The organism is Fictibacillus sp. NPDC058756 (assembly GCF_042746035.1).
Taxonomy (GTDB): domain Bacteria; phylum Bacillota; class Bacilli; order Bacillales; family Fictibacillaceae; genus Fictibacillus.
This window is the reverse complement of sequence record NZ_JBHYPU010000001.1, coordinates 2479431-2706482: the sequence shown is the minus strand read 5'-3', so window position 1 is coordinate 2706482 and position 227052 is coordinate 2479431. Positions and strand designations below refer to the sequence as shown.

The window sequence follows — 227052 nt, the reverse complement described above, 5'->3', positions numbered from 1 at the left end:
AATAACGGAGAACCATTTGAGTTTAAAAAAACCAGCTTTTTTAGGTTGGTTTTTTCTTTCGCTTATTCAACAATCGGGTGCGTTGATTAAATAAGGATTGGTAGGATTAGTAATCTACGCTTTCCCATTACTTTCAATTATGTTAGGTGGACTTGGTTATTTAATTTCTCGAAATGTTTATTTAATCCCAGGGGCATTATTTACTGTTTCTTTAATTGCTACTTATACAGTGTTCAATTCATCATTTTTGATGTGGGTAGTTTTTTATACAATCTTATCCTATATCGCTGGACTTGCTGCTAAAACACTTGTTTCAACAAGAAAACAAGAATCTTAGCCTAATTAAAATTAAACTGAGTATGTGGATTTATGAAGGGTTTACTATTAGCAATTTTAGGTGCTATTGTTGGTTGCTTTGGGGATTATTTACAAAGGATTTCGAAACAGATTCCCTTCTTTTGCTCATCTTTGGAATTTTTATAGGACATAGTATTGGAAAGAAGGAAAGCTCTTCTACATAGAGAAGCAAATTTTCTTATTCAACTATCGGGAGCGATTGCTACATAAGGCGGTTGCCGTTACTCAAGAAAAGTGCGGGATTGTGGATTAAAGAAGTTGTATATCACCTCAGTTTTTACAGTGAAATATTATGAAAAGGGGCAACTGGTTATGAAAAAAAGTATCTTTTTCTTCATCCTTGCTATTGCATTTCTGATGGGGTGTTCATCGGCAGAAATTAGTAAAAAAGAAGTTTATAAAGAAACAGCGTTACCTTTAGAAATCTCCAATACTGTTAAAGAATCTGATATAAAAAGAATTGATTGGGACAAAACTGCCACTACATTTAACACAGGAACACGAAGTGATATGGTTGGAAACGAAATGAAAATTGGCATTATAGGTCCCGAACTAAAAACGAAAAAAATAGATAAGTGGATGTGGCATTTCTGGGGCATCAAAGAGGGTAAGTTAACTATTGTGGGATACAACAAAAAATCTTCAACTGTAAAGCCAGTGTTATACGATGTAAATTCAAAAAAATACTACTGGACAAAAGATGGATTCGGTAGTGAAGTTAATGGTGCTGATTCACATATACCATCAAATGTGCTGCTAAACGAATCGGGGAAATGGGCTTTTTTGGTCTATATAGACAATAAACTCTTTGATATCTTAGTTATGGACATCAAACAGGAATGAAACTATTCTCTAAGATTATTAAAAACTACACAAACTGATAATCAGTTATTCAACAAAAAAGGTCAACCAGAAATTCTGGCTAACCTTATATTACGATCGGGTGCAATTCTTTAAGAAGGAGAAATGCTCTTACTGCCTTTCATTATTAATTTAAAATAATCAAGGAGTGGGAAAATCAAATGAACCCTTTGTTATTAGATATTCCTTTACAATTAGAAACCGAAAGGCTAATTCTTCGAGCACCACTTCAAACTGGAGACGGAGAAATTGTGAACCAAGCAATTAGAGATTCCTTTTATGAATTAAAAGCGTGGTTGTCACTTTTTCAAGAAATTCCTACTGTTGAAGAAACAGAGATCCTGTTAAGGAATGCTCATATAAATTTTTTAAAAAGAGAAAGTTTTCGTTATCTTATCTTTGATAAAGGTGGCGGGAAAAACTTTATTGGAACTACGAGCCTTCATGGGATTGACTGGAACATTCCAAAATGTGAAATGGGCTATTGGATTAATACAACATATAGCGGTAATGGATATATGACGGAAGCAGTAAAGGAGTTAGCTAACTTCGGATTAAATTACCTCGCGTTTAAGAGAATTGAAATAAGATGTGAATCAAGAAACTTTAAAAGTCGCTTAATACCGGAAAAACTTGGTTTTATATTTGAAGGTACTTTAAGGAATGAGGATCTATCTGCAGATGGCAGTAAGCTAACTGATACTTGTATTTATTCTAAAATAAATTAACATGCTTAAATTAAAGGCAGCTAAAAAGAATTACCTCAATACAAGTCTTCAAGAAAAGGGTGCTATTGCTGAATAAACCTATTAAATGAATCCAATTCGATACACTTTCAAATGTTTTGATCTTCTTTATTGATCCCGCCTTACCATTGCCTTAGCACTATCGTGGACGGTCTTGTTCCACCGCGTCCTGGTGCACTTGCTGCTATCAGCATATATGATGCCAATCTTGGGTTGGTTCTTCTTTACTCTCTTGTAATCGCACTTGTTGCTGCAGTTATTGCAGGTCCTTTGTTTGCAAAATGGGTGTACAAACGCGTTGTTCCTGAAAAAGAGCCGGAATTAATCCGCATCGATACTGATGCAAAAGAACTGCCAAGCTCAATGGCGTCTTTCTTCATTGTTTTACTGCCAGTCATTCTTATGATTCTCGCTGCAATAGCACCATATATACAGCTTCCAGAAAGCTGGCAGAAATTCTTTGCACTTATAGGAAATCCGGTAATTGCATTATTAATTGCGGTATTTGCAGCATACTATTTTCTCGGCTTCCGTAAAGGGATGGAAAGAGATCTTATTACAAAATTCACGGAGGAGAGCTTGTTGCCTGTAGGTTCAATCCTATTAATTATCGGAGCAGGCGGAGGATTTAAACAGATATTGATCGAAAGTGGTGTCGGTGAGACAATGGGCAGCATGTCTGAAAATCTATCCCTGTCTCCGCTAGTGATGGCCGTTGTTATTGCAAACTTAATTCGAATTGCGACAGGATCAGCAACGGTGGCTTTAACAACAGCTGCCGGAATTGTTTCTCCGATCATTGAGCATATGTCCGATGTCAATTTGGAATTGCTAGTTATTGCAACAGGTGCAGGATCAATGATGTTTTCGCATGTAAACGATCCAGGCTTTTGGATGGTAAAAGAATATCTTGGATTAACCGTATAGAAACCTTCAAAACGTTGACCGTGCTGGAAACCATTCTTTCCTTAACCGCATTTGCAGGTGCTTTGCTGCTTAATGTATTTATATAAAAGGCTGTTATCCTAAACTTTGTTGCTTTTGAAAGAGGTTAATTACCACTGCAGGACTCGCTTTCCGCCGGCTTATCTACCCACTGAATATTGTTTCAACGGTTTTTGAACCTGTTCAACCTCTTTCTTCTCCGTGCTGCTAAACTTAAACACGATTACACCTCCAGCAATCACCAGTACACCGACCAGCTGCTGAAACGTAAAAGGAATCTTCTCTAAGCCAAACCAACCCAGTGAGTCCCACAATAAAGCAAATCCAAGCTGTGAGGTAAGCACAATTGCGATAGCATAGGTAGGTCCCAGCAAACGAGTTCCCTGTACGAGACAAATGACCACGCCAACTCCGATCAAGCCGCTGAACCAGTGCCATGTTTTCATGTTATCCAACATAAATAGACCGCTGCCTTCAAAAACAAGACCAAGCGTCATGGAAGCCAAGAACCCTAAACCCAATACCAAGGCAGTCGTGGCCCATGTACCTGCCTGTTCATTAACTTTGGCGTTAAAAATGTTTTGCAGACCAACCAGCAATCCGGCTAAGACCGCAAAGAACAATCCTAAGAACATAACAACGCTCCTTTCTATTCATAGATGTTATTGTGACCGGCGATCGCACTTAAACCATCTTTGTCCTTCACTAATATAAAACCTTTATGACGTTCAATGAGTCCATCTTTTGAAAGATGCTGAATGACGCGGTTCAAATGCCTGTAGCTTGTACCGATTAGATTCGCTGCATCCATCAAATGCGCTGTGCTTAATCGGCCAGTCGCGAGAGTTTCATTTTCTTCAAAACAAACGGAAAGAAGGTAACTGGCGAATCGTACTTCAACCGGATACAGAAGGTTAAAGCTTAACGAACTGGATTTTATAAAAAACTTTTGCGTGATTACTTCAAGCAAAAATTTTAGGAGAGGGGTATGATCACTCGCGTACTTCCTCAGCCATCGATGGTGAACACCGATCATGTGAACATTTGACACAGCTTCCACCGTATTAATAAATTCGGTCCCATGCTGCACGTACTCAATATCACCGATGGAATCCAGGGGCTTTTTAAAGGAAAGGATGAGCGTTTTCCCTTCTGGGGAAGTGGTGAAAATCTTCACCTTACCTTTAACAAGCACATACAAACTATCAGCGGGATCCCCTTGAGAACAGATCAACTCACCATGATCAAAGCTGAATAATGATAAATGAGGCTTCACTTCATCGTTAAAGATATTTTCAATTCCATGTGTTTGAACATAATGCTCGAGCAGTTTATGATCCTGAATCTCTTTCATTCCTGTCATTCACCCCATGAATTTTCAGTACTTATTTGCAAAAATCATATCATCAAAACTTTAGAATCACCACGCCTGCGATCATCATTCCGATTCCTATGAACTGCGGCAGTCTCATCTTCTGTTTTATTACGCCGAACCAGCCTCTCCCATCGACTAAGAAGGTAATGGCCAGCTGTGCGATAAGGATAACGGCAATGGAAAGGGTAACACCGATCTTATGAATCGAAAAAATATTTCCATAAATAACAACAGCCGCAAACGAACCGCCAGTTAGATATAAAGGTCTTACACCTTTAAATCTTTTCCACTTTCCGTCTCGAACGATCATGACGATCAATAATGCCATCAGGAAGCCAGTTAACTGGGTAACTGTCGCAGCTTGCCAAGGACCAATGTCATGACTGATGCGGGAATTCGCTACACCTTGCAGCGTGATAAAGCCCCCGGCTAAAAATGCAAAGATCATTCCTCTCATCGTCTCACTCCCCAATTTAAATTCTTATCTAATTAAAAAACATATCCACATATGTTGGGAAGGACATATGTCCTAAAGTGAGATAATTTTGTTCTGATAAAGAAATGATAACAATATGATGATTTAGTGTTTTCGCTTTTCACTTCCAAAGTTATCGTTTAAAATAAAAAGCTGCACGACAATCTCTACGAAAGAGGTAAGATTATGAAACGTATTCCAATGCTATCAAACAAAAATAAAAATCAAGAACCGAAATCAGATGAGATCAAGAACCGTGAAAGCTGGCTCAAGATTATTATTATCGGAGGCTTCGCATTATTGTTATTTTACAAAATTGCAACGGCCCCATTCGTTTTCCGTTTTTCGGATTTCATCTCATTGTTTTGCTCGTTATTTGCAATCGCGGTTACATTAATCTATTTCAATAAAATCAACAAGCTGGAGAAGATGATGGAAGCTTATACAAAGGGCAGACCAATCCAGCAGCCCGAAGTACAAATAGCCGAGGAAGAAGTGGCAGAGCCAGAGCAGAAACAGCTTGAACTTTTTGAAGAAAAAGTGGAAGAAACAGAAACAGTTGTAGCAGCAGAGGAAACGGAAGAAGAGTCCCTCGAGGAAAAAGAAGACGAAATCTCTGAAGAAATCTTTGAAACAAAACGCATTAAAGAAGAAGAGCTTGAAAAAATCGAAATGGATAAAACACAAATCTACAATGAATTATTTACTAGAGCTCAATTAAACGAAGAAGAAATGAAATATTTTAATGAAAGAATCAGAGAAAAAGAAACAGAATCCTTTAACACCAAACAAGAACTGAACCAGTTTAAAGAACGCATTCAAAATGTTTTCAAGAAAACGCCTCAGCTTTTCCAAAAAAGAGATTCAAGAATTGAGGGAATCGTTCGCATGCTGAATCCTGTTACACTGAAAAATGCCTCTCTCGAAGATCTCAATCAACGACTAGATGCAGTAATAGATGTTATACCAACCGAAACACTTGATTCTTTAGTTCGAGATGGTCTCTTGGATTCTCATTATCACTTAACACGTTCAGGCTATCGTGAATTCATTCAAGTCAGCAAGACCTTTCAATAAACAATGAAGGACCTCTTTCTAAATTTAGAAGGAGGTTTCTTTTTTGCGGCGAAGTTTGAACTAACTATAAAACGTTAAAGGTGGTGTTTATATGGATGATCTTCAATTGATCGAAACATACAAAAGTGACCTTCAGAACTATTCTATAGAGCAACTGAGACATATACCTGAGGCTGGGGTTTGGTCACTATGTCAAATGTACGATCATTTGATCCTGGTAGCTCATGAATATCTTGATCAGGTAGAATCTTGTGCAGCAGCATGCGAAGAGCAAAAGTTCGGAAAGACGGAATTTGGTGAGAAATTATTTCGAAATGGAGGATTCCCGCCAATTAAAATTCGTTTACCTGATGAAATGAATGCTCCTCCAAATAATTCAGAAACCAATGAAGAACTAATAAGGAGAATCGACCAAGTCATTGAAAGGATGAAGGATTGGGAAGGAAAAGTAGATACTATAAATCCAAACTACAAAATAAAACATGGTGGCTTTGGATGGCTTAACGCACGAGAATGGTACGACTTAATCGGTATGCATTTTCGTCATCATCTGAGACAGAAGAGTGAGCTCGAACAAAGAGTATTAGTGAAATAATAAACAAACCTCCTTCATAATAAAAGAAGGAGGTTTCGTCGTTAACGGGCAAACAGATGGTTTCCGATCTTCGTTACAGATTGTCTTGAAAAAATCCAGGTGTTCGTCGCAAGGTCAGGGTTGTAATAATAAACGGAACCGTATGTAGGGTCCCAGCCTTGCATCGCATCGAATACAGCGCGATAAGCAAAGTTGTTAGGCTTCAAACTATATTGTCCATCATGAACAGCAGTAAAAGCATTCGTTTGATGAATCACATCACCCACGTTATCAGGGAATGCGGAATCATCAATTCGATTTAAAATAACAGCGGCAACTGCAACTTTACCTATGTATGACTCGCCTCTTGCTTCACCATGAACGACTCTTGCCATTTTTTCAACTTCATTTAGCATCAAAAAGGTTGCTGGACCTGCCACACCATCAGAAGACAGATTGGATTTATACTGAAAATCCATGACAGCTCTCTGTGTAAGAGGACCATAAAACCCTGTAACAGGACCATAAAAGAAACCCATGTCTTTTAAGTTTTGTTGAAGCTCTGACACCTCATATCCTTGATTTCCGACCTTTAAAAGACTGTGAGCTTGTACATTTGCAGGTACAAAAAGCGCTGTGGCTAAAACAAATAAAAGAATAACCTTCCTTATAAAATTTTTCATGATTGGCTCCTTTCTGCACTTTTTTCTATATATTATCAGTTGTGAGAAGAGTGAACATGAAGCACTTGCTCTATTTTTACAGAATTCTAAATCACCCTAAAAGTAGGAAGTTGTGACAAATTCCTGTACTATCCTACTAACTATACTTTAGACAGGTTTTTGATATGAAAGGATAGGGTAAATTAGGAAATTGTTCTATCTTAGGAAACGAAAATGAGTAATTTCCTCCTAAAGGGAAATAGTAACAAATGAATAATCCATAGGAGGCTAAAAACGATGGAAAACACGAGTGATTTTGTAGAAAAATTGCATGATGATCAGGAGAAACAAGAAAAGAACAAAAAGCAGGGGAAAGGTAATCCTGGACAAAAACTGCCGAACAAGCAGCATAGCACAAACAAGTAAATTCTATGTATAAACCACAGTAAAACGTTACGCCACTGTGGTTTTTTTATGGTTTAAAAATCTCCACTGCACCTAGACGTATCCGGGCAAAAACCAGGGTTCTCTTTGCATATTTTTTTCGCGAACTTCGGATAAATCTTACGTAGTTGATGAAAATAGCATACGATTTTATGATTTAGCCTGACACTGCAGTTTTCAAAATTCAAACGAAGCTCCTCTCCGACTGGCATGTTCATAAGAGGTTCTTTCCGAAATAATAAAGGTGTTATATGGTTCGTAACGGTGTCGTACACATTTATGATGCGTATGCTGTTTTTAACTTCTTTATAAAATCTCCTGACGAACTCCGTGTTGCCAATCGGCAAACTAGCAAAGGTGTAAAGAATGGGGTTGTTAAACGGTGTGTTCACAGCAGCATCTAATGTGAAAAGTGTAGCCAGACAAGCACCGAGGCTATGGCCAGTCACAAAAAGTTTCTTCTCTGGGGAAAGTCTCATCAGGACTGTTAGAATAATACTTCGGGCTGCTGAATAGATGCGGGTGATTCCGCGGTGCGTTTTACCGCCGTTTTTCACAAAGGGGTACGTAACTTGAGGGATGTCTAAGTAGGAGGATACGTTATTTACCGTTGAGGTTCCGCGAAAAACGACGACAACGTGATCATCAGATTCTGCGATAAAACCGAATATCTCGCCTGAAACAGAAGGGATGGAGCACTTAAGAAAATATCCGCTGGGGAGTGTGAACGTTTTTCCGTCACTTAATTGATAAGCTTGATGACACATGACAGCCAAAAACATAGCAAGATGGCCATCATATTCATAAACTTCCTTATCTTTACCCATAAGCACCACTCCCCTCAGAATACTAGATGTAATAGTATATGAGGTAGGATGCAGCATGGTATAGACGGATATGATGGTTATTCATAGAATATGGTAAGATTAGTAAAAAGGGGCAAAGGCAATGGGGGATAAAATGCAGATCATTGATACCATTCCATATTTTAATCAAAACTATCATTCTTCTATCGAATTCTTGAGGAAATATTATGGGGAGTACCCGGAGATATTTAAAGAATATTTTGCATACCATTGCAAAGATACAGAAGAAAGGCATCAAGCTTCATTAGAAAAATATCCAGGAGTTTTATCTGACATTGACCTCGTTTACAAATATATTGTGCCTATTATACGTGAAACAGATGAACACTATAAGAACAACTATCAAGTGTCGTTTCCCGTGGACATCAACCTCATTGTAGGAGGGTTTGGGTCAAATGCATATACATACCGTCAAATCATTCCTAATATCACCTTTGCTCTGGAAAAATTATCACCTGTCCCAGACCACTTAAGAACGATCGTAGCACACGAGTTTGGTCATGCGGCGCATAACATAATATCAAATGATACAGGAATAGATTGGACGAATGTCGATTGGAACAGTCCGTTAACTTGGCTATATCAAGAAGGTGCGGCAACCCACTTTTCCAGACAAACAGCAAAAGGCATTAATGAATCTGTATATTTTTCTTTTGATGATGAAGGAGAAGAATGGCTTCAGTTTTTTGGTAAAAACAAAGAAAAAATCATCTCGGATTTTGCAAGGGATGTCACAAATTTAACACCATTCGCAGTTTTTAAAGAATGGTTTTCCATAAGTGGAGGTTCGAAGTTTGGTTATAATCGGTTAGGTTATCTAATCGGGGATCAATTTTTTCAGAATCTCATAAAAATAAATGGTGAGCTTGGAGCCATTACAGCTTGGAAAGACTCGTGCTTCAAAGAGAACGTGGTTAGCTGGTTATTAAACACCACACAAAAAGTTTGAGTTTTGTATGAATCCACGAGATTTACCCCTTTAATCCAAAAATAGTCATTTATATATGACACCATGAATGAAAACAAACACGCCTGGAATACTTCCAAGCGTGTTTTTTGCATTAATATGAAGATTCCTCAACGGATTGGTCCCTTTGTTTTACAAGCAAGAAAGATATCCTGACACCTATAATTACGAGCAGCAACATCACGCCATAGATTGCATGAATGCCTGAAGCCAATATCTCTTGAAGCTGATCAAGCTTTTCGGTTGGAAATCTCCCATGTTCAAAGGATGCGTTCAGGTTTAGGTCGTCTTGGCCAGCTTTCTCTGCTTTTGAAAGAGTAATAATATTGAAGATCGTTCCGAAAACGGCTGAACCAAGTGTCTGGCTGAATGTGTTGGTAAAGGTGTTCGATGCCACAGCCACCCCTCTTTTGCTTGATGGAACCGAGGACTGTATGATCAGCATAAAGACTGGCATCATCAGACCCATTCCGAGCCCCAGCACGCCTGATGCTACATAGATCAAGAACTCCGGAGAATGTGCGGTTAATGAGAAGAAGATGGCTGATGCTGCGGCAACCACCGTTAATCCGAGCGTGATAATCCAGTTTTCTTTAATCTTTCCGACGAGGTTCCCAACAATCAACGACCCAAGAGTCCAAAACACCGGAAGAGGCATGAGGATGAAACCTGCTTGTGTCGCGGTTTTTCCCATAACTCCCTGACTCCAGATCGGCAAGTAAATCGTGATACAGATAATAATGGCACCGACAATGAGCGTTAACGTGTTAACGATCAGAACACTTCGGTTTTTGAACAGATTAAGCGGAATAAGAGGTTCCGGCGATGTTAATTCGATTCTTACAAAAACGATAAATGTAATAAGTGCAAAGATGAAAAGTCCGATGATCACCGGGCTCGTCCATTCCTGCTGCTGGCTCCCAGTTAGGAGGGCATAGAGAAAAGCGATCGTCCCGAACGAGAAAGTTACAGCACCTTTATAATCAATGTATGGCTTTCCTTTTGTAAGATCTTCCTTATAGTTAACGACGAGCATGAAGAACGCTAGAAGACCGAACGGAATGTTTAGGAAAAAGATGTAGCGCCATGAAAGTGTATCCACTAAAAAGCCGCCCATCAGTGGTCCTAAAACGCCAGCCACTCCCCATACGGCTGAAATCCAGCCTTGCGCTTTCGCTCTGTCCTTCGCTTCGGAATAGAGATCTCCAATGATCGTCATCGTGATCGGCATAATCGCTCCAGCACCAAGACCTTGAATCGCGCGATAGATGATAAGCTGTTCCATCGACATGGCAATTCCGCAAAGTGCAGATCCAACTAAAAAAAGGACGATTCCTGATAAGATAACCTTCTTCCGGCCGAACAGATCTGCGAGCTTCCCATAGATCGGCGTCGATACCGCAGTCGCGAGCATGTACACCGCGTAGACCCAGCTCACGAGCTCGATTCCCGAAAGATCGCTTGTGATTCGCGGTACCGCGGTACTGACGATCGTACCTTCCATTGCCGCGAGAACTGTGACAAGCAGCAGCGCGGTCATAATTTGTTTTTTCATATGATTCCTCCTAAAAAAACAGGCAAAACATCAATAAAATAAATAAAACAATAAAAACGTTCATCACAACAAAGAAATATATTACCACTAAAGGCTTTATTACGCTATAAAGTGAGCTTGTAAGAGGGGATTGCGTGAAACGAGATGGAGTTTGCGTGAAACGAAAGTAAAACGGCGTGGAACTCGAGGTGTTCTGCGTGAAAGTAAGGGGATTTGGAGTGAAGGGAGCATGATTCTGAGCGAACGTGTAATAAAGATAAGAACACGTACCGTAAAACAAAAAACGAAGTAGCAGATTTGCTTTTCTTTGTAATGAATGCATGATTTCGGATTTCTTCTTGTTTCGGATATAATAACCTTACTTATTAATAAAGTAAGAAGGTGTTCCATTTAATCATGTTATTTGAAGAGCGAGTTCATAAATTTGAATACAAACTTAATGATACAGAAGATCAAATTATCGAATATATACTCAATAACAAAGAAGAAGCTACCTCCTTATCTATCCAGCATCTAGCGTCTAAACTTTATACTGTTCCAAACACAATTACGAGGTTAACAAAAAAGTTAGGCTATGAAGGGTTTTCTGAGATGAAGATAAGCCTTAAGGAAGAAATCAAAGCACCTAAAGCTGAAGAGTCAGAAGACCAACTCGTTTTTAATGTTTATAAGACAATAGATTTGATAGATAAAAATAAATTTGCTTCCGCAACAAAGGCAATTCAAGAGGCTCGTCGTGTTCTTTTCTTTGCAGTTGGTGATACAGCGCCTTTTTGTGAAATGGTTGTAAAGAACCTTAAAGTGGTGGGGAAGCATGGGGAATATTATAACCATAGACATGATATGCTTCATGAAGTAAACCAAATGGAAGCGTCAGATGTTCTGTTTCTCATCTCTTTGTCTGGTGAAACCAAACAAGTTTTAGATGTCGCTAAGATTGCAAAGGAAAAAAGCAGTCGTATTATTTCTCTTACCCACTTTAACAAAAATACGCTTCAATATTTAGCAGACGTTAATTTGTTTTGTTATTCTCCAGCCATAAAATTTAACGATTATAACATTACGGATAAAACACCGGTTATGCTGATTGTACGGGCATTTTCTGAATACTATTGGAATGCCGTTAGATGATGTGTATAAATACACAAAAAGAACGAAGAAAATAAAATATCTGTGTACAAATAAGAAGAATCCAACTTCTTATTTTTTTTTTGCTAGTATGTAACCAAAGTGGAACACGGAAAATTGAAAGGGGTTACAAAAATGTTGTTAAAAAAATTAACATCAGTATCCTTGCTTAATACAAAAAAATCGTTTGGTTCCAAAGACGAGGTAATAAAATATCTCATTAAGCAGTTGATGGCAGAGGGTAAGCTTCATTCAGAAGAGGAGTTTTACCGGGCTGTTATGGATAGGGAATCACTTTCACCAACTGGATTTGAAGGCGGTTTAGCGATTCCTCATGGAAAATCATCAGCAGTAAAAGAAGCAGTGTTCGCTGTTGCTACATTAGAAAGACCGATTGGGGATTGGGAGAGTATCAATCCTGAAAACCAAGTAGAATTAGTAATTTTGTTAGCGATTCCAAAAAATGAAGAAGGATCAACACACCTTTCCCTTTTATCAGAACTCGTAACCAGGTTATCAAATGAAGAATATAAAAATAATTTGCTACAGGCGCAAACAAATCAAGAATTATATGATCGTCTAGATCAATCGCATGAAATTGAAAAAACGAAAAGTACGCATAACCCTAATAAGACGGTGCTGGCGATAACAGCTTGTCCAGCTGGAATTGCACATACTTATATGGCCGCAGAAGCTTTAGTAAAAGCCGGTAATGAAATGGGTATTCGTGTATTCGTTGAAAAGCAAGGCGCAAATGGAATAGAAGACCGCTTTACAAAGGTTCAATTGCAGCAAGCAGATGCAGTGGTCTTTGCGGTAGATGTTGCTGTAAAGGATGAAGAACGCTTTAAACATCTTCCTAAGGTGAAAACTTCAGTTGCAGAACCACTAAGAAATGCTAAAGCTAATTTACAAAAAGCGTTAACGAAAGCTGAAAATCAACCCAAAAATGATCCTGCTGATCATTCCCTTGATGACCACACAGAACAAAAATCAGTAAAAACAGAGATTAAGGATTCCCTATTAACCGGAATCTCATATATCATTCCAATCATTGTTGCAGGTGGAATGACTCTCGCAGCTGCAGTGTTTATTTCTCAAGCGTTCGGACTTCAAGAACTTTATGATACAGAGGGCTCATGGTTGTGGCTGTTGCGACAGCTCGGTGGCACGCTTTTGGGTCAGCTGATGATTCCGATTCTAGCTGCTTATATGGCTTACTCTATTGCGGATAAACCAGCTTTAGGACCAGGCTTTGCAGCAGGAGTTGCGGCAAACTTAATTGGAAGCGGCTTCTTGGGTGGTATGCTACGGCGGTTTATTAGCGGGTTACTTTTTAAAATACTTGAAACAGACCGTAAAGCCAAAAGGGACATTCGCTGGCTTTGTAAGCTTCTGGTTCTATCCTGTAATCGGAACACTAGTTGTTGGTTCGATCATGTTGTTTGTGATCGGAAAACCATTGGCATTTGTAAATGAAGGACTTATTCAATGGCTAGAAGGCATGAGTGGTGCAAACGCAATAATATTAGGTGCGATTATCGGAGCTATGGTTTCGTTTGACCTTGGAGGTCCAATAAATAAAGCAGCGTACACGTTTTGTATTGGTGCAATGGCTAGCGGAAATATCGTTCCATATGCGGCGTTTGCGTCTGTCAAGATGGTTTCAGCATTCTCAGTAACAGGCGCTACGATTATCGGGAAAAAATATTTTACAAAACAAGAACAAGAAGTCGGGAAGCAAACCTGGCTGCTGGGCTTAGCGGGGATAACAGAAGGTGCCATCCCGTTCATGATCAATGATCCACTCAGAGTTATACCGTCATTGATTGCAGGATCAGCTGTTACAGGTGCAATCGTTGCTTATTTTGATATCGGTTTAAATGTACCGGGGGCAGGTATTTTCTCACTTGCCCTGCTGCAAGGGAACTCACTTTTATTAGCAGCATCCATTTGGTTTGGGGCAGCACTAATCGGAGCATTTATTTCGATGGTTCTGCTGATTCTTACTCGTAAATATAAAAAGAAAGAAATTTCACAGAAAAAAGCAGCATAGATGGAGGAGAATAGAATGAAAAATGTTCATATCGTTCCACATATGCACTGGGACAGAGAATGGTATTTCTCAACAGAAGAATCTAGAATTTTATTAGTTAACAATATGGAAGAGATCATGGATATGTTAGAAAGTAATCCGGATTATCCTTATTATGTTTTGGATGGACAAACTTCTATATTAGAAGACTACTTTGCGGTCAAACCAGAAAATAAACAACGTGTAAAAAAACTTGTTCAAGAGGGCCGGTTAATTATCGGTCCTTGGTATACACAGACAGACGAGATGATTGTCGGAGCTGAATCAATCGTTCGGAATCTATTATACGGAATAAAAGATTGTGAAGAGTATGGAGATTTTATGCGTATTGGCTATCTCCCTGATTCATTTGGACAATCAGCACAGATGCCTATGATCTATAATGGATTTGATATAAACTATTCCATCTTTTGGCGGGGGACGTCAGAGCGCCATGGTACGGACAAAACTGAGTTCTATTGGCAAACAGAGGATGGATCGAAGGTACTTGTACAATTATTCCCTCTAGGTTATGCGATAGGCAAGTATTTACCAGAGGAAGAAGAAGCTCTTCAAAAGCGGATGGATAAGTACTTCACTGTGTTAGATCGAGGAGCAACGACAGAAAACATCATTTTACCTAATGGTCATGATCAGATGCCCATTCAGAAGAATATTTTTGAGGTAATTGAGAAGTTGCGGAAGCTTTACCCAGATCGGGAATTTTTCCTAAGTAAATATGAAAATGTGTTTGCAGAAATTGAGAAGCAGCAGGATCTTCCAACTTTAAAAGGTGAGTTTTTAGATGGTAAATACATGCGAGTACATCGCAGTATCTACTCGACTCGAATGGATATTAAGGCTGCGAACACAAGAATCGAAAATAAAATCACAAATTTATTAGAACCATTAGCTTCACTTGCATATAGCCTTGGATTTGAATATCATCACGGTCTAATTGAGCTGATTTGGAAGGAGATCATGAAGAATCATGCACACGACAGTATCGGTTGCTGCTGTTCTGATAAAGTGCACAGGGAAATAATCAATCGTTTTTTCCTGGCTGAAGAAAAAGTCGATCAGTTGATTAAATTTTATAAGCGTAAAATCGTTGATAGCTTAGATACTCAAAAACAAGAAGATCGCTTAACGGTTTTCAATTTATTGCCTTATGAACGTAACGAAGTAACTACAACGAATGTGATAACGAAGTTGAAATCATTCAAATTAGTAGATAAAGATGGCAATGAATTGGATTTCGAAATCCTTGAAAGTGAAATCATGGACCCTGGTCTAATTGATAGACAGATCGTACATTATGGGAACTATGATCCTTTTTATAACTATACGATTCAATTTAAAGAAACACTTCCTGCAATGGGATATAAAACGTTTTTCGTTTCAGAAAGTGAACAGAAAACCCCATCTTCTGTCTCTAAAGCGGACAAAGTGGATACGGACTTTTACGAAATCACGGTTAATTCGAATGGAACATTAAATATCTATGATAAAAAATTGAAGCAGCTCTTTGAGAATGTTCTTCTCTTAGAAAATGAGGGAGATGACGGAGACGAATATGATTTCTCTCCATTGCCAAATAAAGACGTGATCTATAGTGACCAAGTAAATGCAGCTGTAAAAATGAATCAAAACCGTTATGAAACTACAATCGAAATAGATTATAGATTAGATGTCCCTTCAAATTTAGAGAAAAGAAAATTGAAGGAGATTGATAATTCAGTTGAGATTCATATGAATATTACTGTTCCAAATCATAAACCGATAATCAACTGTAAAATGAAGATAAACAATCATGCAAAGGATCACCGGCTTAGAGCATTAATCCCGACAAACATCGCGTCGGCATTCTCGCTATCCGATAATCAATTCGGCTTAATCAAACGTCCTGTAATAGACCCTGCCATACACGTATGGGAACAAGAAGATTGGGACGAACGTCCAGATCCTATTTATCCGATGCTAACCTATGCGGGTCTTTCAAATAATGATTATGGTGTAAGTGTACTTACCAACAGCACGAGAGAATATGAAATCACAGGTGAAAATTTTGATACCCTTGCCATAACTTTATTTAGGAGTGTCGGATTTCTTGGTAAAGAAGAAATGCTGCGCAGACCAGGACGACCATCTGGAATTAAATTACCAACTCCTGATTCTCAAATGATTGGAAAGCAAACCATTGATTTTGCAATTTCAACACACACTCATGAAGCAAACCTGGCACGAATTGCAAAAGAATATCTAACACCTGTTGAAACATATAATAAAATTCCACACGACGCCATGAAGCTTAACAATTCTGGAATAAAGACACCTCTATCGTTTAGTTTATTTAAAGAGGTCGAGCCAAACGTCGTATTGAGTACTTTGAAAAAGGCTGAAAAAGAAAATAATTTGATCTTACGCTTCTATAATCCAACAAATGAAGAAAAACAGGCAGCATATGAACTCCCGCATGAAACGGAATATGCTGTGCTCACGAACTTAAATGAAAAGCCACATGAAGAGCTAGAATTGAAAAACAAACAAGTTCAAATTGTTGTAAAGGAAAACCAAGTCAAGTCAATCATGTTCTAGAAAAAGGCACTTTCATAGTGCCTTTTTTTAAAGCTTAAAGAATGAATGCATAAACCAAAACAGCCAAACCAAATGGTCTGGCTGTTTCTTTGCTGATAAACCTTTATTTAAATCAGTCGTTCATCCTTTTATTCTTCTTCAGATTTTCGTCTTACCCCAGTTGTATCAAAACCAGGCTTCTTTTCGAATTCGTACTCAGCGTTCAATTCTTTTGCGAATTCATATTCCTCACTGTTTGAATCTGCGATCTGATTCTTAGGTACTTGGGGCAGGGAAGTGATGTTTTTATCCTTGTTTCCTTTATGATGGTGGTGTCTCATTCGAACTCAGCTCCTCATGAAAATATTTTACTCTGTTAGATTGTGGAGAAGAGGTCTTTTTTATGAAAGGAATTTATTTTTCAGCCGCACCTAACTCGGTACCCAGTTCAATGAGCGAATGATTGATCCGCCACACATAATAAAGATGATGGATTAAGTCACGCTGAGACTGTTTTCTGCTTGGAGCGAGTCGCTCGATTTGCTCGCGCTCATTTTCAAGACTGTACATAAGAGGTTCTTCCAGTTCGGTTCTCTTAAGCAGTTCCATTAGTGTATCGATGTTATGCCCAAGCTTTTCTTCGGCCATTTTGAACACTCCTACCAATTCTTCTGGATAGTCGAATCCTTTTCGATAGGATGAAGCGACGAGATGCTTTGCGTAATAATTGATGGCAGACAGCACCGTGAACCACCGGCTCATATCCGTATGGGCAGGAGAGCCTGGCCGCTGCATTAAAGTTTGAGCTTCATCTCTTATAGCCTTCAGCTTTTGATCCAGCGTAAACCCTTTTTCAGAAAGCTCTTTAACGTTTACATCCTCGCGAAAACTTTTTACATATTCCGTAACATATGGTTTAAGTTCTTCAAAAAATTCATTGATGGATTCGGCCACTTTTTGTTTGGTTTTCTTCGGAAAAATGATCGTTGAAACAACTAGTGCGATCAATGCACCTGCAATCGTATCAAGAACGCGGGCACCGATAAGCTCAAACGTAATACCGCCAAGCAAGATATCATACATGAACGCGATCAGCATCGTGATGAACAAACTCATCATCGTGTACGATACGGTGAGTAAATAAAAAGCTAAGAAAATAACGGCAAACAGCAAAATGACTTCAATAACTGGCTGACCGGATAACAGCTTTGCCATCAAAAAGCCGATCACTGCCCCTATAATAGTCCCAAGTGAACGCTGGTATCCTTTCGTGTAAATACGGCCGATCGATTCAGTTCCAAGCAGGACGATAAACGCAGTAAGCAGAACCCAGTATGGCTGTGTAGGGGATATGATCTCTCCGATAAAGATGGACAGAACACCAGTTGCCAACGCCTGATAAGCTTTTTTCGTAGAAGGCTTCAAACCTGTATCTTCTTTTGGAGCATCTTCTTCTACTTCCGTTTCTTCTGATGCAGCTGTGACAGTCTTTTTTTCATGCAAAGACTGTTGTATCGTAGTAGCGCCTTCAATCACATGGTTCGCGATCGATTCAATACGTCTTATCAAAAATAGCCAGCCCTTTGGCTCTTGATCACGATTCAAGAGGTCCAGAATCATAAGACGCAGCTTTTGAACGGCTCGTTCTGCTCCTTCTAAATTCTGATTTTCAGCATTTATAGCAAGCACTTCCGCATCACGAAGAGACTGGGTAACCTCGATGAGCAGAGGTCTAATCTCTTCCAGGTCTTGGGCATCCGCATTCTTTAAACTCCGGATCGAATCAGATAATGTTTCGGCAAGCATCCCGGTATCAAAAACGTATAACCGAAGCTGTGAAGCAGTTAAACCGGGCCACATTTCATTAACATCTTCTGCTTTTATGTATCCCGACACAATCACGGCGTACTCTTTTAGCTTAAGTACATTTTTCTGAAGATCTTTTTTGCGTTTCAGACTTACTTGCGGGTCCTTCATGGCACTGAGTAAAAGATTAAAGGTAAGGTTGCTCTGAAAATGAAAAGAGCGAATACTTTTCTTCAGATTTTTTGCCGTGCCTTGAAAAAGGATAAAATTCACAACATACGCATATAGAATACCGATCGTGATACCAGCGAAAAACCAAGGAAGCTGGTTGCTGTGCAGCTTCAAAACAGACGAGATATAAACCGTCATAAAAGCGATCATCGATAATGAAAAATACCGCACCCCAAAGCGAGTTAAATAAAAACTGCAAAAAATAATGATGATCATCATCACATCGATGTAATACGCATTCTCAGACATAGAGCCAATCGTTACCCCGAACATGGCAGAGGGGGCCATAAGCAAGGTGGTGACCTTCATCTTTTCCTTCGTGTCATCCATGACCGCCATGATTCCAAGCATTCCCGCCATACCGGCAACAATCGCAGGTGTTATCACTGAATTACCAGCAGCCCTCATGATTAATAATGTTGTAAAAACTGAGGCAATCAGGCTGATCGTCGCGCGGCCAGCTTTATAAAAGCGAATTAGCCCAGGGTCCGAAGCGAGCAGCCTTCCGAGCCAATGGTGTTTTCTATGTGGCTGTCTCATCCAATCACCCCGTTTCTCCTCATAAATAATAAGTATCATGCTACCACACGCTTATTTATTATCCCAAGTTATTGCCTTTTACTCCTTTAAACATGCACACCAGAGCGCATTTTACTTAATACTCGAAAGGAATATACTTCCAATCAGTGGAATATAGAGAGGAGGAGGTGCACTATGAAAAAAATGATTATGGCAAGTTTACTTTTTTTGCTAACGGCATGCAGCAGTGAAAACGGTAATGCTACTGTTGAACAATTAAAAGAAGATCACCCGCATGTAAAGGAAGTAGCAGAAGAATTGCCTGAGAGCGTGCAGGAAAATTTAGCTGCTCCAAAAAAACTGCCATTCAAACCTAAAAACGTGGAATTGATATACGCAGGAGACCCGCCTGGTGATCCAAAAGGCGAGATTCATCATACCGAATTCCTCTATGGAAAGGGTGACGGAACGCTTCTGCAAGTCACCATGTTTCATAACAAAAAATCAACCTTTCATAATGAAGGCAAGCCCAAAACCACAAAGCTTAAAGACGGTACAAAAGTGACGATTGATGTGGATACACCAAAAGCAAAAGAAATACGATGGAAAAGAAATGAACGTTATTACGCTTTAATGATGATGGGGTCCGAAATCACAATTGATGACCTCTTAGAGACTGCAAATTCTATGGAATATTATGAATGACATTAAGGAGTGCTGAACATGGATAAATGCGTATATTTCAATGACAATTTTTTCTCTTCAGGGAAAACGGATATTTACAATGAATCTCAAGAAAAACTTGGAGAAATTGATTTAAAAAGTACATTCGGTTCGAGTTTGAATGTGGAGAATGAAAAAGGAGAAGTCGTTGTTGAAGGAAGCTTTCCTTTTTTCTCAAGCAGATGGAACATCAAAAAGCCGGATGGGAATGAATTGGGTGAGGTGAAATCGTCATTTGCATTCTTCTCAAAGCGGTACCATTATCTCACCAATAACGCTGCATATGAGATTGAATCACCAGCTTTTTCAAAAGAATATACAATTCTTGATGAGAATAAAGCGGAAGTAGCTACGTTCAAGAAAGTGAACGGATTTTTCCAATCAGCAGCTTTCGAATTGAAGAATTACTCGGATTCACTATCAACGGAAGAACTAATCGCGGTTGTGATGGGCGTCAATGCGATCGAAAAACGCAACAATTCCAGTGCTAGCGGAGGAGCAGTTACTTAATACAGCAGGGGGTTTCTTTTGATTTTTATTACACTTTTTGGAATCGAAAGCCAGCTTAGGAAAAATCATAAACAAAATAAAAGAATAGCAGAGTTGTTAAAGGAAATAAAAGGAAATCAACGTTTTTAAAGATATATGATTAAGAGCAGGAGGAAAAACTTGAAGAAACGTTCCATAATATTACTGGTTTCTATATTCATTACTATTTTACTAGCAACGGGGTATGTGAAATATGGTCTTGTTTGGAATTATTTTTATTACAAACAGGAGTTTGAGGATTACCTAGAATATAAGTATGATAAACCCGTAATGATTAAGGAAGTAAGTTATGATATGTTCCATGACAAATATGATGGATATGCTTTTTTTGAAGCAAAACCTAATATCGTATTTCATGTGGGGCTATACGGAAAGAACAAAGAAATAAGAGATTCTTATGAATATGAAGCTTTCAGTGAACAAGCTACATCTGATGTTAAATCGATCGCGGATAAACTATTGCCCGACCATCAACATGCTAGAGCAGAAGTAATCGATTTAGCTAAACAAGAAATTGAAGTCGTCATCTGGTACGACAAAGAGTTTAAAGAGGGAATTGATGAGGCGTTATTAACAAAGATTCTAAATAAAGGTTATGTTGTTAAAAACATTACCATTACAAATGACTATGAAAGGTAACGCTAGTAGGGAAGGTGAACCATGACTTTTATCATGAAATAGACAAATCATTTTAGACCGCATAAAGCTGTCTTTTTAGTTTTCTTGTGGATCTATTTTAAATAAGGCATATAGAGTGCGTGTTCAAATGAAAATAACGAGAGATGCCTCATTGCTCACAATCTTGAGAAAAAATAAAGACTTATAAACCATTTTGTTTTCTTGTAAAGTTAATGAACAGTTAGAAGAAAACAGAGGTGGAATATGTCAAAAATTAAAATTGAATCACCCAAAATTCATCCTGATTTAAGAAGTGCTAATTTCCATGATATTTTTTATGAAGAAGAGCCGGAACTCATAAACTGTACAGTCGTTAACTCCCAAGCAGACAATGAGGTAATTGATAAAGTTGTATTTTCAAAGGTTATTTTTAAGAATACAACTTTCATTAATTGTACGTTTATGAACATCGATATGACGGATGTGGTTTTTGAAAACTGTAATTTATCTAATACACGCATGTGTGAAGGGATTATACATAGATCGGTGTTTAAAGATTGCAAACTGTTAGGTGCAGACTTTTCAGGGGCTAATCTTGGTAATGTCCACTTCGAAAACTGCGATTTGAATTTAAGCAATTTTACAGAGACGCGCTTGAAACAAGTTAGATTCGAGGAGACGTCTTTAAGAAGCGCTAATTTTTTTGATTCTAAATTGAATAAGGTTCGTTTAAATCACTGCGATCTTAACGATGTGGATTTTACACAGACGATTCTAAAAGGAATGGATATCAGTACGTGCACCTACGAGCAGATAAATGTCACTGCTGAAAGTTTAAAAGGGTGCGAAGTTTCACCCAACCAAGCTATAGAATTCTCAAGATTGTTAGGACTTAAAATTAAAGAGGGGATAAGCTTTTGAAAGTGGGTCATATACTAATTGCAGCTGCCGTATCGGCTACTGTTGTTACAGCAAGTGATGGATTAGAAAATTGGCAAAGAACGATTCTAAGTTTAGTTACGATTTATTTTACTATTTTTATCCTTAATATTTTTCAAAAATGGAGAGATAAAAGATAGCATAGAAAAAAGACGCCCAGCAGGACGTCTTTTTATGCGTATTGCGGCGAGAGACAGCACTCCACATAGTGCATTGCCAAAAAGGCGCGTCAATCTCGTCTTATGCAAATTAGCTCATCGCAAGACTAGTATACCACCCTTCACGCTGAATGAGAAGGGGGTACCTTCTTAAGTCATAGGCATATGATAATCCCATAAGTCTTTGAAGGGAATGAGCAAGGTGTATAATTCTTTCTGCCGTTTTGACCATTCACAAGCGGAATCTATACTTATGGCGCTCCAAAGAGAAGCTTCAGCGATCAATTTATGCCAGCGATTAGCACATACTGCGCCTAATCAGCACCATAGGAACCACATTCTTTATGCACTTGAAGGCAAACAAAATCATCTGCAGCAATTTACAGATCTTTATAGTTCTCTTACTGGATTACAGCCCGAATACCGTGTAGATCCGGTGGCTTTCTACAGTTACAAAGATGGATTGCGAATCGCTTATGAAGTGGAAGCAGAAGGTTGTCATGAATATCAGAAACAAAGCCAAGATCAACTAGACTTTCAAGTGGAAGCTTATGAAGATTTTGCCATCATGATTCCTGCGGGGAAATGGCACAACCTTACCAATACAGGAGATAAACCAATCAAACTATATGCCATCTATGCGCCGCCTGAACATCCGTTTGGAACCGTTCACCCTACAAAAGCAGCGGCTATGGCAGCTGAAGCGAGTGAATAGGTAAAAAAATTTCAATTTTTATCAATAATTGACCCAAAAGTGTGTACTTCAACTTTTGGTGTCATTTTTTTTGTTAAATACTGATTATTATAAAGTCTGAAAGAAGATTTTTCAGAAGGAAAATCCTTGGTTGAGCGAAAACAAGGTGTTTTTGAGCGTAGCGGCAAGGTTCTGAGCGATACATAAACTATTTGGAGCGGTACTCGATGTGTTTTGAGCGTACATTACAAATCCTGAGAGTACGTGTAATAAATAAAAGAACACGTACCGTAAAAGTTAAGGAAAAATAACAGCTTTGTGAAAACTTTATAAAACGTATTGACACACTCGAGGCAATCCAATAAAATGAAAAACGAGATTGATAATCATTTTCAATTGATTAATATATGAGCTTCAAACAGTACAAAAGGAGGGCGAAACATGTCCAGACTGTATGCGGAACAATTACATATTGCTTATGGTGAACGGGACATTGTGAAAGATCTCAACATTTCCATTCCTGATGGGAAGATCACTACGATTATCGGACCGAATGGCTGCGGAAAATCAACGGTTTTGAAAACGTTGTCTCGCATATTGAATCCGAAGTCTGGTGCTGTTTACTTAGATGGTAAAGCCGTGAGCAAGGAGTCAACGAAGAAAATCGCACAAAAGATGGCGATCTTGCCGCAGTCTCCTGATTCACCAGAAGGACTTACGGTAGGAGAACTCGTTTCTTACGGAAGGTTTCCATACCAAAAAGGGTTTGGAAAGCTGACAAAGAAAGATTTTGAAGTGATAGACTGGGCTCTTCACGTAACGGGTGTTTCTGAGTTTAAGGATCGTCCGGTAGATGCACTCTCAGGCGGTCAGCGCCAGCGGGTGTGGATTGCGATGGCTTTAGCACAAGAGACAGATATTATTTTGCTGGATGAGCCGACTACATATTTGGATCTTTCTCATCAGTTAGAAGTACTTGAGTTATTGCATCAATTGAACCGTGATGAGAAACGCACGATCGTGATGGTGATTCATGACTTGAATCATGCAGCGAGGTTTGCTCACCATATGGTGGCGATGAAGGATGGCTCGATCCTGAAAGAGGGAACGGCAGAAGAAGTAATGACACGTCAGGTGCTTCGGAACGTTTTCAAAATCGATGCCGAGATCGGCGTTGATCCAAGAACGAGAAAGCCAGTCTGTCTTACGTATGATCTTATCAAAAATGTTCAGTTAGTTGAGAACTTGGCGTAATTGATCGCCTTTCTTTTTTACTGTTAATTGAGAATGATTTTTATTATCGAATGTATGGGGGATAACAAAATGGCGAAACGTACAAAACAATTATTAGTAACTTTTATGACAATGCTGCTTGTGTTCGCACTTGCTGCATGCGGAAATAAATCAGAAGAAGGCGCGAGCTCAGGAGAGAAAGACTCCAAGAAAGAAACTAGAATCTATAAAGGCGAGAATGGAGACGTAAAAGTACCTGCCGAACCAAAACGTGTTGCGATGATGGCGGCTACATACGCTGGTAACTTGCTAGATTTAGGAATCACGCCGATAGCGGTAAACGAATATCCGAAACAGAACAAATTCTATGGCAACAAACTGGACAAAGCAGAAGTGGTAACAGCAGATTCTTATGAAAAACTTCTAGAACTTAATCCAGATCTAATCATCACGTATTCAGATGACAAGAACATTAAGAAGTACGAAGAGATCGCTCCAACTGCTACAATGACATATGACAAATATGACTATAAAGAACAGCATGTTGAGATCGGTAAGATGGTAGGCAAAGAAAAAGAAGCAAAAGCATGGGTTGAAGAGTGGGATAAGAAAGCAGCTGACGCTCGTGAAAAAGTAAAAGACGCGATCGGTGAAGATAAAAAGTTCATGGTTATGGAAGCGTACGGAAAAGACATGTATGTTTACGGTGAGAACTGGGGCCGTGGAACAGAAGTTATCTATCAAGCTCTTGAATTAAAAGCGCCTAAGAAACTAGAAGAAGATGTATTCGGTCCTGGCTGGAAAGCAATTTCTACTGAAACGATTCCAACATATGCAGGAGACTATATCTTTGTTGGATCAGGTGCAGGCAACCCTGATAACTCATTCATGGAATCAGATGTTTGGAAAGAGCTTCCGGCAGTTAAGAACGGAAACGCGATTAAGTTCGATTCAGAGTCATTCTATTTCAATGACCCGATCTCATTAGAAAAAGAATTAGATTTCATTGTAAAAGAATTAACGAAAAAGAAATAATAGGTTGTTTTTCTTTTCGCTCCTTCATTGACAAAGTTGATTGGAGTGTAAGATGCGAGACTCCTCGAAAATGAAAAATCACATTTTCTTCGTGCGATGTAACGCTGTCGAAACTTTCCTTGTCCTGCGGGACGAGTGGGACAGGTGAGACGGCTAAAGGCGCAAAGCGGCAGGTGGCTCACCGCCCGCCCCGCGGAAAGCGAGCATCTGGAACGGAAATCAATCACTTACAAAAGCAATAATAAAAGCCTCAAAAAGGAAAATAGGCCATGTTCAAAACAAAAACCAAGCTCATAAAAGATAATAAAGTGTACTCGAGGCCTGCCGTTGGTTTAGTGATTCTGTTGTTTGGATTCATTCTCTTATTGGCGAGTATGGGTCTTGCAATATCAGTAGGTGCTGCCCAGATTAATTTTACGACTGTGTGGAATTCTATCTTAAACTATGATCCTAGCAGGGAAGCGGACCGTATTATAATGAGCCTCCGATTACCTAGAGAGCTTGGTGCTGCGATCGTCGGTGCGGCGTTTGCGGTCAGTGGTGCAATCATGCAGGGGATGACTAGAAATCCCCTTGCAGACCCTGGCTTGCTTGGTTTGAACGCGGGAGCGAGTTTAGCTCTTGCGTGTGTGTTCGCTTTTAACACGGGTGCAAATTATTTTACCGTGATGATGATTTCCTTTATTGGTGCAGGAATAGGAGCAGGAATGGTGTTCGGATTAGGCTCGATGAGCAGAGGAGGACTTTCTCCCATCCGGATCACCCTAGCCGGTGCAGCTGTTTCTGCACTGCTTTCTTCGTTAGGAGAGGGAATTGCGCTTTATTTTAAACTATCTCAAGACCTAGCATTCTGGACAGCAGGCGGTGTTTCGGGAACAAACTGGGCACAGCTGAAGCTGATTGTGCCAGTAGTTATTGTGGGAATCTTCATTGCCATTATGTTTTCCAGACAGCTCACGATTCTTAGTTTTGGTGAAGAAGTGGCAAGAGGGCTCGGTCAGCGCACCCTACTGACAAAAATTGTTCTCATGACGGTCGTACTAATCCTTGCAGGTGCAGCAGTCTCACTTGTTGGAGCTATCGCATTTGTTGGGCTTATGGTTCCGCACATCGTACGTTTCCTTGTTGGTACGGATTACCGCTGGATCATTCCATGCTCGGCTATTTTTGGAAGTGTACTGATGGTGCTGGCAGATACGTTTGCTCGTACCGTTAACGCTCCTTATGAAACACCAGTGGGCGCGGTTGTTGCTATGATCGGTGTCCCTTTCTTCCTATACCTTGCTAGAAAAGGAGGAAGAAAACTGTCATGATGAACCCTGCTCAGATTAAGAGAATTAGAATAACAACGATTGCAGCCATAATCCTGCTTTTAGCCGTTTTTATAATTAGTGTAGCAACTGGCTTTGCGTCACTCACTCCTGCAGAACTGTTTCGGACAGTGATTGGACAGGGCACTACTCGAGAAAATCTGATTTTGTTTGAGTTTCGGCTGCCAAGAATATTTGTAGCAATCTTAGCGGGGATGGGGCTCGCGGTATCTGGTGCCATCCTGCAAAGTTTGACGAAGAACCCGCTTTCTGACCCTGGTATTTTAGGAATCAATGCCGGTGCAGGTTTGATGGTCGTGGTTTATATCATGTTCTTCACAGTTGAAACATCAAGCTTCTTATACGTGCTTCCGCTCTTTGCATTAGCAGGCGGTATGGCAACAGCGGCCGTCATCTATATCATGTCTTACATAAAAGGTGAGGGGGTTGAGCCAACGAGGCTTGTGCTCGTCGGGGTAGGTCTGGCCGCGGCATTATACGGAGCAACACTAACATTATCAACAAGATTAGATATGGAAGATTACTCATTTATGGCGAACTGGATAGCGGGAAGAATCTGGGGTGATGATTGGGTGTTTGTCCTATCATTGCTGCCATGGATCATAATCCTGATTCCGATCACAATCTTGAAGTCAAATGTGCTTAATACCTTGAACCTTCATGAAAATGTTTCAATTGGTGTTGGAGTGAATGTGGGACGGGAGCGAATTGTCCTGATCTTGATTGCGGTCGCACTTGCCTCTGCATCCGTTGCGGTGAGCGGCGGTATCGGTTTTGTTGGACTGATGGCTCCTCACATCGCAAGGTCACTCGTAGGTCCGCGTCATCAAGCTTTCTTGCCTGTTGCTGCATTAATAGGAGGAATACTGCTCCTTGCTGCAGACACGATAGGAAGAGTCGTCCTCGATCCAAGTGGAATTCCTGCGGGAATCATAGTAACGATAATTGGGGCACCGTATTTTATGTACTTATTAGCAAAAAAATAATAAACAAGAAGCTGTCTCCTTTACCTTAACAGGTTCTCTTTTGGAGTACAAAACAGATAAAAGCAATAGCCAGCTAATTCGCATAAGAATTAGCTGGCTTATTTTTGTTGATATTTATCAATGTAAATTGGATTCGAATTAGCACCCCAATTCGCATACGTATTAGCAAGATGACAATTATTTCTATCAAGCTGCGTATTGGTATGCAAATTTTATTGCTATTTAACTTACAAATTATAGTGAAAAGGGATTAAAAGACATTAAATAAGAGGGAGTTCCTTATTCATCGGGCTAGATTGTGGAATAAAACTGTATAAGAAAATTATATATTGCTAAAGTCTGGAGAAGCTTGTGAAGATTGTACTTAAGCTAAACGGAGCAGTTTGCAGAAGGAAGAATTCCATAATGAAAAGAATAATATCCTTTAGAAATTAAAAACATTTAATAAAAAAAGGAGAACCAGATGGAGATTAATAATCGGATTACTGCTATATTGAAGGATAACTATGGAATTGAAGCAACTTCAATAGAACAACGTCCAGGCGGCTGGTCGGCTTTAGCATTTTTCGTGGAAGATAAATGTGAAAAGTATTTTTTAAAAGTATATAACAAAAGAAAGCCGTCCATTGTTCAGTGGATTGATGCAATTGATAGATATACTCCCTTAGTAAAGTGGTTGCATAATCATACTGATTTAAAAAATAATCTCGTCAATCCAATCTTTACGAAATTGAAAAGTAATAAATGTGAAGACGAACAGTATGTGTATTTGCTTTCAGAATATATTGAGGGAACTACAATTGGAGACAAACAGCTAAGTCAAAATCAGGTAAATGAACTGGCGAAGATTCTTGGAATACTTCATAAGAACACTTCAAACATCCCAAATGAATTAAAACAGCAACAAGTAAACGAAAGTTTTGACATAGATTTCTGCGAATACTTATCTTCTTTTATAAATAACGATTTGGATAATACTGATGATATCGTTTTAGAAATTGTGAAGCCGTATACAGGCACTTTATTAGAAAAGATTAACAGGATGAGGTATTTATCAAATATTTTGAAAAGCAAACCATACCAGTTTGTTTTGTCCCATGCAGATGCTCATAATTGGAATGTTATGCAGGGGAAATACCTTATGCTTATTGACTGGGAATGTCTAAAACTTGCTCCACAAGAACAAGATCTGATTTTAATCATTACAGAGACATATGCTAGACAATTCTTAAATGAATACAGGAAATATATGAAATATGAGTCTCCTGATTTTGATGCCTTTGAATTTTATTTCTTAAAGAGGAAACTTGAAGATATTTGGGAGTGGATTAAGGACTTACGTTTTGAAGGTCTTGTAAAATCAGAAGAAGTAACACTCGAATTACTAAAGTTGAACCTTGATGCCTGTACAAGAACTGAGAGCTTTCGGTCTGATTTGAAAAAAGTTTTTTATTAAAAGATAAAAAATTTAACACGATAGGCTACTCCTTGTTCACGGGTAGGTTAGTCTAACTGGTTAAAGGCAGCAATCATAATCATCATCTTGATCTTCCGATCGGGTGCATTTCTGTAATAAGAAATGTACCTTTTTTAGGTACAGATTGTAACCATAAAATGAATTTATGTATTTAGGTTATATAAAAAATGGTGTTCTATGGGGAAAGGGACTTCGATAGGATTTTTCCATACTTTTCTCTCTTTTGAAAAATTTTAACTTGACCCTTACGTCACGTAATGGTTTATATTTAAGCCACCGGTAATTAATAGTCGCGCGAAATGAGGGGATGATTATTGCAGGTAAAAAATATTGGAAAGTTGGGGAACTTGCCACATTAACAGGGTTAACCGTTCGAACATTACGGTATTATGATCAAATTGGCTTGTATTCTCCATCTGGATATTCTAACTCAGGATACAGGTTGTATAACGAATCCGACCTATCACGTCTACAACAAATTCTAGCATTAAAGGAACTAGGTTTATCACTCGATGAAGTTAAATCCATTCTATCTGATCACAATTACAGTGCATTCGAAATTGTATCGCTCCAAATTGATCGACTTAGAGAAAATATCAGAATTCAACAAAAGCTTTTAAAGGAATTACAAAATGTATCGAGTCTGGTGGAAATGGAAGAGCCGTTGACGGTTGAGGATTTCACAAAATTATTAAGCTTGATGAAAAAGAACCATGAAAATTTTTTTACTGAACGACGATCAAGTATGGTGCACCACTTCGACAGGCTAGACGACTTTCTCGACAAGCATTCAAATGAACCAAACTAAAGGGAGGAAAAATGATGAACAAACGCTTTGCAACACACGACACCTTTATCATTGAAAAGACTTATAATGCTGCACCTGAACAAGTGTTCACCGCCTGGTCAGATTCCGCAACCAAGGCAAAGTGGTTTCAGAAGGCTGACGAATTCGACTTTCGAGTTGGCGGGCGTGAGTATAGTCAAGGTGGTCCCAAAGGAGGACCAGTCTATACCTTTGATGCTTGCTATCAGGAGATTGTTTCGAATCAGCGTATCGTCTATTCCTATACGATGGATCTTGAAGAAACACGTATATCGGTATCCATGACCACGGTGGAGTTCAAGCATGCAGAAGCTGGTACTCATCTCATATATACCGAGCAAGGAGTCTTTCTCGACGGCCATGATACGGTAGCTCAGCGTGAACACGGCACGAAGGTCATGATGGACAAACTTGGCGATTATCTACAGATAGAGTCAACAGTTTAGAAAAATTAATGACGAGCATTATGACCAGGTCTAACCGATAGTTAGAAAAATCAAAGGGTAGCAGTCTTAGAAGTATAGAAAACTTTGACAGCACTTCACAAAGACAAGGGAGCTGAATTTATGAAGTTTCTCCTCACATCTGGAGGCATCAATAATAAAAGCATTCACGACGCCCTGGTTGACATGCTAGGTAAACCAATCGCCGATTCCAACGCCTTGTGCATCCCCACTGCGATGTACGGACATCCTTGGGTCGGACCAGGGGTGAAAACCTGGGAATTCATCTGCGGGAAAGAAGAGAATCCCATGGTTAATCTAGGCTGGAAGTCAGTTGGCGTGCTGGAGCTTACTGCGTTGCCAAGCATTGACAAAGATCGCTGGGTACCTTTGGTCCGGGAGACGGACGTCCTGTTGGTGTCCGGCGGCGACGCTCTCTACCTGTATCATTGGATGCAGCAGTCCGGGCTGGCAGATCTCTTACCGTCGCTTCAGGCAGTTTATGTGGGAATGAGCGCCGGGAGCATGGTGATGGCACCTAAAATTGGAGAGATCTTCGTTGGCTGGACTCCACCCAACGGTGAGGATAAAACACTTGGTCTTGTTGATTTTGCAATGTTTCCACACCTTGATCACGAGATGCTGCCGGATAACACCATGGCTACCGCAGAGCGATGGGCTGCCGAGATGCAGGGACCAGCGTATGCGATTGACGATGAAACCGCCATTAAAGTGATCGATGGAGAGGTCGAAGTTATCTCCAAAGGGCATTGGAAACTTTTTTCGCCTTGATATTACCCCTCTGCTAAAAATATTCATTGTGTTGCAATTTAGAGAGAATAGTATGGTTTCTTATTAATATATTGTAAAGGGTTTCACCTAACGGGTGCGTTGATCTAATAAGGATTAACGCCTTTTCTAATGGAACTTATTAAACAATCGTGCAGGATTGTTTAATAAGTATTGATTAATATTAAAAATTGAATGGTTAAATAGTAAAAAAGATTATGATGACATACCAAATTCTTCTTTAAAAGAACTTATTGAATTAAACAAAAAAATGTATCCAGAAATGAGGAAATAAAATGAATGATATTTTTGTTAAATCACTTTATGAGTCTCTAGTAAAAGAGAACCTTCAACTATACAAAGACCTGTATGAAACAACGAATGTTACTCCTAAAACAGATGATTAATTGGAAAAAAGCTATTGGTTTTTAACCGTAGTTTAACTGACGAAAATAAAGATACATTAATGATGATAATTGAACAAACTATGATTGATACTATTTCAAACATGCTAGGAGTAATTGATGGAAGTTCGACTTTAAAAGATTGTTCCTTAGAACCTAACTTACTGCTTGATTCTATTGATACAGAAGGAGAACTGCAAGATTCATTTTTAGAATTCATAGAAGAAAGAGATAGTAACAGCTAATTGAATTTTTTAGTATAGAGGTCTTTATAAAGAGCACAGTTGAAATATATAAATAGTTTAAATGAATTCAATTACCTTGATTGGCTAAATGCCTTTCTAGGTTTTTTTACTTTAATTTATATTAAATCAGCTGATATTTGAGTGAGACAATAAGAAAATGATTCAGATTTCTAAAAACAAGAATATCTCACTTTTTAATGCAATAATGCATTGATTTCATCAGGAGTGAGTCTTAACTTTTGTCCTGCTGCAATAATAGAAGATGTTATTTTTGAAACATCGTTATCGACTGTTTTGTTATAACGTTGAAATTCAGATTGTAAAGACATATCCTTTGGGTTTTCTATGCTTTTTATCGTTGATTCCACTGCTAATCCTCTCACAAGATAAACATCTCTAGCACTAGCTAACGCACTTTCTAAATCCTTTTTAACATCTTTTGGTAAATTGGAAGGTATTTGTAGTTCCCATATCAATGAATTTGCTTCACTTGCAGCAGCTCTAGCATAACTCTCTTGATCATATAGATCTTTACTGTTCCCAGTCCCATTTTTAACTAACTGAACTTGACGTTCAAATTCTTTTACTTCGTTCGTTACCTCTTTCTCAAGCGAAGCAATACTTTTCACAAACGATTTAAATGATTCTTGACTTGCTAATTGTTCATCTTTGACCTTTTCTTTTAACCATAACCCAAACACCACACTAATAATTAACAAAATAGCTGCTGTTATCATGTAGCTTTTAACTTTTTCATTTTTTATCAACATTTTCTAACACCTCGTTTTCAAAATATTTTTCAACTTTAATAATGTTGCAGATATATTTACAATTATATTCGAAGTGAACCAATTAACATTACATTTACCTGGGCAATTTTTTTATTATGTTTTGGATAGATCTATGTCAATCTCAGCTTTGCATAATTAAGAAAGTCTTAAGATTTATGCTAGGAAATTATAAAGGAATGCCATGTAGAATGAAGATATTTCAAATATATACCATGCTATAATGCAGAAGGGAGAGTGAGAACATGAATGGATTTACTGTGCTAGTTGTGGATGATGAAAAGGAAATTCGCGATGCTATTGAAATATATTTGAAAAATGAAGGAATCATCGTTGTGCAGGCAAGTGATGGAATCGAAGCGATTGAAAAATTGGATGAGCATCAAATTCATCTCATTATAATGGATATTATGATGCCGAAATTAGATGGCATCTCAACTACCTTTAAAATACGAGAACAAAAAAACATCCCGATCATAATATTAAGTGCGAAGAGTGAAGATACCGACAAAGTACTGGGACTTCAGATTGGTGCAGATGATTATGTGACAAAACCTTTTAATCCTTTGGAGCTGATCGCCCGCGTTAAATCTCAACTCAGGCGTTATGTCACGCTTGGTACATATGAGGGAAGAACAGAACTGATCAATCTGAACGGTCTGACCCTTGATAAGGAAGCGAAAGAAGTAGCCGTAAACGGCGAACCTGTAAAGTTAACACCTATCGAATATAAGATAGTGGATTTACTAATGTCTTATCCGGGAAGGGTATTTTCCATCAATGACATTTATGAGCGGGTATGGAAAGAACCTAGTTATAATGCGGAAAATACAGTCGCCGTTCATATTCGGAAGATTAGAGAAAAGATAGAGATTGATCCAAAAAATCCAAGGTATTTAAAGGTGGTATGGGGAATTGGATACAAAATGGAAAAGTAGAATAAAAATCTCTGTATGGATCTTGTTGGTAACCTTTGGGCTAAGCGGAATTCTATCAATCTTAGACAATGGTCATTGGTACTTAAATAAAGATTATTTTCATACGGAAGATTTCAACATGCATGTAGATGAATTTATAGAATACATCACCATCGCTGATATTAATTATACTTCTGAAAAAGAATTAAAGAACGATATAAAGGTAACCAAAGAAGAAATTGAGGAGCATCGTACTCGCTATGGCACGTTATCTGATCAAGTTACAAATATTAAAGATCAATACCAGGGGAAAATAGAAGATGCTAAAGCTGCAGAGAATGAAGATGTTGTGAAGCTCTATGAACAGCAAAGAGATGAGAAGATAAGCGATATTATTGAAAACTTTAAAAGCGATGAACATGTTAAAGCTAAAGTAATAAAAGAGAAGGAAAAGCAAATTGATGCATTTCTCAAGCAAAGAGAACAGTTCATTGCCAATTACGATGATAACTTATTGGGCTTCCACTACTATCTGGAAGATGTGAAAACGGGAGAAGTTTTTACAAATGTTAAAGATGCCAATAACCCAGAAGATCTGAAGGATCAACCTAATTTGTTTACGAGACAATATTCCTCATCAGAAAATGATTCTTTGCAGTTAAATGGTCATTATTCATTTTTAGATTTCATACAGGACGAATATTTTGCTCAAAAACCAAGATTGATTCAAGGGATTATTACCTTGCCGAATTCCGGTTCAACAGGGAACTGGATAAAAGAACAAAAGGAAGAATATGAGAGCAGGCAAATGTTCTTTTATGTTACATCCATCAGCAGTCTCCTAGTCATCTGCTCTGTGGTGATTTTGGCAAGAAAAATGCACCCATTCCAGGTAATTGCCGCTTCGGATAAAAGGATCTATTACAAGAGAGTGCCAATTGATATTAAACTTGTAAGTCTATTGCTTTCAATTTTCTTTATGATCGTGGCACTCGTTGCCAATGCTCAGAATTACGATAATCTTTATTTTTCTTTCCTGTATAGCAGCGGACTCTTTGAATTTCTGTTCGCGGTCCTAATGGTAGGGATTACCCTCATACAAATGGTATGGATATACCGGGAACTCGGCAAAGTACAATTGTATAAAGACGCTTTTATCATAAAAATGTCACGCTGGTTCTACCGATTAGGGGCAGATGCGTTTTACAACAAAAGTGTGGGAATTCAGATTCTGCTGCTTCTCACTGTTATCTTCTTGTCAGGGTTTGGTGCAGGAGTCGTTTTCATTGAACCTGAACCTGATTTATTTGGTATTTATGCAGTTCTGTTTCTTGTAGTCACCATTCCTGTTCTGTTATACATGTTTAAACACATCGGAAATTTCAATCGGATTATTCAACATTCCAATGAACTTGCGGCAGGAAAATTTGAACAAGATCTTCCTTATAAGGGGAAGTCGGCATTAGCAATGCTTGCTGGAAATCTTAATCTTTTGAAACACGGTGTAAAAACCTCAAAAAAAGCAGAAGCCAAAAGTGAGCGATTAAAAACCGAGCTGATAACAAATGTAAGTCATGATCTCCGAACGCCTTTAACTTCAATTATTACTTATACAGAACTGCTAAAGGCAGAAGGGTTAACAAAAGAGGATCATGATTCTTATTTAGAAATTATCGACCGTAAATCAAAACGTCTGAAGGTCTTGATTGATGATTTGTTTGAAGTATCGAAAATGGCAAGCGGCAATCTTGTGCTGACAAAACAAAGAGTAGATATTGTCCAGTTACTTCAGCAGGCGATGGCTGAATACAATGAAACGATTAAAGAATCCTCTTTAATTTTTAGGACGTCAATACCTAAAAGTTCAATTTTCACGCATGTGGATGGTCAGAAAATGTGGCGCGTCTTTGATAATTTAATTGGTAACGTTCTAAAGTATTCGATGGAAAATACAAGAGTCTACGTTTCAGTTGTGCATGAAAAACAGAAGGTACTGATTTCTTTTAAAAACGTTTCTAAATATGAGTTAGGCGGAAACATTGAAGAATTGTTTGAACGTTTCAAGCGAGGAGATACTTCCCGTCATACAGATGGGTCGGGTTTAGGTCTTGCAATTGCTAAATCCATCGTAGATCTTCACGAAGGAAACATGGACATTGATGTAGATGGAGATTTATTCAAAGTCACGATAGAATTGGATGCAATAGAGTTATGAAGATGAACAAAAAGCTTTTTATTGGTATAACGATTGTAATATATAGCATATTTGGGTTTGCCGAGAATGCTGGAAGTCCTAACTTTAAAGAAACGATAAAAACAACACATATCTCTGAGACTGCTGACTGATTAAAAAAACGACCAGATGAGTTTTTCTGGTCGTTTTAACTTTTGGTCACTTCATATTATGAATGAATCATCTGTTTCACCAGTTCACGGTTGCGCTCTTTGAATACCTCGTTATGAGATGAAACCATCGCTACGGTTTGAGCGTCTGGCTGAATAAACTGCTTTGCTTTGTTTACAGCATTTGCTGCGTCCTGGAATGTTCCAGCGATCAAATTCAACTTGCCTTCATGCTTCAGGATGTCCCCTGCTGCATACAGTCCGGGGACAGAAGATTCACTGTTCGCGTTTCCTGCAATATAAAAGTTATCAGCGAGTTCGATGTTCAAATCGCTATTTCCGAGCAGGGAGGTATCCTGCTCATACCCATGATTGATAATAACTTCGTCGATAGGCAGATAGGAAACCTCACCGGTCACATGGTTGGTCAGCTCAATCTGCTCGATCACTTCATGGTTTGGACATGCAAACAGCTTCGAGATTGAGGTGTTGAAAATACAGTCTGCGCAGCTGTTCATCAGCTGTGTAACTTGAGCCTCGTGTCCGGCTAACGTACCTTTTCTATATGTAAGGTAAACTTTTTTTGCGATCGGCACTAATTCGTTTGCCCAATCAATGGCAGTATTACCGCCGCCTGAAATAACAACCGTCTTATCCTTAAATTGCTGAAGGGATTTTACGGTGTAGTTCAAATTAGACACTTCAAATCTTTCCGCGCCCTCAATATCAAGTCTCTGCGGATTTAAGATACCGCTTCCCACTGCAACGATCACCGTTTTTGAAAAATGCAGTTCTCCACTGGCACCTTTTAAAATGAAGATACCGTCTTCATCCTTCGTCATCGATTCCACTTTTTCATTTAGAACAATTTCAGGATTAAACGTTAATCCTTGTTCAACCAGCTTTTCAATAAGCTTCGCACCAGGTAGAGGGGTATGGCCGCCAACATCCCAGATCATTTTTTCAGGATACACATGAATCTTTCCACCTAAATGGGGCTGAAACTCAATAATCTTTGTCTTCATTTCTCTTAATCCGCTATAAAAGGCAGAATAAAGACCTGCTGGCCCTCCGCCAATAATGGTTACATCAAAAATCTCTCTGTTTTCCATATGCGTTCCTCCTCAGGAAGCAATAATAGTGATTATCATTCTCATTTAAATATATAATGAATCACACATTTTTACAATGGAAATTTGAGCGGTTTACTTAAGATGAAGTCACTTTTTTCATTTTAAAATATGGACCTTAATTCCTAGCGGGGAAAAATTTATAGGTTACCCTTTGCTATCTGCATTTTTTACAGATTCACTTAATTTACTTATTTTCGAATTAAGAACCATACCAAAGACAAAAGAAGTAACAAGACTCAGGATAGTAAAGAAAATTATAGCTGCAAAACCAGTTTCATTACGCATTATTAAACCTCCAAGTGATTAATGAATTTAGTATTTGTTTTCAAATATCTTTTATCCACTCAAAAAAGAGGCTGCCGGCAAAACAATCCGGTAGCCTCTTTAACTTTTTATTATTAGGTCTTCAACAAATACCAAAGCATATTCGTAAACTTGTGCACTTGTGATTGAATCGGAGTCTCTTCGAAAAGCTTCAGAAAAGGTTTTAACAAAGGCTGAAGTACGACTTTACGCATTCGTTCACGCTGTAATTCACTAACGATGACATCATATAAATCTTGCTGCTCTTCGTTAAAGGCGTGATGATTCCGCAGCTGGTCAGCCAGCTTCATGATCTCGTCCTTGGTTACGACATTTTTACTCATATTCGTACGCAGCAGATCAATGGCTGAATGATTCAGCATGATATTCTCATTCATAATCATTTTCGGAGCGATTAGTTCGATATACGACAACAGGGTGTCCACCACTTCATCTAATGAATACGTACTGTTCGTAACCCGCAGAGTAAATAACATGTGGTGCACCATGCCAAAAAACAATACAGTCGCTTCAAAGGCATGATCGCGGATGTCTTCCCCCATAATATCTATAAAACGATTCGAAAGCCATTCCATCTCATAAACACGGTGCTGCATGACTAGTTTTTTGAGATCAGCTTCATTGGATGACAGAATAGCTTCAAATAGCGGCGTTAAATTTCGCTCTTGATTCAAACGCATGATGGTTTTAATTTGCTCGATAAAAACTTGGCGGTCACTGGGATCTTTACCGATCTGCAGCGCGATCCGCTGCTGGCTTGCATCATAGCGAAGGAATTCCAAGATATCTGCAATACAATCACTCTTTGAGGAGAAATAATTATAAAACGTCCCTTTTGAGATGTCTGCTTTTTCAATGATTTCCTGTATAGAAGTCTGCTGAATACCTTTTTTTATAAACAGCTTTAGTGCAATGTCAGCTACTTTTCTTTTCTTATTATTCATGTATTCATGCCATCCTCTTGGTTTTCTTCTACTAGTAGTATAAATTTCTTCTATTGGAAAAACAAATCTTTTTTATACTAACGGTACAAAATTATTGCCTTTTTTGAACCTCGAGTATAAACTTAATAAAGTTAAGTATTAATTTAATAAACAGAGGGGAAAATACATGAAAAATATGGATACAGCTTTAGAACATAAAAAGCCTCCTTATTTAATGCTCGCTATCTTGTTCGTCGGAGCATTTGTTTCATTTTTAAACAATTCACTGCTGAACGTCGCACTTCCGACCATTATGGTGGATTTAGAGATAAAAGATTACTCAACGGTACAATGGCTGGTAACGGGGTTTATGCTTGTCAGCGGAGTATTGATTCCGGCATCAGCCTTTTTGATCACACGGTTTTCAAATAGAGCGCTGTTTATCGCTTCAATGGTCATTTTTACTGTAGGTACAGCTATTTCTGCATTCGCACCGAACTTTGGTCTGTTACTGACAGGACGTATGATTCAAGCTGCAGGATCTTCCGTTATGGGACCGCTATTAATGAACATCATGCTCGTCAGCTTTCCGCGTGAGAAGCGGGGAATGGCTATGGGGATCTTTGGTCTCGTTATGATTACAGCACCAGCAATAGGACCTACATTATCTGGATATATCGTAGAATACTATGACTGGCGTTTGCTTTTTGAGATGATCTTGCCTTTGGCGATCATTAGTTTGCTGTTCGCGGTCTGGAAACTGGATAATGTCATGCCTCAGAACAAAAAGGCGACACTTGATTATGGATCCATTGTATTATCAAGTATCGGGTTCGGGGGAATCTTATACGGATGCAGTACCGCGAGTTCAGATGGATGGACAGATACGATCGTACTCAGCACACTAATTACGGGTGGCATCGCACTAATTCTGTTCTTGCTGCGTCAACTCAAACTCGAAGAGCCATTATTGGATATTCGTGTTTATAAATATCCGATGTTTGCACTTGCTTCCGTGATCGCGATTGTAAACGCAGTAGCTATGTTCTCAGGGATGATCTTAACTCCGGCATACGTACAAAGTGTTCGCGGCATTTCACCGTTAGACTCTGGGCTGATGATGCTGCCGGGAGCGGTCGTAATGGCGATCATGTCACCGATTACTGGAAAGCTGTTCGATAAATTTGGCCCGCGTGCTTTGGCAGTAGTAGGACTATCGATTACAGCTGTCTCCACATATATGCTTGCAAACTTAGATGCTCAATCGGCGTATTCATATATCATCTTTGTGTACTCGCTGCGCATGTTCGGACTTTCGATGGTGATGATGCCGATCATGACAAACGGGTTAAACCAGCTGCCGACGAAACTTAATCCGCACGGTACAGCGGTAAATAATACAGCTCAGCAAGTGTCAGGTTCGATCGGAACGGCAATTCTCGTTACACTCATGAACTCTGTAACGAAAACAGAGGCGGAAAGCTTAATGAGCGGAGTGGATCCTGCAACGATAACCGAAGCATCAACCGCTGCATTATCACAGCAAGCTTTATTATCCGGAATCCAATATTCGTTCTATGTAGCATTAGGGATGAATATAGTAGCACTCTTACTAGCGCTATTCGTGAAACGGGTAGATACAAGTGCAGAAGCTGTTAACAAAATCGAAAATCAAGGCCAACCACTTGCAAAACCTGTAACAAATTAATAAAAATATGAAGCTGATACAAAGGGACCGATAATCCTTTTGTGTTAGCTTTTCTTATGTAGCTGAAAAAATGAGTAATCCGCAACGGAAAAGCAATACTAAAAAGGAAGTTCAGAATTAAAGGAGGAAATGAGATGACAAGTCGTAATGGAAGTGAAGGAAGCCAAAATCAAGGTTCACCAAAAGCACAGCACGATCAAGAATTTGCAAGTGAACTAATAAGCGGTAACAATAACAAAGGAAACGAATATCGTTCTAAAAAGGGAAGTAAATCAAAGGCAAAACCAAAGCAAAGCGAATAAAAAAATCGTGAGGAGTTATTCTCACGATTTTCTTTTGTCAGGGAGGCGGAATTAGTTACGAGGACCCCAGCCGCCCCAACCACCAAAATATTGTTGAAGCCACCATGGTACGCCTTGTCCTTGTTGACCACCTTGACCCATTTGTCCCATCTGACCGCCCATCTGCCCCATTTGCCCTGGCTGCCCCATTTGACCCATCTGTCCCATATGGCCGCCCATCTGACCCATCTGACCCATCTGACCCATCTGACCCATCTGACCCATCTGACCCATCTGACCCATCTGACCCATACCAGATCCGAAGACTGGAGGAATTGGTCCTTGATATGGAGCAATTCCGTACATATCGGTTTCATGTACTTGTAAGGCTCTTACTCCACTAGGTGTGAATACGTTAAGTGTTGCCATCTTGCTGGCATTATCGTATTTAACGACTTGTGCCACTACCTGCCCGTACCCTGTGATGGCAGTCGTAATATATTGACCAATAAATTGTTCAATCGTTCCACCTGGTACTAAATACGCTCTTTTACCTTGAAACAAAAAGATCCATCCTTTTTATAATTTTTCTTCCGTATATATATATGTTCATCCCAACCATAAGCATGGACGAGAACCTAAAAATAATAATTAATATGATGATTATTAGTTGTGTTCATTAGTTTTCGTAAGGGTTTGCCTATACATAAACAAGGAGAAATCCATATACTTAAACGAAAAGACATTATTTTGAAAGGATTGCTTTTTTTGTTTCAAAGATTAAGTGCTTTAGAAGTAGATAATATTTATAGTAATACAAACAAATATGGGACAACTAAAGATATTCTCCTCTAAAAAGAATGATTAATTAATTTTACTAAGTTTCTAATGGTTTTACTGATATATGCAAAGTTAGCAGTGCACTAATAAAGTAATAAGGTTTACTTCAGTAAAATAAGGTATATTATATTTGTTGAATAGATTCTCTTTAAAGATAAGAAAAGTAGGTGAAAAAAGTGGGGAAATATCAATTGGATTACAAAGGTCAGGTAGCTGTGACAAAGTTTCATGAAAAACAGACGCCTGCCAAATTTGATAAAAAGAAACATCTTGAAAAAATACGTGCAGAGTATTTGAAAAAGAAGCAAATACAAACAGATAAATAATATGAATGAAAACATAGGAAGTTAAATTCTCCCTATGTTTTTCTTATTCGAAGTTTTTTTTCAATATCTTCTGCAATCGGGTGCATTTCTTCAAGAGGGAGATCTGCACTTTTTTATTGTATTTATTAAACTAACAAGGAGTTTTTCTAAAATAAGATGTTTGAGTATTTATCATAAAAGTGAAACATTGTATTGCTATCCGAATTTCAGTACAAATCTTATAAAAAAACGTCTAAATGTTGTCACCATGATTTGTATAAGCTTTTCTGTTAAATAACAGCTTATCTATTTGGATTAAATAAATTTCGTGCCCATATTTCTATTATAGATAATATAGAAAAGATTTTTTATGATTGTTGTCGATTTTGCTTTTTCTTGTTCGTTGTATTTATACAGAGGCCGAGTATGTAAGGTCTTCTAATAAGAAATTAACTAAAATTAAGGAGGAAGATTTATGTTGTTTATGTTGATTGTCAAAGCCTCGAAAAATTCGGAAGCTGGAAATCGCCCGAACTTCGAGCTCAATGAAGCCATGAGAAAGTACAATGAGGACTTAGTTAAGGCAGGTGTGCGAGTTGCGGCTAAAGGACTTCATCCAAGTTCAAATGGGATTCGTATTTCGTATCCAAAACCAGGGGCAAAGCCGGTGGTGACAGATGGCCCATTTACTGAAACGAAAGAATTGATAGCCGGGTTCATTTTGATTGATGTGAAGTCAAGGGAAGAAGCCATTGAATGGGCGATGCGGATGCCGGACCCGCAAGGACATGGGGAAGGTCAGATTGAATTGCGTCAAGTTTTTGAGGCGCCGGAGCTTACCGAAATATTGGCAAAAGAAGTTGAATTACGTGAGAAATCAAAGTAGTGAAGAAATATGGAACCCATCGTACCATTGAAGGGGTCTGGACAGTCGAATCAGTCAGGATCATTGCAGGTGTTGCCCGAATTGTTCAAGATGTCAGTATTGCAGAAGATTTAGCCCAAGATGCATTGGCCATTGCACTTGAAAAATGGCCGGAGTCAGGCATACCGGAAAAACCGGGAGCATGGCTTATGACTGTTGCCAAACGTCGAGCGATTGATTTTCTGCGTCAAAACAAATTACGTGATCTAAAGTATGAGGAAATCGGGCGAAATATGGAACTTAAAATAAAAACTGACTATGATTCAATTGAAGAGGAGATCAATGACGATCTCCTGCGTCTCATCTTCACTACTTGCCATCCGGTTCTCTCCAGGGAAGCAAGAGTCGCTTTAACACTTAAGCTGTTATGTGGATTAAAGACAGACGAAATTGCGCGAGCTTTTCTTATGCCGGAATCAACCATAGCACAACGTATCGTCAGAGCAAAGCGTACACTTTCTGCTTCTAAGGTACCTTTTGAAGTTCCTCATGGAGTTGAGCTTTCACTCCGTATGTCATCAGTCCTAGAAGTGATCTATCTCATGTTTAATGAAGGATATGTTGCAAACGGCGGTGAGAACTGGATTCGTCCAACACTGTGTAATGAAGCCATACGTCTTGGTCGGATTTTGGCGGAAATACTCCCTGAGGAACCGGAAGTGCATGGTTTGATTGCCCTTATGGAAATCCAGGCATCACGTTTCAAAGCGCGTATTGGTCCCATGGGAGAACCTATTTTGCTCCAGGATCAGAATCGGGTACTGTGGGATGATCTTTTGATTCACCGTGGCTTTTCGGCGCTTAAGCGGGTTGAGCAAATTGGTGGTACCAATGGTCCTTACTCACTGCAAGCATCTATAGCTGCTTGTCACGCCAGGGCACGCACAGCATCGGAAACGGATTGGCAGGAAATTTCCGCCCTATACGATGCCCTTGCCCAGGTCGCACCTTCTCCCATAGTAGAATTGAATCGTGCGGTTGCTATTTCGATGGCATATGGGATAGAGGAAGGGTTGGAGATTGTTGATTCTCTACTTTTGAATCCGGCGTTGAAAAACTATCATTTGCTTCCGAGCGTAAAGGGTAATTTTCTCCTAAAGCTAGGGAGAAAGCGGGAAGCATTTGAAGAATTCCAGCGTGCTGCTTCGTTAACACAAAATGTACAGGAACAGAAATTCCTATTGAGACAGGCTAAAATTTGTATGGAATAAAAAAATATTAAAGTTTTGTCGATTCAATTTACTGATCGTCGTATTAATAGATACAAAAATTCCAGTAATCTAGGAGAGATGAATGTGATATTTTTATGTATGGGTTATTTAATCCCTGAAAAAATGGATGCTCGCCCAAATGCAGAGATTGAGGCAATTATGAGTGAATGCCAGCCACACCTCGAGAAATTTTATGACAGCGGAAAGGTGTTAATCGATGCCGGTCTGGAGCTAGAGACAAAAAGCTTACGTCGTGTGAATGGTAAGTTATCAGTTACAGATGGTCCTTTTACAGAAACGAAAGAGCTAATCGGCAGTATCTTCCTTTTCGAAGCTGAGGACATGGATGAAGCGATCCAGTTGGCATCTCTTCATCCGACAACACAAGTGAGCAGGGGAGAAGATTTTGGCTGGCGCATCGAAATTCGTCCAGTTCATTACTTTAAGAACGATAAATGAGTTACCATAAAAAGGCATTTCCTTAGTGGTAGAGGGTGCCTCTTTTTTTATTTTTAAGCAATTTTCTAACCAATGGTAAGCGATCAAAGTGCAAAGTGTGAGACTCCTGCTTACTCCTTCCGAAAAAAACTTTTAACCTCCGATAATTTCCCTTGAACATCATTTCACGGATAGGGTGTGTTAATATATGAAGGATTAACACCTATTCTATTGAATTTAAATTATTGAGTAAACGAGCAGGATTGTGGAATAAAGTTATTTACTTTTTTATCGATAAGGGATGAGAATGATGAATAACAAAGAATATTTATATATACCAGATATCAAACGAATCGACGGTTGGAAAGATATAAAGATAGAAATAAGTAGTGAAAAATTAGTACCGCTAAGTCAAAGTAGTAGTTTTATAGTAAAGCCTATGTATTATTTAAATGGAATACAGGGTGCTATAAATGAATGCTATGTTCGTGAATCTATTGCTCATATGTTAGAGCAAGCATCATTAAAACTTCCCATCGGTTATAAATTTATTATTTGGGATACTTGGAGACCAGTAGAAGTACAACAGTCATTATTTAATGATTTTAAGAAAGTATTAACTTCGAAACATCCAAATACCAACGAAGAAGAGTTAATAACTTTGACACAGAAATATGTAGCATTACCATCTACTGATGTATTAAAACCTTCTCCACATTTAACAGGTGGTTCAGTGGATTTATCTATTGTAGATGAAAAAGGTAAACTACTTAATATGGGAACAGATTTTGATGATTTATCTAATAAAGCTTCAACGAGATACTATGAAGTCAGGCAAAGCGATAATAAATTAAATAGTTTTGAGAAAGAGTGTTTACATAATAGAAGACTGTTATATCACACACTTACGTCTGTAGGTTTTACTAACTATCACGAAGAATGGTGGCATTATGATTTTGGAAATCAACTTTGGGGAAAAGTTTCCAATAACAATGCTATATACTCTTCAATATACATTTAAATTTAAAGGCTGTTTTCGAAAATTGTCGTTGTCGAACCATTAATTTAATAGAAACTTTTTTAAAAAATAGACGTACTTGTATAGAACCTATTAAAAAGTGCACAACTTAGTTTGAATTAAAGGAGTTTACGATGGAAAACTGGTTAACTAGTATTATGAACGAATTCGGCTATGTTGGCATATTATTGCTGATTGCGCTGGAGAATATATTTCCGCCCATACCGTCGGAGATCATTTTAACGTTTGGAGGTTTTATGACACAAACCTCAAACCTGAATATTCTAGGAGTTGTCCTATCGGCAACTGCGGGTTCTGTCCTAGGTGCTTTAGTGCTTTACGGAATCGGCCGACAGCTGGATGTTGAAAGAATGGAGAAGATCATTGATCGCTGGGGACATATTCTGCGTCTAACGAAAAACGATATTCATAAAGCAGATGCCTGGTTTGACCGTTATGGTCCTTGGACGGTATTCTTTTGCCGGTTTGTTCCGCTCGTCCGGAGTTTGATCTCTATCCCTGCAGGAATGTCAAACATGAACATGGGTGTGTTCCTTGCCCTTACTACTCTTGGAACCCTGATATGGAACGTGGTACTCGTAAACCTGGGAGCTTATTTCGGTGAATCGTGGGATGTTATCGCACATTACATGGATGTTTATTCGAAAGTGATTTATATTGTGTTGTTCGTGCTATTCATTGTTTTCATTGGATTATATGTGAAGAAACGTCAAAAAAGATAAATAGTGAAGAATTCTTTGGGAGATGAAATTATTTTGTTTATACTTGATGTAAGAAATTAACAAGGGTTAAGAGGAGGAAATATGAAACTAGGTGCATTCTCTGTAAGTTTAACGGTAAAAGATATTCATGCTTCAAAAGAGTTTTACGAGAAAATAGGATTTACAGCTCTTGGAGGAAACATCGAACAAAATTGGCTGATTTTAAAGAATGAAAGCTGTGTAATTGGTCTTTTTCAAGGCATGTTTGAAAAAAACATTCTCACATTCAATCCGGGTTGGAATGAAAATGCCGAAAATCTCGATTCCTTTACAGACGTTCGAGATCTTCAAAAGGAGCTTAAAGCTAAAGGCGTAAAAATGCTGACAGAAGCAGATGAAAACAGCGAAGGACCAGCAAGTTTTATAGTAGAAGATCCTGATGGGAATCCGATTCTTTTTGATCAGCATAGATGATCATAGTCCAGTCAGAAAGATAGACGTTAAGTAGCCTGAGAAAATGATCTCAGGCTTTTTTTAATTGTGCAAACTTCCTTGCAATCTCGGATTTGGCCGATAATGCCCGATTGGTATATGAAGCAGACTGGTTCTTCCACTTTGATTCAGTTGAAAAAGCTCATCATACCAAGGTACATTAAATCCTAGTATGGGATGCCCGCCTAACTTTAATGCCGAAGCGGCCAGTAGCAAAGAATGAGAGAGAATACCCGTTTCCATATGCTGAATCCGATGCCCTCTAAATCCATAGGCATTTCGATAATGATCCTGATTTCCAACAATGTTCACGGATAGAGGAATTTGTGCCGTATTAACAAAGTCGGCTAACAGTCCGTTTTGAAGTGCGTTGCGAAAATCTCCTTCAGCTATACCTCTCAATACATGCGCTGAACCATCGTAGGCGTATAAGGCGTTTGATAAACCATCAATGTTATATGAACTAAGAGTAAGAGATACCCTGTAAGGAATCTGCTGAAGAAATTGATCAAGATCATTTCGGTAGGAACTCGCAGAAATGGTTTCAAAAAATAGTGCAGACAATGTGTTCAGGCTGATCGGTTTCAAGACGAAATCCAGCCCAGGTGAGTAGCGGCTACGGCATGCAGTTGAGAACTTGTAAGATAACCGATCTACAGAAGGAAGCCTGATAACCGGGTTTCCTCGTTCTTCATGCTGGGTCTTTTTTATTGTGATTAGAGAAGCAAAAGAATCCATCATGCATGCTTCATTCATCTTAAGCAGCATCGGATATTCTCTTATTTCCTTCGACCGGACGTAATGCTGATGATGGAGCGGTTTTAGTTCAGAGCATAATTTTTCTGCAGATACCGAATCTTGCGCTTCATCACGAAACCAGGTCATTTTTTTATCAACAGAAAGAGGAATCACGGCATATACACTTTCTTCATGATCGTGGATTCCAATCAGATGATTAATGGCACGATCCAAGAACTGATAATATACACCTGATTTAAAACCGAGCCGCCGCCCGACTTCAAGCAGCTGACCGATCACAAATCCAGCATCCAAACCTTGAAGCCGGTAGGAGAAGTTATGATATTTGAAAAAGTTCTTCCAAAAGAAAGTTGAGATAAAAACAGCTCCAAAAGAAGAAGAGACATCACAGCGGTTACCGAGTGCCAGCCTTAAATAATCATCAAAATTACCTTCCCGCAAACAAACTAAACAATGGTGCGCGACATCATAATGATAGATTCCAGCAGCCACATCTTCAATTTTTAAATACAAGTAAAGTTCACTTGGATACAGCGCTCCGCCGGATGGGACAAATCGCCTGCATGCTGTCCATGAGTCTGTTTGGGTAGGAAAAGGGAACGACTCGCTGACTTGAGTAAGTCCAAAACTATACCAAAGAAAGTGACCGATGTCTTTTAAAGTTGGTTTCGCCGTTTGTTCAAGTACATCCGGAATATCTGAATCTAAAGTGATAACAGGCAAGCCACGATATAGTTTATAGGGAAGAGGAGCGTCATCCCAGTTCACCTCCCAATCAGGGGGTGTTATCTTGTCTGTCTCGAAATGAAGTTTATATAAAAATTCATCGAGGTTCATAACGGTTCCCCCTTGGCTAACTTATGGAAATGGATGAGGATAAGGATTAAGCTCTTCATATGTGAGAGGCTGTTTCACATACCCAAGTTTTGCCGGCACAGTCAGAACGCGATCAAGTCCTTTTAGCCGAGTCAAGTGGTGACCGAATGTCATTGGCAGCATTCCAGGTATCACAACTTTTACACAGTGCAGCCCGTTTCGTTTCAGTTCAGGCCCTGTTTGATCTACAACAATGACTTCTAGATTCAATTTTTTAAACGTTTCTAAGACTCCGTTTAAATCATCCAACAAATCAGCTGTTTGACGGACTGGCTGAAATTCGTCTTTAAAATTTCTATTCATTCGTTTATCGAGCAGGAAGAACATCCGTTTCTCCGCTTCCTTTAAACCGTACAGCATCGAATGATCTTCCATTTGGCGGACAAGATACGAGTCGCGAAGCATCTTTTCATATTTTTTGCGGTTCTTTACAAACACATCATCCATGTTTAGCAGCATGCCGGAGAGTTCTTGAACGGCTCCTTTTACGGCTCGAATCGGATCGAGGTGGGCACCTGCTGCACATAGCAGATTCAATCCATCATCCTTCGTATTCTTGGCAATCGCCCAAATGCTTGGAATGCCATTCTCTGTCGTAGAATTAAACAGATGAATTTCATACCCCGTTATACTTTGGAGGCGGTGGAGCATGAGCTGCAGTTCAGTGTCATCGATCGTTTTGCTATCCAGGCGGGGAATAGGAAGCTGCCCGTACCATGCCATTAGAAACGCATCCCGCTCAACGATCTCGAAGATTCCGTATAAAATCGCTTCCTCCAAACTGCCGCCAACTGCACAGCCGTTCGATGTTTCGTACACAAACCCTTCTCCGCCGCCTAAGCTGTAATATGCGAACGTCTCAGGAACTAGAATCGGCCGGTCCTCTGATAGCGAATAACCCCAAACCCAATGAACGGGGTGATCTCTGTCCAGCGGCTTAAACGGAAAATGAGGTCTCTCATATTGTTCCTTCGTATGAACGCCGATTGATTCAGGATCCAGCGCATACTTCTCTACCTTTGAATACGGTTCATACACCGTAGTTCGTTTACCTCTCGGCGCATATCCGCAATATCTCTCGAGTCCCTCTAAAATACCGGAGAGCTCACTCTGTGCATAAGAATGGGTGCGTCCTGCGTTCAATTCGTTACCCGACAATAATGGAAGATTGACAACGGTATCTGCAAAAGGGGACAGGTAATCATATCGTTTATAATTTAATACACCCGTCCGGCTGTCCAAGTAGTCTTTGCTAAGTACTTTCTGGAGTTCCTCGATTGAGCGGCACCGGTAACTTTCCATTGAAGTTTTTGGGCTTCGCTTCAAAGTAATTTTTGCAAAATCCGCTGTATCCTCCGGCAAGCCGCCGCAAACTGAACAGTACGGGTCAGGTAAAAAGAAATGGCGAGAAAGCCTGAACGTGTTCAAGTGCAGCAAGAGGACGTGATTCACTGTATGTGCTTTTTCTCCATTTAAAAAAGAATGAATCTCACCTTGAATGAGAGCAGCAGTTTGAGAGATTCCGAGATTAGTGGCCCACGGATCTCGTAAGCTCTCAATCGCATTCAGCTTGTATTCTTTAATCTGAAAATGTTCTCGTCTGTCTGGTCCCGTCATAAAATGCCGAAAGTCGGCACACTGAGAACAGCCAGGTTCATCAGGCACAACAAGCGGACCGATAATCGCTTCGCCAAAGGAAAAGTATGCCCGGAGCCATGGGATACCTCTCGAACCGAATACTTCTTCAGTTTTTAAATGTTCAGCCGGATCCCACGAGTCGTGAAGTACCAATGCCAAATTTTCTTTATTTGGAACGGCTTCTTCTACAGAAGCCCAGCGTGTAATTTGATAGGTTTCACGTAAATTCATAGATACATAGTCAGCTAACTTCCCGTTTCCAATAATAGCGATGGAGTGTTTCATGACTGTTCCTCCTCGCACAATGTGACACCGAATATTCCGGCTGTATGTTCATTAAGGATGGTTTCGGCTTGCAACAAGAAGATCTGTGCCCGCACGTTATTTTTTTCTAGTGTTTGAAGTGCTGACGCAAATGTTTCGTGAAGGGACTGTTCATCCAGGGAAATGACCTGTAATTGCGTTTCACATGGAATGGAATCGACCTTAACCCCATAAGGGTTAAACAGTTCTTCATTATTTTGCGTGTCTATCAAAGCCGTTTTTAATGCTCTCTCTAAAGCCATCTTATTATTCAAACCTGCACTTCCGTACCAGTGCTCATTGGCATGCACCCAGACGACAGGAAAACCGAACACTTTAACACCGCTATAAACTTTTGTTTCAGGACAAAACGCAGACAGTGACTGGAGAAAAAAGCGGCATCGCTCATCATGTATACTGCTAACGTCCATTTTAGATAAAGCAGCATATTCTTTTGACTTCACAAATGCATCATGAAGACTGTTCTGCAAGGCTCTGCACAAACCTTCCACAGCCGTTTGACCAGCACCAGCGGTCAATGAGAGAGAGGCATCCCGGTATAAGCCTTTCACATATGTTTCAATCCCTGAAAGACCTGCGTCTGTTCTTGCTTCATCATGCGTAAGTCCTGAACAGACAATCTCTGTGCGAGGATCCGATAGTGTAACTTTGCATTGAGATAAAGGAAGCTGCAGCAAATCTTCTTCTTCCCACGTATGAAAAATACCGGTTTCTCTTGAAGTGATCTGATAAAACACCGATTGGAAATCTTTTTGTGGGTAGTTCCCGTCTAACATGTGCAGCAGCGGGTCTGGAATAGGCACTGCTTTTATGTTTTCCGTCACATGAGGATGAGGAATAACAGGGTGCCAGCTCCCCTCGAGTGTTTCTAAGTTAAGTCTGTAGATCGGGCTATCTATTTTGTTTTCCAGAACACCGGTAACCGTTTTAAAAAGTTCAAAAACCGCCACGTTCGCTAACAAGGAATCAGCGGTTGAAGAAGATGAGTAGCTTATTGTTTCTTGCGTTTGATGCAGCCGGCGATATGCGGATTCCCAGCAAGCATTGGATTCTGCAGTAACTATTGGTCCCGCGAAAGCTGCATTTTTCTCAATCGTAACAGGTAGAAATGTCTTGCCTTGTTTCTTGCAAAATTTTTGTATCGCACGTAGTTGATCCAAATCATTTCCTTCTGAACCGTAGATGATATAGTCGAACGGCTGCAAGTTTTCACAGTTTTTCTCTAATGGTGTGATGGAAATTAAGGTATCCGGATCTGTCGCCTTTGCTTTCGCAATCATCTTGTGAAGTCTTTTTTCATCGGTTTCTTGAGCAGCAAAAATGCTGAACGCAGGAAGACCTGAATCGATCAGTGATTGGACAAGAGAGTAAAGAAGGGAACCAGAACTCAGCACAGCTACCTTTGTGTCACGGTACTTTTGAAACCGATATGCGCCAGAGTCTTTTAAATGATTGATGTATTCAATCTGTGAAGCGTATTTTTTAAGTATAGACTCGGAAAGATTGTGGGGAAGATCCTGGCTGACATCACTTACAAAACCATTATCAAATAATACGTCAGAAATCTTGTACACTTGCTTCTCATAGGGCTCCGGTAAACCGTTTGTTATTTCGCCGAGCGTCAAACTTCCATCCATCATGGGGATTAACTTCTCAAGCCACTTTTCTATCGTGCTTCCTTCCATCCGTACAGAGGTGCCATTGTTCCTGAGATAGACCCCCTTATTCGGTTCTGGATAAATAAAGAGATCTTTTTTCACCTTTAAACACATAGAAGGATTTACTTTGTTCATACGACCACTCCTCCACGAAAAGCTCATCATCTATTAATATGGATACCTCTTGTCCATTATGTATTTAAAAAAGTTTGTATGGAGGAGCAAACTTCTTTTACGATGATCGGGTTTTACTGTGCGCGTCGTTTCACTCCAACTAGTGCCTGTTTCACCCAAGACTGCCGCCCAGTCATGCCCATGTGCACTTTAGAATGACAGTTCCAACCAGAAAAAATAACCAAATATAAAAAAGCTGACATCAAAGGCCATTTGATGTACCTTTGAGTCAGCTTCAAGTCCTTTTTATTAATTAAAGCAGCATATTATCCTGTCTCACGATGTGATTAATGTCCACCACAATGTCCACCACAATGTCCACCACAACGTCCGCCACAACGACCAGCGCATCCGCCACATCCGCCACATCCACCGCAACGTACAGCACATCCGCCGCACCCGAAGCATCCGCCACAACCTCCGCAAAAGTTAAAACAGATACCGATTACACAAACGCCAACACAGGTACCGATGAAAATACGGGGATCTTGTTCACGCGGATCTTGTGGATGATGCGGGTTACCGCCACTGACCTGAAAGTCACCCGTGCTTAAGCCATCCAGATTCCATTGGTGTTTATTATCCAATAAGAACACCTCCTTGAATTGTTTGTACTATTAATAACGAGTTAAGATTAATCGCAAGTTTACGTAAAAATCTCTTCTCGATTTCCTCATATTAAAATATGGAATTTGCCTGTCCCGAGTTACTGGATTGGGTGTAAAGGCAGGAGTGGGAAAGGGTCTGTAGTCAAATCAGTCATTGTACTAAGTGTCATATTTTGAAATAATTGTAAATGAATACATAAACGACAACTGATGAGCTGTATAAAACAGTGTATAAAACAGCTCTTTTTTTATAAATTTAAATCTTTTTGAAATATATCCCGTCTTAATGAATGAGGTGATGAAAATGCCTGAAGATGAACAGCTCGTTAAAGAGATCCTAGCCGGAAGCCAAGCGGCCATGGAGGTCCTGACACGAAAATATTATAAGCAGATTTTCGCCTATGTTTACCGAAAAGTCGGAAACAAAGAAACGGCGTATGATCTGACTCAGGAAATTTTTATAAAAGTGATACAAAGAATTCAGTCGTATTCCAATAAGGGGAAGTTTTCAAGCTGGCTGTATACGATCGCGGTCAACCACTGCAGGGATTATTGGAGAAGCTCCGACTATAAACAGACATCAAAGCAAGCGGAATTAAATGAAGCGCTTGTGTGCGATCAAAGTTATGTGCCTTACATATTTGAACGGAAAGAAATACGAGAACAAGTGAAAACAGCGGTTAGCACACTTCCGGAACATCAGCGGGAAGCAGTCCTCCTAAAGTATTTTCACCACATGAAAATTAAAGAAATAGCGGATGTGACGGAAACGAATGTCTCGACAGTTAAATCAAGATTGCATCAAGGGCTAGGCAAGCTAGCCAAACTCTTAAAGCGAGGTGTTGAAGATGAAGAACAGAAAACTACACCATACTTGTGATGAAAATGTGGATTATCAGATAGAAGACTTGGAACAGGAGATTGGCAGTTTGTTAGATGAGTACGATGTGGAATATCCGGGGGAAGAGCGGATCATGATGACGATCGATGCGATGAAACCGTATGTTCCGGTCCGGAAAAATAAGTGGAGAGCAGCTCTTAGAGGATTGACTGCCATTACGAAGCAAGCGTATCAAGAAGTTTTCTATATGAGTTCGCTGTTCTGGATCGCTAACGGATTATTAATCGCCGCTGCATTATCTGGTGTACTTCTCATGCAAGTAGATCCATATGCGATGATCATGATGTTCGCGCCTATCACAACGATTATGGGTTTAATCGAAGTGTTGAAGAGCAGGAATACCGGGATGGCAGAACTGGAAATGTCTTATAAATATAACCTTCAGGAAATTATGCTCTCAAAGATGCTCGTTGTCGGCGGGTTTAACCTCGTTGTTAACCTTTTAATCACCGTAAGTCTAGGGATGTTTCATCAAGAGGTTTTGATTTCTAAAATGCTTCTATTTTGGATCACACCGTTTACATTCATATCTGCACTTTCATTGCTTTTTGTGAGCAGGTACCGGCAGATTTATGCCATAACGGCAGGCATGGTAATATGGCTGACTGTCAGCGGATACTTAAGCCAGCCGCGAATCATTGAAAAATTAGAGTCACTGCCAGCAGAGCTTTATGTAACCGCAAGTGCCATAGCGTTGATTCTTTCGTTGTTTAAGGCCGTCCACATTTATAAAAGAGGTGTGTTATATGAAGTTAACCATTGAGAACATAACTAAGACTTTCAAGGATAAAAGTGCGCTAAATGATATCAATCTGGAACTTACAACAGGCGTTTATGGAATTCTTGGGGCAAACGGGTCTGGCAAGACGACGCTGATGCGTATACTGGCGAGCGTGATGAAACCAAGTTCCGGCCGTGTGCTCTTGAATGGGCAAGATATCGCGGACATGAATGAGAGGTACAGGGAGCTGATCGGCTATCTGCCTCAGCATGTCGGCTATTATAAAAACTTTACAGCAGAAAAATTCCTGAAATACATCGCTGCTTTAAAAGGGCTGCCGAAAGATGAAACAAATGAAAAAGTAGAGGAAGTATTAGAGTTAGTAGGGTTATCAGACCATCACCGTAAAAAGATAGGCGGATTCTCCGGTGGAATGAAGCGCCGTATCGGGATTGCACAGGCGTTATTGAACGATCCGCAGATTTTAATCGTAGATGAACCGACGGCAGGTCTGGATCCAAAGGAAAGAATCCGATTCAGAAATCTTTTGTCTAAGATCTCAACCAATCGAATTGTTCTTCTTTCTACACATATTGTTTCAGATATTGAGTTTATTGCGAAAGAAGTACTTATTTTAAAGGAAGGCCAGCTCGTGAAAAAAGAAACACCTCAGTCTTTGTTAAAAGGGATCGAAGACAAAGTGTGGACGCTCGTGACGAACGAGAATGAGATTCCGAGGTACCAATCAGAATACAAGGTAGGGAACATCGCCCGTTTTGAAGATCAATTTCAGCTGCGTATCCTGAGTGATGAACAGCCCGAGCCTAACGCTGAAAACGACATTCCAAATCTCGAAGACTTGTATTTATATTACTTTGATGAGGAGGAAACGGCGTGAAGCAGCTCGTGTTATTTGAACTCTATAAGATTTTTAAGCAAAAAACGGTTTATATCACGCTTTTCATATTGCTGCTATTTTCAACGGGATTCACATTCAATCACAGTACAGAATTGGAAAGGCAGCTGTATAAGGATTGGGAAGGTCCAATTACAAAAGAAAAAGCTGAACTTGCTGAAAAAGAATACCAGAATCTGATGAAAGTGCTGGATCAAAGAGCAGGAGGCGGGCATGAGGGCCACATGTTTACAGATCAAGAACAGACCCAATCTGGAATCTATGAAATGATTGCCTTTATAAAAAATTCAGAAGGAAGGCTGAAGAGCAGGTACAAAGAGATTCAGCAAAACAATAATTACAACACCGAGCTTGAGAAATCGATGATACAAAAAGTAGATCTGTCTTATTTTTCTTATAATAAGGGACCGAGAGAAACCGTAGATTATGCGAGTACTTATGCTCTCATGATTACCGGAGCAATGCTTTTGATCGGACTTTCAATGACTTATACCCAAGAATACAGCTCTCGTGTGGACCGTTATATTCTCAGCTCCAGTAAAGGAAGAGAGAGTTTGTTGTGGTCTAAAATCATGGCGGCGCTCATTTACGCTAGCACCATCGTACTGATTACCGAGATCTTTAACTTAATATGGAATGGAATTAGATATGGACATGACGGATGGGCGAGTCCGATTCAGAATATGCACACTTATTTCTTTTCAAACTATAGTTTTACATTAATAGAGTTCCATCTTATTCAATTAGGGTTCCACTTGCTCGCAGCATTCAGTTTTGCATTGGTGATCATCTTGGTCTCATCTCTATGTAAGAACTCTTTTATTTCTTTTATTATCAATGGTGTTATCTTCGCGTTGCCTTACTGGTTTGTTGAATCAATGAATCTTCCATCCTGGTTAGACGATGTGTTCAGTTTCTCATTTCTTTATATCATGAAAGTGGAATTTTTGTTTCACCACTTCAACACGATCAATCTATTTGGAATACCGGTTCTATATCCGTTTGTTGCTTTAGTCTGGATACTCGCAGTTTCATTCATCGCCGTGATGGTGACCAGCCGGGTGATGAAGAATAAGGAAGTTACCATATAGTTTACGAGACAGTACTTTAAAAATACGGTGTAGGGTAGGGGTCAGACCCCTACCCTACACCGTATTTTTTGTCCAGAATCACATCACGTGTAAAATCCCAAAATTCCTTCTATACTAAAGTTGAAGATGAAAACACCAATTGGAGGGATTGTTTATGTATATTGAAATGTGGACTGACTTCGCTTGACCATTCTGCTATATTGGCAAAAAGCGTCTGGAGGACGCTATTAAGCAGATTGACCATCCGATCGAAGTGACGTATCGATGCTTTGAGTTGGATCCGACGATGGAACGCGATGTCAAAGATAATATGTACGAAAAACTCGCTAAAAAATATGGCATGAGTATAGAGACAGCAAAAGCGAATACGGAGAACATGACAAAGATGGGGAAAGAAGCTGGGGTAGATTTTAACTTTGAGACCCTAATCTTAACCAACACGTTTGATGCTCACCGTGTAACGATGCTTGCCAAAAATCACGGCTTGATGCAGAAGATGACAGATCGCATCCTTCTTGCTTACTTCACAGAATCCAAACACATTGGAGATCATGAAACATTAGCTGAGCTTGCAGCTGACGTCGGATTGAACCGGGAAGAAGTAGAGAAGATGCTCGCAAGTGATGAGATGACAGACGCCGTTCGGGCTGATCAACAAACAGGTCAGCAGTATGGGATTACAGGTGTACCATTCTTTTTGATCAATAAGAAATACGCCCTTACTGGTGCACAGCCGACGGATGTGTTTGTAAACGCGTTGAAAAAAATCATCGCAGAGGATGAAGTCACTTCTCTAAACGAACAAGACGGGGTTAGCTGTGATGACGATGGCTGTAACATTCCTCAAAAATAGCGCGCAGAAAATAAGATGCACTTTTCCTTTGATGGAGGAGTGCATTTTTTATTGAATATTAGAACTGCTATGAGTCCTCAACAACCATTTATAATTCCTCACCATTTTGTGGTCAAAAAAACTTAAACAATCACAGTAGGTTCCATCACAGTAATCGTCCGGTTGGTCGAATTCATGTTCACGTTTACCCCGAAAGGTACTGCAGCTTTATAATACCCGTGTCCGCTTGCCAGGTTCGTCATTAGTGGTTTGCCTAGCGGAACTATATGTTCATCAATCACATTTTCAAATGTTTTCCCATACGCAGGTTCACAATTCGTGCATTCTCCCATAATAATTCCGATGCAATCATTAAACTTTCCAGCTAACCTTAGGTGATTAATGTATCGAAAAATCGTATTTACCGGTTCATGAGTATCTTCAAGAAACAAAATCTTCCCTTTTGTATCAATCTCATAAGGAGTTCCTAACGTGCCTACAAATGAAGTGAGGTTACCGCCAACGATTGGACCGGTTACATCGCCAGGAATTTTACTGACAAGCTGAATTTCGGGAGGATTATTAATCGGCCAAGGTGCTGTCAAACGTGTAGTGGCATTGAAGAACTGGTTATAGTTATAGGGCGGAGTATCCGGTTTGAAATCGAGAAGCATCAAGCTATGAAAGGTAACGAGATTCGCATATTGGTAAAGAACATTCAGCAGGATCGTAATGTCGCTATAACCCGAAATCAATTTAGGGTTTTTGCTGATTAGGGGAAAGTCCAAGTATGGAAGAATGCTGGCTACACCCACTCCGCCTCTTGTTGGCAAGATCATTTTTACTTGGGGATTTTCAAACATGGACATCAAATCCGCGGCCTGCTGCTCAGGTGTCCCAGCCAGAAAACCGTTAGAGGCATATACATGATCACCCACAATCACTTGGAATCCCATATTTCTTAACGTATTAATCCCTTGATTAATCGTATTGGCATCCAAAGGGCTTCCTAACGTAACAATCCCAATCGTGTCCCCCCGTAGCAGCTGCCGCGGTTTATTCACCATCTCCTGCCCCTCCCCTCCATAAAACACAAAGCTCCAATTCTATTTATATTCAATAAAAAGTGTGTCAGTACATTAAACCTAAAAATTTTAAAGGAAAAAATCATCCAAACACGAAAGGTAAACGTATCACACAAACCAAGCATTTAGGAGGCGTAAAAATGCTAAAAGAAGAGACGACAAAGGGACGAATGGACTTGCTTTTAAACGTACTCGATTCAACGTATGAAAAGGAGAGTTGGTATGCTCCGCTAAAACACGCGATCGAAGGGATTACGGCAGAACAAGCCACCTGGAGACCCGCGGGAGAGGCAACTAAAACAATCTGGGAGAACGTGAATCATCTCATTTATTACAAAGAGAGACTTGTGTCCAACATGCAGGGGATAGATTGGGCAAATAATCTCGATGGTGATCAAACCTTCTCTCTAACTGAACAGTCTAATGATGATGCAGAGTGGAAAAAGATAGTTAAACGTGCTGAGGATGTTTATAACAATTTACGACAGCTGCTGATTAAAACTCCCGAAAAAGAGATTGAACAACTTGAAGGTAAGCTGCTGGATATCTTCCTTCACGACGCCTATCATACAGGTCAGATTATTCAAATCAGAAAAATGCAAGGGTCCTGGCCGTCCCATCGTTAACCTGTATATTTACTTTATTTCACAACGCCCGCATTTCATCGGGCGTTTATTTATTTGCGGTGAAAAGGGAATAATGGTGAGGCAGAATGAGATTCAAGTGAATCTGTGTTGTGTTATTGTGGAGATAGATAAGTATTGATTATTCTTCAAAAAATAGAAGTAAGGAAAGGAGACATCATGACAAAAGAATCAGGATGGAACCTAGAAAACAGTTATGCAAGTCTGCCTGAAAAGTTTTATTCAACAATCAATCCGAACCCTGTTGAAGCACCTAAACTAGTGGTTTTGAATGAAACTCTTGCAAAAGAGTTAGGACTGGATGTTGAGTCACTTCAAGGTGAAGATGCCCTTAACGTATTCGCGGGCAATAAAGTTCCAGAAGGAGGTTCGTCACTTGCCCAAGCATACGCCGGCCATCAGTTCGGCAACTTTACGATGCTTGGAGACGGACGTGCACTCATGGTCGGTGAGCAGATCACGCCAAAAGGTGATCGTTTCGAAATCCAGCTAAAAGGATCTGGGAGAACACCTTATTCTCGTGGAGGAGATGGTCGTGCGGCACTCGGACCGATGCTGCGTGAATATATTATCAGTGAAGCTATGCATGGACTCGACATCCCGACTACTCGCAGTCTTGCTGTTGTAACAACGGGTGAACCAGTTATCCGTGAGACGAATCTGCCTGGTGCGATTATGACTCGCGTTGCTTCCAGTCATCTGCGTGTTGGAACATTCGAGTTCGCGCGTCAATGGGGCAGTGTAGACGAACTTCAAGCTCTCGCTAACTATGCGATCGACCGACATTATCCACATGTAAAAGACGACGAAAATCCATATTTCAGTTTTTATAAAGAAGTGGTTAAACGTCAAGCATCACTCATCGCGAAGTGGCAACTCGCCGGTTTTATTCACGGAGTAATGAACACTGATAACATGACGATCAGCGGGGAAACGATCGATTATGGTCCATGCGCGTTCATGGATACGTACGATCCGGCTACCGTGTTCAGTTCCATAGATGTCCAGGGCCGGTATGCATATGGCAATCAGCCGAGTATCGGTGGATGGAATCTGGCACGGTTTGCTGAAACACTATTGCCGCTGTTCCATGATGATCAAAAGAAAGCAGTGGAACTCGCTCAAGAGGCGTTATCCGATTATGGCGATCAATTCAACAGCAAATGGATGTCAGGCATGAGAGCAAAGCTTGGTCTGTTTAATGAAGAAAAAGAAGATGAAGCATTAATAAAAGAACTTCTCAATCTGATGAAAGATCATTCAGCAGACTATACGAATACTTTCCGTTCGCTCACTCTTGATAAAAAAGAGGATTCAAAACTCTTTAATTCTCCTGATTTTGATGAGTGGTATAAAAAGTGGCAAGAAAGACTAGAAAGACAGACAGAAACTAAAGAGTCTTCCAAGGAGTTGATGCAAAAAAGCAACCCAGCAGTGATTCCACGAAACCACCGTGTAGAAGAAGCATTAGAAGCTGCGGTACAAAATGGAGATTACAGTGTGATGGAGAAACTGCTTAGTGCTTTAACAAATCCATATGATTACTCACCAAATCAAGATGAGTACTGCAAACTGCCACCTGAAACGGAAGGACCTTACAGAACGTTTTGTGGAACATGATACTCATGAACACATTAAAAAAGCTTGGTCTCTAAATTAGAGATCCAAGCTTTTTTTGTCACTTAATAAGTATATGGATAGACATACGGAGGAGCGTAACCTGGAGGATAGTAATATGGATAATACGGATAGTAATATGGATAATAAAATATTCTTCTTATAAAAGGAAATGGAAACCTTCTTCGGCGAAATCTTCGAAACCTTGGTCTACGCCTGTAATCGTCATCATCATAATCGTCACCAGTAAAAATATACTCTCGATCTACACTATTCATCTCTTCGGCGACCATCATTGTTACGCCTTGGTCATCCGTACTTTCTATGATGCCATCAATCGTTCGTCCATCAGTGGTTTCAAGCAACATATGGCTGCCTATATGTTTTCGGCATTGTTCCTGCATATTTCTTACATCCATTGAACCGCGCTCCTTTTTGGTAAATTAGATCGAACAAAATCATTATATCCGGCCATATTTAAACAGGTGCTAGTTCCATGGCTGAAAATTAGGGAATAGTACCAACGAACTAATTTGCTTTTTTATGTATTAGTAACTGAATCCAATAATATATATGGGAAGGGGATATGATTAGGATAGTGAGGGGATACAATGGCCGATCCAATTGTGGCTAGATCATTAGATGAAATTCAATTTTGGTCCAGAATAATGAAAGAACATGCCTTATTTCTAAGCTTGGGTTTCACTTATGAACAGAAACAATTGATCGACGAAGCACGTCATTTTATAACTGTATTTGAAAGAATTGAAGAGAAGTTATCCAGATTTAATGTGAACTCAGACCTGAATCAGGTTAAAGCTTTTAACACGGAGGTCTACCAAGCAGCAGCTGCGATTTGGAGCTATAAACGGAAGGTATTAGATTTAACATTGCGCTGTGTGATCCGCACAAACAATTTTCCATTATTGGTTGACCATATTAGCAGGGAAGCCGCCTACTTTGCCAACCGATTAAAAGAACTAAATCAAGGTGTGTTAGTCCCTAAAGCCAATGAAGTTATCCAAGAAAATGTATTCTTTTTAAGAATCATGGCGGATCATGCAAAGTTTATCGGTCATCTGTTAGATCCTTCTGAGAGAAAGTTAGTAGAACAAGCAAGAGAGTTTAGCCACGATTTTGACCAACTCCTTTTTCAGGCGATTGACTTAGATTCGATGCGGCCACAATCTGAAACTAAACCATTATTAAGTCAATTTTTAGACCAAAATAAAGTTTCCGTTGCCTCTTTAAGGGATTTTAAGAAAACAGCAAGAGAGCTAATAGAAGCATGTCGTATAAAGAGTAATATCCATCCACTTCTAGCAGATCATACCTTTAGGGAAGCAGAACGATTTTTAGAAATCATAGATTTATTTGATTCCAGTCTAAATACAAGCCAGCGTTAATATGAATAATGTACTAATAATATGGAGTAAGCTCGGGTCAACAAGACCCGAGTTTGTTTTTTATAAAAAACATATGGAAGAAGGGGATTTGTTTAATTAAGAGAATAAGAAAGAGGGAGAATTAACAAATAAAGGAATAAAGGAGCAAAAAAATGACTCAAGTATGTGTTATTGGAATTTATGTACCTAATATGAAGGATGCCATCAATTTTTACACAACAGTTCTAGGATTTGAAGTAAACAAAGAGTATAGTTCCAAGATTGTTACTCTCGTTCATGGTGATCTGCCGATCGTTCTAGAGGAAAAAGAAAACCATGAGTTTAACGCAGAAAACCATTCTTCTGGAGTGGTATTAGCTCTTAAGACAGAAGATATTAATCAAACAGTGGACCACTTAAAAGAACATAACGTTAACTTTATCATTGAAGAGCCAACACCATGTCCGCCAGGAAAATATATCAGTTTCCGAGATCCATTCGGCAATACTTTAGAATACTTGCAGTTTGATTAAAAAATGGATGAAGCTCGAGTCCCATGACTCTTGCTTTTTTAATTGCTATAGATTTTTAAAAGAGAAGATCAGGGGGAAAACATGTATCCTACAAAAGGCATTTTACATACATGGAAGAAGTTTGATAGTTTCCCGATGGAAACACTGACGAAAGCTTGGTATTTTGACCAAGGCATCCAAAAGAAACAAAGAGATGTTTCCCAGATGATAGAACATCGAGCGCAATACGGTATTACCGGTAATTGCTTTGATCTGGCCCTTTGGCTGCTGGATGAATTCAAAAAAGATGGGGTAAAAGCATTTCCAATCGGATCAAAGTTTAACAAGGAAAAAGCACATGTGGCTGTCATAGCTCTAGACGAGAATGGCAGGCGGTACTTGTGTGATCTTGGAGACCAGTGGTTAACTCCGATCTTGGTGGATACAAGTGCAGAAGATTACACCAACGAGAAACTGACTGGCTTTTTTCCGGGAGCCAAGATACAGGTGCAACCGGAGAATAAAGGTTTTATTGAAATCATTTACCATCGTCCGAACGGGAAAAAGTCCACACAAACGTTTAATCTGGAGCCTATTGAGATGTATGACTTTATGCAGGCAGCAGAATTCTCGCAAAATCATATCCATCCTTATCCTCTATTTGAGTGCAGAATTCCTTACAAATCGGAAGTGGCTCACTGGGAATTTTATAACTGGGGGAGTTTTCTCAGTACGAATGATGGTTTGCATCAAGAAAAACAAACGGATTCTATTGAGCATTGGGTTAACGTTATTCATGAAAAAGCAAACTACAACAAAGACTTCTTGTTTGATGCCTTAACAAAATACAAACAAATTACTACATAACATAAAAAAGAAAAGAATGGCACAAGACTTTTGATCTTTCAATAATTAAAAGGCGAAACAGCAGAAACGACTCGTAAATGGACGAGTCGTTTTTGCTAGATTCTAAGCTATTTGGTTTTCTTGTTTTGCATGATGGCCTTCCAGAATTCTTTTGCTATTATTTTGTATCCTTTAATATTCAAATGATTATCTTCTGGGTTAGGCATATATTTCTCAAAATGTGGATCGATTCGATTTCCTGTCGGAACAAACGTATCACCATTCGCTTCGGTGCGCTTTTCAATTTCTGCGTTCAGTGCGTCATTTAATGGAACTAAAAACTTTTGAACTTGTTCAGGGTAGTAGGCAAATGGATTATAATATCCCATTACATAAACTTCGACGTCAGGGTTTAGTTCGTCGATGGTACTGAGTATCGTTTGTAAATTGTCACTGGCAGTAGTGATTCCTTCATATGCAGAGGATGGATCTGATAGAAGTCTTTGGAACAAGTCATTCGCACCAATAGTAACGGTAATATGTGTAGCATCCCTTACTTCTTGCCGTATGATGTTGTTGTCTTTCAAATCATTTTTTAATTGGTCTGAAGAGTAACCGGAAACCGCAAAATTATTGTAATCTACCTCAACATCTCCATTTTTAAAATGCTTCAATAGATAATCTGTATAACTGAGGTCATACGAACCATACGGTGTCATTCCGGCTGGTATGGAATCACCTAACGCGACATATTCCACATTCCGATCGGCTGGTTGAGAAGCAAACGTTGCTGAACTGGACGAGAAAAGCGCTACCACAGTCATTAAACTAACTAATCTTTTTTTCATCAAAATAATCTCTCCTTTAGTCTTTCATTCTTAAATACTAGTAAATTTCATATCATGAGTACGAAAATATTCCATTTAATGACCTCCTTGTTTCAATCTTTTCATGCATTCATTATATAAAAGCTACTGGTGTGAATCCTGTCATTCCGTGCTTTTACTGAACAGGTTAGCTGGTGCTGCTCTTGATAACAGTTCACCATTTTCATCGTGAAAAGCAGGTTGGAACTTAGCTGGTGTCGAATGTAATATCATCTATTCAAAAATACTTGTCCGAATCGTAATTCAAGTTAACAAGGAGCAAAGAGGTGATTAGGTGTGGACTGGTTGAAACGGATGGAAGATGCTTTGGAGGTCATGGAAAGCAAGATGAACGAACCGCTGGATATCGAGGCGATTGCTAAGGTTGCCCTCTCTTCTCCTTTCCATTTTCAAAGAATGTTCCATATGTTAACTGGAATGACAGTAGGAGAATATGTGCGAAAACGCAAATTAACGTTAGCTGCGCAAGAACTGGCCGTATCCTCCTCCAGAGTGCTTGATATAGCCTTGAAATATGGATATAATTCGCCTGAATCCTTCTCCAAAATGTTCCGGAAAATCCATGGCATTTCACCCAGAGAAGCTCGGCGTTCTGGCGTTTCATTAAAAGCGTTTCCACGTCTTTCGTTCCAATTCACGATTCAAGGAGAAAAGGAAGTGGATTATCACATAGAGGAAAAGGAATCGTTTATCGTAATCGGTAAATCTGCCACATTAACATGTGGGAAGGAAGGCTGCACCCGAGAATGGTTTTGGGGAGAATGTCAGCAGGACGGATCACTTGCGAAATTCAATTCCCTAGAAACCGATACGCCTCTACTCGGCATAACATTAAATTTTAATGAAAATTTTACATACATGATTGGTAAGAAAGAAGTGGCCGCGGTTCCATCAGATGGATTAACACTGCACCATATACCTTCCTCAACCTGGGCTGTTTTCCCATGTCATGGACCGATTCCTGAAGCTATTCAGAATGGATTCCGTCAAATATATCAAGAATGGTTTCCGGCAACTGAATATGAACATGCCGGACTGCCCGAAATCGAGGTTTATACCGCTGATCCTGCTGAACTAGAAGGCTACAGGTCCGAAGTCTGGATTCCTGTTCTGAAAAAATAATCAAAATGAAGAGGGCTAAATGTTTAGCCCTCTTTGGCATTTCTGTCGTTTCCATAGATATTATCATGGATTTATCATTTTGCTATTATGGAAAAATAATCTAAAAGAGGATACGATTGAGAAAGTATTTCAGCATTCATTTATAAAATTGGAGGTAACAATAATGGCAATGCCAACTCATATCGTAGCAGTAGGGGCATGGATAGAAGACGATAACGGAAACATCCTGCTTGTGAAAACACATCATGAAGGCTGGGTGTTCCCAGGCGGGCAGGTGGAAAACGGTGAGAGTCTAATGGACGCAGTCATTAGAGAAACGAAGGAAGAAAGCGGGATCGACATAGAGGTTTCACATCTATCAGGAGTCTATTCCAACACATGTGAATACATAGGGCACGATGGGGTTACGAACATTCCAACAAAAGTGATGTTTGACTTCGTTTGCAAACCAATCGGAGGGAAATTAAATATACAAGAAGGCGAAACCACGGAAAGTCGCTGGGTGCCGATAGACCAGGTATTGGATTTCGTCAAAGAGGAAGCGATTCGGACCCGCTTAAAAGATTTCTTAAAAAAAAATGGAAGTATACACTACAAGGATTATGTGACAAAACCGGAGTTTAAATTAAAGCTGGAAAGGACCGTTTAGGTGGTTTGAGTGAATAGAAAGATATTTGTTGTATTATTTTTCATTCTAATTTTATTTATCTTTCCTCCGCTGCTGGCACCATCCTTTCATGACAGTGACAGTCAGGAATCGGCCATTCGGGCAGATTTAGTAGAGAGAGGACATCCTTATCAGAGTTTCATAGCGTACATAGAAGAAAATGGCAGTGATCCCGAAAATGGTGAAAGGTTCGACGTGACCTGGCATGATTTCGATAGTGCAACAGGAATGACACCAACCATATTTTATGTGAAGAAAAATGATAAAGGTTACGAGGTTGTTTCAGCGGGTACAGGACCTTAAGCTGCGAATTAGCAAAAAGAGGTGAAGAAGTATATGGATAGCATCATTTTTGATCTGGATGGGACCATTTGGGATCCGATCGATACCGTTCTGGATGCGTGGAATAGCCGTATCAAAGAACACGAACAAATTAAGCGAGAATTAACTCGGACCGATTTTGAAAGTACGATGGGATTGCAAATGCATGAGATCAGTGTAAAGTTGTTTCCTGATTTAAATGAGGAGATCCGCGCACAAGTCATTAAAAAGTGCTGCGATGCAGAACAGGGTTACTTAAAGAAACACGGAGGCAAGCTTTATCCCCATGTAGAGGATGTACTGAAAAAGCTTTCGAAAAAATACAAGCTTTATATCGTAAGTAACTGTCAAGATGGCTACATCGAATCCTTTTATGAATTTCATAAGTTGGAAAAGTATTTCCTAGATTATGAGAATCCAGGGAGAACCGGACTTTCAAAAGGCGAGAATATCAAACTGATTATCCAAAGAAATAACTTATCCGCCCCTGTATATGTAGGGGATACAGAAGGTGATAGTAAAGCAGCGAAATACGCTGGCGTTCCTTTTGTTTATGCCAAATATGGATTTGGACAGGTAAGTGATTATGAAGAATCTATCGATATATTCGATGATCTTGTAAAACTCTATGTAACTGAAGAAAGCGGTGCAGTTCTCTAAGAAGGAGAAGTGCACCTTTTAATTGAACTTTAGAGTAAAATAATGTAAAAAGGAATTTTAGAAGGTGAAAAATGATCGATTTTATAGGAACCCTGAAAATAGAAACAGAGCGATTAATCCTTAGAAAGTTTGAGATGATTGATGTTCAATGTGCATTTGACCATTGGCTGTCAGACGAAATGGTCGCTGACAATCGCATCAACCCTGCACACAAATCCGTTTCGCAAACAATAGAGAGAGTATCTAAGCTTGTAACCCAATATAAAAGTAAGGAGTTTTGTTACTGGGCGATTGAGCTGAAAGAGACCGGTGAACTGATCGGAGAAATTGATTTATATGATTTTGACAGTGCAACGGATAACTGTGAGGTAAGCTACTCACTTGGATACAGATGGTGGAATCAAGGCTATGGAACCGAAGCCTTGAGAGCAGTTGTAGAATTTGGTTTCAGGACAATGAATATCCATAAGATATCAGCAGCTCATAACACCGATAACCCAGCTTCAGGAAAGATTATGAGGAAAGTTGGTATGAAACAAGAGGGAATAATCCGACATATGATCCGCAATAGCAAGAATCAATACAAGGATTGTGCGGTGTATGGCATTCTTCAAGAAGATTATTTGAAGCATCAAGATTTATCCCAATCCTATAGAGTTTGCTGAAAAATAAATCTGTCAGAAAGATGGGGATATTATGAAGCTTTATTGGATTTTTGTGGTTCTATTTTTTTGTTTCTGGATCATACTATCACATCTATACCCCGAACCAAGTTGGTGGTCTGTCTTTACTTCAAACCAATCAACCGATACACCTCTGATGGAGCAAATGTCTATCATTAAAGTTACCTTTTATGGTTTGTTTTTTGCAGGTTTACATTTTATGTTGAGAAATTCAGATAGAAATAAGTGAGGGATGGGATTGAGGAAACTTTTATTCTTCTTCATTTGTGCATTACTAGTCATTAATACAACTTGTTCAGACAAAGGGATTAAAAAGCTCGATATAGACGACATAACTTTTGGAACTCTTAAAATACATGTGAACGGAAATTTAGTAAAAGACATTCGTCTTATGGAAAACAAAAACTTATTAAAAAAACTAGAAGAGGAATATAATAATGCAAAATTTCTCTCTGAAGAAAAAGAGAACTTGGAACCTATTTTAACGGATGGAGACTTAGAAGAAAAAATCTCAGGCTCTTACATTATTGTTGATAAAAAATCGTCCGGAAACAATTTCTATATTGGGTACAAAGGAGAAAATACATTTAAAGTCATTGCTTCGGGAAGTAGTTTCAAAGATGGCACATACGTTTATTATATTGAAAGTAAAGATTTGAAAAATACAATTGAGAATCATTTGAGTGAATAGTAGCTCGGTTAATATACTGTGATGTTTTGGAGGGATAATTTGAAGAAGAGAAATGTAGTTCATCTCCTTAATCTAAATGATAAAACAATAGGTACAATCTCAACCGTTACCAAATTAGAGTTATTGAATGCTTTAAATAAAGCATGGTCATTAAAATCAAGTTCAAAATGGAGTTTTGATAATCCAGCAAAAGGACAATGCGGGGTAACATCTTTAGTTGTTCAGGATACTTTAGGTGGGAAATACAAAAAACTCAGTTAGCTGAGGGGTGGCATTATTATAATGTTATTGATCATAAACGCTATGATTTTACAGAATCTCAATTCAGTGAAAGCATAAATTATGAGGACATCCCTTCAAACAGAGAAGAGGCATTCTTGGACACTAACATTAATCAGTATAACTATCTTAAAAATAGTGTTGAGGTACAGCTGAGTAATTTATCCAAATAAACTGAAGTAAATGAATTGGGTGCATTACTTCATTTGAAGTTTGATTTTTTTCAGGAGGGATTGCTATGAAACACAAACTCTCTTTTCTATTATTAATTGGTCTATTTTGTGCATTGATCCTTCCAACGAAATCATCTGCTACGTCATGGGCGTATCCGTTTGTTGTTTGGGATGGTTACATTTATCTCGTGAATGATGAGTATGTTACAGAGGTAGATAAAGAGATCGGAAAGGTTACGAGATATTCAGATATGTATCCGCAGTCTGGAAACTTTTCAAATGTTTATGAGAAAGGAACCAAGTATTACTCTATTAAAGATGTTAGTTCAGATGAAGCCATTGCGGTGGAAGACGGCAGCGGAAAATATAAAAAGGCTGTAAGAGAGAAAGAGTATACGTTTGGAAACGAAGACTCTCCAGAAGATAAAAGTTCAGACATAACTGCAACACTTTTAATGCTATCTGCTATTACAATTTTTCTAATGATATTCGTGTTGAAGAAAATTAAAAGATAAAGGAAAATGGCTCATTTATGAATAGACTAGTAATCATGACAGTCGGCAAAACACATAGTGGAAAAACTACTTTTGCAAAGGCATTAGAAAAAGAACTACATAACTCAGTTGTAATCGATCAAGATAACCATGCTGAATTCCTGCATGCATATTACCAGACATTGTTACCAAAGCAAGGGCCGAATGTAATCAAGTATGCGATCACACAAACGATTGTGGATTATGCAGTTAATGAAACGAACTGCCACATTATTCGCTGTAACTCCCACAGAAGCCAGAAAAGCAGATTGGACCAGCTAGCTTATTTCCATGAAAAAGGGTTTACGAGTATACTAGTTAACTTTGAAATTCCAACTCATGTTCTTGAAGAGAGAATTGCAAGGAATAATCGAAGTAAAAATGTATTACGGGTCGCATCAACGTTTGATGAAGTTCTGACTCGCCAAGAGAATGAGACGAACAAAGGAGATATTTTAGCTCCAATAGAAGGAGAGGCAGATCATTTATTTATAATTGAAAACTCTGATGATATTCAATCTGTTATTGAAAAAATTGTTAACATGGCACAAAGTGTTGGTGCTTAAGGGAAGAACTGCTCGGATTTTAAATAAAGGAGGAAACGGTGTTGGAACATTTTTGGTTGAAAGTTTTCCTGCTCATAGCATTATATAGCTTATTAATATACGTATTTAATAAACTGACGATGAAGTGGCTTAACGTTGAAAAGAAGAAGTTCTTTTCAGATAACCATGTACATAATAATCACAAAAAAATAGACTGGATCATTAGAATTACGTTTCTTGTCATAGTGATCATCAGTGCGATTATTAATATTATGCGTATTCATAATGGGTTAGAGAAAATTTGGTTTTTGGAAACATACGTGGTTCTATTTGTTTTTATCATTGTTACAGAAGCGGCAAGAGCTTTGATGGAGCGTAAATATGCTGAGAATAGAAATGATTATAAATTCACCATTGTACGATTAATGTTTATATCCACATTGCTACTTTTAACATTTACGACTAACTTTTTTGGGTTGGTTTAATTTGAAGCTAAAGAGAGGCTGCTTATGAAAAAGTGGAGAACTTTAAGCTCGGAATATTTTTATAAAACACCATTTGGTAACTTGAGAAAAGACAGATGTGAACTGCCAAACGGACATATAATAGAAGGTTATTACATAAATGAATATGCTGATTGGGTGAATGCCATTGTTGTAACGAAGGAAAATAAGATTGTGTTAGTTGAACAATATCGTTACGCAGGGGATGATCTGTTTTTAGAGATACCAGCAGGTAAAATGGAAGAGAATGAAACATACGAAGAAGGCATTCTTAGAGAAGTAAGAGAAGAAACGGGGTTTGCTTCAAAGTTAAAGCCAATTAAATTAGGAGAGTTTATGGTCAATCCTGCTACTCAAAACAACAAAGTCATAACCTTTCTCATAATGGATGCCTATCAAGAATTTGAACAAAATCTAGATGCAACAGAAGAAATAGAGGTTCGGTTATTTGATTTTAGTAATCTGGGAGATTTAATTAGAACGAACCAAGTGAAAACACAACTATTCACAGCACACGCTTATTTTATGGCTAAGGATTATCTCGCTGAAATACAAATAAAATAATGCTTTAATTCACATTGAGTGCATTTCTGTAAGAAAGAGGTGCACTTTTTATTTTGGATTAATCAACCTTCTTGTTCTGATATCCGAAATAAAAAAGGGGGTTAAAGATTTTTTGTAACTTTTTCCTTTTTCATTTGTCATTATCTGTGGGAGGAGAGAAGAACATGGCAGATCCGCTTGAAGAGATGTATCAGGCCTATAAAGAACCGATCTTCCGTTATCTCCGCAATATGTGCCGAAGCCGTACGATTGCAGAGGAACTTACGCATGATACATTCATAAAAGCTTTCAAGGGATATGGCCGGTTTCGCGGTGAGTCCTCCCTTAAAACGTGGCTTTTTAAAATTGCGAGAAATACATATTTGAATGAAGCGGGAAAATTTTCACGGAAGAATGAGATTCCTTTTGCAGAGCCTGAACTTCAATCAAAAGGAATAACTCGAAATATCGACACAGAAATGATGATCAAGCAAACCCTTCAAAGACTTTCAGAAAAAGAAAGATCGCTGCTGGTTCTAAGAGAACAGGGTTTCTCGCTCAACGAGATGGCAGAGATCCTTAACCAGACGGAAGGGAACATCAAGGTAGGCATTCATCGGGCAAAAAAGAAGTTCAAGGAATTTTATCTCGAAGGAGAGGAGGACAGAAGATGAAACTAGATTGCAGTCTTGTAGAAGATCTGTATCCACTATATGAAGAAAATGAATTAAAACCGGAAAACAGGCGTGCAGTGGAAGAACATTTAAAGAAATGCACCCGATGCAGAGTGTTGTATCAAAAAGGCAGCGGATTTTCTGAGGTATCGCTTTTCCCTGAAGATAAAGAAGAAAAAGTATCTAAGGAACTCGATGACCGGATCAGACTGAACTTCCGGTTAAGGCGAATGAAAGTCATTGCCGTTCTTCTTGCAGCAATCATTATTGTCACAGGAATTAACCGGTATGCAGCAAACCGTGAGCAAGTAGCTACCCTTTTAAACGGTATGTATCTTTATTGTGAAACACTTAATGGAATTGCAAAAAATCCTTATGAATCAAGCAGTGAATATTTATCATCTTCCATTGACGATATCATTGATTTGGACAATGAATTGAATTGGCTCGAACGCAATTTATTTAACAATACCTCCTACAATTTTTTCGTGGATACCGAGGTTCTTAATGAAATGCTAACTAGTCTAAAAGAACGAAAAAGTCAGGGACTTCAGGATGAAACAGATGTGAAGGCAATCGAACTTTTGCAAAAGCACTCTAATGCTTTATTTCAGCATGTTCAAAGCGAGTATGATAGTTTCCACCATGGCTATAGTTCGTATTTAGAGATTCTGGATATTGATGGAATCGGAGAACCTATTAACAATATCGAGGAACTTGCTTACTTTTATAATACCTATCACAAGCTGCCTTCTGAGATGAAGCTGTTGGGCGAGAAAGAATTAGAGAAGAAAATTAGAACAGTTTTCAATGCAAAAGATGGGAAAATCAAATTAACAAAATCTCATAATGATGCTCCTGGTATTTATCGTTTTAATATCAATGGCATCCATGGTGAGATAAATGGGTATTCTGGAATCATTCTTCAAGCTGATAATATCTCGTTGCAATTAAATGATAAAAAGCCGAAAGACAAGAAAGAAGTTATGGAAGAGGCAAAACAATTTGTTAAAAAAATTTACGGCAATAATACACACTTTGAAATGTGGCATGAAAATATTGGCGGTCAGCCAAGTATCTCCAGATTCAGGTTTGTTCCGCTTGCCGGAGAATATAGACTGCTATTCCAGGGATCTGAACCGTATTACATCCAATTTGATGCGGAAACTGGGGACAGCATGTTTTTAGCACACAGGCCTATGCTTACAAAAGGATTTTTCACAAAAAAATACAAGGAAGTGCTTAGTACAGAATCGATTGAATCAAAGGCTGAACAGGTTTCAGGTGTCAAAGGAAAATCAGTAGAAAAAGGCATTATTTATTCCACGGTATCTGCCGATTACGTTCTTGTCCATGTTTTCGAAGGTGAAGATAATTTCGTTTATATTAATGCCGAGACGGGTGTGGTTGAAAGACCTTATGTTTTTAACTATTAAACTTAAGAATCGGTATTTGAGTTCTAGCCATTCCATTTATTTTTTTGAAAGTACTCAGAGGCGGGAACCATTAATATGTAGAATTACAGTACACATCTTAATAAATAAAGATGTGTACTTTTTTATTTTATTTCAATTATTTGACAATCGGTGATGGGAAGAGTTAATATAATAATTGAACAGTGGTCAATAAGGAGAAGAAGCTATGTCACCAAGGAAAAAGGTCAATCAAGAACTTACCCGACAAATGATTATGGACGCTGCGAGAGATCTTTTTGTGAAAAATGGCTATCAGCATGTATCCATGAGACAAATAGCAAAAGAATTAGGGTATAGTCATGGTGCACTTTACTACCATTTTAAAAATAAAGCAGAGTTGTTTTATGCATTAGTTGAAGATCACTTTGCTATGTTGAATCAAATTCTGGATGAAGTGTTGGAACAGCAGGTAGAAAATAAGAGTAAACTGAAAAACATTATTTTGGCTTTCATTGAGTTTGGTCTTACACATCAAAACCATTATGAAATCATGTTTCTAATCAAAGATGAAGAAGTTAGAAACTTTATCAATCAGAGCCCAAATAAAAGCTATGAAAAATTTGCACAAAGTATTTTTGCTTTATGTGATAAGGAGATCACTCTTCAAGAGATATATAGTCTTTTTTTATCATTGCATGGCTTTGTCACTCATTATTGCCGCCATGTTGTGAACTATGATGAAGTAAAAGGTTTTGCTGAAGTACACGCAGAGTTTTTAATGAAAAGATTAATCGTTTAATCTTTTTATTTTATCAATAATTGACCAGTGGTTAATAAAGAGGAGGAAGTAAAAATGAAAAGAGCTTTAGTTATTGGGGCATCAGGAGGAATGGGGTATTCGATTGTAAAGGAATTATCAAACAGGGGAATACAGGTGAATGCATTTGCCCGCAATCGCGTGAAATTAGATAAACTTTTTCATAACGATCCGAATGTCACTATCTGTTCAGGCGATATATTTCGCTTAGCGGATTTAGATCAAGCAGCGAAAGACACAGACATTATTTATCAGTCAGCAAACCTTCCGTATAGTGAGTGGAAAGAGAAGCTTCCGATTATGATGTCCAACATCCTTCAAACCGCTGAGAAGCATGATGCAAAGCTTGCTATAGTAGATAACATTTATGTGTATGGACGTAGTAAAGGGAAAGAAGTTCGGGAAACGACGATAAAAAATCCAAATACAAAGAAAGGAAGAATTCGGCTGGATGTAGAAAACATGGTCATGCAATCGAACGTTGCTGCATTGATTGCGCACTTTCCAGACTTTTATGGACCATATGCAGAAAACACAATCTTGAATTATACACTTAATAATATCGTAAATGATAAAAAAGCCAGCTTTGTCGGTGACCAAAATATCGCCAGAGAATATATTTATACGAAAGATGGAGCAAAAGCAATAGTTAATTTGTCGCTTCATGAACAAGCATATGGGGAAACATGGAATATACCGGGATACGGGGTTATTTCCGGTAAAGAACTAATTCAGATAAGCCGAGAACATACTGGGTTTCAAAAGAATGTATCAACTGTTTCGAAGAATATGATCAGATTCCTAGGCTTGTTTAATCGTCAGATGAAAGAAGTGGTTGAAATGTTTTATTTAAATGAAGATCCGGTTGTATTAAACGGTGAAAAATATGAAAAGTTGATCGGACCAGTTCCACGTACGCCATATTCTGAAGGTCTTAAAGATACGATTGATCATATGAAAAGAAGTGAAGTTTTACAATGAATTTCTTTTGTTAGTATATCTCGTAGCTAAAATGAACATTTCTTCAAGAAGGAGAAGTGTTCTTTTTTTTTAGGAAGGTGATTGTTTATAATGATGGACAACCAAGAAAAAATGATATGATTGTAAAAATAAATTCGGAGAGGAGCAACGAGATGATAGATTATAATGGCCGCAGTTTTGTCTCAGTAGAAAATACAGATAACGGAGAAGTATCTTCAAAGACCTTTTTTGAATATAAACAAGAGGGTCAGATCATCACAGCAACTTATAGTGGAGGGGAAATTATTAAAGGAACCTTGGTTGGAATCGTAAAGGAAGACGGTTGTTTAGAGTTTAGGTACAACCACGTGAACACCAAAAGTGAAATTAGAGGCGGACAATGTAAATCTACTCCTGAAATATTACCAGACGGGAGAATCAGATTGTACGAGAATTGGAAATGGCTTGATTCGGAAGCTACTGAGGGACATTCCATAATTGAAGAAGTCAAAATATAAACTATTCGGTGCTATAAAAGATAATGGAACCTAACATTAAGGGGGGCATTTCTTCAAGAAGGAGAAGTGCTCTTTTTTATTGAATTAAGGGAAATGTTAACGAATATAGAAAAAGGATTGGTAAAAAAGAATCTCGTTGGAGGGGTAACGTTGGATAAAAAGATAAAAGAATTAAGTATTATCTCATCTCTGTTAGCCATAGCGGGGTTAGTTCTCATGTTTTCAAGTAACTATTTTGGGACTACACTGGGTGATTCCTGGCGTCATAATCAAGCGGGTGTTATTGATACCGAACTCTATTATCGAGTTACTGACACCTATAAAAATAACTTTGTGATTATTGGCAGTATCCTGTTTGGAGCAGGTATCTTAACAGCCATTCTTACGTATTTTATATCCTTCCTAACCGTAAAGAATGAGAATAGAAATATAGTCTGACGAGGTGATTAAAGAGTTGAGGAGCTTAAGTAAACATAAATATTTTGCAACTGCATGGCTTATTGGCATTCTTATGCTGACTGGATGTATCGGTGAGGATTATTATGAAGATCTATAAAATATAGACAAAGGAGTGTGGATTAACAATGAAAACACTATCTGAAACAGCTCCGCAAACAATAGGAAAACCTTCAAAAAAAAGAAAGATCACAAAAGAACAATATAGAGCAAATATTACGTAACTATGCTGAAAATAAAACTTTTGAATTTGATATTAACAAAGTAAAAGTATCTAAGAATGATCCTGTTCTTAGTACGGTTAACAACATTTTGACATCTATGAAATGAAAAAAGCCCTATAATCTAGGGCTTTTTATTATTGGTAGTAGAGAAGGGGCTAGATGTTTAATCGTTTCCATAGAGGACGAATAAGAAATCTTTCCATTTTGAAATCGGGTTGTTCATGATTACTCAATCGTTTTAAAAGTGCCTCTTTATATTGATTTTTTGTACACTTCACTGCCAACACCTCTAAATTTTGATATCTAATCTTATGTAGGTTGTGATTGATATTGTATAAAAGCCAACACAAGTAGAATTAGATATTATATTTTTAGGATGGTCAGTATTACTACTTTTAAAACAAACATCCTTGCTAATACTTCCTAGTTTACTTCGAAAAAAGGATAAGTAATTTTAACACTCCATAGAATACTTCTCCAACTTCAACAACCTGGTGCGTTTCTGTAATTAGTATCTAAAAAATAAGATTTGAGTGGCTTAAGTCAGAGGGTTTGTTATAATGGTCAGCATATTCTACTAAAAGCGAGTGATTGATTTGGATTCTAAAGAACGCGAACTACTGCACCTAATTGAAAAAAACGGACGACTTGAAACTGCAACTATCGCAAGGTTAATGGGTATACCAGTGGATGAAACAAAGCAAATCCTAGAAAAGCTCGAAAAAGAAAAAGTTATACTAGGCTATTCTGCCATAATTGACTGGACGAAAGGTACCGAAGAAGGGGCTGTAACTGCAATGATTGATGTGAAGGTCACTCCAAAGCGAGGTGTCGGCTTTGATAAAGTTGCCGAGCGGATCTACCGTTTCCCTGAGGTTAAAGCTGTATATCTTATGTCCGGCGTTTACGATTTGTCTGTATCAATAGAAGGAAAAACGATGGCAGAAGTCGGACGTTTTGTATCTGAAAAACTCTCAACAATAGATTCGGTCATATCGACAACTACTCATTTCATTTTAAAAAAATATAAGCATGACGGTCTTGTTTTTAGTGATAATGATGAGGATAAACGAATTGTGGTGTCGCCATGATCACAGAGCCAACTTCAAAATATTTATCAAATACCGTGCAATCCATTCAACCATCAGGTATCCGCCGTTTTTTTGATCTTGCTTCCTCTATGGAAAACGTCATTTCCCTTGGAGTCGGTGAGCCAGATTTCGTTACACCTTGGAACGTGATAGAAGCAAGTTATCACTCGTTGGAACAGGGTTATACTGCTTATACAGCCAATGCCGGACTGATAGAGCTGAGGAAAGAGATTTCTCGATATATGAAAAGGCGATTTGGTGTTACGTACAGTGCGGAAGAAGAAATGGTGGTTACAGTCGGTGCTTCACAGGCTATTGATCTGGCTTTGCGAGCGGTTGTGAACCCCGGAGAGGAAGTCATTGTCGTTGAGCCAAGCTTTGTGTCCTACGCACCAACCGTAACGCTCGCAGGCGGAGTCCCTGTTCCGGTAAATACGTATAACCGTGATGAATTCAAGCTGCAGCCTGAACAAATAGAAGCTGCAGTAACTGAAAAGACCAAAGTCATTATGTTATGCAGTCCGAATAATCCAACAGGAACGGTGTTGTCCAAGGGAGATTTGGAAAGAATAGCGGAAGTAGTGGAGAAGCATGACCTGCTCGTTATTTCAGATGAAATTTACGCGGAACTAACGTACGATGAACCGTATACAAGTTTTCCTGCTGTGAGAAATATGCGGGACCGAACGATTTTAATTTCTGGATTTTCAAAAGCATTTGCCATGACCGGTTGGCGATTAGGGTTTGCCTGTGGTCCTAAAGATATTTTGCAGGCTATGCTGAAAATACATCAGTATACGATGATGTGCGCCCCTACTATGGCTCAGCATGCAGCTCTAGAAGCACTTGTTAACGGACAGAAGGATGTTGTAAAAATGAAGGAAAGCTATCGACAACGCCGAAGTTTGGTCGTTCATGCTTTAGAGGAGATGGGCTTATCGTGCCATGTCCCAGGCGGTGCTTTTTATGTATTTCCCTCGATAGAAAAGACTGGACTGTCATCTGAAGAGTTTGCAGAACAGCTCCTGATGAAAGAGCAGGTTGCTGTTGTTCCCGGTAGTGTTTTCGGTGAGAGCGGAGAGGGGCATGTCCGCTGTTCCTATGCAACCTCTGTTCAAAAACTCGAAGAAGCTATGCGTCGAATTGACCGGTTTTTAAAAACGTTATAAGGATCTGTTTGATATAAACCTGAATTGTTACACCAAATAAAAAAAGAGTATTTCCACGAAAGGTGCATTTCTAGAACAAGGAATGCATCTTTTTTAATGGAATTATTTATTGAGTTAATTTTAAAAAATTTAATAGTTGGTATTAAGCAATTGAGCAGGAATAAGATATGAAATTTATTAGAGAAAATAAAGTCAAATCTTAAAAGGAGGTTATGAATTGAAAATAAAAAAAATTTTACTTGCTATCGTAATTTCTTCACTTTGGCTAACAGCCTGTACGATTGGGGAAAATCAAGTGGAAGAAAACAAAGATGATTTACCTCCTTCTATGACGGGATTGATTAATGTACAGTGGAAAGAGTATGAAATGGAAGCGGGAAATTATTAATGGGAGAGAAAAAAGGGAGCGGAAACTGAAGTTTTACAAACGGATGCTGCATCTCCATCCCAAATAGGTGAAAATTACAAAGCTATTGGGGTAGAACCTAACACTAACATTAATATTGAAATTGACGATAATCCTAAGATTTCCGTTTACCAATGGAATGAAAACGGTAGAGATAAAGAAGTCACCTTAAGAAACAATCAATTATCTGTTTCGTCAAGTAAAGGTCGGTACATCTATGAGGTATTAGCAAAATGGCCAAATGGGGAAGTGTCCTACACATTTGTAGTTGAAGTGAACTAATTAACTTTGTTTTTATACTGTGGATTGCTATTGTGGAAGTTTTAACACCAGTTTCAACGATCGGGTGCTTTCATGGAAAAAGGGTATAAAAAAACCGACCAAATAAATATATGGTCGGCTAAGCACTTTGTACAGTGTTTTATGATTAATTGCGTTTATCCGCAGGGAAAACCAGTCCAATCTGATTCCGAGCCTCATCCATGATCTCCATCACAGCGAGTGAGTTCGCATGCGAATTCACCTTCGACTCCAGCTCACCATTTATCACAAGGTCCATGAATTCTTTTGCTTCATAATACATCTTCGGCTTGTCTTGCTCTAACGTGATATCTTCTGTTGTACCGTCTTTATAACGGATTTCGATTTTCGACATGTCTTGGATATGGTCAATCAGGATGCTCCCGTTCTCGCCTTGGATCTCTGACGGAACGTACGAGTTCGAGATCTTCGAGTACATCACGACCGCGTCTTTGTCTCCATAGTTCAAGAGGATGCTGCCTTCACCATCGACACCAGACTCTAAGAGAAGTCCGTTCGCTTTTACGGAATCAGGCTTTCCGAAAAGAACGACCATCGGGTACAAACAGTAGATGCCGATGTCCATCATCGATCCGTTTGAAAACTTAGGATTGAACGCGTTCAGCACCGTTCCTTCTTTGTACTTGTCATAGCGGGAAGAGTACTGACACGAGCTCGCAAAATAACGGCGGACAGGGCCGATCTTATGTAAGTTCTCCTGAATGCTCTTAAAGTTCGGCGTTACCGTAGACCGCATCGCTTCCATCAATAGGACCTTATTTTCTTTTGCAGCCGCAATCATGCTCTCGAGTTCCTTCACGTTCGAAGCGATTGGCTTTTCACAAATGACATGTTTGCCTTGGTTCATCAACGTGATGGCTTGTTCAGCATGAAACGAGTTAGGGCTGGCAATGTAAACCGCGTCGATCACATCGCTCGCTGCCATTTCTTCTATATCAGTAAACGTATGTCCAGCACCATTCCTATCCGCAAATTCTTTCGCTTTCTCTTCCGTACGGGAGTAGACCGCTGATAACCTAAAACCCTCAACTTCTTTTGCTGCAGTAATAAAACTTTCAGTAATCCAGTTCGTTCCAATCACACCAAATCTCATACCATTCATTCCCTTCAAAATAAGGTAGGCAAAAGCCATACCGTTTTCATATTATGTATTCTACTCCTTTCGTCATATTAAAGACAAATCATCGGGACCAATTGACTGTTTTTGTCAAAAAAAGTTTCATACTATAATAATTCCGGGTATAGTGAAAGTAAAACCTGGTAAGGAGGGATGAGTTATGCTTACAATCACTAACCATGAACAGCTAACTACGAAGCCTTTAGATTTGCCAGTACCACGATACGTGCTCAGTGAGAAACCAATCTCTGAGCAAGATAAGCAAAAGCCAGAATTCGAACTTACGTCATTGAATCCGAAATAGAAGACATACAAAAAAGAGCCTAGATCAACTTGATCTGGCTCTTTTTCTGTTCTATCTTAACTGTTTTTGTTTTGTTTCCTTAATCGTTTTATAAAAATAGAGAGAACCATGACCAACGGCAATCCCTATAGGCAGGATAATAAAAGCAGCCCAAGACTCACCGTGCAAACCGAACACGTAGAAGACCCCATATATGATGATCATAATCATAATGCTAAATATGAATCGGATAAAATAGTCTTTCACCGTTAACGCCCCTCATTGCTATGTTTGTTATATAGTACCACAATTCACAAAAGAGCAGGATTCAATAATGGTTTTACAGAATGGAGTTACCGAAGTAAAAAGGAGTGGTAACCATGTCTTATTGTAAAGTAGAAAAAGCGAATATCTATTATAAAGAAATCGGATCAGGAACACCGATCCTCTTGATCCACGGATTCTCACCAGATCATCGCCTGATGAAAGGATGCATGGAACCGATCTTTCAAGAAAGGGATGGATACAGGCGCATCTATATCGACCTGCCAGGAATGGGGCAAACGAAAGACTATGAATCGATTCAGAACTCTGATGAGATGCTGGAGGCTGTTATTCAATTCATTGAAAGGATATTGCCGAACGAGTCATTCTTGATCGCAGGAGAATCATATGGCGGATACATCACAAGAGGAGTCATTGCGAAAATGCCTGAGCGTGTAATGGGTGCAGCGTTTATCTGTCCGATGATCATTCCGGATAAAAACGAAAGAACACTGCCAGAGCATGTCAACATACAAGTCGATCAAGAATTCCTCGCAACTTTATCAGAAGAAGAAAGAGAAGACTTCAAAGGAATTCATGTGAAGTTAAATGAATACACGTGGAAAAGGTACAACGAAGAAGTCGTGGCCGGAATGAAGATAGCAGATCCAGCATTCTTAGAAAAAATTTCAGGAGCCTATGGATTCAAATTCAAGATCGACCTAGAAGTGTTTCCGAAGCCATGTGTGTTCCTGGCGGGAAGGCAAGACCATATTACAGGCAATAAAGATGTGTTTGACATACTTGATAAATATCCGAGAGCTACGTTTTCCGTATTGGATACTGCGGGGCATAATTTGCAAATTGAGCAGGAGGAGCTGTTGAGAGTACATATTAGTGAGTGGTTGGATAGAGTAAAAAGATAGATTTAAAAAATCTATATAGAAAAAATCCGCTTCTAAAACTAACAAGAGGCGGATTTTTAAAGGGATTTGTTAACCAGAAATAATTTCTTTTTGAAAATAATTACGAAGCATTTCTTTCATTACGTCTTTATTCTCAGCAAATTGCTTATGGCGATGCCCATTACCTCCTGAAGGATGTGGGAATCCTGACAAAATATTTGATGAATTTAGCAACTGTTTTTCTGCCAAATAATTTAATACATTAGATACATTTACACCTAGTGGAATTATAAGCGGGTTATCTAAGGCAGCCATTTCAACAGCAAAACATTCTGTAACATAATGTTTCAAGATATCGTTTTTCAAGATGTTAGGCGTTGTTCCACTAAAGTTTTTCCCATTGTAGAAAACAGGATAAGTAATTACTGAGGTTGTGTGAACTAAATGACTAGCTTCTTTAAATAGCTCCATCGAAGTAGACAAATCTAAGTACTCGTGTAAACCAAGCTCGTCTAACATTTGGACGAGATTTTTTCTCATCGTTCCTTCAAAGCTGGAATTGTTCTTAACTTGGCGAAGAATTTCTTCATCGTTTGGTGTTTGGTTCTTTGCATCTAATACGGTTGAAAAAGATTTTTTCATTTGGTGTAATCCAGGGGTGATGCCTACTATTACAACTTTAGCACGTTCATTTATATATTCAAAAGGAGCGTAATATATTTCTAGTTTTCTGCTGCCATTTGCCTCCAATAAAAATTGATTATCCTGCAAAAGTTCTTCATCTAGAGAGGGCAATGATTGAATTAAGTTTTTAAATTGATTAAATCTTGAATAAGCTGCGATTGTCATAGGAAAAGTGCTCCTTTTAATAATTTATTAGGCTTATCTAAAGTATAACAGGAATGAATAATATAATTGAAAGTTATTGTATTTCCATTGTTAAAAATTTAATGCCTCTATAAAAGTTATCTGTAAATTAAGGAGATTATTTAACTACTTTCATTGTAATGGGAATTGTATCCTTTTTTTAGTGTGCTATAACTGGTAATATTTATAAGAGAATAAATTTTTGTACAATATCGGTTGTGGAATAAGGAAAAATGTAATTACAGTTGATTATTGAAATGGAGGTTATTAAATGGCATTTCTAAAATGTGCATGTGGTTCTATGTTAAAAGGAATTCAAAAAAGTCAACGTGTAACACCTGTTGGGGAATATAGAACTGTTGAATATAGAGTCGGTGCAGCTTTAGAGCATAATGATTGGAAAAAGATAGATGAATCTATGGTTTGGCTTAAACCGTTAGCTGATGGTGTTTATTGTGAGCTCTGTACTTATCCTATTGAGTTAGATGTAAAGGAAGCAGAGGTACTTACAGATAAAAGAATACCAGGTGTATCATCACAAGATTTTAATTCTTCAGCAATTACAGAAAGATTAAAAGGTCTTAGTGAGAAAGAACGTTCTGAGATATTTGTTCACACTATACCTCAGCGTTCTCCAAAGTACGGTGAACTAAACGAAGATCTACCTATGGAGTTGTACAATTCGCTGCAACGCATGAATATTAAGGAGTTATATACTCATCAAGCAGATACATACAATGCAGTTCGAAAGAAAAATAATGTTGTCTTAGTTACTCAAACAGCATCAGGAAAAACTATGTCTTATAACTTACCTGTTCTTCATGGATTACTCGAAAATCCAAATGCTACAGCACTTTATCTCTTTCCGACAAAAGCGTTGGCTGATGATCAAGTAGAACAGCTTTTTAAGTGGACTGAACAAATAGAATCTGAAGATAACTTTGAGTATGATGAATGGTTTGAAAGGGGTATTAAGTTAGGTGCAACCAATATTCATTATGGTAGATATGATGGAGATACTCAGCTCGCTTCAAGGAAAAGACTTTTAGAGGATGGTCGAATTCTGTTTACAAATCCAGATATGATACATCATTCGTTATTAAAACAATTTGCAGATCAAGGAAGACAATACCATAACATACATGACTTTTTCAAAAATTTAAGATTTATAGTCATTGATGAAATGCACTTATATCGTGGAGCCTTTGGGACTCATGTTTCGATGGTTTTAAGAAGGCTGAGGAAGGTATGCGAAGAACTAGGAAACGATAAAATACAATTCATTCTTTGTTCAGCTACGATTGACCGGCCGGATTTAGTTGCTGAAGACTTAACTGGTTTAAAAGGATTTCAAGTTATTGATAACGATGGTTCAAAACAAAATGAAAGAAACATAGTATTTTGGAATCCTGGAGAAAATTTAGGTACTGGGTCTAGGAAAGCACCAATAACTGATGCATTGGCAATTACTGAGGATGTCTTAGTACAAGATAAAAGGGTAATAAGATCAATAGTTTTTCAGGGTTCTAGATTACAAGGTAAGGTTACTGCTAAGTATATGAAAGATATCTTACGTAAAGTGTTACGTTTGCCTAAAGAACGATTAAAGGGTTTGACTTTAACTGCTTTTTATAATGGGATGCTGAGTGTTGAAGAAAGGAAAGCAGTAATTGAATCTATTAAAAAAAGTGATGTTCATATCGTTCTTTCTACGAACGCTCTTGAAGTTGGAATCGATATTGGGGAATTAAGCTTTGCACTTCTAATTGGATATCCAGGTAGTAAGGCAGCTTTTTCTCAACAGATTGGTCGTGTTGGTAGAAGTGGAGAAGGTGTTGCGGTCATGATTTTTGAAGACGAGCCATTACAGCAATATTATATGAACAACCCGAAACTATTTTTAGAAAAGCCACCTGAGGTTGTAAGGATTGATCCTCAAAATAAGCAATTATTGAAACTGCATCTAGCTTATTTACAAACAGAACTATCTCGAAAATTAAATGATGAGGACATTGAATGGTTTATTGGGGATAAAAGTGATGCTGATAAAATAGTATCAGAATTAGATGATGTAGATATTGAAAATCGTTGCAGTCTACGATCAGTTTCTTCCGTTTTTTATACAGTATTATCTACTCGAAATCGTGAAATAGTGATAGATGGAATTGATGAATGGACTGCTTTTAGAGATTTTCATAATGGTGCTATTTATTGGACCGCAAATGAGAAAGCTTACAAGGTGGACTCTGTAAATAGAAAGAAACATGAAATTATTGCTGCTCCTGTTTCTGGGGAACTTGAATATTACACTCAATCTATTTACAAAGATACAATTAACATTTCTGATCAAAAACAACAAACCACCATTGGTGATGATTTATTTTTAGCAACGGGTTCTCTGGATATCCGCAGGAATGTATTTGGATATAACAAGATTTATTTTTCATCACGTCAACAAGAGAAAGAAAACTTGGAAATACCATTGACTTCAGCTTTTGAGTCAGAAGGTGTGTGGATTACTTTTTCTGAAGTAATAATTGAAAAACTTAAAAGTAAATATCCTGATAAATTGGAAGGTTCAATCCGAGCGGCAGAGCATGTTATGGTTTCGATCATACCGGATACTATAATTTGTGACGGAAAAGATATCGCTAGTTTTTCTAGTTTATCAATGAGCGGATTCGATTATAAACCAGTCATTGGATTTTACGGTAATCAATCCGGAGGTATGGGTACTTCTCTAGCTATAGCAGATCACTTTAATAGAATTATTGATAGTGCTTTAAATTTACTAAATAACTGTTCTTGTAATGAAGGTTGTCCTTCTTGCGTTCAGTATCCAGGAAAAGACAATGATAATTTATTTAAAACAGGTGCGAAGGAACTGCTTCTGTCCCTAAAAACGGAAATAACTCAATTAGAGGAGGAGAAACTTTGCCGCTAATATGTCCAGTTTGTATAGTATCTAATAAACCTACTACATACTTTTATCAGATTAGTAGGCAGTTTAAAGCTACTTCATATAGACGAAAAATTGTCCAAGCTACAAATGGTCTTCATAAAAAAGAGTGGGTTCATGAACTAAATGAAAGCCAAGCAGATGGATTATATTGTACTGAATGTAACAATCATGTTATTCCTGATTTATTAAGTAGAGATGAATTGGAATTATTAAAAGATAATAGAATAGAAACATGGAATCCTTCTGAGTTTCCAATTGATGATGTACTTCAGAAATTAATGGAAACTGGGAGGAAAAATGGCTCCGGAGTGGAGCATTACAGCTTTCCTGAAAGAACAGCCATTTATGGAGAGTTGAAAAAACCTTTGCCTGATATCATTTACTCTCGATTAAGAGAAATGGGGATTAAGGAACTCTACTCTCATCAAGCTGATGCAATCAATGAAATTCGAGATGGGAAAAATGTAGTTATTGAAACAGGTACAGCTTCTGGGAAGTCTTTAATTTTTACACTGCCTGTTTTAGAAAAGTTATTAGAGGCTGAGGATTCTACAGTCTTATACCTTTCTCCTTTAAAAGCATTGACTCATGACCAATTAAAAGGTTTAGACCAATGGAATGAGGTATTAAACGATGATAGGCCACTGCATGGATTTAAAAAAATTAATATTGGTGGTAAGGAGATTTGCGCTGGTGTTCTTGAAGGTGGGGAAGGCGATTCCGCTAAAGAGTTAACTTATGAAAATGCGAGATATTGGATGACGAACGTCCATTATCTACACCTGCTTTTACAAGGACCTTACCATTATCCAAAGCGGGGGAAACAGTGTTATAAATTTTTCACTAATTTAAAGTATGTAGTATTGGATGAACTTCATGCGTACAATGGCGTGTTAGGATCTAAAGTCTCAATGGTCATTAGGAGACTTCGTATGCTGTGCAGAAAGTTTGGTAATACCAACATTCAGTTCATCACATGCTCCGCATCAATTGGAAATCCTAAAGAATTATCAGAAGAAATCACTGGATTAAAAGGGATTAAAGGTTTCTCTTTGATTAATCATGATGGAAGCCCTACAAATAAAAGGGAGATCCTGTTGTGGAATCCTGGTCTGCTTGAAACTCAGACACATGACCGTACAAGACGTGCACCTATATCGGAAGCTATTGAAATACTAAAAAATATTGTAGATGAATTTAACATTTTGCCTAAAACTTTAATGTTTTATGGAAACAGAAGAGCTACATCTACTGCTAGTTTTGATTTGAACCGAGCCATCAGATCACGATATCAAGAAAAGGGATTAGGTGAAAATCTCCCAAGTGAATTGTTCACTCCCTTTCACGCACAATTGACAACAATGAAAAAACATCAGCTAATGAACCGTTTAAAGCAAGATGAACTAGTTGGGCTTGTAAGTACATCTGCTTTAGAGATGGGTATTGATATCGGAGATTTAAGCTTATGTATCATGGTAGGCTACGGAGGCAGTAAGGCTAGTTTCTTACAACAAGCAGGAAGAGTCGGTAGAAAGGGACCTGGTCTCGTTATACAAATTTTTCAAGAAGATCCTTTGGAACAATATTATGCAACAAATCCAAAAGAGTTTATTGAGAGAGAAGCCGAGCATGTCACTATTGATGTTGAGAACTCAAACATTATATCTGAACATCTAAAATATGCGGCATTCGAGCAAAACGGATCACTGAGTTTGCCACAAAGCTTTTTTAGAGTTTCTGCAGTTAGAAAAATGGAAGAGTTTAATGAAATTTGGAAAGTTGAAGAACCAAAATGGAAATTACAATCTAAAGAAAAACTAAAATATAACTATCTCCTAAACAGTGGAAAAGTGTATAAAGTCGTTTTGAAAACAGGGCATAAAAGCGAAACCATTTTTAATGGTGTAGATGAACGTTCTCTTTTAAGAGATTATCATTATGGAGCTGTCTTTTTATATGAAGACAAGACATACAAGGTTCACCGTATTAATTCTAAAACATGCGAGATTCAAGTTATTCAGCAGCGTTTTGATTACACTACACGCAGTCAGATTGCTGATACTATTAGTTTAATAGACGAATATAAAAAAGAAGATATTAGTCAAAAAGCAGAATTAGGACTGGGTAAATTTGAAATCACCAGACGGTTATGGGGCTTTAAAAAAGTTGCTTTATTTGGTGGTCAAATAAATGAAAATATACAAGAATCCAATATGTACCCTGTAAAATATACAACTAATGGATTGTGGATAAAGCTGTCAAATCAATCGGATGATTTAACTGAGGGCAGTATTCATGTTCTAGAACATGCAATAGCATCTGCCATTCCTACAATTGTTAAATGTGCGACCTCTGACTTTGGGCTTTTATCATCTGTTAACATGAAAGAATTTTCTTTTTCCCCTACAGTTGTGATATATGAAACAGGCGGAGGTGGTGCGGGAATCGTCGATGCCGTACAAAAGAGATTCATAGATATTATGGATAAAGCATTGGCAATATTAAAAGCTTGTCCCTGTAATAATGGATGTCCAAACTGTACTCATATATCTAGTTGTGAAAGAGGGAATGACCCTCTTAATAAAGATGGTGGCATCATACTCCTTGAAAAGTTACTCAAAAATACAGAGAAATTTGTAAAAGAAAAAACTCACTAAATTCAGTAATTCTAAAACACTTGAATTATATGCAAGACAAACCCCATTTCAACTTTGTTGAAAATGGGGTTTGTGTTACTTTTTAGTATTATATTTGAAAAAACAAACCTGGATTACACTGTACATGGCCCTCGTCACGTCAATCGGCGGTGTTTTATATCCTGCATCTACAACTAAGGCGTTCGGTTTTCCTACGTTTTCTATCAACTGATTTATAAGTGGCTCAAGCATTCTACTGTCATTAGTTATAAAATTAATAACATGTTTGTAGAAAATATTAAATTTAAATAAGATTATAACAAAGAAGTTTATTTACCTATAATAATAAGTCATGACTAAATTAAAGGATTAGTGTAGTGTAGGTTTATATTTTTAAGATAATGTATATGTAGGTGTAGACTACTTCAAAATGACGTAGCCTACGAATACAAGATTAGTATTATTCTTCAAGATCGCCGATCAGAAAATTAGGATCAAGATCTTCGAAGTTTTCATCATCAACATCAAATTCCCAATCTCTTGTATTCTCATCGTCAAATCCATCCGGATTTACGTAAACGCAGACCTTTGTCTCACCTATAATTTCACAAACAAACTCTCTTTCTACTTGAACAATGACTTTATTGCCGTTTGGCGAAATGGTTGCTTCAAGCGTATTTGGTTCCTGCAGTGCACGGCAAGTTACTTCATACTGGTTCCCCAGAGCATGTTTATCTCTTACACTCAAATCCACTTTATCATTAAAATGAATGGTTTCAGTAACTACTTCCGTCCTAGTATTATCATTGTATGAGTACCAAACGTTAATATCATAGCTTCCTTCGACTTCTACACATTCACCGTTTCTTTTCGGCTTATAAGCATGATTAATGATCCAGCATCCTAAAATACTGCTTGGACGATGGGCTGGTGCAATCGTATGAGTCGCCTGAGAAAACTTTCTGCCTTTTCCACACACTGCTTTTGTGATGATCTCTCTGTAAGTCAGCTCTTGATCAACGTGTCTAGCCATTCATGAATCCCTCCTATTTCCGCTCTCAATACATTTTATGCAGGTTAAATGCCTATTGTGCAAATATTGTTAAATTTTTTAAATTTTTTTGTGAATAGTATGGTTAACTATAATAAAAAAGATTACTTAGATTCAAGATATCTAAGTAATCCAATTTGAAAATATTTAATTTGAAGTTAAAGGAATGATCTTCGACTCATAGCCACTCCACTCATCTTTATTCATATCATATCTAACTCTTAAAATTTCAGGATCAATTCTTGGAGTATCAGGACGATTAAGAGCTTCTAGAAAATAATGGTAACCTTTAGCTTTGGTTCCTCTACATACAGGATACCAAATTGCTTTGGCGATTGGGTCAAAAAGTATGTTTTTTCTTTTAGTTTTTCCTTTTCTTGGGATATGAAACCATTCAGTAGTATCTTTATGAATTTCTATTACTTTTGTAAAGAAACTTTCATGATCATGTACCCAATGTTCAATGGTTTCTTTTGCTCCTAATAATTTTGGGATGAAGTATTTTCCAGCTTTTTCTTTATGATATTCATATGTTTTGAAACCAGAAATTAATTCATGATCAAATAGATTACTTAATATACCATTCGGTAAACAAGTAAAACTAAGAGTGTCATTGTCTTTATATCTAAATAATTCAAAAGAACTTTTATTATCTGCATAAATTAACTTTAAAAAGTAGGATATAACAGGTAAATCTTTCCCTTTGTGTTTGTAATATTTTGGTAGGTTGCTGGATACAGAGAAACCTTCATAAAAATCATTTGCATCAATATTCTTATGATCAAAACTATTTTGATTTGGGAGATATTGCAACCACTTTATGTCTCCTTTATTATTTATAGCACAAATTGTTTTAGCATCTATATTTATTACTGCATCATCTGTAATAATTCCCATGTCTCCACTAATTGGAGAAGGGAAAATACTATCAATTTTATCTAGTTGAAGAAGTTTTTTATAAACATGATGTCTCATAATTCTTTCAAAGGGTATTTTTATTTTATTACTATCATTCCAATTTCTCTTTAAAAAATCATAGTTATCTTGTATATGTTTTTCAACAATGATTAAATCTTGTTGGAATTCATCAGAATTAAATATTTCCCATAGCAATGTGTAATATTCTTTTTCTAATTTAAGGATATTCTTTTGTTCGATAGTATATTCTACATCAGTTTTTTGTAATCCCATAAGGTGGCCTCTTTTCTAATATCGTTTACTGACTTATAATACAATAAATTCATTTATTTGGAAATCTTTTTTCTATAAATTATAGATTTTACACTTAGTTAAAAAAACAAAAATAATTTTCAGTAGCCTTTATTGCAAAACCGTACTTCTATTGATATAATAGAATTAATAAAAGTAAGATAAGTAGGTGTGATGTATGAGTACAAAACCAAAAGTAGTTTCTTTGTTTTCAGGTGCCGGAGGAATGGATTTAGGCTTCCTACAGGCAGGATGTGAAATTATATGGGCTAATGATTTTGTTTTAGATGCAGTAGAAACATACAAAAAAAATATTGGAGAACATATAATACATGGTGATATTACCAAAATTGATAGTAGTGTAATTCCAGATAACCCTGACATTGTTATTGGTGGTTTTCCTTGCCAAGGTTTTTCTGTTGCAAATACTAAGCGTAGTATGGAAGACAAGCGGAATTTTTTATATAAAGAGATGTTAAGAATAATAAAAGATAAAAAACCAAAATTTTTCTTAGCTGAAAATGTAAAAGGTCTCTTATCAATGTCTAAGGGAAAAGTTATTGAAATGATTAAAAATGACTTTAGACAATTAGGCTATAATGTTGAAGTTACATTGCTAAATTCAGCTGATTATGGTGTTCCACAGGCACGTGAAAGAGTGTTTATAATGGGGAATAATATAGGCAAAGAAAATATATTTCCTGAAGAAACTCATGCCGACAAAATAAATGCTTCATTAATAGACGAACTATTCTTTGAAAATAAAGAACCATATATTACAGTAAAAGATGCTATAGGGTTTTTAAGTGATGTAGAACCATCACCAAATCCAATTATGGTAGGTAATAGAAAAATATATAATCACATAGCATACACCAATGTTAGTGATAAATTCTTTGCCAGAAAACATAATGTTCACCAATTTGATATTTGTGATTATTTAAGAGAGTGGAGAAAAAAAGCAAATATTTCAGTGAAAAAAATTGATGAAATTTTTGGTTATAATCATACTGCAGGTCATTGGTTTCGAAAGGATAATAATTCTGGCTCTATTCCAAAACCTAGTGACTGGTGGAAACTAAAAGAACTATTATCATTTGATGATAAATATGATAAGGCAGTAACGGAATTTATTGAAAAGGAAATTGTCTTTGAACAATCTTTAAGAATTACAAACTGGGAGAGACCGAGTGACACTATAACTGCAACAGGACCTGAAATACATGTAAACAAATTAAGAAGACTTTCTGTTAGAGAATGTGCGATTCTACAGTCCTTTCCTGATGATTTTATTTTCACTGGAAGTCTCAATGGACAACATAGACAAGTCGGTAATGCCGTTCCACCTCTTCTTTCTAAAAAAATAGCAGAATGTATAAAACAACAAATTGAAATTTCTGAAAAAATTCTTGTGCAAAATTAAAGTTATCGTATAATAGTCATGTGTATAAACATGACTATTTTTTTTGAGGAATCGGGGGATTACTGTGAGAGAAGTAACCGAAGAAGAATTGAAATATGTAGAGTTTTGGGAAAATGAATATTTGCAGCAAATATATTATTTACTTAAATTAGATAAACAAAAAATGTTGGATGGTTTTAATACAAAAGAAGAAATAAAGAATGATTGGGTTGCTTACTTAGGGGATAATACTTCCTCATTCGCTACAGGATCCGAAAGAATTTTTTATTGGTTATTTAATCAGCTGGGGAAACCAAATTCTTCACCTGTTGGGTCAGATATGTTTTTCGAAACTTATAATGCATATATACATATTGATATAAAAACTGTAACCTTAGGAAATATAGGTGACTTTTCCAGAAATATATTTGTGGGAGATAATCAGAATAGTTATATTGGAAATATTAATGTGAAGAACAAACCTATAAGACCATATAAAGGACATCTTCCAACATTTTATACTAAAAATGACGGTACTAAAAAAGTATGTCTAACTTATTTCATTACCATTTTATATAATGAATCGAATCTAGATATCCAAACTATTGTAATTATGTGTATGCCAAATGGATTGTTGAGTAAAGTTTATGGAGATGACATTATTAACCCAGGAAAAAATCCAGGTAAAATAAGATATGCATATCCTAAAAGTTCAATGTTTAAATTGTTACCTGATACTCCGAAGCGAATTAAAGTGTTATTGTGGAAAAAAGACATAAATTTGAAAATTGAAATGAAAATGAAATTTATAAAAGAGATATATAATGAACAAATTGATTAGTTAAATCAATAATTTAGATTGAAAGGATTGGGTTCTATGACAGGACGAAATATTCCATGTCATAAAAAGCAAAACAATAGCTATTTATATATGTTTCCCATGAAAATTATTAGTAGCTTTAATAAAAACGAAGTCTATATTCATAATTTATGTTCTTTTCCACATTTAGAAAAAGCATATGATGATCTAAATTTAAAATATATAGATTTTTATGCTAAGGATATTGCACTGTTTTACTTAGAAATGAATAAAGGAAATAATAAATGTATTGAAAATTATGTTTATGCATTAAAAATAATTGGGCAAATGTTTTCAGGCTTTGATATTTTTTCTAGAGATGAAATATCCTCAGATTTTTGGAAGAAACTATTAATATATGACTTTCCAAAATTATCAAAAGGAACAGAATTGAATAATTTGAGTAATTTCTTTAATATTTTTAAGGAGTTTGTTTTATGGCTTGATAAAAAGTACGGTTGGGAAAATTATAAATATGTTAATTTTTTCTTGAATAATTACCATTTCCCTATACGCAATTGTCAACATATTCAACTCATTTTTAATAAAAAAAATAATCTTATATTTTTAGATGAATATGCTGAAAAAAGTAGTTATTTTGTCGTGAAAAAAATCAACTCAAATTCAATTTTTTGCTATGATACTTACGATTCAAGAGTATATAAAATCTTCATACCTGAAGAATTATTTAAAAAAAATCTAGTTGTTTTTGGTACGGTCTTTAAAGGTACTATAAAAAGTATTAATCAAATAAATTGGGGGTTTTGTAATTTAGAATTTGTTTTTCCACCCCAGGCTTTAAAATTTGTTGTTAAAAGTAATTGAGTGTAAATTCTATAAATTTTTTAACTGTTATTCTTTTTTTCTTTTTGAAGAGATGAATCATTTAGTGATTTTGTATTACCAATTGTGTATTTGATATCACAATTATCACAAATAGGTAACTGATTATGATATTTTAAAATTTCCCAATCTGTAGTGTGGAGTCTTAATCCACATCTGATACAACATTTTTTTTTCATTATTAATAATCCTCCATTATATGTTTACCTTATTTTAACATTTATTACTAATTTTCACTTTAAATTAATTAAACTATTAGATAAAAAATAAATTTTAGTTTTATCAATAAGATATAAATTAGCAGCTAACTAAAGCTGCTTTTTGTATTAATAAGCTTTATGCATTAATAAAAAGTAAAGGAGATTTTAAATGAAAATAACTCCAGCTACCTTAAGTATTCACCAACTTCTTGCAAGCACTAATGAACAATTTATAATCCCGGCATATCAAAGAAGGTATTCATGGGGAGAGAAACAATGGTCAGATTTGTATAATGATATTCATATGTTAAATCAACAGGATACTCATTTGTTAGGTACAATTTTGTGTTTGACTTCTACTTATGTTGCAGGAGTTAATCAACTTGAGATTGTAGACGGTCAGCAGAGGACTACAACTTTAACTATTCTCTTGAAAGCTTTATCTAGTAGATTTAAAGAGTTAAATCAACACGAAATTGAAAAAGAAATAAATTCTTTATTATTCTGTAAAGGTATTAATAGAATTTTAAAAAGAAAAGTTATTTTGGGTGACTTAGATGATCCAGATTATAATAAAATTATTGACCAAGAGGACCTTGAATTAATTGTAAACAAAAAATTAATTGAATCTTACTATTATTTTAATCAAAAATTTAAAGAATTAAATCTTGAACAGTTACTAGAGTTTCATTATAAGCTTGTTAGTAACACTTATACTATTCGTTTAGATGTTGCTAACTCTAAAGATGCCTACAAACTTTTTGAAACAATTAATAATCGGGGTTTAACATTAAGTCCTACTGATATAATAAAAAATTTCTTGCTCGGCCACGCTTCCCTAATTGACAGCAATGTCTTAGAAAAAGTTAAAAATTACTGGACACAATTAATTATTAATTTAGATGGAGTTAAAACCGATGATTTTTTTAGACAATATTTATCAAGTATCCTTAAGAGAAAAATTACTGGTTCAACAGTAATTGATGAATTTAAAAAATATTATTTTAAATCAGTAATAGAAGCTGAAAACTTAAATGAATATTATCATTATGAGGAAACAACAAAAGAATTAGACGAGGCAGAAATAGAGGACGGGTTTAAGGAAGACGGAAGTGATTCTCTTATTATTAATAATAAGATGTCTATTATAGAGTATGCAAGAATATTAAGAGATGCTTCTTATGTTTATAGCAAAATACGAAAGCAGTCTTTTGAAAATCATGATATAAATTATCATTTAAACAATCTAAGTAAAATAAAATCTTTCCCATCATATATATTTTTGTTAAATCTTTTTCAACGAGATATTTCAGATAAAAGTAAAATTGAAATATTAAAGTTGATAGAAACTTTCATGTTAAGAAGACATGTTTGTGAATATAGAACAGCTGAACTTGATGCGATTTTTGCAAGTTTAATTAATGTTGAAGATAATGACATGGTTACAAATGTGGCTAATAAATTGATTAAATATTTACCAAATGACAATGAATTTAAAGAAAAATTCGCAAAGTATAGCTTTAAAAATAATGAAAACAGGGCTAAATATGTGTTAGAAACATTAGAATATTACTTCATCAGAGATCAAGGAGAATATACTCTTTCTTCTGGTGCTAACTTACATCTCGAACATATTATTCCCCAAAAGATTTTCACCAAAAGGTCGAAAGAGGAATTTGGAGATTGGGAAACATACTTAGGGGAAGATACTAATATTCATAAAGAATTTGTTAATAGAATAGGCAATTTTACTCTGTTAGCGAGGTCGTTAAATATTATAGCCTCAAATAACCCATTTAAAAGTAAAGTAATAGAATATAAAAAATCAAATATTACTCTAACTAAAGAGTTAGCAAACTATGAGATATTCAGAATACAGCAAGTCATTGAAAGATCGAACACCTTTGCTGAAAAAGCAGTTCTTTTATGGAGATTCTAGTCTCATTATTCAAGTTAAGTTATTGGTGAAAGTTTGTTAAAAATTTGAAGTAAGCTTAAGTGGAAAAATACCTCTTTAAGCTTTTTTATATTAAAACTGTTAAATGATTAATAACTTAACTATATTATTCTATTAAATTCCTCTATACTTAAAGAAAATAATTGAATAGGGGGTTGCAGCATTGCTGGAAAAGATTACGGAACAGACAAAAAAGTTACAGCAATCAAAAGGCGGTCATATCTTTTATGAATATCAGAATGAAGAATCTTATATTCAGAACACCGTCTCCTATATTATCGCCGGGATCGAACAAGAAGATCATGTCATCGTAATCGAGAACGACAGAGTGTACCCGATGATTGAAAGACAGCTGCAAAACGAACTGAGGAAAGAAGATCTTGAGAAAGTTCATCGTGTGAACAACTTTGATTTTTATTGTTTCAAAGGAGATTTTAACTCCGCGACGATCATCTCTTACTTTAAAAAGTTTATCGGACCCTTCATTGATAACAATATTTCTATTCGAACCTGCGGTTGTTGAGTTCCGGACGACTTCGATTTGTGCCTAGGATGAAAGTCGTGTACCTGCGCACTTGAGACAGACGTTAATGAGCTGTCACCGGTATTATATGACTGGCGAGGATGTGCTTTGTATCTCTAGTGAATTAAGTCCGGTATAATGTGTATAACATCATACAACACGAGAAGCACCATGATTATTCCATTTTAAAAAGGAGAGCGGGATTATGGATGTATTCGTAAGTCAGTATGATTGGATCCAACGATCGAGGGAGACGTTATATCGTTATTGTGAAACGATGTCACCTGAGGATTATGTGAAAGAGCTTGATAGCTTCGGCGGAGATTCAATTCGCAGCCTTCATGTTCATGTAGTGAATTGTTATCGGGGATGGCTCGGAAATCGTGCGCTCGGGAAACCACTTGACGAAATAAAGCCAGAATCCGTTCGCACCGTGCAGGAGATGCGCGAAATTTTTATGGAAACGAATGCGCTGGTTCATGAATTTTTAAATAAATTCAAAGGTAACTGGGATGAGTCTACTCTAGTAACCTTTAGGAGCGGTGCTAGCGCAGAGTTCACTGCCCTTTGGCTTTATACGCATACAACAACCCACGAATTCCATCATAAAGGACAAATTGTAAAAATCGGCCGGATACTCGGGTATATTCCGCCAGAGACGGACCTTATTGAACCTGAAATTCAGGTTGTACAAAAGTAAAAGAGGCTAGGCGGAAAAAAGAATCTAGCAATGCAGCCATCTAATTCGGATATGTATTAGATGGTTTATTTTTGTTGGTACACAATTTCCAATGATTTTAGGACCTATCATTTGGATGAAAAAACACTGACTTTTTCAGTATGATAGGTTAGTCAAAGGTATACCACATTCTTATTAAAGATAAAAGGGAGTGATTTATTGATACCTCTACGAATTTTTTTACACTCGCTATGGATCGCAATACTGCTTCTTCTAACAATTATTGTCTTGCCTGACTTATTTAATCTTAACGAAAAGATCTCTAAATTGGCGTTTATTTTAATAGTATTTATAATTTTTACATTATATAAGGAAAAAGGGGGCATTAAGTTTTTTTCAACCATATTAGGTTTAGTCTTATTTTTACTCATTATCATTTTATTTGTTCCATAAATTAATGGATACTTAGTAAAACGTAATCAAAGGGTACTAAATTTAAAGGATTTTTTATTGATAAAAAGGAGAATATACAATGACTATCATCAAAGATATTCAGCTATACGTCCCAAAGGATAAGGAACTCAACTGGAGGTTCTTTAATGAAACGAGAGCCATTGTTTCTTTTTATAGTCGTCTTTTACCTAAATTACACGCTAAAGAAGATAAAGGCATTCAAATCTATTGTATTGAGAGTCTTGAACTGGAAAAGCAATTCGATACGATTGCCCATATCATCTTTGATTATTTCCCTGTATACGTGGAGACTGATGTGGAAGCTCTCTTAGCTTTGACTTCTGATAGTGAAAAGAAGAAGCGCACGCTGGAAATCGTCCATGAAGGGATGAAGAAAGCTGCTCAAGAGTTCAACTGGGATCTGCATGTTTTAGAAGATATTTATAACACAATTAAACAAGCAGAATATGAAAATATCTATCCGCTGCTCAAGAAGAGCAGTCCCAACAAGAAGTATGTTTGTAACATCATGTGTCATCATGAGGTAAGTAGTATCGACGTATATGTGGAGATTAAAAAAAGAAACGGGAAAGTGGTTAATAAAGAAAAGCTTTTCTCGGTGGAAAACACGGACGAACAAGATCTTTTCAGTGATTATGGAATACTTCAATGGAAATTAAATCACAAGGTAGAGTTTGCTGATAAGGACTACAAGAAGGTTTACCGTTTAATATTCCTTGGAAAGGACAAGCCTGAAGACTTAGTTTGGAAGATTGAGAGGGATTTGTTTTGAAGCCTGCTGCCGATAGTTTCCGGCAGTTTTTTTATGAAAAAGGAAGAATCCTCTGCATGCAGAGTTGTTCGCAATGTGTAAAAAATAGGAATAAAAGGATATAGTCTGAAAATCAGTATATCTCTATACTAAAGAATAAGGAGGAGAAGTAATGTCTGATAACTGGAACTTTTATTTGGATGTGGTAGATGATCACTTAGCATCAATCGTTGTAGATTTGGACGTAACAGAAGAAGTAAATATTAGAAAATATAAATGGTTGTTTTCTGTGAAGATTACTATCCAAAATCCAACAGAGATAGGTAACCCCGGCGAACAAGAAGATGAACGAATCTGTGAGTGGGAATATGATCTGATGGAACGGTTGAATAATGAAGATATTGTTCAAGTAGGAAGGGTAACAACCAACGGCACACGTGAATTTTTTTATTATGCTAAAAAAGAGAAGCATGTTAAGATCATTGATCAACATGCCTTAGCTGTTTTTGATAAAAACGGATACGAAACAAAAATTTCTAGAATTGAAGAAGAGGAACCTTGGTCATTTTATTCCGAATTCCTATATCCTGACGAGTATCAATTTCAGCAGATGTCCAATCGTGAATTAGTAGAACTGCTAGAAAACGAGAATGATGATTTAGAAGAGACTCGTAAGATTGAACATTGGATAGAGTTTGAAACATTGGATGATTTAAAAGCATTTGAACAAGATATCCAAAATGAAGGCTTCACAACAGAAAATTTCGAACAGCAAAAGAATGAAGATGGGACATACAGCATTACGATCTCTCGCGAAGATGGTGTGGATTATCACTTGATTGATTCGGTAACCGATACAATCATTGCAGCGGCACAACAACATAACGGTCAATATGACGGGTGGGAATCGCCTGTTATTCAGAAAAAATAAGAAATACTAAATGATCACTCATATTTTAAAGGGATGATGGGGGACAATTGTATGACAGATGTTATTGGAGGGTACATATGCGGCTGCTGTGGGAAGTACCATGACGAACTACCATTAAACTATGGAAGCCCAGCGCCTATATATTACGAAGAAGCGACAAAAAGAGAACGCAAAAAGCGGTTTGAAATCAACGATGATCTATGTGTGATGGACGGTGAACACTTTTTCATAAGAGGTTGTATCGAGATACCAGTCAAAGGTTTGAACGAACCATTTGTTTGGGGTGTTTGGGTATCACTTAGTGAAGAGAATTTTGAACGCACTTTAGAGAATTGGGATAATCCTGATAGGGAAGAGTTAGAGCCTATGTTTGGATGGTTATCGACACATCTCCCGTTTTATCCGGACACTTTAAATATGAATACCTATGTACATACCCGTTTCATAGATCTGCGTCCGTATATTGAACTTGAACCTACAGATCACCCACTTTCTGTTGAACAAAGAGAAGGAATAACAATCGATCGGGTAAAAGAAATAGCAGAGTATTTTTGTGAAATGCAACACTGATATGGTTCGCAACCACAGCATTTCTTCAAGAAGGAGAAATGCTTTTTTTATGGAATAAATGATTTTAAAAATTTACATTCATGGTTAGGAGAGGTTTGCTTGAATCATCAAATATTTTTAGATTTCCCCGTATTAGAGAACAATCGAATAAAGCTGCTGCCTTTACAAATTGAACATGCTAAAGATTTATTTCATATTAATTCACTTGAAGTATGGGATTTCATGCTAAAAAAAGTTAAAGAAGAGTCAGATATGGTTGAGAATGTAGCCAGTAAAGTAAAGCTGAGAGAACAAATGAAGGCATTACCTTTTGTGGTCATTCTCAAGGATACTAATGAAGTTGTGGGCACTACTAGTCTATATGAGATAGATTTTAACCATAAATCGTGTGAGTTAGGTGCGACTTGGTATGCTCCTAAATTTCAACGGACATTTGTAAACTCGGATTGTAAGTATTTACTTCTGCAATATTGTTTTGAGGAATTAGGCTTTGTAAGGGTGCAGTTCAAAACAGATGAGCGGAACATACGCTCACAGAAAGCTATAGAACGACTGGGTGCTGTAAGAGAGGGGATTCTGAGGAACGAGAAAATTCTTGAAGATGGTTTTATAAGAAATACCGTTCTTTATTCCATTATTAAGGATGATTGGAGTACTATAAAACAAGGGTTTAAGGATAGAGAAGAATCATATATCCCTAGCTAATAAAAGGTTACAATTCTTAGTAAAAAAAGAGACTGAATTAACAATGCACAATCCTGGAGCCAACTGCATTATGGTTATTCACCCACACCATACGAGTTCCACCATGAAGGGCAGTTTGTAAAGATAGGCAAACAGCTTGGTTATAACCTGCCGGAAACAGACCTTATTGAACCTGAAGTTCAGTTTTTAAAAAATAAAACTCGGTTGAAAAAATCGAAAAAGTTCTCTTGAATAATGCACATAAAAAAGAGCAAAGAAATCTTTGCTCTTTTTAAGTTACTCACTTGCTTTAACTTGTAATGGAGGGGGTACTAACCAACCTTTTTCTTTGTTCAACTTCAGCATCTTAGCACCAAATTGTGCTTTTGCTAAATGAAATTGTCCGTACATAACCCCAATGTCCTCACGTATACTTTGTCCGATCATGGAACTGCAAGCCACAAGTCCTGCTGCTACATCCTTTGATACAGAAGCACTGATTTCAGGATCAAGGAATCTTGCTCCTGGCGGAATATCTTCTAATTTAGCTACCGGACGCTCTGGTGGAGCAGGTGGTAAACCGATTCCATTCGCCTTTAGTAATTCTTCAATTTGCTTATTCTCATTCTTAAGTCCCTCAATCGCTTCTTCAACCAACTTTTTTAGATTGCTATCGCCTGTGTGATTAACATATACTTGGTATCCAGCAATCATTCCGTGGTTTGTTAGCAGGTGTGTCCAAGCTCCATAAATTTCTCCATAATGCATTGGCTCATCTTTTGGATTCCCACTTAAGATTCCCATAACGACACTCCTTATATTTTGTTTGAGATTCATTTACTTTCTCCTTTTATAGAAAAACGTAACAAAAGATAGTATGGGAATTATTTTTTCTTTTATACTCAGTGGGAATGTAAATATGGGAATTTAAATGAAAAATCGATTGGGTGAATAACAAGTGTGGTCATGTACTTAGGTCACTGATTTATGGGGTGTTAAAGTACTCCAATTAATAAAAGAGACTGAATCAAAAATGCAGCAATACTTGCATTTTGATCAGTCTTTTTCTTTATTTTTCGTCCTCAACCAGATGTTTCAGCATAGACAGCTTGTTCTCCCAGAATTTCTCATAATAGGAGAGCCACTGCTTCACTTCAGTCAGCGGTTCAGGATGCAGCTGGTAAATCTTTTCCCGGCCTTCTTTCCGGCCAGAGATCAGCTCAGCTTCGGTTAAGATATTCAGATGCTTCGTTACGGCGGTCCGGCTCATATCGAAATGATTTGCAATCTCCGAAATCGGCCGTTCACTTTCTGCGAGGAGCCGCAGGACTTCACGTCTCGTCGGATCAGCGATTGCTTTAAAGACATCATGTTTTTCAGCGGGTGCTGCCACTTAGCCCTCAACTACCTTTTTCAGTCTTTCATGAACGATGCTGACCCAGCCGCCGTTCATGCGGTCACGTATAACAGAACTCTTTTCGCCGGCCTTGCCAACAATCGCATCTTCATCTTTCCAGCCGCTGTGAATAAGAGTGAACTCCGTCTGGTCACCTTGTTCTTTTAATAAGAAGGTAACCACCCAGCCATCCGTATCCCAGCTAAAAGAAAGCTTATGAGGTTCATCGATCACGAGCACTTTGCATGGTGATGGTCCAAAAGGGGACTGGATATGAAATTCATGACCTTCTTCCGCTTTAAAATCGTTCGGCATGAACCATGAAGACATGCCTTCTGCAGTTGAAACTGAATTCCATACTTTTTGAATCGGTGCATCAAAAACAACAGTTTGCTTAATATCTTGTAATGCTGCCATAAATTCATCTCCTCAAAATATATAACCATTTGTTTCATGTTTAGGATATAACACCTTTTGGTTTCATGTCAATATAAAGGGATATATTACCTTTTTGGAGAAGTAGACTTTAATGAATGTTTATTGGAGGAAGCTCATGAAGCATGTTGCAACAATCCTATTATTGATAACGATATTATCTTTGTTATCCTCTTGTCGAAGTACATTTGGAGATTGTTCGCCGGTGGAAGCTAAATGGGCGGATACGTTGATGATTAACGACAACCACTACCAGCATGATTTTCCGGATCCTGATGATAAAAAAGAGATACAAGTGGAAAAAGGAAAGCTCCTTGGTGAAGTGAAGTATAAGATGGCGGATGACGCTTGCGAGGGCTATCAGATGAAAAATAACGACGCGACGCTGCTAGATGAAGGCACAAAGATTTATGCCATCAAGGATATTCCACCGTCACTTGCAGTAGTGGCTTATAACAAAAATGTCTTATCGGCGAGCAGAGTGTTTGTCGTGGATAAAAATGAAAAAGCCAAAACAATTGAAGAACTTTATCCGATTCAAGGATTAGTAAAAGGCATTCATATTGAAAGTACGTTAGACGGCAGGAGGATCCATACGTTTTCGCCTTCATCCACTGAGGCATTTCTTAAAGAGTGGCTGCCAATCAAGCTGCAACATCCCGAAAAGTTAAATGACGCTTGGGATGAGAATAAAATGATTTTCTTGGAGTTAGAGTTAGTGAACGGTATCACATTTAGACAAACGTATAATCTGGATTCCAAAGTCTTTCATTCGGGTGCAGTTGGTAATGCAGCAATCGCTGACATGATTAAGAAGGAATATGCTTCTATAGATTAAACACATGAATCGAGGTAAGCAGAATGAATCAAACATTACGTAAGAAAGAGCAGAACCGAGTACCTGTAGAAGTAAAAGAAGTAGTGAACGAATATTTTAAAATAGTAGATGAACGACTTCCAAACCTGTTGGAATCCTTTTATCTATTTGGCTCGGTTTCACTAGGTGCTTACCAGGGCGGAATGAGTGACATCGATTTCTATGCGGTGGTAAGACGCAAACTGACAGATGCTGATGTTGAAGTCTTGAAGCAAGTTCATCACGACAGGAAGAAAAATTATCCGAAACCGAGCCTGGACGGGATGTATGTGACGAGAGAAGATCTGGATGGAAGAAACGAAGGCGTTCAGTCATGTCCGTATTTTAATGAAGGGAAGCTGCAGATGTATCGTGCTTTTCATCGAAACTGGATCGATGCGTACCAGCTTAAAACGTACGGCATTGTGATAAAAGGACTCCCTATTGAAACGTATAACATCACAACAGATTGGAACCAGCTGAAAAAGAATCTGGTAGGAAACATCAACTCCTATTGGATGAACTGGACAAAAAGATGTGAAAGTGTCACTTCACTCCAATTTCCGGGTCTTTTTGTGAGCGGAAGTATGATCGAGTGGGGAGTGCTTGGTGTGACTCGACTCTATTACTCGATAAAAGAAGAGGATATCATCTCAAAAGTGGGGGCAGGGGAATATGCGCTCCAAACCGTTCCTGAAAAATATCATCAAATCATTCAAGAGGCGCTGAGGATCAGGAATCGCCATAAAAAGTCATGCTATAAATCCATATTCAAGAGAAGAAGAGACGCCTTGAACTACATGAAGTTTGTCATGAACGAGTGCAACAAACTTAATAAATAGAAAAACCACCATTCCTCAACGCAGGACTGGTGGTCTGTTTTTGTTATCAATCAATTTTCCATAGCCTAAGGCAGATAAGGCTTGCTTTAGATTCCCATTGGTCTGGACATCGCGCATATTTATTCCGAACGAAGAAGCAGTTAGCGCAATCTCTGGACGGATTCCGGTGACAATGACCCGTACACCGAGAAGGCGCAACGAATCGATCAGTAAGAATATACTTTGGAGCACTTCAGGTGTTAAGGTGTGAACCCCTGACAAGTCGATCACAAGTGAAAATATTTTATTTTCCACACAACGCTCCAGCGTTCTGATCTGGAGAATCTGTGCCCGCTCATGGTTAATTTCACCTATTAATGGCAGGACACCTATTCCATCAAAAAGAGGAACGATTGGTGCTGATAACTCATGAAGTGCTTGATTTTTTTCATTGACGATCATCTGATGATTTTTCACATATGTCTCACTAAAAGTATGTGAGGCGAAGTCCAGATTGATATCAATATTTTTGATGACACACATAACATCTTTGACAGAAAAAGATTCTATTATGGCAAGGTCTTCAATTAATATTAGTATTTCTTTTCTAATAAAAGGCAGCGGCAGCATGGCGACATCCAGTGATTGTCCATAATCTACAGCATACAATGCGGTCTGTTCAGCCCAGTTCATCAATACAATTTCAGCCTGATCACCTTCGAGTGTTAAGGTTGATCCGAGCAGCTTTATAAATTCCTGAATATAAGCCAAAGATTGTTTCCGATCAAGAGGCAGACCTGACATTTGCGGATGTCTGTCAAAACGCTGAGCTAAGATTTTATTAGATAAAAGGGGTGCTTGTTCTACTAAAGCTTGTCCGACTTTTATAAACGCTTCTTTATTAAGTTCCATTTTCAATAGCCTCCAATGAGAATAAGGATGGTTACGTATGACAAAGAGATGAACTTGTTATGAAATGGAACAATGAAAATTGCTTTTATATTAAAAATTCAATACTAGAAACATTTGTCCTTCTTTTTGTTTGTGCGATTTTCATTTTCCTATTTTATGGGGGCATTTCCATGTAAAAATTCATTTGTTTAATCATTGAACAACCTTAACAGTAACTAAACACTTCCTCCAAATTGAGTTGGTACGCTATCAGTGGTAAACCAGTACATAACATGGAGGGGTTTGGAATGAGTTCGAAACAAGTAAATCGTCGTGATTTTATTAAGATCGGCGGAGCGAGTACGCTTGCGTTAACAATCGGTTCGCTTGGTGACACGACGTCACTCTTTAACAAATCAGCACATGCTGATAATCATGAAGAAAAGGTTCTTCGATTCCATTCAAATGGTAAGTTCAAGGTCGTTCAGTTCAATGATACTCAAGATGACGAACGCATTGACCGACGTACGCTAGAGCTTATGGGAAAAGTGCTGGATGCAGAGAAACCTGACTTTGTTGTATTGAATGGTGACAATATTACTGGCGGATGTGATACGCCTCTTGAGATGAAGCAGGCGATGAACAATATTGCCCAGCCTATGGAAAAGCGCGGGATCAAGTGGGCTGTTACGTTTGGCAACCATGATGAGGATTCTACACAAAAAAGCGGTATTGATGAAAGTGAGATGCTGAAGTTTTACCGATCATACAAACATAATTTGAACGATAAAGGAGCAAACATTACAGGAACAGGCAACATGAACCTGCTCATTTGGGATGCTCAGGCAAAGAAAGCAGTGTTCAACTTATGGCTATTGGACGCAGGAAGATATGCACCTAAAACGATTGCAGGACAAGACTTTGAAGGTTATCCGACATGGGACTGGCTGCGATTTGACCAAGTAAACTGGTATAATGAAACTTCCCAAAGAATTGAGAACAGGTTTGGCTATAAAGTGCCTTCCCTCATGTTCATACACATTCCTTTATGGGAGCACCGTTATATGTGGTATGCGAGTGTTGACAGCCGGACGGAAGCAGATCATTCCCGTGCAGTGGAAAAACATCAAATCACGGGTGAAAGAAACGAAGATGAATGTCCGGGACCGTTCAACAGCGGTTTGTTTTCCGCTATGCAGTATAGAGGAGACGTAAAAGGAGTATTTTGCGGACATGACCATATCAATACGTATGCTGGAAACTATTACGGCATCATGCTTGGTTATAGCGGAAGCACAGGATTCGGTGCGTACGGACTCCCAGGAGCTGAGAAGAATAGACTTCGCGGGGCAAGAGTGTTCCATCTCGATTTGAGTAACGAGAACATTCTATCTGATACACATATGGTGTTCGCCAAGGATTATGGAATCGACCTGACAGCTAATGATCAGAGTGTAGATCCAGCACCATTTGAAGAAAAAGAAAAGGTGAAAATATAGTCGGAATTTAATAGACGAAAAGCCCGGGATTTTTAATCTCAGGCTTTTTTTGTTGAAAATGAATGAATTTCTAAATATTTTGAAAATTTATGACGAAAAAGGTAGACTTACAGAAAATGTAATGGTAATATCTTACTATATAGTACAACTTAGAGGGTATTTTGTACTATAAAACTTAACTAGGAGGTTAAACGGGGTAGTTGATAGTTTGGTTGATTAATTAAAAAACAAAAAACTGAAACGCAGGAGGAAATTAATGAAATTAACATTGACGCATGAGAAGGTTAAGGATTACGAGATCAACGGTGACACAATGGCGATCGTTCCATTTATTAATGAGAAAGGTGCTGTGTGTTCGGAAGTGTATGAACGTGAAGCGGTAATCCTGGTCGAAAAGAAACCCTTTCGGATCATCAAAGATAACTGCTTATACTATGGCGGTTCTTATGATGGAAAGAAGGAAGCAGCACGCATCAATATGGGCAAGATGTGCTTTGCTCCCATCATGATCGACTCAAAACTTGACCTGTATTTTTTTCCAATCCAATCACCACGAAATGATACCTGCATATGGCTTGCACAGCCGCACATCCGAAGAATTGACAGAACTGGTCATAAGCGTGCCAGCGTTATTTTTTCAAACGGCATGGATCTACCCATCGCTAACACCCGCGCTTCCTTAGTAGGAAAACTCCATCGAGCAGCTCAATATAGAAGTGTTCTTGTTAATCGAACGAATAAAAGAGAACGCGAAAGAGAACGAGAAAGAGATCGTGACCCGGTCCTTACATAGAACTTGAATATTGTAAAAGCGCCTGATGCGAAGTGTATCAGGCGTTTTTGCATGTTATGAATTGTTCACATTTGAGTATTCAACCGCCCATTTTTTTACAGTATGATGAAAAGGAAAACGGATACATAATGGGAGGAATTACAATGGCACACTACACTATTCATCCTGATCGTTCAACCTTACACGGCTCCTTCTCTATGAATTATAAACCTGTACTCTCGATAAATTCCGGAGACACCGTTCGTTTCAGTACGCTCGAAGCAGCATGGGGGTTAGAACCATTCATTAATAAAGGCGTTCGTAAAAAGTACGAACCGAGAGAACGGCCTCGCGATGGCGGTCATGCTTTATGCGGTCCGGTAAAAATAAGAGGTGCAGAACCCGGTATGACACTCGAGATTAAGATCAATGAGATTCGGCCCGGTTCATGGGGATGGAATAGTGCCGGAGGATTTCCTCATCCTGTTAATATAGCGTTAGGAATCGCAGAAGGTGAGGAGTTTCACCTGAATTGGAAATTAGATTCAGATGCCATGATCGGAGTCAGTGATAAAGGGCATAAAGTGGCACTAAGTCCTTTTATGGGAATCATGGGGATGCCGCCAAATGAAGCTGGAATTCACGGAACGGCACCTCCTCGTTTTTGTGGTGGAAACATCGATTGTAAGGAATTAATCGCAGGAAGTACGCTGTATCTACCTATACCGGTGTCTGGCGGGCTCTTCTCTGTAGGTGATGGCCATGCTGTTCAAGGGGATGGGGAAGTGGGCTGCCCTGCGCTTGAGTGCCCAATGGATGTCGTTGACTTAACGCTATCAGTCCGAGAAGATATAATACTATCAATGCCTCGAGCAAAAACACCAGCCGGTTGGATCACGATGGGCTTTCATGAGGATTTGAACGAAGCAACTACAATTGCTTTAGACGGGATGTTAAACCTCATGAATGAATTGTTCGGCTATGAACGAAAAGAAGCACTGGCTTTAGCAAGTCTAGTAGTAGATTTGAGGATTACGCAGATCGTCAATGGAGTACGGGGTGTGCATGCTGTATTGCCTCATGGTGCGATAAGATAATTAGCATATATATATAAACGACCAGAATTTTTATCTGGTCGTTTCTTATGTTGTTATTCAGTTAAAGCACCCGTTGTTGAATAAGAAAAATATAAGTTGGTTAAAAGGAAAGGCTGGTTTAAAGAGGATTGACACGTTATCGGCTTTTATAGAAAACAAACAAAGACAGCCAAATTAAATGTTGGCTGTCTTTATGCATGTTGAATTTATTGAAGTGAAAAAGTGTATATCATTAGTCTTTTCGGTCATCTCTTCTTCTTCTACCTAATAACCCAGCCAAACCAATTAAACCGAGCCATCCCCAATCCATATCATCATCGTCATCATTTGTTGCTGCAACATTTCTTGTCATGTTGTTTGTATCATTATAATTGTCATTATTATTTGCTGAAGCAATATTCCCACCAAGTAAAAGACCAATTGAGAGAACAAAAGCTGTAATAATTAATAATTGTTTTCTTATCATTAGAAATTCTCCTTTTAAATTTTTTTACTCACACACTTTATTCTTCCTTATGTATATGTTTTTATACTTATTGAATTTGTGAAAAATTGCTATCGAAACAACTTTTTTTGAATAAATTCAATTTTAATATCTCATAATATTCCCTGTGTTATATATCCTTTTAAGGAGTAAATCATGAATTTACAAAAAAGCTTTTGCAGCATTTGATTCCGCTGGTGTATTCAATAAGATTTTTTTGTATTGGCTTTGTTTAACTGTTTCCATTCCTTCTTGGAACAACTGATGAAAATGTCCCTTCCGTCGCTCACTTGGTTTCACCATGCCGCAAACTTCGACTGTAGATCCAAAAGGATACAAACCTAAAAACGCGACAAGTTCGTCTTTTTCATAATGAAAAAAGTCTAGTTGATAAGATTTGCGATTCTCTAGCATATCCCAGTTAAGTTTCAGCTGTATATTATCATGATTCTCACACACTTTTTGTAGTTTGTTAATATCTTGAAGTTGTTGTTTCGTTAACGTAGTAAGCTCCTTTGTTTTTTAATCTAAGTTACAAGCCTTTATTAGTTCAATAAAAAAAGCACATTCGTTTCTTAAAGAAATGCATCCGATTGTTGAACAGGATTTTGCAATTACTTAAATATTTAATATAAGATTTACCCCATAAATGGATATGAGTATGTAGAAAATGGTTACTGTCTGAAGCGTAAACTTAGATAATAATTTAATGCAGAATTTATATGTTAAATAAGTCACTAAAGCTGATAGGAAAGGACTAAAAGCGAAAACTGAGGTATATAGGAAAGCCCCATATTCCATTGATTCAGCAAAATATATATTGGAAGAAATCCATACAAAGAACATCCACCAACTGATTAAGGATGAGATTATAAAAATCAAATTATTCATCGTTTACCCCTTTGTACTTTTGAACATAATTTTACAAATAATGAGTATTTCCTTGTTCCACAATCCAGCACGTTTGCTGAATAACTATTTGTGTTAGAGAACTCTTTAACAAAGAAATTATTCTTTTTTATTTCCATTCTTCTTTTAAAATCGCGTAATAATACTCATCCCACCATTCGTTTCCATGGGGGATGCACTTTTTAAAATAACCTTCTCTTCTCATGCCTATCTTCTCCATCACTCGGTAGGATGGAGGATTCTCGGGCTGACAGGTTGCGATGATCCGATGCAAGTTCAATTCTTCAAATCCATATTTTAATACTGCTTGGGCTGCTTCTGATGCATACCCTTTATTGTAGTATTTCGGATTAAACACCCAGCCGATCTCGTACGTATGATCACCAAAATATTTATGAAAAGAAATGTGTCCAATCAGAATGTTTTCATCGAGCAGTACCACCGGGAACTGCTCTGGCTCTGCATGCCTATTTTTATTTATAAATTCCTTTGTGTTTTCTTTGGAAAGAACTCCTTCAGGGATGTATTTCATAACATGATGATCAGAGGTATACTCATGAACAGCTTCCCAATCATTTTCTTCAAAGTTTCTGATTAATAGCCTTTCTGACTTTAGATACACTGGCTTTCCCCCCATTCTTCTCGAAGCAGTCCCATCCGAATAGAATCATAGTATTCTCCGTTATAATACCGGCACTTTCGCAGTCTCGCTTCCATCGTCATTCCAAATTTTTCTCCGACCTTTATCATTCTTTCGTTTCCAGACCACGTCGTATAACCAACTCGAACGAGAGGCATGGTTGTAAACAGATGATGAATCCAAAGCCTGAGTGCTCTTGTACCATAGCTGCCGCTCCAGAACGCAGAATCATAAATCACAATACCCATCTCAAGCCAGTTAGAAGCTTTGTGCTCCCAATAGTAGCTTACCGTTCCGACCACTTCTTCATTTATTGTGATCGCCCAGCGGCTTTCTGACTGGACGAACTTTTCTTTTTGTTTCATGAACTCTTCAAAAGGAAGCGGCTTATGCTCGTAGTATGGAGCATCCCACTTTTTCCATTCAGGTGATTCTTCTTTATAGAGCAGTTCCCATAGTTTCGGTAGGTCCTCATGAACTATGGGTCTAATCGTTAATTCTTTATCGCTGTAAGACATATTTTCCCCCAAGTTATTTATTCATGGCAGCATTAACGATGTTTTTCCAATAATTCCAAGCATTAAGGTATTCCTCAAGATCCTCGGGATGATGCCGGACACATGATGCCATCCTGAAATACAGACCAATTAGAACTTCCTCGTGCAAAAATCTATCATTCTTGTTTTCGTAAGCTTTCAATAGACTCGCCGCTGATTGGATCGTTTCATTTGTTAAATCATCTGGTGAAGAACAAAATGCATAGATTAGATCGTACAGCGGTTCACCGTAAACAGGAGTCGGATCGATCACGCCAGTCAGTTTCTCTTCGGTAAAAATAAAGTTATGTACACCGCAATCCCCGTGCAACAAGAATGGTTGTGTGAACTCACGATTTCTGTTTGGGCTTTTTACTAGATCCAGAACGAAGTCATGATCTTCTTTTTCTAGATAAGGTTTTAAAATTGTTGATGACTCGTTCGCTCTGCTCAATAAGAAGTTTTCCCACGAATCGTTGAGTTCATCTGCCCAGCCCCAGCCGGCAGGTTCTTCAACAAATTTATATTGATTAATTAATTGCTCTACCAATGTCTGCAGCATCTCTTTTTTATTTTTACGAGGATAGTCAACAGCACCTGCAACGAATGAATAAATAATGTAACGGTAGGCAGGTTCTGTATATAAAAGGTCGGGCAGGAAATCCACATCCTTATAAAAAGCTAAATAATGAGACTCTGCCTTTAACACGTGTGGTTCATTAAACTTCACAACATATTTGTTATTTTCGCTGTCAAAGAGCAGATAGAGTTTGCTCGTTGTGCCGCCGCTTAACTGTTTCGTTTCTACTATTGTTTTTGAGATTCCAATATTCGTGATTTCGTCGATAATCGTCTTGATGTCCATACAAACACCTCCACTATCAATTTAACATAATTCTCCAATGTATATATAAGTGAAAAAGGAGATACAACAAAGTTAACGAAATAATAATCTTCCGGAAAAAAGCAATTATGGGAGTGAACGAGATGGCTGTGTCTCATTCAGATATAAAGGTCGTTATTGGTGCAGGGGAATTTAGGAACAATCCCGGCTGGATCCATACACAAGAAAGTGAGCTGGATTTACTGAATCCAGACACGTGGAATGAAAGATTTCAACCAAATTCAATAACCGCTATATTGGCTGAACATGTTTGGGAACACCTTACGTTTGAAGAAGGGATAGCTGCTGCAAGGCTTTGCTATGACTATTTAAAGCCGTCCGGATATATTCGCTGTGCAGTGCCAGATGGTTATTTTAAAAACGATGAATATCAAAGGATTGTTCAGATCGGCGGACCAGGACCGAAAGACCACCCAGCCGCAAGTCATAAAATCGTCTACAACTATCAGACGCTAACAAGTATGTTTGAGGCTGCAGGGTTTGAAGTGAGATTGGTAGAGTATTGTGATGAAGAAGGGGAATTCCATCAGTCTGACTGGAATGAACAGGATGGAGTCATTTTTCGTTCTAAGAAAATCGATCCTAGAAATCAGGAAAAACTCGCTTTTCCATCGCTAATCATAGATGCGGTTAAGCAATAAAATATTACAAACGTACCGAAACTATTCTTTTGCAAAGAAGACTTTAGTGAAATAAAAAAAGAGAAATAGGCGTCTATTTCTCTTTACAGGTTACCCTCTGAACCTTGTTCATACGCGATAACGACAACTTTTTTGTTCGCTTGCTGGCTGATCTTCTCTTCAAGGGACTGAATTTCGTCTACCAGATTTTCTGATAGATTTGCTGCTTTGAAGTCTTTCATGTTCATATTTTCATCTCTCCTTTGCAAAATTAGTCTTGCCACGAATGAAGCCGTGTATTCAAACTTTAGGAGGAATGTACATGAGTAACTTTGCAAAAACACCTGAACCGCCTTATTATGCGGTTATCTTTACATCTAAACGAACAGATGTAGATACAGGATATGGAACAATGGCACAGAAAATGGTTGAGTTCGCATCAAAAGAAACAGGATTTCTTGGTATAGAAAGTGCCCGTGATACCGAATTGGGGATCACTGTTTCTTATTGGGATTCATTAGATGCGATTCAAGAGTGGAAAGAACATGCCGCACATAAGATCGCCCAAGAAAAAGGGAAATCCGAGTGGTACAAGAATTATTCAGTTAGAATCAGCAAAGTGGAAAAGGATTATTCTTTACAAGGTTAATTTTTAAATCTAAATACCACGCACTTCTTTCTTTAGGAAGTGTGTTTTTTTTTCGGAATACCAACAAAAAGATGATTGTCAGTTTCTTCATAATTGTGATAGTATTGAATGCGAATGTTTGTTCTGTTGAAAATGTGTTAATCCTAATACTGCCTTTTTCATTAATCAAAAAGAACCAACAATAATAATCATTTCAATGGGTTGCGCGAGATTGTGCACACCATTTGAATGAAAGGAGAAAAAGTGAAAAATCAAGATCATTCTACTGAAACTGGGGGAACGTTCGGGAGCAGAGAGAACTTTTTATTGGTTATGATCATGATTCTCGGTGTATTTGTAGCCATCCTGAATGAAACACTGCTTAACGTTGCTTTGACAAAAATAATGGCTGACTTCGAAATCGAACCGAGTACTGCTCAATGGCTCACGACTGGATACCTTCTTGTTATTGGGGTTCTTATCCCGGTTACTGCTTATCTCATTCAGCGATTTACAACAAGAAGCTTGTTTCTTGGAGCGATGTCATTGTTTACATTGGGAACATTTATTGCGGCAATTGCACCAGGGATCGAATTCCTTTTGGTTGGAAGGCTTCTTCAAGCGGCAGGTACTGGATTGCTGTTTCCCTTACTAACAAACGTCGTATTTTCTGTCGTCCCTTTTGAAAGAAGGGGATCGGCCATGGGGACCATAGGTATTGTCATTACATTTGCTCCTGCGATCGGGCCTACTCTTTCAGGGATTATTGTCGAGCATTTCAGCTGGCGGGTACTCTTTTACGGCGTGCTGCCTATCGCACTGCTTGTTATCGTATTTGCCTTTGTAAAACTAAAGAACGTTACCGAAACGACGAATCCAAAAGTGGATCTGATCTCGCTGCTGCTTTCAACATTAGGGTTCGGGGGTATTGTATATGGTTTCAGCAGTTCAGGTGAAGGACATGGAGGCTGGTCGAGCAATGACGTTTTGATTCCAATTGCAATTGGAGTTGTTTCATTAGTGTTGTTTACTTGGAGGCAATTAACGATTTCAGAGCCGTTACTTAATCTTCGGACGTTTACGTACAGCATTTTTAGGATGTCGACATTAATCATGATGATTGTTATGATGGCGATGTTTTCAGCTATGATGCTGCTGCCGATCTTCCTTCAGAACGCGTTGGGATACAGTCCATTGAAAGCAGGTTTGATCATGCTTCCAGGCGGAGTTGTCATGGGGATTATGTCTCCTATAACTGGCCGTTTATTTGATAGATTCGGTGCTAAGTGGCTTGCTCTAATCGGATTAGGGCTGATTGCCAATACGCTTTGGCAGTTTGCTTTTATCGACTTAACCACTCCTTATATCAGCATCATGATTTTCAATACATTGTTGATGTTAGGTATTTCGATGGTCATGATGCCGGTTATGACCAACGCTCTAAACGAACTGCCGCCACCGTTATATCCACATGGAACAGCAATCATCAGTACACTTCAACAGGTAGCGGGTGCGGTTGGAACGGCATTGCTTGTTTCGATCATGACCAATAGTTCTGCTCGTTTTTTGAAGAGTCAGGGAATGGAGGAAGATGGAGTTACCATTCAGATCCTAGCCATGATTGCTGGAATGAAAAGCGCATTCTTACTCGCTTTTGGGCTAGTTGTGATCGCATGGATCGTTTCGTTATTTATTAAACGAGCGGTTCCGCAGGCTCATGCAATGAAAGCAGAGCAATGAACTGACAACTAAAAATCAAGCCGGTTATCTCAATTTTACAGAGATAATCGGCTTTTTTTAATCATATCCAAGTATTGCAGATCCCCTAAACCGTACTCTTTAAAATTCTTGAGAAGTTCAGCTGCAAGTTCATCATCTGAGAGATGTTGATTTTGTTGGATGTACAGCATGATAGCACTGTCTTCTTTTAGGTAATTTAAATATAGCTCGACTCCCTTCTTTAACGGGGGAAGATCAATCGTCCCAGGGCTCGTCTTATGAATCAAAACTTGTTTGTAAAGTTCATAATATCCTTGAGCTTGTAAGGGATAAATTTCGATAGGTTCAAACTGATCATCTACAATATGAAGCGTAATCGTACTTAGATAATTGGTCTGATCCAGCCAGGCAAGAATCGTTAAGTAATTAATCTGACAAAACATATCAGAATCAAACCATAACTCGATTTTTTCAAATTTGTTATTAAAAAGAGGCAACAGAGGTTGTAGCGTGACTTCGGCATACTCATCACGTGTAACATGGTGAACCTTTGAGCGAATCTCTGCAAATTCTTTTGAAAAAATGTCTTCAATCGTGTTTCCGTAGCACATCGCTTCGTTAAAAGGGAGCTTGATTTCATCATCAAGCAAGTGTTCGTTTGTGAAATACCTGTACATTTCTTGTCCGTTTAAAATATGTAGTTTGCGATTTCGGATCAGGCTAAACACCTCCTGTAAGTCATTAAGAGTACACCCTAATCTTCCTCATTTGCCTGAAAATAATCAAGTGTTAATGAGTAAACAAAAAACACTGTGTTTAACAGTGCTTTTTTCGATTCTTTAAGTTTTCATATTTCGGATTTCATTTCATTTGAATCCGAAATGACTTCATCCTGTTGCTCATCATTGCCGTATTGCTCATTAATTTCTTGGGCTAAGTCAGTTAATTCTTCATCGGAAAATAAGGGTTTTTTCTCTTTTGACATAGTAAACTCCTTGTAATAAAGTTCATTTTTAAGACTAGGCGGGGATGTATCTTCACTATGTACAATTTCTCCTTTACTTATTCTACATAAAAATGTTATTTACTTTTTTATAAAGCAGGAGTATTATTATCACAGTTTCAAATTTCTAAATCGCTGAAACCATTTGGTGCGGGGGACCCAACCACGGATTTTCAATAATCCTGGGGTGAATCCTTTTTAGGTAGGGCTACTCAAAGGCCCGAATCCGACAGCTAACTCCGTAAGCGTTTATGAGAAGGAAGGTGGAACTTGTGGATCCGAAAATATAAGGTCTGCAAGTCATTTTTCGTGATGACTTGCAGGCCTTTTTGTTTTTAGAAAATAAGTTAATTGGAAATGACTAAAAGAAGTAAATACAGTTTACATTCGGATGGAGAGTAGAAAAATGTTTACAAGCATAAAAAGATTCTTAATCGGCCGACCATTAAAATCGGCAGAATTAGGAGAACAAAAGATTAACAAAACAAAGGCATTGGCCATTCTTTCTTCTGATGCTTTATCATCGGTAGCGTATGGGCCGGAGCAGATCTTGATTGTTCTTGTGACAGTCGGAGCAGCTGCTTTTTGGTATTCGCTTCCGATTGCGATAGGAGTTTTATTTCTTTTAACAGCATTGATCTTGTCCTATAGACAGATCATTTATGCTTATCCCCACGGTGGAGGTGCGTATGTCGTTTCCAAGACCAATTTAGGTGTGAATCCAGGATTGGTGGCAGGAGGTTCACTGCTTGTTGACTACATCCTTACTGTAGCGGTAAGTGTATCCGCTGGAACGGACGCCATTACGTCTGCTTTTCCTGACTTGCATGATTTTAACGTTGAGATTGCGATTCTATTTGTTATTTTTCTTACCCTTTTAAACTTGAGAGGAGTTACAGAATCCGCTTCGATTCTTGCTTATCCTGTTTATTTGTTTGTTCTAGCTTTATTTATTCTAATCGTTGTAGGTATTTATAACATATATACAGGCGATGTACCGCAAAGTTTACATACACCGGTTGGAACACCCGTCGCTGGAATTTCATTGTTTATTCTCTTAAGAGCATTTGCTTCAGGAAGTTCTGCTTTAACGGGGGTAGAAGCGATATCAAATGCCATTCCGAACTTTAAAGAACCAGCACCTGTAAATGCTGCAAGGACGTTAATGATGATGGGAGCTTTATTGGCTATCCTTTTCTCAGGCATCGTCACGCTTGCGTATTTTTATGGAATCGTGCCAAAAGCAGAAGTTACCGTGGTTTCCCAGATTGCAGAAGAAACATTTGGACGGAACTTTATGTACTTCTTCATTCAAGGGACGACGGCTCTGATCTTGATTTTAGCAGCGAATACAGGATATTCAGCGTTCCCTCTGTTGGCTGTAAACTTAGCAATGGATAAGTTTATCCCACGTATGTTTTTAGTAAGAGGAGACCGGTTAGGCTATTCAAACGGCATTATCATTCTTGGTTTAGCTTCAATCCTTCTTATTGTTGCGTTTCATGCTGAAACTGAACATCTTATTCCGTTATATGCTGTAGGGGTTTTCGTGCCGTTTACGCTATCACAAACAGGAATGATGGTGAAGTGGCTTCGAGAGAAACCAGCAGGCTGGGTTCCGAAATTTATAACGAATACAACGGGAGCTTTGATCAGTTTTATTGTTACACTCATGTTCTTCTTAACGAAGTTTTCACAAGTGTGGTCCATCCTTGTCTTTTTGCCGATTATCGTATTCATATTTCATCGCATTAAAAAGCATTATGATGCGGTTGGAGACCAATTGAGACTGACAACATGCGAACCATCACCAGATATAAAAGGAAATGTGATCATTGTTCCTGTAGCCGGCATCACGCATGTTGTGGAGAATTCCTTAAAATATGCGAAGTCGTTAAATCCTGATCAGATTATTGCGGTATACGTAGCATTTGAAAGGGAAGATGAGAGAAAATTTGAAGAGAAGTGGGAACAATGGCAGCCTGACATTAGGCTTGTTACTCTGCACTCTCATTACAGAAGCATATTAGGCCCGTTAACTAAGTTTCTAGACACCGTTGCCCATAAAGCGAAAGAAGGCGATTATCAAGTAACGGTTGTAATACCGCAGTTCATTCCTAAAAAAGGCTGGCATAATATTCTTCATAACCAATCCAGTCTATTGATTCGTGCGTATTTGTTATATAAACGGGACATCGTGATCTCGACCGTACCGTATCACCTGAAAAAATAGCAAAAAAACCGTGTCAGCATTCTTGCCGACACGGTTTTTTAATATTGTTAGCTTACTTCTCTTTGGTATTCCTGAGCTTTTATTGGATTGAACTTGCCTTCCCATTTAGACATGACAACCGCTGCCAGTGAGTTACCCACGACGTTAACGGCTGTTCTCGCCATGTCCAGTATACGGTCGATTCCTGCAATAAAGGCTAAACCTTCAAGTGGAATTCCAACCGAACCTAGTGTTGCTAAAAGTACAACGAAGGATACACCAGGAACTCCTGCGATTCCTTTTGATGTTACCATCAATACGAGCAATAACGAGATCTGTTCAGCAATAGTAAGTTCGATGCCGTACATTTGAGCAATGAACAATGCTGCGATTGCCTGATATAGAGTAGATCCATCAAGGTTAAACGAATAACCAGTTGGAATAACGAATGAAGTGATGGCTTTCGGACAGCCGAACTTCTCCATTTTCTCCATCAATTTCGGTAGTACAGTTTCTGAACTTGCTGTGGAATAAGCCAGGATCAGTTCATCTTTTAAAATTTTGATTAACGTAAAGATGTTTACTTTAACCATCGCAGCCACTGCGCCTAATACGACGATTACAAAGAAGAACATCGCGCCGTATACGACGATAACAAGCTTACTTAATGGTACTAATGATTCTACACCGAATTTGGATACAGTCACTCCGATTAGTGCAAATACACCGAATGGAGCGAGCTTCATGATCTGGTTTGTGATATAGAACATGGCATCAGCTGTTCCTTGGAAGAACGCCAATACAGGTTTACCTCTTTCACCGATTGCTGCAATTCCTAAACCGAATAAAACGGAGAAGAAGATGATTGCCAGCATATCTCCTTGAGCTAATGATTCAAAAAGATTGGTTGGAACGATATTCAAGAATGTATCCGCAAATCCGTGACTTTCAACAGATTCAGTTGTTTCTACGTAACTGGAGATATCCCCTTTTGATAACGATTTCATGTCCACGCCTGCACCAGGCTGGAAGATATTTGCGATAAATAGACCGATCACGATCGCTAAAGTTGTAATGATTTCAAAATACAGAATGGTTTTTCCGCCAAGACGTCCTAATTGTTTGATGTCCCCAACACTTGCTACACCAACAATCAAGCTGGAAACAACGATAGGTACAACAATCATTTTAATCAAGCGGATAAAAATATCTCCAATAGGCTGCAGATAGCCTTGTACGGTTTCGTTTCCGTAAAACAACGCACCGATCAGAATCCCGAATGCAAGTCCAATCAGAATTTGCCATGCTAAACTTATTCTTACCTTCTTCAATTTGATTCACCTTCTTCATAATGTTTAGTCTAGTTGCCCACATGAAGTATATTTTAGTCAGAGAATTGAAGGGATGTCAAACTTAAAAATTGCCAGTTGTAATTATTTTTAAGGCGGCAACAACTTTTTTACGTTAAAAAAAGTATGGTGAAAGCAGGTAATAGCGGTTTTTTCGCTTTACTTCATTGACGTGTATTTTTATGATAAAATAAATGTAGAAAGGGGGGAGTAAGAATTGCATAGATTTTTATTAGTGGCATTGCTGTATGTGTTCATTGGTACATCCCTATTTCCAAACTATAATATGGAAAACTTATCATCGACACCTCTAAACGACGTGATTGAATTATCCTCTTCGTCGTTCGATGATTCTACGATTATTGGCGAATACCCAACGAAAAGTAAGAAATTAAAAAAGGGAATCAAAGCAATTCAGTTAAACAGCACTATGCTGCTGCAAGAACAGGTCGAGTTTAAATTTCAGCTGTCTAGTGATCACACTCACAAGAAAGCCGTATTTCTTACCCCTTATCAATTCCAATCGAATTACCTCTGACGATCATACAATTCCATTTTATTCTCAAAAAATCCTTAAACAACAAGGGTTTATTTCGTAAAGAAAAAACATGATGCATTGTTCGGAAAATACAAAACTTCCAACATTTATTTGTCATGCCTAAATAAGAAAAAAAGGAGATTGTTATGATCGTAAAAGAAATCGAATTACCCGGAATCGGCAGAAAGTTTGAAGTGGAAATCGCTAATGGAGATAAGGTGGTGGTGATCGTTCATGACGATGGCCGACGGGAGATATACCATTTTGACAAAAACGATTATGAAGAGAGTTTGTCATCTGTAACCTTGAGTGATACGGAAGCAAGACAGTTCGCAGCGATCATCGGAGGTATCATCTATCGGCCGAAAGCAATTGAAAACATTGAGATGGCCTTTGATGAACTGATGATTGAATGGTATAGAATTGAACCTGGATCATTCTCCGTCAATCGGACAATTGGAGAAATAGACATCCGTCAAAAATATGAAGTATCTGTTATTGCCATTGTTAAAGGAAATGAGAAGATATTGAATCCTGGACCTGAAACGATGATCCATGAAGGTGACATGCTAGTTATCTCAGGAGAAAGACATGGTGTGAAAAGAATCATAAAAGAGATGTTCTCTGCTGAGGTGAAAGGTGAATGACAAACCACCTCGTACTTGAAGTAGGGACAGCCTTAGTTATCATTTCAATTGCGGCCTTGCTCGCAAACAAATTAAACTTTTCCATCATTCCGTTCCTTATCATTTTCGGGATGATTGTTGGACCGCATGCCCCTGTTATCGGTGTATTGGACCTAACTTTTATCAACAGTAATGAAATCATAACCTTCTTTGGCAGAGTGGGTGTTTTATTTCTTCTGTTCTATCTCGGCTTAGAATTTTCAGTAGGGAAATTAGTGCGGTCAGGAAAAAACATTGCTGTAGGGGGCAGTATTTATATTCTGATTAACTTTACATTAGGGTTGCTCTATGCCTTAATCATGGGCTTTCCCTTATTAGAAGTTCTGATCATCGCTGGAATCATAACCATTTCATCGAGTGCCATTGTTGCAAAGGTCATCGTTGATCTGAGACGAACAGCGAATCCTGAAACGGAACTGATTCTAGGAATAATCATGTTCGAAGATATTTTTTTAGCGGTTTACCTATCGATCATTTCAGGTTTGGTATTAGGTGATGCGACTTCTGTGTTTGGAGTAGTTAAGTCCATTTTGATCGCGTTTGGATATATGATTTTGTTCTTTGTTATTGCCAGAACATGTACAAAATATTTGAACAAGCTTCTTAATATTACTTCCAATGAAATTTTTATTATTGTGATTTTCGCCTCTTTGTTCTTTATCGCTGGATTCTCAGAGACCATTCATGTTGCTGAGGCGATCGGTGCACTTCTTCTCGGATTGGTGTTCTCTGAGACAGAGCACAGTGAACGAATTGAAAAACTAGTCATTCCGTTTAGAGATTTTTTCGGAGCCATCTTTTTCTTCAGCTTTGGTTTAAGTATAGATCCATTCACGCTTGGCGGTGCAGTTTGGCTCGCCTTAGGGGCAGTTGTAATCACGATCATAGGGAACTTTGCAGCTGGAATGATCGCGGGAAGGAAAGCGGGGCTTTCTCATAAAGCTTCATCAAACATCGGCTTAACGATTGTTTCAAGAGGAGAGTTTTCCATAATCGTAGCCAACATTGGAATGGCCGGCGGGTTAGCTTCAATATTAAAACCGTTCTCTGCACTTTATGTATTGATCTTAGCCATCCTTGGCCCTTTGCTTACAAAAGAATCAAAGAGAATCTATACGTTCTTAAATGGAATTTTTAACTGGAAGACAGAGATTCCACAGATAAAAAAGAAAGCAAATTGAAGAAGGAGAACAGTAATAGATGAAAGAAATCATTTGGTTTAGTATTCTTTTGGTTGTTTTAGTGTTGATCTGTACACATTTTTATAATCTTTCAATACCAGATCATAAGTACCCAAGTTTATTTAAATTTTTGAAGCATATTTAATGAGGGGTACTTTAAGCTTTCCTGATTATAAAATCAAAAAAAAGACCAAATCACATAGTTGATTTGGTCTCATCATGTATACATGATACTTTTTCTACAAGCTGAAACGACCAGATAAATCTGGTCGTTTTTGATGTTATTTACATATCCAATATAGTGGTATTTCATCTGTAAAAAACGAATTACCAATTTCTCCTCCATTGGAGAACCCTTTTGCTCAATATGGTCTAGGTTGATAAAAATAATTCGGTTTAACGATATCGTTTTTGTACGGTTTATGAAAGATATGTGTCGTGGCAGGTGACATAGGCGGAATGAGCCATGCCCAGTTGCCGGTTACCGGTCTGCCGTTCTCTGTCTCTTTTTCTTCAAACTTATTAAACTGCTGTGCTGCCGTATGGTGGTCCACGATGCTAACGCCGTCTTCCCGGAAAGAATGCAGAACGGCGATGTTCAGCTCAACGAGAGCTTTATCCTTCCATAAAGAGATCGAACTCTTCGTATCGAGCTCCATGAGTGAAGCGATCTGCGGGAGCATGTTATACCGGTCTTCATCAGCCAGATTCCGCGCACCGATCTCCGTACCCATATACCAGCCGTTAAAAGGGGCAGCTGTATAACGAATTCCTCCAATTTCAAGCGACATATCCGATATAAAAGGAACCCCATGCCATTTAAGCTGCAAGTCTTCAAACCACTCGTATTCAGGGTGGCGAATATCTACTTCAAGAGGAGCATCTTCCGGCAGTTCATACAGTTTTGGAGGATTGTCATTGATTTGGATAACAATCGGCAAGACATCGAACTTTCCGTACTTCGGCTCCCAGCCCAGCTCGATGCATTTTTTCGTGAATTCAACTGAAGCAGGATCTCCAAGAATACCGTTTTCTAGTTGGTATCCAGCATATCGGATCAACTGATGGTTCCAGATGCGGATGTGCTTATGGTCTGTTTGCGGTTCGAAGACGGTGATCGCAGGACGGATGCGACCGCCATTTGTCGCATACTCCATGTGTTTTAAGATCGCCTGATAGATTTCTTCTTCTGTTTTGAGATGTCTCATGTCGATTGTATGCATCTGATCCCAGAAGAGCCTTCCGATACAACGGTTGCTGTTGCGCCATGCCATTTTTGCACCATGATCAATTTCAAAAAGGGTGTGCTCATAGCTTCCGGTAGAATTAATCTGTTTTGTAATCTCTTCTATGCGTTTATCGATTTCATTTTGTGTTTTATTTAACTCCTGGTAGCAGGAGATGATAAAGTCTTTTGCTTCTTGTAAAAGATTGGTATCCAAAATAGAGCCCCCAGCTAAAAATAAGTTATTATTATAATAGCCGAGATTTACCGTGTTTACCGCTTCAAACTGTTACAAAAAAAGTACATGGAGGAAAAGGTATGCGTGCTCCGTTCCAAGTTTTGGTTCTGCCTTATAGAATTACAGGAAGTAACATTGAATATGCAATCCTAAAGCGAGTGGACTTGCATTATTGGCAAGGAATCGCAGGTGGTGGAGAAGATGAGGAAACACCACTTGAGGCAGCAAGACGGGAAGTGTTTGAAGAAGCTGGACTTACTGAAACTTGTAAGATGATGACTTTAGATTCAATCACATCATTGCCCGTAGAACATGTTACCGGGGATTTTTTATGGGGTGAAGACGTTTATGTGATAAAAGAATACTCTTTCGGAGTGGAAGTTTCAGATCAAGAGTTAAAGTTGTCGAGAGAGCACTCTGCTTTTAAATGGGTGAGTTATGAAGAAGCCATGAAAGAACTGAAGTGGGACAGTAATCTAACAGCACTTTGGGAATTACATAAAAGACTGACAAGAATGATAGAAAGAGGAGACATCAAACATGAAGAACCAATTTCCTATAATTGAGACCGAGCGATTGATTCTAAGAGAAGTTACAAAAGCAGATGCTGAAGACATGTTAACGTATCTATCTGACCCAGATGTTGTAAAGCATATGGGATTAGAACCCTCCAGGTCTGTGGAAGATGCGTATGATGAAATCGCCTGGTATGAATCTATTGTTAACAAAAGCACAGGGATCAGATGGGGAATCACCTTGAAAGATGATAAAAGAGTGATAGGCAGCTGCGGTTTTCTGAACAGAGTTTTAAAGCATTACCGTTCGGAAGTAGGTTTTGAATTAAGCAAAGAGTATTGGGGAAAAGGAATTGCTCGTGAAGCATTGGAAGCTGTTGTGAAATACGGATTTGAAAATATGGAGTTAGAGCGAGTCGAAGCTCTTATTGAACCTGCTAATCTTCCATCGCAAAGATTGGTGGAAAAGACCGGTTTCCAAAGAGAAGGTTTGCTAAGACACTACGAATATACATGTGGTACATTTGATGACTTATATATATATTCACTTTTAAAAAAAGATCTTCATATTTAAACGGGTGTTTTCATGAATACAATGATACTTGCAGGAAGCATCGTTTTAATTGTACTCTCCTTGTCTCTTTTTATTTTTCATTTTATAAAAGCTGAAACGAAAAAGGAAAGGGTCATCATGACTTTTGCTTTTTTCACTGAACCGCTGGATATGTGGTCGAGTCTATTTTATTTAGGATGTTTCGGTATTATTTATATACTCGTGTTTGGTTAAGGATTTTTGTTGTGTACATTTGTTAATCCTGCAACCGAGTTGTGCAGGAATCGTAGTTTGTCGAAAAGCCTATAAATAAATTTGAAGGATCATAAATCATCATAATTATATTTTTCGTACTATTAATTAGCGCTTTAAGCACAGTTTGCTCCAAGCGTTTTACTCATTAAACAGATCTTTTAACATTTTCTCTCTGTGCTGCAGAAAATAACTCGTAATCTGATAGTGATCCGTCATCTCATAATCAATCTCCTGAATGGAGCCGTCATCAAAACTGTAAATCGTGGCATCCGGATATCCAAGAAGAATGGGAGAATGTGTGGCGATAATAAATTGACTGTCACCAGATGCTGCTAAATCATGCAGGATTTTAAGAAATGAGAGCTGCCGCTGGGGTGATAATGCAGCCTCAGGTTCATCTAACAGATAAATAGCTTTTCCCTTAAAGCGGTTCAGAAAAAGCGACAAAAAAGATTCACCGTGTGATTGTTTATGCAAAGATCGCCCGCCATAGGCATAGTTAGCGTCAACTTGATCAATATGAGTAGCAAAATGATAAAAAGATTCTGCACGAAGAAAGAATCCGTTTGTTACTTTAGGCATCCAGGATAGTCTGATGTAATCTCCTAACGCTGATTCAGCAGCATCTACTTCATAGTAGTTATTGCGTCCGCCTCCAGCCATATTAAATCCGCATTTGTCTGCAATGGCTTCCAACAATGTTGACTTTCCCGTTCCATTTTCACCAACAAAAAAGGTAATGTTATTTTTTATTTCTAGCTGATCCAGATTTTTTATGGATGGGATGGTGAAGGGATATTTATTTTTTGATGGAACCTTTTCATGCTGAACTTGAATTCTTTTTAGAAACATAAGAATCACCTGAGTTTTTTAATTTATCGTATCATGATTGTACCTTGCAGCCAAAATGAAGAAAGGACTTTTGGCTTAAAATTTGATATTTCCTTGTTCAAATTATAAAAAAGGGTAAAGATAATGAAGTATGTCAAAACACCAATGAGAGGAGCTTTTATGTTGGAACAAAATCTATATGAAAAAGTGGGCGGCGAAGAAGCGATCGCCAAGGTAGTGGATTACTTTTATAACGAACTAGTGTTAAAAGATGAAACGGTGAATCAATTCTTTGAAGGCGTGAACATGGAAAAACAAAAGAGCCATCAGACGAAATTCATCAGCTTCGCACTAGGCGGTCCAAAAAACTACACAGGAAAATCAATGGCAAAAGCTCATGAAGGAATGAATCTGCAGCCAGAGCATTTTAATACGATCGCTACACATCTGCACGATGCACTTGCCCATTTCGGTGTGCCGGAGTCAGATATCGATACAGCCTTAACTAGAGTTGCTTCACTCAGGGATGATATTCTGTATAAATAAAATGTGCAGTAGGATACGATGCTGCGCTGTTATTAATTGAATAAGTATTAAGACTTTAAAGAGCATTTCCTTAAATGAGGAATGCTTTTTATTTTTTGTTTTTATTCAAGAGAATAAATTCATTTCAATAATAATATAATAAAAATCAATATTAATTTATTGTAATTCGATAAATCATGTATTAAAATAAAATGAATAATAAAGAGTTGAGGTGCTTTTTATGAAAAGAGAAACATTCTTTTTGAAATTTGTTATTATTCTTATGGGACTTCCTGTTATTGCTTTGTGTATATTTGTATTGCCTGAGATCGCTGAATTTTTTGCAGAATTAAATCCAACGTTAGATTTTTTGCAATATCCCTTTTTAATCGGATTGTATGCAGCCGCAATCGTATTTTTCGCAGCACTATTTCAAACTTTTAAACTTTTAAGCTACATTGACAAGAACGAAGCCTTCTCGGAATTATCAGTAAGATCTATACAAAATATCAAATACTGTGCCATCACCATCAGTACCTTATTTGTGCTATTTATGCCACTCATATATCTTATGGCGGAGGTAGACGATGCTCCGGGTATGATATTAATCGGAATGGTCATTATTTTTGGCAGCATGGTGATTGCAGTCTTTGCCGCTGTCCTTCAAAAGTTGTTAAAAAATGCGATCGATATAAAATCAGAAAATGATTTAACAGTCTGAGGTGATAACAATGGCGATTATAATCAATATTGATGTAATGCTGGCTAAAAGGAAAATGAGTGTAACAGAACTATCGGAGAGGGTTGGAATTACAATGGCTAACCTTTCTATATTGAAAAATGGAAAAGCAAAAGCAATTCGGCTTTCCACCTTAGAGGCGATTTGTAAGGCATTAGAATGTCAGCCAGGTGATCTTTTAGAATACAAAAGTGATGAAGACAGCTTTTAAGGTCGTTCTATATCTATAAAAAATTCTGCGGAGGCATAATTCATGAGAGCACTAGAACAGCTCGTTCGTTTTGGTTGGGAGCAAGCACTATCCTGTTTGTTTCCTGTTGTTATATTTGCCTCATTGGCTATTACACAGATCCTACCGCTTCCCATCCTGCCGCGTTATGATTGGCTTCTTATCATTTGTCTGATGATGCAGTGGTGGATGGTGCGTTCTGGTCTTGAAACTAGGGATGAACTAAAGGTTATCACTTTGTTCCACCTTATTGGTCTTGCTCTTGAACTTTTTAAGGTGCACATGGGCTCTTGGTCTTATCCAGGAGAAGGATATTTCAAAATAGCTGGAGTGCCTTTGTACAGCGGATTCATGTATGCGAGTGTAGCGAGTTATCTTTGCCAGGCGTGGAGGAGATTTAATGTTGAATTGGTGAAGTGGCCTCCATTTTTGGCAGTTGTATCACTTGCAGCTGCGATATATTTAAATTTTTTCACCCACCATTATTGGATTGACGTTCGTTGGTGGTTATCTGGACTTGTCATCATCGTCTTTTGGCAATCATGGGTTACATACGAAGTTAATGGGACTCGTTACCGTATGCCACTCGCACTTTCTTTCGTGCTGATCGGATTTTTTATATGGATAGCCGAAAATATTGCAACTTTCTTTGGAGCTTGGGAATACCCGAACCAAACCGAAGCATGGAGTCTCGTGCATCTTGGAAAGGTGAGTTCATGGCTCTTGTTAGTGATCGTCAGTTTTCTTATTGTAGCAACGTTAAAGCGGGTTAAGGACAATTCAGAGAAGGTAGTTGTTAGTCAGGCTATTAAAATTCAATAATAAATTTTGTAAATAATAAAAGCCTGGCTGCCCAGGCTTTTTTTTGCTTTCTATTTAAGAATGAAAATCCCAACGAGGGAGTAAACGATAACCGTCGAAAACAGGATCGTCATGTGGATCAGTGAATAGATGAAGAGCAGTTTTGCCCATTTCTCTGAATCCTTGTTTTTCTTATAACCGTAGATGCTGAGAATGAGCCAGCCAACATTTAAAAGCAGGGCAACCAATGTCAGTCCTAAGCTCAACGGCAAGAAGAGAAAACTTGTTAAGCTTAGAAGCACTAAGTAAATGTTCGTTTGGGTATACGTTCTCTTTACACCTTTTACTACCGGCAGCATCGGAATTCTTGCGGCTTTGTATTCATCATGCCGGCGGATCGCAATCGCATAAAAGTGCGGCATCTGCCAGATCACTTGAATGATAAATAGTGCAGCAATGGCTGGATGCGTAAGGGTTCCGGTCATCGCGGCCCATCCGATCAGTGGAGGCATAGCACCCGAAATAGAGCCGACCTCTGTGTTATAGATCGTTCTTCGTTTCGTTAATATTGTATAAGGTACAACGTAAAAGAACAGACCAAGAAAACCTAACACTGCAGCGAGCGGAGTAGTAAAAGCAAGGGCAATCATGCCGAGAACTGCCATTGCGATCCCGAGCAATAATGCCGAGCGAACGTTGATCTCACCCGTAACAGTCGGTCGTACCTTCGTTCTTTCCATAATCGCATCGATATCTCGGTCATAGATGTTATTAAACGTTCCCGCTGCACCAATCACAAGAATAGTACCGATAAGGACGAACAATACATCTAACAGCTTATCACCAGGATCGATATCGTACGTATATAAAGCCAGCGTTAATCCCGCAAACATCGGTACAAGGTTGGATTTAATAATCCCTGTTTTGATCGTCTGTCCCAGGATTGCTGACAACTTTTGTTTTTCCATAGTTCTTTCCATTCTACAAGACACCATCTTCATATATTTATCTCTATAGGTTAACCAATTAATTGTAACCTTAAATACATCTCTATTAAAGCACTAAATCTTTTCCCAGTACAAATGATAGAACAACAGGAAGCACATTACAAAAGAGTTTTGTGAACGTTTTGTGAGGGTTGTGTGATGGTTATGTGATAGGGTAGTTTGCATTTTGACTTTGGAGAAAAGAGGGTTTTGAATCCGGTCCTATTTCTTCCTTTAATTCATAAATAAACGCTGGCTAAATATCTTCTTCAATAACAACATATAAAACTCCAAGTAATTTTAATTTTGGATTTACCCAGATTCTCCTAAACAATGGAATATTCTTCATATTCATAGTAGCATATAAAGTAATATTTTTTATAAATGGGGGATGCATCATGAAGCTGGTTTTATTATTCGGTCCTCAGGCTGTTGGTAAGATGACCGTGGGGCATGAATTAGAGAAGGTTACGGAGTTGAAGCTTTTTCATAACCATATGACGATTGATCTTGTGACAAAGTTTTTTGATTATGGAACGAAAGAAGGGAAAAGGCTCGTCCACTTGTTTCGCACAGAAATCTTTAAAGAGTTTGCACAAAGTGATCAATACGGAATGATTTTCACATATGTGTGGGCGTTCAATTATGAATCAGATTGGAAGTTCGTTGAGGATGTTTGCGGAATTTTCGAGGCTGAAGGTGCAGAAATCTATTTTGTAGAACTGGAGACTGACTTGGAAGAAAGGCTGAAACGTAACAAGACAGCTCACAGATTAGAACACAAGCCAACGAAACGAAACATCGAATGGTCTGAGAATGATTTGAAAACTTCAATGGATAAATACCGTATGAATTCATTTGAAGGCGAGATAAAAAAAGAGAATTACCTCCGTATTAATAACAAAGGTTTAAGTCCTGAAGAAGTTGCTATACAAATAAAAGAGCACTTTAATCTATTATGATAAAAGCCGATTCCAGTCTTTAGAATCGGCTTTTTGATTTCATGTCCAATTTAAGGGCGCTTTATCCAGTTGAGGAGGAATTCCCAATTCTTTTGATGCGGCTAGGATAAATTCCTTTCTGAAGAAATAGCTTCTGTGGTAAACAATCTTCCCGTTTTCTACATCTTGATATTGTATGTCGTGTACGAGAGGACCTTGATTGGAGTCAGCTAATACGACAATCACGGGTTTCCCCCATAAGATAAATTCCTTTGCGTGGTGACGAGGTAAGCCATACATGAGAGAGCCTTCACGCATTTCGTCTTTTGTCGTTTCTAAGAAACCTAAAGATGCTTCATAATGTACATGGTCACCGAATAACGCCAATATCCCTTCTAAATCTCCTTGATTAAAGGCTTTTAAATAGGCAGCTATAATTTTGTCTTTCTGTTCCTTTGTTTCATTTGTTTGTTTAGATGGTGAATGTGCATCGTTTTTCAGTTTTACCTTCATCCGGCGGGTTGTGGCATAAACAGCACCAGGGGTGGTCTTGATGATACTCGCCACTTCTTCTGCTTTAAAGGAAAAGACTTCCATGAGAAGGAATACAGCAGTCTGTCTTGGTGTGAAAAGGTGATACAGCTTTTCAAGTGCTTCTTCTAAATCATGTGTATCGTTAAAAGTTTCTTGTGGTTCTTCAGCTTCATCTATTGACCCTAAATTTCTCTTTTCTCTTCTGCAATGGTCAATCCAGGTATTGGTCGCCATTCTGTATAAGTAAGATTTCAGGTTTGTAGGATGCCAACGCGTAAATAGTCCTCCCATGGATTTAAGTACCGTTTCCTGAAATAGATCCTCCCCATCCCAAGGCGACCCCGTTAAATACCGGCAGTACTTCCAAAGATCACTGCCCATTTCATCAATCATGGATTGAAATTGTTGCTGAAGCTCACGTGACTGTTCGTACAAAGTGGTTGTTTTTGATTGTGGCAAAATAAAACCTCCCATAAAAATTTCCAATCTAAATTTCCGATCTATATGTATAACGAATAAAGTGAAAAGAATTAAACACTTTTATGAAAATTAATTTATTTGTCTCTTAAATCAGTGTCTTCTCTTATAAATTCGGTTACTTCTCCATTTGATTTAATTTTCACTCCCGTTAAATACCCTAAATAAGCAGCGCCAGTATCAATATTCCAAGCGCCTTTTAATTTATAATCGAAGTAGATGTATTCTCTTTTATAAATCGATTTCCTCTAAATACATATTTGCTTAATAGTAAAATTTAAAAGTGAGGTAAAGAACATGTTTTTTATTCAAATGGCCGGTTTTCCAGGTGCAGGTAAGTCCACACTTGCTAGAGAAATAGGTAAACGTATTGGTGTGGTTGTGATTGACCATGATGTGTAAAATCTGCGTTGTTACATTCTATAGAGGAAAACACTCTAGACCCGAAACTAGCTGGGAAGATTTCATACAATATCGGTTGGTCTTTACTTGAATCTCAGTTATCTAACGGTAGTAGTGTAATATTTGACAGTCCTTGCTTTTATAATGAAATGATTAAAAAAGGTACTACATTAGCAGAGAAATATGAAGCTAGCTACAAGTATGTTGAATGTATTTTAAATGATTTTGATCAAACCAACGAAAGGCTGAGGAACCGTAATAGAATGATCAGCCAAATTAAAGAAACAAATATTGAGATGTTCAATTATGGCTTGCACAACAGCAAAAAACCTTCGAATCACAAGTGTTTAGAGGTGAATACAAGTTTACCAATAAAGGACTATATTGACGAAGTGATTCATTACATATTGGAGAGAGACTATGAGACTACCAGATAAATTTGTTCAAATCTTAAAAAATATCCATAAAGAGAAAGCAGATGAATGGCTCAGTAATTTTGATGAAATGATTGCCTGTTACGAACAGAAGTGGGAGCTTTCGATTCATGATTCGTTTGACTTGTCTTTTAATTTTGTCGCTCCAGCAACTCGGAAGAACGGGGAAGAAGTCGTGCTAAAAGCAGTTCTTTCGGATAAAGAATTTCGTGCAGAATTAGAAGTTCTTAAATTGATGAAAGGGAAAGGCATGGTTAAGTTATTGGAATATGATCTGGACCTTGGAGTTATGATTCTTGAACGATTAAGACCCGGGCATACGCTGGCGGAAATAAAAGATGATGAAGAAGCCGCATATATAGCCTCTCAAATTATGAAGACACTTTGGGTGGCGGCTCCTAAGAATTCGAACATGGAAACAGTGGTTGATAGGGAAAATAGCTTGAAAAGGATTGCACGACACCCGAATGGATTTGGTCCAATTGCAAAAGAGAAGATAGATGAAGCGCTGAAGCTTTTTGAACAGCTAAATCGTGAAATTAATCAGCCTTATCTTCTGCACGGGGATCTCCATCATTATAATATTTTGAAAAATGGTGATTCATGGACAGTAATTGATCCTAAAGGGTTGATCGGAGACCGAGAGTACGATGTGATTCAGTATTTGCTGAACAAACTGCCAGAGACGAATGTAAAAGAAACCATTGAGAAACGTATAAATATTTTCGTGAAAGAACTGGACCTAGATAAAGAGAGAGTGTTGTTAAGAGGGTTCTCTCATGCGGTTTTATCCACATGCTGGACGATCGAAGACGGGAATTTTAACGAAAAATTCTTACGTACAATCGAGATTTTTCAGGAATTGTATAAGGAAAGCAGGTAAACCTTATGAAAAAGTTCGATGCACCTTGGTTTGAAGTAGCGTATATGTTGAAAGTGGAGAATTGGATCAAAGAAGTACTTCACGAAGAAGATAATCTTTCATTATCAGGAGATATTTCAGAAGTGAAAAAAACAGACTTTTCCTTAGTTCTTCTCGTTCCGGTCAACACTGGTAATCTATATTTCAAAGCTACTCGATCTTCTACTCATCATGAAGCAGCGGTAAGCCTCTACTTTCATTCAATGTATCCAGGAAAGAGCACGGGAATTGTGAGAATACAAGAAACAGAAGGATGGCTGTTGATGAAGGAGCTCGGGGGAGTTCCGATCAGGCAATTAAAAGATAAAGAAATTTGGAAAGCGGCGATAACGGAATATGCTCAGCTGCAAGTTTCCGAGATTTCAAATATTGACGAATAAGCAGCATGAATGTCCCGAACTGAACACTTTCAACTTTGAAAAAAGATATTATCCAGCACTTAGAAGGTATGTGTGATACGGGGTTGAGTGCGGAAGAAAAAGAAGCGGTGATGAAACTGCAGCCGGAACTTATAGCCATGTGCGATGAACTGGAGCAGCTTGTTCCCGTACATTCCATCGATCACGGCGATCTTCACTCGGCGAATATTCAGTATGTGAACGGAAAGCTAGTGTTCCTTGACTGGGGTGATTCTTCGATTACGCATCCTTTTTTCAGTACCCGCGTGTTTTGGAATTCACTGTATGAGCTTGTAGATAATGATCCAGAGTGGCTGAAGATGATTGATGAATTCCGGCCATTCTATTTGAAGCCGTGGACTGCTTTTGCACCTATGGAAAAGTTGGAAAGAGCGCTTAAGATTTCGGATCAGCTTGGGTGTGTGCATCGGGCGATCAGCTGGTATTCCTACTTAAATCCATCTGTTGCCGATCAATCTGAACATAAGAAACCCTCACAATGGATGCATGCGTTATTAGAAGAAAGAGAGTTTGACAAAACGAGATAAATAAATTATGTAAAATATAGGTAATAAGATGTGTAATGTAGAAAATAACATCTAGGATTAAACACCGAATCTTTAGATAAAAGAAAGAGCGGTTAAAATGATTTTCTTCATTATTGCAGGTCTGGCACTTGTTATAGCGTCAGCAATCTATTTTGTTTGTAGGTGGCAGGAGGATTTTTATCTGGATCAAAAGCATGTGGAAAAAGATTCTTCTCTAAGACGTTTTGTTAGATTTGGAACGGTTTATGTTGCCGTATCAAAGTCAAATAAATGAGGTATAATATCCCCTTTTGTTGTAAATGAATGAAGATAAGACAACTAAAGGAGGACGTATCTATGGAAGTAAATATGAGCTCAGAAGAAGTCTTATTGGAGATTCAAGGTTTAAAGGCAAAAGGTACGAATTTGAATAAAAAACAAGTAAAGAAAACAAATCCTCAACTCATGAGAAATGCGCTTCATTATTTTCCAAGTTGGGATGAAGCCATCGAAAGAAGTATTACAGGGTAATTATATGAAAGTAAAAAAGTCGCAGAAACATGCGGCTTTTTTTATTTTTAATTTTTTCAGCGCACTCATCGATTTTATTTTAGAGGAATGGTTATTTTTACCTATTATTTTCAGTGCGTTAATTTCATCTGACTGTGCCTTTAGACTTATAGGTATAGGTAATTTAAACTGAAAATTAGTAATTATCAGAATATTAATTGTAAATAATATAAATATCACTATAATAAAAGTATTAGTTCAAAGGAGGTAGTAATTGGATGAAAAAGAAGATTTTAGCTGGTGCACTAGCTCTAACACTTGGAGCGAGTATGACCTTTAGCAGCGGTGGTAATGTGAATGCTGAAAATGGTCAGGAAAAGAAATACATAGTTATTTTTAAGGAACAAGCAAAATTACCTTCAGGATTTGGGAATGAAATCTCAAAAGCTGGTGGACAAATCGAATCAAGATTGGACAAGCTAGGTGCCGTTGAAGTTGTTTCTAGTAATCCAAACTTCCTTTCAGAGATTAAAAAGTCTAGTACTGTACTAGAAGCAGGAGTACAAAATATTGTGCAGCCAGAACAAGCCGCTATTGAAGAAGTTGCTCTAGTAAGTTCGTTTGGAGCAGAGGCTGATCTTTATAATAGTCTACAGTGGGATATCAAACAGGTTACACAAGAGGGACAGTCGTGGACACTGCCAGGCGGGACAGGCAAATCTGTTGATGGAAATGATATTGTTGTCGGGGTAATTGATACAGGTATCGACTACACTCACCCTGATTTAAAAAATAACTATGCTTACGGTAAATCTTTTGTTCCAGGATATCCTGATGCAATGGACCAAAATGGACATGGTACACACGTTGCGGGGTCTATTGCGGGTAAGGGGCGAATTCTGGGTGTTGGTCCAGATCTTAAGGTGGCTGCTTACCGTGTATTCGGTCCGACTGGCGGGGCAGAAACGTCTCATATTGCTGATGCGTTGATGACTGCTGCAGATGACAACGTTGATGTAGTAAACATGTCGCTAGGCGGCTATGACTGGTTCCAAAATCCAGATTATGCGACAAAAGATGTTGTAGCTGATGTTCGATTGTTTAATAGAGCGATTCAATATGCGATTCAAAAAGGTGTAACAGTAGTTGGATCTGCTGGTAACAACGCGGTTGATATCAGTTCGCCTGGTAAACTATCAGGTGATGACACAGGGGCAACACACCGCAGTCCAAGCAGCCAGTCTATGATCAGGGTTTCAGCTGGTGGACAACTTAAGAACTTAGCATTCTATTCTAACTATGGCGTTGGGAAAATAGATGTACTGGCTCCAGGCGGAGATTTGGGACCTAATTATGATCCTATAACAAAAACGGGAAGAGACAATACGTACCTATGTTTAAGTTCAGTACCTGGAGGATATGCCTATTATGCCGGAACATCAATGGCTGCACCAAAAACAGCGGCATTAGCTGGGGTTATCATTGCTCAGCACGGGAAAGACAAACTGAGCCCAGCACAAGTTAAGAGTATCATTCAATCTTCTACAGAAGATGTATTTAAAACAGGTTACGATGGAGAATCAGGTTTCGGATTAATTAATGCTGTAGATGCGTTAAATTAATACTAACTGAAAGAAGCGGAGGCATCCTGTTGCCCCCGCTTTTTTGTTTGGTAGAATGGAAGTATGTGATCATTTAAAAAAAAATAGTAAACAGAATAGGAGAGTTATTATTATGGATACCCAAGTAATTACAAAAATGAAGATTGTGAAGCCTGCTGCTGATGTTTTTGAAGCCATTGTAGATCCAGAGAAAATAGGAGGCTTTTGGTTTTCCTCCAGTTCTGAAACATGGGGTCAAGGCAGAACAGTTATTTTAAGATATGACGAATACAATGCAGAAGGGGCAATAAAAGTTTTAGAGATAGAGGAAAATAAGAGAATCGTTTTTTCCTGGGGAGCAGAACATGATGAAGGTTCTATAGTAACCATCACACTGACTGAATTGGATGATGAAAGTACAAAAATTGAAGTGATTGAATCAGGTTTAAAAGAAGATGACCCTGACGTTGTTCACAAAATGATGGGCCAAAAAGAAGGCTGGGTTTACACGCTGACGTGTTTAAAGGGATATTTAGAAAATGATGTAAATACTTTACGGGCATCGTTAATCCATTAAGAAATTTTAAAGAGTAACTGCTTAAGCGTTACTCTTTTTTATATTCTATCTATATCTTTCAATAATAAAGTCTATGAAATATCTGCTCGCGATCGGCAGAACCCTTTTATCCTTATAAGCCAAACTGATTGTCCGGGCAAAGGATGGGGATATTCTTTTAGTCACAATATGATAGGGACAGCGATGTAAAACAAGTCTTGGCAGGATCGAGATTCCAAGACCCTGTTCGATCATGGACATGATCGTATAATCATCATGTACCCGGTATTGGATGTTAGGTTCGAAATTGTTTTGTTGAAAAATCGTTAACGGCTCACTAATTTCACCTTCATCTAAGAGGATATAAGGCTCGTTCAACAACTCTTTTAATGAGACTTCATGCTGCTCTGCCAAACGATGATCTTTTGGCAATACTGCTAGCATTTCGTCGTCTTGCAAGGGAATCATATTCAGGTTTGTTACAGCTTTTGGGTTCACAAAGCCAAGATCAACGCTGCCTTCTTTAATCCAATTGGAGATCTCTGTGTAATCACCTTGATGCAGTTCGAAATGAACAGCAGGGTACTGCACTTTAAAATCTTTCATCAACCCTGGCAGCCAGTGACAGGAAACACTTGAAAATACGCCGATTCGGATAAGTCCGCTCTCCAGCCCTTCCATCTCTTTCTTCTTTTCTTTTAGTTCCCTGTGCGAATTGCAGATTTTCTTGATGTATGGCAAAAATTCCTCACCGTCAGGAGTAAGTGTAATACCCGTTCGAGATCGTAAAATGAGAATCGTAGAAAGTTCTTCTTCCAATGAGTGCACCATCTGGCTGATAGCTGATTGGGTGTAGCCAAGTTCTTCTGCGGCTTTCGTGAAACTGCCTGTTTCGATCGCTTTTATAAAGGCGTAATATGCATTCATCCCATTTTCTCCTTTGCATTAGAATTCCTAATAGTTCTATTATAAATATTCGTTTTATTAATGCAAAGGGAGGTGATACGATAAATCCAATTAAAAAATACGATGAGAAGTAGGGGCTGCTGCATGACACCTAAAAAAGCGAACTGGATTTTAGTTTCTGTTTCTATGGGATGGGGAATGTCTTATATTTTTATGAAACTAGTAATAGATACAATCCCTGCCTTAACCATTGTGGCATTACGATTCGGGATCGCTTTTATCATGATGGTGCTGATCTTCCGAAAAAAAGTATTTCAAACAGATGCTAGAACGTTGAAATACAGTTCAGTTCTTGGTTTTTTGCTATGGGGGATCTTCATTACGCTTATGTATGGTATAAAACATACGACGGCTTCATCGGCTGGCTTTTTGATTAGTTCAACGGTGATTTTAGTGCCAATTCTTCAGGCGTTCATTACACGAAAGCTGCCAAGCATAAAAATCACTCTGGGAGTTGTATTTGTTACTATCGGCTTAGCTCTACTGACCATCGGAGAAGATTTTACGTTAGCGTTTGGCTCGGTGCTTTGTTTAATCGCTGCATTTTTGTATGCAGTACACATCATAGTAACAAATCACTTTGCACGAGAAGTAGATACTTTGCAGCTGGGAATCTATCAGCTTGGATTTGCAGCTTTGTTTGCGGCTGTCGGAACGTTTATTTTAGAAGTGCCTGTTTTGCCACAGACGATGATTCATTGGATCGCCATACTTGGGCTGACGTTCATTTGTTCAGCATATGGATTTGTTATGCAGTCCATCGCTCAAAAATATACAACGCCAGAGAGCACCGGTTTTCTCTTTTCACTCGAACCGATCTTTGCCGCCATTTTTGCATTCATCTTTCTTCAGGAAAACATGGGGCTGCGAGGATATACGGGTGCATTAATCATTTTATTAGGAGTATTTACGGCTACCGTTACATTTAGAAAACGTGCTGAGTTAAGAATGATGAAAGTAAAGAGCAGCATAATGAAATAACTGGAGTTGTGAAAAAAAGAATATTACATTTCCAATAAATGTTATTATTAGTGTTTAAGCAAGCTTTGTATTTACAAGGGAGGAAAATTTTATGGAATCAGCAGGAACTTGGCTACCATTAATGGGACTTTTTACTTTTATTTTACCAATCGGCATAACAATATTTGTTCTTGTTATGTTATATCAAATGAATCAATCTTTAAAAAGAATTGCAGAGAGCTTAGAGAAGAAATAGTCCTTTGTGTGACATTGTTATTTCTGTTAATGACATTTAAAATTTAAAAAGCACTGCTCACCTTAGCTGAAGCTCTATATCAAATAGGAAATTTTGATAAGTTCACTTGAAAGGTGTAAGCGGTGCTTTTCGTTTGATTAATAAAATTAACAGCAATTTTTATTAATATTAGTTGGTGTATTTAATCAATACATGTATACTGAAACGAAAAGAAAAAGGCAGGCGTGTTCTAAACATGAAAGTAGCATACTTAGGTCCTCAAGGAAGTTTCTCAGAAGAAACTGCCTTTCGTTATTTTACAAGTAATGATATTGAGTGGTATAAGAGTGATTCTATTGTTGATGTATTGGAAGCAGTAGGGGAAGGCAAGGCCGATAAAGGGATTGTTCCGATAGAAAATTCTATCGAGGGAACGATCAATATAACAGCAGATGGTCTATTAACTTACGATTTGTTCGTCGAAGCAGAATTGATTTTCCCAGTTTCTCTGCATCTTCTCACTTTAAAAGGAGCATCGTTAGAAGATGTGCGTGAAGTTTGGTCCATTGTTCCAGCGCTTGCTCAGTGCAGAGATTTTATCAGAGAATCTAAAGTGAAAAGCAGGCAGTTTGACAGCACGTCTGCAGCTGCTCAATCGGTTAAGAACCAAGAAAGAAAAGATGTCGCGGCGATTGCTTCCAAGTATGCGGCTGAAGTGTTTGATCTGCAGGTTACGAAAAGCGGAATTCAAGATTGCAGCAATAACCATACGCGTTTTGTCGTAATCAGCAAGGATCCTGTAAAACAAACGGAAAATCGAACGAAAACAATGATGTTGATCTCACCGACGGAAGATTATTCAGGAGTACTGTCATCAATCCTGAACGTATTTACTGCTCTTTCAATTAATCTGTCCTGGATTGAGTCTCGTCCAACGAAAAAACAATTAGGGACTTATCACTTTTTTATTGAAACACAAAACGGCATACATGAAGAAAAGATGACAAAAGCGATTGCGATCTTAGAAGCTTATGGACATGATGTTCGAATTTTGGGCAGTTACAATACAACGAAATTATAAATGAAAATCGGCCACTCTTATGTTAAAGAGTGCGCCGATTTTTTTACGCTTGTAACTCAAATTGTTTGGAATACAGGTGAGCATAAACTCCACCGCGTTTGAGCAGCATGTCATGAGTGCCCTGCTCGGCAATTCCATTTTCCGTCAGCACGATAATCCGTTCAGCATTTCGGATAGTGGAAAGGCGATGGGCGATGACAATGGTTGTTCGTCCTTTAGCTAATGATTCTAGAGATTCTTTAATGATGCTTTCACTTTCGTTATCAAGGGCACTCGTTGCCTCATCTAAAATAAGAACGGGTGGATTTTTTAAGAAAACCCGTGCGATGCTTAACCGCTGCTTTTGACCGCCAGAGAGTTTAACCCCTCGCTGTCCGATCTCAGAATGGTAGCCGTTTGGCAAACTCATGATAAAGTCATGGGCATTTGCATGTTTGGCAGCTGCAATAACTTCTTCATCAGTCGCCTCTGGATTTCCATAGCGAATATTTTCCATAACGGTTCCTGCAAACAGGTAAACATCTTGCTGTACGATCCCGATAGTTTTTCTTAATGAATGCAATTCGATATCACGCACGTCTACCCCGTCAAGAAAGACATTTCCACATGTCACATCATAAAAGCGGGGAATGAGTGAGCACAAAGTCGTTTTTCCTGCACCAGATGGACCCACCAAGGCTACGTATTCGCCTGGCTTCACATGCAGTGACAGCCCCTTTAGGACATATTCTGTATGGTCTTCATAACGGAAAGATACTGAATTAAACTCAACTTCCCCATGAACGTCAGACAGAGCGACAGCATCCGTGTTGTTTTCAATGTCCGGCTTCAAATTCATAATTTCTATAAACCGCTGAAAACCTGTGATTCCTTCTTGAAACTGTGTCGTCATATGGGTCAGTTTTTGAATGGGCTCGATCATAAAGTTGATATACAGCAAGAATGTGATTAAGTCTGCTAAATCTAACTTCTGGCTAACAATACTGGCACTTCCAAAGACGATTACCGCGATTGTAATAAGCTGAATAAATGTTTCTACTCCGTTGTAAAAGTACGCTTCACCTTTATACGTATTCCTTCGGCTATCAAGAAAACGATTGTTTTCCCGGCTGAACTTTTCGATTTCGAGGTGTTCGTTAGCAAATGATTGTACGGCACGGATTCCCGAGAGACTATCTTCTACCTGTGCATTTACGTCGGCGATCCGCTCTTTATTTTCTTTAAATGATCTGTTCAGCTTCTTATTAAAGTACAGTGCAAAGGCCCCTAAGAAAGGCAAAAAACAGAATACGGCAATCGTTAATGGTGCGTTAATAAAGAACAATATAACAAACGCTCCAATAAAACGGGTCAAGTACTTTACATAATCTTCTGGTCCGTGATGATATAGCTCGGCAAGCATAAGCAGGTCTGTCGTTACCCGCGACATAAGCTGGCCTGTCTTTTCTTTATCGTAAAAGCTAAAGGAAAGCTTTTGCATGTGCGCGAATAGTTCGCTGCGCAGATCTCTTTCCATAAGAGCTCCGACTTCGTGACCTTTATAGTCCAGAAAGTAGTTTGCTATGTTCTGAATCACTGCTAAAACAAGCATCAGCCCGCCAATCCAATACACTTCACTTAAAGCCTCAGACATATTACCCTCGAGTACATCTTTCGTAATGTAGCGAACGAGCAGCGGAAAAACAAGAGTCACAGAAGATACAAGTAAGGCACATAACAATACGCATAGAAATATCTTTAAATACGGTTTGTAATAGGAAAAAAATTTTTTAACTGGAAAATGCATGATTTACCCCTTTGTGTGTTATTTAAATAAACACATATAAGGGAGTACACCGTTTAAGAGAATCAAAAAGATAAGCGGCGAATTTCTTCGTTAACCGGTTTCACCCTTATATGTTTGCACAGTTTGATTCATCATTTTTCTCATGTTAATAGCCTCCTTATTTGTTGATACTTACATTGTAGGTCATTTTATAAGAGAAATACCATTATTTTTTGCAATAATCTGAATAATTCATTTCCGCAACGTTTTCGCAGTTTAAATTGAGGGTTCAAGAATTAAATTATAAGAATATCCACAGTGAAACCAATGTGTTTGAGCGAATATCGGAAGTTTGAGTGTAACGCAGCTTTTTTGAGCGTAGATCTGCAATTCTGAGCGATACTCGGGGATTATGAGCGTAGCCCGGTATTATTGAGCGAACGTGTAACAAATAAATGAACACGTACCGTGAAATCTATTTTTCAGGAAGTTTATCAAGTTTGGCTGATCGAAGGAGATAAAAAGTACAGGTCAGGCACGTTTATACCTGATGAAAAAGGAAAAGGCGCAGTCGTGTTTCCATTTAATTTCCCAGGTGAACACAGAGCAAAAAATTTATCTAAATTAGGTATCTTATAATTATGTGGAGGCTTTTGACCGGTTTCTTGTAAGATCACATCTCCGTCCCTGATGCTATCTTCTAATACAAACTTTTTCTCCTCTTTAGAATTATCCTGGCACCCTGTTAACCAAAAAACTGATAATATAAAAATAGACTAAGTCTCTTCAAATCATGTTCCCCCTTTTGAATTACTACGATTGAAATAGAAAAAAGTTCCATTTCATAGCCGCATCGTATTAAAGAGAATGATTGTTGGTGAAATCAGAAAAAATGGTCAAAGCACCATACCACGATCTAGAATGGAGATAAAAATGCTTAACAAAATTAAAGCCTGGGCTCGAAATTTAAAAAAATACGTATTTGTACTGTACTTCGCTTATAAGGATCCAAGAGTACCTTGGCACGCAAAGGTATTTACAGCATGTGTTGTAGCATATGCATTCAGTCCGATTGATTTAATTCCTGACTTTATCCCTGTGTTGGGTTATCTTGATGACATTATTCTTGTTCCATTAGGTATCAAACTTGCTTTAAAGATGATACCTAACGCGGTAATCAAGGATTGTGAAGATAAAGCAGAGGAATTGATGGTAAAGGGTAAACCGAAGAATTGGCTAGTCGGTACTTTAATCATTATCTTTTGGGGAATTATTTTAATCTGGGGCAGTATAGCTATATTTCAATACATTAGATAACGAAAGCGGTTCTCCATCTGGGAACGCTTTTTTTCGATAAAGCAGGGATATTAATTAAAACAAGAGAAAAGAGTTTAAATCGAATTACATACTTGGGGGAATTAGTTATGATGAAAGTTTATGGGAGGTACTTGTTATACATACTTGATCACAAGCTTAATGTATTCATAGAATGCTGGAAAGAAGGGTTGTATGTTCAAGGGATTATTCATGATCTAGGAAGTAAGGTCTATTACAATAAATAATTGTTTTTATTGCTTTGTGATCGGTATAGGGTTTATGTGGTTAAACTTTTTATTTGAAAGTTTCGGTACATATTTTGATGCTTTGGTGATCCTCAATCATTTTCTATTTTTCTTCGGTTATTCATTATCCATTGTGTTTGGATTTTTGACGTTAATTCTGATACTTAAAAACAGGAATTATGATAAGTCATAAACACTTAAGAATCAAGTAAGTATATAAACCTGCCAAAAGGCGATAATTATGGAAGAATTATTCCAAGGAGATGTCGCGGATGATTTTTATCTATAATGATTATGGCGGTACACATACTACAGCATTAGCAGCTGCTTATCATCTGAAGAAACTGCCGGCTCATACTGAGCTTACGAGAGAACAGATATTAAATGTAGAATACTTTAACAAACTAAAAACGTCTGATATAGGGAGAATGATCTTTCACGGGCTGGATGAGGAAGGACATTCCGTTTATACCGTCGGACGAGGGAACTCTAAAATATTTGTTCCAGGGTTAAAGGAAATGTTTGAAATTCTGCAAAAGAAAAATGGAACGGAAGAAAAATTGATTTTTTCAAACACATCACCGACAGTTCCTTTATCGATGACGTTTGGAGGGTTGTTCTCCAGAAGACTTGGTATTGATTTTATTGGAGTACCGCTGCTTGTCAAGGGTGCTAAACAAGCTTCTGCTCAAATCGCTTATCTTGTTGAACATACGAAGGAGATGGCGAATAGCTCAACAGAGCAGGTACTAATATTAGACAACAAAGAAGAGTTTTTAGTCACAAGTGCCAATTGATCCAAATAACATACAGGAACACTTTTTTTAAGGGGGACTATTAAATAACCCTCCTTTTTGCATGAAAAAAAGCTTGGAGTGTTTCCAAGCTATCTTTGTTCGTTTGTATCCTTCACACTGGCAATCTCGATCTTTTCGACAAACATGTTGAATACGCTGCGTTTTTGCTCAAGCTTCTTCAGCTGTTCTTTCAGCTCATTGTATTTTTCTTCAAACGGCTGTTGGTAAGTCTTCTTGATGTTTTTGATCATTTCCTCGTTGATGGTGGATTGAATGACTTGTTTCGTGATCCCGAATTTATAAGAATAAAGCTGAAGTTCAGTCTTCACATTCTCGTACTCTTCATCGATTTCTTTCTTCTGTTTTTCAATCTCTTCTTTCCATTCAAGCAGAGCATCTTTTACATACGGCTCCATCTTTTGCCTCCTTAAAGCAGTTCATTCGTAAGTCTAACTTTTTATGTACTCAATACACTATTTATAATGAGAAGCTCTTTTATGGGGGTATTTTCATACATTGACTAAATTTTTCCATAACCATATGATTGAGATAAGTACACTTAGAGAGGGTTAATTTCAATATGAAACTAGAAACAGAAAGACTTACGATCGTTCCTGTTGATCACCAGTTTGTTGAGAAGCTTTCGCCGGAAGATTACGAGATTCATGGCTTTATCAAAAGTTATCTTGAGAAGTTGCAAGAGGATGAAAGTCTGCTTGGCTGGGGTGTTTGGTTTGTGATTGAAAAAGAGACTGGCAGGATTGTTGGAGATATCGGATTCAAAGGAAAACCGGTGGAACACACAGTTGAAATTGGTTATGGCATCATTCCTTCAGCACAGGGTAAAGGCTATGCGACAGAAGCGGTTAATGAAATCATAGAGTGGGCGTTGTCTACGAATCTCGCACGTCATGTTGTCGCTGAATGTTTAGATGACAACATCGCTTCTGTAAAAGTTTTAGAAAAATTAGGATTTGAAAGAACGGGTACAGATGGAAATATGCAGAAGTGGAAGTTGAGAGATCGATAGAGAGGGGTTCAGCACTTGCAAGAAAACTTCTTCCAGCGAAAAATGATGGCTTCGATCGTAACAACGATCACTTTGGCGATGGTTCTAGCAAGCATGTCTTTAAAGGATAATGCTGGCAGTACGTCTGATTATGGAGAAGCTTTTTTAGCAGCCGCAATGCTTTATGGTACGTATGGAGGAGTCATCATACTCGTTTATGGATCTTTAGTGTCGGGAGTAATTGAGTTTGTTATGAACAGATGGTTCAAAATCAACACTCCTATATACATTTTATTTCACGGTGTTTTTGGTCTTATCATGCTTGAAGTTCCAATTCTTGCTGTGTTCGGTGTTGCATCAGCAATTCTTTATGCACTCATTGACAGGTGGATCCTTTTTCGTATAAACAAAGATAAACCAACCTTCATACTCATACTCACTCCGTTTGCTCTTTTTACGATGACTTGGTCTATCCTCAGTTTCATAACTCCAGATCGGCCTCATTTTACAGCAGAGGATGCTGTTGAGTTTGTGACGTCAGGAAAAGGGACGATTATTGATAAGTTTCCGAAAGCTGAAGGTGTTATTACGGTTGGGAACGCTACTAGAGAAACGAGTGTTAAAGAGATCGGGGATGAAGTGTACATCGTAACTTTTACTGAGACGTGGAAGACGAGGATGCAGGGGGGCCGTGGTCGATCTCCTATAAAGTGGAACGAGGATCTTCAACGCTTTATGATCAAAGTCATAATGGATTATAATTTGAAGGAGGTACTCACTTTGCTCGGCATTGGATGGGTTTATCCGGTTATAGTAATAGGCATAATTATCATCGTTTCTTTTATAAAGTTGTATTTAAATCTGAACTGGAAGCTTTACTATACAGCATTTGGACAGGAAAATTACTTTAAAGTCGTCTCACAATTACAGTCGGATGGTATCAAATATAAAGTTAAGGTTCCACTCCAATTTGATCGTGAGCGATCTTTTAACGACAATACGCAGTATGATATTTATGTAAAAAAGGATGAAGTACATCGAGCTTCAATAAGATAAACGGATGGTGACCTTTTTACAATGACTAATTTTAAAGAGTGTATTACAAGTCAGGAAGAATTGAGAAATTTATTAGGAAATCCAAGTTTGAGAGGTCAAAATAAAGTGATTTCTACTATTGATCAGCATTGCAGAGTGTTTATAGGGAAGTCGCCTTTTCTAGTCCTCGCTACGTCAGATGCTGACGGAAATTGCGACAGCTCGCCTCGTGGTGACGCGCCAGGTTTCGTTTATGTGTTGGATGATAAGCACCTCATTATTCCCGATCGTCCGGGGAACAAGCGTGTCGACTCGATGTTCAACATACTTGCAAATCCTAGAGTGGGGCTTCTCTTTCTCATACCTGGCATGAGTGAAACGCTCAGGATTAATGGAGAAGCGGCAATTATTCGCGATGAAGATATTTTGGGGAAAATGGCGGTTAACGGGAAAACGCCGTTGTTAGGAATTGCTGTGAAAGTCGAGCAATGTTTCATGCATTGCGGCAAAGCCTTCAAACGTTCCGGGCTTTGGGAGCCAGATAGGTGGCCGGCTAAAGAGAACTTGCCGAATGCCGCAAAGATATTAGCTGATCACGTGAATCTTCCGGAAATGACAGAAGATGTAGTTGCAGAAGCCCTATTAGATGGTTATAAAAATAAGCTTTACTAGGGGTCTTATTCCACAGAACGGGAGATTGTAACAAGTTGTCTCCTTGTGAATATGATGTATTGAATATTATTTTAGGAGGCTTTCTTTTGCACTACGGCAAACACAACGCTGGGTATCATATGCCCAACGAGAATTACCACATGAAGAAGGATGGACATCATGATTGGATGAACATCTGCAAGCAAAGATTAGGACAATATTGCGAGGTGGAAATGGCAAACGGCAAGGTCTATCAAGGCAAAATCCACAGCTATGACAACGAAAACATGTATATGGTGATGCAAACGCAAGACCGTTCAGAGCGTGTATTTGGATTTGGTTCAGGATTTGGTTTTCCGTTCTTTGCAGGTCCTTTCTTTCCTGGTTTCGGACTTTTCGGATTCCCGTTTTTTGGAATCCGTAGATTTAGACGTTTTTGGTGGTAATCTATATTAAATATCAGCAATGATTCCATTTTAGGAATTATTGCTTTTTTATTTCCTCGTAAATGTAAAATTATGTTATATACTTAAAGGGGAGAAGAATTGAATATGTATTGGGTGACGATGCCGGTTTGGGTTACAATTGTTCATTTTTAATTTAATGCTTCTATAATAGGGACTGCTATTTATTGTTTGATTCGTTTTCCGAAGAAAAACCTATCAATCTTAACTTTAGTCGTTTTAATTATTGTACAGATGGTTGGTTTACTAAACAGTATTGGAAGAGAAAAGGGTGTAAATGAATGGGATCACTTGATGAACCAGCTGGTGCAAGGTGAATTGTTGTCTCTTTTTGTCGTTATCGGATACTTCTATTTGTGTGTGGCTGGTGTTATTTTTTAGTAATCAGAAATTCCTAATTAAAAAATGAACTTTTGTTAAAAGGCGGTTGGTTCATGAAAAAGTTCCTGATCGGAATTTTAATTTTTATCGTATTAAATCTATACTTTAATTTCACTACACATTTCATTTCAAATACAGTTATTGTGTTTATTAGTATTCTGCTATTCTTTCCATTAGCATATTATCTTGTTAGATTTGTAGGTATTTCAGGCCTGCGCGGTCTAGGTTTGTTTTATAGCAAAAGAGGTTTTCGCTTTTTTTGCATCAGTTTTTTGATCGGTTTTGGAACTTGGACTCTAATGTATCTCTTGTATTCGTATTTAGGTAAATTTCAAATCATGGGCATGAAAACGGGAATCGAAGCGTTGTGGATTGTTCTCCAAGTACTGGTGGGCTTTTTTCTCGGCTCATTAATCAATGATTTGATTACTAGAAGCTATGTTATTCAATTCCTTCAGGGCAAGATGCAACCTGTGGTAATTGGATTTATCAGTATTGTCATCTATGCTCTGGATGATTTCTGGAATGGCGACCTCACCTTAATGAATTTTGTATTTTCCTTAATCCTTGGCTGTACGTTCACGTTGGCTTTTTTAAAGACAGGGTCTCTTTGGGCAAATACAGGTCTTCATTTCGGCCTGAATGTTGCATTCGGTTTATTTTATGGACTCAATGGTACATACGGATCTGGATTGATTACTACGGTAGAAGGGGAGATTCATTGGGCCGTAAACGGTTTGATAGTGTTAGGTGCTGCTTGTGTGTTATTTGTAATCGTTTATTTTGTCTATCAAAAACCAAAAGCTGAGAGAAAACAGGAAGTTCATGTTGTATGAAATAAATATGGAGGTGGAACGATGAAAGGGTTTGATGTGATTAAAGCATCTGTTAAGGATAGCGAGGACATTCTGAGCCTTTTAAAGGAAGTCGCGTATTGGCTAAAGGACAATGAGATCAACCAATGGGGCTATTTATTACAGGGCGGAGACGATTCTGAGATTCTGCAGGCTATTGAGAACCAAGATACTTTTATCGTTTTAAAAGACGATGTTATGGTTGGAACGTTTACACTTTCAACGACACAAAGTGAATGGGATCAGCATATTTTTGGAGTTGATGGTACGAATGATTCATTATATATACATAGATTAGCAGTTTTTCCGAGATACATGGGTAAGGGAATCGGGAAAAGTATATTGGAATGGATCGAAGAAAACCATCAAAGCAAAAAGACTTATTTGAAGCTGGATTGTGTTGCGGATAACGAAAGGCTGAACAAGTTTTACCGTGAAAATGGTTTTACTTATATGGGGGAGACGGATAGCCATAGCAAGTATCAGAAAATCTTGAATAAGGCTATAAACCAATCGTTTCGTACATGTTTAGAGAGTTTCATTAATTCATGGAAAAAGTCATCACTCGATGATCTTAAAAAATGGATTTCGGTTGATTACCAAGCAAGAGAAGTTAGGGACGGAGAAATTGTTGATTTTGGATATGAAGAATCAATTGACGGATGGGAGCATGCTTTTAACCAGTTTCTAGGAAATGATGTACAGTGGGTGCTTACTGAGGTTGGGGTCATTTCGTTAAAAGATAATGAGGTAATGGCCATTCTGAGAGCTTCCCTCATAATGGAAGGCAAGCCTTCGGAAACATCAAATCTTTTCTTTGAAACATTCAGGATGGAGAACGGCGAGTGGCAGTTAGTAAGAAGCTATATTGAAGCGGGATTGCCGTTCGCAACTAGGAAACGAAATTTAATTGATCAAGAAGGCATCTCAAATAGCTTTCGCAATATAATGGCAAATAGAAAAGAGGATAGAACGACTATTTAGGGGGATGAGCATGGAGACATTTGGAAGAGGTTGTTTGTATATTATTATCGGAATGACTGTCTTACTGTTTTTGGCTTTTATAACAAGCAGTCATATCAATATTCCGTTCTTTATCGCCATTCCATTGATTATTTTTGCATTTTGGGCAGCCAGCAAGAAATCCAGTAAGAAGTAAAAAAGTTAAGAAAGCAACAATCGATAACGAAAACAGCAAAAAAAGATTCTTGACAGAATTTTCAAATACTCTTATGATTAGTAAAAGTTTTCCATAGAATAAACGCTTTGATTAGGAGTAGTAAGGATTTTCTGTTGTGTAGAGAGCTGCTGATTTGGTGAAAGGCAGCCGATAGATTTCCCGAACTCGCCTAGGAGCGGTCAGGTTGATATGTAGATCTGAACGGTTAACTCCCGTGAAGGAGTCTTGAGAAGGTTTGTATTTTTACAGCAAACCAAGAAGAGTGGTACCACGTTAGGAACAGCCTATCGTCTCTTTATAGAGACGATGGGCTTTTTATATTTATATAGGGGAGAGAGTGCAGATGAGTGAGAGCTGTTTTATTTGCAACAAACATAAAGGGGATATTCAAACTTCAGGCGTCAAGATCTATGAAGATGAGTATGTTTATGTAGGGCACATCGATAAGGGAGGCAAACCTTCTTATCTTGGTCATATAATGATTGATTTGAAGCGGCACGCTCCGTCTCTAGGTGATATGACGATGGATGAGGCAAAAGCATTTGGTGTTATTATGGCCAGAGTGAGTAAAGCAATAAAGGAGACAGAAAAGGCGGAGCACATCTATGCAGCTGTTTCTGGTAATTCCGTTCCGCATCTTCATATGCATATCATCCCGCGTTATCCAAATACACCTGAAGAATACTGGGGTCCATGGGAAGTTTACGACTGGCCGGAAGCTCCATTCGGCAAAAACGCTGAGATCATACTGGTGTGTGAACGGATAAAGAGTTATTTGGAGGAGAACCCCTATGAGTGAATTGAGCTGGGTAGGAAGTGACAAAAATTTCGTTGATGAATTAGATGTAAGCTTGGTTGAAAATGTGGCAGTAGGAAGATTCGGCGGAAACTCTTCTGCCGGTCAATACAAAAACGAAGACGGTTGTTTGGTTTGGGTAAATGGAATGGGGGATTGGGAGTTCACCATGATCCTTGATGGCCACAAGACCGCTGCTAGTGTGGCGCTGGTAATTAATCATTTTAACAAAAGGAAGGATGAGATTCAGAAGGTGCTGATGCTGCCGGCGGGTAAGGCGTTAAAAAAAATGGACTCCTTCATTTTAGATATTTTTCAGGCGCAGGATTTTATGGAAGCTTGTCGTAAAACTACGGGAGAAACCGCTTGTATGATTGTTATCCGGAAAGAAAAATACTTGTGGTGGTTTTCAGTAGGAGATTGTATCCTGCACGTGTTTCATCCTGAATTAATAGCGCTTGGTGAGAGGCAGCTGAACCAGAGAAGTTTTTACGAATGGGTGGGTGAGGTAAACACGTTTGAGATGCCAGTACCTTGCTACAGCACCGGCAAGAAAGAGTTAAGACAAGGTGAAAGCCTGATTTTTATGACAACTGATGGATTAACCGAATGTCCTGGTGTAACATTTGCAGATCCTGAAGCGGTAGAAGGTATTTTTAATGGTGTAAGTGTTTCAGAAGGTGTTTGGGAATTATTAGAAGAAGTTAGAATGAAAGGTGTGAGGGACAGTACAACGATTATCTCTTGGTTTGTTCAAATCGGGGAAACAGCCACTATGCCAAGTGATCTTTGATGTCGGTAAACTGTGGCTGTTTCCTCAGTTTATATGTTTAAGCATTTGTGTAAAAGGGATTGTGAGTTACATGACGTCCATATAATGCTGCAGAACACGTGGCGGGATGAATTTGAGAGGCAAAGGTCGTAAGGACACGATAATGGTTGGCGGCATAATAAGATCTTTTTGTGCTTGTTTTAAGTGGTTATACATGCCTTTTCCGGCGACTGAATTGGCGGAGTGTATGGTAATACGGTTTGCGAAAAGTTTCTCGTCAATCATCATTTGAATGAGCATTGTACCATTTCTTGTTTTACTTATAAGGTCATGATCTAATGACAGATGTTCGATGTCGAAGTTTCGCAAGAGTTCCATGCATTCATCGATGGTTTCGACAAACACATAACCCTCTGGCGGACTCCGGTAGTCATCCATAAATACACTGATTTTCTCCATTTCTTGCACTCCCTTCGAAGAACGGAGGGTGACTAAGAAAAGTCGAAAGCCCTAAGTTTTTGTACTATAACTAGTATAACATACTTTTGGTATTAATGAAAAAGTCAATTGCCGGGAAGGTGTAACATTGAAATCTATTTTTTCTTGGCATATCAGTCCTTTTGTTTCTTGTAGCGGGATGTTAGAGCAAGGGTCTTTATACATTGAATAAATGTATAGGTGAGTAAACTGTGGAAACGGAATTATTAACACTAAAGCAATAAAAACAATAAGCGTACCTCTTCATGTACCCTTCGAACTATACATCTGATACATTTGCATAGTTTAAGCAAATCAGGAAATAATTCGTAATATCTTCAATTTATTAAAATAGGAGTTGATCTGATGCCTAACATTTTCGAAGCAATTATCGACTACATTAAAACCACGAATGATAATGAACCAAAACCTCGTCCGCACATTGGAGAGGCAATGGGATGCTGGCTTTATTTCACAGCTTTAGCAGAAGTAATACCTGCATTAGAAGCATCTCTAAACACGACAACTGATAATGAATTGATTAGTTTAATAAATAACTGTCTGGACCTTGCCCAACATCAACTAGATGTTCTAAGGAATTTCATGATTAATGAAGGTATCCCATTGTCCCAAGTGGCGGAATCAAAACCTAAATCCGATCCAAACAGTGTTCCACTAGGTGTAAAAGCAACTGATGAGGAAATTGCTAATTTGATTTCTATTAAAATAGCTGCAAATATTGTTATGTGCTCTACTAACATGAGTCAATGTATCCGAAATGATATTGGACTAATGTGGGCAAGATTTCATGCTGAGAAAATGATATTTGGAATGGAACTAAAAACTGCTATGAGAAAAAGAGGTTGGATTAAAGTTCCACCTTACTTTTATCCGCCAGGGGCACCTAGTAACTGATTTTTGGCACCACTTTTTCAGTTGCCTGTCTGTTTGTGGAGTAATCAGCGTTGATATATATAAATAAGCCAACTTATTCAAATACGAATAAGTTGGCTATTTGCATTGTTTTTTTGTTTTAAACGACAAAGAGAACCCTTTACTTTTTAATTGGTACGCTTATTAATCGCTATAGATATATTATGGCTTTTCAATTTATAAAAAGGAAATAAACAAATGCAATAGAAATATGTGGTAAACCCCAAAATGACAGAAGGTGAGCTCTGGATGATTCGACGTGCAATGATAGCAGATGCCAATGAGATTGCTAGACTTTGTTTGCTGCTTGGCAACCAAATTAGGGTTGAACAAGTAGAAGAACGACTTGAAAAGATTAATTAGGAGAAAGATAGTGTGATCTTTTTGTATGAAATGGAAAACTTGATCTGCGGCTGGGTGCATGTGTTTGGAAAATGTATCATTCAGTTGGAATATGCCGAAATTGGTGGATTAGTAGTTGATACAGAATATAGAGGAAAAGGAGTCGGTAAGAAGTTAATGAGAACAGCGGAGGAATGGGCAAAGGAAAAGGGATACCTTGAAGTTCGGCTCCGTTCAGGTGGTCATAGAAAAGAAGCCCATCAATTTAAAAGTATCGGTTATGAAAATATAAAATGGCAGGAAGTATTTAGTCATAAACTCTGACTATTTAAGAGGTGATTAACGAATTGGGGAATATCGATAAACGAAAACGGCTAGAAGAAGAGGTTTTTACTTATAGAGTCACGAAGAATAACATGGTCTTTATTGATTATCACGGCAAACAAGTAACAACCCTAAAGGGAGAGGAAGCGGAGAAAATCATCAAAAGAATTGAGCAAGCCGCAACCGACAACGAGGTGCAGTTGATTCTTGCTAAAGTGACAGGCAACTTTAAAAGAGGCAATGAAAAAGATTCTTCAAAAAAATAGGGGGCTGAGGTATGACGGTTGCTGGAATTATCTTTTATGCTGTAGTTTTTGGACTCATCCTCTACCGGATCATCGTTAAACGAAAGATGCCTTCCAATAAATACACACCATATGATGATATCACGATGGGAAGGCAAATTGATGTGATGAAAGACCAGCCGATCTACGATACAAAACATAAGATTGAATATAGAGAAGAAACGAGGAATGGAAATGAACCAAAGTATTGATATGAAGCAAAAGTTATCTGGACAGAACATTTATATTCGCTTACTTAATGTAGATGATGCTGAAGAACTGCTTCAGGTGCAGGTGGAAAACAAGGATTTCTTTGAGAAGTATGCGATGGAGCGTGCTAAAGATTTCTATACGCTTGAAACTCATCGGAAAAGACTTCAAATGTTCGCTGAAAATGCTAAACAAGATCTCGATTACTTTTTTGGTATTTTTACAAATGAAGATCATTTGATTGGTACGATTAATTTGTTTGCAGTTATGCGCGGATCCATTCAAAGTGCGTTTGTCGGTTATTTTTTAGATAAGAGGCACAATGGAAAAGGCTATACAACTGAAGCGGTAAAGCTGATCGTGAAGTATGCTTTCGAGGAATTGAAGCTGCACAGGGTTGAAGCAGGAGTCATGCCTCGTAACATTGGGTCCATTCGTGTCTTAGAAAAAGCAGGCTTCGAAAAAGAAGGGCTTGCCCGTAAAAATGTGAAGATCAACGGAAAGTGGGAAGATCATCAGCAGATGGCGATTATTAACCCGGCAGATTAATCTATGAAAAAGTGGTTTGTAATGTTATTTGTGTTGATAAGTTTAGTTGGATGTAATAATGAAAAACTAGTTCGAGTGGATTACCAAATCGGTGAAGATCATTCCGGAGAACATATGATAACGGAAGAAGATCGGATTCAAACAATTTCCTCTATCTTTAGACAAGTAAAATGGGAAAACGCCAAAGTCCAGATGGTCAGAAAAGAAGACATGATGCTTACATTTTTCTACCAATATAATCCGAACGAGCCCGAAAGATTAGAGGAGTATAAGATTTGGTTTAATAAGGATCGAGTAGCGGAAATCGTTGATTCAAACAAACATAAGTATGGGAAGCTGGACCAAGCTGATGCCGAGAAGTTAAGGGCATCCATTACAAAAAAATGAGTTAACCGAGCAATTTCTCAGTTTACACCAAGAGGAGGTACCGCCATGACTAGTGTAGGCGTTTTCGCTGCTATATTTGATCAACACAACCGCATCCTGCTTGTTAAGATCAAATATGGATCGTGCAATTGGACACTGCCTGGAGGTTATCTTGAAGCAAACGAATCGCCTATTGATGGTGTTAAGCGGGAGGTCTTTGAAGAAACGGGGTATAATGTAGACGTTTCTCATCTAATCTCGATCTATTCTGCACCAATAAAGAACGATCTTGTGCTTTTATTTCGAGCCATTAAAACCGGACAAGAAAATTGGACTACAAATGATGAAATTGAGGAAATCGGCTTCTTTCCCAGAGAACAATTACCACATCAGCTCCACGCCTGGAATCGTAGACGAATTGACGATGCTTATCAAAATCTGAAAAGTAACCTATGTATATTTGAATGACCTGTAGTAAAAACCACATTTCTGCTCTATACTGTGTAATAGAATGTGCATGGAGTGATTATGATGAGTAAAGCAAAAGCTAATAGCAAGAAAAAGAGTGGAGTAGGTCAGGGAACTGGCAAAAAGGGCTGGAACCGCTGGAAATCAAGCAGCAAGAAAAAAGGTCCAAAACCGTATGTAAGTAAAGGTACGAAAAAGATAGATAAAGATCAGGAACAAAACGATTAATAGGAGCCAGCTCACCATAAAAGTGAGTTGGCTTTTTCATTTGGTATATTTCCTCCCGAGCCACAATAAAATGAACTATCTCATGGTATTGGGGGAGGACGAGCAGTGTCTGTAAACAAAACGGATTACACGATATCTGAAGATCTTGTCATTAAATACAACACGCTAAGTGCCAAGAAGAAAGAGCTCGAAAAGGAACTGGATGAACTGAAGAAAGTCTTTCATATTTATTTCGATAAGCTTGTGGGTCCGAACGAAAAAGGCGAGGTTACCGTCAACAACTACAAATTGCAAAGACAAATTCGAAAGTCGGAAAAGTTTAATGATGAGAAGACGGTCCACCGGCTAACCGAACTCAACATGACCGATTTGATTCATCATGTTCCAAAACCTGATGAAGAAAAAGTGAAGTCTGCCCTCACGCTTGGATTAATAAAAGAAGAAGACTTGGAAGGCTGTCTCATTAAGAGTGCTTCACAAGCGATTGTTGTTAAAACACTTAAATAAAAGAGGACTTGTATCAAAAAGTCACCCTATTTGTTATGGAGAGTGATAGTGAAATGACAATTTTAGTAACGGGCGGAGCAGGGTACATCGGCAGTCACACGGTTCTATACCTGAAAGAAAAAGGTGAATCTGTTGTTGTGCTGGATAATCTATTAACTGGTCATCGGCAATCGGTTTTAAACAACGTTCCTTTTTATATGGGAAGCTTACATGACGAGCAGCTGCTGAGCTACATTTGCCAAAATCACAAGATTGAAGCGGTGATCCATTTTGCGGCTAATTCCCTTGTGGGTGAAAGCATGAAAGATCCACTATCCTATTATGAAAACAATGTGGCTGGAACACTTTCACTGCTGAAAGTGTTGAACAAAAACAATGTAAAAAAACTCGTATTTTCTTCAACCGCGGCAATTTACGGTGAACCGAAGCACGTTTCGATTCAAGAAGAGGACCCTGCAATCCCGACAAATCCTTATGGTGAAACTAAACTTGCGATAGAGAAAATGCTCTATTGGGCGGAAAAAGCACAGGGCATAAAGTCGATCTCACTCCGCTACTTTAATGCAGCCGGTGCAGACCCTGAAGGACGTATTGGGGAAGAACACCATCCTGAAACGCATCTGATTCCGATTGTTTTGCAAGCGGCATTAGGGCAACGGAACAAAGTAAATGTATTTGGCGACGACTATCCTACACCAGATGGCACATGTATCCGGGATTATGTTCATGTTATGGATCTAGCGGATGCTCATTATTGTGCTCTAAACAAAATCAGAAACGAAAATGAAGGCGGCGTCTACAACCTGGGCAATGGAAAAGGCTTTTCAGTAAAGGAAGTAATTGAAACGTGTCGGGAAGTTACGCAGTGTGAAATCAAAGTGGAAACATCTTCAAGAAGACCAGGGGATCCTGCAGTGCTTGTTGCTTACTCACAAAAAGCACGTGATGAACTGCAGTGGGCTCCTAAATATCCAGATCTAAGAGACATCGTAACTCATGCTTGGAGCTATCACGCAAAACAAGCGAATCAAAATAAAAAAAGGAATGTACATTTAATAAAGTAGATGAAAGCAGCCCATTAAAAATTGGGCTGTTTTTTTCATGGGAGCATGGAAGTTCATTTGTTCATATGCAATAATTGGTAGTGCATACATAGTTTAGTATATAGATAGTTTTTAAGAAAAAAGGGGTGCTGATCATCAAGTTTTATTTCGTAAACCATTTTCCGTCAATGTTGATGGATATCCTGGCTTTTATCGTGATTGGGGTTCTTGCTTATCGCATCTATAAAAAGCAAAAGGAGAAACCGAAGAAAGAGAAAGCATTTATTGTAATAATCGTTGGCCTTTTTTCATTTTCTATTACAATGCCTGGCTTTGATGCTTTCGTTAAGATTCCAATCCTTCCGCTTGGCGTTTGGATTTTGTATTTTATCTACAGAAACAAGGTTGAGAAGTGGGTAAAGTACAGACGTTTTGCGTGGCTGGGGTTCATCGCGAACTTCATCTTTCTCGCGGCAACATTTATGTCAATACCGATTCAGAACACACTATATCCAGAAAATGAAATCACGACTTATATAGCGAATAAGGAAAATATTCAATTGATCAAACTTCATCCATCGGCGAGGGACGCGGAAATTAAAAAAGAAGTATTAAATAAACAACTAAGTAACATGAACCGAAAGACCATTGACAGTGATGAGTGGTATCAACAGATTGAAATTATTGATGTGCCTAATGAACGTGTTGAAAGATTTCCTTATCAGCTAGCTGGTACAAAACCTAAATGGGGAAGTGCTTTAAACAACACCGTTTATATTGAGAAGGACGGGAAAGGTTTATTGATCACAACACCAGAAAAACAAATCTATTACCGCTCTGAAGAAACTTTACTATCAGAGGGGGTTACAAAATGAATAAAAAGTATGGGTTCATTTTCATATCCCTATTAATTATTGCAGCGGCTTACTTGTTTTATTTTGCACAGCCACGGGCACTCCCAGAAAACAACGAACTCCTTCAAAAAATAAACAGCACTCTTCTAAATACCGGTGCAGTAAAGGTTCAAGATACTATTTTTGTTGATGATCGCCATGTATTTGTGCCGTTTATCACGAAGAACAACGAGTATGGAAAAAGCTTCTGGATATGGGATAAATATAAATGGAATGTTACTTCGATACAGACGGGCGGACAGCCGAGTATATGGAAGATTAATAAAGAAGATCCTACTTCATACCGTGTTGTTTGGAACATTCATCCTGATGATAACTTGAAATCTATGAAACTCTATTTGGCAAGAGATAGAAACTACCATATTACAGGGGACATTGATATTTATCAGCCAGGTGTACTATTGGAAAAAGAAATAAGTTTGGAAACTTTATATGGCTCTAGTATTTTGCCGCATGACTGGGTATCGTTTATGAATTCCGTATTGAAATTGGAGTTGGATAAACCATATGTGAACAACTTTGAACTGGAGCAAACCATGTACTTTGGTTGGAATAATGGAAAGAAGTATGATGAAAATGATTATCCAAGATTGACTCAAAATGGAAGTGGCAGTCAAAATGAGGATCTGTTTTATGTCAGATATTTTGATGACCATGACCTCGGCGAGGCTCAATAAAAAACAGTGCATCTCCCTTGCTCAGGGATGGATGCACTGTTTTTCTTTTTCTATTATTCTGCTTTCAGTAAGACGGAAACAGATTCAGAGTTTTTGATTTTTTGCAGAACTCCTTGAATGGATGGATACTCGTCGTACAGGAATACGAGTGTATCGCCGGGCTGTGATCGCTCCCATGCCTGGAGCATCGCTTCAGGTTCTTTCGGATAAACATGAACAGCTGTTTTATTTTTTGATTCCTTTACACCGGTGTAGAGAAGATGAACCGTTTCGCCAGGTGTGCGTCCTCTTAGATTCACATCTTCTTTAATGATTAAAATATCCGAATGGGTGCCAAAGATGCGGCCCATTTCTTGAATGTTATGGTCCTGTCTATCTCCCGCTGCTGATCCAACCGTAATCACACGACCGCCATTTCTCAGCTGATCCACGGTTTCAAACAAAGCTTTAAGCCCTGCTGGGTTGTGAGCGTAATCTACCACAATCGTCCGGCCATGGATGTTCTCCACGTTAAAGCGCCCGCGGTTTTGGTTCTCAGTCGGAAGGAACGTAATCACTTTGCTGCGCAGTTCAGATAAAGGGCGTCCTAATGAATGAGCAGCAGCAAGTGCTCCAAGTACGTTCGCAACATTATGGCGGGCTGCACCATTAATCGTTAACGGGATATGGGAAACAGGAAGGAATCTTTCTGCCTTGCCGTTCTCACTGAACATTACCCAGTCATTTTCGAGATACCATACTTTTGCGCCGTTCTTTAGTCCCTTCTGGATCTCGGGATTCATGACGGACAGCGAGAAGAAGACGACTTCACCGTTCGTGTGCTGTGCCATGTCCACACAACGTGGATCATCGGCATTCAACACGCATGTGCCTTCAGGCAGTACTACTTCAGCCACGGTTTGTTTTAATCTTTTCAGATCGTCTAATGTTTCGACGCCATTTAAGCCAAGATGATCTTCACTCACGTTTGTTACGATGCCAACATCACAATAACGGAAAGCAAGACCTTCACGAAGCATGCCTCCGCGGGCTGTTTCAAGTACCGCAACATCAACGGCGGGGTGTGACAACACTTTGCGGGCACTTCTCGGTCCGCTGCAGTCGCCGGAATCCAGCTGCTGATCGCCGACCCATACTCCATCAGAGCATGTAAATCCGACTGTTATATTTTCTTTTTGTAAAAGGTGCGCAACTAATCGGGAAGTTGTCGTTTTCCCGTTCGTTCCAGTTACCGCCACGACAGGAATCGCGGATTCTTCACGGGAAGAGAACAAATAATCAACGATTGCCCCGCCGGCATCTCGACTTTTTCCTTTTGAAGGGTAGAGGTGCATGCGGATACCTGGAGCCGCGTTTACTTCTAAAATAGCAGCTTCCCCTTCTACAAAAGGAACAGTTATATCTGTCGAAAGGATATCGATCCCGGCAATATCAAGACCTACCGCAGTTGCAGCTTCAATGGCCATTTTACGGTAAGAAGGGTGAACTTCATCTGTTACATCAAACGCAGATCCACCTGTTGAAAGATTTGCGTTTCCAAGCACTTCGAGGGCTTGTCCTTTTTTCAAAACGGATTGCAGGGAGTAGCCGCATTTTTCTAAATGCACGACTGTACGTTCATCCAGCGGAATCTTGCTCATCGCTTTTTCATGACCATCGCCCCGTAATGGATCCAGGTTTTCTTCATCAATTAAATCACCGATTGTTTTGTAGCCGTCTCCCGTCACGATAGGGGGGAGTCGCAGGCTCGCAGCAACCAATTCACCGTTTACTACAAAAAAGCGGTAGTCATTGCCAGAATAATAACGTTCGAGAATGTACTGCGTTCCCTCACTGTACACAACCCGAAAAGCTGCTAACAGATCTTCATCATTTTGTATGTCGGTCACGATATTTTGACCTTGCCGGCCGTTAAGCGGTTTGATTACAAGGGGATAACCGATCTTCTCAGCTGCCTGAAGAAGTTCATATTCATTGGACACAACATCGCCCACTGGAACAGGAAGACCCGCGCCTTTTAATAATGTTTTCGTCATATCTTTATCACACGAATTTTCAACGGCAAGATAAGAGGTCTGACTAGAAATCGTCGCTTGCACGGATTTTTGTTTTTTTCCGGTTCCAAGTCTTAAGTAACTGTTTGTTCCGATTCGTTCCACTGGGATCTTGCGGCTTCGAGCTGCATGGTAGATCGCTTCTGTACTCGGACCTAATTTATGCAGATGATAAAGGTCAGAAGTGTGCTTTATATAGGACTCTGCGCTGATTTCATTTCCTTCAAGAATAGCCGTTGCGATTTCAATCGCTGCTTCAAACGCATAATAGCCTGACTTCGGTTCTACATAATCATACGTAACAAAGTAGATTCCTTTTCGCTCACTAGTAATCGTCTTGCCTCGTTTGACTTTAATACCAGCAAGATGCTGAATCTCTAACGCAATATGTTCTAAAATATGTCCCATCCACGTTCCTTCATGAAGACGTTCCACAAATCCGCCCGCGTAGCCTCTCGAACATGTGTGAGTATGAAGGGAAGGGATGACTTTTAATAATTTATCTGTAAAACCCGGTAATAGGTTGGACGGTTTTTCTTCAAATTCTTCTATATCAAGCTCAATCCAGATGGTTGGTTTGAAGCTGTAAAGATTAGGTCCCGTTAAATAATTCACGCGATTGATTTTCATTTATTACGCTCGCTCCTTAAGAGATGATTAATTCTCGTTTGTGTAAATTGAAAACCGCGCCCGCACCCAATGTATGGAAGCGGATATCGGAAATCGTCATGTTTCCTTTGTTCTCAGCAACATCTACATAAGTTGATGTTTTGCCGTCGAAGATGCTGACGTTGTATTCGCCGATTACTTCAAATTGCTCGCCTTCGTTATGTACCCAGATTGCCGTGTTTTCATCGATTCCGATGCCAATGATCTGAGGATTTAACGCGATGGCGCGCATCAGCCTGCTGAAACGGTCGCGCTGGGAAAAATGCTGGTCAATGATCACGTCTTCTAAGAAGCCGAAGCCTGAGCCCATTTCTAGAACAGAAACGTCCTCTTTTTCAAAAAGCTTGGATGAGATAATCATCAATCTGCTCATAACAGCTGCACCAGCGCTCGTTCCGCCGATGGTTAACCCGCCGTTCCATTCCTGAAAAAGGTGTTTGTAAAAAGTGGTGCCGCCAAGAATACTTGTCAGTCTCAGCTGATCTCCGCCTGTCATGAACAAACCGGAAAGAGTTGAGAGCTGCATGGGCAATTCAGGATCTTCCGCTTTTTCACGGGAATCCAAATGGAAAAGCAGTGGCTTTGTGCCATGTAATTTGTGAAACAGTTCATGATATTCGCTGCCTACTTCTTCCGGATAGCCGGATGCTGTTGTCAGAATCCCGATTGGACCTGGACGGTTCTTACATAAAGCAGCATACCTGGAGAGGATCATTTTCTTATCGCTTTTGTCTTCATTGCCACCAATGATCAACAGATCACCTTTTGCCATCTTTCATCAGCCTCTTTGATAAATGTAGTAGTTGGAAATATAGGTCGAAATTAGCAAGGAATTTCGCCCTGTTATGTATACCACCAATCGTCATCGTTCAAACCAATCTGTGGAAATTTTTTACTGAATATTTAAATTATTAAAATTTTTGTAAAAATAGCTAGAATCCTGTCAAAAGACTTAGTATAATTTACCTATTGGGAGTTTTTTGCTTTCAAAATAATGAAAAGGAGAGAAGGTAGAACAAAACAGAAAATAGGAGGATGTATAGATGGAAAAAACAATGCTTCTAGGTTCCTACGAAATTAACACAAGCACGATGGCACTCTTGCCGTTTTACAATGAGTTCGGAGTAGTTCATACCGAAATATTGGAATCAGAAAAGAATGAAAGAGTCGCACTCAGTCCGATAAAAATCATTAATGAAAGCTGTTTGTTCTTCGGCTCCAGTTACGAAGGCAGGAGAGAAGCGGTCCGCCGTTCTATGGGCTATGTGAGTTTATCCCCAATCATGATCAACCTCGAATTAGGCATTTTCTTTTTTCCCGTAGAATCACCAAAAAACGAAACGTGCATCTGGTTATCACAGTCACATGTGCAGCGAATAGAAGCTGTTGATTCCGACACATGCAGCGTCCACTTTAAGAACACCGCAAATTTGATCTTACCCCAATCGAAACATGCATTAGAGGCAAAACTATTCCGCACCGCACAATACCGATATATATTAAGTGAACGAGTGAGTGAAAGAAATACCAGATATTAATTGTTAACGCCTGATGCGAAAGAATTCGCACGGGCGTTATTTTATGGAACTTTCTTCCTCTTGGGTCGATTGTATTAAAAAGCGGGAGGGAAATGTATGAGAAATATAATGATTTCTGTAATCGCATTGATCATCATGTTAGGGATCAATTGGACTAGCGAGTGTTTTTGGCTGGAATTTTATCCTTGTTTGTTGGGTTAGCATGCACCCTAATCATACGATATTTTACTTCGACCGGCGGTTTGACTTCCAACATGGTTCGTGTACAAACTCAGGCTATAACTGGCATTAAAGTAGAAGAAGAGAAACAGGCATTTAAACCGACTTATGCTTATTACACAGCCCTGGTTTATACGGCAGCATCGTTTATCGGCATTATTGTTTATTATAGGGAATATTTTTTATAAGTGTTAAGTAACCTTTACTCTTTTATTTTTCGTCTGCCGATTGGTGCGAAAATCTTTTCAGCAAAAGAAAGAGACGACGTTTTGCTGGCAGAATACGAAGGAAAGTTATTGAAATATTTGGGGGCAAGTGAAGGTTACACGCTTCGTTGACAAGATGATAGTAATACCTGGAGCAGATATCAACCACTTCTAATTGCAACAAAGTATAAGAAAACAACCAAAAAAAGAAACCTTCCAGACTGGAAGGTTTCATTATTGTTACGCTTGTTTTCGTGCTTCCTCTTCATCCACGTCCTCTTCATCCTCGTCGAACGGCACATCAAATTCAGAAGCAGGTCCTGTGAACAATGAAATACCTACCAAACTTATAAGACCAGCCGTCATACCATATAGAATAGGATTTGTTGCAGTCAGTCCTTCCAAAAAGAGCCCCACTAATACAACAACTGTTGAGATTAAGATCGAATAAAATCCAGAACTTGGTGTTGCTCTTTTCCAAAAGAAAGTCATGACGAGCGGAACAAATATGGCTCCAGAAAGAATGGCATAGGCAACATCAAGCGCCACCAATACGTCTTGAATCCAGATGGAAAACGTAATCGCTATCAATCCAATAAAGAGGGTAGTTATTCTGGATGCTGTTATAAGTTGACGATCTGTTGAGTTCTTTAAAAAGTACTGTTTTAAGATATCATTTGTAATTAATGTTGATGAAGCAAGCAATGATCCGGATGCTGTTGACATTAGAGCAGAACAGACGCTTGCGAGAACAAGACCTAAAATCCCCGTTGGAAGAATGGTAAGAGCCATCTCAGCAAACGTATTTTGAGGATTCTCTAAGTTAGGAAGTGCAATGAATGCACACATCCCGATGATACTCCCAGCAATCGCATATGCAAAACTATATACTCCTGCAAAAATAGAACCGTTTCTTGCTATTTTACTAGATTTAGCTGTAAATACACGCTGCCAAATATCTTGGGAAACAACCATTCCAAGTGCAAACAGCAGGAAATATTGAAAAATTTGCTGATAGCCGATGGTAGTAAAATCTAAATGAGTTTCAGGTAACGTGGATAATAGATTTCCTAAACCGTCTACTTTTGAAAGACTCATAGGCAGCATGATAAAGAAGATTCCAGCCGTCATCACGACAAATTGAATAATGTCTGTAACTGTAACACTCCACATTCCGCCAAGAATCGTGTAAAAGAGGACGATACTACCACCAACAAGCATAGAGGTTGTAATGCTCCAGCCTAATAGTACGTTAATGATCGTACCCATTCCAATCACTTGAGTGACGGCAATCATAAGCGTATAGATTGAAGCAACAATAGCACTTAACAGACGTGTTTCTGATTTATACCTTTTACCCAAAAGTTCACTGATCGTCGTAACTTTTAACGAATTAATCTTTTTAATAAAAATAGTACCTAAAAGAATAATGCCTAAACCAATCATAGATACAAACCAAATACCCGAAATCCCAAATTGATAGCCAAGTTTTGTCGTTCCGATAGTTGCAGCTCCACCTAAAATAACAGCCGATAAACAACCTAGATACATGAACATTCCGAGATTTCGACCTGCTAGATTAAAGTCTTCGGATGTCTTTGCCTTCGTTGAACCGATAACGCCAGCCCCGATCAATACTGCGAAATACAAAAGAATAATAACGGTATCAAGTGCTTGCATGTTAAAAAACCTCCTTTTTTATAGAAAGATTGAAGTCATACCTTTTGATAGCTTCCGCTTAACTGCATGTGAAGTTCATTCTGATATTCTAAAACTGCTTCTTCTAAAACAGACAAGCCGTGATCGATTTGTTCTTTATTAACCGTTAGAGGAGGAATCATCCGAATCACTTCTCCATGGTTTCCGCATAAGTAGAAAAGCACTCCTTTTTCTAAGCATTTGTCTAGGATGGTCATTAAACCGTTTCCGTCAGGCTTTCCAGTCAAAGGATCAACGATTTGGATGCCAATCATGAGACCAAGGGCTCTGATACTCCCGATAACAGGAGATTCTTGCTGTAAGACTTTCAGCCGTTCGTAAGCATATGCCCCCATGTTTTTCGAGTTCTCAACAAGCTTTTCTTCTTTTAAAACAGCAATCGTAGCAAGTGCCGCTTCACAAGCGATCGGATTTCCTCCGAAAGTTGTTCCATGGCTTCCTAACGGCCATTGCTTCATCAGTTCTTTAGAAGCGACAGTAGCACTTAAAGGCAGTCCGGATGCAATCCCTTTTGCGATCGCCATAATATCAGGTGTGACATCAAAAGTCTGTGCTGCAAACCACTCACCAGTGCGTCCGAATCCCGTTTGGACTTCATCAAAAATGAGCAGGATGCCGTGTCTATCGCAAATCTCTCTCATTTTTTTTAGCCATCCACTTGGAGGTACGATATAGCCTCCCTCACCAAGAACAGGCTCTACAATCATGCATGCTACTTCCTCTGGTGTTACTTGATGATTAAATAAGGTTTCAAAATCCTTCTCCAGTTTTTCAATCACATACGTTTCAGGATCCATGCCAGTTGGACAACCCTTAACATCCGCATAGGGAACTTGATAGGCAAGACCATTTGGCTGGAGAAATTTCCGATATTTACTTTTGGAAGTTGTAACACTTAATGCACCTAGCGATCTGCCATGGAAACAGCCGATAAAGGAAACGACATACGGACGTTTTGTTACATGCTTGGCTAGTTTGATCGCTCCCTCAATTGCCTCTGTACCACTGTTAGCAAAGAAGAAACAATCGAGATCACCAGGTAAAACTTTTGCCAATTCCTTTGAAAGCTTCAAGATTGATTCATACATGATGACACCTGAAGGGCCATGCATGAGATGGTCAGCACCATTTTTAATCGCTTGTACGACTTTCGGATGACGATGGCCCGTGTTAGCTGTTGCGATACCAGAAGTGAAATCAAGATATTGCTTTCCGTCCAATCCGTAGTAATAACAGCCTTCCGCTTTTACTACAGGTAGGTTTGGATGATCCTTAGCCATACTGGGGGCTAATAGATCGGGCATTTCCGTTACAAGATGACTCCAGTTTGTTGACACAAAATGACCTCCTTGGATATTCAATCTCTAGTTGAATAAAAAATATCTATACAGAATATCCATGCAAGTTTTGTGCCAAAATGTTAATAAATTCTATACTTTTTTAATTTTCTAACAATTGAAGGTTGACTTGTCCCAAGTGCATCTGCCATACGTATTGTCGTTATGTATTTTTTTCTCGCTTTTAATAAAATTTGTTTTTCCGTTTCTTCCAATAGTTCTTTCAATGTTTTATCGCTAATAAATGAAGGCGGAGAAAGGGTAGGACCTTCCTTTAAATGGTCTGGAAGCTGTTCTACTGTAATAAGGGTTGAAGGTGAGAGAACGACTAATCTTTCCATAATATTAATAAGTTCCCGCACATTGCCTTTCCATTCGTAATGCAACAAGTGGTGCACGACCGCTTCATCTAATTTCTTTTCGCGATTATACTTCTCTTCAAATTGCTGCAGCAACAAATGTATAAGAGGTACAATGTCTTCTGTTCGTTTTCGGAGAGGAGGGATTGTTACAGGAACAACGTTTAATCGAAAATATAGATCTTCCCGGAACCTTTTCTCTTGAATAGCAGTATTCAAATCTTTATTCGTCGCAGAGATCAAACGGAAATCCACTTTGATTGGCTTGGTTCCACCTACACGATAAAACTGCTTTTCCTGAATTACTTTTAACACTTTTACTTGATGATGCAGCGGCAATTCACCTATTTCATCTAAAAAGAGTGTTCCGCCATTAGAGAGTTCGATCAACCCTAACTTTCCTTTTTGATGTGCACCTGTAAATGCACCGGGTTCGTAGCCGAATAATTCAGCTTCAAACAAGGAATCTGGAATGGCACCGCAGTTTACCTCAATGAACGGCCCTTTGTTTCGCTGACTTTTATTATGTATGAATTTTGCAAGAAGTGATTTTCCGACACCAGATTCTCCAAGAATCAGCGCATTCACATCGACTACAGATAATTGAAGTGCTGTATTGATTACCTTTTTCATATCTTCACTGTTTGCTATGATTCCAGCATCCATTAGCTGCTTACTTCTCAACAGATCCAATTCGCTTTTGACACGTTCCATTTCTTCTTCCATTGTAATTAAAAAATCTTTGTATTCTGCTAGTTCAGTAATATCATGCGAATAACTGACAATCCTGTAAAGCTCACCTTTTTCGTTATACACGGGGATGCCTGTTACGAGCAGTTTTTTTCCTTTATTCGTTGTTTGGACAAAGGTGATCTTCTTATTTTCCTTTACTACCATAGGGGTTAGTATCGGGGTAAATAATCCTTGTCTTTCAAGATCATATACAGATTTTCCGATCAGGCTCTCAGAATCCACACCGTAAATCTTACCTGTAACTTCGCTGACTTTTAGAATAATTCCATCTAAGTTTGTTACTAAAATATCGTCTTTTAATGAATGAAGAATTTGTTCGTTTTCATTCCATGTAGAAGAAGAGGTCAAAATAATCATCCCTTTCGATTATTAGTAGCGATTTTATTATACAATTCTGAATAATTATTCGTTTTTGAATAATTATAGCTTAGAGAGTGCCTTCTGGATACGGGTCAAATGAAATTTTTCCATAAAAAAAGGACCAACAATGTGGTCCATAATTTTATTACAATACTTCTGTATTTAATTCTACTTCTATATTTCCTTTTGTTGCCTTTGAGTAAGGGCAAACGCCATGTGCTGTTTGAACAAGTTCTTGAGCTTCCTCTTCTGATACTCCGCTGACCCCTACATGAAGCACGACTCCCAGCTTAAAGCCGCCATCTGTATCTTTACCGATTGAAACTTCAGCAGTCACTTTGGATTCAATCCGTTTTTTTGATTGTCTCGCTACAAGGTTCAAAGCGGAGTCAAAACAAGCTGCATAACCAGCAGCAAATAATTGTTCAGGATTGGTTGCACTCTCGTCTCCAGATCCACCAAGTCCTTTTGGAATGGCTAACTTGTGGCTTAATACACCATCATTACTTTTAACCGTTCCCGCTCTTCCGCCTTCAGCTGTTGCTTTTGCTGTATATAACTTTTCCATATTGAATAACACTCCTTTTATTTGTGTAAAATTTAATTGTGCACAATTAAATAATAGAAGCTAACTATAATAATGTCAAACAATTAAATTGTGCAAAATTAATGTATAATAAAAAAGAAGCGATGAAGGAAGGAAAGGAATCGATTATGGAAGATCAAAATCCCTTGTTATTAGAAAGCCAAATTTGCTTTAAAATTTATACTCTTGAACGTGAAATCACGAAACTGTACAGAAAATTGTTAGAAGATCTGGATATGACGTATCCTCAATATTTGGTCATGCTGCTGCTCTGGGAAAAAGATGCGATGACCGTTAAAGAAATAGGAAAACGATTGTTTTTGGATTCGGGCACCTTAACACCGATGCTGAAACGAATGGAGACCAATGGAATTATTGAAAGAAAACGGTCAGCTAAAGACGAGAGAAGTGTGATTATTTCTTTAACCAATAAAGGTAAAGAACTAAAAGAACAAGCAGAATGCATTCCTTCTAAATTAGTGGAAGACATGTCGATGGATAATGGGGAATTAACGATGTTGAATAAAACGCTGACAAATATGCTCTACAGGCTGCAAGGGCAGACCACTAGTAATTAACAAATCTTTAAACACTTAGATCAATATTAAAAAAGGTGCACAAAGAATTATAAAAATCTTTCAGGATAACGATGTAGATCCTTTAGGTTTAGGGGCAAAATATGAAGCTCATTATCGGGATTTTAAATTAAAAGAATAGGAAGCTTTGTATCCCGATGTTAAAGTTAACGTCAATGTGGACCTTAACATTAACCATACAGGTATTATTGAATAAAAAGTAAGAACTTTCCGAGCGGAAAGTTCTTTTAATTTGCTGCTAAGCTCATGATAAATTCATTAATGTACTGATTCAGCTCATCAGCAGCTTTTGTTGGTATCTGGTGCTTTACATTATCAACGATTTTTAATTCATCGTGTTTCAATTTTTTATGCAATATCTTGGCATATGGATGAAACTGGCGGTCTTTCTTCCCGTAAACGAGAAGAATTGGCAGATCAATGTTCGAGAGTTGATCTGTGCAATTGTATTCTGCACTGTAAGCATAATACTGCTCGATATTTATTGCATTACCTTTCATTGATGATGTAAATAGCAGTCGGAACATCTCGCTGTTATTTGAGTTCGTCTTGGAAACTGATAATGCAATAAGCGGTACGGCATCCTGGGCAGCAAGAGATCTCCCTAGCTCAATTTTATCTTTTAAGACACCATGTGCTTCAGACATGCCGCTTATGATGATCCCGCCAAGAGCTCGATCTGGCAGTGTAAGTAAGAACTCCAAGACAATAGAACCGCCGGTCGAATATCCACTTACATAGGCTTTATCAATACCGAGATGATCCAGGAGCTGTTTAATATCCTCTACAATTAGTGGATACGTAAGAGGAGAACTTGAATAATAACTTTTGCCATGGCCTCTAATATCAAAAGTGATTACCTTATATATTTTTGATAATTCATCTTCCTGATAAGTGAAGTTTTCAGATGTAAGCAGGGGAGGGTGGATAAAGATGATGGGCACCCCGTCTCCTTTAACACGATAAGATAAAGAAACGCCATCTGCTGTTTCAAAGTAAGCCATTTTTAATGAGGCATATTCCTAGGATTGTTTTGCTGTGGAGCTTGAGCATAACTTTGAAGCATCGCAGTCATATCTTGATCTTTCAATTGCGGAACCTGATAATATCCATGTTTATTTTGATATAAAAAGATCTCGTAACTCATTTCAATAAAGTTTGGAACACTATCTGCGACAACACGGCGTAATACAGGGTTGGTCATCTCAAGTGCTGTCATGGCTAATAGCGTAGCTAATGACTTTGTGTTTCCTAACATGTACGCAGATAATCCTTTGTCTGAAAGATCGTTCACAGATTGATTTGGCTTTTTCGGAGCTCCCGGCTTAATGCCATAAACAACATTGTTATCCTGGTTCATTTTGTATTGCTGAGTCGCAACTTTTGGGTCTTGTCCAGTACTGAAGCAATCAACGATTGTATTGTACATTTGAGTTACAAATGCGGACTGCCGGTGGTTGATATCTTTTAAGATCGGGTCCTTAATGTGCTGATCATACATTTGATATTGATCAAGCATGCTGATGATACCAGCAATGACTTCATGCGCATCAAACAACTCGTGGCCGCCATGGTTTTTATTCATAGCTTGATTTCCCATCATATTTTGCGGCATTTGAGTTCCGTTTTGCATTTGATTTTGATCTTGATTATGCATAGGGATTTCCTCCTAATATTTTTATTACGTCATTAGGATACCTAGTTTCAGATCAATCATGTGTACAAATCAAAAAAACTGGCTCATTTTGGTTGGATTTACAACCTTTTTGAGCCAGTCTTTGTTTTAATTATTGTTTACTTCATCATCACGCATCAGCCAGCCTTCAAAATGGCGTTTCACATAGTTTTCAGCTGATTGGAAACTATCAAACGTTTCATCGACTGGATGGGTTTTATGTGTGATCAGCCAAGTTTCGTTATCATCTGAGTAGATCTTTGAAACATCCTGGTATTTATTCACGTACATGGTTCCATCAGGGTTTTCTTTAACGTTTTGTTCGTTCTTCGGTGCATCAATTCTGCGCGGCTGTTCCTGGAAAGCTGCTACAACAAACTTCTCAAATGCTTCTGGTGTCATTGTTCCTCCAGATGCTTTAGGATGTCCGCCGCCGCCATACTGCTTCGCGTAAATCGAGCAATCCACTTCTTCATGAATGGTACGCAGTCCAATCCGTTTGTTTGCGATGTTCAAGATTACAATTAGATCTAAGTGAGGATTCTCACGGTTGATCTCGTTGCCGAGTTCTGAATGATAACGTTCAGCATGAAGAATACCGATCTTGTACGTCTTCTCCTCAGATCCTTCACCTAGGGACCAAGTGTCCCAAATCTCAACCATTTGCCGCTGCTTTTTCTTAATGTAATCAGCGATGTTTTCTTCTTCTAGATCAAGAATCGTTGTTTCCGTTTCAGAGAACTCGAATGAATCACCTTTTAGGCGGTCCATGATCTGTTCCTCAAACTTATCTGGAGGAAGTATGAAAAATAAGTCGTTTAGACGTTTCGCTTCGACCTTTTGATCAAACCATTCCCACGTGTCATAAAGTCTGACCAGCTCTACATATTCTTTTAGAGCTCCTGTGTCTTTCAGCTTGCCGTTCTCCAATAAATATTCATAAAAAAGAGAAGTTGCACAAGTCAGGCGATCATCATCATAGCGAACTTGCACATGGCCCCAGTCAAATCCGTTAAAGTGAAGTGCTGTTGCATGGTGGTCGATCAGTTTAACTTTTCCACCAGCATTGGAACGTTCGTCCAGACGCATCATTAATTCTTCGTTTACAGCGATATCTGTAATAATAATTTCTGTTTTTCGTTCTTTTGGGTTATCCAGAAGCTGTTCCACACGGTCGTTGATCGTTCCATGTGAACAATAAGAAATTTTGCAGTTGTCTCCAAAAGCTAGCTGTGCCAGGTAACCGCACGATTTACCGTCTAAATCATTGTGTGAAAATAAATGAATCATGTTAGTATCCTCTCTATTTTGCTCTCTGTCTAGAGTATCGTCATAATGCGGAAAGTTCAACCTAAAAAAACATTTACAAAAGATGGAATTAGGTAGAAAATGGTAGTAGAACATTGTTACATACAAAAATGGGGGTTTTTAAATGAAGGATTTTCTGAAAATATTTCAGAACCGAAACTTCAGTAAGCTTTTTTTAGCTGGATTTACATCAATGATGGGAAGCATCATCGGTGTTACAGCATTTATGTTTTATTTGCTGGATAAGTTTAGCGAACAGCCGTTTTATGCGACGCTGGCAGAGTTGATGTATTCACTGCCTACATTAGCAGTCTTTTTTATTGTTGGTGTGCTTGCTGACAGAATGGACCGTCAGAAGATCGCTTTATATTGTGACTGGATTTGCGCTGTCCTTTGTTTGGCATTAATGGGTGCAATCTGGCTGGATTGGATGCCGTTAATATTTGCAATTCTATTTTTGAGGAGTGCCGTCGGCAAGTTCTTCTTCCCAGCGGACCAAGCCATGGTACAAGGAATCTTATCCAAAGATGAATATGCGATTGCTGCAGGATTGAATCAGATGGTTGGAAGCATGTTCATGCTTTTTGGAAACATGCTGGCGATCTTTATTTACTGGAGTGTCGGTATTCAAGGAGCTATCGCATTTGACCTTGTTACATATGTGGTTTCCGCATTATTGATCATGAGTATGAAAGTGAATGAAAAAGTACGTTTGCCGAATGGAAAACATAAGTTTAAAGATATTAATATCGGGATGGTATGGAAAGACTTTGGTGCAGGCTTCGCCTATATAAAAAATTCTAAATTGCTGATGTCTTTAATTTTTGGTTTTTTCTTGTTCGGTGTAGTAAATGGCGGTTTATCGGTCATGCCAGCATTTATCATGAAATACAAACTTGCCCCTGAAAATTATGAGCAAATGATGATGTGGATGGGTGTTGTGTTTGGTGTGTCAGTCCTAGCTGGAAGTGTAATTTGTTCGATGCTTGCTAAGAAGATAAAGCTCTCAACGGCGATTATTATTGGTCTTTTTGCAAGTGGTTTAGCAATAGGTCTTTGTGCCTTAGCTGAGAACATTTGGGTTTTCTTTATTTTTACCGCTCTAATGGGGCTTGGTATCCCGCTTGTAAACATCGGTTTAGGTGGATGGCTGCCAAAAATCGTGAACCCAAAGATGATGGGACGTGTTCAAGGTGCAATCACACCGATTAATATGCTTTCACATACGGTAACACTTGCGTTGATCGCTGCGTTCTTCCCAAAATTTTTATCAGTTGAAGCGCTGTTCTGGGTAGTAGGTGGAGCACTTTTCATTGTTGGACTGTTCTATATGTTCACATTGCCTAAATACGATGTTGAAGAAACAGAAGAAACAACTGATATGGATCTGAAAGAAAAAGTACCAGTGTAAAGCTGGTGAAAGTAACGAACCCCTTATATAATGAAAGGCGGAGGGGAAGTTATGGCATTATTTCAAAGTATTCTATTCTGGTTTTTTATTATATTGCCTATCGTTCTTTTTATCGTGGCCATCGCCAGAACATCATGGGTGTTGATGCTCGTGAACTTGTTATTAACACTGCCGCTAGTTTGGTTTGTAGGCTGGATTACGGAAAGATATGGTGCAGTTTTTGTTGTAATAGCTATTCATCTCATCACAGGTGTTTGGCTGTGGGTGAAAAGGCAGCGGATGGATTTTAGATATTAGTATGGAAAGGTTTCTGCAGACTTTGTTGTATGCAGAGCCTTTTTTATTTTAGAAAAACGACCGGCTGGGGTGGCCGGTCTCGCTGGTGGGGAGGTTAGGCGTTGGAATATCTAACCTATAATCAGAATAACACGAACAAGTGTTCTTGTAAATGATTTTACATTTTTAATTTAGCAAGCATTCAGGAATGTGTCAGGATGATGTCAAAGGGGAATTATGGGTCATATACCTTGCCGATTTTTATGTAAAAGGCATACACTATATTTTAAAACATAGTGTTCTGATTTGTTAGGAAGGGATTGTCGTTTTGTGAACTATTTATACGATGCATATATCAAAAATGAAACGCAGCAGAATTGGTTTAAGAAAATAGATGCTTTGGCAAAAAAGTTTGCTGAGAGAGCCGATAAACATGATCGCGAAGGCAGTTTTCCGTTTGAGAACGTTAAGGAGCTTAAAGAGGCTGGATATCTTTCGCTAACGATTCCGAAAGAGTTTGGCGGAGAAGGGTTGAGTCTGTATGAGTTTGTTCTTCTGCAGGAAAGAATTGCAGCAGGAGATGCAGCAACAGCATTATGTCTCGGATGGCATCTTGGCAGTTTTCTTGAACTAGCCGAAGAGCGGACGTGGAACGAAGAGATGTTCCGTTCGTTATGCGAAAAAGTGGTGGGAGATCAAGCTCTTGTGAATCGTGCTGCATCTGAACCTGCCACTGGCAGCCCAACACGCGGCGGGATGCCGCAAACAAAAGCAGTGAAGCAAGGTGAAGACTGGGTGATCAATGGCACTAAGACTTTCACATCAATGGCGCCGGCGCTAGATTATGCCATTGTTTCTAGCCAAATCGGGGATACGGGAAAAAAAGGAAACTTCTTAATTGATATGAAGCAAGATGGAGTAACTATAGAAGAGACTTGGGATACAGTCGCCATGCGGGGAACCCGAAGCGATGACCTCGTGATGAAGGATGTAACCGTAAGCGGTGAGGCTCTTGTTGAAGAAGAACGCGGAAAACTGGACCTTCCAAAAGCGTGGCTGCTTCATATTCCTGCCTGCTATCTTGGGGTAGCAGTGGCGGCAAGAAATGAAGCCGTTAATTTCGCAAAAAGCTATAAACCGAATAGTTTGCCAGGAGCGATTGCTGAGGTCCCTGAAGTTCAACGCAAGATCGGTGAAATGGAACTTGAATTATTTAAAGCCCGAGAGCTTTTATATACAACCGCTGCAAAATGGGTGAATGAACCAGATTCCAGGATGGAAATGGGACCTTCACTAATGGCTGTTAAGCATGTGGCAACAAACTCGGCTGCAAAAGTTGTAGATCTCGCGATGCGGATTGTTGGAGCAAGAAGCTTGGCGATGTCGAGTCCGTTGCAGCGTCATTACCGGGATGTACGTGCAGGACTTCATAATCCGCCGATGGACGATATGGTGATCAGTGCACTGGCGAAGAGAGCTTTAAATGAGTAGCTGTCCATCTAACCAAAATTTTAAAAGCCTTTCAGCTCAAAACCGAGCTGGAGGGCTTTATTAGTGGTGAGAGGGTATTATAAGTGCGGGATATGTCGAGGAATGTAAACTCGAGGATAAACAGCAAAAACTTTTTGATTGAGGCTTTCCTATTAGAAATTGAAAAATCCCTTCTGAAAATAATCAGAAGGGACATCCTCATTAAATGAAGCTCAGTTCTCAGTTTTCATCAAAAAAGCCTACTTCTGTTGAGGCTCGTAAAAACAAAGGTTATTTCCGAAGGGGTCTCCAATCCTGATTTCCAGATGGCCATGAGCTCTTTCTAATCCAGGTCTTGCATATTTATATTTTTTCGAAATCAGTTTATTGTGCAGCTCTTCAATTCCTTCAACTTGTATTCGAATTTTGATGCCAGGGCTGGAATCACCATAATGTTCTGAGAGATGCAATTGGCAAGAACCTGATGACACTTGCATATATAAAGGATAATCTTCTTCATACCGGTGCTCCCAGTCTATTTGAAACTCCAAAAAGTCTAAATAAAATTCTTTTGCTTTTTCTACGTCAAATATTCGAAGGACCTAGTAATGCTCTTTGCTTTAATCATGTAAAGAGGTCTCCATTTTGTTTTTTAAGAGTTGATTTAATTGTTTTAGGTTTGTTACAAAGAGTTCTTTCAGAGCCCAATCTTTATAGGGAGAAGGGATTATTATGTCTTCCACATCTTTTTCACTCTCAGCGAGCCTCTTAACGTCTTTTATGTATTGAATATTTTGATGAAAATCTGATTTTGTACCTAACGGACCGTGTCCGGGTATTGCTGTTTGAATATTCCAAGTGCTCAATTCTTGCAGCGTATGCATCCAGTTATCCAGATCGGATTCATCAAAGAACGAAGGATGTGTCTGGACGAATAATAAATCTCCCATAAACATGACCTCATCTTCTGGTAGATATAAAAACGCGTCACAAGGCGAATGACCGGCCCCTCTTGTAAAAAGTTGAGCTGACCGTTCAGTACCATGAATAGTAAAAGCTTCAAGGTACGTACAAGAAGGGAGAGTGAGCGTCAAGGTTGGCAAGGACACTAATATTTCCTGTAAAAAATGAATCTGTGTGAGTGTCTTTTGAGCTTTTGTCTCGTTATATTCGCTTTGTAACGTTTGTATGTAATTTTCTAATCCAGCGATATCATGCTTTTGTCCTTTAATTCGTTCAGGCTGAATGTCCCTCGTTTTTTTGTAGGTTACCTCACTTGATATCAGGATGCTGGAGTCGAAAACCTGGTTTCCGCGAATGTGGTCTCCATGGTAATGGCTGTTCACAACCCAAGAAACTGGCTTATTTGTTATCTCTTCTGCACACTTCTTTAATTCCAGTGCTGCCTGCTGTGTATTGAATGTATCAAATACGACTGTTTTATCACCCAAATCTACGAAACCTGCATTTCCAACGGCACCGCCGCCATCCTTAGCAATCGCTGCATATATACCTTCTTTAACTTTATGAAGCTCAAAGTGTTTGTTTTCAGTCAGAATCATATAATAACCTCCTATCATTAAATTTTCTCTACCAAACCTGCCGTTACCTTTATGTTAATGAAGGATTTTTCTTCCAAAAAAAGAATTGTAAAGGAAAGGGAGGACACTATGAAACTCGGAACGATATTTTACTATGTCTTATTTTTATACATTGGTTTTTTTATATTTCTACAGGAGGATTGGTCTCCTTGGCTCATAGGCTTTCTTGTTATTATTTTAACGCTTGTTCTTCGAAAGTTTACAGAGAGCGCCGGATTTTTACAAAAGAAGGTTCACTTCCTTGCCGGGTGCGGTGTTCTTTATGGGATGCTGATCATTTGGGCAGTTGTGATTGAATATATCGTTTATTAGAGGAGGAAAATCAATTGAAAGAAAAATTAGTTCGAGTAGGTACCACGTATGTACCCGTTCGTGATCCAAACCTATCAGCGAGATGGTACGCTGAAAATCTTGGAGCTGAAATTAACTATCAGGATGAAGATAAAGCGATTATGAATCTAGCTAACCAAAGCTTTTTCCTCGTGAAGGCAGAGCAAAACGAGAATGCCAACTTCACAGATTACAAAGGCAATGAAAGGTTTAGTTTAACGTTTGAAGTCAACGGGATTGATACGCTGTATAAATTGCACGAGGAATTCAAGAGTCTAGGAATTCAGACTGGTGAAATTGAAGACCGCGGTCATGCGGGTGAGAATTTTGTATTCTGCGATCCGGATGGAAACAAATTTGATGTATGGAGTGAATTAAGTCCGTCATTTAAAAAAATGCGCGCTTCTTATTACGAGGAGGTATAAAAATGAGATGGATGATCGGTATCATCTTCTCTTTGTTAGGGGTTCTTCTACTAACGCAAGGTCTATCTTTAAGAGCGGTTGGAGCGGAAACCATAGATGGTGATGGTATCGGCGTTTATTTCTTAGGCATGGAAATCAATGATAAAGTGGCAACCGCCGATATACCGACTTACGCTAATGGCTTTTTAGGAACAGGCACGATTCTTTTGCTTCTTGCTGTCTCACTATTTGTTATCCTCCTAAAAGAAAAAAACACATTCAAACCGATTCGAAGAAAAAATCATGCTTGAGTTTAATGAGAAAAGGGAAATTTCATAGCAAGAAAATAGGGGAACCAGGGATGCAGTCTCAAGGTTCTTTTTTCTTTCTGAAAATGTGCTGAGGAGGTGAGAGTATGAAAAAGAGACTTGTGCTCGTATTCATTTGCGGGTATTTATTGCTTGGTCCTTCCGCAATAGCATTGTCTCCTACAATCGGTGATAAAGCTGTGAACCTGTCTCACTATACTCCGATCAGTACGACAATAGTCAGCGAGAACCAAGTATTATATGATAAACAAAACCCGCTCCAGTAAATGAGCGGGTTTCTGTATGCCTCTTATCGTTTTCCGCTTAATCCGTACATCACAAATTCAACGATGTGTTCAATCTCTTTATCATCATCCCACTCCTGGTTAGGAAAAAGAAGGAACCGGGGGAGAATGTAACCGATGATGCTTGAGGCTGACATGCGTATAATGGTTTCAGGAGGCAAGTCAATGATTTCTCCCTTTTCCTGAAAGTGCTCAATGATTTTCTTAAACTTCCCGTATACGTGCTCATTGAAAAGCTTCTGATAGGGTTCGCGAAGCTCGTTGTGAAAAGCAATCTCTTGAATGAAAATTTTTAATACGGAGAAATGTTTTTTTACGAACTCCAGACGATTCTTCGCGATCATTCTTAAGAAATCCTCGTAATGCTCATACTCCTTCTCAAAGACTTCTTTTGCAAAAGTTTTTATAAAGAAAGGAGCTGCGAACTTTGCCATTGTCGGCGTAACGATCGCTAAAAGAAGCTCCTTTTTTGTTTTGTAGTGGCGGAAGATCGTACCTTCAGCAACTCCTGCTTTCTTTGCGATTTCACTTGTGGATGATGCTGCAAATCCTTTTTCTGAAAAAGTATCAATCGCCGCTGCTAATATTTTTTGCTGCTTTTCACTAATGACAGTGTCTTCGGTGTCATTTATCAGCTCTTTAATCCATTCTTGATCGGACATGAGTGTTTCTCCTTTAAACGTACGTTTCTTTTATTATAGACACATTTTTCATCAGTGGACAAACGGTTACAGGTTTCTGTGTTTTTTTAACGCCAAAACGTTTAATACCATAAAGAGCAACGAAAAGCCGGCGAGAACAAGAACTTCATCATAGATCTCTGACCATCCGCCGCCTTGGATCATTACGTCGCGAATCGCCTGGCCACCGTAAGTCAATGGCATGAGATAGCTTAGCGGCTGGAGCCAGTCAGCCATCGTTTCGATGTTAAAGAGTCCAGAGAAGAACACTTGCGGAACGACGACAAGCGGTATGAACTGAATCATCTGCAGTTCGTTTTTTGCAAAAGCTGATAGCAGTGTTCCAAGTGAAAGAGCGGTTATAGCAAGCATGAGTGTGATCAAGATAACGAACCAGATGGAACCTGCCATCATGATGTCGAGAACATAGATCGAAAACGAGACGATGATTGCTGATTGGATAATGGTGAAAATCCCGAAACCTAAAACATATCCAGCAACCATTTCCCAGCGGCGCATCGGTGTAGCAAGCAATCGTTCCAGCGTGCCTGTCGTTCTTTCGCGCAAAAAAGAAACACCAGCGATCAGGAATACGAAAAAGAATATGAAGAATCCGATTAGAAACGGTCCGATGTAGTCAAAGGATTCCATATCGGCCGATCCGTGCAGGTACTCGATTTCTGGTTCTATTGAGCTTTGCTGGTTGCTTTGCGGAGTCAATGATTTCAGCGTTTTTTCCACAGTCATCATTACCGCTTTGTTAGCTGTCGGATTGCTGCCTTCCAGCGTGATTTTCGTTGATGGCGGGTTGATCTCAACGATTGCATCCAGTTTTTCATTCTCTAAGTCTTCGGCTGCTAGTTTTTTATTTTCATAGACTGTAAAAGACTTATCAGCCTTCTCGAGTTGTGAAGAAATCTGTTCTGTACTGCTTATTACAGCGATCTCAGGGTCATAATCATTTCCAGAAAAAACGAGATTGACAAGCGATAAGATGAGTAATGGTGCCAGGAACATCATGGCAAGCGTTCGTTTATCCCGGATGAACTGCCGGATGATCCGTTTTACTAAGGCTCTAGTTCTCATTTCGGACACCTCCGTAATAAAGAAAAGCATCTTCAATCGTTGCACTGGCTGTGGATTCTTTCAGCTGCTGAGGCGAGCCTGAAGCTATTAATCTTCCATCACGAAGCATGCCAAGCTGTCCGCATTTTTCTGCTTCATCCATCACGTGTGTCGTGACAAGTATCGTTGTACCAGCGTCACTAAGTTTGTAAAGTTCGTTCCAGATTGACTGGCGAAGAACAGGGTCAATCCCAACAGTAGGTTCATCTAAAATTAAAATTTCGGGTTCGTGGAGGAGGGCTGCGGCTAACGAAAGGCGTCTTTTCATTCCTCCGGAGTACTGATGAACAGGCTTCTTTAAAAATTCAGTCAGGTTTACTAGGGAAGCAACGTGTTCGATACGTTCTTTTTGCTTTTGTCCTTTTAAACCATAAATAGAAGCGAAGAACTCCAGATTTTCTTTGCCGCTCAGTTCAACATAAAGAGCGTCAGATTGAGCCATAAAACCAATGCGTGTCATGTTATGAAGATTAGGCATGAGCGTGTCGAGTACTTTAATGCTGCCTTTTGTTGGAGTTTCAATCCCTGCAATCATTTTAACGAGAGTCGTTTTCCCGGCACCGGATGGACCTAGTAATCCGTAAATCTCATTCTTTTCAACGTTTAACGAAATATTTTCTAAAACCTGCTGTGAACCATAGTTTTTTGATACATCGGATACGTGTATAACAGAGTTCATATGGAACCTCCTTAAAGGGTAACGATAAAAAGTGAGTAATCACTCATTTTCTATTTTTAGCATATGCGAGTGGACATTAAGTTGTCAAGTGAGTACTCACTCATTTTTTCGACATAAAAAGAGATCCCCGGAAAACAGGGGATCATAGAAGTTTATTAGAGGGGGTATTCATTGTTTTTAATGCTTTATTCGTTTTGAAAAATTTCGGTATAACCCAACTGTCTAGTCCGGTCCACTGTGATGCGTTTCGTCCAGCAACTAGTATGAAAATCGTAAGTAACAGCATCTGTGGGTTAGTGCTTACAGTACCTGAAAAGAGAAAAGCAAAATTCATAACTGCCCCCATTAATGCAGCGAAGGTTGTGAAGATACCAAGCAATAGCGCCAGCCCAACTAAAAGTTCACCCCAAGGAACAAGGAAGTTAAAAAAGCCGGTATGAGGTATAGCCACACTTGTAAGAAAATCAGCCCACCACGTTTGTACAGCTGGGTGCTCTCCTGTTGCTTTACTTATAGAGGCTTGTAAAAAACCAGTAGCATCAAATTTCCCTGTTATTTTCTCATAGCCTGCAACAGTCCATGTATATCCTAGATAAAGGCGGAAAAAGGTTAGGATATAGGAAGCGATCTTGTTTTCTCTAAGGAACTTAACAAACATAGCACACACCACCTTCTAGTTGAGGATATAAATACAATCGTTATTTAATAACCAGCACCGGACATTCCGCTTTTTGAACAACGTAATGGCTGACGCTTCCTAAGAATAATTCTTTTACACCGCTTAACCCGCGGCTGCCGATCACGATTAAATCGATTCCGTTTAAAGATGCATAGTGGGTAAGTACGTTTCCTGGGTGTCCTTCAATCGCTTTGGCGACAATTGGGTGATCTGTTTTTAGGCTGATTTCTGTTTTGACATTCTGGATGATCGCTTCGTTTCTTTCTTTTAATTCGTAGGATGCTTGTTCAACAGGATAGTTTGCGTACGTATATGCCATCGTATAAACAGGCTGGTAAACTGTGACAAGGTGAAGTTCAACGTCTTTTCTTTCGTTTGCAAATTCCACTGCAAAGTCTAATGCCTTTTGGCTTTCCTGTGATCCGTCATAAGCAACAAGGATGGTTTGTATGTTATTCATCTTAAATCCTCCCTACACTTTTTATATTTTGGAACTGATTTAAGCATAAGGTGTTAGAAGGTATTTGTATGTGATAAACATCACAAACTTTTGCTGTCTCGAAATAATATTGACTAAAATTTCAGGAAAAACCATAATTAGCTTATATTACAAGAAATGAGGGGTTAACGATGTTAAAAAACAATACTAGCTATGTTCAAATGATGATGGTGCGGAAGGGTTAATTTTTGTTAACAATGACCCTCCGTTTAAAAACACTAATGGGGGAATTTATTTATGTCTTTTAGCAATTATGGAGAGCTTTGTACGGAAGTGTATGATCTTACTAAAAAAGTTGGACAGTCTTTTGGCGGGGACATTGAGTATTACGCGAGCAGACTGAAGGAAAACGGAGGACGCACCTTGGAGGCAATGGTTGGATCCGGGCGTGTAATCATTCCGCTTTTGGAAGCCGGACTTCACGTTGATGGAATGGACTATTCTGCTGAGATGCTGGCTTCTTGTCAAAAGCGGATCGACGAAAAAGGATTATCTGCTAACCTTTATCAAAGTGATCTTCAGAAACTCGATTTGCCTCAAAAATATAAGAATATCATTATACCTGGAGGCTCATTTTTGCTGATTGAAAAGCGGGAAGAGTCACGTCAGGCATTGGAACAGATGTATGAAAATCTTGAGGATGACGGCCGTTTGATTTTGGATATTTTTCTGCCTACCGATAATTTCGAAGCGGGAAAAGTGCTTCGTACATTAACGGTAGACTGCCTGAACGGAGACATCATTACGATGGAAGATAAACTAGTAGATGTGAACTTCTTCGAACAATACAAAGTATCCTATCTGAAATACGAAAAATGGCGTCAGGGAAGTCTTATACAGACAGAACTGCAGCGATTTGCGGTCCGCTGGTACGGAATTGAAGAACTAAAGCTGATTATGGAGAGCGTTGGTTTTAGAAATGTTTCAGTGAGTGCTGACTTCGAGTATGGGAAGAAACCAACTCACGCCCGTCAAAGCTTTGTTTTTGAAGCAACAAAATAATTAAGAAAAACCATTTGCTTTTGTGAGCGAATGGTTTTTCAGTTTTTAGAGTTATAATGTTTTTGGTCACTTTTTTCTAACTTTACCAAAAGATAGTAGATGATCCCGCTAGTAATCGCAATAATAATAAATGCATTGGAAATGAAACTAAAGTCCAACTCAGTGATTTCATTTAATACTTTTCCATCAACACCAAGATGTTTGATCTTTGACCCTCTATACTCAAGGGTAAAATAGGAAATAAGCAATCCTATGAGTAGTCCGCTAATGATTGAGATTTTTCCTTTCATCTCGTTCACTCCCTTTCTTTATTTAATTCCATTTTTATACAATAATTTCCTTAAAAAAAGACTCCATCAAAGGAGTCTTCATAATCACTATTGATTTTGTGTTTTCTGATACCGATACTGCTGCCATCTGAAGCGGATAAAACAGCCAACGCAAAATCCTAATATAGCGATGAATGATGCAGCTGCTACCATTGCAGTTGCTGCTACAGCGAGCACAGTCCAATTCAGCGTATATCCGATGAATCCTGTAGCTAATAGGGTAATGGCGATAAGCTGGTTAAATTGCTGCTGATCTTTATCTTCAGGAATATATTCAGATGGTTTCTTTTTCAAAAATATTGCTGCAAACCTCATCACCGGATTAAAGTTAAAGAACATTCCAAGTAATCCTGCGATAAGCGGCAATAATAGAATCCAAGCTTGACCAGTGAGCCATGTGGCTGTAACTGATAAAAAAATAAACCATTGATTCGTGCGGACTAAAGGTCTAGGGATAGAAGCAGGACTTTTTGTCATAATAATTCCGACCTTTCTTATAGGTTTAGTTATTATAGTGTAAGTGTATTCGAACGATATGTGAAGTGTTAAGCACTAATAAATTTAAGAAAGGGAATATGGCGGATAAAAAGAATTCTTTATAAGAGGTGATACGAATGAAGATAAAACGAGATGATACAGAGGTCCATTATCAATATGCTGAGGAAATCCGAGAAAAACTGAATCAAGACACATTTGCCCAGTGGCTCGGAATTGAACTGACGGAAATGGGACCAGGGAGTGCAGAAGCTGAGATGACGATAACGGAGAACATGCTGAACGCACACGGGACCGCGCATGGAGCAGTGCTTTTTGCGATCGCCGATTTTGTGTTTGCAGTGGCATGTAATTCATATGGAAAAACATCGGTAGGGCTGTCGGTGAATATCGGTTATTTAGCAGCTTGCCATAAAGGGGATAAAATAACGGCAAAAGCTTCAGAAATCAAGCGGAATCATCGCACATCTTGGTATGAAGTGACGGTTGAGAACTCAAATGAGGCGGTTGCTCATTTGAGTGCACTGTCCTACAGGAAGAATGACTATTTTGTAGGAGGGGAAGAGTAGTAGCGGGGAATAATCACATAAAAAGTTGTGATGATCACATGAAAATCTAGGTTAATCACATAAAAAATGCTGCTCATCACATAAAAATTAGCTATCATCATATAATTTGGTTTATTTTACCACCTTCAGTATCAGAAAACGGAGTGAGGCACTTTTGCCTTCACTCCGTTTTTTTATTTCTGCAATGTTTTCTTGATGTATTTTATCGTTTTTCTTAGATCCTCTGCAGTTGGACGGCCAAAGGGTCCGGTTTGAATATCGAAATACAGCACACGTTTTTGATCATCCACTAAAAATAGTGCTGGTTCACCGTGCCTCCCATGATCTTCATAGAGCTCTCCGTTATGATATTGCACACCATATGGTTCTGCCGCAGAACGTTCGGGATCGCTGAATACAGGAAATGAGAGAGAATGCGTTTCTTTCATTTTGTTCAGATTCTCCGATTTGTCGGTTGAAATCGCTAGAATGTGTGTGTTTAATTCATTAAAGGTGTCGATGTTCTGCTCAAGCTCTTTTAACTGATCGTTACATACGGGACACCATTCTCCCCGAAAGAAAACGAGCAGATGGAAACGATCATCTTTCTCCAGGTGCTGATGAAAAGAAAACGGTTCTCCAGTTTCACTCTTTAGAGTAAAATCTGGTGCCTTATCGCCTGCTTTTAACATATAATATCCCTCCAAATCATTAGACTCTTCTTTAGGTATACCTCTAATCATGAGATTTAAACCATTTTTCCAAACAACCCGTCTTATAAGGAATAGTATAGTAAAAAATATCTTTGAAAGAAGATGAAAAATTTGAAAATAAATCCCTTTCTAGTAAACAGCATTTCTAAAAGGAGTGAATGGAAAAGGAATTTACGAACTTGACTTTTTCATAAAAATTGTAATTAAGCGTTAAAAGAATCAGGGTATTGTTAAACTTTTGGATTAATAAAGATAGTGTCCGCTCTAGGTATATTCTACGTCTATATGTAAAAAGATTCAAAAAATGAGAAGAGATTACAATGACTTTTTTCCTATTTTAAGTTAAAACTTTTAAAAATTAGTAGTATCTATTTGTTTTTGCTAGAATAGTAAAATTTTTCTTTATTTTCAGTTATTTCACCCCTATATTAGAAATTGTCGACGACAACAAAATTTTAAGGAGTGAAGTAAATGTTTAAGAAGATTGCCACTATGGCAGCAGTACTTCCATTAGTTGTATCTCTTGCATCACCGGCTTCAGCGGCGAAAAGTACCGAAGTAAAGGCGAATGTAACTCCTCAAGAAATTATTGTAAAATTTAAAGATGGTGTTTCAGACTCCAAAGCAAAGTCAATAGCATTTAAAGCGAAAGATGAAGTAAAAGAAAAAGGTTCGAAATTCCACGTGATTAAAGTTAAAGAAGGAACAGTGGAAGAAGCTATTGCAGAATATGAAATGAGCGGAGATGTAGAGTACGCGGAACCGAACTATACATACCACATTTCTTGGACTCCGAATGATACGTACTTCTCAAATGGCGTTCAATGGGCACCTCAAAAAGTTAGCGCACAATCTGCTTGGGACATCACGCGAGGATCTTCATCTGTAAAAGTGGCGATCCTCGATACAGGTGTTGATTACAACCATCCTGATTTAGCAGGTGGAGTTATCAAAGGCTATGACTATGTAGACAACGATTGGGATCCAATGGACCGTCATGACCATGGAACACATGCTGCTGGTATTGCGGCTGCCACTACAAACAACGCTCGCGGAATTGCAGGTATGGCTCCAAACGTCATGATCTATGCCGTTCGTGTACTTGATGCAAACGGAAGCGGGTCTCTTGATGACATTGCGAATGGAATCTATCATGCTGTTGATAACGGAGCTAAAGTTGTTTCTATGAGCCTTGGTGGACCAAGCGGATCAACTTCTTTGCAAAACGCGGTAAACTACGCAACTTCTAAAGGAGCAGTTGTTGTTGCAGCAGCAGGTAACGAGAACACATCTGCACCTAGCTATCCGGCCTATTATTCTGGTGCGATCGCGGTAGCTGCTACTGACCGTAATGACAACCGAGCTTCTTTCTCTAACTATGGATCTTGGGTTGATGTAGCTGCTCCTGGAGTAGACATAGCTTCTACGGTTCGTAACGGAGGATATGCTTATATGTCTGGTACTTCAATGGCTTGTCCGCTTGTTGCAGGAATTGCTGGTTTACTAGCTTCCCAAGGACGAAGCGCAGCAAACATCCGTGCAGCCATTGAAAACACTGCTGATTATGTACCTGGGACAGGTTCTTACTACTCCAAAGGGCGTGTAAACGCAGCAGATGCTGTTCGCTACTAATCTATAAAAGTAAAAATGCTCTCAAGAATGGACCGCCGTCCAGACTTGAGAGTTTCTTTCTTTTATCATAATAGTTTTAAAAGACTAGTAAAAATTGTCGAAGCATAAGAGGAGGGTAAGGATGAATGCTTATGTTTCTTTTGCATAAATTGTCGATGTAGAGATAATTCCTTATTTTAAAAACGGGACTTGTGGAAACTTTTAACAGTTTGCTAGAATAGTGATAATAGTACCCACAGCGAGAATCTTTATTCTTTTTTCTTACATTAAAAAGAAAGGAGGTCCCCATCATCTTCGGTATCATCTCATTCAACCATCGAGTCAGACATGAATTTTTGCAGCCCTAGTATAACCATATGATTCAGTAATCTTTTTTATTAAAAAGGAGGCAAGGATCATGAGTGAAATTCGTTTAATTCCCTTTGTGCTGGAAGATGTAATGGAAGTATCGAAAGAGGAAATTCCATACGGTGTTGAAATGATCAACGCTCCTGCTTTTTGGCGTGAAGGTGAAAAAGGACAAAGTGTTGTGGTATCTGTTCTCGACACAGGCTGTGACACGAGTCATCCCGAACTCGCCAATCGAATTGCAGGCGGGCGGAATTTCGTAGAAGGAGAAGAAGACGATTATACGGATGCGCATTACCATGGAACACATGTTGCAGGTACGATTGCGGCAACGCTAAACAATGCAGGTGTTGCAGGCGTTGCACCGGACGTGAAGCTGCTGATCTGCCGGGTACTCGGTAAAGATGGAAGCGGAACGTATCAGGGGATTATCGATGCCATTGATTATTCGGTAAAATGGCGAGGCGAGAACGGTGAGAGAGTGCGTGTGATCTCGATGTCACTCGGTGGACCGAACGATGTTCCTGAACTTCACGAATCGATTCAAAGAGCAGTTTTGGAAGATGTTCTTGTAGTCTGTGCGGCTGGAAATGAGGGGGACAACAAAGAAGATACAAACGAACATGCTTTTCCTGGAGCTTATAAAGAAGTAGTACAAGTTGGTGCAGTAGATGCCAAAATGATGCTGGCTCCTTTTTCAAATACAAATGATGAGATTGATCTCGTAGCACCAGGGGTTGATGTAATCTCAACCTATCCTGGTAATAAATATGCCAAGCTATCTGGAACTTCAATGGCAACACCTCATGTTTCAGGTGCAGCAGCATTACTGATTGAACGGGAGGAAAAGCTGTTTGGCCGTGAGCTCTCTGAAGCAGAAGTTTACGCCCAGCTCGTTAAAAATACCTTAAGCATCGGATTGACGAAGAAGGCGGAAGGAAACGGATTACTTGTCTTAAACGCGCAGGAAAAAGCGGTGTGTGATAAGGATACGTATCGAGCAATGAGAATTCCGATGGAAACGGCAGCAGCCAAAGATCCAGATTCGTGAAGCAAGCCCGTTTCTAGGAGAAAGGGCGTGTTGGAGGATGGCTTATAAAATCCTGGCACTTCTCATCAGTTTCGCAATGTTAATTGTAAAAATCTATGAAGAGATGAGGAGACGTGCAAGAATGCTTGCAAAGAAAGAAGAACTGGAAAAGAAGAAGAAACGCAAGCGCAAGAAAAACGCCAAGAAAAAAGAGAAGGAAAGTGCTTAAATGAATAATTGGAACAAAAGCTGATCTTCTGGACAAGATAACGTCCGGAATAGATCAGCTTTTTTGCTGTGTGGAGCGGATTTTGAAGATGCTTTTGAACGAGGTTAATTTCCGCTGCAGGGCTCGCTTTCCGCAGGGTGTGCGGTGAGCCCATTCGTCGCCTTGCGACATTGAATGGTCTCACCTGTCCCACTCATCCTGCAGGACAAGGAAGGCTTCGGCAGCGTTACATCGTACGAAAAAAATGCGATTTTCATTTTCGAGGAGTCTCGCCCTTCCACTCCAATTAACTTTTCAATGAAGGGCATCTTAACAAAATTTCCATAGGAGCAATCTTTTAGATAAGAGACAAAATTAGGTACAGTTTTTGAAAATAACTGGTCAGAATAGGTTTTAGAGTTTGCGGACGAGGTGCTGGACTGGCGTGTTGGGCGTGCTGTGAGCTCCGAACAGGGGCGAATCCAAAAGTTTTGACCTTCAATTCAAAAATTTCGGGCATTTATCCAACAGTCGACTCTTGTCGCCAACTTTCGTAAAGCCGATAGCTGTCTAGGGACAAGCCAGCTTAAAAGTTGCTTCGCTGGAAAGAAAAAGAGTAGTATATTTACACTACATTGTTTTAAGAGAGGTCGTAAATATGCTTGCTTTGCTCATACTAATCGCTGTATTAGTGGTTGTGTTCTTATTCATCACTTTTCATCCGGTGTTTGGAAGCAATCCCTCTAAAGAAACCAAAACGAAGTACAGTTCACAGGAACATTATTCTAACGGTACGTTCGTTAATCAAATTCCTACCGAAATGGCAACGGATTTCAGATCCATGGTGCCAGTATTAAAAGAATTTCTAAAAGGAAATCCGAACAGACAGCCCGATCAGCCGATTCCAATAAAACCGCTTCAGTTTTCAACTCAGAATATGAACCAAACAACAAAAGTGACTTGGTTCGGTCATTCTTCGATCTTGCTGGAAATTGATAATAAACGAATCCTTCTTGATCCGATGTTCGGGAAAGCACCGTCGCCCATTCCCTGGTTCGGCAACAAACGTTACAGCAATGAACTACCGTTTTCTGTTGAAGATTTGCCTCAAATAGATTTAGTTGTATATTCTCATGATCACTACGATCATCTCGATTATGGCACGATAAAAAAGCTAAAGAGTAAAGTTAAGCAATTCGTTGTTCCGCTCGGGGTCAGCAACCATCTGAAGAGATGGGGTGTAGAGCCAGATAGAATACAAGAATGTAACTGGTGGGATGAAGTTGTCGCAGCAGGTCTCACACTTGTGTGTACACCTGCTAGGCATTTTTCCGGCAGGAGTTTAACGAATCGAAATTCCACGCTATGGTGTTCTTGGGTTATTAAAGGACAAGAGGCGAAAATCTATTTTAGCGGTGACAGCGGTTATGGTCCGCATTTTAAAGAGATTGGTGAAAAATATGGACCTTTTGATTTAACCTTGATGGAGTGTGGTCAATACCATGAAAAGTGGGCTGCGATTCATATGATGCCAGAAGAAACCGTGCAGGCACATCTAGATGTAAGAGGGAAGGTGATGATTCCCATTCACTGGGGAGCCTTTACATTATCATTGCACGACTGGACAGATCCAGTTGAACGGGCGGTCAAAGCTGCGAATGTGAATAACGTGATGATTTCTACCCCTCAAATCGGTGAAACGATAGCTTTAGATGATGAACTCCCTCGTTCTAAGTGGTGGAAATCCTGATCAGCGGATCTCAGATTTCTTTTTCATATGATGCAAAGTAAATAAAAGACTCGTCAATCCTGCAGTAAGTATCGGACCAATGCTAAAGATGAGGTATCTCCAGTCTCCGGACACAATGGACCCAACGGTAAAAATGATTGGGAATCCGATCAACACAAATAAGGAGGCAAGCAGGCCGGCTTTTAAGTTTTCTTTCATCAGGCACCTCTTTCGTGAGTTTGGTAAATTTTAACTTTATGATACCATAAAAAAGGCGGTCCCAAAATGAATTTTGAGCCGCCTTTTTCTTATTTGCTTTTCCATAACTCTAACAGAGGACCTTCTTTTCCGAACAGCGGATCCGTTTCAGGCAATGGAACTAGCATAATTTCATCGAGCACTTCAGGACGTTCGTCAGGCTCACCTTTTTTCAGGTTGTGTTCCATTCCGCCTGGATAGGCTCCTCCTACATTAAAATCGGTGCTGCACCCGATCATTTTATGACCGGTTCCTGCGGGCAACACGATAACATCCCCCCTCGAAACGGTAACGGAAACACCGTCATCGCCGCCTAATAATAGTACGGCTTCACCGCTCATAACCCCTAATACTTCATGTGTGTTGCTGTGGTAATGATGGTAATCGAACACGCCATTCTTCCAACCGTTCGTCCATCCGTTCTCCTCAAAAACATCTAGTGCATCCTGAGGTTCTTTTAGTTCACCAACGTACAAGAGAACCGGCCAAGAAGGATGATTTGGAATTTTTCCATCATCCGTAAAGAATAGCGTTTTAACATTTTCGCTCAACATTTTCATATCCACTTAACACCTCACCCGTTTTTCGATTCTTTTCCCTTTATTCTATAAAAAGAAACGAAAACCTTTTCTGAAAATATTTTTTATAAAGATGAAAATGAAAGCATTCTTGCGAAAGAGCTCATTAATTGACGAAAAGTAATGTGTTTAAAATAGTTTCTTTTTTGAATAATAGTGGTATTAAAAGAAGTACAAGGTTTAAATGTAATTGAAAGGTGGAAATCAGTATGAAATACAAAGTAAAGGACTGGCTCCGGTTAACGCCGCGTGAGAGATACCTGCTTTTGTTCGCTGTTTCCCAGCTCCAGAAAAAACTTCGAGCAGGTTAAAAGAACCAAATAAATAAATTTAAGGCGTTTTCATTGCCACAACTCCCCCTTGTTTGGTTACAATAAGAGTAGATAAAGAACAGGGAGGAACATAGAATGGCTGACCTCAATAATTGGTTTGAAAAAGGCATGACTCGCTATGCATATATAAATGCTATGAATACACACAAAGAGAACTTGCTATCTATCTATAATGCATTCGTACTTCCAGATCCGATGAAAGATGCGCTGCAAGGCATGCAAAAAAGCCGGTTAAGAGCTATTGTGATCACCGAAGATTGGTGCGGTGATGCGATGCTGAATCTCCCTGTTTTTATGCGGATGGCGGACGAAGCACTCATTGACGTCCGTTTTATTCAGCGTGATAAAAACCCAGAACTGATGGATCGATACCTTACCAATAAAGCCAAGTCTATTCCAATCATTATCTTTATAGATGAAAAGGGTAAGGAAATTGTGAAGTGGGGACCGCGTGCTCCGAAATTGCAGCAGCTGGTAGAGGAACGGAAAAAGAAGCTTCCTGCAAAAGACGACCCGCGTTATGAAAAAGCATTCAAGCTTTTTGCAGACAAGATTTCAACTCTTTTCACGACAGACCACGCCCTCTGGGAAGAAGTAAGTCTTGATATCATTAAAAAATTATTAGCTAAAGTAAATGTTAACAGCCTGTAACGGGGCTGTTTTTTTGTCATTCGGGAAGATTTATGCGCGTTCGGGAAGATTTATGCTTGTCCAGAGAATATAATACGCACAATAGTAGATTTAATTTGGTTACTTATTGTAGAATGCAACAAGCGATTAATAATGTATGAGGTGTAACATGAAAAAAGCGAACGTAATCATTTTGGCAGGTTTTTTGGGAAGCGGAAAAACAACCTTGCTTAAGCAGCTGCTTCAGCGTGAAAAACAAAAAAATCACAAAACGGCTGTCCTCATGAATGAACTTGGGCAAGTTTCGATTGATTCTGATGCAGTCCCGGGAGATATTCCGTTAAAAGAACTGCTTAACGGCTGTATCTGCTGCTCATTATCCGATCAGCTTGAAAAGCAGTTGTTGGGACTTTGTAAGGAAAATGAACTCGACACTTTGATCATAGAAGCAACAGGTGCTGCTCATCCGATTGATGTGCTGGACGCTTGTTTGTCACCATACCTGCTCGATGAACTGCATGTATCTGGAATCATTTCGGTCATGGATGCAACAAGGTGGCTTGACCGCGATACGATGAGTGTCCAGGCTAAAATGCTAATGCTGGAACAAATAAAGCATGCGGACTTCATCATTTGGAACAAGACTGGTTCTTTGTCAGACGACCAAAAGCAGTCGATAAAAAAAGATTCGGAACGCTTAAATGAAGGAACACCATACGTGCTGACTGATTATGCGAAAGCAGACATTGATGAGCTGTTCGCACTTTCTGTAAAAGACAGAAAAGAGCATCAAAAAGTTACAGCCGACAAACTAAATGTGAAAACATGGATGTATCCGTTCAAAGGTCCTGTCAAAAAAGAAGCTTTTGAAAATTGGCTGCGCGAAGCACCATCATCGATTTACAGGATCAAAGGCTATATCAAACTTGAAGACGGACAAATCTATCTTTTTCAATATTCCTACGGGCTGCCCAATTACGAAAAAGAGCTCATGAAGATGCCGTTAAGACTGGTGTTTATCGGTGAGGGCTTGGATACAGAAAAATTAGCAAAAGGATTAAAACAAATAGAACAACAAAACTATTGACGCTCGGGAATCTCTAGCGTCTTTTTAATTAAAACAATAATCTCTTTTCATAAAATCTTCTTCTTCAGTCATTTCGGCTACCCCGGGAACTGTATCAGAGGCATCTATATAACTGCCTATAATTTTGTTATCTCCAGTCAAGATTACCGCCTCTAGATATCTGGTATCACATTTTTGATCTAATCTATATTTGTGCCTCGTTATTTTCGTTTTCTCATAGCCAGTAAAATCAACTCCCGCTAAATAGAAGGTTTCCAACGGCTCTGGATATTCAGGTATTGAAAAACGTTCTTTCTTAGGCAAATAAAATGCTAAATCCCAGCCTTTCTCTTCGATAGAAGTTCGGTGGCTGTCTGGAATCATCTGGTGAAATGCGAGATTCATAACGAACAGTACAAGCAAAAAAGTCAGAATGAAAAAGCCAGCTGCCCAGGGTAACTTTTTCAAAATAAAAACCTCCTTTTCACTCCAATACCGTTCGTTTTATGATAGGCTAATATTATCATAATTTTCCAAATAATAGATGAGGTGATTCCTTTTGCAAACAAAAGTATTAACACATGATCATCGTAAAATTCATAAAGAAATTTATGGTGAGAAGCCAGGTCCAGTGCGTATTCAACGTATGCCTCAACTGAAATATGTAATACAAGAGATGAACACTGCTTATCATATGGATTGGGCAGGACGGCCAGAACCTGTGGACCAGCAGTGGATTGTATGGAAGATCGTCAATCAGCTAAAACACATTACTAAAACAAAGATAGATTATAAATTTAAGCTGATGCCTCACGAAATTATTTGGCATGAAATGAACGATAACTTAGCCACGACTACCCAAGTGATGCAGGTTCCGGATTGCATAACAGATGAGATGTTTGAAGAAGCACAAAGGAATGTCGCTAAGAACTTAAAAGATCAGATCCCCGATACAAAGCTTATTACTGCAGATTCGGTTCTGTGTGCGCAAAAGTTACATGTCGGTCATTATCGTGAAACAAAAACAACACTATTAGAGGTGATTCAGTTTGCAGAGGATCAAGGATATCAAGTGAAAAAGAGTCATCGGGAAATTTATCTGACACCTGCGATGAGATGCCATGATTCATCTACTTGGAAAACAATCGTAAGTGTGGAATTGGTATAAATTCAGGAGAATCTTATGAGCGCCGATAAAGTGAAATTCAAACTGGAATTGAAAGAAGAGAATAAAGGTTTCAGTTACGTATTAATTCTTATATTTGTTGGTTTAATTGTTAGTTCATTCATCTTGTTGATTGTTGGGAGGGATGAACAAAGAGAGTTGGATGCACAGGCAATTGCTTCACAATGGGCAGACGCCGAACTTCAATACAATGAATCGATGAAATATAATCTTTTGTCTGAAAGTGCCAGAACGAAATATGTAGACGTTGTTCCAGATGAAAGGAAAAAAACGGCTAGTGAAGATGAATTCGTAGAGTATGATCTTTTTCAATGGAAAATAAGGAAAAATGAATACATTTATAAGTTTCATTATTATGACATGAAGTCATGTCCTGATTGTCAAAAAGATATCTGGGTAAGAGTAAAAGCTGCAAACGGTAAGTGGGAAGTACCTGAATTCACTTTTACTGAATTAAAAGCTGTCCCTATCATTAAGCATATTGAGGCAGAGCAGATCCCAACATCCGTGGAACAGGAAGAGGAAATGGAAAAGAAAAAATCTATATTTGAAAAAGTACTAAACTTATAAAAGGGGAATCCCTGCATGTTAAAAAGAAATCTAGGTATTATTTTGGTTATAATTGGAGCTCTTATCATGATGTCCACTTTCATTTTCTTTTCAGGAGTGGAATACGAACGTTACATACGTTTTTCAGGTGGATTGATATTTTTTCTAGGTACTCTAATGATTCCTGATTACCTTGTAAGTTCTAAAAAGGAAAATAATAAAGCTTGAGGGAAGTTTTCCTCAAGCTTTTTCTATATAGAAACTTTCATAAATTTACTTACGTCTTTGAAGCCCATCTTTTCATACAGTTTTATAGCTTTGTCATTAAAAGAATAAACGTTAAGCCTTACATCGCTATAGCCGTTCTTTTTGAATTCTTTAAATGCTTCTTCGATTATAAGCTTTGAGTATCCCTTTCCTCTGTAAGGGGATTTTACATACAAATCGTTAATCCAGCCAATTTCATCACCTGTTAAATAGTCATAAGCCTTATCAATTTGAACCCAGCCTAACAAGGTATCCCCATCCATTAAACAAACAAAATATGCATTGTATTTCGCAGAATGCTCGTATGCTTCAATCATTCTTTCTCTATTGTCCTCAGCATTACAATTTGTCGCTTCTTTACGATTCACACCAGCTAACTCATAAATTTCTTCAATCTCAACCTCAGTCGCTTTTTTGAATTCTAACCCCATACGTTCATCCCCTAATCGCTAACTATTCTCTTTACTTTTTTGATGTTAACATAAATTTCCTGAAAAGTATTTATTACAGCAGTCCTTTAAGATCTTTATAAATATAATCCGGTTTAATACCTAGTTCATCAATTTCAAGCTCAGCTCGATTGATCCATGCTGTTTTAAACCCAAAAGATGATGCGCCTGTAATATCCCAGAAGTTAGAGCTCATAAATAAGACTTCATGGGGTTCAACACCAAGCGTTTCAAGAGCATACTTATAAGCAGCTGGAGCGGGCTTATACTGTTTTACATCATCAACTGATAAAACGTTCAGAAGGTGATTTAGTTCTCTTTTTTCAATAAGAGGATTCAGCATTTCATAGGAGCCGTTTGAAAAGATGATCTGTTTTTTATTTTGATTTTGCAAGTTCTCCAATGTGGCATGAACCTCTCCATACACTTCAAGTTCTAAGTAGGATTGCATCAAAGAATTGATTGCATCTTCATTGATTTGAAGAGAAAGATTTTTTAAGGTATACAAAAGAGCGTTTCTCGTAACTTCAGAAAATGGTTTGTAATTACCTGTCAGCTGATGAATCATAAAATACTCAACCTGTTTTTTGCGCCACAGTTCACTGATTTTTTTGCCGAATCCATTAAATTCAGAATCGGATTTTACTGAAACGGAGTGCACATCAAAAAGAGTTCCGTAAGCGTCATATACATAAGCTTTTATTGTCATATAAACACCGCCTTATTTATAAAGAATACCCTAAATGATCCGTCTCAAATTTATAAAAAATATTTTTAGTGTCCAGGTAGAATTTCCGGCAATACGGGAATAGATAACTTATGAGGTGATAAATATGAAAATGCAATTGTACTTGTTATTCGGTTTTATCTTTGCACTGATTATTGCAACGTTTGCTGTGATTAATGTTGGTGATGTTGAGATTAATTATTTGTTTGGTACAGCTAACTGGCCGCTTATCCTTGTTATTTTGGGATCTGCAGTCTTTGGAGGTCTATCTGTTGGTTTATTTGGTCTAATCAGAGTCATTCAGCTGCAAAGACAAGTGAAAAAGCTGCATCACATTCATAATGAAAAAGAATCATGGAAAGAAGAAGAAAGAAAAGAGACAGTTACAGAAACCGTTCCACCAACGCAAGAAATTCCACATGAAAAAGCAGAAGATAAATAATGAGAAAAACCCCTGAAGAAGCCAAGGCTGGTTTCATCAGGGGTTTCTTCACTTTCCGAGTAAATTTGGATTCATTGTTAAGCCATTTTCTAAGTAAAAATCACAGTACTTTTTGTAGACTGAAAAAATGTCATCCTGACCTACGATTTGATTTTCTTCATCAAAATACTGAAGAGATCCACCTAAAGTAAATAGAGTAATAACTTCTTCGTTTTCCGTTATTAAGGTATGTATATCTCCAGGGGGTTCAAAGATAAAGGTACCGGGTTTGGCTACCCACTCTCTCTCAGCATATCGCCATTGACCTTTAAGATTAAATCCAATAACATTTCCGCCTGTATGCCTGTGGCGGGTCAGTTCTTGATTTGGTTTTATTTTAAACAAATAAGTCCAAGTTCCTGTTGTAAAATCAAAGCGAATGGGTTTAAAGTGACAAGTTTTATTTTTATCAAAAGGAACCCATATCACATCATTGGTATCAACTACAATTTCAGGCAGCTGAAGTTTTTCTGCAAAATGGATTAAGTCTGAATCTAGAAGCTCTTTCAAGTAAGAAACCCTCTTTCGTGTATTGGTTCATAAATCTAAAGTTCCGCACAAAGTAAGTAAATTCCTTTTTCTGAAATTTTAAAATTATACTTGAAAGCGAATTCAATTAAGGTTAAGATAGACAGCAAATCATATCCGAAACGTTTTGGAGGATGGAAAGTGCAACGATTAGGGATGTAGCAAAAAAAGCGGGGGTTGTGAACTTCCCGAAAGAAGTGGAGGAAGCAGCAGCGATCGATGGCCTCGGCCGTTTCGGGACGTTCTTCAGGATCGTGCTGCCGCTTGCGAAACCGGCGCTTGCCGCTCAAACGATATTTGTATTCATGGCGTTCTGGAACGACTTTATGAGACCGCTCATCATTTTGTCCGACATGGACATGTTCACATTGCCGCTCGGATTGAATTCGTTTAAAGGACAGTTCATCTCATATTGGAACTACATCATGGCAGCATCCATGGTCTTTACGCTTCCGATTATCGTCTTATACGCCTTCTTTAACCGATATTTTGTAAAAGGCATCAAGTTTACAGGGGATAAATAGTATTTTTGTTTAAAAACTGGCTTGACAGGGTGTTGGAATGTCCCTCAAGCCAGTTTTTTTAATGCCTTTAAACGGAATCCCACGTTAAATGAATTTTTTCCTGGCTTAATTGAAATAATCCCACGAAACAGAGCAATAATCCCACGTTAATAAAAATATAACCACGAGACGCCAATTCTCGACAATTAAAGAGAGGATTCAAGCCGCTTTATGCAGAACTTCACATAACAGTTATCTTAAAGAACAGGTGAACATATGAAAAATCAACTTGAAAAATCTACTATAAGAAAAGCAACGGAGTTATATGGTGTAACCCCTGATGATTTAACAGCCATGTCTGAAGGGTTTCAAAACGTAGTTTATAGCTTCACAAGGAACAATCATAATTACATCATGCGGGTTACATCTAAAGACAAAAGAACCCATCAAATGCTCAATGAAGAGATCTCGTGGATTCAGTTTTTGAAAAAAAGCGGTGTACCTATTAGCGGTGCTGTTTCCTCGAAAAACAACCATTTCGTTGAGGACATTCATGAATTTTATATAACGGTTTTTGAAAAAGCACCTGGCGGACAGGTTCAAGTTCAGGATTCAAATCAATGGACCCCCCATTTTTTTCAGCGATGGGGAAAGTTGTTAGGAGAGGTTCATCATGCTGGAAAACAATATTCTGCCGGAAAATCTAATACCGATAGACCCTATTGGAATCCAAATCATCCTTATAATCATGACCTATTTAAGAATCTGCCATCTGAATTCATACGGAAAAAGTATGTTGAATTGATTGAAAAAATCAAGGCGTATTCAATGGATAAGCTGCATTTCGGCTTAATACATAACGATTTTCATCAGGGAAACTTCTTTGTTGATAAAGACGAAATCACACTTTTTGACTTCGACGACTGTGCTTATTTTTACTTCGCTTATGATATCTCAACTGCGTTCTATCATGCGTATTGGCAGCACACATCTTTCATTTCAACGGAAGATGATTTTGCCGTGGAGTTCCTCACTCATTTTCTGAACGGGTACGCGGAGAGTAATGTTTTAACGAATGAAATAATCGACCAGCTGCCAGACTTTCTTAAGCTTCGGGAGTTATTCCTTTATGTTCTTTTTCTAAAAGTTTGGAATATTGATAAACTGCAAGATTGGCAGGAACACACGATTAATAATCTAAAAACTAACATTGAAAACAACAAAATTTATGCAGATTTAGATATGGATTTGCTGACCAAAATTAAAAACAACATTCAAAAACCACTCTAAAAATAAAGAGTGGTTTTACCGTCTTTTATATGTTAACCAAAATATATAATTAGTTGACGCAAATTAAAACCTCCGCTATTCTAATAGCATAAACAGTTCATACATATGGAGGTTCATTCAAATGACAGCAAGAAGAAATGGGTTAAAAACGATCGATATTACGCTGATCGGAATGTTCGTGGCATTGATGGCAATAGGGGCTAACATAACAACGATTTTTCCGTTCATGGTTGTTGGCGGAGTGCCGATTACACTGCAGACGTTCTTCTGTATTCTTGCAGGAGCATTATTGGGAAGCCGGTTAGGTGCGATTGCGATGAGCGTCTACGTATTAGTTGGTTTAGTCGGAGCACCGGTCTTCGCACAATTTAAAGGCGGTTTCGCAACCGTAGTAAGTCCGACTTTCGGATTTCTATTATCTTTTATTCTAGTAGCCTATGTTACAGGCTTGATCATTGAAAAGAACGGCAGCAAAGCGTCATATGTAATTGCAACACTCATCGGAACGGCGATCAACTACGTGGTTGGAACAAACCTTATGTTTATGGCGTACAAGATGTGGGCAGCAGCACCAGAAGGATTCACGTACTCAATGGCTTGGGGATGGATGATGGTTCCTCTTCCGAAAGATATCATTCTAGCAGTTTGCGCAGCACTTATTGCTCCACGGATCAATATCGCGCGTAAAAAAGTAATGTCACATCAAACTAAACACGCATCATAAAAGGGGAGACTCAACATGACTTGGAATCTGCTAGCGGAGAAGGTTTTACAAGGTGAAGAAATCACGAACGATGAAGCACTTTCCATTTTAGAATGTCCTGACGAAGACCTGCTATTGCTGCTTCACGGTGCTTATCAGGTTCGAAAACATTATTATGGCAATCTCGTAAAATTGAACATGATTATTAATACGAAATCCGGCGCATGTCCAGAGAACTGTGGCTATTGCTCGCAATCTATCGTTTCAACAGCTCCGATCGAAACTTATAGAATGATGGATAAAGACGAGATGGTTAAAGGTGCAGAAACGGCTTATAACCTGAACGTCGGAACCTATTGTATCGTGGCAAGCGGCCGTGGACCTACAAATCGGGATGTAGATAAAGTTGTAGAAGCTGTAAAAGAGATCAAAGATACATACGGGTTAAAAGTTTGTGCTTGTCTTGGAATTTTAAAGCCAGAGCAAGCGGCACGCCTAAAAGAAGCAGGAGTGGACCGCTACAACCATAACTTGAACACTTCAGCTCGAAACCATGAAAATATCACAACATCCCATACATACGATGACCGAGTGAATACGGTTAACGTTGTAAAAGACAGCGGAATCTCTCCGTGCTCAGGGGTGATCGTCGGTATGAAGGAAACGAAACAAGATGTCATCGATATGGCTCGCAGCCTTAAAGTACTTGATGCGGATTCGATTCCTTTTAACTTTTTGCATGCGATTGATGGAACACCGCTCGAAGGAACGGACGAGTTGGATCCGCGCTATTGTTTAAAGGTTCTGGCGCTATTCCGTTACATCAATCCAACAAAAGAAATTCGAATTTCAGGCGGGCGAGAAGTGAATTTAAGAAGCCTTCAGCCACTCGGGCTATATGCTGCCAACTCCATCTTTGTAGGAGATTACCTTACGACCGCAGGACAGGAATCTACGGCAGACCACAAAATGCTGGAAGATATGGGATTTGAAATCGATAGAACACCTGTAGTCTCGCAATAAAATAGTAATTTGATTGAAAAGCCGCTCCTAGCCTTGTTACAATAGAAACTATTCTATTGAAGACAAGTGGGAGTGGTTTTTTTGGAGAACTGGGAAAAATGGATGGGAAAAATAAATTGGGCAGAACTAATGCTCGGAGCAGGATTATGGGCTGCAAAATTCTTATTGATTATCATCATGTTCATCATCATCAGATCAATTGGAAGACGAGTGATTAACCGAGTGTTTGATAGAGCGGCATCTCACCGCAAGATGTCGAGCGGTCGGATCATCACATTGCAAAAGCTCGTTGTGAACTTATTTTCTTATGTTTTAATATTTGTTTTTGCAGGTATCGTGTTTAAACAGTTTGGACTTGAGATTGGTACACTGATTGCAGGAGCTGGTGTCGTTGGCCTTGCTATCGGATTCGGTGCTCAAGGCCTTGTGAGCGATGTTGTAACAGGATTCTTTATTTTGCTCGAGAAACAGATGGAAGTCGGCGACTACGTAACAATTGGCGGAGTTGATGGTATCGTTGAAGAAGTTGGACTGAGAACAACACATATCAGAGCGTTTGACGGTACACTTTCATACATGCCCAACCGTGAAATCAGTACGATACAAAACCATTCTCGAGGCAACATGCGTGCGTTGGTCGACATTGGTATCGCGTATGAAGAAAATATTGATCAAGCTGTAAAAGTACTGCAAGATGCATGTGACTCTGTGAAAGCAAACAATGAAAACATCGTAGAAGGACCAAATGTGCTTGGTGTTCATGCACTTGGTGCATCAGATGTGGTTATCCGGATTATTTCTAAAACAAGAAATGGTGAGCAATGGGCCGTAGAACGAGAATTGCGTCAGGCTTTAAAAGAAGCGCTTGATGCAAACGGCATCGAAATACCATATCCTCATCAAGTGAATGTAGAAAAAGGTGCATAAAAAAATTAAGCTAGGAGGATTATCTCCCTTGCTTTTTTTGTAGCCAAAATATGTCTAGAAACAATTGACAATTTATGCAAAAGAGGGTAATGTTGACCAATAAACAAAAGAGGATAAAGCATCACCTTACAAGTTTTAGAACATAAACTATTGGTGTAAAGTTTTTTCTCCTTCATTTGCGGGTAAGGTTAGTTGAAGAGATTTTCAGGAGGGGTTGAACGTGTCAGCGGACCATCAAAAAAGAGAGAATTTAATTGCTGATCTATTGCTACATAACATATATAAAACAAAAGATGGACGTCATCTATACGAGCTTTCTTTGCAGGATCTTGAACAACAATTTCAGGATATACTGTCACCGCCTGCGCAAGAAAAAACAACGTAATAATATGTAAATAAAGTGTGCAAAACTGGATGAGAAATTCCAGTTTTTTTATTTGAGATAAATGAAATGAGAAAGGAGAACTTTACAGTTTATAAGTATCCCACAAAAAGAAGACTTCCCATATAAACGGGAAGTCTTCTTTCATTTTATTACTTATTTACCCCTTGAACAGAAACTTGGATTCCTAGTCAAAAATTTACTCTTTGAAGCATTATTTCTTTCACCTCAATAAAGCCGATGAATAATATAGATAAAGTCGATTGATTTAATCGGAATTAGAAGCGAGGTAGAGAGAATGGAAGGCGGAACATCCTTATTCATTCAAAAGTTTATACAATCTCCTTTACAGATAGGCAGTCTGTTTCCAAGTTCTGCTGCCTTAGCGGAGAAAATGACGTCAAATTTAAATTGGGAAAATATAACCCAAGTAGCGGAATTGGGTGCAGGTACTGGGGTTATCACTCGTTCGATAGTGAAAAATATGTTTTCTGGCACCACGCTGCATGTTTTTGAGAAAGACAGCGAAATGAGGAAAGGACTACAAAAGAAATTTCCAGAAGCCTCCTATTATGATGATGCGTGTGAAATCATAAAGAGCTTAGGGAATAGCGAAGGGACGCTTGATGCCGTATTTTCTGGCCTGCCTTTTTCGAATTTTAATAAAAGTATCAGGATGAAAATTGTTGATGAAATATATCGGTCTTTAAGACCAGGGGGAATGCTCGTTGCGTTTCAGTATTCTACACAGATGAAAAAGTCATTTCAGACTGCATTTAAAGTAGTGGATATCTCTTTCGTACCGAAGAACTTTCCACCAGCTTTTGTGTATATTTGTGAAAAATAAAAACCGGAAGCCCATCCATGGGATACCGGTATAAGATATTAACGATAAGAATGGTCTAAATGGTCAGATATAAGATGCTTATGAACCATAGCTTCCATACCTGTAATGATTAAGGCTACCAAGATTGAACCCCATATTGAGATTGAAACAGCCGGGAGAATGATGGCCAGCAGATAAACAAGGATAAATGTGGCTGCAAAATCGATCATCAGCTGTTTGCCGTATGAGATTCTTGAAATCATGATATATTCCATGAGCACGCCGATTGGAGCAAGTACTGCCGTGATCCAGATGATGGGCTGGACAAGCTTAAAGTCTACACTTTTAAAAAGGAAGTTGGCTAGAATAAGAGCTATCGGAATTCCTAGAAATTTAATCATCAAGCTTTGCATGATGGATCACTCCTTATAGGTTGTTGTTTTGCTGGCTGATCTCGCCTTCGTTCAAGTACAGGTTGGCATCTTCTAGTTTTTGATGCTGATCCAAAGATTCACCGCGAAAGTTTTTATTTTTAGATGTCTTTATTTCTCTTTTTTCTCTGCTTTTATCGCTTTTCATCGTATTTCACTCCTTACGTTTTAAGTACGACTTTAATGCAATCTTCCTTGTGGTCATTAAATAAATCATAGCCATTAGCGGCCTCTTCCAAGGGGAGTGTATGTGTAATAATTTCACGAGGGTCGAATTCTTCAGCCATAATCTTATCCATTAACGTGCTCATGAGATGTATAACAGGAGCCTGTCCCATTTTTAAAGTGATGTTTCTTGAAAAGAATGCACCAAGCGGGAAGCTATTATAAAGACCTCCATATACACCTGTTATTTGTACCGTTCCAAATTTACGTACGGCTTTTGTTGCAATCTGAATGGGTCCAAGTGTACCTCCTTGAAGTTTCAGCGTTTGTCCCACTTTTTCCATCGGCGATTTTTTACCATCCATCCCTACACAATCGATGACCACGTCGGCACCGCCAAGCGTCATTTCTTTAAGATGCTCACCAGTATCGGCAAACTTTGAAAAATTAACAGTCTCCACATTGTTCATCTTTTTCGCTTTATGAAGACGGTAATCCAGATGATCAACTGCGATTACGCGGTTTGCTCCAAGCATCCATGCAAATTTCTGAGCAAAAAGCCCAACTGGACCGCATCCAAGTACGATCACGGAATCTCCTTTTTTCATACCGCTGTTCAGCACACTCCAATACGCTGTCGGAAGTACGTCAGATAGGAATAGAAAATATTCGTCCTCCATCTCAACTGTATCTGGAATCTTAAGAGGAGTGAAGTTTGCGAATGGAACTCTTAAATACTCTGCCTGGCCACCAGGATAGTTGCCGAATTTTTCTGAGTAACCTAAATAGGCACCAGAATCGTAATGCGGATTTGCGTTGTCGCACTGGCTTTCCATCTTATGAGTGCAGTAGTGACAGCTTCCGCAAGCTACGTTAAAGGGTATTACAACACGGTCTCCTTTTTTTACAGAAGTTACGTCTGTACCTGTTTCCTCAACAATTCCCATCGGTTCATGTCCAATAATATATCCTTTTGGGAGAGGGAAATTACCTTGATAAAGATGCAGATCAGAGCCGCAAATAGTTGTAGATGTGATCCGGACGATAATATCATCCTTTTTTAATAACTTTGGATCCTCAACCGACTTCACTTGTATATCTCGTTTACCTTGATACGTAACAGCTTTCATCTTCGTTCCTCCAATTTTACATTCCTTATCAGAATGAACGTCGTGGCACTGTTTTATACCTATTTTCAAAAGTAATCGTTCAAAGTGTCATAAAAAGAGATGAGAGTGGGTATTACTTCAATAAGAAAGTATTTAAAAGGAGGCGGGAGAGGTGGAATATTCGCTGTACAAAAAAGACGGCAAGTTTCCATGTGATGTTACAGTCGACTATGAAAACATGGTCTTTACAGTGCGGGACAGCGATACAACGGGTGAAGTTTTCAACAGTGCGAGTGAAGTTGCAGAATGGATCAAACAGCACTGGTCAGTTGAACAATTTCAAAAACCAGATGATTATTATGATTTAATGAAACATCTCGAAAGTTCTCTGCAGGAAGAAATCAAATACGAATAATGGATCAGGCCAGGTGAAACTCACTTGGCTTTTTTTATGGTCTCAATTGGAAAACACTGTCATAATGATAAAAACGAGATGGGGGAGTCAACAATGAAAACGAGTGAATTTAAACAGCTTTTGCCTTCTATATTCGGGAAATGGCTAACGACTTTTGAAGATGAAGGAGAGTATGGTTTTACATACCAAATAGAAAAGGATAATAAAAGAGTAGCGTATGCCACAAACTTAACTCCTGAAACGATAGAGAAAGCAGTACAAGCCAATGCTGATCTGCTTCTCACCCATCATGATGCATGGGATTTCCTTTACGGTATGAGAGAAGAGTGTGTTAATGAGTTAAAGAAACACGAAATCTCACATTTTTTTATTCATTTACCGCTTGATTTTGTGGAATTTGGCACATGCACATCTTTGTTTGAACAAATTGAAATTGATGAGATCACAAGTTTCTCTACTTTTGAACAAGATAGAGAGTTACCGGGAATTGGAACTTTTCATAAAGCTCTATCGTTCTCAGAGCTCAAAAGAAAACTCGAACTGAAACTGGATGAACCTGTTCGGGCTTGGCAAAACCATGACCGGCCAATTAAAAAGGTGGCTATCCTAACAGGGGCAGGGAATAACTCTGCATTAATTAAATTTGCAAAAGAAAATGACTGTGATGCATTTATTACAGGTGAAAGGACCTTGTATTCCGTGCAGTACGCTAAGTTTGCAGGAGTCAATTTATATGTTGGAAGCCATACGTATACTGAGATTTTTGGTGTAGAGAGTTTCGGAAGGAAAGTTAAGAAAACATACCCAGTTATTGAGCTTATTCGAATAAAAGAAGATCACATCGAATCCGTTGAAGACCATAGTTTATCTTGTACTTAATCAGTCGTCCTCCATTTGTTTGGAGGTTTTTTTGCATTACATGAATTCAGTTCTTCTAATTTGATGAAAACCGTACATATTAATAGAGTATTTTTTATTTAAAAGCATATTATTTTAATGTTACATAACGGTGTGTTAGTATAGTATTAAGTAACATAAAAATAGGTGATGATTTGGATGGAATATGTAGAAGCATTGAGGGATATCAAACAAATTAATGCCATAAAGCGATTTTTAAAGAAACAATCAGATCGCGATTATGTTCTTTTTGTATTTGGAATCAATACAGGTTTAAAAATTACAGAAATGCTCCCCATTAAAGTCGAAGATATCATGACTGAAAAATCATGTATAAAAAGTTATTATTCATGGGTTCCTAAGGAAGGCGAATCCACAAAAGAAGTATTCCTGAATGAAACCATTCAGAAAATCTTGCTTCAATATATACAGAATGCCAATTTAAAAAGCAGTGATTATCTTTTTTTATCTAAAAAAACAAAGTTGCCCATTACAAGACAGCAGGCATACCGCATTATAAGCTGTGCGGCAGATCAAGTAGGAATCAAAGGCAAGATCGGCACCAATTCTTTGCGGAAAACGTTTGGCTTCCATGCCTATAAACGTGGAGTTGCAATATCTCTTCTGCAAAAACACTTCAATCATTCAAATCCGTCTGAAACACTAAAATATTTGGGGATATCAAAAAGCGAAGATATCAAGACCCAAATTGATGTAAGGCTCTAAATTTTTGTTTACTAAAATCCAAGGGAGGTATTCTTTATGTGTAGAAATAGAGAAGTATCTGTTCGGATGCATGTTAATTGGAGGTTCGAAGTATGACAAATGAAACAATCATTAATAATCAGATAACCGAGCAAATGAATAAACAGCACCGTAAGTTAACTAAGGGGAAGCTCGCTCTACGAGGATTTTTAATTACAATTGGTGCAGTTCTAATGGCGGTTGGACTGGAAATTTTCTTAGTACCAAACAACGTTATCGATGGCGGGATTGCCGGTATTTCAATCATGGCTTCTCACCTAACTGGTTTAAGCCTGGGAATCTTCCTATTCGCACTGAACTTGCCTTTTATTTTTATCGGTTATAAGCAAATTGGGAAGACATTTGCTATCTCTACTTTGTATGGAATTATTATTCTTTCTATCGCAGCGACTCTTTTACATCCAGTACCGCCTTTTACAGATGACTTGCTGCTAGCTACCGTTTTTGGCGGGATTTTTATCGGAGTTGGGATCGGAATGGTTATCCGAAGCGGGGGTTCATTGGATGGTACAGAAATATTAGCAATCTTGTCCAACAGCAAACTGCCTTTCTCAGTTGGCGAAATTATAATGTTCTTTAATATCTTCATCCTTGGAGCTGCAGGTTTTGTCTTTACTTGGGACAGAGCTATGTACTCACTGATCGCTTATTTTATCGCATACAAAACGATTGATTTAACGATCACAGGTCTTGAAGAATCGAAGTCTGCGTGGATTATTAGTGAGAATCATAAAGAAATAGGCGACGCCATCCTTCATAGACTCGGACGCGGGGTTACTTACTTAAAAGGCGAGGGTGCTTATACAGGAGACGAAAAAGGAGTAGTGTTCTGTGTCATCACTCGATTAGAAGAAGCAAAACTTAAAGACATCGTGGATGAATTTGATACCAGCGCATTCCTTGCTATTGCAGACATTGCAGAAGTAAAGGGCGGAAGGTTTAAAAAGAGAGGAATTCACTAACAAGTAAAACAAGAGGGTGTCTCAGTAGGTATCGGGACTCCCTCTTTTTATTATTCATTATTCATTTATAGGTCTACAAATTATTTTAAAGGTCTACAAATTATTTTAAAGGTCTTCAAATTTATTTATAGGTCCTCAAAAAAATTAATGGGTCCTCACTGCTAGCCTGCTCATTTTTAATTCTCCACAGATGCTTTTAAAAGCCAGTCTGCTCCTGTCTGCAGATTTTCTGCTACGTAATCAGGCTGCACGTTCGATGTTTGGTGATTTTGTTCATAAGCAGCAGTTCCTGATCCGGTAAGAACTAACACGGCTATGCAGCCTGCGGATTTTGCAGCCATTATATCTGTCCAGCGGTCCCCGAATACAGCGCATTTTGATAAATCTAAAGAATGCTCCTTTGCAGCTTTTTCGAGCATCCCGGTGGAAGGTTTTCTGCATTGGCAGCCTTCCTTATGGTGATGAGGACAAAGATAGATTTCGTCAAAACCGAAAGCTTTAAGTTCGCTAACAAATTCATCCTCCGTTGCTTCTGCTCTGCTGATTCCTGGTTGATTTGTAAAAGAAAACACTTGAATGCCTTTTACTTTTAATCGTTCAATTACTTCAGCTGTATAAGTAAACAGCTTAAATTCTCCGGGATATTCAACGGCATCTGATCCGCCGATTGTTCCGTCACGGTCAAAGAAAACTGCTTGCAGGCGATCATTCATTGTGAATCAGCTCCTAATCAAATTTAATGTCGGCATGAGGGCATCGTTCTTTAAACATACGTAAGAACTTATCCCGATCTTTAGGAGAAATGAGCGCTGTTCCGAATTGGTATTTTATATTTATTCGTTTTAGTGATAATGCCGGACTTGAAAGTGGATTCCAGGTTTTGTGTGCAGAGGTGATCTCACGGTAAGGGATTCTTTTGTGGATTGGTCCGCAGCGGATAACCAATTCTTTTTCTTCTAGTACATAATAAGTGGAAAGCCAAAGCCAGCAGATGAAAAGTATGAGAACAAGATTCAAGAGTAAAGCAAAAATAGATTCTCCTAGACCTGATTTCTCTGAAATAAACGCAGAATAGGTGAGAAAGGTTCCATAGCCTATGCTTCCAAATAGAATGAAGCCTAGCCAAACATCTCTTTTTGATGAAAATTTCAAGATAATCCCCCCTTTTAAGCTATGTTTCAAGATAACACGTTCTTTCGGAGTACCTTTTCCTTCCATTATACGGTAAAATAGGTGAGGCTTGCAGATTAATATTAATGGGGGAAACGACATCGAAATCTTATTAATACGACATGGAGAATCAGAGGCTGATATTTTACAAGTTCATGAGGGAAGAGCGGACTTTGAACTGACTGATCGGGGACGAAAGCAAGTAAGGGCTATGGTTGATAAGGTAAAACGTGATTTTCCGCCAGACTTGGTTTATGCCAGCACACTGAAAAGAGCTAGTGAAACAGCTAAGGTTTTGGCTGATACGATTGGATGTCCACTTCAGTATGAAGAAAAACTGATGGAACATAACAACGGAGTTCAGGCAGGTTTAAGTTTTGAGGAAGCGAAAAGTCTTAAAGCTCCTGTGTACTTACATGACCGTTTTGATGAAGGTGAATCACATATCGAATTTCGAATGAGGATTGAGACCATCTTTTCTAAGATTTTAGCAGACTCTAAACATAAAAGAATTGCGATTGTAGCCCATGGTGGTGTTATCAACTGTCTTTTGCGATCATTTTTTGATATGCCAATCTCAAAAGGTTTTTATTTTATAAATGGTGATACAGGAATCAGCTTTTTAGAAATCAGTGAAAGAGGGAAAGTTGTTCACTTTTTAAATAATACGAGCCACCTAGATACAGATGAGCTTAAATCTTTTTAAGAGCATATAAAAAGCAGTGCATTTCGAGTTTGAAATGTCACTGCTTCTTCTTTTTATTTATTGCTCTGGTACATAACGTCTTGCACCAGAAAACTCAACTGCGTATGCAGGAGTTGAGATTGGATCTAAGCGAACGGTTGAAGCTGTGTTTGGAGAGTGGATCATCATTCCGTTTCCAGCATACATCGCAACGTGATGCACGCGGCCTTTTCCTTCATCATAAGCAAAGAACATGAGGTCTCCTGGCTGAAGCTGATCCTTATCCACGATCAGTCCTTCTTTTGATTGCGGTCCAGAGTCTCTTGGGATTGTGATTCCATTTGCTTTATGAACGGTGTGTGTGAAACCTGAGCAGTCAAATCCGAAGCCTGCAGCTCCTGCCCAAAGATATGGAAGTCCAAGAAACTTTTTCGCTTCATCAACAAGCTGTTCACCTGTCGGAACAGGAATATCTTTTTCGCTCTTATAAACCTTTGTATCTTTCGCATCTAGCCAGCGTACTTTACCTTCTGGAGTTAAAACAGCAATTGTATGCCGGTATGCTTTTAAAACTGGAAGTCTAGTGTTATAGCTTAGTTCTAAGTCTTGTTTATGGCCGAAAGGTGCTTTAGAAAGCCATGCAGTTGGACTAGTGATGAGAGCAAATGGCTTACCATCAGCACTCTCAAATCGATCTGAAGTCGTTAGCTGCCCTAACGGCATCCAGCCTGGATATCCAAGTTTATTTCTTGGAGTGGGCTGTCCATAAACCGCAACTTTAACCCATTCGCCCTGCTGTTCTAAAACTCGGACCTTTTGTCCATAAAGAGCTTGGGTCTCAAGTTCTCCTACAAGCCATAGCTTTTGTTCATACGACATACTTGTTGTCCATCCTCTAAGATCAACAGGATTCGAGAGGGAAGATGCATCGACATCATCTCGTGCTGCGTCTGGGTTTGACCATAATGTGGCAGCTGCTACATCAACATAAAGATCTTGCCCGACAACATTTGTGTCGGCTGTTTCTTTTTCAGCAGATGCGGTGTTTGTAAACATACCTAGTAACATCGCAAGCGAAAAAAGAACCTTCATAAGTTTTCGCATTTTTTGTCGCTCCTTTTTCTCTTTTTCCTCACAATTCGAGTTTTCTCTAACCTTTTCCTTTAGGGAGAGCCAAAGATAAGCCAAATATCCTTTTTTTATGTTTAATAATTTCAAACTAACGTACTAAATGAGGAAAATTACAGGTCAAAAGAAGGGTAAATAAATGTAAGGGGTGAAAGCTTCAAGTCATTGGGCGAACGTGTAATAATTTTAAGAACACGTACCGTAAATAGCGAAACAAAAAGGCTTAACCCAAAAGATCTATTCCTCTTGAGTCAGCCTCTCTTACTTAACTAATCAGGAAACGATTGATTTCCATCAAGTGGTTTCCGTAAACAACAAATGCCGATAATACTCCAGCCAAAATGAGATACAAAGCTAGAACAACAATCTTCGTTTTCATGTTTGCTACATAATAATTTTTTTGCTGATCATACACTTTTTTTGTTTCTGCTTTTTCAGCTAACAAACTCTTTTCATAAGGTTCAAAGTAAGCTGCAGTGCTGAAATCTGGGAATACAGGAAGAGAAGCGATTCCTTCAGGATCCGACTCGCGATAGGCTTCTGCTACCGTTTCTCTCTTAATGCGGTCTTTTTCATATTCTTCCCGCAGCGTTTTCAAGAAGCGTTCCCGGTTATTAAGCATCTCAAGCTCAACAATGATCTTATGTTTTTCAATCTTCTTTCTATCCTGCAGGATTGGAAAAGTAAATCCGGACGGAACACTGTCCTCTACACGGTTTTTAGCAACACGAACATCTTCTATATAAGTCCCGATGATATGACCGAAGTTTGGCATATCCCGGTATTCGTTTAACTCTTGCTGAATGTGTGCAAGTTTTTGCTGTTCACTTTCAAAAGCTTCCAATGTGAGCTCTGTTTTTTTATGTTCAAAATCTTCACGAACTCGTTTCCACCAAGTAATAATTCCGAAAAGGAACACTAAGAAAATAATCGGATCTGGTGATATGAACAAGTACGGAATAACGATTAGAAGCCCGATAAACCAAATCTTTGTAGATAAAACTCCAACGATCCGGCCGCCATCAAGCGGAGAAACCGGGAATAGGTTAAACAGGTTGATCATAGCTCCTAAGAAGATAACAAGACCCCAGAACGGCTGCCCGGTAGATTCGTATAAAAAGACCGCAGGCAAGAACGACAGAAGCCCAAATAAAGGACCTGCATACGCAATATAAGCCTCATCTTTTGCGTTTTTGGGCATCTCCTTCATACCGATCGCAGCACCCATAAAAGGAATGAAAATCGCAGGCGAAGTTTTTATCCCTTTTTGTTTTGCTGCGACCAGATGTCCCATCTCATGAACAAATATTAAATAGATGATCGCTACTGCAAATTTCCAGCCATAAAAGACTGCGTAAGCTCCCATAGAAATGAACATGGATATGAGTGTAGCAAATTTACCCAGTTTTAATAAACCAAACACCCATTTTAATTTACTCATTAAGAATAAACCAATACCCGCAAGAATCGTCCATAAACGGGATTGGTTTTGCTTTTCTGCTTTTTGAGCCATGAATGAATCCCCCAAATGATTTCTTTACTCTATCTTAAATGAAATACGTTTCAAGTGGAAAGAAGTTTCTTTCTCTATGAAAATTTCCTTTATCTGTCGTTTTTTATACCATATTTGCGGGTATACGAAAAAGAGTACCCCTTTATTGAGAACTAGTTGTTTCGAATGATGTGTAAAGATGAGAAGGAGGGATCGGTTTGCCTGTACAGAACGATCAATTAATTCAAGCAGACCCTTTTGTGTTGAGCAAATCCGAAGTTCTTAACGCTGTAAAGATGTACCTGAACCGTGAAGGCTATGAAACAAGAAATCTTGGAGATCTATGCGGTATTGATTTGGCAGCAGCAAACGAATACCATACACTGTTGATTGAAGCGCAAGGGAACCATGCTGAACACCACGAAAAAGAAACAGTTTTTACGGGGAGCCAGCTGGATACCCATCTTAGTTGTCAGCTCGTAAAACTGCTGAAAAACTATGAAAAGAATCCAGCAAAGACACTGGTAATGGCAAATCCAGATACCCCTCGATTACGAAAAACGGCAGAATATATAAGGCAAGCGCTTGATGATCTCGGAGTTGTCCGATTTTGGGTCAAAGCGGATGGCAGTATTGAGTGGGAATAAAAAGAAACAAAAGAGAAGCACCGGAGATAACACTCCGGTGCTATTTTACTTTTTCGATTGTATCATGGCTTTGTTCATATAACTCAGGCAGTACGTTCATTTCTTCTATATCACGTTTCGTTTTTTCGGTACCTAGCAAATAGAGATAGCGGAAGACTTCATAAATGAGCTTGCTGTCTTTACCTCGGTGATACTCAGCGTTAGATTCTTCGAAATGCCTTTTAGGCGAAAAGATGTCCAGTCCTTCTTGTTTGCTGTTAGCATGCATCTTATGGAATAAATGCTCAAGCTGCTGTTTCTCATCATAAGAAGCCTGTATTTCAAAATAGTGAATATGATCATCTGTTGGAAGCGGCAGAATATCACCTTTAGCGGTAACAAAATAAGTTTCTTTTTGTTCCATATCAAAAACCTCCTTTTTCTTTCCATTCCTTCTGAAAGAGTTTTTGAAACATGGGATGAGGCCATAATAAAAAAATGAAACAAAAAAGAAGCTAATAGGCATAGCTTCTTTTAATACAGATCTGCATTTCGTTTTAATAAGGAATACACATACATATCGTAAAATTCGTCTCCTGCTTTTTGGTACTCTTTTAATAGTGCCTCTTGATTAAACCCGAGCTTCTCTACAAGGGCTCTTGATGAGGAATTCTCTGGTCTGATTGTAGCTGCGATCCGGTTAAATTCCATACCGTTAAAACCATAATGAATAATTGCTCTTAATGCTTCGTTCATAAAGCCTTTATGCCAATATTCCCGGTTAAGTTCATATCCGACCTCTGTACGCTTATCCGATTTGCTCCAGTTATGAAACCCGCACGTGCCGATCAGTTTATCCTCACTTTGGAGAATGATTCCCCAGCGAAGAGCGCTTCCAGATTTAAAACCTTTTTCAAAGGCTTCTATAAGTGAAAAGGCCTCTTCTTCTGAATTCAAAGGTTTCATTCCGTAGAATTGCAATGCCTCTGCATCTGAGAAAGTGGAGTAAATCTCAGCAATATCAGACTGCAGTACAGGCCGGAGCTTCAGCCTTTCAGTTTCAATAACGGGGAAATTTTCATACGTGTTCAAAAAAGCACCTCCTTTTATGAAATTGATTTAAGTTTCATTTCATCTATAAAAAGCTGTGTCAAATAGGGATCCCACTGTGTACCTTTTCCGTCTTCTAAGATCGCTAGAGCTTTTTCATGAGTCATTCCTTTTCGGTATGGACGGTCTGAAGTCATCGCATCATAAGCATCTGCAACAGCAATAATCCTTCCGAAAATAGGGATATCATCACCTGCAAGCTGTTCGGGATAGCCTTTGCCATCATACCGTTCATGATGATAACGTACACCAGGAAGCAGCGGCTTCATCGCATCAAATGGCTGAACCTGTGCTAGTATATCTGCTCCGATAACCGGGTGCTTTTTTATCTGTTCGAATTCCTCGGGGGTCAGTTTCTCTTCTTTTAAAAGAACGATATCAGGTATTCCAATCTTGCCGATATCATGAAGTAATGCAGCTTTCCTGAGCTGCAGAAGCTGCTGAAAAGGAAGACCAGCCATTTGGCCGATTTTCATAGCATAATCTGCAACACGGAGGCTATGACCAGCTGTATATGGATCTCTTGCGTCCAATGTAGCCGCCATCGTCGCAAAAAAGCTCTCAAGCAATTGTTTGTTTTCGTGTTCACGAGACTGGATTGCCCGGGCCATATGGTTAAATCCTTTAATAAGCTTTGAAAACTCATCCGAATATAGATCATCTACTCTTGCGTTTGAGTTGCCTGTACGGACTTCATACATACCAGCTTGAAGTTCATTCATGGGCTGCTGTATATCCTTAAAAAGAAGATATGCACCAAAAATAGCAAAGGAAATACCTATAAGAAGTACGAAGAATGCCCAGCTCCAATAAGAACCGTTAACTGGTGAAGATAGTTGATAAAGCCTTACCTGATTTGCTAAAGCGAACAATAAAAGTGGAAATGTCCCGATAAAAAGTGTGCTCCACTGAATTTTACGCTGGATAGAAATATGTCTGGAAGTTGCTAGAGACAAAATCACGCCATGATCTTTCAGCGTTTTCTCCTGAATATTTCTTAAAACAGGCTGAACAGCTTTTGTCGTTAAAAAGAACTCTATGATCGCATGCATGCCTGCAACTAAAATCGCCCCGAGTGAGGCAAGATATATGTAGTAGTAAGGTAAAGATAAGTATTCAAAGTAAATGGCAGCAGCCGTTAAACACACCGCAGGAATAGACAGGCCGAAAAGGTGAGGACCCAGGATCCGCTTCACTGTCCGAATCGGGAAATGGTGTGCATGAAAATATGCTTTTTCCGCTAACTGCAATGCTGGTTGTTTTTTACTGAAATATGTACGAAACACAGAAGTATGCATGCGAAAGAACAGGTATTCTAATAAAAACATGATTATGCAGGAAGATACAAGTATACCGCATAATACAATGATTTCTTTGGCCGAAAAACGGAGTGTTGTGAATAGAAAGACGCCGCCAACTCCTAAAACCGCAGCAGTTGAACCAATTACATAATTCTTTAATAAACGTCTTTCAAATTGTTCCTGAACAGTCAATACTCCACCCGCCTTTCTTACTATTACTTTTAAAAAAGATACTAATAGCATACCTTACAAAAACTTGGAAAAAAAGCTATTTTTCTACACTTTCTTACATTTTTTGTAGATTTTCTTACTTGCGTATTAAGAATATCGTATTTTTTTCATTTCCTTTAATAAAAGGTGCCAATTAAGGGATAATGCGGACTACAAGGGGATAATTCTTTAAAGTATAGCATGTGTGTGAAATGTACAAAATACACTGGATGGATAAATTCTAAGGAAAACGGGTATGAAATGGTATACGGATGTAGGAAGGGAGCTAGAATAATGTCATTAACAACACAAGAAATGGACCATTTTAAACAAATCTTAATTGCTCGTAAAAATGAAATAAAAGAAATGAGAGAGAGAAACGACTCTTTTGGAAGTGATTCGGAATTTCCTAAAGAATCCACGGGGGAATTATCAAACTATGATAATCATCCAGGAGATCTTGGGACAGAGCTTTTCGAAAAAGAAAAAGACATCGCATTAAACGACCTCCATGAAAAAGAGCTGGAGGATATCGATGCTGCACTTAATAGTATTGAAAGAGGGAAGTATGGTGTTTGTAAAACTTGCGGAGAAGATATCTTAAAAGAAAGATTGGAAGCTATTCCATCTACACTCTACTGCAAGGAACACAGCCCTGGTCAGCATTCATCAGATGACAGGCCAGTAGAGGAAGCTGTATCTGGTCCTGACTATTCGAGAAGAAGCAACGATGGGAAAGATGCCACTTTCTTTGACTCGGAAGATGCTTGGCAATCCGTAGCGAAGTACGGAACAAGTGAAACTCCGTCAGACTTCACAAATCCTGAAAAACATGACTATAACGAGATGTACGAAGACTCAGATGATGATGACGGCTATGTGGAAAACTATGAAGGTTTTATAACAACAGATATAACAGGGAAAGAGAGAAATGTTGTACAAAACCGCAAACATGAAGAGTACGAGGAAGAGCTAGATCGAGAAGAAGAAAGACAGTTAGACCGGGACAAGTACGATAAATAAACAAAGAAAACAGTCCAAGTGTACGATGCATGGGCTGTTTTTATATACCTTTTAACAGCTGGAAAAATAAATGACAAGCGAAACCAAGTAAACCTGCCCCTGCTAATCCTGTCATTACTCTGATGGTTGTATCGTTAATGAGTGTACGGAAAAAATGAACGGTTAAAGCAACATTAATATTCCATAAAATAATGCCAGCAATAATAAACAAACTTAGATAAGCATTTATCCACCATTCAAAATCACTAGGAATACTTTGCAGCGTTGCTCCATAAATGCCAAACCAGAACAAGAAATTAAAAGGGTTCATTAAAGCAAGTATAAAACCTGTCCAATAAGGTTTTTGTTCAGGTTTCTCTTCTTTAACCGAAAGAAGCCTTTTTTGTGACCAAGCCATTCTTATCGTTGAAATTCCTAAGTACGTAAGTATGATAATACCAGCAAAAAGCATAGTGATTTGTACGATAGTATACTGAAGGAAAGGCGAAAGACCTAAAAAAATCATAAGCATGAAAATAAAATCTGCGCTTACTGCTCCTAATCCTACGAGCCAAGATGGCCAGAAACCGCCAGATAATCCGCGTTTGATCATTTCAAGTTTAATCGGACCTACAGGAACGGCTAAACTGATTCCGAGCATCATAAAATGAAAACTTAAAACCCAAAACTCGCTCAAACGTACTCCTCCTGAGGATTGTGCTTGTCTATCTTTCTTCAAGAATATGAGAACATGAAATAGATTATTACGGAAGGAAATGTAAAAAGTTTGACGAACAGTACATTAAAGGTTATAACTATCATCTGCTAAAAGGAGCCAAGTCCGTGAAAAAAGCGTGTTTGCTTATCATTGATGTGCAAAAAGGTTTTGATGATGTAGATTTTTGGGGAGAACGAAACAATCCGAATGCCGAAGTTAAAATGCTTACATTGATAGATGCATTTAGAAACACGAATTTACCCGTTTTTCATGTTCAGCATCAGTCGGAAAATGAGAATGCACCTCTGCACCCCACGAAATTAGGTTATCAGCTGAAAACAGGATTTGAGCCAAAAGAGAATGAACCTCTTTTTATTAAGAGTGTAAATAGTGCATTTATTGGAACAACACTAAAGGAAGAGCTGGACAAACAAGGAATTCATCAGCTCATTATTGTGGGATTAACGACTAATCATTGTGTATCAACAACGGTAAGGATGGCTGCTAACTACGGTTATGGCGTTTCTTTAGTACAAGATGCAACGGCAGCTTTTGCTGTAACTTCTTATAATGGAAGAAAATTTTCAGCTCAAGATGTACATGAGTCAGCTTTGTCGCATTTACACGGGGAATTTGCTGAAATCTTAAGTACAGAGGAAGTTTTGGCGAAATGGGTAAGATCTTCGCACTATATTCAATAAAACATAGACAATATTCCCCAGGAAATGTCGGATACTGTTAAATGGTTTAGAGTTTTTATTTTAAGGGAAAAATGAAAAAATAACATAATAAGATTATTTAGAGGTGTCATAAAAACATGGTAAAAAATCAGATAGAAAAGCTGATGAGAGAACCGGAACAAGAATTAGAGTTTTGGAGAGAAGAGGATCAGCAAAAAGAACTTGTTAGAATCCGTTATGTTCCCCAAGGTGAGGGAGGATATTTCCAAGTTACCTATTTAGACGAAGAAGAAGGCATCATTGGTTCACAAGTTCTTGATGAAGTAGAAGATGCAGAACGATTTTTACAAAAGAATCAACCAGCTATTTAAATAAACCAGAGGATCAGTCCTCTGGTTTTTTATTATTTAAATTTCTTTTCTCGAAGCCATTCCGTCGAGTGTTTTTCACATATCAGAAGGTCTTCAAATTCACCATTTTTATATTGAGAAAGTATTTCTTCTGCCGTTTGATGAGCAAGCTTAAGCTCTTCTTTTGATATTTCTCCATTATTAAAGGCTGCCATTAATTCATTATCATCGAGAATAAAAATTTCCTTATCAGGCAGGATTACGATATCCAAATCGAGATCTAAAAACCAAGGGATTCCTTCCTCATCTACACCATGCTCTTTGCACATATCAATATAAAACTGAACAACGTCTCCGTTTTGATCCAATACAGTAGTTATTGTATATTTTTTACCTTCTGGAAAGTGCTGCAACCAAATATAACCAGAGTCTGCTATACATACTTCATGATTTTTGTATTGAACGACGAGTGGATCTGACACTTTTTTTAGATGAATCACCGTTACTTTACCTTTAAAGCAGCCTTCTTCTTTATGAACGACTTCAAAGGTTCGGTCTGTAACTCTTTTCCAATCAGGTCTGTCTGCTCTTTTATGTTCCATACGCACCTCCATGTTTTGTAAAATTGTAGCAAATTTTGTTTGCGAAAGGAAGGAAACGGATGAATTAAGAAGAAGTGAGTATATGGAAAGAACGGAGGTAAGACATAATGAAAAAATTGCATAAAGAATTAGAAGCCTTCCAATTAGAAAAAGGGTGGGAGATCAGCCAGCAAAATTCAGAAAGAAGCATTGAATCACTTTTGCTCAATCATATGCTGCTGACGACTGAAATTGCTGAAATAGCAGAAGAACTCCGAAAGCTGATGAATCTCTCTTTCGAAATGAGAGAAGGAGGTATCGACAAAGAACATGCGTTTTTATTGGCCAAAAGAGAAGTTGCTGAGGATATAGGAAAGGAAATAGCGGACAGTATCGCATATCTGTGCAAGTTTGCGACATTTTTTGGCAGGGACATAGAAGAAGATGTTCGAAATAAACTTCACGAAATAAATAACCGTAAGAAACCAAATCTCCAAAAAAGAATGAAGGAAGAGGTAAAATAATGAACATTAAAGCGGATAAATATGAGTTAACGTCACATGACGGAACTAAGATTGCTGCATACGATCATGGAGGATCAGGAGAGTTTTTGATTTTCCTTCATTATTTAGGTGGAAGTGCACCATTATGGCATCCGGTTATCCCGCACTTTCTGGACAAATACCGGGTTGTGACCTATGACATGAGAGGACACGGTCTATCTGGCCAGCCAGATGACGGCTATACCTTTGAAGATACAGCTAAAGATCTAGAGGCAGTGATGGAATTCTTTTCGATTAAAAGTGCTAATCTTGTTGGAAGTTCCTATGGTTGTATGGTCGGGGCATATTTTGCTTCAACCCGTAGTGACCGTGTACTGTCACTTGTAAATTCAGAAGGAGCTCTCGTCAATAATACCGGTGATGATGGGTTGTATGATGAATCGTTCGAAGAGCATATCGCAAAGTTTAGAGATCAATTAGATCCAGAGTATGATTCTGTAGAGGCGTACAAGGAATATTATAAAGAAAACTGGAAACCTTGGAATGAGGCAAGGGCTTATTTTGTGGAACATTATGTACCTCGTATGAAAGAAAACGGGAAAGTCGGACCGCGTACAACGGGTGCAACGATGGAAAAGATTATCGCAGAAATTTATTACACCAACTTTTTAACCTGGTATGAGAAGGTTAAGTGTCCTGTCTTGTTCTTGCCAGCAGAAACAGAAGGAGATCTGGCTAAAAAAGAGAGATTCATTGAAAGAGCTTCAAACGTTCTTCCTTTTTGCAGAAAGGTCATCATTCCAGGAACGACCCATTTAATGATGTACGATCATGAAAAAGAACTTGTCCAAACGATTAAAGAATTTTATGCTGATATTCCTGTCTCAGTCAAATAAGAAAGGGCTCCTCTAAAAAGGGAGCCCTGATTTTATGAATGCTGCTCTTTCTTGGAGTCCTTTCGTTTGTAAAACTGTTCTAATGCCATACATGTCAGCATTCCCATGATTAGTCCGTTGCTCAGAAGAGTTACGATGATACTCGGCCATTCTTTCAAAGCCGAAGCTGGAATGAACAGACTGCCGATTCCGACCATTAGAGATGTGCTGATAATAAATAGATTTGTATCGGATTTCAACTCTGATTTATATTCTCTGAACGCAAGGCCGATCATGCTGGAGAAAGGCAGGAATATGGTAGCATATCCTACGGGTGCGGGAATCCCTGCAAAGAAAAAAGTGAGCGGCGGGAAAAAGCTAATGATGATTATGAACGCATTTCCCATAATGAAAGCTAGTCGGCTAAACATTTTTGTGGTTAAAATAAACCCTGAAGCACCAGATATCGGTACACTGGCTACGGCCGAGAATAGACCTGCGATCCACGTATTCAGTCCCATAATAATAGATGAGCGGTTATAGTTAATAGGTTCGTATTTTTCGTTTTCTGACTCATACGCTTTTTCCACCACGTTGATGCTGGCTACCATATTTGTCAGTAATAATAGCCCCACAAAAAGGGAGGTAAGAATTGCTCCTCCTGATAACTCAGGCATACCCCACGCCAGCCATTCAGGGAACGCGATTACTTTCGTAGATTGCATCGTTTCCTTCGTTAAGTTTAATAGTTTAAACAGTCCCCATCCCAATATCAGTGAGATAAGAATGGAATAGCTCCGCAGCCATCGTACTTTCGATTTTCCGAGGACGATAGATAATACAAGGATGAAAAGTGATGCAGCTGCAACTTTTGCATCGGCACTTTCCTGCAGATATCCGATCCCAAGCATTCCTTTTATAAAAGAACCGCTCAATTGTGAAACGAGTAATATAAGATATGTTCCTGTTACAAGAGGAGTAAAGAGTGCTCTGACTGAAGTGATGATACGAAAAGCACCAAGCAGAAAAAATAGAATTCCGCTGATCAGCATACCGGCTGTCAGCTGCTGTAACCCATTGGCTGCTGTCAATGCCCCTGATGCAACAATGCCTGCATATACGGTAAAAACTCCCCACCATAATCCTGCTGGTCCTTCGTTAATTGGAAGTTTATGACCGAATAAGACTTGTAGAATAGCAGAGAGTCCAATAATAAAAAAGGAGCGCTGAAGAAGGTCTGCTGTTTCTGCTTGTGTCATTCCGAAAGCATCGCCAATCGCGATCGGTGCTACAAGACTGCCTGCCAATATAAAGACCATCCATTGAAGTGATGAAAATGTTAATTTCATGAGAACACCTACTGTTATGTATTTCTATTAATCTGTTTTAGTATACATTGTTGTTTTTGAAAGTAGTTGATCTCCGTTTCAGGATGCTCGCTTTCCGGGATGTGTGCGGTGAGCCTTCTCTGCGCTTTGCGCCGTTAGGAGTCTCACCTGTCCCGCTTCATGGAAGTATCCTTGCTCCTGCGTCTACAAGTAAATGCTACCGGTGTGAGCTTCCTCGTCGCATGCCTTGCGAGAAGCATCTCAGGTGGTAGGCACGCACCTTGCACTTCTATCAACTTGTCGATGAAGAAATGAGTTGAAAGCAACAATCTCTTAGACAACCTTCTTTTATTATAGACCTTAAACTAGTTTAGCAGAAGGAAAGAGGTTTAGAGGGAAGTATAGTTAGGGTAATTTTCTGTAAGATACAAACACAACAAGGGGTTAGAATATTCTGTAAATATTTTTTCGGTCTATCCTCATAAAACATATGACATACCCGAAACATATAGACACAGGTAATGACGAATCATAAACAAAGGACGATCTAAGATGCAGAAACTTACACACGATGATGTTATTCAATGGTTAGAGAAACATCTATTGGACTTTGAACAGTTTACGCCTTACTTGTTTACTTCCCAATGGATTCATTCGTTTTGCAGGGATAAAGAAAATGGAAATGAATTCGAAGTGAAGTGGGATACATCTGGTCAAGAGTTGTTCTTTAGATTGCTGGACAACCTGGATCAGGATAGTAAATGGAAATGGCTTGGGACTTTTAATAACACAGGAGAGGTGAAATCATGAGAATTGATGGACAACAACCGGTACAAAGAAAATTCGATGTAAACAAAATGTATCAACAGCCTTCTGTTAAGCCTCCGTCATTTGCCAAAGACGAACTATACATATCAAACGAGGCAAAAGCATTGAATGATAATGCTCAGCTAAACATAAGAGAAAAGAAACTTTTGGATATAAAAAAACGCATCGATGCTGGAGAGTACCAGATCAATGCGGAAGAAATTGCAAAAAAGTTTTCACAGTTTTACTCAATTTAATTATTTTTTCTTGTTCGTGCCGCTTCTCTGTCTCAACAGGGAAACGGCATTTTTTATGAAAGGCGGTATGGGAACATTCAACCTGCCTGCATTTTCAATCATGGATAATAATTCGTTTGATAAATAGAAAAAGATTGTGGCGGATTGAATATATAAGCCGCCTAATAATTGATCGAGAGAATGGGCTACTGCAACTATGGCAAAAACCATTACCTTCTTCAATATTCCCTTAAAGCCGACCTTGCTGTTCAATTTTCCTTCATAAGCTGACGCTGCCATACCAGTGATATAATCCAGTACAACGAATAGAACTAATGTTTTGAATAAAAGGCTTGGTGTTCCAAACAGGAAACTCGAAATCGCTCCTATAGAAACAACGACCATGTGGTAAAACATCGACCATCTTTCCACTCTAAATTCCTCCCTTATCTCCCAATAATTTAGTATATGCTTGTTCATCAGCACCTGAAATGGCGAATGCCTAATGCTTGTCCTCCTATTTTTTAGAATGTTTATTTCAAATGTGTTAAATAGTCAAAAAATTTAAAAAATAATATGTCAGACATGCACTATATCTGTTACAATGAAACAAATCCGGAAAGGGAGGAAAGAAATGCAATGAACAAAATTACGTTAGGCTTGCCTCCACATTGCCACAAAGTATCTTGTGACGGAAGAATGATCAAAATTAAAGACTCAGGAAACAACAAATGGGCGTTTCCGCTCTCTGGAACAGAAAACGCAGTTGTTGAAGAAGTAAACGATGAAACAGGACTGCTCACCATTCATGGAAAGGATAAGATACTGGCAACCCTTGAAATGCCGATTCGATTTTGTGAAGTGGGAAGAGGCTGGCTTCTCGATAAGTTACCTAAAAAGAAACGTGTAAAAATAAAATAAAAATTGCCGCACAGCTGGGACGATCTGGCTGTGCGTTTTCATTTTATAAATCGTTTTGTAATTCAAAAAAGAGACATGGACAGTAAAATATTTTTATATCAACAACAACAGACTTCAAGGAAAATAATGTTATAATGATGAGGTAACCGTGTAGATGGGGTGAATGAATTGGGAATGACACGCCTGCCTGCACACTTAAATCACATCGCTTGGAACCGGAAAATTATTAACGTTTTTTGGGTGATTGTCTTTGTGTCAGTGTGCGTTGAGGTAATCAACAGCTTTTTTACAGAAAGGCCCTTAAAGGAATTTTATTTAGAATTTGTATTATTACCTACGCTTCTTCTGTCACTTGCGGCTTTCATCGCAGAATGGGGTTATAGAAAGCAGGGTAAATACACTGACTATATCATTATAGGGGCAGCAAATTTAATCTCTGGAATCTTAGTAGGTGTACACTCAGAGATGTATGTGATGTATGCTTGTTTATTCTTTCCGATGCTGATCTCTACTATATATTTTGATAAGAAGAAAATCTGGGTCTCTTTTGGAATCAGTCTATTGATTTACTTAGGATTATCAGCTTTTCATCCTATTGTAAGAGAACTAAATGATGTTATGGCACAGCTGTCGATGGCATGCATCTTGCTGACATCCACAACGATCTGTATCGGTATCATGAGCAGGGGGTATGAAATTGGGCAGCATTTAATAAAAGCCCAAGCTGAACACCAGGAGCTGATGGTTAAGTCTACGATTATGGAAAAACAAGTAAAGACGGATGCTCTGACGGGTTTGTACAATCATATGGCATTCTATGAATACATGGATGTATTGCTGCTGCAAGCAGACACTTATCATTATCCGCTCCACTTAACTGTTATCGATATTGATAATTTTAAAAAAGTAAACGATACATATGGTCATGGAATAGGTGACATCGTCTTAAAAAGAATTGCAGCTGCCATAAAGGAAAATGTATCGACAGATGATTTTGTCGCCCGATATGGCGGGGAAGAGTTTGTCGTTATACTAAATGATGTTGATGAAGATAAAGCTTTTAAAATTCTTGAGAATATTAGAGCCGTTGTACAAGGTCTGGAGCACCCTGAAATCCTAGAGGAAAGTGTAACAATCAGTGCAGGTCTGCAAACATACCGGACAGGCATGCACAAACAGGCGTTTTTTGAAGGTGCAGATAACAGTTTGTATGTCGCTAAACGCCAAGGGAAGAATCGTGTGATCATTCAGGAGTGCAGCGGGGCAATGCAAATTTAATAGGCAGTAATTCAAACAGTAAGGAAAAAATCCTTGCTGTTTTTCTTTTTCTTCTAAAACTCTTGTCCATGCATATGTTTGTAAAGATATGGCCATGGAGGTGAGGGCATGAGTGGACGGATGAAACAAATATTACAGATTGCCGCCACTTACATCGGCACTGTTGTAGGTGCCGGGTTTGCTACGGGAAGAGAAATCGTTGAGTTCTTTACGAAATACGGTTCAGCTGGATTTGCCGGCATTCTGATAAGCGGGTTCCTATTTATAGTAATTGGTACAAAGCTGATGATTATGGCTAGAAGAATAGGAGCATCTTCATTTGATGATATGAATCATCACTTATTCGGAAAAGCAGCATCTCGCGTTGTAAACATATTAATGCTTATTATGCTTTTTGGGGTAACTGGTGTCATGCTGTCCGGAACAGGAGCATTGTTTCGTGAACAGCTTCATCTGCCATTTCAGGCTGGAGTAATTTTAACGCTTATCGTAACGTATTTTGTAATGAAAAAAGGAATAGATGGAATTTTGTGGACCAACTCTCTGATCGTTCCGATTATGATTTTGTTTTCATTAGTATTGTCTTTTTCAATGTTTGATATAGGAGGACGGCAGCTTTTTGTTGCCGAGGATTTTGCTGGAGGATGGAAATGGCTTCTCAGTCCTTTTACTTATGCAGCTTTTAACTTAACCTTGGCACAGGCGGTACTTGTTCCTTTGTCGCGGGAAGCAGCTGATGAATCAGTTATCAAATGGGGAGGATTCTTAGGCGGAATAGGACTTACGTTTATCCTGTTAAACAGCCATTATGTCCTTTATTCAGTTCCGCGTGTGCTGAGCTACGAAATTCCGATTGCGGAAATAGTTGGCGGGCTCGGAATCATGGTACATTATTTTTTTGTTCTCGTAATCTATGGTGAGATCTTTTCTACACTTATCGGTAATTTATTTGGTCTTGCCGGCTCACTTAGAAAGAATGTAAGACTATCAAGCAATGCGACATTAATTTCCTTGATGCTAGGAAGTTATTTGCTAAGCCAAGTAGGCTATGCAGAACTGCTGCATTATTTATATCCGGTCTTCGGGATGATTGCATTAATATTTTTAACGGTAGTTTCTGCTAAAAAGCTTAATTGATGAATACATTGAAATATATGATGAACCGAAATTGCTGGAAGGGAAAAAAGTAAATGGCGTATTACAATAAATTAGTCCGTGATAATATACCAGAATTGCTTGAACTAGCGGGAAAAAAGGGGACATTCCGTATTCTGGGAGATAAAGAGTTTGAGAGTGAATTAAAGAAAAAGCTCGCTGAGGGTGTGAAAGAGTACCGAGAAGCGGTAAGTGAGAGCGATGCAGCAGAAGAGCTGGCCGGTTTGTTTGAGATTTTGATTTCGCTTACGAAAGTGCACCATCTCACATTAAGGGAACTGGATGAGATCAGGCAGGAGAAAGCAAGGAAGCACGGACGATTCCATGAGCGTCTCTTCCTGATCAAGGTGGAAGACTAAAGTGGGGTCTGACCCCAGACAAATACAAATCACTGATTTGTATTTGTCAGAAAGACACAATGTATTATTTTGGTATATTATGTGATTATCTTCACTTTTTATGTGATGAGGGTAAAAAATTATGTAATTAATCTATATGGAACTATGAATCTTATAAACAAGCAAAAACAGGCGCTTTTCTCATGCTTGTTTTTGCTTGTTTCAATTTAAAAACAGATAAAACAGGAAAAAACATGCAAAATATATTTGACAAACCAGCATAATACCGCATATGATTAGAGTACCACGTGGAAATAAGAGGTAATGGAGGAAAATTATTATGTTTTCTGAAGAAAGAAGAGAAAAGATCTTAGAAGTGTTAAGAAATGAAGGTCGTGTTCTTGCAAAAGAGTTATCAGATGTCCTCCAAGTTTCAATTGATTCGATACGCCGTGACCTTTCAACTTTAGAAGATAAAGGGCTCGTCAAACGTACACATGGCGGTGCAATACCTGTGACAGATGTGAAGAAAGGTCCTGCTGCTCCAGCAAAACGCTACACAGAGGGTTCAGAACACGAGAATGCCATTGCGAAAGAAGCAGCAAAATGGATTCAAGCGGGGGATACACTTTTTATCGGTGGAGCATCTATCCATTATGTTCTGCTCAAATATTTACCTGCAGTCCCACTCACGATCGTTACAAATTCATTAAAAATCGCTGAAGCGCTGCGTGAGCGGGAGAACATCGATTTATATCTAATCGGTGGAAAAGTGAAGAATTCCGGCAATATGACAGATGCTCTTGCAACACAGCTTGTCAGTCAATATTCATTTGACCTCACGTTCGCAACAGGCGGCGGAATATCAGAACGAGGAATTAGTACGGCTACACCTGAAGCTGCTGCTTTTATGAAGGCAGTTGGCTCAGTGTCCAGAAAGAGTATTGGTCTTTTTCCGCACAACAAAATCGGAGTTAATGCCTTTGCGAAAGTTGAACCAGTTTCTAATCTGGAAGCCGTTATAACTGACAACGAATCAGTACGCGAGCATCTGCACGCGATCGAACAGCAAGGTGTTAAAGTTATCATCGCAAACACAGAAAAAACAGGAACTGAAAAAGCAGAATAATAATTCCATAACAAACAAAAGGACCCCCGAATGGAGGTCTTTTTTATTCGTTATGCATCATTAAGGCTAGATCGCCTACATCTGATTTAAGGAATACTAACGCTCCGCCGTTTCCGATAGAACTGTTTTTCATATTTGGCAGCTTGATAATTCGCCGATTAAATGATTAGAAATACAGTGGAAGATTTTCTGACACAACCAATGTTATCTAAGTTTGTTTCTATTATCCTTATTAAAAAGCAGCATTGTCATGAAACGAGGTGTGAATATTGCTTCATTCTTCGCATTTTTCTTCTGAAGAGAAATTAAGAATTCGTGAGCTGAAAAAGAAAATAAGATCTGTAACTGATTTAGATAAAAAGGTTGAGCTTGAAAAACAACTTAATGACATCATGGAAAAAGCATTCATAAAAAAGCAGCTTAGAAGAAGAAATGAACTAAATTGATCTGGAATCCACTTCCACTAAAAAAGAAAACCTTTGCAAAAAACTGAATTGCATGTCTATTTTGGAAAGCAGTGACAGTAACAACTTGTTTATGTTAAAGTGACACTAGTATTTTTCGGATGGACAAACGTTTTTTAAGGAGTGGACACAGCATGAATCAAGAAGCAGCATTGAAAAAAGACATCGGGCTTTCTGTAGCCATGTCCATCGTAATTGGAACGGTAATTGGTTCAGGTATTTTTATGAAGCCTGGAAGTGTTTTGGAATACACAGGGAATTCAAACCTGGCTCTGTTGGCGTGGGCTCTTGGCGGTCTTATTACACTTGCTGGCGGGTTAACGATCGCTGAAGTAGCGACACAGATTCCGAAAACTGGCGGTCTTTATGTGTATATGGAAGAAGTATACGGCAAGCTTTGGGGTTATTTGAGCGGATGGGTTCAGACGGTCATCTATGGACCAGCCGTAATTGGAGCGCTTGGCTTGTACTTTGGATCATTGATAGCAAATCTTTTTTCTTGGGAAAAATCGTTTGGTCCTTGGATTGGGATCGGAACTGTACTTTTTCTTACAATTGTAAATAATTTCGGAACAAAATATGGTGGTTTCGTACAAAACCTGTTTACGATTGGAAAGCTTGTTCCTATTGCTCTGATTATCGTGTTTGGGATTGCGCAGGGGAACGAACAGATCTTAAATTCTTCAAGCGGATCTGTAGTTGAGATCAGCATGGGGGCAGCAATTTTAGCAACTCTATTTGCTTATGATGGCTGGCTTATGGTTGGATTTGTTGCGGGGGAGATGAAAAACCCAGGGAAGACATTGCCTAAAGCAATTATTGGCGGCATATTGATCGTAATGGCTGCGTATCTTCTAATAAATATCGCATTGCTGCATATTCTGCCAGCTTCTGAGATCGTAAGACTTGGTGAAAACTCTGCCGCATCTGCGGCAACGATACTTTTTGGGCCATTAGGGGGTAAACTGATTGCGGTCGGTATTGCAGTATCGATCTTTGGCTGCTTAAACGGTAAAATCTTAACGATTCCTCGTGTGCCGTTTGCGATGGCGGAACGAAATCAGCTTCCGATGGCAAAAACGTTCAGCAAAGTTAGCGAGAAGTACGGTACCCCAATCGCCGCAACGTATCTGCAGGTTGTTATTGCAATCATTATGATGATTCTGACTGATCCTGATTATCTATCAGAAATGGCGATCTTTGCTGTTTATATCTTCTACATTTTTGCATTTTATGCGGTGTTTAAGCTTCGCAAGAGTAATAAAGGGGCAGCACGCGTTTACAGTGTGCCATTATTCCCGGTCGTTCCGATTTTTGCGATTATCGGTTCAATGTATATTGTCGGTGCTACAATCATGAATAATCCATTTGATAGTTTTACAGCAATATTCATAACCGTGGCAGGACTGCCAGTCTATTACTGGCTGCAGCGGAAAGACCAAGCTTACTAATAAAATGTAAAAAAAGACCCTCGCTGGGGTCTTTTTTTTATTGTGCGATATTATTTGAACGACTAGATTTATAATTTGCCTCTAGCCAATGGGATATAACATCTAATCCGTCCGGGTTCAATGGTCTCGAAGGAAGGACCTTTATCAGCTTCTTTACTTTTACCATGGTTTTGTCTTCCTCCTGAAAACGGAAACCATGCTCCATATTTTT

At 38.6% G+C, this 227052-nt stretch carries 270 protein-coding genes, 5 pseudogenes, 1 riboswitch and 1 other annotated feature (1 of these 277 cut by a window edge); of the genes and pseudogenes, 189 read left to right on the top strand and 86 right to left on the bottom strand.

Going from position 1 to position 227052, the window contains the following annotated elements; genetic code table 11:
* Positions 1–97: 97 nt before the first annotated feature.
* The 4 genes and pseudogenes from ACFW35_RS13850 to ACFW35_RS13835 form a co-directional block, all read left to right on the top strand.
* Positions 98–337, top strand: coding sequence for a DUF2651 family protein (locus tag ACFW35_RS13850; RefSeq protein ID WP_379846512.1), 240 nt, complete (start codon positions 98–100; stop codon positions 335–337).
* Positions 338–669: 332 nt separating this feature from the next.
* Positions 670–1200 carry a DUF4871 domain-containing protein gene (locus ACFW35_RS13845; protein WP_379846510.1) on the top strand — a complete coding sequence of 177 codons (531 nt, stop codon included), beginning with the start codon at positions 670–672 and terminating at the stop codon, positions 1198–1200.
* Between the two features lie 179 nt (positions 1201–1379).
* Positions 1380–1946, top strand: a complete 567-nt coding sequence (locus tag ACFW35_RS13840) for a GNAT family N-acetyltransferase (RefSeq protein WP_379846509.1) — start codon at positions 1380–1382, stop codon at positions 1944–1946.
* 156 nt (positions 1947–2102) lie between these two features.
* Positions 2103–2977: pseudogene (locus tag ACFW35_RS13835) on the top strand (gluconate:H+ symporter); the annotation flags it as partial.
* A gap of 72 nt (positions 2978–3049) precedes the next feature.
* On the opposite strand, the gene ACFW35_RS13830 reads toward ACFW35_RS13835, so the two are convergent.
* Genes ACFW35_RS13830 through ACFW35_RS13820 form a run of 3 tightly spaced genes read right to left on the bottom strand, consistent with a single transcriptional unit; the run spans position 3050 to position 4741 of the window.
* On the bottom strand, positions 3050–3544 hold the full coding sequence (locus tag ACFW35_RS13830) for a DMT family transporter (RefSeq protein ID WP_379846507.1): 495 nt from the start codon (positions 3542–3544) through the stop codon (positions 3050–3052).
* Between the two features lie 14 nt (positions 3545–3558).
* Complete coding sequence (locus ACFW35_RS13825; RefSeq protein ID WP_379846505.1) at positions 3559–4263, bottom strand: Crp/Fnr family transcriptional regulator; 705 nt, start codon at positions 4261–4263, stop codon at positions 3559–3561.
* Between the two features lie 52 nt (positions 4264–4315).
* Positions 4316–4741: a DMT family transporter gene (locus tag ACFW35_RS13820; RefSeq protein WP_379846504.1), complete on the bottom strand. Its 426-nt coding sequence runs from the start codon at positions 4739–4741 to the stop codon at positions 4316–4318.
* Positions 4742–4945: 204 nt separating this feature from the next.
* Between ACFW35_RS13820 and ACFW35_RS13815 the strand changes: the two genes are divergently transcribed.
* Complete coding sequence (locus ACFW35_RS13815) at positions 4946–5836, top strand: hypothetical protein (RefSeq protein WP_379846502.1); 891 nt, start codon at positions 4946–4948, stop codon at positions 5834–5836.
* 91 nt (positions 5837–5927) lie between these two features.
* Entirely contained in the window at positions 5928–6431 is a 504-nt protein-coding gene (locus ACFW35_RS13810) for a DinB family protein (protein ID WP_379846501.1), read from the top strand.
* Positions 6432–6472: 41 nt separating this feature from the next.
* Here the strand turns inward: ACFW35_RS13810 and ACFW35_RS13805 are convergent, their stop codons facing one another.
* On the bottom strand, positions 6473–7093 hold the full coding sequence (locus tag ACFW35_RS13805) for a cell wall hydrolase (RefSeq protein WP_379846499.1): 621 nt from the start codon (positions 7091–7093) through the stop codon (positions 6473–6475).
* Between the two features lie 276 nt (positions 7094–7369).
* On the opposite strand from ACFW35_RS13805, the gene ACFW35_RS13800 reads away from it, so the two are divergent.
* Complete coding sequence (locus tag ACFW35_RS13800; protein WP_077362638.1) at positions 7370–7498, top strand: DUF4023 domain-containing protein; 129 nt, start codon at positions 7370–7372, stop codon at positions 7496–7498.
* A gap of 53 nt (positions 7499–7551) precedes the next feature.
* Here ACFW35_RS13800 and ACFW35_RS13795 read toward each other — a convergent pair whose 3' ends face one another.
* Positions 7552–8343, bottom strand: coding sequence for a lipase family protein (locus tag ACFW35_RS13795; protein ID WP_379846498.1), 792 nt, complete (start codon positions 8341–8343; stop codon positions 7552–7554).
* Between the two features lie 121 nt (positions 8344–8464).
* Here ACFW35_RS13795 and ACFW35_RS13790 point away from each other — a divergent pair, with 121 nt between their 5' ends.
* Entirely contained in the window at positions 8465–9331 is an 867-nt protein-coding gene (locus tag ACFW35_RS13790) for a hypothetical protein (protein WP_379846496.1), read from the top strand.
* 112 nt (positions 9332–9443) lie between these two features.
* Here the strand turns inward: ACFW35_RS13790 and ACFW35_RS13785 are convergent, their stop codons facing one another.
* Positions 9444–10904, bottom strand: a complete 1461-nt coding sequence (locus ACFW35_RS13785; RefSeq protein ID WP_379846495.1) for an MDR family MFS transporter — start codon at positions 10902–10904, stop codon at positions 9444–9446.
* Positions 10905–11300: 396 nt separating this feature from the next.
* Between ACFW35_RS13785 and ACFW35_RS13780 the strand changes: the two genes are divergently transcribed.
* The 4 genes and pseudogenes from ACFW35_RS13780 to mngB all read left to right on the top strand — a co-directional run bounded on the left by ACFW35_RS13780 (position 11301) and on the right by mngB (position 16704).
* A complete protein-coding gene (locus ACFW35_RS13780; RefSeq protein WP_379846493.1) occupies positions 11301–12035 on the top strand; it encodes a MurR/RpiR family transcriptional regulator in 735 nt (244 codons plus the stop codon).
* Between the two features lie 132 nt (positions 12036–12167).
* A pseudogene (locus ACFW35_RS13775) lies at positions 12168–12887 on the top strand (fructose PTS transporter subunit IIA); the annotation flags it as partial.
* A gap of 445 nt (positions 12888–13332) precedes the next feature.
* Entirely contained in the window at positions 13333–14088 is a 756-nt protein-coding gene (locus tag ACFW35_RS13770; protein WP_379846492.1) for a fructose-specific PTS transporter subunit EIIC, read from the top strand.
* 15 nt (positions 14089–14103) lie between these two features.
* Complete coding sequence (gene mngB, locus ACFW35_RS13765; protein ID WP_379846490.1) at positions 14104–16704, top strand: mannosylglycerate hydrolase; 2601 nt, start codon at positions 14104–14106, stop codon at positions 16702–16704.
* Between the two features lie 128 nt (positions 16705–16832).
* Here the strand turns inward: mngB and ACFW35_RS13760 are convergent, their stop codons facing one another.
* Positions 16833–17024 carry a YfhD family protein gene (locus ACFW35_RS13760; RefSeq protein ID WP_379846489.1) on the bottom strand — a complete coding sequence of 64 codons (192 nt, stop codon included), beginning with the start codon at positions 17022–17024 and terminating at the stop codon, positions 16833–16835.
* A gap of 73 nt (positions 17025–17097) precedes the next feature.
* Entirely contained in the window at positions 17098–19260 is a 2163-nt protein-coding gene (locus ACFW35_RS13755; protein ID WP_379846487.1) for an FUSC family protein, read from the bottom strand.
* A gap of 174 nt (positions 19261–19434) precedes the next feature.
* Here ACFW35_RS13755 and ACFW35_RS13750 point away from each other — a divergent pair, with 174 nt between their 5' ends.
* From ACFW35_RS13750 to ACFW35_RS13680, 15 genes are all read left to right on the top strand, one after another.
* On the top strand, positions 19435–19944 hold the full coding sequence (locus ACFW35_RS13750; protein WP_379846486.1) for a hypothetical protein: 510 nt from the start codon (positions 19435–19437) through the stop codon (positions 19942–19944).
* A gap of 18 nt (positions 19945–19962) precedes the next feature.
* Positions 19963–20472: a hypothetical protein gene (locus ACFW35_RS13745; RefSeq protein ID WP_379846485.1), complete on the top strand. Its 510-nt coding sequence runs from the start codon at positions 19963–19965 to the stop codon at positions 20470–20472.
* Between the two features lie 159 nt (positions 20473–20631).
* Complete coding sequence (locus tag ACFW35_RS13740) at positions 20632–21150, top strand: hypothetical protein (protein ID WP_379846483.1); 519 nt, start codon at positions 20632–20634, stop codon at positions 21148–21150.
* A gap of 243 nt (positions 21151–21393) precedes the next feature.
* On the top strand, positions 21394–22050 hold the full coding sequence (locus tag ACFW35_RS13735) for a pentapeptide repeat-containing protein (protein ID WP_379846482.1): 657 nt from the start codon (positions 21394–21396) through the stop codon (positions 22048–22050).
* On the top strand, positions 22047–22208 hold the full coding sequence (locus tag ACFW35_RS13730) for a hypothetical protein (protein WP_379846480.1): 162 nt from the start codon (positions 22047–22049) through the stop codon (positions 22206–22208). The genes ACFW35_RS13735 and ACFW35_RS13730 overlap by 4 nt, the downstream gene beginning before the upstream one ends.
* Before the next feature lie 220 nt (positions 22209–22428).
* Entirely contained in the window at positions 22429–22941 is a 513-nt protein-coding gene (locus ACFW35_RS13725) for a hypothetical protein (protein ID WP_379846479.1), read from the top strand.
* A gap of 420 nt (positions 22942–23361) precedes the next feature.
* The gene (locus ACFW35_RS13720; RefSeq protein WP_379846477.1) at positions 23362–24174 is read left to right on the top strand and encodes an ABC transporter ATP-binding protein; all 813 of its coding nucleotides are present in this window, start codon (positions 23362–23364) and stop codon (positions 24172–24174) included.
* 69 nt (positions 24175–24243) lie between these two features.
* Positions 24244–25188: an iron-hydroxamate ABC transporter substrate-binding protein gene (locus ACFW35_RS13715; protein ID WP_379846476.1), complete on the top strand. Its 945-nt coding sequence runs from the start codon at positions 24244–24246 to the stop codon at positions 25186–25188.
* A 269-nt stretch (positions 25189–25457) separates the two neighbouring features.
* A complete protein-coding gene (locus tag ACFW35_RS13710; protein WP_379846474.1) occupies positions 25458–26501 on the top strand; it encodes a FecCD family ABC transporter permease in 1044 nt (347 codons plus the stop codon).
* Positions 26498–27505, top strand: coding sequence for a FecCD family ABC transporter permease (locus ACFW35_RS13705; RefSeq protein ID WP_379846473.1), 1008 nt, complete (start codon positions 26498–26500; stop codon positions 27503–27505). The genes ACFW35_RS13710 and ACFW35_RS13705 overlap by 4 nt, the downstream gene beginning before the upstream one ends.
* A gap of 463 nt (positions 27506–27968) precedes the next feature.
* Positions 27969–28961, top strand: a complete 993-nt coding sequence (locus tag ACFW35_RS13700) for an aminoglycoside phosphotransferase family protein (RefSeq protein ID WP_379846471.1) — start codon at positions 27969–27971, stop codon at positions 28959–28961.
* Between the two features lie 328 nt (positions 28962–29289).
* Positions 29290–29790, top strand: coding sequence for a MerR family transcriptional regulator (locus tag ACFW35_RS13695; RefSeq protein ID WP_379846470.1), 501 nt, complete (start codon positions 29290–29292; stop codon positions 29788–29790).
* A 14-nt stretch (positions 29791–29804) separates the two neighbouring features.
* Complete coding sequence (locus ACFW35_RS13690) at positions 29805–30254, top strand: SRPBCC family protein (RefSeq protein ID WP_379846468.1); 450 nt, start codon at positions 29805–29807, stop codon at positions 30252–30254.
* Positions 30255–30374: 120 nt separating this feature from the next.
* Positions 30375–31043 carry a Type 1 glutamine amidotransferase-like domain-containing protein gene (locus ACFW35_RS13685; protein ID WP_379847505.1) on the top strand — a complete coding sequence of 223 codons (669 nt, stop codon included), beginning with the start codon at positions 30375–30377 and terminating at the stop codon, positions 31041–31043.
* A 418-nt stretch (positions 31044–31461) separates the two neighbouring features.
* Entirely contained in the window at positions 31462–31689 is a 228-nt protein-coding gene (locus ACFW35_RS13680; RefSeq protein WP_379846467.1) for a hypothetical protein, read from the top strand.
* 194 nt (positions 31690–31883) lie between these two features.
* Here ACFW35_RS13680 and ACFW35_RS13675 read toward each other — a convergent pair whose 3' ends face one another.
* Complete coding sequence (locus ACFW35_RS13675) at positions 31884–32459, bottom strand: hypothetical protein (protein WP_379846466.1); 576 nt, start codon at positions 32457–32459, stop codon at positions 31884–31886.
* Between the two features lie 263 nt (positions 32460–32722).
* On the opposite strand from ACFW35_RS13675, the gene ACFW35_RS13670 reads away from it, so the two are divergent.
* From ACFW35_RS13670 to ACFW35_RS13660, 3 genes are read left to right on the top strand one after another with little or no spacing between them, the layout of a single operon-like run.
* Positions 32723–33415, top strand: a complete 693-nt coding sequence (locus ACFW35_RS13670; protein WP_379846464.1) for a response regulator transcription factor — start codon at positions 32723–32725, stop codon at positions 33413–33415.
* Positions 33393–35609: a histidine kinase dimerization/phospho-acceptor domain-containing protein gene (locus ACFW35_RS13665; RefSeq protein WP_379846463.1), complete on the top strand. Its 2217-nt coding sequence runs from the start codon at positions 33393–33395 to the stop codon at positions 35607–35609. Before ACFW35_RS13670 ends, ACFW35_RS13665 begins: the two co-directional genes overlap by 23 nt.
* Positions 35606–35740 (top strand): hypothetical protein, encoded by a 135-nt coding sequence (locus ACFW35_RS13660; protein WP_379846461.1) that lies wholly within the window; start codon positions 35606–35608, stop codon positions 35738–35740. Before ACFW35_RS13665 ends, ACFW35_RS13660 begins: the two co-directional genes overlap by 4 nt.
* 56 nt (positions 35741–35796) lie before the next feature.
* Here ACFW35_RS13660 and ACFW35_RS13655 read toward each other — a convergent pair whose 3' ends face one another.
* The 3 genes from ACFW35_RS13655 to ACFW35_RS13645 form a co-directional block, all read right to left on the bottom strand.
* On the bottom strand, positions 35797–36849 hold the full coding sequence (locus ACFW35_RS13655) for an NAD(P)/FAD-dependent oxidoreductase (protein ID WP_379846460.1): 1053 nt from the start codon (positions 36847–36849) through the stop codon (positions 35797–35799).
* Positions 36850–37014: 165 nt separating this feature from the next.
* Positions 37015–37155: a hypothetical protein gene (locus ACFW35_RS13650; protein ID WP_171978871.1), complete on the bottom strand. Its 141-nt coding sequence runs from the start codon at positions 37153–37155 to the stop codon at positions 37015–37017.
* Between the two features lie 113 nt (positions 37156–37268).
* On the bottom strand, positions 37269–38138 hold the full coding sequence (locus ACFW35_RS13645) for a TetR/AcrR family transcriptional regulator (RefSeq protein WP_379846459.1): 870 nt from the start codon (positions 38136–38138) through the stop codon (positions 37269–37271).
* A gap of 175 nt (positions 38139–38313) precedes the next feature.
* On the opposite strand from ACFW35_RS13645, the gene ACFW35_RS13640 reads away from it, so the two are divergent.
* Positions 38314–39825: a DHA2 family efflux MFS transporter permease subunit gene (locus ACFW35_RS13640; RefSeq protein WP_379847503.1), complete on the top strand. Its 1512-nt coding sequence runs from the start codon at positions 38314–38316 to the stop codon at positions 39823–39825.
* A 134-nt stretch (positions 39826–39959) separates the two neighbouring features.
* Complete coding sequence (locus ACFW35_RS13635) at positions 39960–40127, top strand: imidazoleglycerol-phosphate dehydratase (RefSeq protein WP_379846458.1); 168 nt, start codon at positions 39960–39962, stop codon at positions 40125–40127.
* Between the two features lie 51 nt (positions 40128–40178).
* On the opposite strand, the gene ACFW35_RS13630 is transcribed toward ACFW35_RS13635, so the two are convergent.
* Positions 40179–40670, bottom strand: a complete 492-nt coding sequence (locus tag ACFW35_RS13630; RefSeq protein ID WP_379846456.1) for a hypothetical protein — start codon at positions 40668–40670, stop codon at positions 40179–40181.
* 452 nt (positions 40671–41122) lie between these two features.
* On the opposite strand from ACFW35_RS13630, the gene ACFW35_RS13625 reads away from it, so the two are divergent.
* The 7 genes from ACFW35_RS13625 (at position 41123) to ACFW35_RS13595 (ending at position 46039) form a co-directional block, all read left to right on the top strand.
* A complete protein-coding gene (locus tag ACFW35_RS13625) occupies positions 41123–41272 on the top strand; it encodes a hypothetical protein (RefSeq protein ID WP_379846455.1) in 150 nt (49 codons plus the stop codon).
* A 454-nt stretch (positions 41273–41726) separates the two neighbouring features.
* On the top strand, positions 41727–42137 hold the full coding sequence (locus ACFW35_RS13620; protein WP_379846453.1) for a YciI family protein: 411 nt from the start codon (positions 41727–41729) through the stop codon (positions 42135–42137).
* Entirely contained in the window at positions 42137–43387 is a 1251-nt protein-coding gene (locus ACFW35_RS13615) for an RNA polymerase sigma factor (RefSeq protein WP_379846452.1), read from the top strand. Before ACFW35_RS13620 ends, ACFW35_RS13615 begins: the two co-directional genes overlap by 1 nt.
* A gap of 78 nt (positions 43388–43465) precedes the next feature.
* Positions 43466–43846, top strand: coding sequence for a YciI family protein (locus ACFW35_RS13610; protein WP_379846450.1), 381 nt, complete (start codon positions 43466–43468; stop codon positions 43844–43846).
* Positions 43847–44135: 289 nt separating this feature from the next.
* Positions 44136–44846: a M15 family metallopeptidase gene (locus ACFW35_RS13605; protein WP_379846449.1), complete on the top strand. Its 711-nt coding sequence runs from the start codon at positions 44136–44138 to the stop codon at positions 44844–44846.
* A gap of 131 nt (positions 44847–44977) precedes the next feature.
* Entirely contained in the window at positions 44978–45586 is a 609-nt protein-coding gene (locus ACFW35_RS13600; protein WP_379846447.1) for a DedA family protein, read from the top strand.
* An 81-nt stretch (positions 45587–45667) separates the two neighbouring features.
* Positions 45668–46039, top strand: coding sequence for a VOC family protein (locus ACFW35_RS13595; protein WP_379846445.1), 372 nt, complete (start codon positions 45668–45670; stop codon positions 46037–46039).
* 60 nt (positions 46040–46099) lie between these two features.
* Here ACFW35_RS13595 and ACFW35_RS13590 read toward each other — a convergent pair whose 3' ends face one another.
* The 4 genes from ACFW35_RS13590 to ACFW35_RS13575 form a co-directional block, all read right to left on the bottom strand.
* On the bottom strand, positions 46100–47653 hold the full coding sequence (locus tag ACFW35_RS13590; protein WP_379846444.1) for a SagB family peptide dehydrogenase: 1554 nt from the start codon (positions 47651–47653) through the stop codon (positions 46100–46102).
* A 21-nt stretch (positions 47654–47674) separates the two neighbouring features.
* Positions 47675–49615, bottom strand: a complete 1941-nt coding sequence (locus tag ACFW35_RS13585; RefSeq protein ID WP_379846442.1) for a TOMM precursor leader peptide-binding protein — start codon at positions 49613–49615, stop codon at positions 47675–47677.
* A complete protein-coding gene (locus tag ACFW35_RS13580) occupies positions 49612–51447 on the bottom strand; it encodes a bacteriocin maturation protein (protein WP_379846440.1) in 1836 nt (611 codons plus the stop codon). The genes ACFW35_RS13585 and ACFW35_RS13580 overlap by 4 nt, the downstream gene beginning before the upstream one ends.
* Positions 51448–51739: 292 nt before the next feature.
* Positions 51740–51901 carry a hypothetical protein gene (locus tag ACFW35_RS13575; RefSeq protein ID WP_379846439.1) on the bottom strand — a complete coding sequence of 54 codons (162 nt, stop codon included), beginning with the start codon at positions 51899–51901 and terminating at the stop codon, positions 51740–51742.
* 497 nt (positions 51902–52398) lie between these two features.
* Here ACFW35_RS13575 and ACFW35_RS13570 point away from each other — a divergent pair, with 497 nt between their 5' ends.
* The 5 genes from ACFW35_RS13570 to ACFW35_RS13550 all read left to right on the top strand — a co-directional run bounded on the left by ACFW35_RS13570 (position 52399) and on the right by ACFW35_RS13550 (position 56576).
* A complete protein-coding gene (locus ACFW35_RS13570) occupies positions 52399–52974 on the top strand; it encodes an RNA polymerase sigma factor (RefSeq protein WP_379846437.1) in 576 nt (191 codons plus the stop codon).
* Complete coding sequence (locus tag ACFW35_RS13565; RefSeq protein ID WP_379846435.1) at positions 52943–53758, top strand: hypothetical protein; 816 nt, start codon at positions 52943–52945, stop codon at positions 53756–53758. Before ACFW35_RS13570 ends, ACFW35_RS13565 begins: the two co-directional genes overlap by 32 nt.
* The gene (locus tag ACFW35_RS13560) at positions 53742–54614 is read left to right on the top strand and encodes an ABC transporter ATP-binding protein (protein WP_379846433.1); all 873 of its coding nucleotides are present in this window, start codon (positions 53742–53744) and stop codon (positions 54612–54614) included. Before ACFW35_RS13565 ends, ACFW35_RS13560 begins: the two co-directional genes overlap by 17 nt.
* Positions 54611–55723 (top strand): hypothetical protein, encoded by a 1113-nt coding sequence (locus tag ACFW35_RS13555; protein ID WP_379846431.1) that lies wholly within the window; start codon positions 54611–54613, stop codon positions 55721–55723. Before ACFW35_RS13560 ends, ACFW35_RS13555 begins: the two co-directional genes overlap by 4 nt.
* A gap of 199 nt (positions 55724–55922) precedes the next feature.
* Positions 55923–56576 (top strand): DsbA family oxidoreductase, encoded by a 654-nt coding sequence (locus ACFW35_RS13550; RefSeq protein ID WP_379847501.1) that lies wholly within the window; start codon positions 55923–55925, stop codon positions 56574–56576.
* A 122-nt stretch (positions 56577–56698) separates the two neighbouring features.
* Here the strand turns inward: ACFW35_RS13550 and ACFW35_RS13545 are convergent, their stop codons facing one another.
* Positions 56699–57622 carry a S66 peptidase family protein gene (locus ACFW35_RS13545; RefSeq protein WP_379846430.1) on the bottom strand — a complete coding sequence of 308 codons (924 nt, stop codon included), beginning with the start codon at positions 57620–57622 and terminating at the stop codon, positions 56699–56701.
* A 158-nt stretch (positions 57623–57780) separates the two neighbouring features.
* Between ACFW35_RS13545 and ACFW35_RS13540 the strand changes: the two genes are divergently transcribed.
* Positions 57781–58266: a DinB family protein gene (locus tag ACFW35_RS13540; protein WP_379846428.1), complete on the top strand. Its 486-nt coding sequence runs from the start codon at positions 57781–57783 to the stop codon at positions 58264–58266.
* A 177-nt stretch (positions 58267–58443) separates the two neighbouring features.
* On the top strand, positions 58444–59904 hold the full coding sequence (locus tag ACFW35_RS13535) for a protein adenylyltransferase SelO (protein WP_379846427.1): 1461 nt from the start codon (positions 58444–58446) through the stop codon (positions 59902–59904).
* A gap of 62 nt (positions 59905–59966) precedes the next feature.
* Here ACFW35_RS13535 and ACFW35_RS13530 read toward each other — a convergent pair whose 3' ends face one another.
* On the bottom strand, positions 59967–60320 hold the full coding sequence (locus tag ACFW35_RS13530; protein WP_379846425.1) for a hypothetical protein: 354 nt from the start codon (positions 60318–60320) through the stop codon (positions 59967–59969).
* Between the two features lie 192 nt (positions 60321–60512).
* On the opposite strand from ACFW35_RS13530, the gene ACFW35_RS13525 reads away from it, so the two are divergent.
* The 3 genes from ACFW35_RS13525 (at position 60513) to ACFW35_RS13515 (ending at position 62665) form a co-directional block, all read left to right on the top strand.
* Positions 60513–61307, top strand: coding sequence for a DUF2935 domain-containing protein (locus tag ACFW35_RS13525; RefSeq protein WP_379846424.1), 795 nt, complete (start codon positions 60513–60515; stop codon positions 61305–61307).
* A 152-nt stretch (positions 61308–61459) separates the two neighbouring features.
* Entirely contained in the window at positions 61460–61819 is a 360-nt protein-coding gene (locus ACFW35_RS13520) for a VOC family protein (RefSeq protein ID WP_379846422.1), read from the top strand.
* 81 nt (positions 61820–61900) lie between these two features.
* Positions 61901–62665 (top strand): hypothetical protein, encoded by a 765-nt coding sequence (locus ACFW35_RS13515; protein ID WP_379846421.1) that lies wholly within the window; start codon positions 61901–61903, stop codon positions 62663–62665.
* Between the two features lie 107 nt (positions 62666–62772).
* On the opposite strand, the gene ACFW35_RS13510 is transcribed toward ACFW35_RS13515, so the two are convergent.
* On the bottom strand, positions 62773–63492 hold the full coding sequence (locus ACFW35_RS13510; RefSeq protein WP_379846419.1) for an SGNH/GDSL hydrolase family protein: 720 nt from the start codon (positions 63490–63492) through the stop codon (positions 62773–62775).
* A 315-nt stretch (positions 63493–63807) separates the two neighbouring features.
* On the opposite strand from ACFW35_RS13510, the gene ACFW35_RS13505 reads away from it, so the two are divergent.
* The 20 genes and pseudogenes from ACFW35_RS13505 to ACFW35_RS13410 all read left to right on the top strand — a co-directional run bounded on the left by ACFW35_RS13505 (position 63808) and on the right by ACFW35_RS13410 (position 77963).
* Complete coding sequence (locus ACFW35_RS13505) at positions 63808–64653, top strand: AraC family transcriptional regulator (RefSeq protein ID WP_379846418.1); 846 nt, start codon at positions 63808–63810, stop codon at positions 64651–64653.
* A 163-nt stretch (positions 64654–64816) separates the two neighbouring features.
* Complete coding sequence (locus ACFW35_RS13500; protein WP_379846416.1) at positions 64817–65302, top strand: NUDIX hydrolase; 486 nt, start codon at positions 64817–64819, stop codon at positions 65300–65302.
* A 9-nt stretch (positions 65303–65311) separates the two neighbouring features.
* The gene (locus ACFW35_RS13495; RefSeq protein ID WP_379846415.1) at positions 65312–65623 is read left to right on the top strand and encodes a hypothetical protein; all 312 of its coding nucleotides are present in this window, start codon (positions 65312–65314) and stop codon (positions 65621–65623) included.
* Between the two features lie 33 nt (positions 65624–65656).
* Complete coding sequence (locus ACFW35_RS13490) at positions 65657–66301, top strand: HAD family hydrolase (RefSeq protein WP_379846413.1); 645 nt, start codon at positions 65657–65659, stop codon at positions 66299–66301.
* 71 nt (positions 66302–66372) lie between these two features.
* On the top strand, positions 66373–66966 hold the full coding sequence (locus ACFW35_RS13485) for a GNAT family N-acetyltransferase (RefSeq protein ID WP_379846412.1): 594 nt from the start codon (positions 66373–66375) through the stop codon (positions 66964–66966).
* A gap of 256 nt (positions 66967–67222) precedes the next feature.
* The gene (locus ACFW35_RS13480) at positions 67223–67675 is read left to right on the top strand and encodes a hypothetical protein (protein ID WP_379846410.1); all 453 of its coding nucleotides are present in this window, start codon (positions 67223–67225) and stop codon (positions 67673–67675) included.
* Between the two features lie 96 nt (positions 67676–67771).
* Positions 67772–68127 (top strand): annotated as a pseudogene (locus ACFW35_RS13475) (YunG family protein).
* A gap of 65 nt (positions 68128–68192) precedes the next feature.
* On the top strand, positions 68193–68642 hold the full coding sequence (locus ACFW35_RS13470) for a hypothetical protein (protein ID WP_379846408.1): 450 nt from the start codon (positions 68193–68195) through the stop codon (positions 68640–68642).
* Positions 68643–68659: 17 nt separating this feature from the next.
* Positions 68660–69226, top strand: coding sequence for an AAA family ATPase (locus ACFW35_RS13465; protein ID WP_379846406.1), 567 nt, complete (start codon positions 68660–68662; stop codon positions 69224–69226).
* Between the two features lie 41 nt (positions 69227–69267).
* Complete coding sequence (locus tag ACFW35_RS13460; RefSeq protein WP_379846404.1) at positions 69268–69690, top strand: DUF4181 domain-containing protein; 423 nt, start codon at positions 69268–69270, stop codon at positions 69688–69690.
* A 24-nt stretch (positions 69691–69714) separates the two neighbouring features.
* Complete coding sequence (locus ACFW35_RS13455) at positions 69715–70272, top strand: NUDIX hydrolase (RefSeq protein WP_379846402.1); 558 nt, start codon at positions 69715–69717, stop codon at positions 70270–70272.
* 164 nt (positions 70273–70436) lie between these two features.
* On the top strand, positions 70437–70925 hold the full coding sequence (locus tag ACFW35_RS13450; RefSeq protein ID WP_379846400.1) for an RNA polymerase sigma factor: 489 nt from the start codon (positions 70437–70439) through the stop codon (positions 70923–70925).
* Entirely contained in the window at positions 70922–72361 is a 1440-nt protein-coding gene (locus tag ACFW35_RS13445) for a zf-HC2 domain-containing protein (RefSeq protein ID WP_379846398.1), read from the top strand. The genes ACFW35_RS13450 and ACFW35_RS13445 overlap by 4 nt, the downstream gene beginning before the upstream one ends.
* 205 nt (positions 72362–72566) lie before the next feature.
* The gene (locus ACFW35_RS13440) at positions 72567–73139 is read left to right on the top strand and encodes a TetR/AcrR family transcriptional regulator (RefSeq protein WP_379846396.1); all 573 of its coding nucleotides are present in this window, start codon (positions 72567–72569) and stop codon (positions 73137–73139) included.
* 54 nt (positions 73140–73193) lie between these two features.
* Positions 73194–74138: an NAD-dependent epimerase/dehydratase family protein gene (locus ACFW35_RS13435; protein WP_379846394.1), complete on the top strand. Its 945-nt coding sequence runs from the start codon at positions 73194–73196 to the stop codon at positions 74136–74138.
* A 152-nt stretch (positions 74139–74290) separates the two neighbouring features.
* Positions 74291–74635: a n-acetylglutamate synthase gene (locus ACFW35_RS13430; protein WP_379846392.1), complete on the top strand. Its 345-nt coding sequence runs from the start codon at positions 74291–74293 to the stop codon at positions 74633–74635.
* A 66-nt stretch (positions 74636–74701) separates the two neighbouring features.
* Positions 74702–75073, top strand: coding sequence for a hypothetical protein (locus ACFW35_RS13425; protein ID WP_379846390.1), 372 nt, complete (start codon positions 74702–74704; stop codon positions 75071–75073).
* An 838-nt stretch (positions 75074–75911) separates the two neighbouring features.
* The gene (locus ACFW35_RS13420) at positions 75912–76406 is read left to right on the top strand and encodes an Lrp/AsnC family transcriptional regulator (RefSeq protein WP_379846388.1); all 495 of its coding nucleotides are present in this window, start codon (positions 75912–75914) and stop codon (positions 76404–76406) included.
* Positions 76403–77575 carry an aminotransferase gene (locus tag ACFW35_RS13415; RefSeq protein ID WP_379846387.1) on the top strand — a complete coding sequence of 391 codons (1173 nt, stop codon included), beginning with the start codon at positions 76403–76405 and terminating at the stop codon, positions 77573–77575. The genes ACFW35_RS13420 and ACFW35_RS13415 overlap by 4 nt, the downstream gene beginning before the upstream one ends.
* Positions 77576–77792: 217 nt before the next feature.
* A complete protein-coding gene (locus ACFW35_RS13410; RefSeq protein WP_379846385.1) occupies positions 77793–77963 on the top strand; it encodes a hypothetical protein in 171 nt (56 codons plus the stop codon).
* Positions 77964–78408: 445 nt separating this feature from the next.
* Here the strand turns inward: ACFW35_RS13410 and ACFW35_RS13405 are convergent, their stop codons facing one another.
* Entirely contained in the window at positions 78409–79395 is a 987-nt protein-coding gene (locus tag ACFW35_RS13405; protein WP_379846383.1) for a Gfo/Idh/MocA family protein, read from the bottom strand.
* Positions 79396–79579: 184 nt separating this feature from the next.
* Here ACFW35_RS13405 and ACFW35_RS13400 point away from each other — a divergent pair, with 184 nt between their 5' ends.
* The gene (locus tag ACFW35_RS13400) at positions 79580–79723 is read left to right on the top strand and encodes a hypothetical protein (protein ID WP_156774237.1); all 144 of its coding nucleotides are present in this window, start codon (positions 79580–79582) and stop codon (positions 79721–79723) included.
* Between the two features lie 51 nt (positions 79724–79774).
* On the opposite strand, the gene ACFW35_RS13395 is transcribed toward ACFW35_RS13400, so the two are convergent.
* A complete protein-coding gene (locus ACFW35_RS13395; RefSeq protein ID WP_379846381.1) occupies positions 79775–79969 on the bottom strand; it encodes a hypothetical protein in 195 nt (64 codons plus the stop codon).
* A 113-nt stretch (positions 79970–80082) separates the two neighbouring features.
* On the opposite strand from ACFW35_RS13395, the gene ACFW35_RS13390 reads away from it, so the two are divergent.
* Entirely contained in the window at positions 80083–80892 is an 810-nt protein-coding gene (locus ACFW35_RS13390) for an alpha/beta fold hydrolase (RefSeq protein ID WP_379846379.1), read from the top strand.
* 69 nt (positions 80893–80961) lie between these two features.
* On the opposite strand, the gene ACFW35_RS13385 is transcribed toward ACFW35_RS13390, so the two are convergent.
* On the bottom strand, positions 80962–81720 hold the full coding sequence (locus ACFW35_RS13385; protein ID WP_379846377.1) for a hypothetical protein: 759 nt from the start codon (positions 81718–81720) through the stop codon (positions 80962–80964).
* A gap of 289 nt (positions 81721–82009) precedes the next feature.
* Between ACFW35_RS13385 and ACFW35_RS13380 the strand changes: the two genes are divergently transcribed.
* On the top strand, positions 82010–84682 hold the full coding sequence (locus ACFW35_RS13380; RefSeq protein ID WP_379846375.1) for a DEAD/DEAH box helicase: 2673 nt from the start codon (positions 82010–82012) through the stop codon (positions 84680–84682).
* Entirely contained in the window at positions 84673–87357 is a 2685-nt protein-coding gene (locus ACFW35_RS13375; protein ID WP_379846373.1) for a DEAD/DEAH box helicase, read from the top strand. The genes ACFW35_RS13380 and ACFW35_RS13375 overlap by 10 nt, the downstream gene beginning before the upstream one ends.
* 439 nt (positions 87358–87796) lie before the next feature.
* On the opposite strand, the gene cotE is transcribed toward ACFW35_RS13375, so the two are convergent.
* Both cotE and ACFW35_RS13365 read right to left on the bottom strand, forming a co-directional pair.
* Positions 87797–88369 (bottom strand): outer spore coat protein CotE, encoded by a 573-nt coding sequence (cotE, locus tag ACFW35_RS13370; RefSeq protein ID WP_379846371.1) that lies wholly within the window; start codon positions 88367–88369, stop codon positions 87797–87799.
* Between the two features lie 165 nt (positions 88370–88534).
* Positions 88535–89578, bottom strand: coding sequence for a hypothetical protein (locus tag ACFW35_RS13365; protein WP_379846369.1), 1044 nt, complete (start codon positions 89576–89578; stop codon positions 88535–88537).
* 196 nt (positions 89579–89774) lie between these two features.
* Between ACFW35_RS13365 and ACFW35_RS13360 the strand changes: the two genes are divergently transcribed.
* From ACFW35_RS13360 to ACFW35_RS13315, 10 genes are all read left to right on the top strand, one after another.
* Positions 89775–91019: a DNA cytosine methyltransferase gene (locus tag ACFW35_RS13360; RefSeq protein ID WP_379846367.1), complete on the top strand. Its 1245-nt coding sequence runs from the start codon at positions 89775–89777 to the stop codon at positions 91017–91019.
* A 64-nt stretch (positions 91020–91083) separates the two neighbouring features.
* Positions 91084–91839, top strand: a complete 756-nt coding sequence (locus ACFW35_RS13355) for a hypothetical protein (RefSeq protein WP_379846365.1) — start codon at positions 91084–91086, stop codon at positions 91837–91839.
* A 36-nt stretch (positions 91840–91875) separates the two neighbouring features.
* Positions 91876–92682 carry a hypothetical protein gene (locus ACFW35_RS13350; RefSeq protein ID WP_379846363.1) on the top strand — a complete coding sequence of 269 codons (807 nt, stop codon included), beginning with the start codon at positions 91876–91878 and terminating at the stop codon, positions 92680–92682.
* Between the two features lie 387 nt (positions 92683–93069).
* On the top strand, positions 93070–94839 hold the full coding sequence (locus ACFW35_RS13345; RefSeq protein WP_379846361.1) for a DUF262 domain-containing protein: 1770 nt from the start codon (positions 93070–93072) through the stop codon (positions 94837–94839).
* Between the two features lie 181 nt (positions 94840–95020).
* A complete protein-coding gene (locus ACFW35_RS13340; protein WP_379846360.1) occupies positions 95021–95380 on the top strand; it encodes an MEDS domain-containing protein in 360 nt (119 codons plus the stop codon).
* 205 nt (positions 95381–95585) lie between these two features.
* Positions 95586–96080, top strand: a complete 495-nt coding sequence (locus ACFW35_RS13335) for a DinB family protein (RefSeq protein WP_379846358.1) — start codon at positions 95586–95588, stop codon at positions 96078–96080.
* A gap of 511 nt (positions 96081–96591) precedes the next feature.
* On the top strand, positions 96592–97305 hold the full coding sequence (locus tag ACFW35_RS13330) for a hypothetical protein (RefSeq protein ID WP_379846356.1): 714 nt from the start codon (positions 96592–96594) through the stop codon (positions 97303–97305).
* A gap of 151 nt (positions 97306–97456) precedes the next feature.
* The gene (locus ACFW35_RS13325; protein ID WP_379846354.1) at positions 97457–98215 is read left to right on the top strand and encodes a DUF695 domain-containing protein; all 759 of its coding nucleotides are present in this window, start codon (positions 97457–97459) and stop codon (positions 98213–98215) included.
* Between the two features lie 51 nt (positions 98216–98266).
* Positions 98267–98785 (top strand): DUF2199 domain-containing protein, encoded by a 519-nt coding sequence (locus ACFW35_RS13320; RefSeq protein WP_379846352.1) that lies wholly within the window; start codon positions 98267–98269, stop codon positions 98783–98785.
* A 99-nt stretch (positions 98786–98884) separates the two neighbouring features.
* The gene (locus ACFW35_RS13315; protein WP_379846350.1) at positions 98885–99490 is read left to right on the top strand and encodes a GNAT family N-acetyltransferase; all 606 of its coding nucleotides are present in this window, start codon (positions 98885–98887) and stop codon (positions 99488–99490) included.
* 276 nt (positions 99491–99766) lie between these two features.
* Here ACFW35_RS13315 and ACFW35_RS13310 read toward each other — a convergent pair whose 3' ends face one another.
* From ACFW35_RS13310 to ACFW35_RS13300, 3 genes are all read right to left on the bottom strand, one after another.
* On the bottom strand, positions 99767–100273 hold the full coding sequence (locus tag ACFW35_RS13310) for a DUF3231 family protein (protein ID WP_379837018.1): 507 nt from the start codon (positions 100271–100273) through the stop codon (positions 99767–99769).
* A gap of 265 nt (positions 100274–100538) precedes the next feature.
* Entirely contained in the window at positions 100539–100862 is a 324-nt protein-coding gene (locus ACFW35_RS13305) for an ArsR/SmtB family transcription factor (RefSeq protein ID WP_379846348.1), read from the bottom strand.
* Positions 100863–101282: an SRPBCC family protein gene (locus ACFW35_RS13300; RefSeq protein ID WP_379846346.1), complete on the bottom strand. Its 420-nt coding sequence runs from the start codon at positions 101280–101282 to the stop codon at positions 100863–100865.
* Between the two features lie 136 nt (positions 101283–101418).
* Between ACFW35_RS13300 and ACFW35_RS13295 the strand changes: the two genes are divergently transcribed.
* Positions 101419–102138, top strand: coding sequence for a hypothetical protein (locus ACFW35_RS13295; protein WP_379846344.1), 720 nt, complete (start codon positions 101419–101421; stop codon positions 102136–102138).
* Between the two features lie 23 nt (positions 102139–102161).
* Positions 102162–102998 (top strand): aminoglycoside adenylyltransferase domain-containing protein, encoded by an 837-nt coding sequence (locus ACFW35_RS13290; protein ID WP_379846342.1) that lies wholly within the window; start codon positions 102162–102164, stop codon positions 102996–102998.
* 15 nt (positions 102999–103013) lie between these two features.
* On the opposite strand, the gene ACFW35_RS13285 is transcribed toward ACFW35_RS13290, so the two are convergent.
* Positions 103014–103889 carry an STAS domain-containing protein gene (locus tag ACFW35_RS13285; RefSeq protein ID WP_379846340.1) on the bottom strand — a complete coding sequence of 292 codons (876 nt, stop codon included), beginning with the start codon at positions 103887–103889 and terminating at the stop codon, positions 103014–103016.
* Between the two features lie 287 nt (positions 103890–104176).
* On the opposite strand from ACFW35_RS13285, the gene ACFW35_RS13280 reads away from it, so the two are divergent.
* The 3 genes from ACFW35_RS13280 (at position 104177) to ACFW35_RS13270 (ending at position 107236) form a co-directional block, all read left to right on the top strand.
* A complete protein-coding gene (locus ACFW35_RS13280; RefSeq protein ID WP_379846338.1) occupies positions 104177–105367 on the top strand; it encodes a metallophosphoesterase family protein in 1191 nt (396 codons plus the stop codon).
* 256 nt (positions 105368–105623) lie between these two features.
* Positions 105624–106160, top strand: coding sequence for a competence protein ComK (locus ACFW35_RS13275; protein WP_379846336.1), 537 nt, complete (start codon positions 105624–105626; stop codon positions 106158–106160).
* 143 nt (positions 106161–106303) lie between these two features.
* Positions 106304–107236, top strand: a complete 933-nt coding sequence (locus ACFW35_RS13270) for an acetamidase/formamidase family protein (RefSeq protein ID WP_379846334.1) — start codon at positions 106304–106306, stop codon at positions 107234–107236.
* A gap of 232 nt (positions 107237–107468) precedes the next feature.
* Here ACFW35_RS13270 and ACFW35_RS13265 read toward each other — a convergent pair whose 3' ends face one another.
* The 5 genes from ACFW35_RS13265 to ACFW35_RS13245 form a co-directional block, all read right to left on the bottom strand.
* Positions 107469–107702, bottom strand: coding sequence for a WGxxGxxG family protein (locus tag ACFW35_RS13265; protein ID WP_379846332.1), 234 nt, complete (start codon positions 107700–107702; stop codon positions 107469–107471).
* A gap of 180 nt (positions 107703–107882) precedes the next feature.
* The gene (locus tag ACFW35_RS13260; protein WP_379846330.1) at positions 107883–108179 is read right to left on the bottom strand and encodes a GNAT family N-acetyltransferase; all 297 of its coding nucleotides are present in this window, start codon (positions 108177–108179) and stop codon (positions 107883–107885) included.
* A 559-nt stretch (positions 108180–108738) separates the two neighbouring features.
* Complete coding sequence (locus tag ACFW35_RS13255) at positions 108739–109251, bottom strand: GNAT family N-acetyltransferase (protein ID WP_379846328.1); 513 nt, start codon at positions 109249–109251, stop codon at positions 108739–108741.
* Positions 109242–109787 (bottom strand): GNAT family N-acetyltransferase, encoded by a 546-nt coding sequence (locus tag ACFW35_RS13250; RefSeq protein WP_379846326.1) that lies wholly within the window; start codon positions 109785–109787, stop codon positions 109242–109244. The genes ACFW35_RS13255 and ACFW35_RS13250 overlap by 10 nt, the downstream gene beginning before the upstream one ends.
* A gap of 13 nt (positions 109788–109800) precedes the next feature.
* A complete protein-coding gene (locus tag ACFW35_RS13245; protein WP_379846324.1) occupies positions 109801–110670 on the bottom strand; it encodes an aminoglycoside phosphotransferase family protein in 870 nt (289 codons plus the stop codon).
* Positions 110671–110792: 122 nt separating this feature from the next.
* Between ACFW35_RS13245 and ACFW35_RS13240 the strand changes: the two genes are divergently transcribed.
* Positions 110793–111350: a class I SAM-dependent methyltransferase gene (locus tag ACFW35_RS13240; RefSeq protein ID WP_379846322.1), complete on the top strand. Its 558-nt coding sequence runs from the start codon at positions 110793–110795 to the stop codon at positions 111348–111350.
* Positions 111351–111433: 83 nt separating this feature from the next.
* On the opposite strand, the gene ACFW35_RS13235 is transcribed toward ACFW35_RS13240, so the two are convergent.
* Positions 111434–111577, bottom strand: a complete 144-nt coding sequence (locus tag ACFW35_RS13235; protein WP_379846320.1) for a hypothetical protein — start codon at positions 111575–111577, stop codon at positions 111434–111436.
* A 74-nt stretch (positions 111578–111651) separates the two neighbouring features.
* On the opposite strand from ACFW35_RS13235, the gene ACFW35_RS13230 reads away from it, so the two are divergent.
* Both ACFW35_RS13230 and ACFW35_RS13225 read left to right on the top strand, forming a co-directional pair.
* A complete protein-coding gene (locus ACFW35_RS13230) occupies positions 111652–111978 on the top strand; it encodes an antibiotic biosynthesis monooxygenase family protein (RefSeq protein WP_379846318.1) in 327 nt (108 codons plus the stop codon).
* A 312-nt stretch (positions 111979–112290) separates the two neighbouring features.
* Entirely contained in the window at positions 112291–113697 is a 1407-nt protein-coding gene (locus ACFW35_RS13225; RefSeq protein ID WP_379847499.1) for a DHA2 family efflux MFS transporter permease subunit, read from the top strand.
* A 35-nt stretch (positions 113698–113732) separates the two neighbouring features.
* Here ACFW35_RS13225 and ACFW35_RS13220 read toward each other — a convergent pair whose 3' ends face one another.
* Together ACFW35_RS13220 and ACFW35_RS13215 are read right to left on the bottom strand one after the other, a co-directional pair.
* The gene (locus tag ACFW35_RS13220; protein ID WP_379846316.1) at positions 113733–114353 is read right to left on the bottom strand and encodes an AraC family transcriptional regulator; all 621 of its coding nucleotides are present in this window, start codon (positions 114351–114353) and stop codon (positions 113733–113735) included.
* Between the two features lie 170 nt (positions 114354–114523).
* Positions 114524–114661: a bacitracin ABC transporter ATP-binding protein gene (locus ACFW35_RS13215; protein WP_379846314.1), complete on the bottom strand. Its 138-nt coding sequence runs from the start codon at positions 114659–114661 to the stop codon at positions 114524–114526.
* Between the two features lie 141 nt (positions 114662–114802).
* A riboswitch (cyclic di-AMP (ydaO/yuaA leader) is annotated at positions 114803–114942 on the top strand.
* A gap of 143 nt (positions 114943–115085) precedes the next feature.
* Between ACFW35_RS13215 and ACFW35_RS13210 the strand changes: the two genes are divergently transcribed.
* Complete coding sequence (locus tag ACFW35_RS13210) at positions 115086–116912, top strand: APC family permease (protein WP_379846312.1); 1827 nt, start codon at positions 115086–115088, stop codon at positions 116910–116912.
* Between the two features lie 47 nt (positions 116913–116959).
* On the opposite strand, the gene gltP is transcribed toward ACFW35_RS13210, so the two are convergent.
* Positions 116960–118222, bottom strand: a complete 1263-nt coding sequence (gene gltP, locus ACFW35_RS13205) for a glutamate/aspartate:proton symporter GltP (protein ID WP_379846310.1) — start codon at positions 118220–118222, stop codon at positions 116960–116962.
* A gap of 235 nt (positions 118223–118457) precedes the next feature.
* Here gltP and ACFW35_RS13200 point away from each other — a divergent pair, with 235 nt between their 5' ends.
* The 3 genes from ACFW35_RS13200 to ACFW35_RS13190 all read left to right on the top strand — a co-directional run bounded on the left by ACFW35_RS13200 (position 118458) and on the right by ACFW35_RS13190 (position 120645).
* Positions 118458–118778: a hypothetical protein gene (locus ACFW35_RS13200; RefSeq protein ID WP_379846308.1), complete on the top strand. Its 321-nt coding sequence runs from the start codon at positions 118458–118460 to the stop codon at positions 118776–118778.
* Positions 118779–118924: 146 nt separating this feature from the next.
* A complete protein-coding gene (locus ACFW35_RS13195) occupies positions 118925–119425 on the top strand; it encodes a cation:proton antiporter regulatory subunit (RefSeq protein ID WP_379846306.1) in 501 nt (166 codons plus the stop codon).
* The gene (locus tag ACFW35_RS13190) at positions 119422–120645 is read left to right on the top strand and encodes a cation:proton antiporter (protein ID WP_379846304.1); all 1224 of its coding nucleotides are present in this window, start codon (positions 119422–119424) and stop codon (positions 120643–120645) included. The genes ACFW35_RS13195 and ACFW35_RS13190 overlap by 4 nt, the downstream gene beginning before the upstream one ends.
* Positions 120646–121007: 362 nt before the next feature.
* Here ACFW35_RS13190 and ACFW35_RS13185 read toward each other — a convergent pair whose 3' ends face one another.
* On the bottom strand, positions 121008–122087 hold the full coding sequence (locus ACFW35_RS13185; RefSeq protein WP_379846302.1) for a nitric oxide synthase oxygenase: 1080 nt from the start codon (positions 122085–122087) through the stop codon (positions 121008–121010).
* Between the two features lie 101 nt (positions 122088–122188).
* Here ACFW35_RS13185 and ACFW35_RS13180 point away from each other — a divergent pair, with 101 nt between their 5' ends.
* The 3 genes from ACFW35_RS13180 to ACFW35_RS13170 are packed head-to-tail and all read left to right on the top strand — an operon-like array spanning position 122189 to position 123410.
* Positions 122189–122674 (top strand): NUDIX hydrolase, encoded by a 486-nt coding sequence (locus tag ACFW35_RS13180; protein ID WP_379846300.1) that lies wholly within the window; start codon positions 122189–122191, stop codon positions 122672–122674.
* Positions 122649–123197, top strand: coding sequence for a GNAT family N-acetyltransferase (locus ACFW35_RS13175; protein WP_379846298.1), 549 nt, complete (start codon positions 122649–122651; stop codon positions 123195–123197). Before ACFW35_RS13180 ends, ACFW35_RS13175 begins: the two co-directional genes overlap by 26 nt.
* 12 nt (positions 123198–123209) lie before the next feature.
* Positions 123210–123410 carry a hypothetical protein gene (locus tag ACFW35_RS13170; RefSeq protein ID WP_379846296.1) on the top strand — a complete coding sequence of 67 codons (201 nt, stop codon included), beginning with the start codon at positions 123210–123212 and terminating at the stop codon, positions 123408–123410.
* Between the two features lie 159 nt (positions 123411–123569).
* Here ACFW35_RS13170 and ACFW35_RS13165 read toward each other — a convergent pair whose 3' ends face one another.
* Positions 123570–124283 carry an AAA family ATPase gene (locus tag ACFW35_RS13165; protein WP_379846294.1) on the bottom strand — a complete coding sequence of 238 codons (714 nt, stop codon included), beginning with the start codon at positions 124281–124283 and terminating at the stop codon, positions 123570–123572.
* A gap of 159 nt (positions 124284–124442) precedes the next feature.
* Here ACFW35_RS13165 and ACFW35_RS13160 point away from each other — a divergent pair, with 159 nt between their 5' ends.
* The 4 genes from ACFW35_RS13160 to ACFW35_RS13145 all read left to right on the top strand — a co-directional run bounded on the left by ACFW35_RS13160 (position 124443) and on the right by ACFW35_RS13145 (position 126577).
* Positions 124443–124808, top strand: coding sequence for a group I truncated hemoglobin (locus tag ACFW35_RS13160; protein WP_379846292.1), 366 nt, complete (start codon positions 124443–124445; stop codon positions 124806–124808).
* 220 nt (positions 124809–125028) lie between these two features.
* Positions 125029–125508 carry a DUF2975 domain-containing protein gene (locus ACFW35_RS13155; protein ID WP_379846291.1) on the top strand — a complete coding sequence of 160 codons (480 nt, stop codon included), beginning with the start codon at positions 125029–125031 and terminating at the stop codon, positions 125506–125508.
* A gap of 10 nt (positions 125509–125518) precedes the next feature.
* Positions 125519–125737 carry a helix-turn-helix domain-containing protein gene (locus ACFW35_RS13150; RefSeq protein ID WP_379846289.1) on the top strand — a complete coding sequence of 73 codons (219 nt, stop codon included), beginning with the start codon at positions 125519–125521 and terminating at the stop codon, positions 125735–125737.
* 42 nt (positions 125738–125779) lie between these two features.
* A complete protein-coding gene (locus ACFW35_RS13145; RefSeq protein WP_379846287.1) occupies positions 125780–126577 on the top strand; it encodes a DUF817 domain-containing protein in 798 nt (265 codons plus the stop codon).
* Between the two features lie 50 nt (positions 126578–126627).
* Here ACFW35_RS13145 and cyoE read toward each other — a convergent pair whose 3' ends face one another.
* Entirely contained in the window at positions 126628–127536 is a 909-nt protein-coding gene (gene cyoE / locus ACFW35_RS13140) for a heme o synthase (protein WP_379846285.1), read from the bottom strand.
* A gap of 404 nt (positions 127537–127940) precedes the next feature.
* Between cyoE and ACFW35_RS13135 the strand changes: the two genes are divergently transcribed.
* Entirely contained in the window at positions 127941–128504 is a 564-nt protein-coding gene (locus ACFW35_RS13135) for an AAA family ATPase (RefSeq protein ID WP_379846283.1), read from the top strand.
* A gap of 39 nt (positions 128505–128543) precedes the next feature.
* Here the strand turns inward: ACFW35_RS13135 and ACFW35_RS13130 are convergent, their stop codons facing one another.
* Entirely contained in the window at positions 128544–129476 is a 933-nt protein-coding gene (locus ACFW35_RS13130) for a sigma-70 family RNA polymerase sigma factor (RefSeq protein ID WP_379846281.1), read from the bottom strand.
* A gap of 315 nt (positions 129477–129791) precedes the next feature.
* Between ACFW35_RS13130 and ACFW35_RS13125 the strand changes: the two are divergent.
* The 8 genes and pseudogenes from ACFW35_RS13125 to ACFW35_RS13090 all read left to right on the top strand — a co-directional run bounded on the left by ACFW35_RS13125 (position 129792) and on the right by ACFW35_RS13090 (position 134865).
* A pseudogene (locus ACFW35_RS13125) lies at positions 129792–130333 on the top strand (AAA family ATPase).
* Positions 130317–131213, top strand: coding sequence for an aminoglycoside phosphotransferase family protein (locus ACFW35_RS13120; RefSeq protein WP_379846279.1), 897 nt, complete (start codon positions 130317–130319; stop codon positions 131211–131213). Before ACFW35_RS13125 ends, ACFW35_RS13120 begins: the two are co-directional and overlap by 17 nt.
* A 5-nt stretch (positions 131214–131218) precedes the next feature.
* Positions 131219–131632 carry a hypothetical protein gene (locus tag ACFW35_RS13115; protein ID WP_379846277.1) on the top strand — a complete coding sequence of 138 codons (414 nt, stop codon included), beginning with the start codon at positions 131219–131221 and terminating at the stop codon, positions 131630–131632.
* A gap of 35 nt (positions 131633–131667) precedes the next feature.
* The gene (locus ACFW35_RS13110; RefSeq protein ID WP_379846276.1) at positions 131668–132198 is read left to right on the top strand and encodes a hypothetical protein; all 531 of its coding nucleotides are present in this window, start codon (positions 131668–131670) and stop codon (positions 132196–132198) included.
* Positions 132199–132295: 97 nt separating this feature from the next.
* Entirely contained in the window at positions 132296–132472 is a 177-nt protein-coding gene (locus tag ACFW35_RS13105) for a hypothetical protein (RefSeq protein WP_379846274.1), read from the top strand.
* Between the two features lie 62 nt (positions 132473–132534).
* Positions 132535–132708 (top strand): hypothetical protein, encoded by a 174-nt coding sequence (locus tag ACFW35_RS13100; RefSeq protein WP_379833189.1) that lies wholly within the window; start codon positions 132535–132537, stop codon positions 132706–132708.
* A gap of 257 nt (positions 132709–132965) precedes the next feature.
* Positions 132966–134309 (top strand): S8 family serine peptidase, encoded by a 1344-nt coding sequence (locus ACFW35_RS13095; protein WP_379846272.1) that lies wholly within the window; start codon positions 132966–132968, stop codon positions 134307–134309.
* A 112-nt stretch (positions 134310–134421) separates the two neighbouring features.
* A complete protein-coding gene (locus tag ACFW35_RS13090) occupies positions 134422–134865 on the top strand; it encodes an SRPBCC family protein (protein ID WP_379846271.1) in 444 nt (147 codons plus the stop codon).
* 45 nt (positions 134866–134910) lie between these two features.
* On the opposite strand, the gene ACFW35_RS13085 is transcribed toward ACFW35_RS13090, so the two are convergent.
* On the bottom strand, positions 134911–135771 hold the full coding sequence (locus ACFW35_RS13085; protein ID WP_379846269.1) for a LysR family transcriptional regulator: 861 nt from the start codon (positions 135769–135771) through the stop codon (positions 134911–134913).
* Between the two features lie 123 nt (positions 135772–135894).
* Between ACFW35_RS13085 and ACFW35_RS13080 the strand changes: the two genes are divergently transcribed.
* The 3 genes from ACFW35_RS13080 to pheA all read left to right on the top strand — a co-directional run bounded on the left by ACFW35_RS13080 (position 135895) and on the right by pheA (position 138086).
* The gene (locus ACFW35_RS13080; protein WP_379846268.1) at positions 135895–136791 is read left to right on the top strand and encodes a DMT family transporter; all 897 of its coding nucleotides are present in this window, start codon (positions 135895–135897) and stop codon (positions 136789–136791) included.
* Between the two features lie 91 nt (positions 136792–136882).
* Positions 136883–137026, top strand: coding sequence for a hypothetical protein (locus ACFW35_RS13075; protein WP_379846266.1), 144 nt, complete (start codon positions 136883–136885; stop codon positions 137024–137026).
* Positions 137027–137261: 235 nt separating this feature from the next.
* Entirely contained in the window at positions 137262–138086 is an 825-nt protein-coding gene (gene pheA / locus ACFW35_RS13070; protein ID WP_379846264.1) for a prephenate dehydratase, read from the top strand.
* A 43-nt stretch (positions 138087–138129) separates the two neighbouring features.
* Here pheA and ACFW35_RS13065 read toward each other — a convergent pair whose 3' ends face one another.
* Positions 138130–139872 (bottom strand): ABC transporter ATP-binding protein, encoded by a 1743-nt coding sequence (locus tag ACFW35_RS13065; protein WP_379846262.1) that lies wholly within the window; start codon positions 139870–139872, stop codon positions 138130–138132.
* 447 nt (positions 139873–140319) lie between these two features.
* Here ACFW35_RS13065 and ACFW35_RS13060 point away from each other — a divergent pair, with 447 nt between their 5' ends.
* The 4 genes from ACFW35_RS13060 (at position 140320) to ACFW35_RS13045 (ending at position 142210) form a co-directional block, all read left to right on the top strand.
* A complete protein-coding gene (locus ACFW35_RS13060; RefSeq protein ID WP_379846260.1) occupies positions 140320–140490 on the top strand; it encodes a hypothetical protein in 171 nt (56 codons plus the stop codon).
* Positions 140491–140784: 294 nt separating this feature from the next.
* The gene (locus ACFW35_RS13055) at positions 140785–141168 is read left to right on the top strand and encodes a YkvA family protein (RefSeq protein ID WP_379846259.1); all 384 of its coding nucleotides are present in this window, start codon (positions 140785–140787) and stop codon (positions 141166–141168) included.
* A 107-nt stretch (positions 141169–141275) separates the two neighbouring features.
* Entirely contained in the window at positions 141276–141413 is a 138-nt protein-coding gene (locus ACFW35_RS13050; protein WP_379846257.1) for a hypothetical protein, read from the top strand.
* Between the two features lie 272 nt (positions 141414–141685).
* Positions 141686–142210 (top strand): DUF3189 family protein, encoded by a 525-nt coding sequence (locus ACFW35_RS13045; protein WP_379846256.1) that lies wholly within the window; start codon positions 141686–141688, stop codon positions 142208–142210.
* Between the two features lie 89 nt (positions 142211–142299).
* On the opposite strand, the gene ACFW35_RS13040 is transcribed toward ACFW35_RS13045, so the two are convergent.
* A complete protein-coding gene (locus tag ACFW35_RS13040) occupies positions 142300–142626 on the bottom strand; it encodes a hypothetical protein (RefSeq protein ID WP_066288040.1) in 327 nt (108 codons plus the stop codon).
* 164 nt (positions 142627–142790) lie between these two features.
* Between ACFW35_RS13040 and ACFW35_RS13035 the strand changes: the two genes are divergently transcribed.
* From ACFW35_RS13035 to ACFW35_RS12990, 10 genes are all read left to right on the top strand, one after another.
* Positions 142791–143240, top strand: a complete 450-nt coding sequence (locus ACFW35_RS13035) for a GNAT family N-acetyltransferase (RefSeq protein ID WP_379846254.1) — start codon at positions 142791–142793, stop codon at positions 143238–143240.
* Between the two features lie 15 nt (positions 143241–143255).
* Complete coding sequence (locus ACFW35_RS13030; RefSeq protein WP_379846253.1) at positions 143256–144275, top strand: hypothetical protein; 1020 nt, start codon at positions 143256–143258, stop codon at positions 144273–144275.
* Positions 144276–144296: 21 nt separating this feature from the next.
* Positions 144297–144926, top strand: a complete 630-nt coding sequence (locus ACFW35_RS13025) for a pyridoxamine 5'-phosphate oxidase family protein (protein ID WP_379846251.1) — start codon at positions 144297–144299, stop codon at positions 144924–144926.
* 86 nt (positions 144927–145012) lie between these two features.
* On the top strand, positions 145013–145351 hold the full coding sequence (locus ACFW35_RS13020) for a hypothetical protein (protein ID WP_379846250.1): 339 nt from the start codon (positions 145013–145015) through the stop codon (positions 145349–145351).
* Between the two features lie 189 nt (positions 145352–145540).
* The gene (locus tag ACFW35_RS13015) at positions 145541–145750 is read left to right on the top strand and encodes a hypothetical protein (protein WP_379846248.1); all 210 of its coding nucleotides are present in this window, start codon (positions 145541–145543) and stop codon (positions 145748–145750) included.
* 53 nt (positions 145751–145803) lie between these two features.
* Complete coding sequence (locus ACFW35_RS13010; protein WP_379846247.1) at positions 145804–146586, top strand: CPBP family intramembrane glutamic endopeptidase; 783 nt, start codon at positions 145804–145806, stop codon at positions 146584–146586.
* Positions 146587–146607: 21 nt separating this feature from the next.
* Positions 146608–147588, top strand: a complete 981-nt coding sequence (locus tag ACFW35_RS13005) for a GNAT family N-acetyltransferase (RefSeq protein WP_379846245.1) — start codon at positions 146608–146610, stop codon at positions 147586–147588.
* Positions 147589–147598: 10 nt separating this feature from the next.
* Positions 147599–147763, top strand: coding sequence for a hypothetical protein (locus ACFW35_RS13000; RefSeq protein ID WP_379846243.1), 165 nt, complete (start codon positions 147599–147601; stop codon positions 147761–147763).
* A gap of 98 nt (positions 147764–147861) precedes the next feature.
* Positions 147862–148082: a binding site (T-box leader), on the top strand.
* Between the two features lie 45 nt (positions 148083–148127).
* Complete coding sequence (locus ACFW35_RS12995; RefSeq protein WP_379846242.1) at positions 148128–148583, top strand: HIT family protein; 456 nt, start codon at positions 148128–148130, stop codon at positions 148581–148583.
* Positions 148576–149373 carry a protein phosphatase 2C domain-containing protein gene (locus ACFW35_RS12990; protein WP_379846240.1) on the top strand — a complete coding sequence of 266 codons (798 nt, stop codon included), beginning with the start codon at positions 148576–148578 and terminating at the stop codon, positions 149371–149373. Before ACFW35_RS12995 ends, ACFW35_RS12990 begins: the two co-directional genes overlap by 8 nt.
* 66 nt (positions 149374–149439) lie before the next feature.
* On the opposite strand, the gene ACFW35_RS12985 is transcribed toward ACFW35_RS12990, so the two are convergent.
* Positions 149440–149811 (bottom strand): cyclic-phosphate processing receiver domain-containing protein, encoded by a 372-nt coding sequence (locus tag ACFW35_RS12985; RefSeq protein WP_379846238.1) that lies wholly within the window; start codon positions 149809–149811, stop codon positions 149440–149442.
* Between the two features lie 384 nt (positions 149812–150195).
* Here ACFW35_RS12985 and ACFW35_RS12980 point away from each other — a divergent pair, with 384 nt between their 5' ends.
* The 12 genes from ACFW35_RS12980 to ACFW35_RS12925 all read left to right on the top strand — a co-directional run bounded on the left by ACFW35_RS12980 (position 150196) and on the right by ACFW35_RS12925 (position 156674).
* Positions 150196–150744 (top strand): DUF3231 family protein, encoded by a 549-nt coding sequence (locus tag ACFW35_RS12980; RefSeq protein WP_379846237.1) that lies wholly within the window; start codon positions 150196–150198, stop codon positions 150742–150744.
* Between the two features lie 393 nt (positions 150745–151137).
* The gene (locus tag ACFW35_RS12975) at positions 151138–151428 is read left to right on the top strand and encodes a GNAT family N-acetyltransferase (protein ID WP_379846235.1); all 291 of its coding nucleotides are present in this window, start codon (positions 151138–151140) and stop codon (positions 151426–151428) included.
* 23 nt (positions 151429–151451) lie between these two features.
* Positions 151452–151694, top strand: coding sequence for a hypothetical protein (locus ACFW35_RS12970; RefSeq protein ID WP_379846234.1), 243 nt, complete (start codon positions 151452–151454; stop codon positions 151692–151694).
* Positions 151695–151705: 11 nt separating this feature from the next.
* Positions 151706–151924: a DUF3951 domain-containing protein gene (locus tag ACFW35_RS12965; protein WP_379846232.1), complete on the top strand. Its 219-nt coding sequence runs from the start codon at positions 151706–151708 to the stop codon at positions 151922–151924.
* A complete protein-coding gene (locus ACFW35_RS12960; protein ID WP_379846231.1) occupies positions 151908–152471 on the top strand; it encodes a GNAT family N-acetyltransferase in 564 nt (187 codons plus the stop codon). The genes ACFW35_RS12965 and ACFW35_RS12960 overlap by 17 nt, the downstream gene beginning before the upstream one ends.
* 3 nt (positions 152472–152474) lie before the next feature.
* Entirely contained in the window at positions 152475–152858 is a 384-nt protein-coding gene (locus tag ACFW35_RS12955) for a hypothetical protein (RefSeq protein ID WP_379846229.1), read from the top strand.
* Positions 152859–152903: 45 nt separating this feature from the next.
* The gene (locus ACFW35_RS12950; protein ID WP_379846227.1) at positions 152904–153305 is read left to right on the top strand and encodes an NUDIX hydrolase; all 402 of its coding nucleotides are present in this window, start codon (positions 152904–152906) and stop codon (positions 153303–153305) included.
* Positions 153306–153368: 63 nt separating this feature from the next.
* Positions 153369–153533, top strand: a complete 165-nt coding sequence (locus ACFW35_RS12945) for a DUF3934 family protein (protein ID WP_379846225.1) — start codon at positions 153369–153371, stop codon at positions 153531–153533.
* Positions 153534–153638: 105 nt separating this feature from the next.
* Positions 153639–154040 (top strand): hypothetical protein, encoded by a 402-nt coding sequence (locus tag ACFW35_RS12940; protein WP_379846224.1) that lies wholly within the window; start codon positions 153639–153641, stop codon positions 154038–154040.
* A gap of 53 nt (positions 154041–154093) precedes the next feature.
* The gene (galE, locus tag ACFW35_RS12935; protein ID WP_379846222.1) at positions 154094–155104 is read left to right on the top strand and encodes a UDP-glucose 4-epimerase GalE; all 1011 of its coding nucleotides are present in this window, start codon (positions 154094–154096) and stop codon (positions 155102–155104) included.
* Positions 155105–155229: 125 nt separating this feature from the next.
* Entirely contained in the window at positions 155230–155958 is a 729-nt protein-coding gene (locus ACFW35_RS12930) for a hypothetical protein (protein WP_379846221.1), read from the top strand.
* Positions 155955–156674 (top strand): hypothetical protein, encoded by a 720-nt coding sequence (locus ACFW35_RS12925; RefSeq protein ID WP_379846219.1) that lies wholly within the window; start codon positions 155955–155957, stop codon positions 156672–156674. The genes ACFW35_RS12930 and ACFW35_RS12925 overlap by 4 nt, the downstream gene beginning before the upstream one ends.
* A gap of 53 nt (positions 156675–156727) precedes the next feature.
* Here the strand turns inward: ACFW35_RS12925 and cphA are convergent, their stop codons facing one another.
* Together cphA and ACFW35_RS12915 are read right to left on the bottom strand one after the other, a co-directional pair.
* Entirely contained in the window at positions 156728–159358 is a 2631-nt protein-coding gene (gene cphA, locus ACFW35_RS12920; RefSeq protein ID WP_379846218.1) for a cyanophycin synthetase, read from the bottom strand.
* A 16-nt stretch (positions 159359–159374) separates the two neighbouring features.
* On the bottom strand, positions 159375–160169 hold the full coding sequence (locus ACFW35_RS12915) for a cyanophycinase (RefSeq protein ID WP_379846216.1): 795 nt from the start codon (positions 160167–160169) through the stop codon (positions 159375–159377).
* A 271-nt stretch (positions 160170–160440) separates the two neighbouring features.
* Between ACFW35_RS12915 and ACFW35_RS12910 the strand changes: the two genes are divergently transcribed.
* On the top strand, positions 160441–160935 hold the full coding sequence (locus ACFW35_RS12910; RefSeq protein WP_379846215.1) for a competence protein ComK: 495 nt from the start codon (positions 160441–160443) through the stop codon (positions 160933–160935).
* 185 nt (positions 160936–161120) lie between these two features.
* Positions 161121–161342, top strand: coding sequence for a hypothetical protein (locus ACFW35_RS12905; RefSeq protein ID WP_379846213.1), 222 nt, complete (start codon positions 161121–161123; stop codon positions 161340–161342).
* Positions 161343–161600: 258 nt separating this feature from the next.
* Here the strand turns inward: ACFW35_RS12905 and ACFW35_RS12900 are convergent, their stop codons facing one another.
* The 4 genes from ACFW35_RS12900 to ACFW35_RS12885 all read right to left on the bottom strand — a co-directional run bounded on the left by ACFW35_RS12900 (position 161601) and on the right by ACFW35_RS12885 (position 166456).
* The gene (locus ACFW35_RS12900) at positions 161601–163040 is read right to left on the bottom strand and encodes a sodium:solute symporter (protein WP_379846212.1); all 1440 of its coding nucleotides are present in this window, start codon (positions 163038–163040) and stop codon (positions 161601–161603) included.
* Between the two features lie 35 nt (positions 163041–163075).
* Positions 163076–164416, bottom strand: a complete 1341-nt coding sequence (locus ACFW35_RS12895) for an aspartate aminotransferase family protein (RefSeq protein ID WP_379846210.1) — start codon at positions 164414–164416, stop codon at positions 163076–163078.
* An 83-nt stretch (positions 164417–164499) separates the two neighbouring features.
* On the bottom strand, positions 164500–165876 hold the full coding sequence (locus ACFW35_RS12890; protein ID WP_379846209.1) for a sigma-54 interaction domain-containing protein: 1377 nt from the start codon (positions 165874–165876) through the stop codon (positions 164500–164502).
* 157 nt (positions 165877–166033) lie between these two features.
* Positions 166034–166456 carry an organic hydroperoxide resistance protein gene (locus tag ACFW35_RS12885; protein WP_379846208.1) on the bottom strand — a complete coding sequence of 141 codons (423 nt, stop codon included), beginning with the start codon at positions 166454–166456 and terminating at the stop codon, positions 166034–166036.
* 101 nt (positions 166457–166557) lie between these two features.
* Between ACFW35_RS12885 and ACFW35_RS12880 the strand changes: the two genes are divergently transcribed.
* Positions 166558–167052: a MarR family winged helix-turn-helix transcriptional regulator gene (locus tag ACFW35_RS12880; RefSeq protein ID WP_379846206.1), complete on the top strand. Its 495-nt coding sequence runs from the start codon at positions 166558–166560 to the stop codon at positions 167050–167052.
* Positions 167053–167297: 245 nt separating this feature from the next.
* Here the strand turns inward: ACFW35_RS12880 and ACFW35_RS12875 are convergent, their stop codons facing one another.
* The 3 genes from ACFW35_RS12875 to ACFW35_RS12865 form a co-directional block, all read right to left on the bottom strand.
* On the bottom strand, positions 167298–168074 hold the full coding sequence (locus ACFW35_RS12875; protein ID WP_379846205.1) for an alpha/beta fold hydrolase: 777 nt from the start codon (positions 168072–168074) through the stop codon (positions 167298–167300).
* A 2-nt stretch (positions 168075–168076) separates the two neighbouring features.
* Positions 168077–168727, bottom strand: coding sequence for a spore coat protein (locus ACFW35_RS12870; protein WP_379846203.1), 651 nt, complete (start codon positions 168725–168727; stop codon positions 168077–168079).
* A 126-nt stretch (positions 168728–168853) separates the two neighbouring features.
* On the bottom strand, positions 168854–170035 hold the full coding sequence (locus ACFW35_RS12865) for a DHH family phosphoesterase (protein WP_379846202.1): 1182 nt from the start codon (positions 170033–170035) through the stop codon (positions 168854–168856).
* Between the two features lie 142 nt (positions 170036–170177).
* Here ACFW35_RS12865 and ACFW35_RS12860 point away from each other — a divergent pair, with 142 nt between their 5' ends.
* The 3 genes from ACFW35_RS12860 to ACFW35_RS12850 all read left to right on the top strand — a co-directional run bounded on the left by ACFW35_RS12860 (position 170178) and on the right by ACFW35_RS12850 (position 173231).
* Positions 170178–171464: an MFS transporter gene (locus ACFW35_RS12860; RefSeq protein WP_379846200.1), complete on the top strand. Its 1287-nt coding sequence runs from the start codon at positions 170178–170180 to the stop codon at positions 171462–171464.
* Between the two features lie 51 nt (positions 171465–171515).
* Positions 171516–171761, top strand: coding sequence for a hypothetical protein (locus ACFW35_RS12855; RefSeq protein WP_379846199.1), 246 nt, complete (start codon positions 171516–171518; stop codon positions 171759–171761).
* A gap of 309 nt (positions 171762–172070) precedes the next feature.
* Positions 172071–173231 carry an acyl-CoA dehydrogenase family protein gene (locus ACFW35_RS12850; protein ID WP_379846197.1) on the top strand — a complete coding sequence of 387 codons (1161 nt, stop codon included), beginning with the start codon at positions 172071–172073 and terminating at the stop codon, positions 173229–173231.
* Between the two features lie 239 nt (positions 173232–173470).
* Here ACFW35_RS12850 and ACFW35_RS12845 read toward each other — a convergent pair whose 3' ends face one another.
* Together ACFW35_RS12845 and ACFW35_RS12840 are read right to left on the bottom strand one after the other, a co-directional pair.
* Positions 173471–173803 (bottom strand): glyoxalase superfamily protein, encoded by a 333-nt coding sequence (locus tag ACFW35_RS12845; RefSeq protein ID WP_379847497.1) that lies wholly within the window; start codon positions 173801–173803, stop codon positions 173471–173473.
* A 27-nt stretch (positions 173804–173830) separates the two neighbouring features.
* Entirely contained in the window at positions 173831–174772 is a 942-nt protein-coding gene (locus tag ACFW35_RS12840) for an MBL fold metallo-hydrolase (RefSeq protein WP_379846196.1), read from the bottom strand.
* A gap of 108 nt (positions 174773–174880) precedes the next feature.
* Here ACFW35_RS12840 and ACFW35_RS12835 point away from each other — a divergent pair, with 108 nt between their 5' ends.
* The 4 genes from ACFW35_RS12835 (at position 174881) to ACFW35_RS12820 (ending at position 176140) form a co-directional block, all read left to right on the top strand.
* Entirely contained in the window at positions 174881–175123 is a 243-nt protein-coding gene (locus ACFW35_RS12835; protein WP_379846195.1) for a hypothetical protein, read from the top strand.
* Between the two features lie 14 nt (positions 175124–175137).
* Positions 175138–175566 (top strand): VOC family protein, encoded by a 429-nt coding sequence (locus tag ACFW35_RS12830; RefSeq protein ID WP_379846193.1) that lies wholly within the window; start codon positions 175138–175140, stop codon positions 175564–175566.
* A gap of 2 nt (positions 175567–175568) precedes the next feature.
* Positions 175569–175856, top strand: coding sequence for a hypothetical protein (locus ACFW35_RS12825; protein WP_379846192.1), 288 nt, complete (start codon positions 175569–175571; stop codon positions 175854–175856).
* A 104-nt stretch (positions 175857–175960) separates the two neighbouring features.
* Positions 175961–176140 (top strand): hypothetical protein, encoded by a 180-nt coding sequence (locus ACFW35_RS12820; RefSeq protein ID WP_379846190.1) that lies wholly within the window; start codon positions 175961–175963, stop codon positions 176138–176140.
* A 23-nt stretch (positions 176141–176163) separates the two neighbouring features.
* Here the strand turns inward: ACFW35_RS12820 and ACFW35_RS12815 are convergent, their stop codons facing one another.
* From ACFW35_RS12815 to ACFW35_RS12795, 5 genes are all read right to left on the bottom strand, one after another.
* Positions 176164–176820, bottom strand: a complete 657-nt coding sequence (locus tag ACFW35_RS12815; RefSeq protein ID WP_379846189.1) for a TetR/AcrR family transcriptional regulator — start codon at positions 176818–176820, stop codon at positions 176164–176166.
* Positions 176821–176886: 66 nt separating this feature from the next.
* Entirely contained in the window at positions 176887–177924 is a 1038-nt protein-coding gene (locus tag ACFW35_RS12810) for an ABC transporter permease (RefSeq protein WP_379846188.1), read from the bottom strand.
* Complete coding sequence (locus ACFW35_RS12805; RefSeq protein ID WP_379846187.1) at positions 177914–178642, bottom strand: ABC transporter ATP-binding protein; 729 nt, start codon at positions 178640–178642, stop codon at positions 177914–177916. The genes ACFW35_RS12810 and ACFW35_RS12805 overlap by 11 nt, the downstream gene beginning before the upstream one ends.
* Positions 178643–178784: 142 nt before the next feature.
* Positions 178785–179300 carry a DoxX family membrane protein gene (locus ACFW35_RS12800; RefSeq protein WP_379846186.1) on the bottom strand — a complete coding sequence of 172 codons (516 nt, stop codon included), beginning with the start codon at positions 179298–179300 and terminating at the stop codon, positions 178785–178787.
* Positions 179301–179340: 40 nt separating this feature from the next.
* Positions 179341–179781 (bottom strand): universal stress protein, encoded by a 441-nt coding sequence (locus ACFW35_RS12795; RefSeq protein ID WP_379846185.1) that lies wholly within the window; start codon positions 179779–179781, stop codon positions 179341–179343.
* Positions 179782–180057: 276 nt separating this feature from the next.
* Here ACFW35_RS12795 and ACFW35_RS12790 point away from each other — a divergent pair, with 276 nt between their 5' ends.
* A complete protein-coding gene (locus ACFW35_RS12790; RefSeq protein ID WP_379846184.1) occupies positions 180058–180822 on the top strand; it encodes a class I SAM-dependent methyltransferase in 765 nt (254 codons plus the stop codon).
* Positions 180823–180860: 38 nt separating this feature from the next.
* On the opposite strand, the gene ACFW35_RS12785 is transcribed toward ACFW35_RS12790, so the two are convergent.
* On the bottom strand, positions 180861–181112 hold the full coding sequence (locus tag ACFW35_RS12785) for a hypothetical protein (RefSeq protein ID WP_379846182.1): 252 nt from the start codon (positions 181110–181112) through the stop codon (positions 180861–180863).
* 87 nt (positions 181113–181199) lie between these two features.
* Positions 181200–181628: a DUF4395 domain-containing protein gene (locus tag ACFW35_RS12780; protein WP_379846181.1), complete on the bottom strand. Its 429-nt coding sequence runs from the start codon at positions 181626–181628 to the stop codon at positions 181200–181202.
* A gap of 137 nt (positions 181629–181765) precedes the next feature.
* Here ACFW35_RS12780 and ACFW35_RS12775 point away from each other — a divergent pair, with 137 nt between their 5' ends.
* Positions 181766–182215 (top strand): PaaI family thioesterase, encoded by a 450-nt coding sequence (locus ACFW35_RS12775; RefSeq protein ID WP_379846180.1) that lies wholly within the window; start codon positions 181766–181768, stop codon positions 182213–182215.
* A gap of 173 nt (positions 182216–182388) precedes the next feature.
* Here ACFW35_RS12775 and ACFW35_RS12770 read toward each other — a convergent pair whose 3' ends face one another.
* Positions 182389–182886, bottom strand: coding sequence for a peroxiredoxin family protein (locus tag ACFW35_RS12770; RefSeq protein WP_379846179.1), 498 nt, complete (start codon positions 182884–182886; stop codon positions 182389–182391).
* Between the two features lie 492 nt (positions 182887–183378).
* Between ACFW35_RS12770 and ACFW35_RS12765 the strand changes: the two genes are divergently transcribed.
* The 4 genes from ACFW35_RS12765 to ACFW35_RS12750 all read left to right on the top strand — a co-directional run bounded on the left by ACFW35_RS12765 (position 183379) and on the right by ACFW35_RS12750 (position 187875).
* The gene (locus tag ACFW35_RS12765; protein WP_379846177.1) at positions 183379–184539 is read left to right on the top strand and encodes a S8 family peptidase; all 1161 of its coding nucleotides are present in this window, start codon (positions 183379–183381) and stop codon (positions 184537–184539) included.
* A gap of 397 nt (positions 184540–184936) precedes the next feature.
* Complete coding sequence (locus ACFW35_RS12760; protein ID WP_379846176.1) at positions 184937–185938, top strand: S8 family peptidase; 1002 nt, start codon at positions 184937–184939, stop codon at positions 185936–185938.
* A gap of 37 nt (positions 185939–185975) precedes the next feature.
* A complete protein-coding gene (locus ACFW35_RS12755; protein WP_379833255.1) occupies positions 185976–186146 on the top strand; it encodes a hypothetical protein in 171 nt (56 codons plus the stop codon).
* A gap of 637 nt (positions 186147–186783) precedes the next feature.
* On the top strand, positions 186784–187875 hold the full coding sequence (locus tag ACFW35_RS12750; RefSeq protein WP_379846174.1) for an MBL fold metallo-hydrolase: 1092 nt from the start codon (positions 186784–186786) through the stop codon (positions 187873–187875).
* Here ACFW35_RS12750 and ACFW35_RS12745 read toward each other — a convergent pair whose 3' ends face one another.
* Together ACFW35_RS12745 and ACFW35_RS12740 are read right to left on the bottom strand one after the other, a co-directional pair.
* Positions 187876–188073 (bottom strand): hypothetical protein, encoded by a 198-nt coding sequence (locus ACFW35_RS12745; RefSeq protein ID WP_379846172.1) that lies wholly within the window; start codon positions 188071–188073, stop codon positions 187876–187878.
* Between the two features lie 89 nt (positions 188074–188162).
* Positions 188163–188672, bottom strand: coding sequence for a cupin domain-containing protein (locus ACFW35_RS12740; protein ID WP_379846171.1), 510 nt, complete (start codon positions 188670–188672; stop codon positions 188163–188165).
* A gap of 425 nt (positions 188673–189097) precedes the next feature.
* On the opposite strand from ACFW35_RS12740, the gene ACFW35_RS12735 reads away from it, so the two are divergent.
* On the top strand, positions 189098–189673 hold the full coding sequence (locus ACFW35_RS12735) for a thioredoxin family protein (protein ID WP_379846170.1): 576 nt from the start codon (positions 189098–189100) through the stop codon (positions 189671–189673).
* Positions 189674–189821: 148 nt separating this feature from the next.
* Entirely contained in the window at positions 189822–190739 is a 918-nt protein-coding gene (locus ACFW35_RS12730; protein ID WP_379846169.1) for a CobW family GTP-binding protein, read from the top strand.
* 24 nt (positions 190740–190763) lie between these two features.
* Here the strand turns inward: ACFW35_RS12730 and ACFW35_RS12725 are convergent, their stop codons facing one another.
* Complete coding sequence (locus tag ACFW35_RS12725) at positions 190764–191186, bottom strand: hypothetical protein (RefSeq protein WP_379846168.1); 423 nt, start codon at positions 191184–191186, stop codon at positions 190764–190766.
* Between the two features lie 91 nt (positions 191187–191277).
* On the opposite strand from ACFW35_RS12725, the gene ACFW35_RS12720 reads away from it, so the two are divergent.
* From ACFW35_RS12720 to ACFW35_RS12710, 3 genes are read left to right on the top strand one after another with little or no spacing between them, the layout of a single operon-like run.
* The gene (locus tag ACFW35_RS12720; protein ID WP_379846166.1) at positions 191278–191886 is read left to right on the top strand and encodes a hypothetical protein; all 609 of its coding nucleotides are present in this window, start codon (positions 191278–191280) and stop codon (positions 191884–191886) included.
* 15 nt (positions 191887–191901) lie between these two features.
* The gene (locus ACFW35_RS12715; RefSeq protein WP_379846164.1) at positions 191902–192474 is read left to right on the top strand and encodes a hypothetical protein; all 573 of its coding nucleotides are present in this window, start codon (positions 191902–191904) and stop codon (positions 192472–192474) included.
* Positions 192475–192489: 15 nt separating this feature from the next.
* Entirely contained in the window at positions 192490–192681 is a 192-nt protein-coding gene (locus ACFW35_RS12710; RefSeq protein WP_379846163.1) for a hypothetical protein, read from the top strand.
* A gap of 23 nt (positions 192682–192704) precedes the next feature.
* Here the strand turns inward: ACFW35_RS12710 and ACFW35_RS12705 are convergent, their stop codons facing one another.
* Together ACFW35_RS12705 and ACFW35_RS12700 are read right to left on the bottom strand one after the other, a co-directional pair.
* The gene (locus tag ACFW35_RS12705; protein WP_379846161.1) at positions 192705–193151 is read right to left on the bottom strand and encodes a GNAT family N-acetyltransferase; all 447 of its coding nucleotides are present in this window, start codon (positions 193149–193151) and stop codon (positions 192705–192707) included.
* Positions 193152–193224: 73 nt separating this feature from the next.
* Positions 193225–193878 carry a haloacid dehalogenase type II gene (locus ACFW35_RS12700; RefSeq protein WP_379846160.1) on the bottom strand — a complete coding sequence of 218 codons (654 nt, stop codon included), beginning with the start codon at positions 193876–193878 and terminating at the stop codon, positions 193225–193227.
* 124 nt (positions 193879–194002) lie between these two features.
* Between ACFW35_RS12700 and ACFW35_RS12695 the strand changes: the two genes are divergently transcribed.
* Positions 194003–194338 (top strand): LapA family protein, encoded by a 336-nt coding sequence (locus ACFW35_RS12695; RefSeq protein WP_379846158.1) that lies wholly within the window; start codon positions 194003–194005, stop codon positions 194336–194338.
* Positions 194339–194386: 48 nt separating this feature from the next.
* On the opposite strand, the gene ACFW35_RS12690 is transcribed toward ACFW35_RS12695, so the two are convergent.
* Positions 194387–194887, bottom strand: coding sequence for a 2,4'-dihydroxyacetophenone dioxygenase family protein (locus tag ACFW35_RS12690; protein WP_379846157.1), 501 nt, complete (start codon positions 194885–194887; stop codon positions 194387–194389).
* A gap of 197 nt (positions 194888–195084) precedes the next feature.
* Between ACFW35_RS12690 and ACFW35_RS12685 the strand changes: the two are divergent.
* From ACFW35_RS12685 to ACFW35_RS12655, 7 genes and pseudogenes are all read left to right on the top strand, one after another.
* Positions 195085–195429 (top strand): annotated as a pseudogene (locus ACFW35_RS12685) (carbohydrate ABC transporter permease); the annotation flags it as partial.
* A gap of 255 nt (positions 195430–195684) precedes the next feature.
* On the top strand, positions 195685–196698 hold the full coding sequence (locus ACFW35_RS12680; protein WP_379846155.1) for a phosphotransferase enzyme family protein: 1014 nt from the start codon (positions 195685–195687) through the stop codon (positions 196696–196698).
* Positions 196699–196819: 121 nt separating this feature from the next.
* Complete coding sequence (locus ACFW35_RS12675) at positions 196820–197422, top strand: biotin transporter BioY (RefSeq protein ID WP_379846154.1); 603 nt, start codon at positions 196820–196822, stop codon at positions 197420–197422.
* A gap of 15 nt (positions 197423–197437) precedes the next feature.
* Positions 197438–198424, top strand: coding sequence for a biotin synthase BioB (gene bioB / locus ACFW35_RS12670; RefSeq protein ID WP_379846152.1), 987 nt, complete (start codon positions 197438–197440; stop codon positions 198422–198424).
* Positions 198425–198526: 102 nt separating this feature from the next.
* Positions 198527–199351: a mechanosensitive ion channel family protein gene (locus ACFW35_RS12665; protein WP_379847495.1), complete on the top strand. Its 825-nt coding sequence runs from the start codon at positions 198527–198529 to the stop codon at positions 199349–199351.
* A gap of 220 nt (positions 199352–199571) precedes the next feature.
* Complete coding sequence (locus ACFW35_RS12660) at positions 199572–199736, top strand: Fur-regulated basic protein FbpA (protein ID WP_379846151.1); 165 nt, start codon at positions 199572–199574, stop codon at positions 199734–199736.
* 295 nt (positions 199737–200031) lie between these two features.
* Entirely contained in the window at positions 200032–200580 is a 549-nt protein-coding gene (locus ACFW35_RS12655; protein ID WP_379846149.1) for a class I SAM-dependent methyltransferase, read from the top strand.
* Between the two features lie 38 nt (positions 200581–200618).
* Here the strand turns inward: ACFW35_RS12655 and ACFW35_RS12650 are convergent, their stop codons facing one another.
* The 3 genes from ACFW35_RS12650 to ACFW35_RS12640 are packed head-to-tail and all read right to left on the bottom strand — an operon-like array spanning position 200619 to position 202285.
* Positions 200619–200972: a DUF2512 family protein gene (locus tag ACFW35_RS12650; RefSeq protein WP_379846148.1), complete on the bottom strand. Its 354-nt coding sequence runs from the start codon at positions 200970–200972 to the stop codon at positions 200619–200621.
* Positions 200973–200985: 13 nt separating this feature from the next.
* A complete protein-coding gene (locus ACFW35_RS12645; protein ID WP_379833274.1) occupies positions 200986–201138 on the bottom strand; it encodes a hypothetical protein in 153 nt (50 codons plus the stop codon).
* A 13-nt stretch (positions 201139–201151) separates the two neighbouring features.
* On the bottom strand, positions 201152–202285 hold the full coding sequence (locus tag ACFW35_RS12640; RefSeq protein WP_379846146.1) for a zinc-dependent alcohol dehydrogenase: 1134 nt from the start codon (positions 202283–202285) through the stop codon (positions 201152–201154).
* A 151-nt stretch (positions 202286–202436) separates the two neighbouring features.
* On the opposite strand from ACFW35_RS12640, the gene ACFW35_RS12635 reads away from it, so the two are divergent.
* From ACFW35_RS12635 to ACFW35_RS12620, 4 genes are all read left to right on the top strand, one after another.
* Positions 202437–202679, top strand: coding sequence for a hypothetical protein (locus ACFW35_RS12635; RefSeq protein ID WP_077362128.1), 243 nt, complete (start codon positions 202437–202439; stop codon positions 202677–202679).
* Positions 202680–202772: 93 nt separating this feature from the next.
* Positions 202773–203558: a Nif3-like dinuclear metal center hexameric protein gene (locus ACFW35_RS12630; protein ID WP_379846144.1), complete on the top strand. Its 786-nt coding sequence runs from the start codon at positions 202773–202775 to the stop codon at positions 203556–203558.
* A gap of 177 nt (positions 203559–203735) precedes the next feature.
* On the top strand, positions 203736–204302 hold the full coding sequence (locus ACFW35_RS12625; protein ID WP_379846143.1) for a tyrosine-type recombinase/integrase: 567 nt from the start codon (positions 203736–203738) through the stop codon (positions 204300–204302).
* Positions 204303–204394: 92 nt separating this feature from the next.
* Positions 204395–205303, top strand: a complete 909-nt coding sequence (locus ACFW35_RS12620) for a YitT family protein (RefSeq protein ID WP_379846141.1) — start codon at positions 204395–204397, stop codon at positions 205301–205303.
* A 176-nt stretch (positions 205304–205479) separates the two neighbouring features.
* Here the strand turns inward: ACFW35_RS12620 and ACFW35_RS12615 are convergent, their stop codons facing one another.
* Together ACFW35_RS12615 and ACFW35_RS12610 are read right to left on the bottom strand one after the other, a co-directional pair.
* Positions 205480–206016 (bottom strand): HAD-IIIA family hydrolase, encoded by a 537-nt coding sequence (locus ACFW35_RS12615; protein ID WP_379846139.1) that lies wholly within the window; start codon positions 206014–206016, stop codon positions 205480–205482.
* Positions 206017–206029: 13 nt separating this feature from the next.
* A complete protein-coding gene (locus ACFW35_RS12610; RefSeq protein WP_379846138.1) occupies positions 206030–206455 on the bottom strand; it encodes a PH domain-containing protein in 426 nt (141 codons plus the stop codon).
* Positions 206456–206573: 118 nt separating this feature from the next.
* Here ACFW35_RS12610 and ACFW35_RS12605 point away from each other — a divergent pair, with 118 nt between their 5' ends.
* A complete protein-coding gene (locus ACFW35_RS12605) occupies positions 206574–207179 on the top strand; it encodes a histidine phosphatase family protein (RefSeq protein ID WP_379847493.1) in 606 nt (201 codons plus the stop codon).
* 57 nt (positions 207180–207236) lie between these two features.
* On the opposite strand, the gene ACFW35_RS12600 is transcribed toward ACFW35_RS12605, so the two are convergent.
* Together ACFW35_RS12600 and ACFW35_RS19845 are read right to left on the bottom strand one after the other, a co-directional pair.
* A complete protein-coding gene (locus ACFW35_RS12600; RefSeq protein ID WP_379846136.1) occupies positions 207237–208262 on the bottom strand; it encodes an NlpC/P60 family protein in 1026 nt (341 codons plus the stop codon).
* A 289-nt stretch (positions 208263–208551) separates the two neighbouring features.
* On the bottom strand, positions 208552–209799 hold the full coding sequence (locus ACFW35_RS19845) for a site-2 protease family protein (RefSeq protein WP_425590087.1): 1248 nt from the start codon (positions 209797–209799) through the stop codon (positions 208552–208554).
* Positions 209800–209996: 197 nt separating this feature from the next.
* On the opposite strand from ACFW35_RS19845, the gene ACFW35_RS12590 reads away from it, so the two are divergent.
* Positions 209997–210425, top strand: a complete 429-nt coding sequence (locus tag ACFW35_RS12590) for a hypothetical protein (protein WP_379846134.1) — start codon at positions 209997–209999, stop codon at positions 210423–210425.
* A 40-nt stretch (positions 210426–210465) separates the two neighbouring features.
* On the opposite strand, the gene ACFW35_RS12585 is transcribed toward ACFW35_RS12590, so the two are convergent.
* The 3 genes from ACFW35_RS12585 to ACFW35_RS12575 form a co-directional block, all read right to left on the bottom strand.
* Complete coding sequence (locus tag ACFW35_RS12585; RefSeq protein WP_379846133.1) at positions 210466–210828, bottom strand: hypothetical protein; 363 nt, start codon at positions 210826–210828, stop codon at positions 210466–210468.
* A 110-nt stretch (positions 210829–210938) separates the two neighbouring features.
* Complete coding sequence (locus ACFW35_RS12580; protein ID WP_379846131.1) at positions 210939–211496, bottom strand: GNAT family N-acetyltransferase; 558 nt, start codon at positions 211494–211496, stop codon at positions 210939–210941.
* Between the two features lie 14 nt (positions 211497–211510).
* Entirely contained in the window at positions 211511–213007 is a 1497-nt protein-coding gene (locus ACFW35_RS12575; RefSeq protein ID WP_379846129.1) for an HD domain-containing phosphohydrolase, read from the bottom strand.
* 312 nt (positions 213008–213319) lie between these two features.
* On the opposite strand from ACFW35_RS12575, the gene ACFW35_RS12570 reads away from it, so the two are divergent.
* Positions 213320–214048, top strand: coding sequence for a TraR/DksA C4-type zinc finger protein (locus ACFW35_RS12570; RefSeq protein ID WP_379846127.1), 729 nt, complete (start codon positions 213320–213322; stop codon positions 214046–214048).
* Positions 214049–214088: 40 nt separating this feature from the next.
* Here ACFW35_RS12570 and ACFW35_RS12565 read toward each other — a convergent pair whose 3' ends face one another.
* Positions 214089–214724: a LysE family transporter gene (locus ACFW35_RS12565; protein ID WP_379846126.1), complete on the bottom strand. Its 636-nt coding sequence runs from the start codon at positions 214722–214724 to the stop codon at positions 214089–214091.
* Between the two features lie 146 nt (positions 214725–214870).
* Here ACFW35_RS12565 and ACFW35_RS12560 point away from each other — a divergent pair, with 146 nt between their 5' ends.
* Both ACFW35_RS12560 and ACFW35_RS12555 read left to right on the top strand, forming a co-directional pair.
* On the top strand, positions 214871–215446 hold the full coding sequence (locus tag ACFW35_RS12560; protein WP_379846124.1) for a cysteine hydrolase family protein: 576 nt from the start codon (positions 214871–214873) through the stop codon (positions 215444–215446).
* Positions 215447–215562: 116 nt separating this feature from the next.
* Positions 215563–215796, top strand: a complete 234-nt coding sequence (locus ACFW35_RS12555; protein WP_379846123.1) for a hypothetical protein — start codon at positions 215563–215565, stop codon at positions 215794–215796.
* Between the two features lie 32 nt (positions 215797–215828).
* Here the strand turns inward: ACFW35_RS12555 and ACFW35_RS12550 are convergent, their stop codons facing one another.
* Positions 215829–216377, bottom strand: a complete 549-nt coding sequence (locus ACFW35_RS12550; protein WP_379846121.1) for a DUF402 domain-containing protein — start codon at positions 216375–216377, stop codon at positions 215829–215831.
* Positions 216378–216484: 107 nt separating this feature from the next.
* Here ACFW35_RS12550 and ACFW35_RS12545 point away from each other — a divergent pair, with 107 nt between their 5' ends.
* Together ACFW35_RS12545 and ACFW35_RS12540 are read left to right on the top strand one after the other, a co-directional pair.
* Positions 216485–216880: a hypothetical protein gene (locus ACFW35_RS12545; RefSeq protein ID WP_379846119.1), complete on the top strand. Its 396-nt coding sequence runs from the start codon at positions 216485–216487 to the stop codon at positions 216878–216880.
* Complete coding sequence (locus ACFW35_RS12540; protein ID WP_379846118.1) at positions 216880–217755, top strand: alpha/beta fold hydrolase; 876 nt, start codon at positions 216880–216882, stop codon at positions 217753–217755. The genes ACFW35_RS12545 and ACFW35_RS12540 overlap by 1 nt, the downstream gene beginning before the upstream one ends.
* Before the next feature lie 32 nt (positions 217756–217787).
* On the opposite strand, the gene ACFW35_RS12535 is transcribed toward ACFW35_RS12540, so the two are convergent.
* Positions 217788–219083: a purine/pyrimidine permease gene (locus ACFW35_RS12535; RefSeq protein WP_379846116.1), complete on the bottom strand. Its 1296-nt coding sequence runs from the start codon at positions 219081–219083 to the stop codon at positions 217788–217790.
* Between the two features lie 531 nt (positions 219084–219614).
* Between ACFW35_RS12535 and ACFW35_RS12530 the strand changes: the two genes are divergently transcribed.
* Positions 219615–219872, top strand: coding sequence for a hypothetical protein (locus ACFW35_RS12530; RefSeq protein ID WP_379846115.1), 258 nt, complete (start codon positions 219615–219617; stop codon positions 219870–219872).
* The gene (locus tag ACFW35_RS12525) at positions 219869–220126 is read left to right on the top strand and encodes a flagellar biosynthesis anti-sigma factor FlgM (RefSeq protein ID WP_379846113.1); all 258 of its coding nucleotides are present in this window, start codon (positions 219869–219871) and stop codon (positions 220124–220126) included. Before ACFW35_RS12530 ends, ACFW35_RS12525 begins: the two co-directional genes overlap by 4 nt.
* Here ACFW35_RS12525 and ACFW35_RS12520 read toward each other — a convergent pair whose 3' ends face one another.
* A complete protein-coding gene (locus ACFW35_RS12520) occupies positions 220127–220537 on the bottom strand; it encodes a phage holin family protein (RefSeq protein WP_379846112.1) in 411 nt (136 codons plus the stop codon).
* A gap of 207 nt (positions 220538–220744) precedes the next feature.
* Between ACFW35_RS12520 and ACFW35_RS12515 the strand changes: the two genes are divergently transcribed.
* From ACFW35_RS12515 to ACFW35_RS12485, 7 genes are all read left to right on the top strand, one after another.
* Positions 220745–221026 carry a hypothetical protein gene (locus ACFW35_RS12515; RefSeq protein ID WP_379833300.1) on the top strand — a complete coding sequence of 94 codons (282 nt, stop codon included), beginning with the start codon at positions 220745–220747 and terminating at the stop codon, positions 221024–221026.
* A gap of 174 nt (positions 221027–221200) precedes the next feature.
* Positions 221201–222304 (top strand): GGDEF domain-containing protein, encoded by a 1104-nt coding sequence (locus tag ACFW35_RS12510; RefSeq protein ID WP_379847491.1) that lies wholly within the window; start codon positions 221201–221203, stop codon positions 222302–222304.
* 108 nt (positions 222305–222412) lie between these two features.
* The gene (locus ACFW35_RS12505; protein ID WP_379846110.1) at positions 222413–223441 is read left to right on the top strand and encodes a YkvI family membrane protein; all 1029 of its coding nucleotides are present in this window, start codon (positions 222413–222415) and stop codon (positions 223439–223441) included.
* Positions 223442–223494: 53 nt separating this feature from the next.
* A complete protein-coding gene (locus ACFW35_RS12500; protein WP_379846109.1) occupies positions 223495–223818 on the top strand; it encodes a phosphoribosyl-ATP pyrophosphohydrolase in 324 nt (107 codons plus the stop codon).
* A gap of 319 nt (positions 223819–224137) precedes the next feature.
* Positions 224138–224926, top strand: a complete 789-nt coding sequence (locus ACFW35_RS12495) for a DeoR/GlpR family DNA-binding transcription regulator (RefSeq protein ID WP_379846107.1) — start codon at positions 224138–224140, stop codon at positions 224924–224926.
* Positions 224927–225195: 269 nt separating this feature from the next.
* Positions 225196–225372: a hypothetical protein gene (locus tag ACFW35_RS12490; RefSeq protein ID WP_379846106.1), complete on the top strand. Its 177-nt coding sequence runs from the start codon at positions 225196–225198 to the stop codon at positions 225370–225372.
* Between the two features lie 152 nt (positions 225373–225524).
* Entirely contained in the window at positions 225525–226841 is a 1317-nt protein-coding gene (locus tag ACFW35_RS12485; protein WP_379846104.1) for an APC family permease, read from the top strand.
* A gap of 37 nt (positions 226842–226878) precedes the next feature.
* Here ACFW35_RS12485 and ACFW35_RS12480 read toward each other — a convergent pair whose 3' ends face one another.
* Positions 226879–227052, bottom strand: the final stretch of a protein-coding gene (locus tag ACFW35_RS12480; RefSeq protein ID WP_379846102.1) for an alpha/beta hydrolase family protein. Its footprint extends 819 nt past the window's final position; only the last 174 of its 993 coding nucleotides appear in the window; its start codon lies beyond the right edge, outside the window; its stop codon occupies positions 226879–226881.

Coding starts and splice junctions, on each gene's coding strand:
- ACFW35_RS12790 (WP_379846184.1), top strand. CDS start 180,058: ATGTCTTTTAGCAATTATGGAGAGCTTTGTACGGAAGTGTATGATCTT.
- ACFW35_RS13645 (WP_379846459.1), bottom strand. CDS start 38,138: ATGAATAATAAGAAAAGAAAAGTAGCTGACATTGCACTAAAGCTGTTT.
- ACFW35_RS13560 (WP_379846433.1), top strand. CDS start 53,742: ATGAAGTTAACCATTGAGAACATAACTAAGACTTTCAAGGATAAAAGT.
- ACFW35_RS12555 (WP_379846123.1), top strand. CDS start 215,563: ATGGTAAAAAATCAGATAGAAAAGCTGATGAGAGAACCGGAACAAGAA.
- ACFW35_RS13145 (WP_379846287.1), top strand. CDS start 125,780: ATGAGAGCACTAGAACAGCTCGTTCGTTTTGGTTGGGAGCAAGCACTA.
- cyoE (WP_379846285.1), bottom strand. CDS start 127,536: ATGGAAAGAACTATGGAAAAACAAAAGTTGTCAGCAATCCTGGGACAG.
- ACFW35_RS12495 (WP_379846107.1), top strand. CDS start 224,138: ATGTTTTCTGAAGAAAGAAGAGAAAAGATCTTAGAAGTGTTAAGAAAT.
- ACFW35_RS13530 (WP_379846425.1), bottom strand. CDS start 60,320: ATGGATGTAAGAAATATGCAGGAACAATGCCGAAAACATATAGGCAGC.
- ACFW35_RS13795 (WP_379846498.1), bottom strand. CDS start 8,343: ATGGGTAAAGATAAGGAAGTTTATGAATATGATGGCCATCTTGCTATG.
- ACFW35_RS13440 (WP_379846396.1), top strand. CDS start 72,567: ATGTCACCAAGGAAAAAGGTCAATCAAGAACTTACCCGACAAATGATT.
- ACFW35_RS13790 (WP_379846496.1), top strand. CDS start 8,465: ATGGGGGATAAAATGCAGATCATTGATACCATTCCATATTTTAATCAA.
- ACFW35_RS12745 (WP_379846172.1), bottom strand. CDS start 188,073: ATGAAAGAAAACTTAAAAGCCGGCCTGCTTGCCTCCTTATTTGTGTTG.
- ACFW35_RS13610 (WP_379846450.1), top strand. CDS start 43,466: ATGAATGTGATATTTTTATGTATGGGTTATTTAATCCCTGAAAAAATG.
- ACFW35_RS12990 (WP_379846240.1), top strand. CDS start 148,576: ATGAGTGAATTGAGCTGGGTAGGAAGTGACAAAAATTTCGTTGATGAA.
- ACFW35_RS12925 (WP_379846219.1), top strand. CDS start 155,955: ATGAATAAAAAGTATGGGTTCATTTTCATATCCCTATTAATTATTGCA.
- cotE (WP_379846371.1), bottom strand. CDS start 88,369: ATGGCTAGACACGTTGATCAAGAGCTGACTTACAGAGAGATCATCACA.
- ACFW35_RS13520 (WP_379846422.1), top strand. CDS start 61,460: ATGACTCAAGTATGTGTTATTGGAATTTATGTACCTAATATGAAGGAT.
- ACFW35_RS13650 (WP_171978871.1), bottom strand. CDS start 37,155: ATGCGTAATGAAACTGGTTTTGCAGCTATAATTTTCTTTACTATCCTG.
- ACFW35_RS13510 (WP_379846419.1), bottom strand. CDS start 63,492: ATGAAAAAAAGATTAGTTAGTTTAATGACTGTGGTAGCGCTTTTCTCG.
- ACFW35_RS13545 (WP_379846430.1), bottom strand. CDS start 57,622: ATGGTGAATAAACCGCGGCAGCTGCTACGGGGGGACACGATTGGGATT.
- ACFW35_RS12770 (WP_379846179.1), bottom strand. CDS start 182,886: ATGTTAAAAGCAGGCGATAAGGCACCAGATTTTACTCTAAAGAGTGAA.
- ACFW35_RS12645 (WP_379833274.1), bottom strand. CDS start 201,138: ATGAAAAGCGATAAAAGCAGAGAAAAAAGAGAAATAAAGACATCTAAA.
- ACFW35_RS13295 (WP_379846344.1), top strand. CDS start 101,419: ATGAAGCATGTTGCAACAATCCTATTATTGATAACGATATTATCTTTG.
- ACFW35_RS12855 (WP_379846199.1), top strand. CDS start 171,516: ATGGCATTATTTCAAAGTATTCTATTCTGGTTTTTTATTATATTGCCT.
- ACFW35_RS13065 (WP_379846262.1), bottom strand. CDS start 139,872: ATGCATTTTCCAGTTAAAAAATTTTTTTCCTATTACAAACCGTATTTA.
- ACFW35_RS13045 (WP_379846256.1), top strand. CDS start 141,686: ATGATTTTTATCTATAATGATTATGGCGGTACACATACTACAGCATTA.
- ACFW35_RS12655 (WP_379846149.1), top strand. CDS start 200,032: ATGGAAGGCGGAACATCCTTATTCATTCAAAAGTTTATACAATCTCCT.
- ACFW35_RS13405 (WP_379846383.1), bottom strand. CDS start 79,395: ATGAGATTTGGTGTGATTGGAACGAACTGGATTACTGAAAGTTTTATT.
- ACFW35_RS13715 (WP_379846476.1), top strand. CDS start 24,244: ATGGCGAAACGTACAAAACAATTATTAGTAACTTTTATGACAATGCTG.
- ACFW35_RS13095 (WP_379846272.1), top strand. CDS start 132,966: ATGAAAAAGAAGATTTTAGCTGGTGCACTAGCTCTAACACTTGGAGCG.
- ACFW35_RS13585 (WP_379846442.1), bottom strand. CDS start 49,615: ATGAAACACTCCATCGCTATTATTGGAAACGGGAAGTTAGCTGACTAT.
- ACFW35_RS12945 (WP_379846225.1), top strand. CDS start 153,369: ATGAGTAAAGCAAAAGCTAATAGCAAGAAAAAGAGTGGAGTAGGTCAG.
- ACFW35_RS13540 (WP_379846428.1), top strand. CDS start 57,781: ATGCTAAAAGAAGAGACGACAAAGGGACGAATGGACTTGCTTTTAAAC.
- ACFW35_RS13335 (WP_379846358.1), top strand. CDS start 95,586: ATGGATGTATTCGTAAGTCAGTATGATTGGATCCAACGATCGAGGGAG.
- ACFW35_RS13310 (WP_379837018.1), bottom strand. CDS start 100,273: ATGGGAATCTTAAGTGGGAATCCAAAAGATGAGCCAATGCATTATGGA.
- ACFW35_RS12980 (WP_379846237.1), top strand. CDS start 150,196: ATGCCTAACATTTTCGAAGCAATTATCGACTACATTAAAACCACGAAT.
- ACFW35_RS12730 (WP_379846169.1), top strand. CDS start 189,822: ATGAAAAAAGCGAACGTAATCATTTTGGCAGGTTTTTTGGGAAGCGGA.
- ACFW35_RS13670 (WP_379846464.1), top strand. CDS start 32,723: ATGAATGGATTTACTGTGCTAGTTGTGGATGATGAAAAGGAAATTCGC.
- ACFW35_RS12880 (WP_379846206.1), top strand. CDS start 166,558: ATGTATAATAAAAAAGAAGCGATGAAGGAAGGAAAGGAATCGATTATG.
- galE (WP_379846222.1), top strand. CDS start 154,094: ATGACAATTTTAGTAACGGGCGGAGCAGGGTACATCGGCAGTCACACG.
- ACFW35_RS13590 (WP_379846444.1), bottom strand. CDS start 47,653: ATGAACCTCGATGAATTTTTATATAAACTTCATTTCGAGACAGACAAG.
- ACFW35_RS12765 (WP_379846177.1), top strand. CDS start 183,379: ATGTTTAAGAAGATTGCCACTATGGCAGCAGTACTTCCATTAGTTGTA.
- ACFW35_RS13135 (WP_379846283.1), top strand. CDS start 127,941: ATGAAGCTGGTTTTATTATTCGGTCCTCAGGCTGTTGGTAAGATGACC.
- ACFW35_RS12550 (WP_379846121.1), bottom strand. CDS start 216,377: ATGGAACATAAAAGAGCAGACAGACCTGATTGGAAAAGAGTTACAGAC.
- ACFW35_RS12530 (WP_379846115.1), top strand. CDS start 219,615: ATGCAGAAACTTACACACGATGATGTTATTCAATGGTTAGAGAAACAT.
- ACFW35_RS13760 (WP_379846489.1), bottom strand. CDS start 17,024: ATGAGACACCACCATCATAAAGGAAACAAGGATAAAAACATCACTTCC.
- ACFW35_RS13050 (WP_379846257.1), top strand. CDS start 141,276: ATGATGAAAGTTTATGGGAGGTACTTGTTATACATACTTGATCACAAG.
- ACFW35_RS13570 (WP_379846437.1), top strand. CDS start 52,399: ATGCCTGAAGATGAACAGCTCGTTAAAGAGATCCTAGCCGGAAGCCAA.
- ACFW35_RS13010 (WP_379846247.1), top strand. CDS start 145,804: ATGAAAAAGTTCCTGATCGGAATTTTAATTTTTATCGTATTAAATCTA.
- ACFW35_RS12750 (WP_379846174.1), top strand. CDS start 186,784: ATGCTTGCTTTGCTCATACTAATCGCTGTATTAGTGGTTGTGTTCTTA.
- ACFW35_RS13830 (WP_379846507.1), bottom strand. CDS start 3,544: ATGTTCTTAGGATTGTTCTTTGCGGTCTTAGCCGGATTGCTGGTTGGT.
- ACFW35_RS13055 (WP_379846259.1), top strand. CDS start 140,785: ATGCTTAACAAAATTAAAGCCTGGGCTCGAAATTTAAAAAAATACGTA.
- ACFW35_RS13080 (WP_379846268.1), top strand. CDS start 135,895: ATGACACCTAAAAAAGCGAACTGGATTTTAGTTTCTGTTTCTATGGGA.
- ACFW35_RS13285 (WP_379846340.1), bottom strand. CDS start 103,889: ATGGAACTTAATAAAGAAGCGTTTATAAAAGTCGGACAAGCTTTAGTA.
- ACFW35_RS12585 (WP_379846133.1), bottom strand. CDS start 210,828: ATGGAACAAAAAGAAACTTATTTTGTTACCGCTAAAGGTGATATTCTG.
- ACFW35_RS13400 (WP_156774237.1), top strand. CDS start 79,580: ATGCTTACAATCACTAACCATGAACAGCTAACTACGAAGCCTTTAGAT.
- ACFW35_RS12885 (WP_379846208.1), bottom strand. CDS start 166,456: ATGGAAAAGTTATATACAGCAAAAGCAACAGCTGAAGGCGGAAGAGCG.
- ACFW35_RS13695 (WP_379846470.1), top strand. CDS start 29,290: ATGATTATTGCAGGTAAAAAATATTGGAAAGTTGGGGAACTTGCCACA.
- ACFW35_RS13840 (WP_379846509.1), top strand. CDS start 1,380: ATGAACCCTTTGTTATTAGATATTCCTTTACAATTAGAAACCGAAAGG.
- ACFW35_RS13485 (WP_379846412.1), top strand. CDS start 66,373: ATGATCGATTTTATAGGAACCCTGAAAATAGAAACAGAGCGATTAATC.
- ACFW35_RS13250 (WP_379846326.1), bottom strand. CDS start 109,787: ATGTCTTACAGCGATAAAGAATTAACGATTAGACCCATAGTTCATGAG.
- ACFW35_RS13230 (WP_379846318.1), top strand. CDS start 111,652: ATGAGTAACTTTGCAAAAACACCTGAACCGCCTTATTATGCGGTTATC.
- ACFW35_RS12715 (WP_379846164.1), top strand. CDS start 191,902: ATGAGCGCCGATAAAGTGAAATTCAAACTGGAATTGAAAGAAGAGAAT.
- ACFW35_RS13755 (WP_379846487.1), bottom strand. CDS start 19,260: ATGAGACAGCCACATAGAAAACACCATTGGCTCGGAAGGCTGCTCGCT.
- ACFW35_RS12640 (WP_379846146.1), bottom strand. CDS start 202,285: ATGAAAGCTGTTACGTATCAAGGTAAACGAGATATACAAGTGAAGTCG.
- ACFW35_RS13450 (WP_379846400.1), top strand. CDS start 70,437: ATGGCAGATCCGCTTGAAGAGATGTATCAGGCCTATAAAGAACCGATC.
- ACFW35_RS12545 (WP_379846119.1), top strand. CDS start 216,485: ATGAAAAAATTGCATAAAGAATTAGAAGCCTTCCAATTAGAAAAAGGG.
- ACFW35_RS13825 (WP_379846505.1), bottom strand. CDS start 4,263: ATGAAAGAGATTCAGGATCATAAACTGCTCGAGCATTATGTTCAAACA.
- ACFW35_RS13465 (WP_379846406.1), top strand. CDS start 68,660: ATGAATAGACTAGTAATCATGACAGTCGGCAAAACACATAGTGGAAAA.
- ACFW35_RS13025 (WP_379846251.1), top strand. CDS start 144,297: ATGACTAATTTTAAAGAGTGTATTACAAGTCAGGAAGAATTGAGAAAT.
- ACFW35_RS13325 (WP_379846354.1), top strand. CDS start 97,457: ATGTCTGATAACTGGAACTTTTATTTGGATGTGGTAGATGATCACTTA.
- ACFW35_RS13330 (WP_379846356.1), top strand. CDS start 96,592: ATGACTATCATCAAAGATATTCAGCTATACGTCCCAAAGGATAAGGAA.
- ACFW35_RS12840 (WP_379846196.1), bottom strand. CDS start 174,772: ATGATTCTGACTGAAAACAAACACTTTGAGCTTCATAAAGTTAAAGAA.
- ACFW35_RS12665 (WP_379847495.1), top strand. CDS start 198,527: ATGGGAAAAATAAATTGGGCAGAACTAATGCTCGGAGCAGGATTATGG.
- ACFW35_RS13195 (WP_379846306.1), top strand. CDS start 118,925: ATGATCGTAAAAGAAATCGAATTACCCGGAATCGGCAGAAAGTTTGAA.
- ACFW35_RS12535 (WP_379846116.1), bottom strand. CDS start 219,083: ATGAAATTAACATTTTCATCACTTCAATGGATGGTCTTTATATTGGCA.
- ACFW35_RS13735 (WP_379846482.1), top strand. CDS start 21,394: ATGTCAAAAATTAAAATTGAATCACCCAAAATTCATCCTGATTTAAGA.
- ACFW35_RS12995 (WP_379846242.1), top strand. CDS start 148,128: ATGAGTGAGAGCTGTTTTATTTGCAACAAACATAAAGGGGATATTCAA.
- ACFW35_RS12735 (WP_379846170.1), top strand. CDS start 189,098: ATGGCTGACCTCAATAATTGGTTTGAAAAAGGCATGACTCGCTATGCA.
- ACFW35_RS19845 (WP_425590087.1), bottom strand. CDS start 209,799: ATGGCTCAAAAAGCAGAAAAGCAAAACCAATCCCGTTTATGGACGATT.
- ACFW35_RS13580 (WP_379846440.1), bottom strand. CDS start 51,447: ATGAACAAAGTAAATCCTTCTATGTGTTTAAAGGTGAAAAAAGATCTC.
- ACFW35_RS13000 (WP_379846243.1), top strand. CDS start 147,599: ATGGAGACATTTGGAAGAGGTTGTTTGTATATTATTATCGGAATGACT.
- ACFW35_RS13470 (WP_379846408.1), top strand. CDS start 68,193: ATGAAACACAAACTCTCTTTTCTATTATTAATTGGTCTATTTTGTGCA.
- ACFW35_RS12485 (WP_379846104.1), top strand. CDS start 225,525: ATGAATCAAGAAGCAGCATTGAAAAAAGACATCGGGCTTTCTGTAGCC.
- ACFW35_RS13360 (WP_379846367.1), top strand. CDS start 89,775: ATGAGTACAAAACCAAAAGTAGTTTCTTTGTTTTCAGGTGCCGGAGGA.
- ACFW35_RS12820 (WP_379846190.1), top strand. CDS start 175,961: ATGAAAAAGAGACTTGTGCTCGTATTCATTTGCGGGTATTTATTGCTT.
- ACFW35_RS13320 (WP_379846352.1), top strand. CDS start 98,267: ATGACAGATGTTATTGGAGGGTACATATGCGGCTGCTGTGGGAAGTAC.
- ACFW35_RS13040 (WP_066288040.1), bottom strand. CDS start 142,626: ATGGAGCCGTATGTAAAAGATGCTCTGCTTGAATGGAAAGAAGAGATT.
- ACFW35_RS12825 (WP_379846192.1), top strand. CDS start 175,569: ATGAGATGGATGATCGGTATCATCTTCTCTTTGTTAGGGGTTCTTCTA.
- ACFW35_RS13300 (WP_379846346.1), bottom strand. CDS start 101,282: ATGGCAGCATTACAAGATATTAAGCAAACTGTTGTTTTTGATGCACCG.
- ACFW35_RS12600 (WP_379846136.1), bottom strand. CDS start 208,262: ATGCGAAAACTTATGAAGGTTCTTTTTTCGCTTGCGATGTTACTAGGT.
- ACFW35_RS13150 (WP_379846289.1), top strand. CDS start 125,519: ATGGCGATTATAATCAATATTGATGTAATGCTGGCTAAAAGGAAAATG.
- ACFW35_RS12570 (WP_379846127.1), top strand. CDS start 213,320: ATGTCATTAACAACACAAGAAATGGACCATTTTAAACAAATCTTAATT.
- ACFW35_RS12650 (WP_379846148.1), bottom strand. CDS start 200,972: ATGCAAAGCTTGATGATTAAATTTCTAGGAATTCCGATAGCTCTTATT.
- ACFW35_RS13490 (WP_379846413.1), top strand. CDS start 65,657: ATGGATAGCATCATTTTTGATCTGGATGGGACCATTTGGGATCCGATC.
- ACFW35_RS12615 (WP_379846139.1), bottom strand. CDS start 206,016: ATGAATGATCGCCTGCAAGCAGTTTTCTTTGACCGTGACGGAACAATC.
- ACFW35_RS12700 (WP_379846160.1), bottom strand. CDS start 193,878: ATGACAATAAAAGCTTATGTATATGACGCTTACGGAACTCTTTTTGAT.
- ACFW35_RS12510 (WP_379847491.1), top strand. CDS start 221,201: ATGACACGCCTGCCTGCACACTTAAATCACATCGCTTGGAACCGGAAA.
- ACFW35_RS13290 (WP_379846342.1), top strand. CDS start 102,162: ATGAATCAAACATTACGTAAGAAAGAGCAGAACCGAGTACCTGTAGAA.
- ACFW35_RS13090 (WP_379846271.1), top strand. CDS start 134,422: ATGGATACCCAAGTAATTACAAAAATGAAGATTGTGAAGCCTGCTGCT.
- ACFW35_RS12760 (WP_379846176.1), top strand. CDS start 184,937: ATGAGTGAAATTCGTTTAATTCCCTTTGTGCTGGAAGATGTAATGGAA.
- ACFW35_RS12815 (WP_379846189.1), bottom strand. CDS start 176,820: ATGTCCGATCAAGAATGGATTAAAGAGCTGATAAATGACACCGAAGAC.
- ACFW35_RS12675 (WP_379846154.1), top strand. CDS start 196,820: ATGACAGCAAGAAGAAATGGGTTAAAAACGATCGATATTACGCTGATC.
- ACFW35_RS12960 (WP_379846231.1), top strand. CDS start 151,908: ATGAACCAAAGTATTGATATGAAGCAAAAGTTATCTGGACAGAACATT.
- ACFW35_RS13275 (WP_379846336.1), top strand. CDS start 105,624: ATGAAATTAACATTGACGCATGAGAAGGTTAAGGATTACGAGATCAAC.
- ACFW35_RS12965 (WP_379846232.1), top strand. CDS start 151,706: ATGACGGTTGCTGGAATTATCTTTTATGCTGTAGTTTTTGGACTCATC.
- ACFW35_RS13345 (WP_379846361.1), top strand. CDS start 93,070: ATGAAAATAACTCCAGCTACCTTAAGTATTCACCAACTTCTTGCAAGC.
- ACFW35_RS13180 (WP_379846300.1), top strand. CDS start 122,189: ATGCGTGCTCCGTTCCAAGTTTTGGTTCTGCCTTATAGAATTACAGGA.
- ACFW35_RS13800 (WP_077362638.1), top strand. CDS start 7,370: ATGGAAAACACGAGTGATTTTGTAGAAAAATTGCATGATGATCAGGAG.
- ACFW35_RS12500 (WP_379846109.1), top strand. CDS start 223,495: ATGGCGTATTACAATAAATTAGTCCGTGATAATATACCAGAATTGCTT.
- ACFW35_RS13270 (WP_379846334.1), top strand. CDS start 106,304: ATGGCACACTACACTATTCATCCTGATCGTTCAACCTTACACGGCTCC.
- ACFW35_RS13265 (WP_379846332.1), bottom strand. CDS start 107,702: ATGATAAGAAAACAATTATTAATTATTACAGCTTTTGTTCTCTCAATT.
- ACFW35_RS12695 (WP_379846158.1), top strand. CDS start 194,003: ATGAAAATGCAATTGTACTTGTTATTCGGTTTTATCTTTGCACTGATT.
- ACFW35_RS13085 (WP_379846269.1), bottom strand. CDS start 135,771: ATGAATGCATATTACGCCTTTATAAAAGCGATCGAAACAGGCAGTTTC.
- ACFW35_RS13640 (WP_379847503.1), top strand. CDS start 38,314: ATGGATACAGCTTTAGAACATAAAAAGCCTCCTTATTTAATGCTCGCT.
- ACFW35_RS13700 (WP_379846471.1), top strand. CDS start 27,969: ATGGAGATTAATAATCGGATTACTGCTATATTGAAGGATAACTATGGA.
- ACFW35_RS12620 (WP_379846141.1), top strand. CDS start 204,395: ATGACAAATGAAACAATCATTAATAATCAGATAACCGAGCAAATGAAT.
- ACFW35_RS12795 (WP_379846185.1), bottom strand. CDS start 179,781: ATGAATAACATACAAACCATCCTTGTTGCTTATGACGGATCACAGGAA.
- ACFW35_RS13160 (WP_379846292.1), top strand. CDS start 124,443: ATGTTGGAACAAAATCTATATGAAAAAGTGGGCGGCGAAGAAGCGATC.
- ACFW35_RS13350 (WP_379846363.1), top strand. CDS start 91,876: ATGACAGGACGAAATATTCCATGTCATAAAAAGCAAAACAATAGCTAT.
- ACFW35_RS13810 (WP_379846501.1), top strand. CDS start 5,928: ATGGATGATCTTCAATTGATCGAAACATACAAAAGTGACCTTCAGAAC.
- ACFW35_RS13390 (WP_379846379.1), top strand. CDS start 80,083: ATGTCTTATTGTAAAGTAGAAAAAGCGAATATCTATTATAAAGAAATC.
- ACFW35_RS13780 (WP_379846493.1), top strand. CDS start 11,301: ATGTTATTTGAAGAGCGAGTTCATAAATTTGAATACAAACTTAATGAT.
- ACFW35_RS12775 (WP_379846180.1), top strand. CDS start 181,766: ATGAAGATAAAACGAGATGATACAGAGGTCCATTATCAATATGCTGAG.
- ACFW35_RS13365 (WP_379846369.1), bottom strand. CDS start 89,578: ATGGGATTACAAAAAACTGATGTAGAATATACTATCGAACAAAAGAAT.
- ACFW35_RS13600 (WP_379846447.1), top strand. CDS start 44,978: ATGGAAAACTGGTTAACTAGTATTATGAACGAATTCGGCTATGTTGGC.
- ACFW35_RS12950 (WP_379846227.1), top strand. CDS start 152,904: ATGACTAGTGTAGGCGTTTTCGCTGCTATATTTGATCAACACAACCGC.
- ACFW35_RS13675 (WP_379846466.1), bottom strand. CDS start 32,459: ATGTTGATAAAAAATGAAAAAGTTAAAAGCTACATGATAACAGCAGCT.
- ACFW35_RS13175 (WP_379846298.1), top strand. CDS start 122,649: ATGAAGAACCAATTTCCTATAATTGAGACCGAGCGATTGATTCTAAGA.
- ACFW35_RS12985 (WP_379846238.1), bottom strand. CDS start 149,811: ATGGAGAAAATCAGTGTATTTATGGATGACTACCGGAGTCCGCCAGAG.
- ACFW35_RS12630 (WP_379846144.1), top strand. CDS start 202,773: ATGAAAACGAGTGAATTTAAACAGCTTTTGCCTTCTATATTCGGGAAA.
- ACFW35_RS13035 (WP_379846254.1), top strand. CDS start 142,791: ATGAAACTAGAAACAGAAAGACTTACGATCGTTCCTGTTGATCACCAG.
- ACFW35_RS13190 (WP_379846304.1), top strand. CDS start 119,422: ATGACAAACCACCTCGTACTTGAAGTAGGGACAGCCTTAGTTATCATT.
- ACFW35_RS13210 (WP_379846312.1), top strand. CDS start 115,086: ATGTTTACAAGCATAAAAAGATTCTTAATCGGCCGACCATTAAAATCG.
- ACFW35_RS12810 (WP_379846188.1), bottom strand. CDS start 177,924: ATGAGAACTAGAGCCTTAGTAAAACGGATCATCCGGCAGTTCATCCGG.
- ACFW35_RS13660 (WP_379846461.1), top strand. CDS start 35,606: ATGAAGATGAACAAAAAGCTTTTTATTGGTATAACGATTGTAATATAT.
- ACFW35_RS12505 (WP_379846110.1), top strand. CDS start 222,413: ATGAGTGGACGGATGAAACAAATATTACAGATTGCCGCCACTTACATC.
- ACFW35_RS12525 (WP_379846113.1), top strand. CDS start 219,869: ATGAGAATTGATGGACAACAACCGGTACAAAGAAAATTCGATGTAAAC.
- ACFW35_RS13750 (WP_379846486.1), top strand. CDS start 19,435: ATGAAAAAAATGATTATGGCAAGTTTACTTTTTTTGCTAACGGCATGC.
- ACFW35_RS13240 (WP_379846322.1), top strand. CDS start 110,793: ATGGCTGTGTCTCATTCAGATATAAAGGTCGTTATTGGTGCAGGGGAA.
- ACFW35_RS12515 (WP_379833300.1), top strand. CDS start 220,745: ATGAACAAAATTACGTTAGGCTTGCCTCCACATTGCCACAAAGTATCT.
- ACFW35_RS12955 (WP_379846229.1), top strand. CDS start 152,475: ATGAAAAAGTGGTTTGTAATGTTATTTGTGTTGATAAGTTTAGTTGGA.
- ACFW35_RS13445 (WP_379846398.1), top strand. CDS start 70,922: ATGAAACTAGATTGCAGTCTTGTAGAAGATCTGTATCCACTATATGAA.
- ACFW35_RS13620 (WP_379846453.1), top strand. CDS start 41,727: ATGTTGTTTATGTTGATTGTCAAAGCCTCGAAAAATTCGGAAGCTGGA.
- ACFW35_RS12755 (WP_379833255.1), top strand. CDS start 185,976: ATGGCTTATAAAATCCTGGCACTTCTCATCAGTTTCGCAATGTTAATT.
- ACFW35_RS13120 (WP_379846279.1), top strand. CDS start 130,317: ATGAGACTACCAGATAAATTTGTTCAAATCTTAAAAAATATCCATAAA.
- ACFW35_RS13705 (WP_379846473.1), top strand. CDS start 26,498: ATGATGAACCCTGCTCAGATTAAGAGAATTAGAATAACAACGATTGCA.
- ACFW35_RS13595 (WP_379846445.1), top strand. CDS start 45,668: ATGAAACTAGGTGCATTCTCTGTAAGTTTAACGGTAAAAGATATTCAT.
- bioB (WP_379846152.1), top strand. CDS start 197,438: ATGACTTGGAATCTGCTAGCGGAGAAGGTTTTACAAGGTGAAGAAATC.
- ACFW35_RS12805 (WP_379846187.1), bottom strand. CDS start 178,642: ATGAACTCTGTTATACACGTATCCGATGTATCAAAAAACTATGGTTCA.
- ACFW35_RS12875 (WP_379846205.1), bottom strand. CDS start 168,074: ATGGCTTACTTTGAAACAGCAGATGGCGTTTCTTTATCTTATCGTGTT.
- mngB (WP_379846490.1), top strand. CDS start 14,104: ATGAAAAATGTTCATATCGTTCCACATATGCACTGGGACAGAGAATGG.
- ACFW35_RS12800 (WP_379846186.1), bottom strand. CDS start 179,300: ATGTTTGTTAAGTTCCTTAGAGAAAACAAGATCGCTTCCTATATCCTA.
- ACFW35_RS13655 (WP_379846460.1), bottom strand. CDS start 36,849: ATGGAAAACAGAGAGATTTTTGATGTAACCATTATTGGCGGAGGGCCA.
- ACFW35_RS13455 (WP_379846402.1), top strand. CDS start 69,715: ATGAAAAAGTGGAGAACTTTAAGCTCGGAATATTTTTATAAAACACCA.
- ACFW35_RS12785 (WP_379846182.1), bottom strand. CDS start 181,112: ATGAAAGGAAAAATCTCAATCATTAGCGGACTACTCATAGGATTGCTT.
- ACFW35_RS13845 (WP_379846510.1), top strand. CDS start 670: ATGAAAAAAAGTATCTTTTTCTTCATCCTTGCTATTGCATTTCTGATG.
- ACFW35_RS13170 (WP_379846296.1), top strand. CDS start 123,210: ATGAATACAATGATACTTGCAGGAAGCATCGTTTTAATTGTACTCTCC.
- ACFW35_RS12910 (WP_379846215.1), top strand. CDS start 160,441: ATGGAAAAAACAATGCTTCTAGGTTCCTACGAAATTAACACAAGCACG.
- ACFW35_RS13720 (WP_379846477.1), top strand. CDS start 23,362: ATGTCCAGACTGTATGCGGAACAATTACATATTGCTTATGGTGAACGG.
- ACFW35_RS13005 (WP_379846245.1), top strand. CDS start 146,608: ATGAAAGGGTTTGATGTGATTAAAGCATCTGTTAAGGATAGCGAGGAC.
- ACFW35_RS13745 (WP_379846485.1), top strand. CDS start 19,963: ATGGATAAATGCGTATATTTCAATGACAATTTTTTCTCTTCAGGGAAA.
- ACFW35_RS13515 (WP_379846421.1), top strand. CDS start 61,901: ATGTATCCTACAAAAGGCATTTTACATACATGGAAGAAGTTTGATAGT.
- ACFW35_RS12540 (WP_379846118.1), top strand. CDS start 216,880: ATGAACATTAAAGCGGATAAATATGAGTTAACGTCACATGACGGAACT.
- ACFW35_RS13100 (WP_379833189.1), top strand. CDS start 132,535: ATGGAAGTAAATATGAGCTCAGAAGAAGTCTTATTGGAGATTCAAGGT.
- ACFW35_RS13525 (WP_379846424.1), top strand. CDS start 60,513: ATGGCCGATCCAATTGTGGCTAGATCATTAGATGAAATTCAATTTTGG.
- ACFW35_RS12625 (WP_379846143.1), top strand. CDS start 203,736: ATGGAATATGTAGAAGCATTGAGGGATATCAAACAAATTAATGCCATA.
- ACFW35_RS13605 (WP_379846449.1), top strand. CDS start 44,136: ATGAATAACAAAGAATATTTATATATACCAGATATCAAACGAATCGAC.
- ACFW35_RS12740 (WP_379846171.1), bottom strand. CDS start 188,672: ATGAAAATGTTGAGCGAAAATGTTAAAACGCTATTCTTTACGGATGAT.
- ACFW35_RS13215 (WP_379846314.1), bottom strand. CDS start 114,661: ATGTCAAAAGAGAAAAAACCCTTATTTTCCGATGAAGAATTAACTGAC.
- ACFW35_RS12870 (WP_379846203.1), bottom strand. CDS start 168,727: ATGCATAATCAAGATCAAAATCAAATGCAAAACGGAACTCAAATGCCG.
- ACFW35_RS13535 (WP_379846427.1), top strand. CDS start 58,444: ATGACAAAAGAATCAGGATGGAACCTAGAAAACAGTTATGCAAGTCTG.
- ACFW35_RS12780 (WP_379846181.1), bottom strand. CDS start 181,628: ATGACAAAAAGTCCTGCTTCTATCCCTAGACCTTTAGTCCGCACGAAT.
- ACFW35_RS13815 (WP_379846502.1), top strand. CDS start 4,946: ATGAAACGTATTCCAATGCTATCAAACAAAAATAAAAATCAAGAACCG.
- ACFW35_RS12680 (WP_379846155.1), top strand. CDS start 195,685: ATGAAAAATCAACTTGAAAAATCTACTATAAGAAAAGCAACGGAGTTA.
- ACFW35_RS13245 (WP_379846324.1), bottom strand. CDS start 110,670: ATGGACATCAAGACGATTATCGACGAAATCACGAATATTGGAATCTCA.
- ACFW35_RS13820 (WP_379846504.1), bottom strand. CDS start 4,741: ATGAGAGGAATGATCTTTGCATTTTTAGCCGGGGGCTTTATCACGCTG.
- ACFW35_RS13280 (WP_379846338.1), top strand. CDS start 104,177: ATGAGTTCGAAACAAGTAAATCGTCGTGATTTTATTAAGATCGGCGGA.
- ACFW35_RS13500 (WP_379846416.1), top strand. CDS start 64,817: ATGGCAATGCCAACTCATATCGTAGCAGTAGGGGCATGGATAGAAGAC.
- ACFW35_RS13415 (WP_379846387.1), top strand. CDS start 76,403: ATGATCACAGAGCCAACTTCAAAATATTTATCAAATACCGTGCAATCC.
- ACFW35_RS13115 (WP_379846277.1), top strand. CDS start 131,219: ATGAAAAAGTTCGATGCACCTTGGTTTGAAGTAGCGTATATGTTGAAA.
- ACFW35_RS12705 (WP_379846161.1), bottom strand. CDS start 193,151: ATGGGGTTAGAATTCAAAAAAGCGACTGAGGTTGAGATTGAAGAAATT.
- ACFW35_RS13565 (WP_379846435.1), top strand. CDS start 52,943: ATGAAGAACAGAAAACTACACCATACTTGTGATGAAAATGTGGATTAT.
- ACFW35_RS12710 (WP_379846163.1), top strand. CDS start 192,490: ATGTTAAAAAGAAATCTAGGTATTATTTTGGTTATAATTGGAGCTCTT.
- ACFW35_RS13785 (WP_379846495.1), bottom strand. CDS start 10,904: ATGAAAAAACAAATTATGACCGCGCTGCTGCTTGTCACAGTTCTCGCG.
- ACFW35_RS13385 (WP_379846377.1), bottom strand. CDS start 81,720: ATGACAATCGCAGCTTATTCAAGATTTAATCAATTTAAAAACTTAATT.
- ACFW35_RS13380 (WP_379846375.1), top strand. CDS start 82,010: ATGGCATTTCTAAAATGTGCATGTGGTTCTATGTTAAAAGGAATTCAA.
- ACFW35_RS13225 (WP_379847499.1), top strand. CDS start 112,291: ATGATCATGATTCTCGGTGTATTTGTAGCCATCCTGAATGAAACACTG.
- ACFW35_RS13235 (WP_379846320.1), bottom strand. CDS start 111,577: ATGAACATGAAAGACTTCAAAGCAGCAAATCTATCAGAAAATCTGGTA.
- ACFW35_RS12900 (WP_379846212.1), bottom strand. CDS start 163,040: ATGCAAGCACTTGATACCGTTATTATTCTTTTGTATTTCGCAGTATTG.
- ACFW35_RS12860 (WP_379846200.1), top strand. CDS start 170,178: ATGAAGGATTTTCTGAAAATATTTCAGAACCGAAACTTCAGTAAGCTT.
- cphA (WP_379846218.1), bottom strand. CDS start 159,358: ATGAAAATCAATCGCGTGAATTATTTAACGGGACCTAATCTTTACAGC.
- ACFW35_RS13430 (WP_379846392.1), top strand. CDS start 74,291: ATGATAGATTATAATGGCCGCAGTTTTGTCTCAGTAGAAAATACAGAT.
- ACFW35_RS12835 (WP_379846195.1), top strand. CDS start 174,881: ATGAAACTCGGAACGATATTTTACTATGTCTTATTTTTATACATTGGT.
- ACFW35_RS13690 (WP_379846468.1), top strand. CDS start 29,805: ATGAACAAACGCTTTGCAACACACGACACCTTTATCATTGAAAAGACT.
- ACFW35_RS13155 (WP_379846291.1), top strand. CDS start 125,029: ATGAAAAGAGAAACATTCTTTTTGAAATTTGTTATTATTCTTATGGGA.
- ACFW35_RS13685 (WP_379847505.1), top strand. CDS start 30,375: ATGAAGTTTCTCCTCACATCTGGAGGCATCAATAATAAAAGCATTCAC.
- ACFW35_RS13710 (WP_379846474.1), top strand. CDS start 25,458: ATGTTCAAAACAAAAACCAAGCTCATAAAAGATAATAAAGTGTACTCG.
- ACFW35_RS12915 (WP_379846216.1), bottom strand. CDS start 160,169: ATGGCAAAAGGTGATCTGTTGATCATTGGTGGCAATGAAGACAAAAGC.
- ACFW35_RS13075 (WP_379846266.1), top strand. CDS start 136,883: ATGGAATCAGCAGGAACTTGGCTACCATTAATGGGACTTTTTACTTTT.
- ACFW35_RS13635 (WP_379846458.1), top strand. CDS start 39,960: ATGACAAGTCGTAATGGAAGTGAAGGAAGCCAAAATCAAGGTTCACCA.
- ACFW35_RS13165 (WP_379846294.1), bottom strand. CDS start 124,283: ATGTTTCTAAAAAGAATTCAAGTTCAGCATGAAAAGGTTCCATCAAAA.
- ACFW35_RS12865 (WP_379846202.1), bottom strand. CDS start 170,035: ATGATTCATTTATTTTCACACAATGATTTAGACGGTAAATCGTGCGGT.
- ACFW35_RS13805 (WP_379846499.1), bottom strand. CDS start 7,093: ATGAAAAATTTTATAAGGAAGGTTATTCTTTTATTTGTTTTAGCCACA.
- ACFW35_RS13435 (WP_379846394.1), top strand. CDS start 73,194: ATGAAAAGAGCTTTAGTTATTGGGGCATCAGGAGGAATGGGGTATTCG.
- pheA (WP_379846264.1), top strand. CDS start 137,262: ATGAAAGTAGCATACTTAGGTCCTCAAGGAAGTTTCTCAGAAGAAACT.
- ACFW35_RS13105 (WP_379846274.1), top strand. CDS start 132,296: ATGATTTTCTTCATTATTGCAGGTCTGGCACTTGTTATAGCGTCAGCA.
- ACFW35_RS13220 (WP_379846316.1), bottom strand. CDS start 114,353: ATGTACAGGTATTTCACAAACGAACACTTGCTTGATGATGAAATCAAG.